At 59.0% G+C, this 230,169-nt stretch carries 192 protein-coding genes, 5 tRNA genes and 4 pseudogenes; 97 read left to right on the forward strand and 104 right to left on the reverse strand.

Features of this window, described 5'->3' with window-relative positions; translation table 11 throughout:
• The 4 genes and pseudogenes from V6F78_RS01450 to V6F78_RS01465 all read right to left on the reverse strand — a co-directional run bounded on the left by V6F78_RS01450 (position 1) and on the right by V6F78_RS01465 (position 3,106).
• Positions 1–1,179 carry a tyrosine-type recombinase/integrase gene (locus tag V6F78_RS01450; RefSeq protein ID WP_332726473.1) on the reverse strand — a complete coding sequence of 393 codons (1,179 nt, stop codon included), beginning with the start codon at positions 1,177–1,179 and terminating at the stop codon, positions 1–3.
• Positions 1,180–1,471: 292 nt separating this feature from the next.
• Positions 1,472–1,675, reverse strand: coding sequence for a helix-turn-helix transcriptional regulator (locus tag V6F78_RS01455; protein WP_169862635.1), 204 nt, complete (start codon positions 1,673–1,675; stop codon positions 1,472–1,474).
• Between the two features lie 287 nt (positions 1,676–1,962).
• Positions 1,963–2,799: pseudogene (locus tag V6F78_RS01460) on the reverse strand (DNA cytosine methyltransferase); the annotation flags it as partial.
• A 40-nt stretch (positions 2,800–2,839) separates the two neighbouring features.
• Positions 2,840–3,106 carry a hypothetical protein gene (locus V6F78_RS01465; protein ID WP_332726475.1) on the reverse strand — a complete coding sequence of 89 codons (267 nt, stop codon included), beginning with the start codon at positions 3,104–3,106 and terminating at the stop codon, positions 2,840–2,842.
• Between V6F78_RS01465 and V6F78_RS01470 the strand changes: the two genes are divergently transcribed.
• From V6F78_RS01470 to V6F78_RS01540, 15 genes are all read left to right on the forward strand, one after another.
• Complete coding sequence (locus V6F78_RS01470) at positions 3,105–3,539, forward strand: RusA family crossover junction endodeoxyribonuclease (RefSeq protein ID WP_332726476.1); 435 nt, start codon at positions 3,105–3,107, stop codon at positions 3,537–3,539. The two genes, V6F78_RS01465 and V6F78_RS01470, sit on opposite strands and share 2 nt — an antisense overlap.
• A 40-nt stretch (positions 3,540–3,579) precedes the next feature.
• Complete coding sequence (locus tag V6F78_RS01475; RefSeq protein WP_332726477.1) at positions 3,580–4,182, forward strand: hypothetical protein; 603 nt, start codon at positions 3,580–3,582, stop codon at positions 4,180–4,182.
• A 4-nt stretch (positions 4,183–4,186) separates the two neighbouring features.
• A complete protein-coding gene (locus V6F78_RS01480; RefSeq protein ID WP_332726478.1) occupies positions 4,187–4,804 on the forward strand; it encodes a hypothetical protein in 618 nt (205 codons plus the stop codon).
• 174 nt (positions 4,805–4,978) lie between these two features.
• Entirely contained in the window at positions 4,979–5,314 is a 336-nt protein-coding gene (locus V6F78_RS01485) for a phage holin, lambda family (protein ID WP_332726479.1), read from the forward strand.
• Positions 5,311–5,922 (forward strand): glycoside hydrolase family 19 protein, encoded by a 612-nt coding sequence (locus V6F78_RS01490; RefSeq protein ID WP_332726480.1) that lies wholly within the window; start codon positions 5,311–5,313, stop codon positions 5,920–5,922. Before V6F78_RS01485 ends, V6F78_RS01490 begins: the two co-directional genes overlap by 4 nt.
• Positions 5,919–6,158: a hypothetical protein gene (locus V6F78_RS01495; protein WP_332726481.1), complete on the forward strand. Its 240-nt coding sequence runs from the start codon at positions 5,919–5,921 to the stop codon at positions 6,156–6,158. The genes V6F78_RS01490 and V6F78_RS01495 overlap by 4 nt, the downstream gene beginning before the upstream one ends.
• A gap of 14 nt (positions 6,159–6,172) precedes the next feature.
• Entirely contained in the window at positions 6,173–6,514 is a 342-nt protein-coding gene (locus tag V6F78_RS01500; RefSeq protein WP_332726482.1) for a hypothetical protein, read from the forward strand.
• Entirely contained in the window at positions 6,511–8,853 is a 2,343-nt protein-coding gene (locus V6F78_RS01505) for a hypothetical protein (RefSeq protein ID WP_169862581.1), read from the forward strand. The genes V6F78_RS01500 and V6F78_RS01505 overlap by 4 nt, the downstream gene beginning before the upstream one ends.
• On the forward strand, positions 8,840–9,307 hold the full coding sequence (locus V6F78_RS01510) for a hypothetical protein (protein ID WP_097192775.1): 468 nt from the start codon (positions 8,840–8,842) through the stop codon (positions 9,305–9,307). Before V6F78_RS01505 ends, V6F78_RS01510 begins: the two co-directional genes overlap by 14 nt.
• 11 nt (positions 9,308–9,318) lie before the next feature.
• On the forward strand, positions 9,319–9,780 hold the full coding sequence (locus V6F78_RS01515) for a hypothetical protein (RefSeq protein WP_139056684.1): 462 nt from the start codon (positions 9,319–9,321) through the stop codon (positions 9,778–9,780).
• A complete protein-coding gene (locus V6F78_RS01520) occupies positions 9,780–11,636 on the forward strand; it encodes a hypothetical protein (RefSeq protein ID WP_332726483.1) in 1,857 nt (618 codons plus the stop codon). Before V6F78_RS01515 ends, V6F78_RS01520 begins: the two co-directional genes overlap by 1 nt.
• Positions 11,633–13,549, forward strand: coding sequence for a hypothetical protein (locus V6F78_RS01525; RefSeq protein ID WP_332726484.1), 1,917 nt, complete (start codon positions 11,633–11,635; stop codon positions 13,547–13,549). The genes V6F78_RS01520 and V6F78_RS01525 overlap by 4 nt, the downstream gene beginning before the upstream one ends.
• The gene (locus V6F78_RS01530; protein WP_332726485.1) at positions 13,549–16,101 is read left to right on the forward strand and encodes a hypothetical protein; all 2,553 of its coding nucleotides are present in this window, start codon (positions 13,549–13,551) and stop codon (positions 16,099–16,101) included. The genes V6F78_RS01525 and V6F78_RS01530 overlap by 1 nt, the downstream gene beginning before the upstream one ends.
• 69 nt (positions 16,102–16,170) lie before the next feature.
• Entirely contained in the window at positions 16,171–18,582 is a 2,412-nt protein-coding gene (locus tag V6F78_RS01535) for a hypothetical protein (RefSeq protein ID WP_332726486.1), read from the forward strand.
• Between the two features lie 67 nt (positions 18,583–18,649).
• Positions 18,650–19,945 carry a hypothetical protein gene (locus V6F78_RS01540; RefSeq protein ID WP_095008876.1) on the forward strand — a complete coding sequence of 432 codons (1,296 nt, stop codon included), beginning with the start codon at positions 18,650–18,652 and terminating at the stop codon, positions 19,943–19,945.
• Between the two features lie 1,074 nt (positions 19,946–21,019).
• On the opposite strand, the gene V6F78_RS01545 is transcribed toward V6F78_RS01540, so the two are convergent.
• Entirely contained in the window at positions 21,020–22,030 is a 1,011-nt protein-coding gene (locus tag V6F78_RS01545) for a helix-turn-helix transcriptional regulator (protein ID WP_332726488.1), read from the reverse strand.
• Between the two features lie 85 nt (positions 22,031–22,115).
• Here V6F78_RS01545 and V6F78_RS01550 point away from each other — a divergent pair, with 85 nt between their 5' ends.
• From V6F78_RS01550 to V6F78_RS01560, 3 genes are all read left to right on the forward strand, one after another.
• On the forward strand, positions 22,116–23,075 hold the full coding sequence (locus V6F78_RS01550; protein ID WP_332726489.1) for a hypothetical protein: 960 nt from the start codon (positions 22,116–22,118) through the stop codon (positions 23,073–23,075).
• 66 nt (positions 23,076–23,141) lie between these two features.
• Positions 23,142–23,513, forward strand: coding sequence for a hypothetical protein (locus tag V6F78_RS01555; RefSeq protein ID WP_332726490.1), 372 nt, complete (start codon positions 23,142–23,144; stop codon positions 23,511–23,513).
• Between the two features lie 81 nt (positions 23,514–23,594).
• Positions 23,595–24,572 (forward strand): hypothetical protein, encoded by a 978-nt coding sequence (locus V6F78_RS01560; protein WP_332726491.1) that lies wholly within the window; start codon positions 23,595–23,597, stop codon positions 24,570–24,572.
• A gap of 359 nt (positions 24,573–24,931) precedes the next feature.
• Here V6F78_RS01560 and V6F78_RS01565 read toward each other — a convergent pair whose 3' ends face one another.
• The 5 genes from V6F78_RS01565 to V6F78_RS01585 all read right to left on the reverse strand — a co-directional run bounded on the left by V6F78_RS01565 (position 24,932) and on the right by V6F78_RS01585 (position 33,013).
• A complete protein-coding gene (locus V6F78_RS01565) occupies positions 24,932–25,237 on the reverse strand; it encodes a hypothetical protein (RefSeq protein ID WP_332726492.1) in 306 nt (101 codons plus the stop codon).
• 85 nt (positions 25,238–25,322) lie between these two features.
• Complete coding sequence (locus tag V6F78_RS01570; RefSeq protein ID WP_332726493.1) at positions 25,323–28,508, reverse strand: UvrD-helicase domain-containing protein; 3,186 nt, start codon at positions 28,506–28,508, stop codon at positions 25,323–25,325.
• 2 nt (positions 28,509–28,510) lie between these two features.
• The gene (locus V6F78_RS01575) at positions 28,511–31,126 is read right to left on the reverse strand and encodes a PD-(D/E)XK nuclease family protein (RefSeq protein WP_332726841.1); all 2,616 of its coding nucleotides are present in this window, start codon (positions 31,124–31,126) and stop codon (positions 28,511–28,513) included.
• Between the two features lie 123 nt (positions 31,127–31,249).
• Positions 31,250–32,320 (reverse strand): helix-turn-helix transcriptional regulator, encoded by a 1,071-nt coding sequence (locus V6F78_RS01580; RefSeq protein ID WP_332726494.1) that lies wholly within the window; start codon positions 32,318–32,320, stop codon positions 31,250–31,252.
• Between the two features lie 42 nt (positions 32,321–32,362).
• The gene (locus tag V6F78_RS01585; protein ID WP_332726495.1) at positions 32,363–33,013 is read right to left on the reverse strand and encodes a hypothetical protein; all 651 of its coding nucleotides are present in this window, start codon (positions 33,011–33,013) and stop codon (positions 32,363–32,365) included.
• A gap of 309 nt (positions 33,014–33,322) precedes the next feature.
• On the opposite strand from V6F78_RS01585, the gene V6F78_RS01590 reads away from it, so the two are divergent.
• From V6F78_RS01590 to V6F78_RS01605, 4 genes and pseudogenes are all read left to right on the forward strand, one after another.
• Positions 33,323–33,883, forward strand: coding sequence for a hypothetical protein (locus tag V6F78_RS01590; protein WP_332726496.1), 561 nt, complete (start codon positions 33,323–33,325; stop codon positions 33,881–33,883).
• Positions 33,884–34,033: 150 nt separating this feature from the next.
• Complete coding sequence (locus V6F78_RS01595; protein ID WP_258869198.1) at positions 34,034–34,162, forward strand: hypothetical protein; 129 nt, start codon at positions 34,034–34,036, stop codon at positions 34,160–34,162.
• A 46-nt stretch (positions 34,163–34,208) separates the two neighbouring features.
• A complete protein-coding gene (locus tag V6F78_RS01600) occupies positions 34,209–35,534 on the forward strand; it encodes a hypothetical protein (RefSeq protein ID WP_332726497.1) in 1,326 nt (441 codons plus the stop codon).
• A 75-nt stretch (positions 35,535–35,609) separates the two neighbouring features.
• Positions 35,610–36,371: pseudogene (locus V6F78_RS01605) on the forward strand (SIR2 family NAD-dependent protein deacylase).
• Between the two features lie 18 nt (positions 36,372–36,389).
• Here V6F78_RS01605 and V6F78_RS01610 read toward each other — a convergent pair.
• Together V6F78_RS01610 and V6F78_RS01615 are read right to left on the reverse strand one after the other, a co-directional pair.
• Complete coding sequence (locus V6F78_RS01610) at positions 36,390–36,659, reverse strand: hypothetical protein (RefSeq protein ID WP_332726498.1); 270 nt, start codon at positions 36,657–36,659, stop codon at positions 36,390–36,392.
• Positions 36,660–36,699: 40 nt separating this feature from the next.
• Positions 36,700–38,793 carry an AAA family ATPase gene (locus V6F78_RS01615; RefSeq protein ID WP_332726499.1) on the reverse strand — a complete coding sequence of 698 codons (2,094 nt, stop codon included), beginning with the start codon at positions 38,791–38,793 and terminating at the stop codon, positions 36,700–36,702.
• Between the two features lie 495 nt (positions 38,794–39,288).
• Here V6F78_RS01615 and V6F78_RS01620 point away from each other — a divergent pair, with 495 nt between their 5' ends.
• The 4 genes from V6F78_RS01620 to V6F78_RS01635 all read left to right on the forward strand — a co-directional run bounded on the left by V6F78_RS01620 (position 39,289) and on the right by V6F78_RS01635 (position 45,508).
• Complete coding sequence (locus V6F78_RS01620; protein WP_332726500.1) at positions 39,289–40,752, forward strand: DUF726 domain-containing protein; 1,464 nt, start codon at positions 39,289–39,291, stop codon at positions 40,750–40,752.
• A gap of 67 nt (positions 40,753–40,819) precedes the next feature.
• A complete protein-coding gene (locus V6F78_RS01625) occupies positions 40,820–43,021 on the forward strand; it encodes a hypothetical protein (RefSeq protein ID WP_332726501.1) in 2,202 nt (733 codons plus the stop codon).
• The gene (locus V6F78_RS01630) at positions 43,021–44,724 is read left to right on the forward strand and encodes a LeoA/HP0731 family dynamin-like GTPase (RefSeq protein ID WP_332726502.1); all 1,704 of its coding nucleotides are present in this window, start codon (positions 43,021–43,023) and stop codon (positions 44,722–44,724) included. The genes V6F78_RS01625 and V6F78_RS01630 overlap by 1 nt, the downstream gene beginning before the upstream one ends.
• A gap of 112 nt (positions 44,725–44,836) precedes the next feature.
• A complete protein-coding gene (locus V6F78_RS01635; RefSeq protein ID WP_332726504.1) occupies positions 44,837–45,508 on the forward strand; it encodes an ankyrin repeat domain-containing protein in 672 nt (223 codons plus the stop codon).
• A gap of 74 nt (positions 45,509–45,582) precedes the next feature.
• On the opposite strand, the gene V6F78_RS01640 is transcribed toward V6F78_RS01635, so the two are convergent.
• Positions 45,583–46,455, reverse strand: coding sequence for a WYL domain-containing protein (locus V6F78_RS01640; RefSeq protein ID WP_332726505.1), 873 nt, complete (start codon positions 46,453–46,455; stop codon positions 45,583–45,585).
• 422 nt (positions 46,456–46,877) lie between these two features.
• Between V6F78_RS01640 and V6F78_RS01645 the strand changes: the two genes are divergently transcribed.
• Both V6F78_RS01645 and V6F78_RS01650 read left to right on the forward strand, forming a co-directional pair.
• Positions 46,878–47,132: a hypothetical protein gene (locus V6F78_RS01645; RefSeq protein ID WP_332726506.1), complete on the forward strand. Its 255-nt coding sequence runs from the start codon at positions 46,878–46,880 to the stop codon at positions 47,130–47,132.
• 11 nt (positions 47,133–47,143) lie between these two features.
• Positions 47,144–48,196 carry an ADP-ribosylglycohydrolase family protein gene (locus V6F78_RS01650; RefSeq protein WP_332726507.1) on the forward strand — a complete coding sequence of 351 codons (1,053 nt, stop codon included), beginning with the start codon at positions 47,144–47,146 and terminating at the stop codon, positions 48,194–48,196.
• A 230-nt stretch (positions 48,197–48,426) separates the two neighbouring features.
• Here V6F78_RS01650 and V6F78_RS01655 read toward each other — a convergent pair.
• From V6F78_RS01655 to V6F78_RS01685, 7 genes and pseudogenes are all read right to left on the reverse strand, one after another.
• A pseudogene (locus V6F78_RS01655) lies at positions 48,427–48,600 on the reverse strand (IS3 family transposase); the annotation flags it as partial.
• Positions 48,601–48,612: 12 nt separating this feature from the next.
• The gene (locus V6F78_RS01660) at positions 48,613–50,418 is read right to left on the reverse strand and encodes an AIPR family protein (RefSeq protein WP_047296695.1); all 1,806 of its coding nucleotides are present in this window, start codon (positions 50,416–50,418) and stop codon (positions 48,613–48,615) included.
• Between the two features lie 104 nt (positions 50,419–50,522).
• A protein-coding gene (locus V6F78_RS01665; protein ID WP_094991569.1) for an IS3 family transposase occupies positions 50,523–51,685 on the reverse strand; the annotation gives its coding sequence in 2 pieces (ribosomal slippage) (positions 50,523–51,430 and positions 51,430–51,685; 1,164 coding nt in all).
• A 237-nt stretch (positions 51,686–51,922) separates the two neighbouring features.
• Positions 51,923–52,441, reverse strand: coding sequence for a cysteine hydrolase family protein (locus tag V6F78_RS01670; protein WP_048377292.1), 519 nt, complete (start codon positions 52,439–52,441; stop codon positions 51,923–51,925).
• Between the two features lie 261 nt (positions 52,442–52,702).
• Positions 52,703–53,356 (reverse strand): response regulator, encoded by a 654-nt coding sequence (locus tag V6F78_RS01675; RefSeq protein WP_052959394.1) that lies wholly within the window; start codon positions 53,354–53,356, stop codon positions 52,703–52,705.
• A gap of 28 nt (positions 53,357–53,384) precedes the next feature.
• Entirely contained in the window at positions 53,385–53,663 is a 279-nt protein-coding gene (locus V6F78_RS01680) for a response regulator transcription factor (protein ID WP_047275128.1), read from the reverse strand.
• Positions 53,664–54,081: 418 nt separating this feature from the next.
• Positions 54,082–54,978: a DMT family transporter gene (locus tag V6F78_RS01685; RefSeq protein WP_095008641.1), complete on the reverse strand. Its 897-nt coding sequence runs from the start codon at positions 54,976–54,978 to the stop codon at positions 54,082–54,084.
• 142 nt (positions 54,979–55,120) lie between these two features.
• On the opposite strand from V6F78_RS01685, the gene V6F78_RS01690 reads away from it, so the two are divergent.
• A complete protein-coding gene (locus tag V6F78_RS01690; protein ID WP_332726508.1) occupies positions 55,121–56,452 on the forward strand; it encodes an aminotransferase-like domain-containing protein in 1,332 nt (443 codons plus the stop codon).
• A gap of 85 nt (positions 56,453–56,537) precedes the next feature.
• Here V6F78_RS01690 and V6F78_RS01695 read toward each other — a convergent pair whose 3' ends face one another.
• On the reverse strand, positions 56,538–57,029 hold the full coding sequence (locus V6F78_RS01695) for a hypothetical protein (RefSeq protein WP_047275122.1): 492 nt from the start codon (positions 57,027–57,029) through the stop codon (positions 56,538–56,540).
• 242 nt (positions 57,030–57,271) lie between these two features.
• On the opposite strand from V6F78_RS01695, the gene V6F78_RS01700 reads away from it, so the two are divergent.
• From V6F78_RS01700 to V6F78_RS01720, 5 genes are read left to right on the forward strand one after another with little or no spacing between them, the layout of a single operon-like run.
• Entirely contained in the window at positions 57,272–58,852 is a 1,581-nt protein-coding gene (locus tag V6F78_RS01700; protein WP_332726509.1) for an ABC transporter substrate-binding protein, read from the forward strand.
• Positions 58,837–59,820: an ABC transporter permease gene (locus V6F78_RS01705; protein WP_332726510.1), complete on the forward strand. Its 984-nt coding sequence runs from the start codon at positions 58,837–58,839 to the stop codon at positions 59,818–59,820. Before V6F78_RS01700 ends, V6F78_RS01705 begins: the two co-directional genes overlap by 16 nt.
• Entirely contained in the window at positions 59,817–60,623 is an 807-nt protein-coding gene (locus V6F78_RS01710) for an ABC transporter permease (RefSeq protein WP_047277515.1), read from the forward strand. Before V6F78_RS01705 ends, V6F78_RS01710 begins: the two co-directional genes overlap by 4 nt.
• Complete coding sequence (locus V6F78_RS01715; RefSeq protein ID WP_047293833.1) at positions 60,623–61,429, forward strand: ATP-binding cassette domain-containing protein; 807 nt, start codon at positions 60,623–60,625, stop codon at positions 61,427–61,429. The genes V6F78_RS01710 and V6F78_RS01715 overlap by 1 nt, the downstream gene beginning before the upstream one ends.
• Positions 61,422–62,060, forward strand: coding sequence for an ATP-binding cassette domain-containing protein (locus V6F78_RS01720; RefSeq protein ID WP_047293832.1), 639 nt, complete (start codon positions 61,422–61,424; stop codon positions 62,058–62,060). Before V6F78_RS01715 ends, V6F78_RS01720 begins: the two co-directional genes overlap by 8 nt.
• On the opposite strand, the gene V6F78_RS01725 is transcribed toward V6F78_RS01720, so the two are convergent.
• Together V6F78_RS01725 and V6F78_RS01730 are read right to left on the reverse strand one after the other, a co-directional pair.
• Positions 62,021–62,359 carry a DUF6388 family protein gene (locus tag V6F78_RS01725; RefSeq protein ID WP_047293830.1) on the reverse strand — a complete coding sequence of 113 codons (339 nt, stop codon included), beginning with the start codon at positions 62,357–62,359 and terminating at the stop codon, positions 62,021–62,023. The two genes, V6F78_RS01720 and V6F78_RS01725, sit on opposite strands and share 40 nt — an antisense overlap.
• A gap of 28 nt (positions 62,360–62,387) precedes the next feature.
• A complete protein-coding gene (locus V6F78_RS01730; RefSeq protein WP_332726511.1) occupies positions 62,388–63,299 on the reverse strand; it encodes an AraC family transcriptional regulator in 912 nt (303 codons plus the stop codon).
• Between the two features lie 101 nt (positions 63,300–63,400).
• Between V6F78_RS01730 and V6F78_RS01735 the strand changes: the two genes are divergently transcribed.
• The 5 genes from V6F78_RS01735 to V6F78_RS01755 are packed head-to-tail and all read left to right on the forward strand — an operon-like array spanning position 63,401 to position 67,832.
• Positions 63,401–63,958 (forward strand): carboxymuconolactone decarboxylase family protein, encoded by a 558-nt coding sequence (locus V6F78_RS01735; protein ID WP_047275105.1) that lies wholly within the window; start codon positions 63,401–63,403, stop codon positions 63,956–63,958.
• Positions 63,959–63,990: 32 nt separating this feature from the next.
• A complete protein-coding gene (locus tag V6F78_RS01740; protein WP_094991116.1) occupies positions 63,991–65,058 on the forward strand; it encodes an acyl-CoA dehydrogenase family protein in 1,068 nt (355 codons plus the stop codon).
• Positions 65,058–65,900: an ABC transporter ATP-binding protein gene (locus V6F78_RS01745; RefSeq protein WP_332726512.1), complete on the forward strand. Its 843-nt coding sequence runs from the start codon at positions 65,058–65,060 to the stop codon at positions 65,898–65,900. The genes V6F78_RS01740 and V6F78_RS01745 overlap by 1 nt, the downstream gene beginning before the upstream one ends.
• A complete protein-coding gene (locus V6F78_RS01750; RefSeq protein WP_332726513.1) occupies positions 65,866–67,065 on the forward strand; it encodes an ABC transporter substrate-binding protein in 1,200 nt (399 codons plus the stop codon). Before V6F78_RS01745 ends, V6F78_RS01750 begins: the two co-directional genes overlap by 35 nt.
• A complete protein-coding gene (locus tag V6F78_RS01755; protein WP_047275097.1) occupies positions 67,062–67,832 on the forward strand; it encodes an ABC transporter permease in 771 nt (256 codons plus the stop codon). The genes V6F78_RS01750 and V6F78_RS01755 overlap by 4 nt, the downstream gene beginning before the upstream one ends.
• Before the next feature lie 3 nt (positions 67,833–67,835).
• On the opposite strand, the gene V6F78_RS01760 is transcribed toward V6F78_RS01755, so the two are convergent.
• Entirely contained in the window at positions 67,836–68,096 is a 261-nt protein-coding gene (locus V6F78_RS01760; RefSeq protein ID WP_047293819.1) for a helix-turn-helix domain-containing protein, read from the reverse strand.
• Between the two features lie 145 nt (positions 68,097–68,241).
• Complete coding sequence (locus V6F78_RS01765) at positions 68,242–69,627, reverse strand: nucleobase:cation symporter-2 family protein (protein ID WP_047275093.1); 1,386 nt, start codon at positions 69,625–69,627, stop codon at positions 68,242–68,244.
• Between the two features lie 185 nt (positions 69,628–69,812).
• Here V6F78_RS01765 and V6F78_RS01770 point away from each other — a divergent pair, with 185 nt between their 5' ends.
• On the forward strand, positions 69,813–71,456 hold the full coding sequence (locus tag V6F78_RS01770) for an ABC1 kinase family protein (protein WP_047293817.1): 1,644 nt from the start codon (positions 69,813–69,815) through the stop codon (positions 71,454–71,456).
• Between the two features lie 55 nt (positions 71,457–71,511).
• Here the strand turns inward: V6F78_RS01770 and lpdA are convergent, their stop codons facing one another.
• The 4 genes from lpdA to V6F78_RS01790 are packed head-to-tail and all read right to left on the reverse strand — an operon-like array spanning position 71,512 to position 76,488.
• Positions 71,512–72,900: a dihydrolipoyl dehydrogenase gene (lpdA, locus tag V6F78_RS01775; protein ID WP_047280377.1), complete on the reverse strand. Its 1,389-nt coding sequence runs from the start codon at positions 72,898–72,900 to the stop codon at positions 71,512–71,514.
• 2 nt (positions 72,901–72,902) lie between these two features.
• The gene (locus V6F78_RS01780; RefSeq protein WP_332726514.1) at positions 72,903–74,192 is read right to left on the reverse strand and encodes a dihydrolipoamide acetyltransferase family protein; all 1,290 of its coding nucleotides are present in this window, start codon (positions 74,190–74,192) and stop codon (positions 72,903–72,905) included.
• Complete coding sequence (locus V6F78_RS01785; protein ID WP_047275086.1) at positions 74,193–75,248, reverse strand: alpha-ketoacid dehydrogenase subunit beta; 1,056 nt, start codon at positions 75,246–75,248, stop codon at positions 74,193–74,195. It abuts the gene before it with no gap.
• A 4-nt stretch (positions 75,249–75,252) separates the two neighbouring features.
• Positions 75,253–76,488, reverse strand: coding sequence for a 3-methyl-2-oxobutanoate dehydrogenase (2-methylpropanoyl-transferring) subunit alpha (locus tag V6F78_RS01790; RefSeq protein ID WP_047275084.1), 1,236 nt, complete (start codon positions 76,486–76,488; stop codon positions 75,253–75,255).
• Positions 76,489–76,695: 207 nt separating this feature from the next.
• Between V6F78_RS01790 and bkdR the strand changes: the two genes are divergently transcribed.
• Entirely contained in the window at positions 76,696–77,187 is a 492-nt protein-coding gene (gene bkdR / locus V6F78_RS01795) for a Bkd operon transcriptional regulator BkdR (RefSeq protein WP_047275082.1), read from the forward strand.
• A 35-nt stretch (positions 77,188–77,222) separates the two neighbouring features.
• Here the strand turns inward: bkdR and V6F78_RS01800 are convergent, their stop codons facing one another.
• The 16 genes from V6F78_RS01800 to V6F78_RS01875 form a co-directional block, all read right to left on the reverse strand.
• Complete coding sequence (locus tag V6F78_RS01800) at positions 77,223–77,768, reverse strand: histidine phosphatase family protein (RefSeq protein WP_047275081.1); 546 nt, start codon at positions 77,766–77,768, stop codon at positions 77,223–77,225.
• A 235-nt stretch (positions 77,769–78,003) separates the two neighbouring features.
• Positions 78,004–78,903, reverse strand: coding sequence for a lipid A hydroxylase LpxO (lpxO, locus tag V6F78_RS01805; RefSeq protein WP_047291238.1), 900 nt, complete (start codon positions 78,901–78,903; stop codon positions 78,004–78,006).
• Between the two features lie 227 nt (positions 78,904–79,130).
• The gene (locus V6F78_RS01810) at positions 79,131–80,072 is read right to left on the reverse strand and encodes a PfkB family carbohydrate kinase (protein WP_169858994.1); all 942 of its coding nucleotides are present in this window, start codon (positions 80,070–80,072) and stop codon (positions 79,131–79,133) included.
• Positions 80,065–81,528, reverse strand: a complete 1,464-nt coding sequence (locus V6F78_RS01815) for a purine-cytosine permease family protein (RefSeq protein ID WP_048377278.1) — start codon at positions 81,526–81,528, stop codon at positions 80,065–80,067. Before V6F78_RS01815 ends, V6F78_RS01810 begins: the two co-directional genes overlap by 8 nt.
• 95 nt (positions 81,529–81,623) lie before the next feature.
• Positions 81,624–82,628 (reverse strand): ADP-ribosylglycohydrolase family protein, encoded by a 1,005-nt coding sequence (locus V6F78_RS01820; RefSeq protein ID WP_332726515.1) that lies wholly within the window; start codon positions 82,626–82,628, stop codon positions 81,624–81,626.
• On the reverse strand, positions 82,625–83,338 hold the full coding sequence (locus tag V6F78_RS01825; protein WP_047291245.1) for a GntR family transcriptional regulator: 714 nt from the start codon (positions 83,336–83,338) through the stop codon (positions 82,625–82,627). The genes V6F78_RS01820 and V6F78_RS01825 overlap by 4 nt, the downstream gene beginning before the upstream one ends.
• A gap of 150 nt (positions 83,339–83,488) precedes the next feature.
• On the reverse strand, positions 83,489–84,178 hold the full coding sequence (locus V6F78_RS01830) for an endonuclease (protein ID WP_048377275.1): 690 nt from the start codon (positions 84,176–84,178) through the stop codon (positions 83,489–83,491).
• Between the two features lie 4 nt (positions 84,179–84,182).
• On the reverse strand, positions 84,183–84,434 hold the full coding sequence (locus V6F78_RS01835) for a DUF1654 domain-containing protein (RefSeq protein WP_047275066.1): 252 nt from the start codon (positions 84,432–84,434) through the stop codon (positions 84,183–84,185).
• 153 nt (positions 84,435–84,587) lie between these two features.
• A complete protein-coding gene (locus V6F78_RS01840) occupies positions 84,588–85,493 on the reverse strand; it encodes a metal ABC transporter solute-binding protein, Zn/Mn family (protein ID WP_047291250.1) in 906 nt (301 codons plus the stop codon).
• Positions 85,494–86,393 (reverse strand): metal ABC transporter permease, encoded by a 900-nt coding sequence (locus tag V6F78_RS01845; protein WP_047275062.1) that lies wholly within the window; start codon positions 86,391–86,393, stop codon positions 85,494–85,496.
• Positions 86,390–87,145, reverse strand: a complete 756-nt coding sequence (locus V6F78_RS01850; protein WP_048377273.1) for a metal ABC transporter ATP-binding protein — start codon at positions 87,143–87,145, stop codon at positions 86,390–86,392. Before V6F78_RS01850 ends, V6F78_RS01845 begins: the two co-directional genes overlap by 4 nt.
• Positions 87,142–88,080, reverse strand: a complete 939-nt coding sequence (locus tag V6F78_RS01855; protein WP_070413417.1) for a metal ABC transporter substrate-binding protein — start codon at positions 88,078–88,080, stop codon at positions 87,142–87,144. Before V6F78_RS01855 ends, V6F78_RS01850 begins: the two co-directional genes overlap by 4 nt.
• Positions 88,081–88,114: 34 nt before the next feature.
• A complete protein-coding gene (locus tag V6F78_RS01860) occupies positions 88,115–88,669 on the reverse strand; it encodes a DUF6162 family protein (protein ID WP_047291254.1) in 555 nt (184 codons plus the stop codon).
• Positions 88,666–88,971 carry a hypothetical protein gene (locus tag V6F78_RS01865; RefSeq protein WP_080963738.1) on the reverse strand — a complete coding sequence of 102 codons (306 nt, stop codon included), beginning with the start codon at positions 88,969–88,971 and terminating at the stop codon, positions 88,666–88,668. The genes V6F78_RS01860 and V6F78_RS01865 overlap by 4 nt, the downstream gene beginning before the upstream one ends.
• A 35-nt stretch (positions 88,972–89,006) precedes the next feature.
• The gene (locus V6F78_RS01870) at positions 89,007–89,549 is read right to left on the reverse strand and encodes a thiamine pyrophosphate-binding protein (RefSeq protein WP_332726517.1); all 543 of its coding nucleotides are present in this window, start codon (positions 89,547–89,549) and stop codon (positions 89,007–89,009) included.
• The gene (locus tag V6F78_RS01875; RefSeq protein WP_047280462.1) at positions 89,546–90,754 is read right to left on the reverse strand and encodes a PepSY-associated TM helix domain-containing protein; all 1,209 of its coding nucleotides are present in this window, start codon (positions 90,752–90,754) and stop codon (positions 89,546–89,548) included. The genes V6F78_RS01870 and V6F78_RS01875 overlap by 4 nt, the downstream gene beginning before the upstream one ends.
• Positions 90,755–91,026: 272 nt before the next feature.
• On the opposite strand from V6F78_RS01875, the gene V6F78_RS01880 reads away from it, so the two are divergent.
• Positions 91,027–91,866, forward strand: coding sequence for a hypothetical protein (locus V6F78_RS01880; protein ID WP_332726518.1), 840 nt, complete (start codon positions 91,027–91,029; stop codon positions 91,864–91,866).
• 126 nt (positions 91,867–91,992) lie between these two features.
• Here the strand turns inward: V6F78_RS01880 and V6F78_RS01885 are convergent, their stop codons facing one another.
• Positions 91,993–92,943, reverse strand: a complete 951-nt coding sequence (locus V6F78_RS01885; protein ID WP_047291259.1) for a siderophore-interacting protein — start codon at positions 92,941–92,943, stop codon at positions 91,993–91,995.
• Between the two features lie 190 nt (positions 92,944–93,133).
• On the opposite strand from V6F78_RS01885, the gene V6F78_RS01890 reads away from it, so the two are divergent.
• The 3 genes from V6F78_RS01890 to V6F78_RS01900 all read left to right on the forward strand — a co-directional run bounded on the left by V6F78_RS01890 (position 93,134) and on the right by V6F78_RS01900 (position 117,038).
• The gene (locus tag V6F78_RS01890) at positions 93,134–104,197 is read left to right on the forward strand and encodes a non-ribosomal peptide synthase/polyketide synthase (protein WP_332726519.1); all 11,064 of its coding nucleotides are present in this window, start codon (positions 93,134–93,136) and stop codon (positions 104,195–104,197) included.
• Positions 104,197–115,986: a non-ribosomal peptide synthase/polyketide synthase gene (locus V6F78_RS01895; RefSeq protein WP_332726521.1), complete on the forward strand. Its 11,790-nt coding sequence runs from the start codon at positions 104,197–104,199 to the stop codon at positions 115,984–115,986. Before V6F78_RS01890 ends, V6F78_RS01895 begins: the two co-directional genes overlap by 1 nt.
• An 89-nt stretch (positions 115,987–116,075) precedes the next feature.
• Positions 116,076–117,038 carry an alpha/beta hydrolase gene (locus V6F78_RS01900; protein WP_332726523.1) on the forward strand — a complete coding sequence of 321 codons (963 nt, stop codon included), beginning with the start codon at positions 116,076–116,078 and terminating at the stop codon, positions 117,036–117,038.
• Positions 117,039–117,048: 10 nt separating this feature from the next.
• Here the strand turns inward: V6F78_RS01900 and V6F78_RS01905 are convergent, their stop codons facing one another.
• On the reverse strand, positions 117,049–118,374 hold the full coding sequence (locus V6F78_RS01905) for an Nramp family divalent metal transporter (protein WP_047291267.1): 1,326 nt from the start codon (positions 118,372–118,374) through the stop codon (positions 117,049–117,051).
• Between the two features lie 228 nt (positions 118,375–118,602).
• Here V6F78_RS01905 and gltX point away from each other — a divergent pair, with 228 nt between their 5' ends.
• The 10 genes from gltX (at position 118,603) to V6F78_RS01955 (ending at position 124,465) form a co-directional block, all read left to right on the forward strand.
• A complete protein-coding gene (gene gltX / locus V6F78_RS01910) occupies positions 118,603–120,084 on the forward strand; it encodes a glutamate--tRNA ligase (RefSeq protein WP_095008620.1) in 1,482 nt (493 codons plus the stop codon).
• A 239-nt stretch (positions 120,085–120,323) separates the two neighbouring features.
• Positions 120,324–120,399: transfer RNA gene (locus V6F78_RS01915), tRNA-Ala, on the forward strand.
• A gap of 77 nt (positions 120,400–120,476) precedes the next feature.
• Positions 120,477–120,552, forward strand: a tRNA-Glu gene (locus V6F78_RS01920).
• A gap of 50 nt (positions 120,553–120,602) precedes the next feature.
• A tRNA-Ala gene (locus V6F78_RS01925) sits at positions 120,603–120,678 on the forward strand.
• 76 nt (positions 120,679–120,754) lie between these two features.
• Positions 120,755–120,830 (forward strand) — tRNA-Glu (locus V6F78_RS01930).
• Positions 120,831–121,004: 174 nt separating this feature from the next.
• Positions 121,005–121,439, forward strand: a complete 435-nt coding sequence (locus tag V6F78_RS01935; RefSeq protein WP_047275038.1) for an acyl-CoA thioesterase — start codon at positions 121,005–121,007, stop codon at positions 121,437–121,439.
• Between the two features lie 74 nt (positions 121,440–121,513).
• The gene (locus tag V6F78_RS01940; RefSeq protein WP_169839081.1) at positions 121,514–122,482 is read left to right on the forward strand and encodes a tRNA dihydrouridine synthase; all 969 of its coding nucleotides are present in this window, start codon (positions 121,514–121,516) and stop codon (positions 122,480–122,482) included.
• 113 nt (positions 122,483–122,595) lie between these two features.
• Complete coding sequence (locus V6F78_RS01945) at positions 122,596–123,045, forward strand: Hsp20 family protein (protein ID WP_047275033.1); 450 nt, start codon at positions 122,596–122,598, stop codon at positions 123,043–123,045.
• A 175-nt stretch (positions 123,046–123,220) separates the two neighbouring features.
• Complete coding sequence (locus V6F78_RS01950; protein ID WP_257011210.1) at positions 123,221–123,349, forward strand: hypothetical protein; 129 nt, start codon at positions 123,221–123,223, stop codon at positions 123,347–123,349.
• Positions 123,350–123,499: 150 nt separating this feature from the next.
• The gene (locus V6F78_RS01955; protein WP_314399533.1) at positions 123,500–124,465 is read left to right on the forward strand and encodes a GGDEF domain-containing protein; all 966 of its coding nucleotides are present in this window, start codon (positions 123,500–123,502) and stop codon (positions 124,463–124,465) included.
• Between the two features lie 35 nt (positions 124,466–124,500).
• Here the strand turns inward: V6F78_RS01955 and pbpG are convergent, their stop codons facing one another.
• Positions 124,501–125,439, reverse strand: coding sequence for a D-alanyl-D-alanine endopeptidase (pbpG, locus tag V6F78_RS01960; RefSeq protein WP_047291544.1), 939 nt, complete (start codon positions 125,437–125,439; stop codon positions 124,501–124,503).
• A 317-nt stretch (positions 125,440–125,756) separates the two neighbouring features.
• Between pbpG and V6F78_RS01965 the strand changes: the two genes are divergently transcribed.
• Complete coding sequence (locus V6F78_RS01965; protein WP_047291273.1) at positions 125,757–126,698, forward strand: class I SAM-dependent methyltransferase; 942 nt, start codon at positions 125,757–125,759, stop codon at positions 126,696–126,698.
• Between the two features lie 145 nt (positions 126,699–126,843).
• Here the strand turns inward: V6F78_RS01965 and V6F78_RS01970 are convergent, their stop codons facing one another.
• Positions 126,844–127,362 carry a Dps family protein gene (locus V6F78_RS01970; protein WP_047275027.1) on the reverse strand — a complete coding sequence of 173 codons (519 nt, stop codon included), beginning with the start codon at positions 127,360–127,362 and terminating at the stop codon, positions 126,844–126,846.
• A 205-nt stretch (positions 127,363–127,567) separates the two neighbouring features.
• Here V6F78_RS01970 and V6F78_RS01975 point away from each other — a divergent pair, with 205 nt between their 5' ends.
• A complete protein-coding gene (locus V6F78_RS01975) occupies positions 127,568–128,263 on the forward strand; it encodes an AzlC family ABC transporter permease (protein ID WP_047275025.1) in 696 nt (231 codons plus the stop codon).
• The gene (locus tag V6F78_RS01980) at positions 128,260–128,571 is read left to right on the forward strand and encodes an AzlD domain-containing protein (protein WP_047275023.1); all 312 of its coding nucleotides are present in this window, start codon (positions 128,260–128,262) and stop codon (positions 128,569–128,571) included. The genes V6F78_RS01975 and V6F78_RS01980 overlap by 4 nt, the downstream gene beginning before the upstream one ends.
• On the opposite strand, the gene V6F78_RS01985 is transcribed toward V6F78_RS01980, so the two are convergent.
• From V6F78_RS01985 to V6F78_RS01995, 3 genes and pseudogenes are all read right to left on the reverse strand, one after another.
• A complete protein-coding gene (locus V6F78_RS01985) occupies positions 128,519–128,713 on the reverse strand; it encodes a hypothetical protein (protein WP_080960211.1) in 195 nt (64 codons plus the stop codon). The two genes, V6F78_RS01980 and V6F78_RS01985, sit on opposite strands and share 53 nt — an antisense overlap.
• 110 nt (positions 128,714–128,823) lie before the next feature.
• The gene (locus tag V6F78_RS01990; protein WP_047275021.1) at positions 128,824–129,018 is read right to left on the reverse strand and encodes a hypothetical protein; all 195 of its coding nucleotides are present in this window, start codon (positions 129,016–129,018) and stop codon (positions 128,824–128,826) included.
• Between the two features lie 159 nt (positions 129,019–129,177).
• Positions 129,178–129,527, reverse strand: a pseudogene (locus tag V6F78_RS01995) (hypothetical protein).
• A 232-nt stretch (positions 129,528–129,759) separates the two neighbouring features.
• On the opposite strand from V6F78_RS01995, the gene V6F78_RS02000 reads away from it, so the two are divergent.
• Positions 129,760–130,578, forward strand: coding sequence for a shikimate 5-dehydrogenase (locus V6F78_RS02000; RefSeq protein ID WP_047291276.1), 819 nt, complete (start codon positions 129,760–129,762; stop codon positions 130,576–130,578).
• A gap of 38 nt (positions 130,579–130,616) precedes the next feature.
• On the opposite strand, the gene V6F78_RS02005 is transcribed toward V6F78_RS02000, so the two are convergent.
• The gene (locus V6F78_RS02005; protein ID WP_047291278.1) at positions 130,617–131,261 is read right to left on the reverse strand and encodes a YceH family protein; all 645 of its coding nucleotides are present in this window, start codon (positions 131,259–131,261) and stop codon (positions 130,617–130,619) included.
• 192 nt (positions 131,262–131,453) lie between these two features.
• Between V6F78_RS02005 and V6F78_RS02010 the strand changes: the two genes are divergently transcribed.
• On the forward strand, positions 131,454–131,963 hold the full coding sequence (locus tag V6F78_RS02010; protein ID WP_047291280.1) for a DUF1993 domain-containing protein: 510 nt from the start codon (positions 131,454–131,456) through the stop codon (positions 131,961–131,963).
• Positions 131,964–132,052: 89 nt separating this feature from the next.
• Here V6F78_RS02010 and sstT read toward each other — a convergent pair whose 3' ends face one another.
• The gene (gene sstT / locus V6F78_RS02015) at positions 132,053–133,276 is read right to left on the reverse strand and encodes a serine/threonine transporter SstT (RefSeq protein ID WP_169858984.1); all 1,224 of its coding nucleotides are present in this window, start codon (positions 133,274–133,276) and stop codon (positions 132,053–132,055) included.
• 344 nt (positions 133,277–133,620) lie between these two features.
• On the opposite strand from sstT, the gene V6F78_RS02020 reads away from it, so the two are divergent.
• Positions 133,621–134,775, forward strand: coding sequence for an MFS transporter (locus V6F78_RS02020; protein WP_047277447.1), 1,155 nt, complete (start codon positions 133,621–133,623; stop codon positions 134,773–134,775).
• A gap of 61 nt (positions 134,776–134,836) precedes the next feature.
• Here V6F78_RS02020 and nhaR read toward each other — a convergent pair whose 3' ends face one another.
• Positions 134,837–135,742: a transcriptional activator NhaR gene (gene nhaR, locus V6F78_RS02025; RefSeq protein ID WP_047275006.1), complete on the reverse strand. Its 906-nt coding sequence runs from the start codon at positions 135,740–135,742 to the stop codon at positions 134,837–134,839.
• Positions 135,743–135,877: 135 nt separating this feature from the next.
• Here nhaR and V6F78_RS02030 point away from each other — a divergent pair, with 135 nt between their 5' ends.
• Positions 135,878–136,120, forward strand: a complete 243-nt coding sequence (locus V6F78_RS02030; RefSeq protein WP_047275004.1) for a hypothetical protein — start codon at positions 135,878–135,880, stop codon at positions 136,118–136,120.
• A gap of 30 nt (positions 136,121–136,150) precedes the next feature.
• On the forward strand, positions 136,151–136,906 hold the full coding sequence (locus V6F78_RS02035) for a TerC family protein (protein ID WP_047277445.1): 756 nt from the start codon (positions 136,151–136,153) through the stop codon (positions 136,904–136,906).
• Between the two features lie 55 nt (positions 136,907–136,961).
• Here V6F78_RS02035 and V6F78_RS02040 read toward each other — a convergent pair whose 3' ends face one another.
• Positions 136,962–137,135 carry a hypothetical protein gene (locus V6F78_RS02040; protein WP_162841629.1) on the reverse strand — a complete coding sequence of 58 codons (174 nt, stop codon included), beginning with the start codon at positions 137,133–137,135 and terminating at the stop codon, positions 136,962–136,964.
• Between the two features lie 227 nt (positions 137,136–137,362).
• Between V6F78_RS02040 and V6F78_RS02045 the strand changes: the two genes are divergently transcribed.
• Positions 137,363–137,983, forward strand: coding sequence for a peptidase C39 family protein (locus tag V6F78_RS02045; protein ID WP_442965103.1), 621 nt, complete (start codon positions 137,363–137,365; stop codon positions 137,981–137,983).
• Positions 137,984–138,083: 100 nt separating this feature from the next.
• Here V6F78_RS02045 and V6F78_RS02050 read toward each other — a convergent pair whose 3' ends face one another.
• Positions 138,084–139,367 carry an NAD(P)/FAD-dependent oxidoreductase gene (locus V6F78_RS02050; RefSeq protein ID WP_047291286.1) on the reverse strand — a complete coding sequence of 428 codons (1,284 nt, stop codon included), beginning with the start codon at positions 139,365–139,367 and terminating at the stop codon, positions 138,084–138,086.
• 184 nt (positions 139,368–139,551) lie between these two features.
• On the opposite strand from V6F78_RS02050, the gene V6F78_RS02055 reads away from it, so the two are divergent.
• Positions 139,552–139,628: transfer RNA gene (locus V6F78_RS02055), tRNA-Val, on the forward strand.
• A gap of 1,241 nt (positions 139,629–140,869) precedes the next feature.
• Here V6F78_RS02055 and V6F78_RS02060 read toward each other — a convergent pair.
• The 12 genes from V6F78_RS02060 to tssD (V6F78_RS02115) all read right to left on the reverse strand — a co-directional run bounded on the left by V6F78_RS02060 (position 140,870) and on the right by tssD (V6F78_RS02115) (position 149,321).
• Entirely contained in the window at positions 140,870–141,211 is a 342-nt protein-coding gene (locus tag V6F78_RS02060; RefSeq protein ID WP_332726532.1) for a hypothetical protein, read from the reverse strand.
• Positions 141,212–141,578: 367 nt separating this feature from the next.
• Entirely contained in the window at positions 141,579–143,033 is a 1,455-nt protein-coding gene (locus tag V6F78_RS02065; RefSeq protein ID WP_332726533.1) for a DEAD/DEAH box helicase family protein, read from the reverse strand.
• Positions 143,023–143,268: a hypothetical protein gene (locus tag V6F78_RS02070; RefSeq protein WP_332726534.1), complete on the reverse strand. Its 246-nt coding sequence runs from the start codon at positions 143,266–143,268 to the stop codon at positions 143,023–143,025. Before V6F78_RS02070 ends, V6F78_RS02065 begins: the two co-directional genes overlap by 11 nt.
• Before the next feature lie 104 nt (positions 143,269–143,372).
• Positions 143,373–143,654: a hypothetical protein gene (locus tag V6F78_RS02075; RefSeq protein WP_332726535.1), complete on the reverse strand. Its 282-nt coding sequence runs from the start codon at positions 143,652–143,654 to the stop codon at positions 143,373–143,375.
• On the reverse strand, positions 143,651–144,082 hold the full coding sequence (locus V6F78_RS02080) for a hypothetical protein (RefSeq protein ID WP_332726536.1): 432 nt from the start codon (positions 144,080–144,082) through the stop codon (positions 143,651–143,653). Before V6F78_RS02080 ends, V6F78_RS02075 begins: the two co-directional genes overlap by 4 nt.
• 18 nt (positions 144,083–144,100) lie before the next feature.
• Positions 144,101–144,370 carry a hypothetical protein gene (locus V6F78_RS02085; protein WP_332726537.1) on the reverse strand — a complete coding sequence of 90 codons (270 nt, stop codon included), beginning with the start codon at positions 144,368–144,370 and terminating at the stop codon, positions 144,101–144,103.
• Positions 144,371–144,859: 489 nt separating this feature from the next.
• Positions 144,860–145,816 carry a tyrosine-type recombinase/integrase gene (locus V6F78_RS02090; protein WP_332726538.1) on the reverse strand — a complete coding sequence of 319 codons (957 nt, stop codon included), beginning with the start codon at positions 145,814–145,816 and terminating at the stop codon, positions 144,860–144,862.
• A 220-nt stretch (positions 145,817–146,036) separates the two neighbouring features.
• Entirely contained in the window at positions 146,037–146,945 is a 909-nt protein-coding gene (locus V6F78_RS02095; RefSeq protein ID WP_332726539.1) for a tyrosine-type recombinase/integrase, read from the reverse strand.
• A 210-nt stretch (positions 146,946–147,155) separates the two neighbouring features.
• Positions 147,156–147,557, reverse strand: coding sequence for a hypothetical protein (locus tag V6F78_RS02100; protein ID WP_047291287.1), 402 nt, complete (start codon positions 147,555–147,557; stop codon positions 147,156–147,158).
• Positions 147,535–148,824, reverse strand: coding sequence for a polymorphic toxin type 44 domain-containing protein (locus V6F78_RS02105; RefSeq protein ID WP_332726541.1), 1,290 nt, complete (start codon positions 148,822–148,824; stop codon positions 147,535–147,537). Before V6F78_RS02105 ends, V6F78_RS02100 begins: the two co-directional genes overlap by 23 nt.
• Positions 148,817–149,212 (reverse strand): type VI secretion system tube protein TssD, encoded by a 396-nt coding sequence (gene tssD / locus V6F78_RS02110; RefSeq protein WP_332726542.1) that lies wholly within the window; start codon positions 149,210–149,212, stop codon positions 148,817–148,819. The genes V6F78_RS02105 and tssD (V6F78_RS02110) overlap by 8 nt, the downstream gene beginning before the upstream one ends.
• A complete protein-coding gene (tssD, locus tag V6F78_RS02115; protein WP_262377813.1) occupies positions 149,109–149,321 on the reverse strand; it encodes a type VI secretion system tube protein TssD in 213 nt (70 codons plus the stop codon). The genes tssD (V6F78_RS02110) and tssD (V6F78_RS02115) overlap by 104 nt, the downstream gene beginning before the upstream one ends.
• 501 nt (positions 149,322–149,822) lie before the next feature.
• Here tssD (V6F78_RS02115) and V6F78_RS02120 point away from each other — a divergent pair.
• From V6F78_RS02120 to V6F78_RS02135, 4 genes are all read left to right on the forward strand, one after another.
• Positions 149,823–149,951 (forward strand): hypothetical protein, encoded by a 129-nt coding sequence (locus V6F78_RS02120; RefSeq protein ID WP_262374183.1) that lies wholly within the window; start codon positions 149,823–149,825, stop codon positions 149,949–149,951.
• Between the two features lie 50 nt (positions 149,952–150,001).
• Positions 150,002–150,574, forward strand: a complete 573-nt coding sequence (locus V6F78_RS02125; protein WP_420912157.1) for a cytochrome P450 — start codon at positions 150,002–150,004, stop codon at positions 150,572–150,574.
• The gene (locus V6F78_RS02130; RefSeq protein ID WP_332726543.1) at positions 150,574–150,918 is read left to right on the forward strand and encodes an antibiotic biosynthesis monooxygenase family protein; all 345 of its coding nucleotides are present in this window, start codon (positions 150,574–150,576) and stop codon (positions 150,916–150,918) included. Before V6F78_RS02125 ends, V6F78_RS02130 begins: the two co-directional genes overlap by 1 nt.
• Positions 150,919–151,064: 146 nt before the next feature.
• Positions 151,065–151,562: an anti-virulence regulator CigR family protein gene (locus V6F78_RS02135; protein WP_047277267.1), complete on the forward strand. Its 498-nt coding sequence runs from the start codon at positions 151,065–151,067 to the stop codon at positions 151,560–151,562.
• 54 nt (positions 151,563–151,616) lie between these two features.
• Here the strand turns inward: V6F78_RS02135 and pcp are convergent, their stop codons facing one another.
• Genes pcp through V6F78_RS02150 form a run of 3 tightly spaced genes read right to left on the reverse strand, consistent with a single transcriptional unit; the run spans position 151,617 to position 153,950 of the window.
• Entirely contained in the window at positions 151,617–152,264 is a 648-nt protein-coding gene (gene pcp, locus V6F78_RS02140; RefSeq protein ID WP_169859067.1) for a pyroglutamyl-peptidase I, read from the reverse strand.
• Positions 152,265–152,271: 7 nt separating this feature from the next.
• Positions 152,272–153,222 carry a DUF979 domain-containing protein gene (locus V6F78_RS02145; RefSeq protein WP_047291296.1) on the reverse strand — a complete coding sequence of 317 codons (951 nt, stop codon included), beginning with the start codon at positions 153,220–153,222 and terminating at the stop codon, positions 152,272–152,274.
• Complete coding sequence (locus V6F78_RS02150; RefSeq protein WP_047274939.1) at positions 153,219–153,950, reverse strand: DUF969 domain-containing protein; 732 nt, start codon at positions 153,948–153,950, stop codon at positions 153,219–153,221. The genes V6F78_RS02145 and V6F78_RS02150 overlap by 4 nt, the downstream gene beginning before the upstream one ends.
• 311 nt (positions 153,951–154,261) lie before the next feature.
• Between V6F78_RS02150 and V6F78_RS02155 the strand changes: the two genes are divergently transcribed.
• Positions 154,262–155,188, forward strand: coding sequence for a LysR family transcriptional regulator (locus V6F78_RS02155; RefSeq protein ID WP_070415107.1), 927 nt, complete (start codon positions 154,262–154,264; stop codon positions 155,186–155,188).
• Positions 155,189–155,515: 327 nt separating this feature from the next.
• Here V6F78_RS02155 and V6F78_RS02160 read toward each other — a convergent pair whose 3' ends face one another.
• Positions 155,516–156,715, reverse strand: a complete 1,200-nt coding sequence (locus V6F78_RS02160; RefSeq protein WP_047291300.1) for a methionine gamma-lyase — start codon at positions 156,713–156,715, stop codon at positions 155,516–155,518.
• 124 nt (positions 156,716–156,839) lie between these two features.
• On the opposite strand from V6F78_RS02160, the gene V6F78_RS02165 reads away from it, so the two are divergent.
• Positions 156,840–157,310 carry an Lrp/AsnC family transcriptional regulator gene (locus V6F78_RS02165; protein ID WP_047274935.1) on the forward strand — a complete coding sequence of 157 codons (471 nt, stop codon included), beginning with the start codon at positions 156,840–156,842 and terminating at the stop codon, positions 157,308–157,310.
• A 6-nt stretch (positions 157,311–157,316) separates the two neighbouring features.
• Here the strand turns inward: V6F78_RS02165 and V6F78_RS02170 are convergent, their stop codons facing one another.
• On the reverse strand, positions 157,317–157,769 hold the full coding sequence (locus V6F78_RS02170) for a hypothetical protein (RefSeq protein WP_052959342.1): 453 nt from the start codon (positions 157,767–157,769) through the stop codon (positions 157,317–157,319).
• Positions 157,770–158,109: 340 nt separating this feature from the next.
• Here V6F78_RS02170 and V6F78_RS02175 point away from each other — a divergent pair, with 340 nt between their 5' ends.
• Together V6F78_RS02175 and V6F78_RS02180 are read left to right on the forward strand one after the other, a co-directional pair.
• A complete protein-coding gene (locus V6F78_RS02175) occupies positions 158,110–158,751 on the forward strand; it encodes a glycoside hydrolase family 19 protein (RefSeq protein WP_262380819.1) in 642 nt (213 codons plus the stop codon).
• 98 nt (positions 158,752–158,849) lie between these two features.
• Positions 158,850–159,383 (forward strand): DUF3087 family protein, encoded by a 534-nt coding sequence (locus V6F78_RS02180; protein ID WP_047291304.1) that lies wholly within the window; start codon positions 158,850–158,852, stop codon positions 159,381–159,383.
• A gap of 73 nt (positions 159,384–159,456) precedes the next feature.
• Here the strand turns inward: V6F78_RS02180 and ppnN are convergent, their stop codons facing one another.
• A complete protein-coding gene (gene ppnN / locus V6F78_RS02185; protein ID WP_314398525.1) occupies positions 159,457–160,830 on the reverse strand; it encodes a nucleotide 5'-monophosphate nucleosidase PpnN in 1,374 nt (457 codons plus the stop codon).
• 284 nt (positions 160,831–161,114) lie between these two features.
• Here ppnN and V6F78_RS02190 point away from each other — a divergent pair, with 284 nt between their 5' ends.
• Positions 161,115–161,435 (forward strand): YbjQ family protein, encoded by a 321-nt coding sequence (locus V6F78_RS02190; RefSeq protein WP_047274926.1) that lies wholly within the window; start codon positions 161,115–161,117, stop codon positions 161,433–161,435.
• A 63-nt stretch (positions 161,436–161,498) separates the two neighbouring features.
• Positions 161,499–161,915, forward strand: a complete 417-nt coding sequence (locus V6F78_RS02195; RefSeq protein WP_047280344.1) for an Ivy family c-type lysozyme inhibitor — start codon at positions 161,499–161,501, stop codon at positions 161,913–161,915.
• A 60-nt stretch (positions 161,916–161,975) separates the two neighbouring features.
• Here the strand turns inward: V6F78_RS02195 and V6F78_RS02200 are convergent, their stop codons facing one another.
• Together V6F78_RS02200 and csrA are read right to left on the reverse strand one after the other, a co-directional pair.
• Entirely contained in the window at positions 161,976–162,506 is a 531-nt protein-coding gene (locus V6F78_RS02200) for a DUF1269 domain-containing protein (protein ID WP_332726544.1), read from the reverse strand.
• A 289-nt stretch (positions 162,507–162,795) separates the two neighbouring features.
• On the reverse strand, positions 162,796–162,990 hold the full coding sequence (gene csrA / locus V6F78_RS02205; RefSeq protein ID WP_070415077.1) for a carbon storage regulator CsrA: 195 nt from the start codon (positions 162,988–162,990) through the stop codon (positions 162,796–162,798).
• A 252-nt stretch (positions 162,991–163,242) separates the two neighbouring features.
• On the opposite strand from csrA, the gene V6F78_RS02210 reads away from it, so the two are divergent.
• The gene (locus V6F78_RS02210; protein ID WP_047291305.1) at positions 163,243–163,602 is read left to right on the forward strand and encodes an SPOR domain-containing protein; all 360 of its coding nucleotides are present in this window, start codon (positions 163,243–163,245) and stop codon (positions 163,600–163,602) included.
• A 105-nt stretch (positions 163,603–163,707) separates the two neighbouring features.
• On the opposite strand, the gene V6F78_RS02215 is transcribed toward V6F78_RS02210, so the two are convergent.
• Genes V6F78_RS02215 through V6F78_RS02225 form a run of 3 tightly spaced genes read right to left on the reverse strand, consistent with a single transcriptional unit; the run spans position 163,708 to position 169,481 of the window.
• Positions 163,708–165,123, reverse strand: a complete 1,416-nt coding sequence (locus V6F78_RS02215) for an efflux transporter outer membrane subunit (RefSeq protein WP_094990835.1) — start codon at positions 165,121–165,123, stop codon at positions 163,708–163,710.
• Positions 165,107–166,273: an efflux RND transporter periplasmic adaptor subunit gene (locus tag V6F78_RS02220; RefSeq protein WP_094990834.1), complete on the reverse strand. Its 1,167-nt coding sequence runs from the start codon at positions 166,271–166,273 to the stop codon at positions 165,107–165,109. The genes V6F78_RS02215 and V6F78_RS02220 overlap by 17 nt, the downstream gene beginning before the upstream one ends.
• Entirely contained in the window at positions 166,263–169,481 is a 3,219-nt protein-coding gene (locus tag V6F78_RS02225; protein WP_095008309.1) for an efflux RND transporter permease subunit, read from the reverse strand. The genes V6F78_RS02220 and V6F78_RS02225 overlap by 11 nt, the downstream gene beginning before the upstream one ends.
• A gap of 221 nt (positions 169,482–169,702) precedes the next feature.
• Here V6F78_RS02225 and V6F78_RS02230 point away from each other — a divergent pair, with 221 nt between their 5' ends.
• The gene (locus V6F78_RS02230) at positions 169,703–170,113 is read left to right on the forward strand and encodes a PA0061/PA0062 family lipoprotein (protein WP_047277244.1); all 411 of its coding nucleotides are present in this window, start codon (positions 169,703–169,705) and stop codon (positions 170,111–170,113) included.
• Between the two features lie 24 nt (positions 170,114–170,137).
• Here V6F78_RS02230 and mapR read toward each other — a convergent pair whose 3' ends face one another.
• Both mapR and ccoG read right to left on the reverse strand, forming a co-directional pair.
• On the reverse strand, positions 170,138–171,547 hold the full coding sequence (mapR, locus tag V6F78_RS02235) for a GntR family transcriptional regulator MpaR (RefSeq protein ID WP_047274910.1): 1,410 nt from the start codon (positions 171,545–171,547) through the stop codon (positions 170,138–170,140).
• Positions 171,548–171,659: 112 nt separating this feature from the next.
• Positions 171,660–173,081, reverse strand: coding sequence for a cytochrome c oxidase accessory protein CcoG (gene ccoG / locus V6F78_RS02240; protein ID WP_169839092.1), 1,422 nt, complete (start codon positions 173,079–173,081; stop codon positions 171,660–171,662).
• 365 nt (positions 173,082–173,446) lie between these two features.
• On the opposite strand from ccoG, the gene V6F78_RS02245 reads away from it, so the two are divergent.
• Entirely contained in the window at positions 173,447–173,989 is a 543-nt protein-coding gene (locus V6F78_RS02245) for a maltotransferase domain-containing protein (protein ID WP_047291315.1), read from the forward strand.
• A gap of 54 nt (positions 173,990–174,043) precedes the next feature.
• Here the strand turns inward: V6F78_RS02245 and V6F78_RS02250 are convergent, their stop codons facing one another.
• Together V6F78_RS02250 and V6F78_RS02255 are read right to left on the reverse strand one after the other, a co-directional pair.
• Entirely contained in the window at positions 174,044–174,283 is a 240-nt protein-coding gene (locus V6F78_RS02250; RefSeq protein WP_169859079.1) for a DUF3203 family protein, read from the reverse strand.
• 23 nt (positions 174,284–174,306) lie between these two features.
• The gene (locus tag V6F78_RS02255; RefSeq protein WP_169838267.1) at positions 174,307–174,477 is read right to left on the reverse strand and encodes a hypothetical protein; all 171 of its coding nucleotides are present in this window, start codon (positions 174,475–174,477) and stop codon (positions 174,307–174,309) included.
• Between the two features lie 347 nt (positions 174,478–174,824).
• Here V6F78_RS02255 and V6F78_RS02260 point away from each other — a divergent pair, with 347 nt between their 5' ends.
• Genes V6F78_RS02260 through glgB form a run of 3 tightly spaced genes read left to right on the forward strand, consistent with a single transcriptional unit; the run spans position 174,825 to position 182,447 of the window.
• Positions 174,825–176,819 (forward strand): alpha-1,4-glucan--maltose-1-phosphate maltosyltransferase, encoded by a 1,995-nt coding sequence (locus tag V6F78_RS02260; RefSeq protein ID WP_332726547.1) that lies wholly within the window; start codon positions 174,825–174,827, stop codon positions 176,817–176,819.
• Between the two features lie 58 nt (positions 176,820–176,877).
• Positions 176,878–180,225 (forward strand): maltose alpha-D-glucosyltransferase, encoded by a 3,348-nt coding sequence (treS, locus tag V6F78_RS02265; protein WP_332726548.1) that lies wholly within the window; start codon positions 176,878–176,880, stop codon positions 180,223–180,225.
• The gene (gene glgB / locus V6F78_RS02270) at positions 180,222–182,447 is read left to right on the forward strand and encodes a 1,4-alpha-glucan branching protein GlgB (RefSeq protein ID WP_332726549.1); all 2,226 of its coding nucleotides are present in this window, start codon (positions 180,222–180,224) and stop codon (positions 182,445–182,447) included. The genes treS and glgB overlap by 4 nt, the downstream gene beginning before the upstream one ends.
• Positions 182,448–182,460: 13 nt before the next feature.
• Here glgB and V6F78_RS02275 read toward each other — a convergent pair whose 3' ends face one another.
• The 13 genes from V6F78_RS02275 to V6F78_RS02335 all read right to left on the reverse strand — a co-directional run bounded on the left by V6F78_RS02275 (position 182,461) and on the right by V6F78_RS02335 (position 198,942).
• Positions 182,461–183,261 (reverse strand): endonuclease/exonuclease/phosphatase family protein, encoded by an 801-nt coding sequence (locus V6F78_RS02275; RefSeq protein WP_332726550.1) that lies wholly within the window; start codon positions 183,259–183,261, stop codon positions 182,461–182,463.
• A gap of 74 nt (positions 183,262–183,335) precedes the next feature.
• Positions 183,336–184,037 (reverse strand): glycosyltransferase, encoded by a 702-nt coding sequence (locus V6F78_RS02280; RefSeq protein WP_047291322.1) that lies wholly within the window; start codon positions 184,035–184,037, stop codon positions 183,336–183,338.
• Positions 184,034–184,633: a class I SAM-dependent methyltransferase gene (locus tag V6F78_RS02285; protein WP_047291323.1), complete on the reverse strand. Its 600-nt coding sequence runs from the start codon at positions 184,631–184,633 to the stop codon at positions 184,034–184,036. The genes V6F78_RS02280 and V6F78_RS02285 overlap by 4 nt, the downstream gene beginning before the upstream one ends.
• 3 nt (positions 184,634–184,636) lie before the next feature.
• On the reverse strand, positions 184,637–185,401 hold the full coding sequence (locus tag V6F78_RS02290; RefSeq protein WP_070415108.1) for a PIG-L deacetylase family protein: 765 nt from the start codon (positions 185,399–185,401) through the stop codon (positions 184,637–184,639).
• The gene (locus V6F78_RS02295) at positions 185,398–186,399 is read right to left on the reverse strand and encodes an acyl-CoA dehydrogenase family protein (RefSeq protein ID WP_332726551.1); all 1,002 of its coding nucleotides are present in this window, start codon (positions 186,397–186,399) and stop codon (positions 185,398–185,400) included. The genes V6F78_RS02290 and V6F78_RS02295 overlap by 4 nt, the downstream gene beginning before the upstream one ends.
• Before the next feature lie 2 nt (positions 186,400–186,401).
• Positions 186,402–188,567 carry a glycogen debranching protein GlgX gene (glgX, locus tag V6F78_RS02300; protein WP_094990828.1) on the reverse strand — a complete coding sequence of 722 codons (2,166 nt, stop codon included), beginning with the start codon at positions 188,565–188,567 and terminating at the stop codon, positions 186,402–186,404.
• A gap of 120 nt (positions 188,568–188,687) precedes the next feature.
• Complete coding sequence (locus V6F78_RS02305; RefSeq protein WP_047291329.1) at positions 188,688–188,936, reverse strand: DUF2934 domain-containing protein; 249 nt, start codon at positions 188,934–188,936, stop codon at positions 188,688–188,690.
• Between the two features lie 16 nt (positions 188,937–188,952).
• Positions 188,953–191,721 carry a malto-oligosyltrehalose synthase gene (locus V6F78_RS02310; protein WP_332726552.1) on the reverse strand — a complete coding sequence of 923 codons (2,769 nt, stop codon included), beginning with the start codon at positions 191,719–191,721 and terminating at the stop codon, positions 188,953–188,955.
• Complete coding sequence (gene malQ / locus V6F78_RS02315; RefSeq protein WP_332726553.1) at positions 191,709–193,799, reverse strand: 4-alpha-glucanotransferase; 2,091 nt, start codon at positions 193,797–193,799, stop codon at positions 191,709–191,711. The genes V6F78_RS02310 and malQ overlap by 13 nt, the downstream gene beginning before the upstream one ends.
• On the reverse strand, positions 193,792–195,603 hold the full coding sequence (gene treZ / locus V6F78_RS02320; protein WP_332726554.1) for a malto-oligosyltrehalose trehalohydrolase: 1,812 nt from the start codon (positions 195,601–195,603) through the stop codon (positions 193,792–193,794). The genes malQ and treZ overlap by 8 nt, the downstream gene beginning before the upstream one ends.
• A 16-nt stretch (positions 195,604–195,619) precedes the next feature.
• The gene (glgA, locus tag V6F78_RS02325; protein ID WP_332726555.1) at positions 195,620–197,197 is read right to left on the reverse strand and encodes a glycogen synthase GlgA; all 1,578 of its coding nucleotides are present in this window, start codon (positions 197,195–197,197) and stop codon (positions 195,620–195,622) included.
• Positions 197,198–197,818: 621 nt separating this feature from the next.
• Positions 197,819–198,265, reverse strand: a complete 447-nt coding sequence (locus tag V6F78_RS02330; RefSeq protein WP_332726556.1) for a DUF411 domain-containing protein — start codon at positions 198,263–198,265, stop codon at positions 197,819–197,821.
• A 146-nt stretch (positions 198,266–198,411) separates the two neighbouring features.
• Complete coding sequence (locus V6F78_RS02335; RefSeq protein WP_314398562.1) at positions 198,412–198,942, reverse strand: DUF4946 domain-containing protein; 531 nt, start codon at positions 198,940–198,942, stop codon at positions 198,412–198,414.
• 228 nt (positions 198,943–199,170) lie between these two features.
• Between V6F78_RS02335 and V6F78_RS02340 the strand changes: the two genes are divergently transcribed.
• Positions 199,171–200,460: a serine/threonine transporter gene (locus V6F78_RS02340; RefSeq protein ID WP_095008320.1), complete on the forward strand. Its 1,290-nt coding sequence runs from the start codon at positions 199,171–199,173 to the stop codon at positions 200,458–200,460.
• Positions 200,461–200,639: 179 nt separating this feature from the next.
• On the forward strand, positions 200,640–201,632 hold the full coding sequence (gene rfaD / locus V6F78_RS02345) for an ADP-glyceromanno-heptose 6-epimerase (protein WP_094990821.1): 993 nt from the start codon (positions 200,640–200,642) through the stop codon (positions 201,630–201,632).
• A gap of 76 nt (positions 201,633–201,708) precedes the next feature.
• On the opposite strand, the gene tal is transcribed toward rfaD, so the two are convergent.
• The 3 genes from tal to ccoN all read right to left on the reverse strand — a co-directional run bounded on the left by tal (position 201,709) and on the right by ccoN (position 204,506).
• A complete protein-coding gene (gene tal, locus V6F78_RS02350) occupies positions 201,709–202,632 on the reverse strand; it encodes a transaldolase (RefSeq protein WP_332726557.1) in 924 nt (307 codons plus the stop codon).
• 161 nt (positions 202,633–202,793) lie between these two features.
• The gene (locus tag V6F78_RS02355) at positions 202,794–203,024 is read right to left on the reverse strand and encodes a hypothetical protein (protein ID WP_169859087.1); all 231 of its coding nucleotides are present in this window, start codon (positions 203,022–203,024) and stop codon (positions 202,794–202,796) included.
• 54 nt (positions 203,025–203,078) lie between these two features.
• Complete coding sequence (ccoN, locus tag V6F78_RS02360) at positions 203,079–204,506, reverse strand: cytochrome-c oxidase, cbb3-type subunit I (protein WP_332726558.1); 1,428 nt, start codon at positions 204,504–204,506, stop codon at positions 203,079–203,081.
• A 346-nt stretch (positions 204,507–204,852) separates the two neighbouring features.
• Here ccoN and V6F78_RS02365 point away from each other — a divergent pair, with 346 nt between their 5' ends.
• From V6F78_RS02365 to V6F78_RS02390, 6 genes are all read left to right on the forward strand, one after another.
• Entirely contained in the window at positions 204,853–205,521 is a 669-nt protein-coding gene (locus V6F78_RS02365) for a DUF3313 domain-containing protein (RefSeq protein ID WP_047274862.1), read from the forward strand.
• A gap of 274 nt (positions 205,522–205,795) precedes the next feature.
• Positions 205,796–206,296: a thiol peroxidase gene (gene tpx, locus V6F78_RS02370; protein ID WP_047291344.1), complete on the forward strand. Its 501-nt coding sequence runs from the start codon at positions 205,796–205,798 to the stop codon at positions 206,294–206,296.
• A 210-nt stretch (positions 206,297–206,506) separates the two neighbouring features.
• On the forward strand, positions 206,507–207,817 hold the full coding sequence (locus V6F78_RS02375; protein ID WP_047291346.1) for an MdtA/MuxA family multidrug efflux RND transporter periplasmic adaptor subunit: 1,311 nt from the start codon (positions 206,507–206,509) through the stop codon (positions 207,815–207,817).
• The gene (locus tag V6F78_RS02380) at positions 207,814–210,915 is read left to right on the forward strand and encodes an MdtB/MuxB family multidrug efflux RND transporter permease subunit (RefSeq protein ID WP_047274856.1); all 3,102 of its coding nucleotides are present in this window, start codon (positions 207,814–207,816) and stop codon (positions 210,913–210,915) included. The genes V6F78_RS02375 and V6F78_RS02380 overlap by 4 nt, the downstream gene beginning before the upstream one ends.
• Positions 210,912–214,019, forward strand: a complete 3,108-nt coding sequence (locus tag V6F78_RS02385; RefSeq protein ID WP_169839103.1) for an efflux RND transporter permease subunit — start codon at positions 210,912–210,914, stop codon at positions 214,017–214,019. The genes V6F78_RS02380 and V6F78_RS02385 overlap by 4 nt, the downstream gene beginning before the upstream one ends.
• Positions 214,016–215,524: an efflux transporter outer membrane subunit gene (locus V6F78_RS02390; RefSeq protein WP_080963734.1), complete on the forward strand. Its 1,509-nt coding sequence runs from the start codon at positions 214,016–214,018 to the stop codon at positions 215,522–215,524. Before V6F78_RS02385 ends, V6F78_RS02390 begins: the two co-directional genes overlap by 4 nt.
• Before the next feature lie 12 nt (positions 215,525–215,536).
• Here V6F78_RS02390 and V6F78_RS02395 read toward each other — a convergent pair whose 3' ends face one another.
• The 4 genes from V6F78_RS02395 to V6F78_RS02410 form a co-directional block, all read right to left on the reverse strand.
• Positions 215,537–216,613: a GGDEF domain-containing protein gene (locus V6F78_RS02395; protein WP_332726559.1), complete on the reverse strand. Its 1,077-nt coding sequence runs from the start codon at positions 216,611–216,613 to the stop codon at positions 215,537–215,539.
• 165 nt (positions 216,614–216,778) lie between these two features.
• Positions 216,779–217,495: an HPP family protein gene (locus V6F78_RS02400; RefSeq protein ID WP_047291352.1), complete on the reverse strand. Its 717-nt coding sequence runs from the start codon at positions 217,493–217,495 to the stop codon at positions 216,779–216,781.
• 177 nt (positions 217,496–217,672) lie between these two features.
• A complete protein-coding gene (locus V6F78_RS02405) occupies positions 217,673–217,963 on the reverse strand; it encodes a hypothetical protein (RefSeq protein ID WP_052959343.1) in 291 nt (96 codons plus the stop codon).
• Positions 217,964–218,419: 456 nt separating this feature from the next.
• Positions 218,420–219,340, reverse strand: a complete 921-nt coding sequence (locus V6F78_RS02410) for a MurR/RpiR family transcriptional regulator (protein WP_332726560.1) — start codon at positions 219,338–219,340, stop codon at positions 218,420–218,422.
• Positions 219,341–219,631: 291 nt separating this feature from the next.
• Between V6F78_RS02410 and V6F78_RS02415 the strand changes: the two genes are divergently transcribed.
• The 8 genes from V6F78_RS02415 (at position 219,632) to V6F78_RS02450 (ending at position 230,097) form a co-directional block, all read left to right on the forward strand.
• Complete coding sequence (locus tag V6F78_RS02415; protein WP_095008324.1) at positions 219,632–221,569, forward strand: bifunctional 5-dehydro-2-deoxygluconokinase/5-dehydro-2-deoxyphosphogluconate aldolase; 1,938 nt, start codon at positions 219,632–219,634, stop codon at positions 221,567–221,569.
• Positions 221,570–221,618: 49 nt separating this feature from the next.
• Positions 221,619–222,512, forward strand: a complete 894-nt coding sequence (gene iolE / locus V6F78_RS02420) for a myo-inosose-2 dehydratase (RefSeq protein ID WP_047291358.1) — start codon at positions 221,619–221,621, stop codon at positions 222,510–222,512.
• A complete protein-coding gene (gene iolB / locus V6F78_RS02425) occupies positions 222,509–223,318 on the forward strand; it encodes a 5-deoxy-glucuronate isomerase (RefSeq protein WP_047277177.1) in 810 nt (269 codons plus the stop codon). The genes iolE and iolB overlap by 4 nt, the downstream gene beginning before the upstream one ends.
• A 20-nt stretch (positions 223,319–223,338) precedes the next feature.
• The gene (locus tag V6F78_RS02430; protein ID WP_332726561.1) at positions 223,339–224,841 is read left to right on the forward strand and encodes a CoA-acylating methylmalonate-semialdehyde dehydrogenase; all 1,503 of its coding nucleotides are present in this window, start codon (positions 223,339–223,341) and stop codon (positions 224,839–224,841) included.
• A 57-nt stretch (positions 224,842–224,898) separates the two neighbouring features.
• Positions 224,899–226,836, forward strand: coding sequence for a 3D-(3,5/4)-trihydroxycyclohexane-1,2-dione acylhydrolase (decyclizing) (iolD, locus tag V6F78_RS02435; RefSeq protein WP_094990817.1), 1,938 nt, complete (start codon positions 224,899–224,901; stop codon positions 226,834–226,836).
• 39 nt (positions 226,837–226,875) lie between these two features.
• Positions 226,876–227,901 carry a Gfo/Idh/MocA family protein gene (locus tag V6F78_RS02440; RefSeq protein WP_047291366.1) on the forward strand — a complete coding sequence of 342 codons (1,026 nt, stop codon included), beginning with the start codon at positions 226,876–226,878 and terminating at the stop codon, positions 227,899–227,901.
• Positions 227,902–228,007: 106 nt separating this feature from the next.
• Entirely contained in the window at positions 228,008–229,048 is a 1,041-nt protein-coding gene (locus V6F78_RS02445; RefSeq protein ID WP_332726563.1) for a Gfo/Idh/MocA family protein, read from the forward strand.
• A gap of 119 nt (positions 229,049–229,167) precedes the next feature.
• Positions 229,168–230,097, forward strand: coding sequence for a sugar ABC transporter substrate-binding protein (locus V6F78_RS02450; RefSeq protein ID WP_332726564.1), 930 nt, complete (start codon positions 229,168–229,170; stop codon positions 230,095–230,097).
• Positions 230,098–230,169: the final 72 nt, after the last annotated feature.

Here is a 230,169-nt window from a genome sequence, read left to right on the forward strand (position 1 = left end):
TCATCCCGTTTTCCTCCTCAAGATTGTCAGTGCTGGCCCTCGCGAGTCAGTCGATGAAGCTTTATTCGCCGCGTCGATCAGTTGCCCAAGCTCTGCGGTAGAATAGTGGCTCGTAATGCTTCCATTCTTATGCCCAAGCAATGCCTTTCGATCCTCCAGTGTCACGCCTGCTGCACGTAGCCTTCTGCCAAAGGTGTGCTTCAGGTCGTGAACCCGGATTGATACGAAACCCGGCAAAGCAGGGCGCAGGTATTTCTCCTGCCATATCTTCGCTGCGCGTACTCGCGCCTTCTTCCAGGCTGAATCATTCATCCTGTGCATCCCGGTGCCGTCATAAGGAAAAACCCATTCCTTGCTCAGGCCCCGTTGCCTCTCGATAACTGACTTGGCCACCCCGTTCAACACCACAAGACGATCCTCGCCGTTTTTAACGCCTGAGGTTTCTCGTCTCCCGCCAAAGCCTGCTGGAATCAGAAACACGCTGGTATCCAACTCGGGCACAGCAATCTCCCAATCCCAGCGCAACTTACAAACCTCTTGCTCGCGACAGCCGGTGTTCACCTTGAACATGGCCATGCGCTGCAAGTGAGCCGGAAGCTCAGCAAACAAGACTGACTGCTCTTCCCATGACAAAGGGTAGGGTTTCCGGCAGTTCGTTTTCTCGTCCAGCATGCTGATCATTGGCACCGACTCAAGCCAAGGCCGCTTCTCAGCATCCCGCCACTTCCTTGCACACAGATTCAAAATCCTGACGACTCGTTGCAGGGCGATGTTGATTGTCATGTTCGCAACGCCGGGTTTGATCTTGCCGGTCTTTGTCAGCCCCGGTGCCTGCCTGTCCTTGATGAACTGCGCCAGTGTCCCGTCATCGACGTGGGTTATGGGCAGATCGCCAAGGTAAGGGTCCAACTGCTCGATGTGGGATGCAGATAAAGCAATCGAGGGTTGGTCTTGGTACTCCACCAGAAAACGGGTGGCGGCCTCGCGCCAGGTTCGCACCTGACGCACACCGTAAATCTTTTCTTGCCTGAGCTTTTCCAGCCGGTGAATCAAGTACTGCTCGGCTTCTTCCCTTTCGCACGTTCCAGTGCTTTCTTGAAGTCGTGTACCTCGGACGACCTTGTCGATGTGCCAGATACCGTTCCTCTCGTAGAGGCCGGAGATCGTTTTTCGCGCCATTGTGTTTCTCCCGGGCGCCCACTGCGAGGCGGATTGTTGTCCCGTAGCGGTGCTTTTTCAACCGATTTGGTCTTGATGTAGTTGTCTGCCCACTGATCGAGCTCGTACCTGTCGAACCCAACGCCTTGTGCGCCGATACGAATTTCCTGCACGTAAGGCCGCACCATTTCAGTAAATGCACCCCTCGACATGCCGAGGTAGGCGGGCGCTTTACCGGCCCTGAGAATGCGTGGCGGACATTGATCTGCCCTTGCTGCTGCACTTGCCATAGGTAACCCCTGTGTTTGCGGCGTTACCCGCGTGCCGCCATTCGTTCGTTGACCCAGCCCAAGACTTCGGCTTTAACCCAGCGCACAGCGCGAGGCCCGACACGGACTTTCTTCGGGAAAGCGCCTTTATTGACCATGTCGTAAATCTTGGTGGTCTTGAAACCAGTGATTTTGATCACCTCGGGCAGCGCGATCAGTTCGGTTGGTTGAGTCTTTTCATTGTCCATAGGGGTACCTCGCCATGCCGGTTAAGGCTGGTGTGTTTGAGATTTTGGGGAGGTTGTCGAGCAGACTATCTGACGACCGGTAATTGATTCGTGAACTGTCGTGATAGGGAGTGATTTTGCGGTATGCGATGTGGAAAAAACCCAAGAGGTTTCATTTTAGTCGTGACAACAGAATCGGTATCACCTCCTTGAAGCGGTGATACCGACATGCAAACCCTGAATGATGTCCTCAAAGCAATCTCTTCGATGCTCGTCATCTTGTTTTACCTGAAGAAGCTGGGATGGCTCTATGCAGCTTCGACCTGGTTCTCCACCGCCCTCCAAGGGTCGTTGGCTCTTGCTAGTGCAGCCATTGGCGGCGGGCTGACGCTGTTGCCGCACATATGGACCTGCTGGGTTTTGGTGAAGGGCTTGCCGTCGGCGCCGTGGCTAATGATGTAGTCGGCGGGGAAGCCCTGGGCCTTGTACAGCTCGGCCGGTTGCAGCATCCGCAGGCAGATATCGACGATCACATACGGTGTGCCTTTAATGGTCACTGTGACCAGGGCCAAGCGATCCCGGGTTGTGATGGTCGGGGTCGGTTCGTTGGCTCCGCTCACGTTCTCGGTTCCGTAATAGCTGATCAGGAATGCCGCGACCCGAAGTGCGCCGGCTTCTACCTCTGGGGAAAGTTGCAGCTCGACCAGTGAGCTCTTGCCGCCACCTCCGGCCGTGATGGTAGGCGCGGGCTCGTCCAAGGCTTGGCCGACACTTGCGCCGAACTGGCGCTCAAGGAATGCAGTCATTAATCCGTGGTGTGTACCGCCTGCGCTGATGGTGTGCAGTGGGTCTTTTAAGTCCCGGGCATCGCAGTTGCCGCGCAAGTGCACCAAGTTGGCGGTGACCAGTTGCTGCTGGCTGCCGGTATTGGTCACTGTGGTCATAGGGGCGTCCATGCTTTTGGCGGCGGTGGTATTGAAGCCGCCATTCATCTGCGCCATGAACACCGTTGAAATCCCCATTGCATGCGCAGCACCGGCTGAGCGCTTGTAATTCCCGCCGCTGGTGATTGTTGGCAACGGCTCATCCAGCGCCTTGCCTTCATCGGCAAACCTGAACTTCACCAGGTGCGCTGCTGCGATTGCATGTTTAACACCGCCCGCCACCAGCACGTTTGACCTCAAATCAGCGACGCACAACGACAAGGCTCTCAAGCAACGCTTTGAGCGCAACTACGCCATCGTCATACGCCGTGCTCAAACCGGCCAGCCACTGGAGGGGCGCATTTCCCGCGGGATTGGCCACGACAGCACCCGGCCACGTGAACAGGTCCAGTTGGAGTACTCGCGCAAGGAAGCTGAAGCGCTGGTCGTCGCACAAGGCATCCCAACCAACTCGCAATCCGCCAGGGCAATGCTGCTGGCAAAGCTTGGTATTCGGAGAGACACGCATGTCTGATCTCAAACCTGTTTCGTTCGTGGTACCAGGCGAGCCACAAGGCAAGGGCAGGGCGCGCATTGGCAAGGTCGGAAACTTCGCTCGCATGTACACACCAGCCAAAACCGTGGCCTACGAGGGGGTTGTTGCTCTTGCTGCGCAGGACGTGATGCAAGGCCGCGATCTGATCGAAGGCCCGGTGATGATCGAGCTGCGCATTGTCCACGGTGTGCCTCAATCCAAGTCGAAAAAATGGAAGACCCTGGCTCTGGAGGGGAAAGAGCCCTGCACGAAAAAGCCGGACGCAGACAATGTGCTCAAAGCTGTCTGTGATGCTCTCAACGGCGTTGTGTTCAAGGATGACGTGCAGGTTACGGACGGATCGTTTAAACGGCGCTGGGGCGATACGCCGGGTGTCCACGTACGCATTGTGCCGCTGTGCCAGTGATTGAACAGAACTACGCAGAACTACGCAGCATGGGGGAAGTATGAAGTTGAACAGTGCTCGTAGGGCTTGGCATGACTGCGCTTACATCCAGTCTCGGGGCGGCCTGTCTTCGCTTGAGCAACGTTGCCTCCTGGGTACCGCTGTGCAGACCACTGAACGCGGAGTAACCGCAGATCACTCGGTTCATTCAACGCTGGCGGGCTGGATTCAATCAGCAATCGCAAAGCTTCATCCGCAGGTTCGTGTGTTTGGTGAGTTTATGTATTCGCCGCACATCACCCGTGAGCTGACTGAGGACATACGGGAGGCTGCCGAGGAAGTGGTTTTCGGCATGGCGCTGTCGAAGTCTGGACGGATGACCAGGGCAAAGCGGGAGAAGGCGGTGTATGTCTTGGCTGGAGTGCTGTATCGGTACCAGTACATGCACCAGGGCGGACAGTCCGCGAACCCTGACCCGCTGGCGAAGCCGGAGACGTTTCGGGCCTGGCTGTTTGATCGGCACCGGGTACGCATTGAGTCGTGCGCCTGGGCGCGAGATTGGGAACCTTTCATACGCGTCGCGTTTGACTGCTGCGAGGATCTGGATAGGATGGCACTTAGCCCGATCGCGGCCATTATTTATCAGATGAAAGAGGCGGCATAGGGATATGGCTGATCCTGTTACGGTTACGATTGGAACTTTAGATGTTCTGAAAATTGCTTTTGGAGGCGGTGCTACTGCGGCGCTTGTCGGAGGTGTTTTTCAATTGATTCGCGATTTCATCAAAAATAAGCGTGAGGACATAAAGAACGCTAGAACCGATGCGATTCATCTAATTACAAAGTTGGATGTTCTGGCAATGAATTGTGCCAAGAGCCATTGGCGTTTCGTTGAAGACATGGAGGACTATAAGAGAAACCGCTGGGGAGACAACAGTTATCCATCATGTCAACAGCCTCAACTCGAAATTGACCAGTCGGAGCTCAGCAGAATTGACTACAACATTGCCGCCCAGATTGCATGGCTGGAAAATGAGTTTCTTCTTGGGAAGCAAATGATCTCAATCAAGATGGAACTTAGCTCTGATCCTCCAGAGATCGAAGAGGCATTTTCAGATCTGGTCGGTCACTACGGGTTTCGGGGGCTGAAATTGGCTGAAGAGTTACAGAGGAAGTACGATATTGAGGGGGACGAACTCATCCTAAGGATGAAAAATCGAGTCATTGATGACACTTTGGAGCGGGCCTCCATGAACGTTAGACAGTTTTTATCCTCAATGAATTGACTTCCCGCACGGCTGGCGGCACCATTTCTCCACTTTCCGTACTTCGCTCAGAGCGAAGGCAGACCAAAAGCCCGGCCTATGAGTCGGGTTTTATGTGCCTAAAACAAAACTCCCCAGACCCCGCCATCGAGCGGGGTTTTCTATTTCCAGCCCCGCCAAAGGGGAGAATTCGAGATGCCGAACATGCCAGATAAACCAGACACATGGGCGAGCCTGTTTGCGTGGCTGAACGATCACTCTCCCTTGCTCTGTGCGGCGTTGCTGTCTGTCGTAATGGCTGGCCTGCGGATCGCTTACGGCGGCGGCACTTGGCGGCAAATGCTTGTCGAGGGCGCTATTTGCGGCTGCCTGACGGTGACCATCATCAGCGGCTTGGAGTTCTTCGGGCTTCCTCAAACCATGTCCACGTTCGTGGGCGGCTGGGTTGGCTTCTTGGGTGTGGAAACGATTCGTACTGTTGCTGACCGTTACTTGGGCATGAAGATACCCAGCCGAGGTGAAGGGCAATGATCATCACACAATCACAGCTGCGCGAAATCATGGGATGTTCCGGCACCGTGGCCATGACCTGGTGCGATCCAGTCAACGCAGTGATTCAACGGTTCAAACTGGACACAAAAGTGCGGGCCGCAGCGTTCCTTGCGCAGGTCGGGCACGAATCAGCACGGCTGACGCGCCTGGTGGAAAACCTGAACTACAGCGCTGAGGGGTTGGTTGCCACATGGCCCAAGCGCTTTGACACCAAGCTGGCCGCGCAGGTGGCCCGCAAGCCCGAGCAGATCGCCAGCATCGCCTACGCCGACCGGCTGGGCAATGGCTCTCAAGCCTCTGGCGATGGCTGGAAGTATCGCGGGCGCGGCCTGATCCAGATAACCGGCAAGTCGAATTACCGCGATTGCGGGGCTGTTTTGGGCTTGGATCTGCTCAGCAATCCGTCGCTGCTTGAAATCCCAACCAACGCGGCTATGTCTGCCGGCTGGTTTTGGAGCATGAACGGGCTGAATGCCCTGACCGACGCTGGCGAGATCGAAACCCTGACCCGTCGAATCAATGGCGGGCTCAACGGTTTGGCAGACCGTAAGGACTTATTGGCGCGAGCCATGCGGGTGCTGACATGAAATATCGCAAGCAACCCGAGTTTGTAGACGCCATCCGTTGGACGGGGTCGAACCTGGACGATGTGACCGCTTTCTGTCGCGCACTGGTGTTGTCTGGTGGCTTTGGCTTCACCGACCGCCAGAACGGCCAAGTGGTGATGAACACAGCAGCAGGCACACAACGCGCTGAGCCGGGCGAGTGGATCGTCAAGGGAGCTGACGGTTCGTTCAAGGCGGTTACCCGGCCGACTGCTTGAAGGTGCGCAACATTGTGCAACCCGGGTGGCGCCGTGTATTACGCAGTGACCAGCAAATCCCGTTCCTGATTGGTTATGACCCCGGCGGCCGCGTGATTCACACCGACCAACCCGAAGCTGTATGCCGCTTCACATTTAAGGTCGAAGACTCCACGTTCTTTGATCCGCAGTTTGCTGACGCGCTGGCTTGGCGGCTGGCGATGGAGCTGGCGTTGCCGCTCAGCTCCAAGCCGGACTTGCAGCAGTTTGCAGCCCAGCAGTACAGACAGGCTCTCACCATCGCTGAGGGTTCCGCTTTCCAAGAGTCTCAGGACGATCCAGAGCCTGAATCTGAATTCATTACGGTGCGCTCATGAGCAGTGTCCTCCAGCCTACGTTTGCGGCGGGTGAGCTGTCGCCATCCGCCAGTGCACGTACCGATATCGCCCGTTACTACACCGGCCTCAAGCTCTGCCGTAACTTTATGGTCATGCCTTACGGCGGTGTGCGTAACCGCCCAGGCACTGAGTTTGTGTGCGAGGTCAAGGATTCGACCAAGCGTTGCCGGCTGATCCCGTTTCAGTTCAACGATGTACAGACGTACGTGCTGGCATTTGGCGACCTGAACATGCGGGTGATCAAGGACGGCGGGCAAGTGCTGGCCAGCGCCGGGCCAAAGATGGGGCAGCCCTTTGAGCTGGCATTGCCCTACACCCAGGCTGATTTGGACCAACTGAACTACACGCAGTCGGCGGACGTGATGACGTTCGCCCATCCAGGCTACAAACCTCGTGAGTTAAGCCGATTGGCCCACGACAACTGGACAACCGCTGAAATCAGTCTGGCGCCACGCATTGTTGCGCCTGCAACCGCAACGGCGGTTAGTGCTGGTGGTGCTGGGGTTAAGCAGACGTGGCGCTATCAGGTTACGGCCGTGCTGGATGATGGCAACACCCTGGATGAATCGTTGCCTGTCACCTCCAACAGCATCGAGAGTTTCGCGGACACAGCCGCGGGCACGATCACCTGGGCGGCCGTAGCAGGAGCCACTTACTACATCATTTATAAAGACAATGCTGGCGCCGGGATCTACGGCTTTATCGGTCGCGCGGCAGGCACCACGTTCACCGACCAAAATATCACGGCGGTTAAGACTGACACTCCGCCTAACGGCAACGATCCGTTTGTGGGCGAGGGTAACTACCCAGGTGCCGTTGGCTATTACCAGCAGCGCCTGGTGTTTGCCGGTAGCAATCTGAACCCGCAAACGGTGTGGATGAGCAAAACCGGACTGTTCAAAAACTTCGGCTTCTCAATCCCGAACAAGGACGACGACGCAATCACCTTCACCATTGCCAGCCGCGAGGTGAACCGTATGCGTCACCTGCTGGGCCTGCGCAAGCTACTCGGTTTGACGTCGGGCGGCGAGTGGACCTTCTCCGGTGCCGACACGGGGCTTACCGCCAAAACCATTCAGGCGAGTCAGGAAGGGTATGACGGTTCTGCATTGGTGCCGCCCGTGGTGGTGGGCAACAGCGCCGTGTACGTGCAGGCGCGTGGTAATCGGGTGTCATCGTTTGGTTATTCGCTGGATGCTGATGGCTTCGCGGCTGACGATCTGACCATTTTCAGCGCGCATCTTTTCCGTGGGCGCGAGCTGACCAATGTGGCGTACCAGAAGATCCCTGACTCGATTGTCTGGTACGTCCGCGATGACGGCATTTTGCTGGGCCTGACCTACAACCCCAAGCAACAGCTTGTCGGTTGGCACTGGCATGACACGGACGGCTTTGTTGAATCCATTGCCTGCATTCCAGAGGGGCAAGAAGACGCGCTTTATATGGTGGTACGCCGCACCATAAAGGGTGTGGTAAAGCGCTACATCGAGCGCATGGCCAGCCGCCAGATCAAGTCGATTGAAGATGCGTTCTTTGTCGATTCCGGTCTGACCTATGACGGTCGCAACGCCGATACCACTAAAGCCATGACACTGGCCGGTGGTGATAACTGGCAGTTTCCCGAGGTCGTAGCCCTGAACGCCGTGGGGCATGAGCCTTTTACCGCCAAAAGCGTGGGGGTTGAATACTCACTCAGCGCCGCCGTCATCGACGAAAACGGAGACGACAGCACCGACATTGTGCGCGTTGAGGTGGTCGAGTTTCACAGCGCCAACCATGTCAGCGTCAAATTGTTGGTCATCTGCCCTGAATCGTTACGCAACATGCCCAGATCGACGTGGGCTCGGCAGGTTCAAACCCTCAAAGGTTTGGACCACCTTGAAGGCAAGACGGTTTCTATCCTGGCTGACGGCAGCGTCCATCCCCGGCGGGAAGTGGTGAACGGGGCAATTACCCTGCAAGAGCCTGCGGGGATTGTGCACGCAGGGTTGCAGTATTTTTCCGACATGGAAACCCTCGACCTTGAGCTGAAAAACGCCAACGAAACCGTGCTCGACAAGAAGATTGCCGTCACCTCGTTGACGGTGTTGGTTGAAGAGTCTCGGGGGATTTTTGCCGGTACCGACAAGGCTCATTTGTACGAAAACAAGTTCGAACGTGAGACCTACGAGCAGCCTATCGACCTGCTGACGGGGCGCGCTGAAATCCCAATTTCCAACAAGTGGGAAGGTAACGGTCGGATCTTTATCCGTCAGGCAGATCCGCTGCCGCTGTCGGTGCTGGCTGTGATTCCGGAGGTGACCATTGGCGGGCGCTGAGGTTTTACCGGTATCGGTCGAAGAAGTGCCGGCCATTGCCAGCATCGTGCGCCAGGCGGACATAGACGAAATCACCGAAGCGTTAGGCATCCCTATGGATCAAGCGCTTTACGAAGCCCTGCGCGGCAGTCTTAACGTCAAAAAAATCGTAGTCGGTGGGCAAGTTGTCGCGGTCTTTGGGGATGCGGTGCACAGCCTGCTTGGTTCGGTTGGCGTGCCCTGGCTTATCAGTACGGTGCACGTTGAGCGTCATGCTCGCGCATTTCTTAAGATCTGCAAGCCAGAGGTACAGGCCATGCTGACCCGCCATAAGCACCTGCTCAACTACGTCGATGTGCGCAACACCGTGGCCATTCGCTGGCTTAAGTGGCTCGGTTTCGAGTTTGGCCCAGCAGTTCCATACGGTCCCCGACGCTTCCTGTTTCACCCCTTTACCCTGAATCGAGAGAGCTGATTATGTGCTGGATGGCATTAATTCCGGCTGCGATCGCCATTGGCGGCAGCCTGCTGCAAGCGAAGGGCCAGACTGAGGATGCTTCGTATCAGGCCGGTCTTATGAAACAAAACGCCGACTTCAAAAACCGAACCGCCGACGAGACCATCAATGCCGGGGATACCGCTGCGGACTGGCAGCGTGTGAAGGCGGGCCAAGCCATCGGCACCCAGCGCAGTGTGCAGGCCGCCAATGGAATCGATGTGAACAGCGGCAGTTCGGCACAGCTCCAGGACGACACCGCCATGCTCGGCGAGCTGGACGCCCTGACCATCCAGAACAACGCCGCGCGTGAGGCCTACGGTTACCGCGTTCAGGCGCAGCAGGACATTAGCAACGCTGGCCAGACTGTCCGCAACGGCAAGACAGCGGCTACGGGCTCCATACTTGGCGGTCTGGGCAAGGCCTTTGGCTCATACGCAGGAGGCAAGTAATGGCACGCGTCCCGACGTACGACAGCCCGCAGGTGCAGCAACAGGTCACCCGCCCGGTTCAGTTGCAGGGCGTTGCACCTGATACCACCTCGATTGCTCGCGGCCTTGAGAGCTTTGAGCGCGGTACTCAGATTCTGGTGGATAAGCAGCGGGCTGAAACCAACGCCGCCGTGCTTCAGGGGGCGGCGACCAAGCTGGGCGATTACCAGAACAATGATCTGTTTAACCCTGAATCCGGGGTGTATGCCACCAAGGGCGGCGCAGCCATTGGCATTGCCCAGACTCGGCTTGAGGCGTTCGACAAGCAGGCTGTTGATATCCGAAACAGCTTGAGTTCTGACGAGCAGCGCCTTAAGTGGGACGCGTACTCAGCAGGCCAGCGCAACGGTGTGGCGCCTGAGCTACTGGAGGCGCAGAAGCTTAAGATCAAAAGCTCGATCTATGCCGACGTGCTCCAGCGTCAGGCAACGGACGATCCCTTTGTCGCTCAAAAGCGCCTCAAGGAATATCAGGGCTCAATGAGTGCTGATGACCTGGTGCGTGTGGGCGGGATGATCGAAAACAAGGTTGATCGCCTGCAACAGAAAGCTGAAATGGCGCAGCTGCGGGCCGAGGCCAAGGCTGAGCGCACGCTGGGCAAGATCGATGCCCAGATATCCAGTGGTGTTCCGGCCACTCCTGAAATGTGGAGCGCCTGGGCAAGCAGCGTTCGAGGTACTCCGGCGCAGGCCGAGTTCAATCAGCGGGTCGGTCAGGAGGTGGAAACGCAAAAGGTCTTGCGCCTGCCCATTGATCAGCAGGTTTCGTTTATCAATGAAAAAACGGCTGAGTTGCAACAGAAGGGCGGGACGGTCGCTGATGCTGCCAACCTCAACCGGCTGGCGCGAGCGGTGGACTCATCCGCCAAGATGATGAACAACGCACCGCTCGATTATTTCCAGCAGCGCTTGGGCGGTGATGTGCAGCCGCTTGATTTAGGCTCGGATGATGCCCCCGCCATTCTCGGCGACCGTTTGGCTGCCATTCAGGGGATGCAGCAAAAATTCGGGCCAACCGTGGCCATGAAGCCGCTTCTGCCGCAGGAAGTTAAGCAAATCAGTGCCCAGCTTGAGGGTATGTCGCCGGACGATCAGAGCAGTCTGTTTGCCCGGTTGCACGCAGGACTGGGCGACGACAAGGCCTACGCGGGCGCCATGCAGCAGATAGCCCCTGATTCGCCGATACGCGCCCTGACCGGGCTGATTGCGGGCAAGCAACGCAGCATGACCTTGGAAAAAAATAGGTTTTCGGCGGATGTTGAGGCGACCTCTGGCGACGTGGCCAAGACCATGATGGTGGGCGAAAGCATCCTCAACCGGTCGAAAACGCAGAAAACTGAAGACGGATCGCCGAGAAGCTTCCCTCTACCCAAGCAAGCTGATTTTCAACTGGCATTCAGTAAAGCCATGGGTGATGTGTTTGCCGGGCAGCCGCAATCCTACGAGCTGGCCATGCAAGCCACCAAGGCCTACTACACCGGGGCAGCGGCGCAGCGCGGTGATATTTCCGGCGAGGTAAATAGCCGTCAGATGAAGAACGCTATCAAGGCCTCTGTGGGCGAGGTGGTCGACTTCAATGGCTCCAGCACCCTGGCGCCGTGGGGCATGGCAGGCGACAAGTTTGAGCAGGTCGCCCGCGATCAGTTGGTCAACACCATGAAAGCGCAAGGCATGTCTGACCAAGATCAGGCCTTGGCCAGTGCCTTCAGCCTTCGTCAGTACAAGGATGGCGTGTACTACGTCATGCAGGGCCAACAGTTCAAATATGGCGCCGATGGCAAACCCCTGATGATCAATGTGAATGAGGCGAACCAATGAGCTTTGTCGGTGATTTGGCGTTCAGTGATCAGCGGGCATTGGAGCAGGAGGCAGCACAGAATCCCGCGACTACATCCCCGGAACCCGGCTTCTGGGATGGCGGGCTTGATGCGGTGGGCAGCGGGCTTGCTCGCGGTTCCTTTGAGGCGGCTGGTTCGATCCAGGCTGGATTTAACAATCTGTGGATAGCTGGCCTCGACACGGCAGCAAGCATTCTTTTGCCGGAACCGCGTAACGGCGGCGAAGCAAATGTGACTGAGTCGGAGCGAACGTTTCGAGAAGATCAGTCCGCCGCAAACGCCGCGCTCATCACCAGCTTGCGCCCATCGGCTGAAACGTCCGGTTTGGCAGCGCAGATCATTAGCGAGGTCTCGGCTGTTATTCCCCGTACGGTGGGCGGATTCGTAGCGGCTGGTCCCGTAGGTGGAGCCATAGCGGCCGGTGGCCCAGCCGGATACAGCGGTGAGATTGTCGCAGAATCAGAGGGCATCGACCCGGGCACCGCAAGAGTAAAAGGCTTGATTGACGCTGCAACCTACAGCATTGGTGCAGTGCTGCCTGCCGCCCGCATCATGAAGTCAGTGCTGCCTGACCTTGCCGCGACCACGGCCGCCAACGTTGGGCTGGGGATTGCCTCTCGCGGCGGAACGGCTGCATTGCTTGAGGCGAATGGCTATACCCAACAGGCCCAACAGTACAAGGCATTGGACGGCACGGGCCTTATGGTTGATGCGGTATTGGGTGCGGCGTTCTGGGGAGTCGGTCGTGGGTTTCGGCCAGCGGCTGCGGATGTTGACGCCGGTCTGGCTGCGAACAATGGTCTACACCATCAAAACGGTACTGCACCTGGAACTCCCACCGATCCCCGTTCGAGCGTTGCACACCAGAACGCCCTGGATCAGGCCATTGCCCAGCTCGGGCGTGGCGAACCGGTTAATGTCGGAGCGCTGATGGATGGCGCCACTTTTATACGCAGTGACCGGATAGGGCCTGAAAAGCAGTTCTTGCGAAAGCAGGCCGAACAAGAAGTGTTCTCCACTGCACGGGCTGAGCTTGAGCCTATTGCGGCAGCGGGTCTCCCCAACGTCAAAGATCTGCGCACTGAGCTGGATAGCTTGAAGCGCAGTCTTGACGGGCTCGACGCGACGTATCGGGATACTGCAAAGAGCTTTCAACGCCAAGGCATGACACGAAAGCAAGCGGAACGGGCGACACGCGACAGCGTCGCCGAACAGCGCCAAGCGGCCCAATCCCGATCGGATGAAATTGAGCTGTCTCTGGCTGGCAACCGTGCCGCTGAACGTGCTGGTGCTGAACTTGCCCAGATCAGCCGCGGCGAAATCCCAGCTCGCCTTGAACCGCACGTGCAGCAGCGCGCCAAAGAAATGGAAAGTGGTTTCCAGCAAAGTGCGCTTGCCCGTGGTGTCTCACCCGATCACGGCGCGGCGCTGATGAGGCTGGCGGGCAAAGAACTTGAAACCCTTCTTCGTCAGGCCGGGCATACGGTCGAAGAACCAACGGTACGGGTTAGCGATGAAGAGGTGACCGCTCCTGCTCCAGCCCGAAGTACAAGCTCGGAGCCACTTGTCGATGGTGCCGCATTGGCGCGACCTGATGCTTCACCTCAACTTGAGCAGGTCCCAGCCGCGCCAGGTGAGCATGCGCCGGTACCGGAATCCATCGCCGACCCGTTGGCAAACATAGATCAGGCGTTACCCGACCTGATGAATTCAATATTGTCAGGTGAACGCGACGTGCAAATCCCCACAGGCCTGATGAATGAAGACGGTTCCGTTGCGACCGCATCTGCGCGCGACCTGTTGAATCAGGCAGATGCTGATATCGCGCGGGCCAAAAATGACTCCAAAGGCTTTCTTGCTGCCGCCGTGTGCGCGCTGAGGTTCGGGAACTGATGAAAAAGGAATGCATAAAGGCCGTCCAGGCAGCCATTGGCCGCAGCCTGACGCAGCCCGAAATAAAAGATATTGAGGCGCGCATCGCTCGCAATATGCGTCAAAGCGCTCAGGCTAATCCTGCTGCATGGCAATCGCTCACAGCAGCGGATCGGTTGACGCAAGCCGCGCAAAACGCAGCGCGCGAGTTGCAAGCCGAGGCAGCAAAGAACAAGCAACGCACGGCTCTGACCATTCTGGCCCATGACCGCGTGTCCAATCTGATGAAGCAGTTTCCGGACGATCCGTTGAAGGCCTTGGATCGCATGCTGGCGTTTGCGTCTGACGGTTCGGGAGTTTTCTCAATTGAGTCCGCCGCCAACGGTATCCGCTCTGAGGCTATGTCCAGCATGCTGGACGCCATCGACCTGACACGCGGCCGAATGCTGGGTCTGTTTGCCAATCGTGAGGGCACCACCGCAATGGTGCGCGAACTGCACGGGCAAGACAGTGGCGTGCCAGAAGCAAAGGTTGCAGCCAAACAATTCCATGATGTGTCCGAACGCCTGCGTGATCGCTTCAACCGTGCCGGTGGGGATGTTGGGCGCCTTGACGACTGGTCGATACCGCGTAGCCATTCACAGGTGAAGGTGGCCAGAAACAAGGACGGTTGGGTTGCGGACCATGTGCAGTGGGCCAACCGGTCAAAGTATTTCAAAGAAGACGGTTCGCGCATGTCCGATGCCGAGCTTCATGACTTCTTTGAGCATGCATGGCAGACCGTGGCGACGGGCGGCGTAAACAAGATCGAACCGGGCCGGGTGACAGGCGGGGGGATGCGTGCAAACCGTGGCAGTGAGTCCCGCCAGATCCACTATAAGGATGCAGATGCTTATCTGGCGGCTCAGGACAAGTACGGTGATCGCAACCTAATGGATCTGATGTTTGGCCACATTGACCGTGCTGCGCGGGACATTGCGCTGGTCGAGACCCTGGGTCCTAATCCGAACAACGCCATGAAGTATTTCGCTGAAACCGGACTTAAGGACGCACTGACCGCGAACCCGGGGCGTAAAAGCAAGTTGGATCGGCAAGCAAGGCGACTGCAAAACCTCTACACCGAAGTGGCCGGCACGCGCGAACCTCCCGCCTCGGCAGCGATTGCAAACGCATTTGACACCTACAGGGCCACCAACGTGGCGGGCAAGCTGGGCTCGGCTGTTATCACAGGCCTTAGCGATCAGGGCACCATGGCTTTGACTGCCAAGATAAATGGCATGCCTGTGATGCAAATGTTCGCCAACGAGGCGCGCATGCTCAATCCGGCCGACCCAACTCATCGGCGCATTGCCATGCGGGCCGGGCTTGGTATCGATCAGTTGATTGGGAGCCTGGGTCGCTGGGGAACAGATGGGCTTGGGGTCGATGCAGAGGTGGCGGGGCGCGCGTCTAAATGGTCGCAGACCGCAGCCACCAAAGTGTTACAGGCGTCGGGGATGAACGCTTTAGACGGCGGCAACCGGCGCGCCTTCGGTGCGGTGATGATGGACACCCTCGGCCACCTGACCCGCAATGCTGACTCTCTGGCCAAGCTTGAAGCGGGTGACCGTAGCCGCATGGAGCGGGCCGGGATCAGCGAACAGGATTGGGTGGTTTGGCGTGCTGCTCAGCCGGAAGATTGGCGCGGCGCCGGGGATACGGTGCTGACGGCAGGCAGTGTTTACCGCCTGACAGATGCAGACCTTGCGGCGGTGTCGGCCAAGTTCGGTGTTTCCGGTGATCGTCTGCGCGATCAGGCGGCCACCCGTTTGCTTGGCACCGTGCTGGACGAAACGGCCATGGCCATTCCTGCACCAGGTGCGCGGGAACGCGCCTTCATGCATGGCAACAACAAGCGGGGGGAGTGGGGCGGCGAGATCATGCGCAGTTTCTGGCAGTTCAAATCCTTCTCGGTTTCCATGATCTCCAAGCACTTTCGGCGCGCCCTGGCACAGCAAACAGGGTGGGGCAAAGCCGGATACATGGCCTCGTTATTCGCCAGCACTACGGTGTTGGGTGCCGTTGCACTCCAGCTCAACGAGATAGCCAGAGGTCGAGACCCTAAAAACATGCTGGACGACGGGCTGGGCGGCGTGCCCGGTTTGCGCTTCGGCGTGGCTGCAATGCTCAAAGGCGGCGCGCTATCACTGTACGGCGACTTCCTGTTCTCCAATACCACCCAAGGCGGCACGTCTGCCTTGGCTGCATTCGGCGGGCCGCTGGCGGGTGATGTAGAGGCGCTGTTCAACCTGCGGGGGCAGACAGCGAACGCAGTTGAGAAGGAAGACGCTTCGACGGTAGGGGCAAGCCTGATTCGTCTGACCAAAGGCCACATCCCGGGCGCCAACCTTTGGTACACCAAAGCAGCCACTGACCACCTAATCTTTCACCAGATGCAGGAGTACTTCTCGCCCGGCTATCTCAGTCGGATGCAGCGCCGCGCCCAACACGAGTTCGGACAAAGCTACTGGTGGGAGCCTGGAGAGTTCACACCAGACCGCGCGCCAGACCTTGGCGCCGCCCTCGATAACTGAATAGCCCCCCAATGACCGGAGCCCGCCATGTGCGGGTTTTTTTTCGTCCACAGAAAAGGAATATCCACCGTGACTGTCAGCACGATTAACAGCGTTGCCGAGTTCGTAACCAACGGGGTGACAAAGAGCTTCCCGTTTTATTTCAAGTTTTTGGAAAGCAAGGATTTGGTGGTTACGTACATCAGTCCAGAAGGCACCAGTTCGGATTTGGTCATGGGGACCCATTACACGGTCGCGGGCGCTGGCAATGAAAATGGGGGGAGTGTGCTCACCGTATCTGCCTTGGCAGGCCCAGGGCAATTGATCGTCTCGCGAGACATGGAAGCCTATCAGCAGACATCATTGCGCAACCAAGGCAAGTTCTTGGCCGAGACGCATGAGGACGTATTTGACCGGCTGACAATGTTGATTCAGCAAGGGTTTTCGATATTCAGGCGGGCACTTACAAGGCCATTTGGCCGTGAATTCTTCTTTGCTGAGAGTCGCCGGATTGCAAGTGTGGCTGATCCTGTGGACCTTCAGGATGCAGCAACGAAAATATCTGTTGAGCGATATGTGGGCAAGGTTATAGCAAGCGGACAAGGCCCCATAAACAATGCTGCAAATATTGTATTTGTAGGCGCAGATGGGATTCCGGGCACGGTTCAAGATCTATCCTCGAGTGTCGGCGCGAATATGCTCGGCTATCTTAACGGCAGTATTGGCAGTGCATTGGGAAGGAGGGCCAGTATTGAAGAAGGCCCCTATTCAATTTTTGATGATGGGCGTGACGAAACTGCGGGATTGCAACAGAATATCGATGCCCACGTAGCTCGGGGTGTTAAATACATCTGGCTGGAACGGATGTACAACGTCAAGATGCTGATGCTCAAAACAGAGGGCGTTCAGCTAGTCGCGGGCAACAATAACGCTGGATTCCGGCAGCTTGAATCGCATAACACTGCGCACAGCCCCACTATTTGGCTACCGCGATCTGGCTGCGAGCTTCAAGGCGTTAAATTCAGATACGCAGTTTGGGACGAAACAAACATGGCGTCGTTACGCTCATCCCGACCAGGTGGTGGCTTCTCCTTGAATAGCTGCCATATTGCGGTTGGCTATTCTGAGATTTATACGGCGCGGAATACCGGAGTGCCTAACCAGCTTTTCGGGCAGACACTGGGCGTAGTGTACGGCTCAACTTTCGACGACATTGACATTCTTGGCGCCGCCGTTCACGGCATCAACTTGCAAAACTCAGTAGGCGCAACCGTTCGTAACTTGAAGTCGACCCAAGTTAAAGGCACGACAGTTTACGGATTCATTGCACCAAATACGACTGTCGAAGGCGGGAACATTACGTCGACCTGCGACGATGCCATCTATATCGGCGGATCTGATGGGCACCTCGGCGGCGTATGGACGCCTATTAAGCAGTCCGACATGCGAAACATCCGTATGTCCGGTCTGACTGCTGACAAAATTGGCGCCAAGGTTTACTCGGCTTCTGGCTACGATACTGTGGTGATCCGCGATTGCCTTGCCGGTTCTAGCCGCGCTGCGCTTGTCCACGTAGGTTCCGAGCAGAGTCAAGGCATTCGCGCTAGCAGTAACGTCCTGATTGATAACGTGCGCGGCTCTGAGGTTTTCGGCGGATTCGGCACCGGAGCTGACGGGTTTGGCTACAGCACAGATCTTGTAACCGCTGGAGCCGCTTTCGGGTTCGCCTTCGACTTGTCCGGTTGCGACGGTTTCAAAGTTGTCAATAACCGCGCAGTTAAATCCCCGAAGGTGGCCACGCTTACTCAATTGCGCGGAGGGTTTGGCTTCACCGAGGGTTATAAGAACGGCAAAATTTACGACAACGACCTGGTGAACTTCCCGAAAAATAACATCGGATTAGAAGTTGCAAACACAAGTCCAACCTCTGCAATTAAGCTGCGTGACAACGACTTCTCTGACACTACTCAAGGTTCGGACGTTGTTTTGTTGAATATCGGTAATGGAGCGTTAGCTATCCAAACCGAGCGAAACAACTTCAGCTCGATTGCAGGGGGCGGCGCGGGCAAGGCAGGGATGTATTTGAGTGCTGGCTCCCACGTAGTCAGCACTAATGATGAATTCAACATGCCTTACAATTTGAGCAAGTACGACACAAGTGCAGGTCCTGCACTATTTAGCACTGTTGAGCCGGCCGACATTATTTTGCGGGAAGGGCGCCCAGGCTCTATTGGGGGCAACGTACGCTGGGGGGATAGCGCGCCTGCTTACGGAATATGGTCGGAAGGAGATGTAGTTCACAACCGGGCGCCTACTGCCGCAAAGAACATTTCTCACTGGATATGCCGCGCTGGTGGTTCTAGCGCGCAGTGGTCTGCCGTTGGTGCTGGATTCGGTACTGATGCTCAGCGGCCCATCCTGACCGGCAACGATTTAGGGTATATTTACAAAAATACGTCATCTAACACATTGCAATTCTGGTCAGGAGGTGCGTGGGTCTAGTCAAGCAGAACTTGCGGCGTGGAGAGGCGTACTGCATAATCGCCGAAAATTCAGGAAGAATAATTTCATGTCTGTTTTGGTTACCCCCCGCACCTTAATAAAAAACTTGTTCATGGGTGGGACATTCTCCTTTCTGGTTTTTGTTCCATCTGCGTTAATGATCTTCCTTGGGGCCAGCTCATTTGGGTTGGGGGTCTTGTCATTTTCTGGCTTAATCATTGCCTTGTTTTTCATCTTTTTTAGCAATAAAAAACTTACTTTTAAATTGCCTGATCTTGTGGTTTTTGTTTTATTATTTTTTTGTTTTTGCCTTGTTGTAGTTCATTATGTTTTTGTAAATCAGTTGCTTCTTGTGCGGAATAACGCCGATGATGTCAGATTTTTTTATGGCCTCATAAGTATTGTTATTGTTTTGATTGCGGCTTATTGCGCATCTAAAATGTCTTATTGCATACCTGATAAAAGTATGGTGTCAATTGTAAATTTCGCGCTTTTTTTCATGCTCCTTAATGTCTTAATGTCATCTTTTCGGGTTGATTTCTTTGGTGTTGGAAATATTAAGCCTTCTTTTTTGTTTATGGAGCCTTCGCATATTGCCCTTGCAGCATCCTCGTTGATTATGTTTGCAGCAGTTACAAAAAAATCCTTGGTTTCTCTGGTGATAATTTCTTTGGTTATGGCTTGGGGGCTATATGTTGAAAATTTAACAACTATGATAGTTGGTCTGATGTCGTTGGTCGTCAGAGCAAGAATAAGGTTGATATATTTTTCTGTTGTAATCTGTATTGCTATAGCTTTATGTTCTCAGTATCTAGATGCTGATGATTTTAAATATTTTTCAGAGAGATTAAATTTCGCGTCGGGCTCTGAAAATTTGTCAGTATTGGTGCTTATGCAGGGCTGGGAAAATGCAGTTATGACCTTGCAATCTACATCTGGGTTTGGTGCTGGATTCCAGCAGCTTGGGGTTTCTACTGAAGTAGGGGATTATACTCAGCGAGTAATTGATATCGTGGGCTCCGACCCTAACAAATTTGATGGAGGGACGACGGCATCTAAATTGGTTGCTGAACTTGGATATGCGGGCGTTCTCTTGTTGTTCATCCAGGCGTATTTAATGCTTTATTCTTTCATTAGAATAAGAAGGTATTCTCTGGGTATGGTTATGAGGCCCTGCAAAGTTTTTGCTCACTGCATAATAATTTGTAGTTTTCTGGAGCTGTATGTTCGGGGTGTAGGGTATTTCTCTCCCACGATGTTTCTTTTTTTTACTGCGATATTTTTGCTCTTTTTGAATCGAGATCGGCCAGGGGTTAGCTCTAGGTCAACATTGGATGAAAGGCATACTGTTCAGTCATTGTGAACAATAGGTATGCTGCGTATGTGTCTATGATTATCTGGCTTAATCGTCAGAAAATCGGTAATTGTACGCTGCCCTGGAGCGTTAGACAGTGTCCATGTTGGGACTTTGCTTCTTCCTTCTCTTAATACAGGGCAATGCAGTGCCTCCGTTATCGGGTGGGGTGAAGGCTGGAAAAGGGGCTGGGGTACGTCGGGAGTTGGTTGCTGCAGTTGGGACGTGTCGCTGAGTCGGTGTGCTAATTTCCACCGCCTACATTGTCGGTCGGAAAAAATAGCATGCCCTCCTGATGCATCCAGAAGCACGCTTTGGAACGAATCCTGCTATCTGGAATTCGTAGCGGAAAATCCCCTTATGGCGCATTCTGGTTTCTGTCAACCTAACTTCATGGCGATTTGAATGATCTGTCAACCAGCACAAACTTGCGGGGTGACTTGCTCACTACAAAAACGGCGCGGAATATTCCAGGTGATGCTGAGGGATTGGTTTTGTGTTCGTTCGGCAGGACGCCGGAGAAGGCACTGAAACGCCTCAGGGACTTTTGCGGGGAATCGTGAAACCTGACTAAACACTGTAGGGCATCGATTGCAGTGGGTGCCCCAGTAAATGCTTGATCTGTAAGGGTTTCGACAGTCTTAGCACGCATGGGGTGCTAGGGGTCGAGTGTTCGAATCACTCCGTCCCGACCATATTTTTCAATGACTTAGCCCAATCTGAAAAGGTTGGGCTTTTTCATGGTTGCGATTTGACTGCTCTGGTAGTGAATTGGTAGTGAATTGAGATTGCCTTGTGTAGTGGGGCCTGCCAGACGGATGGCTATTTGGCTGTTCGTTTCTAAGTCGATTGCCGCGATTGATTGCAAGCCTATTGCCATGTGTGAGTGACTGAACTTGAAGGCGCGCGCGTCTAGGGATGCGGGCTTATCATAAATTCTGAACGAGTCCGCGATCTGGCCAATAACGAGCGCTGAAATGACGGAACCTTCATTTCAGTTCCCTGGCCGGTTCAGCAATCCATCCTCGTTAGTGATGGGGTTGCAGCCGCTGCCAACATTGCATCAGGTCTGCGGCGTGGCAATTAATCGCCAGCGTACACACTCACTGCGCGACGAAGAGTATCGCGCACGTGCGCCCGGATTAACGGGGGTTCAAGGACTTCAATATCTCCCGCATTGCTGAGCAGGAACAGGCGCAGGCCTTGAGTGTCGTAGAGGTTGCAACTCAAGTCCCATTTGTCGTCGCCATATCGCACGACGACTTGGTCTTCAGTCAGTGGGTTCTCGGTAAGCCGATTTTGCAGGTTGGGGCCAAGACGTAGTTTGAGTTGGATGGGACCATCGCCGTGTATCGTCATGAGATGCTTTTGAGCCTCAAGCGAATTCACGTCGTAGTTATCCGGGTCAGGTATTTCTAGCCAACTCGCTTTGACCTCCTCCATTCGATGGAGCATGAGTGCGCACAGCGTGTTGGGACCATTGCTGCTGTACTTGCCGCGGTGGGTGCCTGGTGCAGGTAAATGCCCTTGCGGCCAACGCTCCTCGAGTACGTATGCCGACAGGTAGACGTTTGAATCCTGATATGAAAGTGCCAAGGGTTTGAGTAAGTAAATACACTCGACGCCGTCGGCGTCTCTTGGCAAATAGGTCACTTCAAGTGAGGCATCAGCCAGAATTGCCTCTTGGATGCTGGTGAGGTGTGCAGGGTCATATTTACCCGGCCCAAGCAGCGTAAACCGGGTCCCGGTAGTGATCCGCTTCGTCCACGCCAGGGTACGCGCGGAGCGCTTGGTCATTTCCGTGGTTGCGTGCTCGCGTAGCTCGACAAGTTGTTCAGTATGGGGTTTGAAGCCGAAGCGCTCTGCATGATCGAAAATAGCCGCCAATGTCATGGCTTCGGTAGGGGAAAGCGTAAGGTCGAAGCTGCCTCGACCTGATTTCCAGTAGTTTGATTTCTTGTCCGGGCCATCCTCGCCTTTGGCTACCAACTCGGAAACGGTCAGCGCCTCGAGATCGCGCAGGGTGGTTTTTACAGTGAGACTTTGATCGTCGAACCACTGGCACAGCTCTTTGTGCAGCTGCGCCGTCGACATGGACTGTCCGTTTCGCTGGAGGATTTTGCGCAAGGCAGTTCGGCGCCGCTGATAATTTATCATCGTTGAAACTCATGGACAAAAAGTGGGTTTATCTTCTGAGAAGATCTCTTGGCTGGCAAGCAATTCTGCGATCAAAAGCGCCAGCCCAGAGGAGTATTTCATGTGCCGTCAAACCTATCTGACCCTCTCTCACGTTCCTGAATTCATCCACTGGCTGGCGACCGAACTTGATACAGAGTCGCGCTTTAAGCATCAATACGTCAATCGCAAAACCAATCAGAAATGGTCATGCAGCAGCCTGTATGACGCTTTCGAACAGTACTGTTGGAATCACCCGGGTAGTGCCCGCTTGGGTTTTAATCCAGGTAAGTGTTCCAGCAGTAACGGGATCGCTTTATCCACCCTGTGTCAGGACCTGATTAGCGCCGCAGGGAGCGATTCGCGCACTCTTGATGCAACCATCGACGTGATGCGTTGGGGTGGCGTAACGGCCCGCAACGCGGACTGGCTGAAGGCGAACGAGGCAGGTCTTGGCCGCATGTTGCAAGGCGTACAAGCGGCGATAGACGCCGGCGACGATCAAGCACCTGTCTTGCGTGCAAAAAAGCTTCGTTTCAACTCCGGGATGACCAAGGTGTATTCGCTGCTGTGCAAGGACTTCATCATCTACGACAGCCGCGTTGCTGCAGGTCTGGGCTGGATGGTCGTGAAGTACTGTCAGGCGCACGGGCTTTGCAAGGTACCTGAAGCGCTGCGCTTTCCTTGGGCGGCCGCCAAGGAAGGGAAAAATGCCCTCGCTCCCAAACGTCGCGACCCTGGTATTGGCGGCCTGAAATTCAAGGGCCTGCGCTCAGGACAACAACACGCAATCTGGAATATGCGCGCCAGCTGGGTGTTGAGTTCCGTTCTGGCTCATCCAGGTGCGGCTGGCAGCCGGTTCCAAAACGTGGCCACTCCAAACGACCCATTGCGCGCACTGGAAGCTGCACTTTTCATGATCGGCTATGACCTGGGCGAGCAGCGCTTAGTCTTGGCAGCCTGAACCCTGAGCGGTAATTCCCTCCCCCCCGCCCGGCGGGGAGGTATCTCTGAATGTTTGAGGTGCACGATGGACAAGATGAATCCGTTACAGGCTTGCATTACCCAACTAGCCGTGGACGGCATCTGCGCCGGTGATTTGAGCAGCGCTGTGATGCAGGCGTTCCCGGACCTTTGTAACGCCCAGTATCAGTCCACGCTCTTAGGCCTGCAGGAGGTCGATAGTCTTATGGGCCAGGAAGTAGGCGGCAAGTGGTGCTACACAGCAATCGATAAGAATGACCCGGACTACCCTCACCCAGAGTACAGCGCTGAATTTGCCGAGAAGATCATCGCCGCATCATGCGGGGAGTTTGTAGAGATCAGCGCAGATGATTTGATTGCTCAGCTGGACGACATGCTGGCGAAGATACGCGCCAAGAACCCGAATGCAGGATCGTAAGACGCCCGGCAGCCAAGTGCTCATTACGAATTCGATTTGTAGCGAATATCACCCATGTGTAGCAGCCTGTAAGGGAATCTGATGGATATCAAGTCTGATTTTGTATCCGTCGAACAGGATGAGTTCGATGGCCTCACCACGATTCAGCATCTGCGCCACTGCCGGCATCGTGCTGGCAAGAATGAAATCACCTTCTCGTGGCGCCGCAATATCCGTCCTGCTTCAGACCGCATGATTCTTGATGTCGAGATCAAGACCTCTCGCTCAGGCTGTTGGGTGCCCTCTCAATTGACCCTATTGATCGACGGTCAACGGCTGGAATTGAAGTACCAGGCAAGCAAAAGCAGCGATTATCGTGGAAGCAGTTTTTACGAAATCGGTATGTTCTTCATCGAGCCCTCTCAAGAGACTTTTCGCCGCCTGTGTGATGCCAAAGCACTGAAACTGAAGCTTCGATACGCCGAGAATAATGAGTACACGGTTCTTTCAGACGAGTTTTGCGCGCAGCTGCAGTTGCAGGCTCAGCAGTTCTATAACAATACATTCGATGACTGCGAATATTTGTCTGCCGTCATGGGTGTAGCCGTGCGGACTGTAGATACAACGTTCGCTGAGCAGATTGCCCGCCGCGAGTCGCGTTACCAGCAGTTGTGCAATTTTCGACTGCTCTGTGCTGTCCTCTGGGGCAGCTTTTTTGGTGGGCTGTGCGTGCTTGGCGCGTTCGAGGTGGTGACGTTCTCGGTGAAGTTGACGGACCAATTAATCATCGCTGGAATGCTCAGTGCCGCGAGCTGGCTCATTCCCCATCTGCAGATCCGATGGATCGAACACCAGAAAAACAAAGAATGCCCCAACTGTCACCACAGAGCGATAAAGCTGATCCGCTACCATGAAGCGGTCTATCAGGTCCGATCTGTAGAACGCATTGTCAACGACAGGCTGACCGGGCAGCGCAAGTCGCGGCAAGTGACCGTGACGGATCATGAAGTGACCCAGGACTTTGAGTGCAAGGACTGTCGATATCTGTGGACGCGAAGCCATATAGCGCGAGGTTTCTAGGTCATCCTGCGACGCTGGTTATGCAAAGGCGGGTGCATGACATTGCTTGGCGTTGGATGTGATTCGAGCGAACGACTCATCTTGTCGCACCATGCCGTACGCTGCAGGAAGTGCCCGCAGATTGAGGAGTTTCTATGGTCAGGCCTATGTGTCCTTTCACCATGCGATGCAAAGATTGTGGCTGGAGCCAAACGGTTATCCCGCTCAGTGACGTGTTGCGATACGAAGACTGTCCTGAGGTTTGCCCGCGTTGCAAAGGTCAGACTGTACAGATGGAGCAAGCCACGGCCTTGGAAGTAGCCGTGGCTAAAGTGAAACGATTGCTCGGCTCGTTCTGAACTTGAGGTTCAGCCTGGCGGCTACTCCGTACGCTCCAGTACTTTGACTTTGTACACGCCAGGCTTGACTCGCAGGTACTTTGCCTCGGCTCCCTGCTCGACATTGAAGCCACCGGCTCCCGTCTGCTTGTCTTGGGCATAGTTGGCGATGGCCGTTCTGATCGTTGTTGCCATAAAAAATTCGAATCCAATCCGGTATTTTTCAACCAGCTTCTGCTCAACAGAGCACATGACCCGACGACGCTCGCTGGTCAGTTCCTGTACTTCAAAGGGTTCGCTCAGCGCACCGTTGCGCACTTCGAGCAGGATTGATTCATATAACGTCATGCTTTTTTCCTTGTGATGTCAGCGACCAGGATCAACCCGACCACCGTAATGGGGCGTTTTCGCAAATGTGGAGTTACACCGTCGGCTAAAAAACCTGAATCGCTCCGGCCGCCACCGGCAGGAAGAGCCATGCCGCTAATACAGGCCGACCCGAAGCTTCTTCAATCGCTTGGGCATAAGCATCAAGCTGACCTGCATGTTCCTCGGCCAATCGTTCCCACTGCGTGTGGGGTGCCGGGTTGCATTTATGGTCAATCAGCACCCAGCCATCGCTTGTGTCGAGCAGAAGATCGATCCGTCCATTTAGCACCTGGCCCGAGCCCAACAACTGTTGCACCGGGTACTCAGCCATGGCTTTGGCCTCGGGCCAGCGGGATTCGATCCATGCGTGCAAGGCCAATTGCTGTGCGATGACCTGATTGGCATTCACGTGCTCGTGCACGGCGTGGCTCTGCAACAGATGCTGCACTTCGTCTAAGGTCAGGGGGCAGTTGGGGTCAGTGAATGAAAGGCACAAACTGGCATGAATGGCCGTTCCTAATGCACTCATTTCCGGGCTGCCGTGGAAGGCGATGCGAGTGCCTATCTGGCATGTATTGCGGGCTGCGGTGCTGGCGCGAGCGCCACCGCTGGACGGTTGGAAGCCCAGTGGCAAACGAGGCTGGATCGCTTGTATCGGGGCAAACCAGTGCACATTCTGTTCAATCAACGCCACGGGCTCAGGTGAATCACTGGCAGTGAGCGTTTGGCAATCGGCGCGCAGTTCTTTTCCATTCGGCAACTCCAAAGTCGACAGCCCGGGAGGCGTCATCAACCAGGGCGCCTGGACAGTGTCGAGCCACTCTCCTGTGATCTTTCTATTCGAACGGGCAATGACCAGTAGGTCGCGGGCGCGGGTCATGCTCACATAGAGCAGGCGTTTTGCCTCTTCAACAGCTTCATCCCGGCACGCTAGCCCCATGGCGGTTTGTTCGAACGTTTCGCTCAGCGGTACCGCTTTCTGTTTGCCTAGCGGCCAAGGCCAGTAGCGGATGAAGCGGTCGTGCAATGGTTTGTGCGGATCGAACGCGCTATTGGAGCGCGAAGAAACGGACCATAGACGGTCGCCAATATCGCGTGCCAAATCCATCAGGATGACCACTGGCCATTCCAGACCTTTGCTGGCGTGGTGGGTCATCACCTGAATGGCGTCCAACGCCGGTGTGGCCAATGCATCGTTGTTGGCGCTGGCCGTTTCGCCCAACCAGAGCACCAGCCCGGAGAGAGATGCAGCCCCCAGGCCATTTCGGCAGAGGTCCTCATATTGCTGCGCCAAGTCAATTAATGCGTCGAGGTTGGCCATGCGCTTTTGAGCCTGTGCTGGCGAGGTCGACCAACTCGTGACGCGCGAGGGTAAGTCACACTCAGCGATTAAGCGCTGCAACGCTTCCACAGGCGTCAGCAATGGAAGGTCAGCGCGCAGCCGCGCCACTGCCGCAACCAAGGGGTGTGCCCGATAATCGTCGACGTCTTGCTCGCGCCACAGCGCTTTTGGATGACCCGCATGCAAATAAAGCAGGCGCTCTGCAACCCAGATCTCTGGCTCTTCGGCTTCAGCCAGCGAGACAATTTGCGCGGTGGCCAGGGTATCGGAGGGATCATTCAAGCGACGCAAGCATGCCAGCGCCAGGGTTGCTTCTGCGGTAGCCAGCAATCCCGGCTGTGCGGTGGAGCAGGGCATGCCAGCCGCGTCGAGGGCGGCAGCCACTTTCGCGACGTTGCTGTGGGAGTAGCAAAGTACAGTGATATCGCCTAGCCGGACGTCACGGATTTCGTTGGTGGTTTTATCGAATACCTGATGCCGGTTTTTCACCAGTTGGCCAATGCTTTCGACCAACGCACTCACCTGCTGCTCGGCATTGCTGCCATCGAGTAACCAATTGGCGAAGGCGAGCCCGGGCAATTGATCCTCGCGGGTGGGTAACAGCCGGACTTCCTCCGGCGGCAAGCTGTTGGCGAACGCCTGACTGAATACTTCGTTGGCCAGTTCGACCAACTCAGGTCGTGAGCGCCATGAGTTGGGCAACACCTGTTTCACACCACCCAGTTCGGGCAAGGCGTTCAGGATGGCCTGCATCAATGCACAGTCGCTGCCACGGAAGCCATAAATGGCCTGCTTGATATCGCCTACCCAGTAAACCCGTTTGGCAAAGCGCGAAAGCTTCAGGAAGACCGCCAACTGCATTGGGCTGGTGTCCTGAAACTCGTCAACCATGACCAGATCAAGTTCTTGCTCCAGCACCTGAATCACGGCGGGGTTGTCTAGCAGCTTAAGCAATGCATGTTCCTGATCGGCAAAGTCCAGCACGCCGAGCTCAAGTTTGCTCTGGCTGTACACCTGTAATGCGCCGATGGCCAGGGTGAACACCTGGTTCAGATATGTCCGGATATCGCGATGCAGATCAGGGTGTTCGGCGTAGCGCTCGACCGTCTCGGTCAGGCTCACAGTCAGCGGTTTGAGCTTGGCCTCTGGAGCCGCTTTCGCCAGCTTTGCCCAGTCACTCCAGCGGGCGTTGCCTTGGTGCAGCTCGCGCTGAAAATCAGTGAGCAACGATACATACGTCCTGGTGTTGCTCTTGTCGCTGTTGGTAGCGACCAGTTGAGCAAGTACATCAGGAATGATGCGTAGGAGCTCACCACTCAAGTCGGTTTTGGTCGCTGAGGGGAAATGTTCTAGCATGTCCTCGGCATTGCGGGCCGCAAAGCCACGAGCCAGGTCGAGGTCGATGTCGTTGGTGCGTAGCTGATCTAACAGTCGGCGCAGTTCATCGAGCCAGTTATTGCTCGCATAGTCGCCCTGTTGATGGGTGACTTCCAGGCCAAGGCGGCGTGCGATGGCAAGGAAGGTGTTCATGCTTTCGCCATGCAGGATCCGGTCTACTGCCTGATTGAGCAGCACTTTCGCCTGATTCTCCTCCAGGACTCGCTGCTGTGGTGGCATGCCTGCTTCAAATGCGAAGCGCTCAAGCAATTGGCCGCATACGCTGTTGACGGTGCCTATCCGGGCTTGCCCCATAGAGGTCGCCAAACCAATCTCACCTTTTTTGAGCAGATGGCTGCGTACTCGCTCACGAAGTTCGGCCGCCGCTTTTCGTGTAAAGGTGGTGGCAATAACGCCCGCAGGTTGGACCTGCTGACTGAGCAATTCCTGGTGCAGAATCTCTGTGAGCCGGTGAGTTTTTCCGCTGCCGGCGCCTGCGCTGATAAAAGTGATGTGCGCGTTCTTAGGCATTGTCATTGCTCCCATCCGGCCAGGGCCAGGTAGTCGTTATAGGCTTCCTTGAGGTATTCCATTGGCATCGCTTTCTCGGGGGGTGCCGAAGCCTCGTCCTCTTCAATGCTTTCCAGTGCCACTTCAAAGAGACCTGCGGTGATCTGCGCCTGACGCCATTTCCAGGCCTCGGTAAAGCTCAGCCAGAGTTCGGGCGTGGTGCTTGGTGGAGAGGCGGGCACCCGTTCGGAATCGGCAAATACACGGTCATCCGGTGTCAGCAGGCGGGCGGACTCCAGAATGAAATACGCCACAGACGGCAATGAGCCGGTCTCCTGACGCAGCAATTCGGCATAAATCGCCAGTTGCAAATGACGGTTCGCCTTGAGTTGTTCGGGATATTTTTTGCCGCCGGCCCACTTCATGTCGACGATGGCTCGATGCCCGTCTTCTGTGGTCAGCACCAGGTCGGCAGAACCCGCCAGAGCGCCTCCAGCGAATTGCCCATCCAATGCCTGCTCTGCGGTTACGACGCGGACATTGGCATTGGCAAAGTGCGCTCGCAGCTGGGTCATTGCACGCAACATTCGGTGGCGCAGGGTCGACAGATCGGCACCGCGCCCCTCCATCAACAGCACTGCCCCTTCTTCACGCACCAGGCGCGGGAAATGAATCGAGAACCATGTGGCGAAGTCTGCCGCGTCCATGGTCAACGCGTCGGATCTGCTGAAAAAGTGTTCAGCTAATCGGTGGGTAAGCGAACCGTTCAGAAGAAAACTGTCGCTCAGGCTAAGACTTTTGGATGCCTGAATCTTGGCTCCGTATTGCAGCAGCCATTGGTAAGGGTTGAACAGCAGCAGGTTAAGGCTCGAGAAAGAGGCTTTTTCTGGCAGAGCCAGCGGCACGTCTGTCGGTAGCTTCCACCATCGTTTGCGCACTGGCAGGGGGGTCGATGGTTGTGGTTGAAATAACAGGCCGGGCGCAAATAAAAGGTCTTCCAGCGCATGTACTTTTGGGTGCTGAGCAACCGCTTCGATCATCTGCCAAAGTGGGTGACTTTCCTCGTGCGGCGGCGCCAGCACTAGCGTTAGATTGTAGTTCGCGACCAGCAAAGGCCGTAGCCAGTCTTGGGCCGCTTGAGCCAGCAGCGTCCCACCTTCGGGCAGCGCCACTCCTGCATTTGCGAGTTGCAGCAGTTCTGCCTTGGACCACGGCGAAATTGCAGGCAGTGCCGGCATGGCCAGATTCCACCACACCACCGTGTCCGAGCTCTCAATGGCGGCACCCGGGCGGGAAACGGTCAAATGAGCGCCGACCTGGGCGGCCAGTAACGGATTATCCGTGCCACTCGCAGTGGCCTGTTCGATCACCTGCTGCAATTGTCGCGGACGCAACCGCTCGACGCCTTGAAGTTGAAGTGTCTCTAGTGCTTCCAAAGCAGCCTCGCACTGCGCATAACCCGTCCGAGCAGCCAGGCTGTGTGCGGGTTCTTCGTGGCCCAGCCGCGGTTGAAAAAACGCCAGCAAGCGCTGAACACGCACTAAAACTTCGCTCAGCGGCGCGCCTTCATCAACACTGAACGTGGGAGCTTCGAGCCAGTCGCCAATGGATGTCCGTACACGAGGCGCTTCGGCGCCGTAGTGTTCGGCGATGCGCTCCAAAACTGCTTCCCATTCGACTCCGACAATGCCCGGCATGCTCGATACCTTGGTCGCCAACTGTCGACGGGCAAACAGCCGAATCGGGCATATCGGATGGGTCAGAAACTGCAATAGCGCCGGATAATTCAGTGGCGCCCAAAGCAACTCCATGGCCAAAGGCAATACCTGCAGGGCCGGCCGCAAATCGCTGCTGCCATTCAGGCCATGGCGAGCCTGATTTGCACCGACCAAATGACCATCAAGGCAGCCGCCTTCGACACCGGCCACCAGCAAGGTCTGCACGCTTTCATCCAGCGAGCGGCTCAACCAGCTCGCCGCCAACACTCGAGTCTGTGCCTGAACGACCTTTACCGTGCCGTCCTCTTGCCACGGCATCGGTGTCACGCGCTCACCGGCAATGCTCTTGCGCAGTTGCGTCTGCAACTGGCCCAGGAAGCCTTGCGCCGTGCCCACGGGCACCTCAAGGCGCTCGTGTGGGAGTTGATGCAGCACCGCTTGCCAACCAAGTGGGTATACCTCCCAATCGTCAGCCAGCAGCACATTCTTGATCGGTGGTCGCCGCACAGCCAGAGCCGCGGCAACATTGTGCAGGCGTTGCCCAATCGAAGGCGCGACTACCTCGCGGGCTTTCATCTCTACCTCGGTAAGGTCCTTCAGGCGCTGGCCGGCATCTGCCTCCACGCGCCCATCCCAACCGTACAGATACAAGTCATCCCGCCAGGCCAGCAACGCAGCGGCCACACCCAGCTCATCAGCGGAAAAACTGGCGTTGTAGAAACGCTGTGCGTTGTTGCAGTGTGCCAGGCAATCCCGATACGCCGCTGTACGCTGCGCCGCGCAAGGCTGGTGGGCTGTCAGGCCCAGTTGGGTTTCCAGAATATCCAGAAACCCCTGTGGCCCGACCGTCAAAGCGCCCAGCTGATTACTCGCCCGGGTTGCCCGTTGACCATCGAGTTGCATACCGAACGTGATGAGCATTTCAGACACGTTGACGCTCCTTGTGAAGTGTTCAACACACCGCTATCGGTGCGTTGTTGCAATGACGCAAATACAGACTTCTCGTGGCGGCTGGCGACTACCCTACGAGCGAGGCGCGACGGATTATGTCGCGGTCAGCACGTTCGTCAACGGAACCACTGTCCCCGCCACATCCGCCATCTCACCCATCGGCCAATAAGCCGCCGCCGCATGCTGCAACGTCTCGCCAATTTGAGTCCGAAGCTCGGCCGGCTGCTCCACCACCATCGCATCGCCCTGGGACAGAATCCACCAATGCAACTGCCAGGTATTGCTCAGCGTCGATCGCAATCGATAGCCATCCTCCAACTGCTCCAGCGTCATGTCCGTACTCAACGGAGTCTCGCGAATCAAGCGTGCCTGCCGCTCGCTCACCCACGCCTGAAACTGGATTTTTGCTGGTGTTCCGAACTGTAGAGCGTCGCTGGCCAGGTATTCGTGCAGGTCGAACCCCTGCAATCCTTCTGCGGGTTTATCGAGCTGCTCGACAATGCGAAAACGATGCACCGCAAACTGGCGCACATCGGTATATGGATGCGCTGTGGCGATCAAATAGGTCACCAACCCACGCTGCACCATCGCCATTGGATTTAGCGTCATCTCGCTCAACTTGTCGGAATGCGCTGAGTAGTACTGGCATGTCACCTGACACTCATCGATCAGCGCCTTCTGCAATGCCTCCAGCAACTCCGGGTCGATATCTGGTGCCTGCAGGTTCAGGTCCGGCCGCACACTGGCGACCTTTTCCAGCCAACGGGCGGCCGGGTTATCGTCCTCCAAACCCTTGAGTTTCTGCCGCGCATGTACGAAGCGTGGTTCCAGCACGCTGAGCATGCTGGCGGGCAACAATGGACGGATCGCGTCTGCAACCAATGTCAGGCTCAAGGCTTCGGTCAGCGTAATGCCTTGCAACTCCACATTGACACCAGGCGTCCAGTACCAGGCTTGCGGCGTGATGTCGTCGTTGCACTGCAACGGAAAGACCAATGACAGATCTATCAAATCACGCTCGACGGTGCGCCGGCTGATTTTGAATCCGGAAGAATCAAGACGCGCCAGCAACTCGGTCACTGTGATGCCGGTATCACGTTTGGGAAGATGCTTTAGCAGCTCCCACTGGCGGCTAACCGTGGAATGCGATTTGGCTGAAGGCACGGGAGTGTCCTTGTGCAGAGGCTTGGAGTGCGAATAGTCGTGCTACGCCTGGACCACCGGGTAGCAGGCGTCGCCCCAAAGTGTTCTCGGGTTGTCGAGCATGAGCAGAATCACGAGCGGCACAAGCTTGCCAAGCAGGTTGGTGCAGTCACGCAACTGGGTGCGATTGACGCTGCCTTCCCATGTGGCTCCGCCGTGGATCAGTTGGTTGCGCAAGGTATAGATGCGGTTGAACATCACCCCAAGCACCTTCGCTGTATCGCGATCAGCCAGTGCTGCATGCGCTGTGCATTTGCCGCTACGCAAGCGCTCTTCCCACACGACTTCGGTGATCTTGCCGTTCTGAAAATCCCAGAAGCTCTGAAACACATAAGGGTTGTCCAGCAGCGCACGAATGCTGCCAGGGAACTGCGACCACACCAGTTTTTCGATCAGATGTTCGGTGTCCAGCAGGCAGAGCTTTTGCAGGAATCCCTTGAATGCTTCCTGCTCGGACAACCGATGATACTCATCGATATCGGTGGCATAGGCGGCGTTGAAGGCGATCCAGAGGAAGATGAAACGACCGTCCACATCCTCTGCCTGTTCCGCACGATTGAGCCAGCTCAAGGCACGGTGAACCCGAAGCGCAAGATTGGGGTGGTGCGCGTCACGTTCGTTGCGGTGGCGGGTCTTGAGCGACTGGTAGTCCATTCCAGATCTTTCCTTGGGGCTGAGGAGGTCTGCTTAGCCTTGAGCATTGTTACCGTATCGGCTGGTTGGGGCCGGGCTTGAGCGTTCGGGCAAAGCCATGCGACACATTTTGCCGCGGCATGGCGATAGGCTATCACTTATTAAAGTTTTGGATCTACACGCGGATATTTGTTAAGGGGCGTTCAGGTCTGCAGCCATTTCAACTGAAAGCGCTCGCGAGGGCCTGCAAGGACACCGACACACATCGCCGCCTGACTGATGTCTGGCCTCAGGCAAAGAAAATCAGAGCGCAGGCCATAAGGAGCGCACATGAAGCGTATCGAACGAGACTTCATCACACTGTTCAACTGCCTCTGGTACCAGGACTTTCCCGTTTCGGAAGGCGACTACACCAACACGGCAGACTGGACCATTCATATCGGGCTAGTTGTTAAAACCTGCGCGAAGTTGTTGGGCGCGCGGGCGGGATTTGAACAGGGTGGACGTACCGATGCCGTTATCAAGTTTTCCGACGGCAAAATACTGTCGAATGTGGAGTGGGAGTGGAGCGAGGCGCACAGGGACGATGTCGGCGAGATCGAAAAATTGCTGTCCAACCATGAAGCTGCCGCTTTCTCAACGTTTATCTCCTACAGTGCCGAGAAGAACCTTGCCGCCACGATCGAAAAAGCTGCAAGCCTGTGGCGGCAGGCAAGTCGACCGCTGATTTTCTTTGTTGTGACTTTCGAAAGGTCGAGTGGCAACCGCGAGTTTCTTGAGCTGCAAACTTATGTTTTTGAGCACGGTAGCTATCGGCTGAATCGCTCGCAACCAGCACTGCCCTGCGACTTGTTCCAGAGTGAATACCTCGAATATGAGGATGGTGAGTAAGCAGAGTATGCCTGTGGCTCGCCGTTCATTGCGGGTATGAGTCCAATAGCCTTGGCAGGCCAAAAAATCATCCGTGATGCTTTTGGGGGCGACGCGATCTGTCGCACTCCATGAGCATGCTCAAAGTATCCAATCAGGGGAGTAAGGACTGTGCTGAAAAATATTCTGGCCACCGTTGGCGCTTTTGTCATCGCCAAAAAAGGGTATGAGGTGTATCGGCATTACAAGGCGATGGAGGCGGAGAATGAGTTCTTGCGCAAGGGGCAGGGGCCGACTTAGTGTTCGTCGGTATCAATTCGACCCTGGATTTGGCAAGGAAGTCAGCATGACGCAATTGGCAGCTCAAACAGTCTCATCGTTGTGGCCAACGTTGGGCGAACTGGGACCGCTTCGAACACCCTCGCAACGTTCTTCATTCGCTGTTGAAAGCGTGACGCCTGAGCGAGTCAAAGTGCAGGCCGGGAAGACAGGGGTCGTTATTCGCAAGGTCGCGTTCGAAGCGGCATTGGAGTATCTGCACGCCAACGATCATCATGCAGGTAATCCGTGTGTGATCGGGGCTGATAACGACCATGAAAAAGCCGGGCCCCTTTGCAAAGCTGCCCGACAGCTCCCATCGGGGAAATACGGCCAGCGAAACATTACCTATGTACTTCCGATTCTGCAGCGACTGGGGGTTGTAGGTATCAATCCGAACAGCCCCACTTGCGTCTGGCTGACGAAACGGCCAATGGCTGTCGTGACCGACCATCAACTGATAAAACCAGTCATAGACGACAAACCCCCAAGACTCCTGACCCCTGACCAGTTGGCTTTCGCCAATCATTTGGGGGCATTGTGGGGTGGGGCGCCAGGATCTTTCGAACATCGCTATCAAACCAGCAAGCATCATTCCTGGAAACCCTGGAAAGAGCGTGGCAACGGTGACGACTGGTGGTGTCTGACCCTGGCTCAGGCGGCTGACCATTATTCCTGGCCTGAAAAGCTGGCACCTGATGACTTTGCCAGTATTGCGACCCGACTTCATCAAGCACTCGCGGCGAACGATCATATTGCTGCACAAACAGCCTGCGAGAATATATTCAGTTGGGGTGGTGTCGCTCGCAAGGAGGACGACGTCTCCCTGGTGTGGGTCAAGGCGCAAGCTGCTGCCAAAACCCTATGCCGCTCAATCCTCACTGCCGTCGAACTGCTTCGCCCCGAATGCACTGCATCGCTGAAAGCCTTTGACGGCAAGAACCTGCTCATGAACTCCGCGATGACCAAGATTTACGCGGCTGCAGATCCGGACAACATCATCATTTACGATGGGCGGGTGGGCGCGGCATTGGGATTGTTAACACGCCATTGGCTGGTGAAAAATCGACAGTGCGCCATACCGGCCGACCTTGCATTTCGCTGGGGGCCGAACACCAAAACGACCAGTAACAAGACGGAAACGCGTGATCCGTCACGTGATAAGTTCGAATTTGTATCGCTTTATAAGCCCAGCACCGTGGCGACGAACCGAACCGAGTATTGGGCCGATCTTGTCCGTAATACCAACCGTATCCTGCAACAAGTGGTCCTGACGCTCGCCGCTCAAGGGCGGGTAGTGACTCTGCTGGAACTGGAGCGGGCATTGTTCATGATTGGCTATCACGTCCGTTAGCTTATGGTGAAGGTCAACCAATAGTTCACTGAGATCTGCTGCGGCTCGGGCAGCGGTAGAGCGTAGGAGGTCATTATGGAGTTCCAGGCTCAACAGTTGCACGATGCATCCCGTGTCGTTGTTTTCTCTGGGGCTGGAATTTCCGCAGAGAGTGGTATCCCCACGTTCCGCGATGCCTTGACCGGGCTATGGGAGCGCTTTGACCCCGCCTCCCTGGCGACTGCTCAGGCCTTTCGCAATGACCCCGCCCTGGTGTGGGGATGGTACGAATGGTGACGCGCCAAGGTGTTGGTGGCAAAGCCGAACGCCGCGCACCTGGCGATAGCCAGACTGGCTACATGCGTCCCCAAGCTTACCGTTGTCACCCAAAACGTCGATGACTTGCTCGAGCGTGCCGGATGCCCTGACGTGTTGCATTTGCACGGCAGCCTTGGCTCGCCGCGCTGCTTTGCCTGCGCGCGGCCCTATGAGTTAAAAGGTGAACAACTCGATGAGCCAGAGGAGGGGCGCGCCATCGAGCCACCTCGCTGCCTGCATTGCAATGGCAAGGTGCGGCCGGGCGTCGTCTGGTTTGGCGAATCGCTACCCGATGACGTTTGGCGCAAAGCGGTGGCGGCAGCCAGGGATTGTGATCTTTTGCTATCGGTGGGCACTTCGGGGCTGGTGCAGCCAGCGGCCGAGATACCGCAGATTGCCCTGCAAAATGGGGCGCGGGTGGTGCACATCAATGTGCAGCCGGAGACGATAGTGGGGGAGCGTGAGTTCAGCCTGGTTGGCAGGGCAGCAGAGGTTCTGCCGCGGTTGATTGAACAAGCATTTGGAGAATGCGCAAGGTAGGCTGCTACCGGCCTCCTGCTAGTCATCGCCCGAGATCCAGATTGCTGACCAGCGTTCAAACTCCTCTTCGGTCGCATTGAGCGCGTGTTCATGGGGCACATCACGAATGTTCCACGCGTAGTTGATGTGATGCTGGACGTGCTCCAAGTGGCTGCGAAAGTGCCCCTCGCGATATCGCGTCGGCTTACGTGTTCCGAACACATGACCTGTCTCCAGGCAGATCACGATGCGTTGCAGCGCCCGGATCGATTCATTCAGATGGGTGATGATCAACTCTTGGTTTTTCATGGTGCGCTCATCGATGGGGGGCTATGGGTTCTCGGTACGTTCAATGGATGAACCCGATCGGCTTTTGCAGCCCCGCAGATTTCAACCGACATTCCGCCAACAACGCCGTTGCCAACTCGTCGGCACTCGCGAACGGCTTGAAACGTGCGCGTCGCGCCACTGCCGCAAAATCTCCCGGAGTCAGACGCTCTTCACCGCGCAGCCGCTGCCCGGCGACGTGTTTCGAATCCTCGAGACCCAAGGCGTTCAAGTGCGCAGCAAACAACGCGAGCTTCTGGGGCTGCGTCAGATAGCCAAAATGCACTTTCAAATCGAAGCGCCGCAGCGAAGCTTCATCCAGGTCGCCGATCAAGTTGGTGGAGGCAATGAATAGCCCGTTGTGGCTCTCCATCTGCGTGAGCATTTCGTTCACGGTGGTCACCTCCCAACTCTGCCGCGCCTTGCGGCGGTCCTGCAGAAAACTGTCTACTTCATCGAACAGCAACACCGCGTCTTCCTGCCGGGCCTGCTCAAAGACGCTGGCCAGGTTCTGTTCGGTCATGCCTACATAAGGTGAGACCAGGTCCGATACTCGTTTGACCATCAGAGGCTTGTTCAGCTCTTGGGCAAGCCAGCGCCCGAACGCGGTTTTTCCGGTGCCGGGTGGGCCATAGAAACAAAGCCGAGCCTGGGGATGGGCGCGCAGACCCTCGACCAGACCGGCGAGTGACAGATCGGCGTTGATCCAGTCCGGTGAATAAAAACCTGGCAAACCGTTGGCGTCGTTGAGTGGCAGTTTGGCGAAGCCTTGGGCCTTGAGTGTGTTGTCGACGATGCAACGGATGGTGCTGTCCAAGGTCTTGCCCGCGCGCGCAGAGACATTACGGCCTACTCGCACAGCACGCTCGAGCACTGCAGGAGTGACTTGCCCGTGAGCGCAAAGATGCTCGACCAACTCATTGCCCAGCTTGCCCGCGCCACAATCGCGCAATAGTTTTTCGCGCTGCGCCAGCGGCGGATTGGGCATCTCGATCACCAGATCGAAGCGGCGTATATGTGCAGCGTCGATCGCCTCGATGCTGTTACTCAGCCAGAAGCAAGGCAGCGCGTTTTCCTCGAGCATGCGATTGATCCAGGCTTTCTGGGAGCGGCTGCCGACATCGAAGATGGAAGTTTGAAAGATATCTTCGATCTCGTCCATTACCAGCAAGGCTCGCTGTACATGCAACACGCTGTTAGCCGCACGCAGTGAACATAATCGCTGGTGGGCGTAAAGCGGGTCGCCATGGCGATCGGTGCATGCCACCTCGTACAGCGCACTGTTCAGACGCTTGGCGAGTAAGCGGCTTAACTGAGTCTTGCCGGTGCCCGGTGGCCCGTAGAGCAAAATGTTCACCCCGGCCCGGCCCTGTTCCAATGCCTTGGCCAGGTAGCGTTCGGCAATATCCAGCGGTTGCTTCACATGAACGAAATGCTCACGACTCAGCTTTCCCGGTGGGCTCAAGCGGAATGCATAGACAAACAACTCAAGCGGCGAGCCTTGGCTGAAGCGCAACAGGCCGGGCAGGTCCTGGTTGCTTACATACAGCAGTGAACTCAGGGTCATCGAGGATGCGCTGTGGCTGGTGCCTAGGTCCAGTAACCCCGTGCGTACCAGTTGGCTGTCACGACTCAGGCACGTTCGGACCTCCGTCAGCGGTAGCCCCAACAATACTGACAACGACTTGAGCGCCCGGTTGTAGCCCAGTACACCCAACTGGTCGGTGGCATCGCTGAGCACCGGATCGTTATGCATCAGCACACAAAAGCCCAGCACGCGCAGCTCTGCGTCGCTCAACTGCAGCAAGGCTCCCAGCGATTGAATGTTGCTTGCCAATCGGTCGGGGTAAGACGGGTGCGGATAATCAACCTTGAATGCACGCGCATTCTGGCGCAATGCCTTGAGTGCCTGCGCCGCGTTGTATTCCTGGTCATCGACCCACTCTGCCAGCCCTAACTCGCGGGCTAATTCGTCATCATTGAAACTGTGGCGACCCATGAAAGTGCGGTGGCCGCCAAGCTCCAGCATCAGTTGGAAACACCACTTCAGCGAGAGCGCACAGGTGTCGGCAGCACGCAGGCTATCGTGGGCGAATGGAGTGGGGCTGGTTGGCATGCGAGATGTCCTGACGCTTGGGAGAGGACAGCATGGGGCGATCGGTGGTCAGAATGCGTCGTGTAACGAAGCCCGGGCGTTGGCTTGGGTATTAGACCTTCGGTTCTGGATGGGTGATGGCAATTCGGCATCGTGCTGGGCATAATCGATGCGCCGTCGCAGTAGCAGATTTGACGTGATCCAGGCACAGGGAAGCGCTTGCGGCGCCCCCTCGCACGCCAGATTCAAGTTCGTATGATTTTGAATTGGCCACTTGATAACTGACGAACTCTTGCAATCGGCCTTACATGCGCGGTCTGCGCATTTCATGAGATGACTCGGATGAACTTTGCCTATGCAATGGCCTTTTTCCGAATTGCTGCCAGGTGAAGTATGGGGTTAATGGTCGGTGATGTTGCGTTTTTGATTGTCCTCGGTGGCGCCATCAGTCCCGCTGAAAAAGGGGCGAAAGGGGCAAGCACCCAGATGTTGCGCTCCAGTGTCGGACGTTGACCCATGAACCCACATTTCAAGTTCAGGACTTTGCCGAAGGCTTGCGGGACCGTGGCGAATATCTTTATTCATGGATATTCGGCGGGGCATGATCTTCAAGATCGCCGGTTATTGGTAAGCGGCATCCCGGCATCGCTGCAGAACTGCGTGAATATCTTTGCTTTCTGGCCCTCGGGTCACTTTGCCCGTGTCGGCAGCAGCTCACGCAGCCTGTTCGCTGCTGGCGCGCGCGTGCATGTCGCCGTGGGAGCGGCGGTGTTTGTGGGTGATCGCGCTGTTCATTTCGCGCGGATTCGCTCAAGAGCCGAAGAGATGGGCAAGGTGCTGATGGAACAGTTGCAGGAGTATCTGTTCAAAAAGCACCCCCATGTCACGACCGTCAATTTGATTGGTCACTCGTTAGGCGGCAGGTTGGTTGTCAGTGCGCTCAAGAGCCGCACTGATCCGCTTGGCCACGGACTGGCCATCGATGATGTTCTGCTAATGGCTGCCGCCGTCGAAGTAACTCCATCCGATGCCGCCCAGATGGAGTCGCGTATTAATGGACGCCTGATCAATGCCTATTCCAGGGACGATTGGACGCTTTTCATGAATTTTGGAGAGGCGAGTCTGGGCCGTAACGAGGTGGAAAACTTCGACAATATCTCGATGCCGGAATTTGGGCACGGCGATTACTGGAAGAAACTGCCTGCGGTCATGGCCCAGACAAAATTCAAGGGTTACCAGGGGCAGCAGCTCGCAGAAGTACTTGGAACGGTCACGGCTGTTGATGACTTCGTGCGCAATGATTCCATTGTCTACCGAGTCCTCGAACGATCCCCGGTCGATTTGACCGAAGAAGCCATCAAACATCTGAAGACCAGCAGTTGGACAGACATCAAAGATGCTGAAGAGGATCGAGCCTTCTCATTCACACGAGAGTTTCAGCTGGTCGGCGGACATTGTCTGGTCAACGCAGCCAGGCGCCGCGGCCTGACCTATGTGGACGCACTGCAAATGCTTGCCGAGCATTATGAGTTGGGTTCAAAAGCTCATCGCTGCGCCAGCGTTTTGGAGACCGAAGAGCTGTTGATCAAGACATTCTTCCAGCACGCTTTTCCTGACGGGCATCCGTTAGCCAACGCTCCACTGACCGCTGCGAAGGTCATGTCCCGTGAAGTCTATTTCAAGCACATTGACGCTCTGGCCGAGCGCCTCACCGTAGCCTCGTACTTCAAGCCCTCGACGGTTGACGTTGACATGACCGACCCATCCGCAGGCACGGCGATGGCCTCAACCACGACAATAGCTTTGGCTGGTTATGCCAATGCCGTCGCCGGCTTGCTGGGTACGCTTGCAAAGAAGCCCGTGAGTCGATTGTTGACCAACTTCAAGACTGCGCTCAAGCCGGGATACTCGGCCCTGATACCTGCGGTTGCGATTGTGTTTTATGCACGGGTGGAACTCGACGATGAAGGGCTGATGTAACACGCAGCCCTCTGTCTGGCAGACCCCCTCGGTCACTTATTTCAACCTGGATGAAAGAGTCCGCCCCATGATTATCGAGTCGCAATCCCCCAAGGAAATCTATCTGAAAGTTGGCCGAGAGGTCGCGGTCATCCTGCAGGCGTTGGAAACCAGGTCCCAGGACCAGAAACTGGCCAAGCAGCAGGACAGCGCCCGCGGCATTCTCCAGGGCGTGCAGCAAGAGTTGAACGACGCAATGGCCGATCTGCAAAGTCACGCAGAGTGGGACACGTTCACCCTGGCTTTTTATGGTGAGACCGGTGCCGGTAAATCGACACTGATCGAGACACTGCGGATCTTGCTGGATGAAACCTCCAAGGTCGAACAACGCCAGCGTTTCCGGCAGTTGCAAGCGAGTCTGGGGTTGAGCGAGGAGGCACTGCAGCAGCTCGAAGAGAGCATCGTAACTCTGGATGAACAATTGACCGCTGTGCAGAGCAACCTGGAGGCGGTGGCGCGGGATTTCGATCAGCAGGATGCGGCCATGGCGGCGGAGCTGGACGTATTGACTCGAACCATCGCCGACAAGAAAAACAACGCCAATCTGTTCCAGCGTCTGCTCAATGCGCTGCGCAAACTGCCGGAAGAAAAGCTGCTCGTTGAGCGTCAGGCTTGCATCGAGCCATTGACGGCACAACGGCGAGCGGCAATGGCAGTCGTAGAACAGCAGAAAGTACAACTTCAGGCGCAAAAAACGGAGCAACAAACCCGCCAGCACGCTGCATTGGAAGGGCTGGCCGAACTGAACCGTGATGCCGATGGCTCCATCATCGGTGATGGTCGCCCGGACTTCACTCGCCAGACTCACCGTTATGACTTTTGCGCCGAAGGTCAACGTTTCGCGTTGCTGGACGTGCCCGGAATCGAAGGCGATGAGAAGCAGGTCAAAGATGAGATCGACAGCGCGGTCAAAAAGGCTCACGCGGTGTTCTATGTGACCAGCAAGCCCACGGCTCCGCAAAAAGGCGACGAGGCGCGTCAAGGGACACTGGAAAAGATCAAGGCCCACCTGGGGGCCCAGACGGAAGTCTGGTCACTGTTCAACAAACGCGTCACCAACCCAATGCTCCTGGAAAAGCCGCAACTTGTCAGCGAGGACGAACAGGCCAGCCTTCAGGACCTGGACATCAAGATGCGCGAGCAGTTGGGGGAGCATTATCAGCACGCGATATCACTGAGTGCCTGGCCTGCGTTCCTGGCGGTGGCCGATTGCCTGGTACCAAGATCGTCAGCGGCCAACAATCAGGCCAAGTTCCTGAGCAAACTGCCGGCCGGGCAGATGCTTGATAAATCAGGTCTGACGTCGTTCTGCGAGCACTTGAGTGGCAATCTGGTCAAGGATCATCGGGCGAAGATCAAGCGCTCCAACCTGCATAAGGTCAGGCGTGAGGTCAGCAAGATCATCCACCAGCTATCAACGCTACGCCGCCTCGAGTTCCGACCGCTGGAAGAGGAACTGCGTCTGGAAAGCAACAGCTCCCAAGCGCAACTTGGCATTGCACTGCAGGCCTTGGAAACGCGTTTGAACGCCAAGGGCGAAGAGGCCATCCGCAAGTTCAAGACGGCGGTCAGGAAAGAAGTCTACGCACGCATCGAGAATGATATTGGCAATGACGACTTCCGCAGCGCTTTGGAGCGCGGTATCACTGGGCAGCAAGAGGTGCTTGAGCGCGAATTGCCCTCAATCATGCAGGCTGAAGTCAACAGCTTCGCCAAGCAGATTGCCGCTGTGGTGGCTCGGTTCGAAGCGCATGCAAAGGAGTTGCTCTCCACGTACAGCAAGCTGCGTATCGGCGGCCTGAGTGTGCCTTTCAAGGTCGATATCAAGATCGACAACGGCATCAATCTGACTAGCCTGCTTGGCACCTTGGCTGGTGGTGCACTGATGTTCTGGAACCCTGCAGGCTGGGCGATCATCGCGCTGGGTGGCATCACGCTGTTGGTGAGTCTTGGGAAGGCCCTCTACGGCGCTTTCAACACCAAGTACAAGCAAGGGCAACAGCGCAAGTCGGTCGATGAAAACCTCGAAAAAATCGCCGAGCAGTTGCAAGAGGCATTTCACAAGAGCTTGGCCAGTGCTTTGCCAGAACTGAAGAAAAAAGTTGCTGAAGTCCAGGCTGACTTGAACGAGCCGGTGGCGCAAATCGCGGCCATCAATCAGATCCTGGGAAGCTCCCTTTCTCAACTGACTCAGCTTTCCAATGAAATTCAGGCAGAAGGTAATCGTTGATGGAAACAACACTTGATGTATTTCAGGCTCAGCAGATCAGCGCGCTGGATGTTCTCGATCGGCTGGAGACTTTTCTTCGCCAGGGAGAACACCTGGGTGTAACGATTGATCCAACGCTGCTGGCCAAGCTCGCCACATCCCGTAATCAAGTCGCGGGGGATAAACTGAAAATCGCCTTGGTGGGCGGCTTTTCCGAAGGCAAAACTTCCATAGCGGCGGCCTGGATGGAGCGGCTGGATAAATCCAGCATGAACATCAGCCAGCAGGAGTCTTCCAACGAAGTAAAAGTGTATGAGGTGGGTGACGATTTTGTGTTGATCGACACCCCTGGGCTTTTTGGCTTCAAAGAGCAGTACAACGCCGATACCCAGACTATCGAAAAGTATAAGGACATCACTCGCAAGTACGTCAGCGAGGCACATCTGATCCTGTATGTGATGAACTCCACCAACCCGATCAAGGAAAGCCACGCGGATGAGCTGAACTGGTTGTTCCGTACGCTCGACTTGCTGCCGCGTACGGTATTCGTCCTCAGCCGTTTCGACGAAGTTGCCGACGTCGAGGATGAGCAGGATTACCAGGGAAACCTGAAGATCAAGCGTGACAATGTCAAAAGCCGACTGCGCGACTCCATCGACGCCACCGAAGCGCAATTGGCTGCGCTGTCGATCGTGGCGGTAGCCGCCAACCCCTTCGATATGGGCACCGAATACTGGCTGGCAAATCTGGACAAGTTCAAGACACTGTCCCACATCGCCAACCTGCAAGGCGCTACCGTAGAAAAAATCAGAACCAGCGGTGGTGCGGTGGCCATCGTCGACCAGGCGCGTAACAGCGTTATCCTCGACGTGCTGCACAAGGAAGTACCGGTGGCCGTGGAGAACGACGAAAAGATCGGTGATGAGGTCAGTCGCCTGGAGCGCATGGGCAAGACCCTGCAAGAGCAGTTACAAGCTGCCAATAGCCGCATCAGTGACGTACGCATCAGCCTGCGCAGCTTTGTCCTCGACTACTTCACGGATCTCATCCTTCAGGCCAAGGGCCTCACGCTCGAAACGTGCGGTGAATTCTTCGAGCGTGAAATCGGCAATGAAGGCTTCGTTATGGCGACAACGCTGCAGAACGAGTTCGACCGACAGCTCAACGGTGTGACCCAAGAGATCAGCAGTATGCGCTTGAGTTTTGCCTCGGAAATTGAGCACTTCAACAGCACAGTGACCAAACTTGGCAAACAGGGTGTCAACTACGTCGTCAAGAGCAACCTGATCAACAATACCTCGGTTCTTGCAACACGTGACGGCATCGTCGCTGTCGCCAAAACCTTGGGAATGGACTTGGGCAAGATGCTCAAATTCAAGCCTTGGGGCGCGGTCAATCTGGCCAAAAATATCAATGGCGCTTTAGCGGTCTTAGGTTTCGCCCTGGAGGCTTGGGACACCTATCAACAAGTTCAGCGCGAAGAAGCCTTCCGCAAGTCCCAGCAGCAAATGGTGGAGAACTTCGATAAACAACGTAAAGAGATGATTGAGCTTCTCGACAGTGAGCATTTCATCCTGCGCTTCTTCCCTGCGTATCAGGAATTGCTTGGCACAGTGCAAGAGATGCAGGACAACATCGCTCAACGCCAAGAGCAACGCCAGCGCTTTCATGCCTGGCGCAAGACCGGTGAAACCATCGAAGCAGAGTTCGTTCGTCTGGCGTAATGGCTTGCACTCTCCGGGCCGTTCTCGGCTCGTGACGCATTGCGTCACGAGTTCGAGTGGCTCTCTTAAGCTGTCCATTTTTTTGACATATATCCAATCAGGGAAGGATGCCATGTCTTACACACCCGCACTACTCACGCTGCTTGAGAAAACTCTGGCCCCGACAGGCTATTGCGTTGGTGACATGCTTGATCACGGTATGGGCGACTGGCACGCCTCAGTGCTTCTCGATAACACGGACCATCTGTCGTCGCTCGAGCCGCTAACGTTAAATGACAGGGATTTTGCAGGGCACACCCCACTGGACATCGCCTATCGGTTGAACCGAACTTTCTTGATCGAGCGACTGGAGGTGATCGGTGCGGTGGGGGACAAGTCAATCCTCGAATCGAGAGGCGTTGGCATTTTCATAGAAAATGAAAAGTACGTCCATCTGCCCGGTAAGCAGGGGAAGCTAAATACGCTGGAAAAGCGATACCGGGAAGGCGGAAGTCTCAACGACCGTGATGTGGGAGGGAACACACCTATCCACTGGTTGGCCGCAAACGGCCACTTCAAGGCAGCTAAGCACTTCTCTGAAAAACACTTCATGTTCAACGTTGATATTGATGCGAAGAACAACGAAGGGAACACTCCGCGCAACCTTGCCATCCTCGCGGATCACCAAGACATAGCGCAGCAGCTTTTGATCTGGGAGATCGACAATTACATAACCGCGGTGCGAATCAGGCACAAAATGAGCGCCGGATTGAAGGAAATGTTACCCACACGCAAAGATCGTTAAGTCGTTGTAGCGCTATTGGCAGGGAGGATAGGTTGATTACATGCGGTCAGGTAATCAACCGACTTGCCAACTAATCACTCATACAGCCACGGTCTCAATTCCCTGAGGTTAGTCACCACGATTTGCTGCGCTTCAGGATTAGGGTCCAGGTTTCTGTGGTCGATCTGATAACGCTGCAATACATACTTCACCAAGGCCTTGCGGCTGGGCACCACTAGTTGGCCGTCAACCATGCCGAAGTCGGTTTCAATGATCGCTTTCTGCGCAGGGTTCAATCGCCCATCGGGCGCGATGACGATCGGAATTTCGTTGCTCCAGTCTTCATCTAGCTCACGGGTATTTTCCGAAGCGTCGAGCAAGTCCGGCTCGCCGCGCAGGCGGCTGAGCACAAAGTCCCGGTATTGACCGTTCTTCTCGCAGTATGCCCGCACATGCCAGCGCATGCCGGTATAGACCAGTGTGTGAGGCGCTATGAGGCGAATTTCCAGGTTCGGCGTATTGAGTGACACGTACTCGGTTTCTAGGCGCAGGCCGTCGCGGCAGGCCTTGAGCAGTGGGCGCAAAATCTCTGGGTGAATCGGCCTGTCCGGTACTTCCAGTACCTTGGTGTGGGCATAGGCCAAGGCGAGCCCGTCGATGTGTGGGGCGCGTTCGTTGTTTTGGTAAAGCAGGTGCAGGTAAGCGCTGGCGCTGTCGTCGATGAACTTTGGCTTGAAATGCTTGCTGGGGACATAGCCTTTGAGCTGCTTGTCATAGGCTAGGTTTTTCGGCGCATGCTCGGTGATGTAGGTATTGATGTCCTTGGACGCCTGCTGGCGGCTGATGCCAAAGCTCTGAATCAAATGCCCCGTGGTCAGACGGCCTTCCCACCATGCAACAGTCTCGATCAACCTGTAGCGAAGTGCCAAGTCCCAGCGTACCTGCTCGATGGTTTGCTTGCGTTTCACTTCCCCTCCTTGTGTGCGGTTACTTGAACACATCACTCTACAATAAAGACCTGTCGTTGTAGGCGACATATCCTCAAATTTTCACTCGGCTTTCGAGTTGGCGCCTTCCATTGCAGCTTCCATGTGTAAAGTATAAGGACACATGTTGCTGGATGCGTTGTTCAAACCTTTGCCCGGTGCAGCCGGTGCCGGGGATGTGATTCCGCTTCGGAGGGGCTTCCCTGCCTAGCTCTGGCCCCCTCTAAAGAGACGGCAAAAAGCCATTTTTTTGCCTAAACCTTTTGGCTCCCGCTAGATGTTTCATGCACTTCAATGTGTGTGATTTATTTACCTGTATAAGTCTACATTCTAGACCTGTCGTTAAATACTACATATCGTGTGGATGTCTTCGAGGTGCCTCGATCTCACGGAAGGAAGTGGATATGACGACGTTGGACGCGGTTTCGACAGGTGCGTTGCTGTTGATGGGGATCATCCTGTTGGTGCTGTTGCTGCAGTACCTGCGGTTGCGTGACATCTGGCAATTGCTGTTAGGCGAACGGGATCTCACTCGCTGGGCACGCATCTGGGAAACGGAAAACCGCGAACTGCGCTCAGCCCTGCGGGCAGAAAAAGCCCAAGTCGAAGAGTTGAAGGTAAAACTGACGATGCTGCAGGCCTCGGTACCCACCGCGTGAAAGGAATAGACATGAACAGACTTGAACGGATCAAGGGTTGCCTGCTCGGTGGTGCCATAGGTGATGCGCTTGGCGCACCGGTGGAGTTCCTTGAATGGCCGGTGATCGAAGCCAAGTACGGCTGCCAAGGCATCGTCGACTTCGCCCCCGCATTCGGCCTTACCGGCGCCATCACCGATGACACCCAGATGATGCTCTTCACCGCCGAAGGCTTGCTGCGGGCCTTCGTGCGTGGAAGCGCGGGTGGGGATTGTCATGTGCCCAGCATCATTCACCATGCCCAGTTGCGCTGGCTGCTGACCCAGGATTACCCCGCACCGGTAGTGGTCAGCCAAGATGGCTGGCTGATCGAGCAACAGGCTTTATGGTCACGCCGAGCCCCGGGCACCACCTGCCTCACGGCGCTTAAGGCCAGCCAGCGGATGGGCGCTGTCGCCGAGAACAACAGCAAGGGCTGTGGCGCCTTGGTCCGCGCTGCGCCGTGTGCATTCTTCGCTAACGCCTTTGACTACGCCACCCAGTCCGGCCGCCTGACCCATGGGCACCCGACGGGCTACCTGGCCGGTGGCCTTTTCGCGGACATTCTCCAGCGCATGGTCGACTGGCAAGACAGCCTCGAACACGCCATCAGCGAAAGCTTGGCCAAACACGGGCAAAAGCCCAGCATGGAACAATCCCGCAGTTTCATCGAGCGCGTGCTGTTCTTCTTTTACGAAGGCTACCGGCCCACGCCACAACGCATTGCTGAATTGGGCGGTGGCTGGGTCGCCGAAGAAGCGCTGGCCATCGGGCTGTGGTGCGCGTTATTTGCGGACTCATTGGAAAGCGGCATCATCACAGCCGTAAACCACGGCGGCAACAGCGGCAGCACTGGCCTGATCACCGGCCACCTGCTTGGCGTGCAATACGGCGCCGCGACCATTCCGGCGCGCTGGTTCGCGCAGCTGGAACTGCGCGAGGTGATCGAGCAAATCGGCGAGGATATTGAACGTATTCCCCGTGATTACTGCGGGGTGGGCGGCGAGTTTGATGAGCAGATTGAGAAGGCATATCCCGGTAATTGAGACGAGAACAGGAGAAGAGCGATGCCGATTGTTGCCGCTGACCGAAAACTGACCCGGGTGTTCAACTGCCCCTGTTCAATTTTAAACCCATAGACCCTCGGCATTTAGTCGGTGCGGTGGGGACCTCGTTGCCATGCGGCTATCGCCGCTGCTTGGCTTTTGGTCGATCTCTGCGCGCGCGAAATCACCCCGTACGGGCTATTCGGACCGATAGTAGTGCCGTAAATGCTCTCCGAGGTCAGCGGCACATTTACTATCGGCTCCCAGTTTCGCGTCTGACCTGACCAGCAATCCAGTTTCATTTCCGGGGCTTGCACTTACAGTTCATGGCGTTGAGCAAAAATCTGATGATCCAGCCTTCGATGTCGCTCGGCGGGCGTCACGAAGCTGGTTCGGCTATGGCGCCAAAAACCTCGCTAAGGTAATTTGCTTTCTGGAATGCTTGAGCTCATTGGCGAGTATTTGTAGTTTTTAATGTAGATCCAGCACTCTTCCTTTTTTGCCCACTCAGAGATCATCCTGCCTTGTGCTCCGCTATGTAAGGCCTCATCGACTTCTTTTGCCCAAACAACAATTTGCTTTGCCAATTCAGGTGATATTTTCTGATTTTGCCAGATCATTTCCAGATCGAAATTGGAGCCAACTTTGGCAGAGAAAAGTGACAGGGTATAAATCGTCACATTTCCTTGAAATGCAGGAAACAGGGGGCGTAAAAGCTTCTGAGCAGCTTTGAAGAGAATTACTTGTGCGATCATCCGCTTGAATTCTGTTGGCTCAGGTACTTTTGACAGGCCCTTTTCCGCGCGGTTATCTACATCCACCATGAACGCGTCAAAATTCTTTTGTCCGCCAAGACTCGCCATATGGGGGTTCTGTCCCCACGCGTTCAGGAACTTTGCAAAGTCTGTCTTGGTGATCTTGCGAGCAGGTGGAATAGCTGCTTGCAGCTTTTTGATCCGAGCAGGTGTTTTACCTTCTCGTTCAAGCATGACCTTATAGCTACCGCCAGACCGCTCGTAATACCAGCGTCCGACTCCATCCGGGCAATAGGTTCGTGCGGCCAGTGTTTCAATTTCCGTATGGAAGGGATGGTTTGCCGAAAGATCAGATGCTTTTACGGCGTTCTGACTGTTTGCATATTTAGAGATGTTGGAAATCAACAACTCTTCGCTTTCCGAGGAGCGTAATACGATGAGCTTGGCTGGTACTCGCACCTTGGACAAATCCGTATTTGGAAATTTTTTCTTGGTGAAGTAGAGAGATGCAGTGGTTTGTCCTCCATTGACAATCTGCATTCCTTTCAGCCAAAGGATACCAGGTGAACCATCCGCTGCTCGGTTCATTCCTATTTCATCGGCAACCAAAACAACACCGTTGTTATAAGCCATGAATCGTTCCGGTTCTGTGCGCAGGCTGTCGCGAATGCCTTTATTGATTTTCCCGGTTGCGCTTAAAAAGGAGCGCACGTTGGCTTCAAGAACTCGCGCGCCATATTTGTCGTAAATAAACCTTAGAGCCTCACCTGGAATCGCCGTCAAGGCATAATCATACTCACCTGCAACACCGGGGACCCATACACAAGGCAGAGCGCTTCCCGATATCTCATTGAAGTCTACTAAGACTTCATCCCTAGGGCGGTTCTCCTGGAGGTGGTTGAACAACCGCTCTATATCCATCACTTCGAGCTGGATGGATTTTCCTTGGAATTCAGTGGGGGCAAATCCCCCCTTGTTCTTCAGCCACAAATCGGTGATGACGAAGACCCTTAGTTTGACCAAACCAGAGAAGAACTGTCTGACGCTGACAACTAGAGGATAAGCCTCATTTGTTTCATCCATGCTCTTCTCAAGCGTCCCATTGACGCAGTTCTTGAGAAAACGCATGCATTGGTTGGCGGATTTGACAATTTCCGTTTGTGGGAGCGGCTCAATTTCATCAACCCCCTTGTAGAGACTGACAAACAGGTCAAGCTGATCCGGAGCCTCGTCATCGTCTGAAGAACCGAACGAATAACCACTCAAACGCAGGGTAGAGGCGCCGGGTTGATCGTCGAAATAGCACAGTTGCGGCTCATTGGTCATGCCGATGTCGGACATGTGTTGCATGACCTTTTCGGCAAAAACTAATTCTGGATAGGGATATTTTTCCCCGGGTGAATCGAATGATAGCTCTGCCTCACGTATCTCGGCTTGTAGTTCTTTTAGATACTCAACAAGTTCCACTTTAAAAAACCCCTAATTCCTGCAATGCCTGATCTAGGCTAATTTTTTGAGATTGCACAAGTCCAAGGTCTATCTCATACCTTGCTCGCAGCACACTGTAGTGGTCAACTTATCCCGGACACGACTTTAAGTTTTTCCTCGGCCCGCGCTGGAGCCAACCCATCGTTGAATTGATGAGGCCTAATCCAATTGTAGCGATGCATCAAAAAATGGCTGATATCGCGCTGTGCTTCCTGCGCAGTTCGATAGCCCACGGTCGGTATCCATTCTGTTTTCAAGCTGCGAAATACGCGCTCCATCGGTGCGTTATCCCAGCAGTTTCCTCGTCGACTCATGCTCTGGCGCATGCGGTATCGCCACAACCGCTGGCGAAAGAGTCGGCTTGCATATTGCGATCCCTGGTCCGAGTGGAATAGCAGATCCGAAGGCCTGCCACGCTGCTCGTAAGCCATATCTAGCGCTTTGATCACCAGCTCAGCGTCTGGCTTTTCCGACAGCGCCCAGCCCACGATCCGACGCGTACAAAGATCCAGGACGACAGCCAGGTAATGCCACTTTCCTTGCGCCCAAATATAGGTGATATCGCCGCACCAGACTTGATTGGGCGCTGGCACGTCGAACTCGCGGTTCAATGTGTTCGGGATATCCAGTCTTTCTACTGTTGCTCGTTTGTAGGCATGGGAGCCGGGTTGTTTGCTGACTAAATCAAGCTCGCGCATCAAGCTGCGCACTTTGAATCGACCGATCTGCTCACCGTCTTCACGCATCAGCGACAAAATGCTGCGACTGCCCGCAGCACTGCGACTTTGTGAGAACAGCTCACTGACACGCCTACGCAATCGAAGCCGTTCAACAGCGGGTGAGCGGCGCCGCAGGCGCTGGGCGTAGTAACACGAGCGAGTGACGTCAAACACCTTGCACAGCCAATCAACCGGCTCATGTGCGCTCAACTGGTCAATCAGCGCGAACGCTCGTGATCTTCCGACATCAAGAGCGCGGTAGCCTTTTTTAATATTGATTTCTCTCGCTCAAGCCGAGCAATCCGAGCTTCCAGCTCCTGAATTTTTTGCTGTTCAGGAGTCAGTGCTTTGTTCTGCGGGGTGACGCCTTTATGTTCTTTCTGAATCTGGTCAACCCAGCGGCGCAATGCCGACTCACCAATGCCGAGTGAACGGCTGGCTTCGATGTAGCTGTAGTTTTGCTTGAGCACAAGGTCGGCAGCCTCGCGCTTGAATTCAGGAGTAAAGGAGCGGCGTTGTTTGGTCATCTGACACCTCGATCTGGCGAGCATTCTCGCCTAAATGGGTGTCCGGTTTCATTAGACCACTACAGACCATCACGGGTGCCAAGAGCAGCTAAGTGGGAAGCGGGTAAAAAGTAGCGGTCTGAATGACGTGGAGGTGAAGGCCCGTCTAACGTTTAGTGTGGAACGAAAATGGGTATGAACCGGGTACGTCACAAGTCCCCAGATCAGCCCTATTCAGGGCCGATCTGTCTACAGGTGTTAGAACACCCATTCCTGAGCGGTTACGACACGGCAGAATGGCCCCGCAAGGGTCGCATTGTGATGGGCGATAATCTGCTCTGCTTTAAGGGTGGGCGTGTCACTGCATGTATGACCATCGGCTATCAACACGGCGTCGAATCCAAGATCTCTTGCAGCGCGGCAGGTGCTGTCAACGCAATATTGGGTTTTCATACCCGTGATGACCACGCCTTCAACGCCAAACGCCTGTAGCTGATCGGCCAGCTCTGTTTTGGTAAAGGCGTCAGGGCGGGTTTTCTCGAAGATGACTTCCTCACCCTTTAACACCAACTCCGGCACCAGTTGCGTCAGCGGGCTTGTAGGTTCGATCGGTGAGCCGGGTGGACCAATGTGGCGCGCCAGGAAAATAGGTGCGCCCGCTATCCGGGCTTTGCTCATCAACGTGTTTACCGTTGTAACCAGTGCTTCGCCGGCCAGTGGTTTGTCCGGGCCATGCAGTAATCCAACCTGCATATCGAGAATTAACAGAGCATACATGGGGCTTTCCTTGCGTTGTGGCCAGAGACACAAGGGCAAAAGAAAAGGCCCTTACCATCACTGGCGGGCCTTTGAAGTTCGTGTGTTATGGGCTCACGACACCTCTCACGACCCGCCTTTGGCGGTCGTGGTTGTCGTAGTCAAGGCAATGCGTAGGTGATCCATGGGCCTGACAGTAGCGGTATGACCAAAACTTGGCAAGTGGATGCAAGGGCAGATGTTCGCGATCAGCGACGCATTAATAAGCGCTTGCTGGGGTTTTCAAGATTTGAGCCCCATCCCTGCTGCCCACTCCACCAGTGCGCTGTCACGCGCGAGTCCAAGTTTATTCATTGCCATGCGCTTTTGGCGGCTGATGGTCTTTTCGCTACGGCTGAGTCGCGTAGCAATTTGGCGGCCGGAATGCCCCAAGATGAATAATCTTACAACTTCAATTTCTTTGGGCGAGAGCGCCACTAACGAGCCCTTAGGCAAGTGCTTTGAGGAAGAAGACTGCTCTTCAAGCGCTTTCACAAAGGTAGGGCTAATGTAAAGTTTGCCTTTGCTCACAACGCGTACGGCATGGACCAACTCGGATAAATCATTGTGTTTGTCAAACAGACCGGCGACGCCCAATCCCAACAACGCTTTCAACGCCGCAGGATTGTTCAGCATGGTCATAACGATAATTTTTACCGGTTCGAAATGCCGACGAATGTAGCTGATGAGTGCCAGACCGTCCGGCTGGCTACCTCGTGGCATGGAGTAGTCAGTAATCAGCACCTGGCACGGGTAGCGTTGAAGTTTCTCGATCAGGTCGTCTGTGCCGAACGCATGGCCAGCGATGCTGTATGAGGCGTCCAACTGCCCCGATAACGTCATCATCGCCCCTTGCACAACCACGGGATGATCATCCGCCACAATGAGGCTCAGCACTGATGCGCTCCGTATTGCCATGAGGCATTTAAGAAAACGTGATCAGCCCGAGTTGAACCGCTTTGAGGGCGGCAGTGTGACGTGACGACACACCGAATTTTCGTCTCAGGTTGTAAAAATGAAAATTCACACCGGCCTCTGTACAACCGACGATGCGAGCGATGTCCCATGAGGACTTTCCAAGCAAACTCCACTGTAAAACTTCCTTTTCCCTTGGGGTCAATTTGACGTTCTCCGTAGCCTCTTCATCGTATGAATGAAAAGCCTGACTGCGCTGCTCTGGTTGGAGCGGACGTTGACGGATCATGTTGTTTTCTCCCTCATGCCTGGATGCGGAATCGACACCACCACACTGCCGGACGCTTTTTGGCAGTAAAAAACGGGTGTTCAAGTGAGGGATTTATAACGCGCTGATTTGAGCGTTGTAACCTGTCAGAAATTACAGTTCGCCAAGGTTACTTGGCTTTGCAGGATGCTTCCTTCCGACTTCTGGGCAGGAGTTGTAGGAGATATCAATGGGATAGGGAGTTAATTTAAAAATGGTAGTAAGAATAAGTTGCATGGTTCGTGAGCAGCTTTCTTCCAAAAAAACTTGCCAGGCCTAAAGCGCGCATTCAAAGGTTACGCCGGGGTGCCAGCCTTAGCGGGGGCCGCAAAGACCGGAAGCGTCACGGATTGAGTGACGCTGTTGATCTTGCACGGTTACGTGCAAGATAAGTGGCGCGCTATTTCGCACACCGTTTTGCCCCGATCACACAGGCGATCACCGCGACCGTTACCCCAAACATGCCCGGGCTAACGGTCTCATGCAGCAAGGAGGCGGCGAGCGCCAAACCGAAAAAGGGTTGCAATAACTGGAGTTGACCTACCGCCGCAATGCCTCCCTGAGCAAGCCCGCGGTACCAAAATACGAAACCGATCAGCATGCTGAACACCGAGACGTAGGCCAGGCTTAACCATGCCTGCGGGCTGATCCCAGCGAACGAAGGTGGAGCATAGAAACCACTGAGCGTGGCCATCAGCGGTAATGACAACACCAGCGCCCATGAGATGACTTGCCACCCCCCCAAGGTCCGCGAGAGTTTCGCGCCTTCTGCGTAACCCAGGCCGCACACCAACACAGCACACAGCATCAGCGCATCTCCTTGCAGCGACGCCCTCAGGCCTTGCGCTATGGCGTAGGCCACCACCAATGAACAGCCCAGCACCGAAAACAGCCAGAAGGCCGGCCGGGGCCTTTCTCCACCGCGCAGGACCCCGAATACAGCAGTGGCCAAAGGCAGCATGCCGAGGAAGACAATCGAGTGTGCCGAGGTCACATGCTGGAGCGCCAATGCCGTTAACAAGGGGAATCCGACGACCACGCCTATAGCCACTATCAGCAGGGACAAAAGTTGATTTCTTACAGGACGTCGCTCCCTGAAAAACCAGAGTGCGCACGCAGCCAACAGGCCTGCCAGGGTTGCGCGGGCAACCGTCAGGAATACGGGGTCAAACTCCATTACCGCGATCCGGGTTGCGGGCAAAGAGCCACTAAAGATCACAACGCCGATGAATCCATTGATCCATCCGCGTTTGATACGGTCGTCGTTCGGTTTGGTAGACCCGCAGATGCTGTCCATGCTGTGAAATCCTGAGCTGATGAGTGACAGGTTGAGTGCATCGCCAGGACGAAGATGCGTCCAGGAAGTTTCAATTGCGTGCGTTGCATCCTAGGGTTAATGATTCGGAACAATCAAAAAATTGTCATGGATACAAAGTGAAATGACGCGCTCCCGTTACAAATACCTGGTCGACCGCCTGGCCGCAGCTATACGTTCAGGCAGTCTTGGCCCTGGCACCCGGTTACCTACGCACCGTCAACTGGCGGCGGCCCATGGCCTGGCGTTGGCAACGGCCAGTCGCGTGTACGCAGAACTGGCGGCCATGGGGCTGGTCAGCGGAGAGACCGGGCGCGGGACTTTCGTCAGGGAAACTGCTTTGCCGCCTGGGCAGGGCATAGACCAGCCACCCCTTGAGTCGGGGATGCTGGACTTGAATTTCAATTACCCCTCATTGCCAGGCCAGACGGACCTTTTGCGACAGGCACTGCGCCAATTGGCGCTCAGCGGAGATCTGCAAACCCTTCTGCGTTATCAGCCCCATGGCGGGCGTCTGCATGAACGGGCAAGTGTGGCCAGGCACTTGGCGACCCGCGGCATCGGCGCATCGGCCGAGCAGGTATTGATGGTCAATGGGGCTCAGCACGGCTTGGCCGTAGCGCTGATGGCGCTGTTGAAACCGGGGGACGTCATCGCGGCGGATGCCTTGACGTATTCCGGTTTCAAAGTGCTGGCTCAAAGTCTTCATTTAGAAGTTTTGCCCATTCCTGTCACCGCTCACGGGCCTGATCTGGACGCGTTTGAACGACTGTGCCGCGGCCGTCCTGTGCGTGCTGTTTACTGCATGCCGACCTTGCACAACCCACTGGGCTGGGTCATGGGAACCGAACAACGGGCCCACCTGGTATCCATTGCGCGGCAATACGACCTGACCATCATTGAAGATGCGGTCTACGCGTTTTTGATCGAAAAAGCGCCGTTGCCGATGGTGAGCTTGGCGCCTGAACGCACGGTCTACGTGTCAGGCTTATCCAAAAGCGTGGCGACCGGGCTGCGTGTGGGGTTTGTTGTCGCTCCGATACAGCACATTAGCGCGCTGGAGCGCGCGATCCGGGCGACGGTCTGGAACGTGCCGGGCGTAATGACCGCTATTGCAACCGCCTGGCTGGATGATGGAACCGTCAGTCTGCTGGAGTCGCAAAAAAGGGAGGATGCGCAAGCACGCCAACATCTGGCTGACGAAGTGTTGTCAGGGTTGCCGTATCTTCGCCACCCCTCGTCTTACTTCATCTGGTTACCGTTGTCCGAGGACGTGCGTGCCGACCAGGTAGCCATGATGTTGATGAGCGAGCATGTCTCTGTTTCTACCGCAGAGCCATTTGCGATCACGGCCCATATTCCACATGCAATCAGGCTGGCGTTGGGGTCAGTTGACATGATTGCGTTACGCGAAGCGTTGCTGAAAGTGAGGCGGGTGGTGGAGGCGCTTGGTTGACCATTGGCAGTGATCTCAGCGCCTCACTCCCTGCGTAGGTCAGGCAGGGAGTTTCTCCGACGGCACGCCGATCAATGCATGTGGTTCAAATCCCCGAACGGATCATGGGGCTGATCAAGCGGCTACCCAGGCTTAGCGCCTCTGTTACCAGCCCGCGCAGGCTGTCGGTGTTTTCCTCATTGATGCTCTGGGTCATTTTTTCACCGAGGGTAGACCCTTCTTCGGCCGCTTGTGGCAAGGCCCGCAGGATCAGCAAACCGTTGTTGGTCAAAATCACCTCAAAAAACGATACCCCTGACATGCCATCGAAGTGGATGTAACCGACGTCAGCCAGCCACTTGATGGTGGCGAGGAAAAGGCTTTCTTCTTTTTCAAGTGCTTCACGGGTGCCGGCGCGCAAGGTTTTGTAGTCGATAAAGTCTTCTGCGCTGATGCTGACAGGCAGTGGGAAGCTGCGGTACAGCTTGCCGAAGACCATGCCGGTGTAGCAATCGAACAGTTCGATATTGTTCGAGGGCAAGGCGTTGATTGAATGTACGTTTTTATCTTTCAAGTGACTGGCGAGTACGTTGAACATGCGAACCTCTGTCAGTGAAGTCGTTGATCGCTGCAAATGCATACCCATGGGTATAGCACACACCCGTGTGCGCTGTTTTTTCAACGCCTGAATCAGGGGGCAGGGTCAGTTTCTGCCGGGACGCGCAAGTGTGACTGGATGTTAGGAGGCGCCCAAACAATCTATCGCCTGGCTGGCTATTTGAAGCAGCACTGCTTAACTATTGCGCGTTAGCCATGTTGATATTTCTTTTTGGAGGATGAATGTCCAAGCCCGCATGGATGCGCTCACTAGGGATCACAGTGGCCTTGCTCGGAATACTGGCTGCGCCAGTTTATTCAGCGCAGGCGCGCACATTGAAGCTGGCCATTGGCGATGAGCCCACCGAAGGTTTTGATCCCATGCTGGGGTGGAGTCATGGCAGTTATTTGCTGCTGCACAGCCCCTTGCTCAAACAGAATGAAGACCTGTCCTGGAGCAGCTTTCTGCTCAGTGATTATCAAACGGGTGAGGACGGGAAAACCTGGACCCTGACGCTCAAGCCGGGCCTGAAATTTTCCGATGGCTCGGCGCTTGAGGCCAAAGACGTTGCCTACACGTACAACAATGCAGCGGCCAGCGGCGGCAAAGTGGACATGGGCAATTTTCTGAAGGCTGAAGCGGTGGATCCCTTGACTGTGCGGATTGCGCTCAAGGCAGCGCAAAGCACCTTCGTCAATGTGCTCGGTTCATTGGGCATCGTGTCCGCTGACCAGTACGACGCTAAAACCTATGCGCAAAAACCGATTGGTGCCGGGCCTTATCGGCTGGTCAGCTATCAGCCGGGTCAGCAATTGATCGTTGAAGCCAACCCCTATTACGCCGGGCACAAGAATGATTTCCCCCGACTGGTGTTTGTGTTTCTAGATGAAGACAGCGCCTTTGCAGCGGCACAAAGCAAACAGTTGGGGATTGTGCGGATTGCACCGGCATTGGCGGTCACGCCTGCCCATGGCATGAAGCTCTGGGTTCGTCCCAGTGTCGAGAACCGCGGCATTGTGTTGCCCACCACGGCTTCTGGCAAAAAAGACGCGCAGGGCTACCCGATCGGCAATGACGTGACCGCCGACGTGGCCATTCGCAAAGCCATCAACTACGCGATCGATCGTCAGTTGCTGGCCGATCAGGTGCTGGAAGGGCACGCAATCCCCGCTTTTACAGGCGTTGAAGGCCTGCCGTGGAATAACCCCGACGCCGCCTTCAAAGATGGCGACAGCGCGAAAGCCAAGCAGACCCTCGAAGACGCCGGATGGGTCGAAACCCCCACGGGTGTGCGCGAAAAAAACGGTCTGCCAGCCAAAGTGACCCTCTGGTATGCCAGCGGTGATGCCACGCGGCGTGATCTTGCCCAGGCCGTGCGCGCCATGCTCAAGCCGGTCGGCATTGCTGTGGATTTGCAATCCGGTAGTTGGGAAACCGTTGAACGCAACATGCACGCCAACCCGACGCTTTTTGGCTGGGGCAGCCTCGACCCGATGGAGCTTTACCACCACTACAGCAGCAAGGCCGCTGGCGTGGAGTACTACAACCCCGGCTATTACCGCAATCCGGTGGTCGATCAACACTTGCAGCAAGCACTGGACGCGCCCAACTGGCAGCAGGCGGTGCCGTTCTGGCAACAGGTGGAGTGGGACGGCAAAACCGGCGTCGGGGTCAAAGGGGATGCTGCCTGGGCGTGGTTGCTTAATGTGCAACACACGTATCTGGCCGATGAATGCATCGATTTAGGCAAAGGCGCCCCTGAAATCCACGGCTCCTGGTCATTGCTCAATAGCCTTGATGGCTGGAAATGGACCTGCCAGTGATCCGTGAGGCCGCGTGGTTTGTGGTGCGCTTACTGGGCTTGTTGCTGGTGACGGCCGCAGGCACGTTCACGTTGCTCAGTTTTTCTCCGGTCGACCCGATCCGCGCTTACATCGGTAACGATTTGTTGCACGTGCCGCCCGAACAATACCCCTTGATCGCGGCGAGATGGGGGCTAGACCTGCCGTTGTGGGAACGCTTCTGGCATTGGTTTACGCAAATGCTACACGGCGATTTCGGCTATTCGATGTTGTACAACGCACCGGTCTCACAGGTGATTGGCGAACGTTTTGCCACCTCGTTTGCGTTGCTGTTTTCGGCGTGGCTGTTCTCAGGAATCGTCGGGTTGGCAATGGGGCTCACCGCCGGTCGTTATTTACATCGCTGGCCTGATCGGCTGCTGTCCACGTTGTCTTACGTCCTGTCGTCTTTGCCCACGTTCTGGATCGGTTTGTTGCTGCTGTCACTGTTTGCCGTGACCCTCAATTGGGCACCGATTTGTTGTGCATGGACGCCCGGCAGCGACGCTGCGACCGCGACCTGGCGTGACAAATTGCATCACCTGATTTTGCCCATGCTGGCGCTGGGATTATTGGGGGTGGGTAACATTGCGTTGCACACCCGTTCGCGGGTCGCTGAAGTCATGGGCAGCGAGTTCATTCGTTATGCCCGCGCTCAAGGGGACAACGGCTGGCCGCTGATCAGGTTTCATGTGCTGCGTCACGCGCTGACGCCTGCCGTGTGCCTGCAATTTGCGTCGGTGGGCGAATTGATTGGTGGATCTTTGCTGGCCGAAAAAGTTTTCGCGTATCCGGGATTGGGGCAGGCCACGATCGACGCAGGTTTACGGGGCGACATCCCGCTGCTGATGGGCATTGTGATGTTTTGCGCCGTGCTGGTGTTCACGGGAAACAGCATTGCCAACGCGCTATTACTGCGCCTCAACCGCGGGGCGGCGCGCCAGTCATGACGTTTAACCCTCAGCGCGCCCTGTTACGCCTCAGTGCCTCACTGTTACTGCTGATCCTGCTGGTCGCCTACGGTATTTCGGTGTCGGGTGTCGAGGTCTCCATGGACTTGCTGGCGCGGCGTCAGGCGCCCTCGACGCAGTTCTGGTTCGGCACCGACAGCCTCGGCCGCGACCTGTGGTTGCGCTGCTTTCAGGGCATGACCACCAGTTTGCACATCGGCCTCGTTGCTGCCTTCAGCAGTGGCGCGTTGGCCATGCTTGCCGCCAGCCTGTGTGCCGTAAACAAAACCCTGGATTTTCTGATTCGCGGGTTGATCGACAGCCTGTTGTCCTTGCCACATCTGTTGTTGCTGGTGTTGATCTGCTTCACCCTCGGCGGCGGCAAACACGGGGTGATTCTGGCGGTTGCGCTGACCCATTGGCCGCGTCTGGCCTTGATTCTTCGCGGGGAGCTGTTGCGAATCCGCGAAAGTGATTTCGTCATGCTGTCGCACCGGCTGGGCAACAGCAGTTTTTATCGCTGGCGTCACCATTTGCTACCGTTACTGCTGCCGCAATGGATCGTCGGCACCTTGCTGATGTTCCCCCATGCGGTGCTGCACTCGGCGGCCCTGAGTTTTCTGGGTTTTGGGCTGGCGCCCCATGACCCGTCGCTGGGTTTATTGCTGGCCGACGCCCTGCGTTACCTGAGCAGTGGCGCGTGGTGGCTGGCGTTTTTCCCCGGTTTGATTCTGGTGAGTCTGGTGCTGGTGTTCGACCAGTTCGCGCGGGCTTTGCAGCAGTTATGGATAAGGGTCACCTGATGCTGACATTCAACCGCCTGGCCATCGACATTGCCCACTACCGCTGGTTGGGCCACACCACCTGGCAGCCGTTGCTGAGCAACATTACCCTTGACGTGCGACCCGGTGAGCTGGTCGCGCTGGTGGGTTCAAGTGGTGAAGGTAAAAGCCTGTTGCTGCAAAGTGCACTGGGTTTGCTGCCTGACAACATGCGCTGTCGCGGGGAGATCCGGCTGGACGGGCAATGCCTGAGTGACACCGACAAAATCCATCAGCGGGGCAAAACCCTGTGTTACGTCCCGCAAGGGGTGAGTGCCCTCAATCCCTTGCTTAAAGTGGGCCCGCAGTTACAAAGGGCTGCGCGGTTGAGTGGTGTCGCCCTGGGCCTGGATGACGTAGCCCGACAGTTACAGCAGTACAACCTGCAACCTGAGCTAGTGGACACGTATCCGCGCAGGTTGTCCGGCGGGATGGCCAAACGGGTGCTGGCCAGTGGTGCGGCGTTGACCCACGCCCGCTACCTGCTTGCTGATGAAATCACCGCCTGGCTCGATGACGAACACGCCTGCCAACTGCTGCATCACTTCAAGCGCCTTTGCCAGCAAGGACGTGGGGTTTTATGGGTGACCCATGATCTGGCACTGGCCGCCCGGTTTGCCGACACCATCGCGGTGTTGCACCACGGCCAATTGCACGAAACCGTGAGTGCGCAGGCGCTGCGCGATAACGGCGCCAGCCCCTGGTTGCAGTCGCTGTGGGCGGCGTTGCCCGAGCAGCAATTCATTCACCGGCGTGTGCCGCAACCGGAGTGCCCGCCCCATGCTTGAAGTCCAACAACTGACCATTGAGCAAAACGGCCAGCGGCTGTGGGACTCGGTATCGTTTCACGTCAGCGCCGGGGAGCGTCAGGGCATTTCGGCCCCCAGTGGCTATGGCAAAACCACCCTGGGCCGGGTGCTGGCGCAATGGCAGGGGGCGACGTCGGGTCGGATCACCGTGGACGCAAAACCGCTGGCGAAGCAGGGCTACTGCCCGATCCAGCTGGTGCCCCAACACCCGGAGCTGACGTTCAACCCCTATCGCAGCACGGGCGATAGCCTGCGCGATGCCTGGTCTCCGACGGCCGCGTGGCTAGACCGGCTGGCGATCAGCCCGGCGTGGCTGAAACGACGTCCTGACGAGTTGTCCGGTGGCGAACTGGCGCGTATTGCGTTGCTCAGGGCGCTGGACCCGCGCACGCGTTTTCTCATTGCCGATGAAGTCACCGCGCAACTGGATGCGCACATTCAGGCGCAGGTGTGGCACGTGCTGCTTGACGAGGTCCGGCGCCGTGATCTGGGGTTGATTGTGTTCAGCCACAATAAGGCGTTGCTGGAAAAAGTCTGTTCAAGCATCTGGTACCCGCAGGCGCAGGGCCCTCAGTGCGGACTGGCAACGATCCCGTACAGCTCACAATAATCGGCCCACGCCATGCCTGCCATTTGCGCCACTTCGCGGTGTACTTCCAGCCGTTGAGCTTCAAAAGCGGCCTCGCTGTCACTGGTCAATTTCAGGGTCAATTCCCACGCGAACAAGCCCAGTCGCTCCGCTTCGGCTTCGAACGCTTCGTTCAGCCGCTCCTGACGATACACCTCTGGCAGCTGCCCGACGGCGCGGGCTTCAAGGGGGTTCAGGCGATCGAGTTGCTCGCGCAGGTCGGGGCGTTCGGCAAGAAAACGGTCAAGGGCTTGCTGGTGGGTAGGGCCGGGTTCAGTCACGGGTGTCTCCTGTTAACGAAGGGGGAGGTCAGCGGCGTTCATGCTGCTTGCGATATGCGCCCGGTTGCACACCGATGGACTTGGTGAACGCCCGGGTAAACGCTGCAATGGAGTGATAGCCCACCGCTGCGCAGGCTTGTTCGACGGTGTGGTCTGTCTGTAGCAACTGGCAGGCGTGGCGCATGCGCAAGGCCAGTAAGACATGACCGGGGGATTGCCCGGCATGTTCACTGAAGCGCTTGAAAAACGCCGAACGCGACAGGCCAGTACACGCTGCCATGCTTTCCAGGGTCCACGGCTGCTCGGGATGTTCGATCAATTGTTGCAACAGGGTAGAAAATGCCGGTTGCCGCGCCAGGGCTACTAGGCCGCCGAGGTCGGGGTTGTGGCTGACTTGCTGGCGCAGCACGTACAGAAACAACAAATGACTCAGCCGCTCCAGCAAGGCCGCTGAAGGGGCTGGCACACGCTCGCACTCATCCAGAATCAACTGGAAAACAGTGCGCGCCGCGCTGGAGGACGGGTCGTTGGCACGCAGGATCAACCAGGCGGGCAGGGCTTCAAGGATCAGGTCAGACAGCCCCGGCTGAAAGTGAAAAAAGCCGCACACCAATCCGATGCCCTCGTCGGCGTGCGGATCGAGTGCCTGCATGGCCTGACGCGGCAACTGCGCGGCCAGCCCGGCGTCATTTGCGCTGGAAAGCCGGTAGTCCAGGTCTTGCAGCAAAAACAGCGCATCCCCGGCGTTCAATTGCACGCCGTGAGCCTGCCCCTCCACGTGTAGCCAGCAATGGCCCTGTACCACGACGTGAAAACTGGCGCGGGCCAGCCCGTGAGTGCTGCTGTGCCATCCGCCGCAATAGCGCCCGATATGGAACAGGCTGGCGTCTAGCTCAAGGCTTTCTAATAACCAATCAATCAGGGGACTGGACGAATTCATCTAATGGAAACACTCAGAAGCAAGTAATCGCTACTTTAGAATATGGAATCAAATTTTTATAACCAACAGACTGTTCCGACACCTTTTGCAGGAGTCACTTCATGTCTCGTGTCACGCTTCATACCCTCGATTCGGCTCCCGAAGCCGCGAAGCCATATCTGGAAACCGCACAGAAAAATGCCGGGTTCATTCCCAACCTGTTGGGGATTCTAGCCAATGCGCCGGCGGCACTGGAGACTTATGTCACGGTTTCGGGCATCAACGGCAAGGCTGAGCTAACCCTGCCGGAAAGGGAAGTGGTGCAATTGATCGCAGCAACGCGCCATGGGTGCGACTTCTGTGTCGCAGGTCATACCGCCGTGGCGCAGAACAAGGCCAAACTGCCCGACGAAGTCGTCACCGCCCTGCGCGGGCAAACTGAGCTGCCTGAAGAGCGCCTCGAAGCGCTGGCCGCGTTTACCCGCGAAGTCATTGCCAAGCGCGGGGACGTCAGCGACGCCACCTACAGCGAATTCAAGGCCGCCGGTTTCACCGAAGGGCAGGCGCTGGAAGTGATTCTGGGCGTAAGCCTGGCAACCTTGTGCAATTTTGCTAACGTGTTCGCCCGCACGCCGTTGAACCCTGAACTGGCGCGCTATAGCTGGACCCGTCCTGAGTAATCCGGCGGTCCCGATTTAAAGGAGAAATCGACATGCTAGACCCTGTACTGAGTCATTGGCTGGATGCCGAAGCCGAGGCGCTGGACCTCGGCCACAGTGACCCGCAACACGTCCTGTCGCAACTGGCATCGGCCAATGTGCTACGGGTCGGCATCAGCCCACAGCTGGGTGGCACCGGCGGCAATCTGGCCGATGCACTGGAAGTAATGGCCAGCGTTGCCAGCCATTCCCTGGCTTCGGCTTTTGTGTTTTGGGGCCAGCGCGCTTTTATCGAATACCTGTTGCACAGTCCCAACACCGGGCTGCGCGAACGCTTGCTGCCTGACTTGCTGAGTGGCCAATTGGCGGGCGCCACCGGGCTGTCCAACGCCATGAAATTTTTGTCCGGGATTGAATCGTTGCAAGTGCGCGCCCGTGCCCACGCCAATGGTTGGGCGCTGGACGGTCGGTTGCACTGGGTCACTAATTTGCGCAAAAGCGGGTTCGTGGTCGCGGCGGCCATTGAGCGTGAAGAGGGTGGCGCGCCTTTTGTGCTGGCAATCCCTGACGGCTTGCCGGGCCTGCAGCGTTCCGATGACCTTGAATTGATGGGGTTGCAGTCAAGCAACACGGCCGCACTCGACTTCCAGGCGGTGCAGGTCGCCCAAGAATGGTTGTTGCACGACAACGCCAAAGTCTTTCTGCCTGCCGTGCGCCCGGCGTTTTTAGGCCTGCAATGCGGGCTGTCGATCGGCCTGGCACGACGCTCGTTGCAGGAGGCCGAAGCGCACTTGCAAGGTCCGCGCTCCGGTTTGCTCGAACTGTTGAATGAACAAAAGGCGGACCTGGAAGCTCAGGTGGACGCCTTGAAAACCGGCCTGCTGGAGGGTCGGTTCCTGACGAACCCGGCGGCCCTGTTTAACATCCGCATTGCCTTGGCAGAAGCCACGGCCAGCGCGGTGCAGTTCGAACTGCAAGCCAGTGGCGGCAAAGCCTACCTGTGTGCCCATGGCAGCGCGTTCGCCCGACGCTGGCGCGAGTCGGCCTTTGTGCCGATCGTGACCCCGAGCCTGGTGCAACTGCGGGCCGAGTTGCTGCGTCAGGCCAAGGTCAGCGCGTGATGAGCTCGGTCTTGCTGGACGCGCGTGACATCACCCTGGGCTATGCCCGGGGCCAGGGATGGCAATCGGTACTGGAGGGGTTCGACCTGCAACTGGCACCCGGAGAAATCGTGTCAGTGCTGGGCCCAAGCGGGGTGGGCAAATCCAGCCTGCTGCGGGTTCTGGCAGGGTTGCAAGCCCCGCACTCAGGCACGGTGAGCTTGTTGGGCGAAGCGGTCACCGCGCCGCACCCCCGGGTCGCGGTGGCGTTTCAGGACCCGAGCCTGTTGCCCTGGTTGAACCTTGAACATAACGTCGGCTTCGGGCTGGATTTCGCCCGCCAGCCCAAAGTGGCCGCCGCAGCGCGCAAGGCGCGGGTCGATCAGGCCATTACGGAAGTGGGCTTGCAACACGCAAGGGGGCAGTACCCGGCGCAGTTGTCCGGCGGCATGGCGCAGCGGGTGGCGCTGGCCCGCTGCCTGGCGCGTCAGCCCCAAGTGCTGTTGCTCGACGAACCGTTTGGTGCGCTGGACGAAGTCACCCGCGCCGACATGCAGCAGTTGTTGCTCAGCGTGATTGCGCGGCACAACACGGCGGCGCTGTTGATTACTCACGATATTGACGAAGCCCTGCTGCTCAGCGACCGGATTCTGCTACTGGGCCACAGCCCGGCGCGGACTGTCGGTGAGTGGCGCATCGACCTTGCGCAACCGCGTGAAGACCGGGTCGAGGAGCTGGGCGCTTTGCGCATCGACATTCTCAAAACCCTTCGGCGGGCGAGCCGCACCCCTGACCTTGAACCTTTACGCGACTCGCTGGAGCTAGCACATGTGCCTGGACGACTTCATACACACTCGGCGTGACATTTTAAAACTCAGCGCCATGCTCACCGCGGCGGGCGCCTTGCCGATGCTCAGCAGCCTGCAGGCCCGTGCGGCGGCCGAGCCGGAGGCGCCGGTGCGCATCGGTTACCTTCCGATCACCGACGCCACGCCGTTGCTGGTGGCGCACAACAATGGCCTGTTCGAGGCCGAGGGCATCAAGGCTGAGCGCCCTGTGTTGCTGCGCAGCTGGGCGCAGGTGATCGAAGCCTTTATCTCCGGGCAGGTCAACGTGATTCACTTGCTCTCGCCGATGACGGTGTGGGCGCGTTACGGCAGCAAAGTGCCTGCCAAAGTCGTGGCCTGGAATCACGTGGGCGGCTCCGGGCTGACCGTAGCCCCCGACATCCAAGAGGTCCGGCAACTGGGCGGCCAATCCATCGCGATTCCGTTCTGGTACTCGATCCACAACGTGGTGGTGCAACAGCTGTTTCGCGACAACGGCTTGCAACCGGTCACACGCCCGGTAGGCAGCACGCTGGCCGCCAATGAAGTGAACCTGGTGGTCATGCCGCCTTCCGACATGCCGCCCGCTTTGGCGACCAAGCGCATCGCCGGGTACATCGTGGCCGAGCCGTTCAATGCCTTGGCCGAAGACTTGAACGTCGGCCGCATTCAGCGTTTCACCGGCGATCTGTGGCGCAATCACGCGTGCTGCGTGGTGTTCATGCACGAGCATGACCTGAACAACCGGCCTGAATGGTCGCAAAAAGTGGTCAACGCCATCGTCAAGGCGCAGCTCTGGACCCGCGATAACCGACAGGCCGCCGCCCAGTTGCTGGCCAAGGATGGAGAAAACCGATACACGCCGCACAGCAGTGCCGTGCTGCAAAAAGTCCTGGCGCCTGCCTCCAGCGATCGCGCGCGCTATGAAGCGGCGGGGGCGATTCAGCATGGCGACTGGGATGAACAGCGCATTGATTTTCAGCCTTATCCCTTTGCCAGCTATACCGAAGAGCTCGTCACGCGGCTCAAGCACACGCTGATTCAGGGCGACAATCAGTTTTTGGCGGGCCTGGACCCCGCGCATGTGGCGACCGATCTGGTCGATGACCGCTTCGTCAAAAACAGCATCGCCGCCGTGGGCGGGCTCAAGGCATTCGGTTTGCCAGACAGCTTTGAACGCACCGAGGAGTTTGGCTTTTGACTGGGCCAGCACCTTCCACCGCGCGGCAATGGCTACTGGGTGGCGCAGGGCTGTTGAGCCTGTTGCTGGCCTGGTGGCTGGGTGTCGAGTGGCTGGGCAGTGAACAGGGGCTGGCGGCCCGCTTTTCGCCGCAAGCCACGTTTGTCAGCTTGTACGAATTACTGGGCAGCGCTCAGTTGTACGAGAACGTTGGGGTGAGCCTTAAGCGCATCGTGGTCAGCCTGGTGATGGCGTTATTGATCGGCGTGCCATTAGGGCTGCTGATAGGCGGCTCGCGTAATCTGGAGGCCGCCACCACGCCCGCCTTTCAATTCCTGCGCATGATTTCGCCGCTGTCCTGGATGCCGGTGGTGGTGATGCTGATGGGCGTGGGCGATCAGCCCATCTACTTCTTGCTGACCTTTGCCGCCGTGTGGCCGATTTTGCTCAATACCATTGCGGGGGTACGCCAACTGGACCCGCGCTGGCTGCAACTGAGCCGCAGCTTGAGTGCTACGCGTTGGGAAACCTTGCGCCGGGTGATCCTGCCCGGTGTGTTGGGGCATGTGCTGACCGGGGTCCGGCTTTCCATCGGAATTTTGTGGATCGTGCTGGTGCCTTGCGAAATGCTCGGCGTGAGTGCGGGGCTGGGCTATTTCATTCTCGACACCCGCGACCGGCTGGCCTATTCAGAACTGATGGCCATGGTGCTGTTGATCGGTGTGCTGGGGTTTGCGCTGGATGCACTGGCCCGTGGCCTGCATCGACGCTGGGTACACGCGGCCTGACACTCAGCGCTCGCTGAGCTGGCCATTACCGGATGTTTCAGTGTGCGGGTGAGGCGGGTGCGGGGTATGGCGGCCGGTCAGGACGAACAACACGTCGATTCCGACCAGCGTGATGGCCGCAAGGTAGTTGGCGCGGGGCAGGGTCATGTCACGCTCATACAGGCTTTGCGCGTGCCGACCGACTCCACCGGCCTGCGCCAATTGCTGTTGCGTCAGGCCCAGGCGCATGCGTTCCTGTTGCAGTCGTTTTCCGTAGGTATTCATATCGACGCCTGTTCCAGGCTGGGGGATGGAAAAAGAGTACTGGAAGCGGCGGAAGAGGAAAAGCCTGGAATGTGGCATGTCGCCAGCGTGTGGGGCGAGTCTCATAACCGGGCAGGATCAGCGGGGAGCCTGCCCGGTTATCGACTTAAATGCCTGGTTTTTGCTCGGCTTCCGGCAAGAACCAGTTCAGCAGCAGCGCACAGATACCGCCGGTCGCCACGCCCGATTCCAGTACGTTGCGTAACGCCGCCGGCATGTGGGCGAGGAACTCAGGCACTTGCGACACGCCCAGGCCCAGCGCCAGCGACACGGCAATGATCAGCAGCGCACGACGGTCCAGGGTGATGCTGGCCAGAATGTTAATGCCCGATGCGGCCACCGCGCCAAACATCACCATGGCTGCACCGCCCAGTACCGGCTCGGGCACCGCCTGAATCGCCCCGGCCACGCTCGGGAACAGGCCGAGCAGGATCAGCATGGCGGCAATCCAGACGCCGATGTGGCGGCTGGCAATGCCGGTCAGCTGAATCACGCCATTGTTCTGGGCAAAGATCGAGCTGGGGAAGGTGTTGAAAATACCGGCCAGCAGCGAGTTGGCCCCGTTGACCAGTACGCCGCCCTTGATACGTTGCATCCACACCGGGCCTTCGACGGGCTGGCGTGACACCTTACTGGTGGCCGTCACATCGCCAATCGCTTCCAGCGAAGTGACGAGGTAAATCACTAGCATCGGAATGAACAGTGCCCACGAGAACCCAAGGCCAAAGTGCAGTGGCACCGGCACTTGAAACAGCTCGGCCTGGTGCATGCCGGTAAAATCCAGACGCCCCAGATAGCCTGCCAGCGCATAGCCCACCGCCAGTGCGATGACGATGGCGCAGCTGCGCATCCACACCAGCGGGATGCGGTTGAGGATCACGATGATCGCCAGCACCACGCCTGACAGCATCAGGTTTTCGCCATTGGCGAACGTGCCATTGCCCATGGCGGTGAAGCCGCCGCCCATGCTGATCAGGCCGACCTTGATCAGCGTCAGGCCGATCATTAACACCACGATGCCGGTCACCAGCGGGGTAATCATGCGCTTGACGAAAGGCAGCACCCGCGAGATGCCCATTTCAACGAACGAACCGGCAATCACCACGCCAAAGATCGCCGCCATCACGCTTTCGACGGGCGTGCCTTGCTTGACCATCAACGCGCCGCCCGCGATCAACGGGCCGACGAAGTTAAAACTGGTCCCTTGCACAATCAGCAAGCCAGCACCGAATGGGCCGAAGCGTTTGCACTGCACAAATGTGGCGATCCCCGAAATCACCAACGACATCGAGACAATCAGGTTGGTGTCGCGACTGGACACGCCCAACGCCTGACAGATCAGCAGGCCGGGGGTGACGATCGGAACAATGATGGCGAGCAAGTGTTGCAGGGCCGCCAGAAAGCCGATCCACGGCTTGGGGCGGTCCTCAAGACCAAAGACCAGATCGCTGTTCTGGGACTCGGCTTCAAGCGGCGTTTTGGGAGAGGTCATGGCGAGCGCCCTTGGAAAAAAGAGCGCGATTCTACTGGTGTTAGGCCAGCACGCCCAGCGTTTGCGTACCCAAGCGTGCCATTGAACCGGTCGCAGGCTTTAATCAGTCGAATGTTTAGGCCCGCCGACGGTCCCAGATAGAGCCGCCCCGGCTGTCAGCCCCCCAGAAACAAGGACCCGTGCCCATGCTCGAACCCACCTGGACCGCCGTCAAACATCACCGCCGCCTTCATCAGATCATCGCCACCCTGGTGCGTTTTGGCGCGCAGGACGTGGTGGTGCGCCTGGGGCTGGGGCGTTTGCTCGCCCAGGTCAGCGCAGAACCGGGTGAGGCTCTGCCAGCCAGCAGCGCGCAGCGCGTGCGCATGGCGTTAGAAGCCCTGGGCCCGACCTTTATCAAGTGCGGGCAGATTCTGGCCAGCCGCAGCGACATCCTGCCGCCGCACTGGGTCGAAGAACTGCAGGCGCTGCACAGTCAGGCCTCGACCGTGCCGTGGGAGGCGCTGCACGTGCAGGTGCTTGAAGACCTGGGCTGCCCGCTGGAAGAGGTTTTCGCGGTGTTTGACACCCAGCCGCTGGCCGCGGCTTCCATGGCGCAGGTGTACCGCGCACGTTTGCACACGGGCGAGGAGGTGGTGGTCAAGGTTCAGCGTCCCGGGCTGAGGGGCAAAATGACGGCGGACTTGCAACTGCTGGAAAGCGTCGCCCAGTTGATTGAGCAAAACGAGGCGCTGGCGGTGTATCAGCCCCGCCAGATGGTGCGCCAACTGGCGCGGGCGATGCTGCAAGAGCTGGATTTCACCCAGGAGGGCCAGCATTGCGACAGCGTGGCGCAGCATTTTGAACACGACCCCGCCATCGTGATCCCGCGTATACATTGGGCCTACAGCAGCCAGCGGCTGCTGGTGCAGGAATTTCTCCCCAGCTTCACGCCCTTGGAGCGCGAGGCGTTGATTGCCCAAGGCCTGGACCCAAGCCTGTTGGCGCAACGCGGAGCCAAAGCCTTCATCAAGATGTTGCTGGAGGACGGCCTGTTCCATGGCGACCCGCACCCCGGCAATCTGCGGGCCATGAGTGAAAACCGCGTCGGATTTATCGACTTCGGCATGGTCGGGCGCCTGGATGAGCGGCGGCGTCTGGAGGTCATGACATTTATGCGTGCGTTGACCGAAGGCAGTACTGAAACCCTGATCTCGGTCTTGATCGACTGGCAGGGCGAACGGGTGCAGGACGTGACCCAGATCGAACGTGCGGCGCGTCAATACATGGCACAGCACACCCGCCAGCCGTTGAATATGAGTGCGCTGATTCGTGATTTTCTGACGGTGATGCGTGAATACCGCTTGCTGTTGCCCCCGGACCTGCTGGTGCTGTTCAAGGCGCTGATAACAGCCGATGGCGTGTTGACCCGGCTGGACCCGGAGCTGGATTTGGTCGCAACCGCCCAACCTGCGGTGCAGAAGATGCTCCGCGAGCAGTTGAGCTGGAACGTTGCCCAACGCCTCGCAATGGACGGGCTGCAGTTGGGGCGCGGTGTGTTGGAAGATTTGCCGAAATTGACCCGGTTGATGGTGCATCGCCTCAAGCACGGCGTGCTGGATCTGAAAGTCGACCTGCCGGGGATCGAAAAGCTGGAGCGCTCACTGCGCCTGGCTTCAACGCGCTTGTCGCTGGCGCTGTTGATCAGTGCGTTGTTGATCGCCTTTGGCCCCCAGATCGCGGCGGCGGGACCCGTATGGCAAGGGCTCTCGGCCATCGGCTGGCTGGCGGGGATTGCCACGCTGGGCGGGTTGCTGGCGTTCTTGTGGAGCCTGTTCAAAGGTTCCTGACGAAAAACGAAACGGCGCCGGTCAGGCCGGACGCCGCCTCGTGCACGGCACGGTGTTACATATGCAGCGCATGCCCCAGTGCGCGCAGCGCGGCTTCCTGCACTGCCTCGCCCAGGGTCGGGTGGGCGTGGATGGTGCCAGCAATGTCCTCCAGGCACGCACCCATTTCCAGTGATTGGCCAAAGGCCGTGGACAATTCCGACACACCCGCACCGACGGCCTGCCAACCCACAATCAGGTGATTGTCACGCCGCGCCACCACCCGCACGAAGCCGCTTTTGGACTCCAGGGTCATGGCTCGCCCATTGGCCGCAAACGGGAAGCTGGCGCTCAGGCAATCCAGCCCTGCGGCCTCAGCCTCGGCCGGGGTCTTGCCGACCACGACGATTTCAGGGTCGGTGAAACACACGGCGGCGATCGCCGCCGGGCTGAACTCACGTTGTTGGCCAGCAATGATCTCGGCCACCATTTCCCCCTGCGCCATGGCGCGATGGGCCAGCATCGGCTCGCCGGTCAGGTCGCCAATCGCCCAGACGTTGCGCATGCTGGTCTGGCAGCGGTTGTCGACACGGATCGCCGGGCCGTTCATGGTCAAGGCGAGGGTTTCCAGATTGAAACCCTGCGTGCGCGGGCGACGGCCGACCGCCACCAGCACCTGATCGGTTTCCAGCGTCTGGCTTTCCCCCATGCGATTGCGCATCGACAAGGTGCCGGTGCTGGCCTGGAACCCTTCGACGCTGTGTTCCAGGTACAGCGTGATGCCCAGCGCTTTGAGGGATTCGGCAACCGGCTGCGTCAGCTCCATGTCATAGGTGGGCAGGATGCGCTCGCGGGCTTCGACCACCGTGACTTCCGCGCCCAGCTTGCGGTAGGCGATCCCCAGCTCAAGCCCGATGTAACCGGCGCCCACCACGGTCAGGCGTTTGGGAATGTGTGTGGGGTTCAGTGCTTCGGTGGACGAAATAATGGCGCCGCCCAGTGGCAGTATCGGCAGATTGACCGTTTCTGAGCCGGTGGCCAGCAGCAGGTGTTCGCACTCGATGCGCTGGCCGTCGACCTCAACGGCCTTGCCATCCAGAATCTTCGCCCAGCCATGGATGACCTTGACGCCATTCTTTTTCAGCAACGCGCCGACGCCCGTGGTCAGGCGATCGACGATGCCGTTCTTCCAGCTCACGCTTTGCCCGATGTCCAGGGTCGGGGCCGTGGTCTTGATCCCCAAGGGCGAACCGCCCGCGCTGTAGCGTTGCGTGGTGTGGAACTGCTCGGCTACGTGAATCAGGGCTTTGGACGGAATGCAGCCGACATTCAGGCAGGTTCCGCCCAGCGACTGGCCTTCGATCAGGACCGTGGGTATGCCCAGCTGGCCAGCGCGGATGGCCGCCACGTAACCGCCGGGGCCGCCGCCGATAATCAGCAGCGTGGTGTGTTGAGTTGGCTGCATGTTCACTCCACAAACAGGGTGGCAGGTTGTTCGAGCAAGCCACGCATGGCCTGGATAAAGAGTGCCGCGTCCATGCCGTCCACCACCCGGTGGTCGAACGAGCTGGAGAGGTTCATCATTTTGCGCACCACGATCTGGCCTTTGACCACCACCGGGCGCTCGACGATGCGGTTGACGCCAATGATCGCCACTTCCGGCAGGTTGACCACCGGCGTGCTGACGATCCCGCCCAGCGCACCGAGGCTGGTCAGGGTAATGGTCGAGCCCGACAACTCTTCACGGGCGGCCTTGCCGGTGCGCACGGCATTGGCCAGCCGGGCGATCTCATCGGAGGCGCCCCACAGCGTCAGGCTTTCGGCATGCTTGACCACCGGCACCATCAGACCGTTGTCGCTTTGCGCTGCGACGCCCACGTGCACGGCGCCAAAACGGGTGATGACCTGTGCCTGATCGTCGTAGCGCACGTTGATCTGCGGGAAGTCACGCAGCGCCACAACCATGGCCCGAACCAGGAATGGCAGCAGGGTCAGCTTGCCGCGGCTGTCGCCCCATTTCTGGTTGAGCTGGGCGCGCAGTTCTTCGAGGGCGGTCACGTCGACTTCTTCGACATAGCTGAAATGCGCGGCCCGGCGCTTGGCATCTTGCATGCGCTCAGCGATCTTGCGGCGCAGGCCGATCACCGGAATCTGTTGTTCGTCGTTTCGTTTGGCGTAACCGCCGACCGGCGCAGGGCTGGTTTGCGTGTCCTGGGCCAAATAGGCATCAAGGTCGTCATGCAGCACGCGGCCAGCCGGGCCGGTGCCGATCACAAAACGCAGCTCGATACCGGCGTCCCACGCGCGTTTACGCACGGCCGGCGAGGCCAGCGGGCGCTCATTGGCTTCACGGGCCACCGGCACCGGGTGTGAGGCCGGAGCCAGCGCCGGTTTGGCGGGCGGCGCGGTCACGGCGGCCACTTCGACCCGGGCCTGGGGTGCCGCTTTTGGCGCCGCCGTAGGAGCAGGAGCAGGTTCGGCGGGGGCGGCTGCGTTTTCGCGCAGGTTGCCGGCCCCCTCGACTTCGATGCGAATCAGTTCGCTGCCCACGGCCATCACTTCACCGGGCTGGCCGCCCAGAGCCAACACCTTGCCCGCCACTGGCGAAGGAATGTCCACCGTGGCCTTGTCGGTCATCACATCTGCGACCACCTGGTCTTCGCTGACCATGTCACCGACTTTGACGAACCATTCCACCAGTTCCACTTGCGCAATGCCTTCGCCAATGTCCGGCATCTTGATAACGTGCGTACCCATTCAGACCTCCATAACCCGTTGCAAAGCCGCTCCCACTCGCGCCGGGCCGGGGAAATAGGCCCACTCCTGAGCATGCGGGTAAGGGGTGTCCCAGCCCGTGACACGCTCGATCGGCGCTTCCAGATAGTGGAAGCAGTGCTCTTGAACCAGTGCGATCAGCTCGGCGCCAAAACCGCACGTGCGGGTGGCTTCGTGCACGACGACGCAGCGGCGGGTCTTTTTCACGGAGTTGACGATGGCGTCCAGATCCAGCGGCCACAGGCTGCGAAGGTCGATGACTTCGGCGTCGATGCCGGTTTCTTCGGCCGCCACTTGTGACACGTACACCGTGGTGCCGTAGGTCAGGATGGTGACTTCTGTGCCGGGGCGCACGATGGCGGCGCAGTCCAGCGGTACGGTGTAGTAGCCGTCCGGCACCAAGCTGGCGGCGTGTTTGGACCACGGGGTCACGGGGCGTTCGTGGTGACCGTCGAACGGGCCGTTATACAGGCGCTTGGGTTCGAGAAAAATCACCGGGTCATCGTTTTCGATGGAGGCGATCAGCAAGCCCTTGGCGTCGTAAGGGTTGGACGGCATCACGGTGCGCAGGCCGCAGACCTGGGTGAACATTGCTTCGGGGCTCTGGCTGTGGGTCTGGCCGCCGTAGATCCCGCCGCCGCAGGGCATGCGCAGGGTCATCGGGGCTATGAATTCCCCGGCTGAGCGGTAACGCAAACGTGCGGCTTCGGACACGATCTGGTCGGAGGCGGGGTAGAAGTAGTCGGCAAACTGAATCTCGGCCACCGGGCGCAGGCCATACGCGCCCATGCCGACCGCGGCGCCCACGATGCCGCTTTCGGAGATGGGCGCGTCAAACACCCGCGACTTGCCGTATTTGGCCTGCAAGCCTTCGGTGCAGCGGAACACGCCGCCGAAGTAACCCACGTCCTGGCCGAATACCACCACGTTGTCGTCGCGCTCAAGCATCACGTCCATGGCCGAGCGCAAGGCCTGGATCATCGTCATGGTGCTGGTGCTCACGGCGTTCTCCATCTGAATTTTATTGTTGTCGTTCATCTGGTTATAACCCCAATTGCTGACGTTGCCGACGCAAGTGCTCGGGCATGTCTTTGTAGACGTCCTCGAAAATCGTTGCGGCGCTCGGCATTTGCCCGCCCGCCAGGGTGCCGAAGCGTTCGGCTTCCTTTTGTGCCCCGATGATTTCGGCTTCGAGTTCTGCGCTGACGGCAGCGTGTTCGTCTTCGGACCAGTTGCCGGTGGCAATCAGGTGCTGTTTGAGACGAATGATCGGATCACCCAGCGGGAAGTGGCTCCAGTCATCTGCAGGACGGTACTTGGAAGGGTCGTCAGATGTTGAGTGCGGGCCGGCGCGATAAGTGACCCATTCGATCAGCGTCGGGCCCAGATTGCGGCGCGCACGTTCTGCGGCCCATACCGAGGCGGCGTAAACGGCGATGAAGTCGTTGCCGTCGACCCGCAGGGAGGCGATGCCGCACCCCACGCCACGCCCGGCGAATGTCGTGGATTCACCCCCGGCAATGGCCTGGAACGTGGAGATCGCCCACTGGTTATTCACCACGTTGAGGATGACCGGGGCGCGGTACACGTGAGCGAAGGTGAGGGCGGTGTGGAAGTCGGATTCGGCGGTGGCGCCGTCACCGATCCAGGCGGACGCAATTTTGGTATCGCCCTTGATGGCCGACGCCATGCCCCAGCCCACGGCCTGGACGAATTGGGTGGCGAGGTTGCCGGAAATACTGAAGAAGCCGTAATCGCGTACCGAATACATGATCGGCAACTGGCGGCCTTTGAGCGGGTCGCGCTCGTTGGACAGCAGCTGGCAGATCAGGTCCACCAGCGGTACGTCGCGGGCCATGAGAATGCTTTGCTGGCGATAGGTCGGGAAGCACATGTCGTCAAGGTTCAGTGCCAGCGCCTGGGCACTGCCGATGGCTTCTTCGCCCAGGCTTTGCATGTAGAACGACATCTTTTTCTGGCGTTGGGCAACCACCATGCGGGTGTCAAAGATGCGGGTTTTGAGCATCGCCCGCATCCCGGCGCGCAGCACGTCGGTCGGGACGCCTTCGGCCCACGGCCCCAAGGCCCGGCCCTGATCGTCGAGTACGCGGATCAGGCCCTTGGCCAGGTCTGCGGTGTCTGCCGGTTCTACATCAATGGGCGGCTTGCGTACCAAACCGGCGTCGGTAAGACGCAGGTAGCTGAAATCGGTCTTGCAGCCGGGACGGCCGGAAGGTTCGGGAACGTGCAGGCGCAGTGGTGCATAGTCTTGATTCATGGCTTTCTCTACGCTCGATCTTGTCGTGTTTTATTAGGGCGCGGGAGCTAGGTACTGCATGCAAGAAATGTCAGTTCAACCGGCAGATCTTGTCCTACAACAATCATATTCCGGACAGTGAAGAATATTTATCTGTAGTTCGTTGTGCTTTACGGCGAATAAGGATAAGAATTCTGCATAAACATAAAAAACAGGTGGTTTTGTCTCATGCGCAAGCTGGATCGAACGGATATCGGGATTCTCAACAGCCTTCAGGAGAACGCGCGCATCACCAATGCGGACCTTGCGCGCTCGGTCAACCTGTCGCCCACCCCGTGTTTCAACCGGGTCAAAGCGATGGAAGAGCGCGGGTTGATTCGCGAGCAAGTGACCTTGCTCGACGCCGACATGCTCGGCCTGCACGTCAATGTGTTTATTCACGTGAGCCTGGAAAAGCAGGTGGAAGAGGCGCTGCAACATTTCGAGGCGGCCATCTCGGACCGGCCCGAGGTGATGGAGTGCTACCTGATGGCGGGTGACCCCGACTACCTGATTCGCGTACTGGTGCCGAGCATTCAGGCGCTGGAGCGCTTCATGATGGACTTCCTGACCAAAGTCCCCGGCGTTGCCAACATCCGCTCCAGTTTCGCCCTTAAGCAAGTGCGCTATAAAACTGCGCTGCCGTTGCCGCCGGGCGGGTTGGTGCTCGAAGAACGCTAAACCGGATGCGGGGACCCGCCTCGAGTTGCCTCAGCTCAGAATCGCAGCCGCCAGCGTTCGTTAAAACGCAAATCCACGACCGCTAACGGCTCGATGTCAATCAGGTTGAACGAAGCGGTGCTGGCCGCCAGGGCATGCAAAATGGCGGCGCGGATCACGAACGGATGCGTGACCACGGCAAAATGGCCTTCCTCGCGGAATTCATCGAGCCAGGCGCCCACCCGCAGGCACAGGTCCTGCACCGACTCGCCATGGTGGGGCGCGGCATAGGGGTTGCTGAGCCAGTCCGCCAGGGCCTGCGGGGTGCTCTCTTGCAGGTCAGACAGGCTTTGGCCTCTCCAGTCGCCAAAATCGTATTCTTCCAGCGCGGGCACGATTTCGATTTCGCTGCCCAGGGCATGGGCGGTTTGCAAGGTTCGGGTCTCAGGGGCGCAGAGAATCCGCACCGGTTTTTTCAGCACTGTGGCCAGTTGCCCGGCTTTTTCCAGGCTTTTGCTTTCTGCCGGCTCATCTTGCGGGAACCGGCCCAGACGCTGGGCTTCGGTACGGGCATGGCAAATAAAACTGAGACGAATGGGCATGGTGCAGACCTCCAGAGTCCTGTCACACAGTCGCCTGCCAGGGCGGTTCAACAAGCACACGCCAGCCAGTATATGGGCGCGCTTTCGCAACTCAAGGCGCATTGCCATGACGGCTGATTAACACAAGGTGCGGGAACGACGTGAAACGTGAGACGTGGGGCAGGAGGGTGGGAAGCGCCGCGCAGCCGCTACACAGGTGAGCGACTGCGGGTGTCGGGGTCAACGGGCGAGCGGTTCAGATCAGCAGGAACAGCGCCAGCAAGCCGCCGAAAATGGCCCACTTTTCAAGGTAGTAGCGTGTGCGGTTGCGCTTTTTCAGTTCCTTGCCGCGCAGGCGGATTTTGTACAGTTTGGTGAACGCACGGTTCAGGCCGCCGACCTTGTCATTGGCGTCGTTCGGCGAGCTGGCAGAGGCCATGACGGTACGGCTGAACCATTGGTTGAACGCGGCCGCCCAGCGGTACTGCATCGGCCGCTCGACATCGCAGAACAAAATAATGCGGTTTTTGTCTGTCTTGTTTTCGGCGTAGTGGATGAAGGTTTCGTCGAACATCACGGCTTCACCGTCACGCCACGCGTAATTCTGACCGTCCACGTTGATGTAGCACCCTGGATCGTCCGGCGTGTCCAGGCCCAAGTGGTAACGCAACGAACCTGCGTACGGATCGCGGTGGCGCACCAGCTTTGAGCCGGGCGGCAGCTCGGCGAACATGGCGGCTTTGATCGTGCCAATGCCATTGAGCAGTTCGATGGTGCGTGGGCACAGCTCCACGGCCGAAGGGTGATTGTCGCCGTACCATTTGAGGTAGAAGCGCTTCCAACCGGTTTTGAAAAACGAGTTGAAACCCACGTCATTCGGTTGCTCTGAGCGCTTGATCTCGCCCGCGTGCATCAGCTTGCGGGCTTCTTCGCGGATCTCTTCCCAGTGCGCTTGCAACGGTTGCAGTTCCGGGAAGTCCTCAGGCTTGAAGTAAGGCTGGCTGGGGACTTTGGAGAACAGGTACAAAAAGCAGTTGATCGGTGCCAGAAAGGTTGAATGGTCGCTTAATTGACGGCTCAGCTTATGCCGAACCTTGCCCCGCAAGTGGACATATGCGATGGACAAAACGTAGACAGCAATAATGATGAGTTTCAAGAGTATCGTCACAAGTCGAGAGAAAACGCCGCCCTGTTAGCACGCAAATGGCTCGGGAAACGTAAGAATTACCGCGCACAGGTGCAACTGGAGGGATGTTAAAGGGCAAGGTTAAATCAGCCCTTTAGGCATTTTCCAGCTTTTGTGGAGGTTTTATACACTTTTGCTTACATTCTTTGGTCGTGTTGATTGTGGGAATTAACCCTGAAGAGATTCAGAAATTGCGTTCACACCTCGGAAGTACGGGCGTTTTGCTGTGCCATGAACCCATCGATCTCCTCTGCACGGGGCGCCGTGGCGGGGCCCCGCCGGGTCACGGCAATGGCCGCCCCGGCGTTGGCCCGTCGCGCGGCTTCAACCGGCGTAGCGCCATGGGCCAATGCCGCCAGCAACACGCCTGTGTGAGCATCACCCGCACCGTTGCTGTCCAGCGCGTGCACCTTGAACCCGGCAATGCGGTGGTGGCCATGGGTATCGCTGACCCGGCAGCCGTGCGCGCCATCACGTACCACGTTCAGGCAGGTGCGAGGCAAGCGTTCATCCAGCGCCGTCAGGGCATCCTCCAGCGTGCACGTACCTGTGAGGGCCTGCGCTTCATGGCGATTGCTGGTCCACAGGTTCAGGCGTGGCAACAGTGCGTCCAGCAAGTGGGGGGCGATGTCGTGGAGCAACGGGCCGGGATCGAGGCTGATGTGAACATCCCCCGGCAAGGCCAGCAGCCAGTCCAGCAAGGGTTGCGCTTTGCCAGCGTGCAGCAGGCTGTAACCGCTGACATACACGTAGTCGTCATGGGCCACCTGCACCTGTTGCAGATCATCGGCGCTCAGCACGCCCTCGGCGCCGATGTACGAGATGAACGTGCGTTCTGCGCTGGCTTCCGTCAGGGCCACACACAGGCCGGTGTCTGTGTGCGGATCGGGTGGCAGGGTCGGGGTGATGCCTTCGTCGCGCATGGCCTGACGCGCCAGTTCACCGAACCGGCCTTGGCCGTGTCGCCCCAGGTACAGGGCGGGCAGGCCGTTACGCCGGGCGGCGGCCATCACGTTAAAACCGCCCCCGGCGTGGAAGCTGGCGCTGCTGGCCAGCGCATCACCGCCCGAGGGTGGCAGGGTATCGAGTGCCATCACCAGGTCGATGATGATTTGGCCCGTGTGCAGCATCCTAGGCATGGACAGGCTCCGTGCCACTGAGACGCCGGTCGCGCGCGCCGCCCAGCAGGGCATACAGGCCGCCTGCCACCACGAAGGTCACCACCCAGCCCATTCCGTTATGCCCCAGCCAGGCATCTGCCAGCGGGCCGACAAACCAGTCGGCCTCGCTGCTGCCCACCCGGGTAAAACAGAACCCCAGGATCAGCGCCACGGCCCAGGCACCCAAGGCCCGCCATTCGATGCCGCCGGTGTACCAATAGGCACTGGAAGGGCTGACGTCCATCAAGTCCTGGGCGCTGTAGTAATGACGGTGGATCAGGTCGACCACAAAGATGGCGACCCACGCGGTAATCGGAATGGCCGTCAGGGAGATAAAGGTAATGAACGGGCCATAAAAGCTGTCTGCGTACAACATGAAGTAAATCGAGCCACAAAAAATCGCGACGATATCCACGACCACCGCCTGGACGCGCTTGATCCTTACCCCGAGGGTCAAGGTGGTCAGGCCCGCGGAGTACACCGACAGGTGATTGGACAGCAACAAGCCGCCAAAGGCGCTGAGCAAATAGGGCACGGCCATCCAGGCGGGCAGCAGGTTGCGGATGGCGGCAATCGGGTCGGTGGCCGAAGCCAGTTCATGATTGCCCACGGTCAGCAAACCGCCGAGGGTAATCAGCAGCACCAACGGTATGCCAGCGCCCCAGGCCGCAGATGCCACCAGTTGCGGGCCACTGACGCTGCGTTTTTGATAGCGCGACATGTCGGCCCCGGCGTTCGCCCAGCCGATACCCGTGCCTGCCGCCATGATGCCGATACCGATAATCACAGCGCTCATGGGGGCCGAAGGCGCTGCAAACACACCTTGCCAGTCGATGGTGGCGCAGAGAAAACCGCCGACCAGTACGTTGAGGGCGCCGAACACGTAGGTGGCCCATCGCTGGATGACTAGTAACGTGGCATGGCCAAGCCCGGACACTGACAAGGTGAGCAGGGCAAAAATGGCAATGCACAGCAGGGTCAGGAGCGGGGCGCTTTTAGCGTCGGTCGGGGTGCCAAACACGATGGCACTCAGGGCCAGCAAAACAAACGCTGCCGTGGTGGTATTCACGGTTTCCCAGCCGACCCGCGAAATCAGCGACACCAGTGTCGGCCCGATATTGCCGCGCACGCCGAAAATGGCTCTGGAGAGTGTCAGGCTTGGCGCGCGGCCGCGTCGCCCCGCAATGGAAATGACCCCGACCACGGCGAACGAGCCTGCGGCGCCGATCAGCGCGACAAGAATGACTTGCCAGATCGCCAAGTGGTGAAAGGCCACCAGCGTGGCGCCCAAAGGCAACCCTAAAATGCTGATGTTGGCGGCAAACCAGACCCAAAACAGTTGCAGCGGATTGCCATTGCACTCCGTTTCCGGGACGGGTTCGATGCCACGGGTTTCCAGTTGACCGGCGCTGTGGCCGACGGGGCGATTGTTCATGGGTGTCGCTCCTGATGCTTATTTAGCGTTTTTAAGCAAAGTGTCGCGCCGGTTTTGGGCCGCAAACCGGTGTGCAGTCCATTGCGAGGGGGCATCTAAGCGTTGCGCAGGGTTAACAACGCCTCGACCAGAGGTTCGAGTTGCAAGTGATTGACGTCCCGCACCTGCTCAATCAGTGCCGTGGGCCAGGCGTCGAGCCCCTCACAGGCGCCCAGCATGGCCCCGAGCACCGCAGCGATGGTGTCGGTGTCGCCGCCAATACTGGCCGCCCTGCACAGCGCATCAAAACTGTTCATTTCACCACTGGCCACCCGCTGTGCCAGCGCAAAGGCTGCGACCACGGATTCTTGTGAGGCGACTGAGGTGCCTATCACGTCGTACAGCAGATCCCCGACGTTATCGTTGTTGCAATGCGCGCTGGCATCGCGTGCCCAGCGCAGGCGAGGCCCGATGCGCGCGCCTGCCACCCAATGGCCGTGATGCTCGGCTATGTAGGCCATTTCAGTGCCGGCATTCAAGGCGTGTTCGAGTTTTTTACCGTTGATCCCGCTGGACACCACGGCCGCGACTGCGGCAGCGCTGGCGATTCCCAAACGGGTGTTGTGGGTCACCTGACACGACTGGACGACCGCCTGTATGAAGCGTTCGGGGTGCGCGATGTCGCTGACGATGCCGACGGGCGTAATGCGCATGGCCGCACCGTTGGTGGTGCCATAACGGCCTGCTTCTTCGGGGCTGTGGCCCGCCAAAATCAGGCTGATGGCCCGTTTGGTGGAGGGCCCCAGCAAGTCTTGTGAGCCCTTGGCCTGCATCCCGGCCTCCCAGTCAATCAGCCGCTGTGCCAACAGAGCGGCGGGGATGCAGCCCTGATTTTCGATCAGCAGTTGAGCGACGAGAATGGCTTGCTCGGTGTCGTCGGTGACTGAGCCCTTGGCCATGTACGGGGCTACGGGCTGATCGGCGGGCGCCGATTCAAGGGTGGTGATGCGGCCGAAACGGGCAGCGATTTCGGCACGGCTGAACGACTGGGTGGGCATGCCCAGCGCATCCCCCAGTGCCAGTCCGTAAAACGCGCCCAGCGCCCGGTCACGTTGTGTCACAGGGGCGCCCCGAATGACTGGTGCATGCGGAAGTGCTGCGGATCCAGCCAGCTTTCGACCTGCTCCATGAAACGACCTTGTCGGTCATAGGTGGTGCGCAGTGCCTTTAGAAATACCGCGCCGGGCGTTCGCCCCAGCAGTTGCGCGTCGGCGACGGTCAACGGTTCGGCACCGATCCATTGATCGCCACGCTCACCCACAAAGCCATAAGCGGCGAGGGTGATGGTGAGTGAATCGTCGATCAGCCCTACCCGTGGCAAGCTTTCAAGGCCGTTGGTGGCCGGCATCAATGAGCGCTCCAGCGACACCGCGGTGCCATCGGCGCGACGGCGTCGGCGGTCCAGGGTAATGAACTGGCTGACACCAAACTGATGAAGCAACTCGGGCCGCTCAATGGCTTCAAAACGCAACAGTTCGGTATGGATGCGCGCGCCAGTATCAGCCAGCGCCTGGGTCCAGCCATTGTTTTGATCCAGCGTGATGCCGTCGTAGGTCACGACAGAGCCGCCCCCGGCACGGGTGGCGATATAACGGCGACGTTCGAGTTCGGTCAAGGCCTGACGCAACGTATGGCGGGTGACCCCCAGTTCTTGTGCCAACTTGTCTTCTTCGGGCAGGGGTAAGCCATCGACTAAACGTCCGCTTTCTATTCGGTGAACCAGTTCATCTACCACGTGTTGTTTCTTATTGAATCGAGCTTGTCTAATCATGTGCAGAGTAATAGCTCAATAATGGCACTTCGGCAATAAAAGGGCCTCTGAATCGAGGGCATGCAGGAAGGGTTACAGCGGTGCTGATGTGAAAAGCCCCTTGAGCCTCAGGGCAGCAAGACTCAAGGGGTAACGTGCTTGCGGGTGGCTCTAACCGCAGGCCTTGAGATTAACCGGGCCGACGAACTCATTACCGCGACCCATGACACAGGCCACGGCCTGGTTACGCTGGCGTTCCCAAGCTTGCACCGGGTAGGTTTTATCCCACGCTTCGTATAACTGTCGGTCTTGTTTGGACAAGCGCAAATTGTAGCGCTTGCTCATATAGAAATAGGTGCGAGCGATCATCCCCCGGATAGAAGGTCGGGGCATGACCTTCTTTGCTTTGAAGTCCACCTGGGTCAAACACGAACCGTATTGCCCCGGCTGCTGCGGGAGCCAGCCGAAACTGAAGTTGTTGCGGTCACCGTTGACCTCGCCGATGCTCGGCACCAGGTTGTGCAGGTCGGCCTCGGCCACTTTGTAGACCGGGTCGTTGCGGGTGCAGTTTTTGCGTCCTCCTTTTTGCCAGCATTGGCGTTGATGGCCAATCTGCCAGGCTGGCACGATGTGTTCCCATTCAATGCGTGCTGCGCGGTTGGCATTTTTGCGCGGCACATAGCCACAGGCCTTGAGATTGACGCGGTTGCCTGTGTATTTGCAGCCACAGTAAAACTCGGTGGATTGAGGTGCGTAGAGTTTCCAGGCAACCTTTTTCGCTTCACTAAAGGTTTGCGGCGCAGCCGCGTGAACGCTTAAAGCAGTGAAGAGGCTGGCAAATGCCAGTAAACAAACCCTCATTGACTCAGTCTTCCTCAGGCACAGTCCAGAAAACGTTCACGCCGCCATCATCGCGATGGGCAACGGTGACGTTGTCGTTTTCGGAGATTTCTTCCAGCAGGCGCTCCCAGAATTCCGGGTTATCGCCTTCCTGACGCAAAAGGACCGCCATTTTGGCCTTTTGTGCCTTGGGAGAACTGATTTCTTTTTGTATGCGAAGCCCGAACAATTCGTAGGGTGTTGGAGGCGTCGGTGCTTTCGCTGCTTTTTTAGCCATGATGCGGTCCTTGGTTAGCTGTATGTGCATACAGTATTTAACTGCGCGACATTTCGCAACCGTTTGGTGCATTCCGGTGGCTGGGAGGGTGGAGTCCTCCGGCTTCGAGGGGGACGCAAACACGGCCGCGCCAACATCCTGCTCGATACCGTGTTACGCCTTGTTCAACGCTTTGATGATTGCTTCGATCGTGGCCTGCAGTTGCGCCACCGGATCTGCACCGTCGGCGTTGACCACCAGCAGTTGGCTGCCGCTTTGTGCCACGGCCGCTGTTAACGCGTCGCTGGGGGCACGATGGTCCAGCACCAGCGCCACGTCGTTGTCTTTCAGGGTGCGGGTCAGGGCTTCAAGGGCTTCGGGTGTCCAGGGCTGGTCAGATGGGTGGTCGACCGTCACCGGTTCCAGGTTTAACCCTGCCACCAGGTAATCCAGTCGGTCGGACAAACTCACCACGCTCAGGTTGTCGACGTTGGCCAGTTGCTGTTCAGTGTCGGCGCTGAGCTTGAGCAGGCGTTGCTTGAGGGCGGCCAGATTGGCTTCGATCTGCGGTTTGGCGTGGGGGGCCAGGCGTACCAGGTCGGCGGCCATAACGTCGGCCATGCGCCCCATGTTGTTGCTGACCAGCCACGGCTGAGTGTTCAGGCCATCGCGCGGGGCGCCCGGTTGCAAGGCGATACCCGGCAGGCTGCCATCGACCGGGCGTGCGGCATCGATTTCGACGATGCGCAGGTTGCTGCGGCGTGCCATGGGGTAGAGCGGGTCGTCGCTCCATACCGAACGCAGGCCGATGACGGCATCGGCGTGTTCGGCCAGTTTGTGCAGGGCGGGTGCGCCGCGCCCACTGAAGTAAGCGCTTTGGCGGCTGCCTGGGAGATTGGCGGCCGCAGCGCGTTCCAGGGTCACGTCAGTGTCCTTGAGCAACAACTGGCCCAGGCCATAGGTGATCGGTAAGCTGGCCAGAATGCGCACCGGTTGTGCCGCCGGGTGGGCGGCCATGAGCGGGGTGCTGAGCAGGCCGGTCAGGGCCAGCGCGAGGGTGAGTGTGCGCAGAGTAGGCATTTATCCAATATTCCCTTTCAGGCTGGGGACCACACCGCGCGCGATGGCGGCGAGGGCAAAGGCGATACCGGCCACCAGAATGATTGCGGCGCCGGAGGGGATGGGCAGGTCGAACACGATGGGCAACAGAATCCCGCACAACGTGCTGAACGTGGCAATGACTACCGAGATCCAGAAGAAACCCTTCAGCGACTGGCTCAGCAGCCGTGCCGCGGCTGCCGGAATCACCAGCAGGGCGCCTACCAGAATGGCACCGATGACCTTGACCGCCGCGACCGTGATCAGCGTCACCAGAATCACGAACAGGTAATCCAGCGACTTCACGGCCACACCGCGCACGGCGGCCAGTTGCGGATTGAAACTGGCCAGCATGATGCGGTTGTACAGCGGCAGGCTTAGCCCGAGCACCAGCGCACCGACAATCGCCAGCACCAGCAAGTCGTTGCCGTTGACGGTGAGGACGGAGCCAAAGAGCACGTTTTCGAGAATGTGAACGTTGATCTTGCCCGCCAGAATCAGCAGCAGGCTGGCGCCCAACGCCAGTGACACCGAGAGGAAAACGCCAATCAGTGTGTCGGGTGCCAGACCGGTGCGATTGCGCAGGTAATTGAGTGACACGCCAAACAGCAGGCAGTAGCCGAACAGGCTGCCATAGGGCCCGGTATAGGGTTCGCCGAGCAAAATGCCGATGGCGACCCCCGTCAGTGCCGCGTGGCCCACCGCTTCGGAGAAAAACGCAAAGCGCTTGACCACCACCAGCGTTCCCAGGCCGCCAAGGACCGGGCCGATCAACAGACCGGCCAGCAACGCGTTGACCACAAAACCGTAGGCCAGTACCCCGGGCAGATAACCCGCCGAGGCCCAGCCTTGAACCATCAGCCGAAAGGCTTCGTAACTCATGAATCAGTGCTCCCGTGGCCGGTGGGGTGAGTCGCAAACAGGTTCAGCAGGCGTTCGGGGCTCAAAGTCTGTTCGGGTGGGCCGTCGAACAGCACCCGACGGTTGAGCCCCGTCACTCGTTCAGCCAAACGCTTGACGGCCGCCAGGTCGTGTTCGATCCACACCACGGTCACGCCCGCCTGACGCCAGTCCTTGAGCAAGCGTTCAAACACGCGGGCGCCAGCTTCGTCCAGTGCTGACATGGGTTCGTCCAGTACCAGCAACTGCGGGGCCGGGATCAGGCCCTGAGCCAGCAGCACACGCTGGCGTTCACCGCCGGACAATGCGCCCATGCGGCGCTTGCGTTTGTCCTGCATGCCGACCCGCTCCAGTGCTTCACCAATGGCGGGCGCTACCTTGCGCGACAGGCCCAGAAAGGCCGGTCGCCGTTGGCACATGGCGGCCATGAAGTCGTCCACCGTCATGGGCAAGCCCCGGTCGAATTCCAGCGCCTGCGGCACGTAGCCGATCGGACCGGTTGCGCCCGGCCAGTTCAGGCACAGGCGGCCCTGATGCGGCATCTGCCCCAGCAGGGTCTTGATCAGCGAGCTTTTACCACCGCCGTTCGGGCCGACCAGCGCATGCACACTGCCGGGGCGGATGTTGAAACTGACGTGATCGAGAATCGGCGTCTGGCCCAGGGTCAGCGAGACCTGGTCGAACTCAACCCCGGGGCCGGTGGCGAGGGTGGCCAGCGGTTCGGCAGCGCTCATGCTCCGGCCTCCTGTATGGCCTTGACCACGGTGTTGAGGTTGCCGGTCATTTCTTTTTCGTATTTGTCAGCGCTGTAGTCGCCATAGGAAATGTGTGACAACGGATAGAGCTTGACCCCCGACTCGCGCTGGATGGTGTCGACGTAGGTGGAAGGGAAGTCCATCTCCGAGAAAATCACCTTTACGTCCAGTGCGCGCAATTGGTCGATGGTCTTTTTCAACTGGCTCGGGCTGGGCTCGATGCCGTGGGCAGGTTCGACCACGGCCGTGACTTCAAGGCCAAACTCGCGCAATAGGTAGTCATACGCGGCATGCACAGTGGCCACCCGTAAATCGGCATTGGGGGCTTCGGTCAATTTGGCCAGTGCATCGGCCCGCATCTGGCGCAGGCGTTTGCCATAGGCGCGGGCATTGGCGGTGTAGGTTTTGGCATTGGCCGGGTCCAGCTTGCCCAGTTCGCGGGCAATGTTGTTGACCTGGGCAATCGAGGCGCTGATGGACAGGAAGGTATGAGGGTTGACCACTTTGCCTGCACCGCGGGCGGCATTGCCGGTGGCGGCCAGCAACGGCACGTTCTGATTGGCCTCGATCACCGGGATGTCGGGCGTTTCGCTGGCTTCGATCATGCGGTCGGCGAAGTCGTCGTGGCCCACGCCGTTGAGCACGATCACATCCAGCGTGCCGATGCGTTTGATGTCTTCGGCCCGGGGTTCGTAGGCGTGGGGGTTAAAACCGGCGGGAATCAGCGGCACCACCTCGGCCTTGTCGCCGACGATGTTGCTCACGTAGCTGTAATAGGGGTGCAAGGTGATGCCGATGCGTAACGGCTTGGCGAGCGCTGTCGGGGTGTCGGCCGAGGCGAGCGGGGCAAGGCAGCAGGCAATCAGCCCGGCCAGCAACAGGGTGCGGCGACGCAGAACAGATGAAATGGACATGGCGAGCAGGCTTCTCTCAGGTCAGGCGGTGGGTTCAGTGCCGATGCTGGCGAGTCACCCCGGCATCGAATTGCGCGATCACTTGCTGCCAGCCGTTGCTGCGCAAGGCCGCATCGCTGACGTCGGCGGGTACGCTGACCGTGCTGTTGCGGTTGAGCCAGACATCCGGCTCAGCACCGATACGCAACAAAAACGAGCCCGCAACCTCAGGGTGGGGGCTCACGCCCAGGTACGCCTGGTCGCCCAGCAACTGCCACACGTGGCCGCCGCGGCTGATTGAGCTGGCGTCGGCCGCAAAAGGGGCAAACCCTTCAGCGGCCAGTTCTGAGGGCTCGGCCAGCGCATTCGAGTCTTCGCGCAGCCACTGGATTTCGTCGAGTGTGACCCGCAGGTCGGCGTAGATCCCTTGCTCGGCGGCGTTCAAGTCCCGTCGCGCATCCAGTTGGTGGGCCGCCACTGTGGTTTCGCTCAGCGATTCATGGCGCCACGCCACCACCGAACCGGCAACGCTCAGGATCAACAGGCATAACAGCAGGACGTACAGGGTTTCATGCCCGGCCCCGGCGGGGCGTACCACGTGCGTATTCATGGGGCCTCGATGTCGGCTTGGTCGATTTCAACGATGTGCCCGGGGCCCGCGTCAAACAGCACGTAAAATTCGCCATCGGGTTTTTTGAACGTCAGGCTGGAGTCCTGACCCAACTTGCCGGGCACCAGAATGGTTTCGTCGTAACCGATGACGTCCAGGGTGACGCCCGGCGCGCCACTGCCGTCCGAGAATCCGCCGGTGCAGCGGATCTGTTCGCCATCTAGTTCTTTGCATTCGCACATCGGGTTGTGCGCAAGCACCGGGGTGCTCATGACCATGCAGGCGGCAAAGCCTGCGGTCATCAGGCGCCGCGCAGGGAGTCTGGACAGTCGCATGTTCATGGTTTGCCTCCTTGTTGTTTCAGCCAGGCCACCGTGGCAGGTGATGCCGTTTTCAGGGGGATGGATGCCTGATGCACCGAGCCGTCCCAACCTTCAAGGGTGACCCACAGCTCGGCATTCTCTTGGGTGAGCAGCGGCACGGGAACGGTGGCGCCCAGGCGATAGGGCGTGCCGAAGAAAATCACCCCGGCGGTACGCAGGCTGCGGGGTTTGCCGATGCGCAGGTAGACCGCCTTGACCGGTTCGATGCAGGCGTCGCACAAGGCCGCGTTAAAGTTTTTCATGTAGCCCGCAGGCCCGTCCGGGCGTGGCGCTTCGTCGCGCAGCTCGGCCAGTTGCAGGCTCCAGGGGCCGACCTGCAGGGTGCCGATGTCGCGTTCGCCCAGACCGCTGTCGCCGCGAAACAGCGACGCATCGGCGAAGTACTTGGGCATGAACCCCAGCGGCACCAGCAACAGCAAAATGTTCAGGTGAAAGCGCCATTGGTGCCACCAGCGGCTCAAGGGCGAGGCGGGCTGCGCCGTGGTTGCCTTGCTCATGCGTTGACCTGCGTGTGGTTATCGGTGGTTGTTGTGGCGGCCTGAGCGGCAGGCGCGCGCGCAGGCGTGTTGCTGCGCTTGAGGGCGTGGGCGGTGGCCAGTGCGGTGCGCTTGGTCCAGATCAGCAAACCGCTGAGCACCATCATGCTCAGGATCAGGCCGAAGAAGAACCAGATCAGCTTGACCCAAATGCCGCCAAAGTCGCCGGTGTGCAGCGGCCGCATCGACTCGGTGACCAGCTCCAGGCCGGAGCGGTCGGCAATCATGCGCGAGCCTTCAATCAGGCCGTTGTACGGGTTGATCTCGGCGGTCTGAAACAACAGCGGGTACCAGCCCGGACCGCCGACTTCGATATGGCCGTAGGCATTACTCGGCAGGCTGATGAAGCTGGCTTCAAGGCCGGGAATTTTCTCGGCAGCAATCGACACGGCCTTGTCCAGACTGATCTGCGGCGCCGGTTTGCCGTCGGGCATGATCGGCACGTCCTGACGTGCCACCACCGGCGGGTTGCCGGCCGTTGAAATGGAAATCTGGTTATCGAACATGAACGCCTGAATCAGGAACCACAGGCCGGTGATGGAAATCACCGCGATAAACCAGATCGACCAGATCCCGCACAGGCGATGGAAGTCGCCCCAGAAAATTCGCGCGCCGTGCTTGAAGCGCAAGTTGGGTTTGAAAAAGCCTTTCCAGAATTTCTTGTAGACCACCAGCCCGGTAATCAGCGAGCCCAGCAACGGCAGGCCGAGGAACGACACCAAATACCAGCCCCAGCTGTAACCATTGGTGAACGGCACCAGCCACCAGCCGTGCAGGGCGCGGGTGAACGCTTTGAAATTGAAACTCGGGCTCTCGCCCTGAATGGCGCCGGTGTAGGGGTTGATGTACAGCGAAGGTGAGCGCCCGTCGGGGTACACCACATCGGCCACCAGCGCGAAGTGGGCCTCGTCGGGTCGGCTGATCGACTGCACGGCCAGGGCGGGTTCGGCCTGATGAATGGCAGTGAGCACCTGTTCATAGCTGAGTAGCGGCGCATCGTCCGAGGGCTGGCTGGCACGGGCTTCAGGGGTCGCCAGCCACACAATTTCCTGGCTCACCACGGCCAGGGTGCCAGTCACGCACACGATCAGCACGAAGAACCAGATCGGCAAAGTGAGCCAGCTGTGAACCAGAAACCAGAGCTTGGAACGGGATTTTTTGGACATGGGTAACGGCAAACTCGCGGTTGAGCGGGTGTTAATCGCCATTGAGAAGCGATTGCTTATCCATGTAGGACGGATGAGCAGGCCGAAACCCGAACCTTGAGATGTAAAGAATTATTACAGCGCGTTTTCGTAGGGCATTTCAGAGAGGGTATTCAGTTTTGTTGATAGTCACAGACATGGGCAAAAATCTAGGCATTGCGACCTGTTAATTTATAGATGTATTCATGTGGATCCGTTAAAAACCAGATAAAAAGAAGAAGCAAGGAGTTGCAATGAAAGTCAGTCGCCATAAAGAAATACAGGGGTATGTTTTGGTGGTGTGTATGTCGCTGATGTCCGGATGTGGGACGTTGATGAGTGAGCGGTCAGGAGGGTTTAGCGGGGTTCGAGAAGATATGAAAATTGCCAAAGAGCCCTTTTTCTGGATAGGTTCACTCGGGTTGCTCCCGATGATGGGAATCGCCTCCATGCCGGTGGATTTGGCAGTGGATATTGTTTTGTATCCGTTCGATGTTTGGCTAAAAAATAGTTTGCGGGTCAAAGATACACCTCGTCCCGTGGGTTATTCGGCCCCGCTGTACAGCATTAATTTAACCGGCGGTGGTGACTTCGATTATGCGATATGGACGTATTATGATGCGCCTCGAAACAACACTGACTTTACAAAAGTGACCGCGCTCCAACAGCCCGACAGCTACACGGCACGCGCGGTGTCAGCCCCCAGCCCCGGCGGGCCTGTAAAACCCGTGGCCGGGGTGATCAATCCGGCACGACTGTTTTCACGTTATCCCTACAATTCAGAGACCACCTACAGCTTTCACAAATTGGGTCCGGAGTATCAGGGGGCGGAGGGTGAGCGCTATCGAAACACAACCAAGATTAAGGAAGCCAAGCTGGCGCCTGTTGATGATGTAACGGACAAGTCCATTATTATTTTTTTTATGCCGTGTAATGAACTGGTGTTAGTTCGTTCTGATGTGCCTGACTACAACCCTGAGGCGTTACAACTGCCTGGCGTGCAATCCCTGTATAAAAAATTGAAGAAACAGTCCTCTCTCGCCAAATGCCCTGTGCCTGCATCGACTGATAAGGTTGTGGTTGTTCAGGGTTAAATATTTCGCCAATCCGATGTTGATGTATGACTCATAACCTGTACTTGTGGAATGTTCTTACAGGGGAAGCGAATCAAGTGCGCGCGATTGAACTTTATTAGTTTCAATCGCCTGCACGCTGAGTCATTATTCCAGTGACCGCCCCAGTTTCCAGTAACCCATCAATGTCAGTTGCTGGCGTGCCAGCCCTTGTTCGTTGATTAAAAACCGTCGAATCGCCATCACCGCAGCGGACTCACCGGCAACCCAGGCATAAAAGTCGCCCTGTTTGGCGCTGGCGCGCTCCCAGGGGCGCTGGGTGTTGAGGTCCAGCTCTTCAGCGGCCGCCGTGTTGGCCATGCGCGTGTTCACCGGCGGCAAGCTCGCCAGCTCCCGGGCCGCCAGGGTCATGCCTTCGCCGTGGCGCTTGCCCAGACTGGCGCGGGGCAACCAGTGGACCTTGGCATTCAAGCCGCAGAGCAGGGGCAGGCAGTCGGCTTCTTCGGGCACTTCGATAAAGGCTTGTACCCGTGGCGCATCGGGGTGGTCGGTCAGTTGCTCCAGAATCCCGGCCAGCGCCGGTAACGCGGTTTCGTCGCCAATCAACAACACCTGCCGCACCCCTTGGGGCGGCTGCCATTCATAGCCTCCGGGGTCGCCTCGATACGCCGCCTGCGGCGCGACGATTTGCAGGCGGTCGCCCGGCTGGCTGTGCACGGCCCAGCGCGAGGCCGGGCCGGTTTCCCCATGCAGGACGAAGTCGATGTCCAGCTCGTGGGCGTCGGGCCGCAGGTCGCGAACGGTGTAGGTGCGCATGGGCGGGATTTTGTCAGCGCTCAAGGCGCGCCGCGCTGCCTGCCAGTCACCGCTCTTCGGCAGGCAGGGCAAGGTCCCGTCGTTACTGGGGAAGAACAGCTTGACCCGCTGATCCGGGGCCAGGGTTTGCATCAGTCCCACATCTGCGCCGGTGAACACGAAACGCATCAGCGAAGGGCTCAGGGCAATGCGCTGCTGGAGGTGGATGTCGAACAGTTCATAACCGCCAGGTTTGCTCAGGCGTTTGCGCAGGGTGTGCACCAGCGTGGCAGCGACAGACATAAACAGCACCTCGGTCAGTGGGAGTCATGCTGGATAACGAGTGAGTGCCGCCGGTATTTACCCCGGTACGGCCACCCCGAAACCTGCGAGCCCCGGCCTGCGGGCGCCGGTTAATTTTGTGCCGCGTTCATCCGTTCCGTAGGGATAGCCGAGCCAATGCTCGATAGCCAATACGTACGGAAGAAGCCAGATGAATGCTGAGAAGTCCCTCAAACTTGCCCGCCGGTTCATCGAATTGCCGCTGGAAAAACGCCGGTTATTCCTCGACGGATTGCGCGGGGAAGGGATCGACTTTTCTCAGTTCCCGATTCCGAAAGAGGTGGCGCAAGACGACCGCCACGCACTGTCCTACGCACAGCGGCGCATGTGGTTTTTGTGGCAACTGGACCCGCACAGCGGCGCGTACAACTTGCCGGGCGCGGTGCGCCTCAAGGGTGAGTTGAACGTCGCGGCGCTGGAGCAGGCGTTCGCCCATGTGGTGCAGCGCCACGAAACCCTGCGCACGGTGTTTCGGCAGAACGCCGATGACAGCCTCGAACAAGTGGCCTTGAGCCAGCCATTGGCGGTCGAGTCGATGGATTTCACCCTGCTGCCTGCCGTGGCGCGCGATCAGGCGGTGGCTGCCCAAGCGCAGCGCCAGTCGCTGTTGCCCTTCGATCTGGCCAATGGCCCCCTGTTGCGCATCATGTTGCTGAAACTGGCTGACGATGAACACGTCCTGCTGCTGACCTTTCACCACATCGTGTCTGACGGCTGGTCGATGAATGTGCTGATCGACGAATTCATGCGCGGTTATGACGCCTTTGAGCGCGGTCAGTCACCACAACTGCCCGAACTGCCGATTCAATATCGCGACTATGCGCTGTGGCAGCGCCGCTGGCTGGAGGCTGGCGAGCAGGCGCGGCAGCTGACGTATTGGCGCGACAGGCTGGGCGACGAACACCCGGTCATTGCGTTGCCCACCGATTACCCGCGCCCGGCGATGCCAAGCTATCGCGGCACCCGCCATGAATTCGCGCTCGATCCTGCACTGGTGGAGCAGTTGCGCACATTGGCGCAACGCCACTCGGTCACGCTGTTCATGCTGTTGCTGGCGGCGTTCAACATTCTGTTGCACCGCTACAGCGGCCAGACCGATGTGCGTGTCGGCGTGCCGATCGCCAACCGCAACCGGCGTGAGGTCGAAGGGCTGATCGGCTTTTTCGTGAACACCCAGGTGTTGCGCTGCGAACTGAATGCCCAGACCCCGGTGGCGGACCTGCTGCGTATGGTCAAGGAAACCGCCCTCGGCGCCCAGGCCCATCAGGAGCTGCCGTTCGAGCAATTGGTCGAGGCGTTCAAGCTGGAACGCAATCTGAGCCATAACCCGCTGTTCCAGGTGATGTACAACCACCAGTCGCAGGTGGCGGACCTTGAAACGGTCAAGACGGCCTCGGGCCTGGAACTGGGCCTGATCGAATGGGAAGCGCGCACCACTCAGTTCGACCTGAGCCTGGACACCTGGGAAAAAGGCGGGCGCCTCAACGCAGCGCTGACCTATGCCAACGATCTGTTCGACGCTGCGACCATCACCCGCATGGCGCGCCACTGGAGCAACCTGCTGCGGGCGCTGGTGGCCAATACCGAGTGCCGGATCGGCGAGTTGCCGATGCTCGATGCCAGCGAATTGCACACGCAGGTTTACGAATGGAACCACACGGCCGCCGCGTACCCGTCCGATCGCAGCGTGCATCATTTGCTCCAAGCGCAGGTGGCGCGCACCCCGCAAGCCTGCGCACTGGTGTTCGGGGAGCAGGCGCTCAGTTATGCGCAGCTCAATGCCCGCGCCAATCAGTTGGCACGGCACCTGCGCGAACAGGGCGTGGGCCCGGATGTGCTGGTGGGCATCGCGCTCGAACGTTCGCTGGAGATGGTGATCGGCCTGCTGGCCATCCTCAAGGCGGGCGGCGCCTACGTGCCGCTGGACCCTGAATACCCGCAAGAGCGCCTGGCCTACATGATCGAGGACAGCGGCATCGACCTGTTGCTCACCCAGCAGGCGCTTGTGGCCGGTCTGCCCGCGGCCGACATCCGGATCATCGCCCTCGATGACCCCGCCCGAGCACTGCACGGCTATGACGACAGCAACCTGAACCTCAGCCATGACGCACAGCAACTGGCCTATGTGATTTACACCTCGGGTTCGACCGGCCGCCCGAAAGGCGCGGGCAACACCCATGCGGCGCTGGTCAACCGGTTGTGCTGGATGCAGCAGGCGTATGGCCTGGATGCGCACGACACGGTGCTGCAAAAAACCCCGTTCAGCTTTGACGTGTCAGTGTGGGAGTTTTTCTGGCCACTGCTCGCCGGGGCACGGCTGGTGGTGGCGCAGCCCGGTGAACACCGCGAGCCGCTGCGCCTGATCGACACCATCCGCCAGCATCAGGTCAGCACCCTGCATTTCGTGCCGTCGATGCTGCAGGCCTTTATCCACGAAACCGGTGTGCAGCACTGCACCAGCCTGCGGCGCATCGTGTGCAGCGGTGAAGCCTTGCCGGTGGACGCTCAGCAGCAGGTGTTTGCCAAGCTGCCGGGTGCCCAGCTGTACAACTTGTACGGCCCGACTGAAGCCGCCATCGACGTCACGCACTGGACCTGTGTCGATGAAGGCGCAGCCAGCGTGCCCATTGGCCTGCCCATTGCCAACCTGCGCACCGTGGTGCTCGACGCTGACCTGTCGCCGGTGGCAGTGGGTGTGGCAGGCGAGCTGTATCTGGGAGGCGCCGGTCTGGCCCGTCACTACCATCGACGTCGGGGGCTGACCGCCGAACGCTTTGTGCCGTGCCCGTTCCATGACGGCCAGCGCCTGTACCGCACCGGCGACCGGGTACGCCAGCGCGTGGACGGGGTGATCGAATACCTGGGCCGTCTCGACCATCAGGTCAAACTGCGCGGGCTGCGCATTGAACTGGGGGAAATCGAAGCGCGCCTGGCCGAACACGCTGACGTGCGTGAAGCCGTGGTGCTGGTGCTCGACGGCAAGCAACTGGTGGCCTACGTGGTCCTGCAAGACCCGGCCAGCGCTGGCGACTGGCAGGCTGCGCTGACGGCCCACCTGCTGCGCGGCTTGCCGGAGTACATGGTGCCTGGCCACTGGATCAGCCTTGAGCACCTGCCGCTGTCGCCCAACGGCAAGCTGGAGCGCAAGGCCTTGCCGCGCCCCGACCCGGCGTCAGCACAGCAGGTTTACAGCGCACCCGCCACGGAACGGGAACAGCGTCTGGCTGAGATCTGGCAGGCGGTGCTGGGCGTGGCGCACATCGGCGTGGACGATAATTTCTTCGCGCTGGGCGGCGACTCGATCATCTCCATTCAAGTGGTCAGCCGGGCGCGTCAGGCAGGCATCGCCTTCAGTCCCCGTGACCTGTTCCAGCATCAGACCATCCGCAGCCTGGCGCGGGTGGCCGAACTGAGCACACACACCGCCCTCGATCAGGGCATTGCCCACGGCCCGGTGGCCTTGGCGCCAGTGCAGCACGGGTTCTTCGAGCAGCCGATGCCGTCACGCCATCACTGGAATCAGTCATTGCTGTTGCACCCGCGTCAGCCGGTCGAGGCCGCGCCGCTGGAGCAGGCGTTGCGGCAACTGCTGACCCATCACGATGCCCTGCGCCTGCGTTTTGAACAGCGCGATGGCCAGTGGCAGCAGGCCTATGGCGAACTGTCGGCCGAGCCGGTGTTGTGGCAGCAACAGGCGGCGTCGGAAGATGAACTCAACCGCCTGTGCGAACTCGCCCAGCGCAGCCTTGACCTGCAAGCAGGGCCGCTGTTGCGTGCGGTGCTGATCGACATGGCCGACCACAGCCAGCGCGTGCTGCTGGTGGTGCACCATCTGGCCGTGGATGGCGTGTCGTGGCGGGTGCTGCTGGAGGATTTGCAACAGTTCTACGCGCAGCCGACGCAGGCGCCGCAGGCCAAAACCAGTGCCTATCAGGCCTGGACCGCGCACTTGCAGGCCGCCGCGCAGGCGCGTTTGCCGGAATTGGCGTACTGGCACGCTCACCTGAGCGGGGCCAGCAGTGAATTGCCTTGCGACCGTGCCGGGGGCGGGTTGCAGAACCGTCACGGGCAAACACGCGCGTTCAGCCTGGACGCCGAGCGTACTCGGCAATTGCTGCAAGTGGCGCCCGCGACCTACCGCACGCAGGTCAATGACCTGTTGCTCACGGCGCTGGCGCGGGTGATCTGCCGCTGGAGCGGCCACACCAGCAGCCTGATTCAGCTTGAAGGCCACGGTCGCGAAGAGCTGTTCGACGGTCTCGACCTGTCGCGCACCGTGGGCTGGTTCACCAGCCTGTTCCCGGTGCAACTGACACCAGCCGTGGGCATGGGCGAGTCGATCAAGGCCATCAAGGAACAATTGCGCAGCGTCCCGGACAAAGGCGTCGGTTATGGACTGCTGCGCTATCTGGCCGGCAGCGAGGCGGGTGCGCAACTGGCCGCGCTGGCCACCCCGCGTATCACCTTCAACTACCTGGGCCAGTTCGATCGCCAGTTCGACGATCAGGCGCTGTTCGTCCCAGCGGCCGAAAGCGCCGGTCAGGCGCAGGATGAACAGGCGCCGCTGGCCAACTGGCTGAGCATCGAAGGGCAGGTGTATGGCGGCGAGCTGAACCTGCAATGGACCTTCAGCACCGAGATGTTCGAACCGGCAACCATTCACGCCTTGATGGACGACTACCAGCGCGAACTGTCGGCGCTGATCGAGCACTGCGTGACCCATGAAACCGGCGGCATGACGCCGTCGGACTTCCCGTTGGCGCGCCTTACTCAGCAGCAACTGGACACCCTCAAGGTAGCGCCCGGCGCCATTGAAGACATCTACCCGCTGTCGCCGATGCAGCAGGGGTTGCTGGTGCACACCTTGCTGGAACCGGGGTCGGGCATTTATTTCATGCAAGACCGTTACATCATCGACAGTGACATCGACCTGCCACGCTTTACGGCGGCCTGGCACGCCGTGGTGCAGCGTCACGATGCATTGCGGGCGTCGTTCAGCCTCGACGATGACGGCAACATGCTGCAAATCATCCACCGCGACGCAGCGCCCAAGGTGCAGGTGCATGACTGGAGCGATCGCCCCGAGGCTGAACACGAAGCGGCGTTGCAAGCGTTGCTGGCGCAAGACCGCGCCGAAGGGTTTGACTTGCTCAACACACCGCCTTTCAGCCTGCGCCTGATTCGCCGCAGCACCGGGCATTACTGGTTCATCCTCAGTAACCACCACATCCTGATCGATGCCTGGTGCCGTTCGCTGTTGCTGCAAGATTTCTTCGCCCTTTACAGCGGTCAACGCAGCCTGCCGCCCGCGGCCCGTTACCGCGACTTTATCCAGTGGCTGCAAGAACAGGGCGAGCGCGAGGCGCTAGCCGCCTGGACCCGGGAGCTGGCGGGCTTTGAGCAACCCACCCCGTTGCCGTTTGACCGGGCCTTGCGGCGTCAGGGCGGCTTCTCGGTGATCGGCGATGTGTATGCTGATCTGCAGGTCAGTCAGGGCCGCGCCTTGCGCGAGTTGGCGCAGCGTTTCCAGCTCACCGTCAACACCCTGACCCAAGCGGCCTGGGCGTTGGTCTTGCAGCGTTACAGTGGCCTCGATGAGGTGCTGTTTGGCGTGACCGTGGCCGGTCGCCCGGTCAATCGCCCCGAGATGCAGGACACCGTGGGCCTGTTCATCAACAGCATTCCGTTGCGCCTGCAACTGCCGCGTGCCGGGCAGGACGTCAGCGTCAAGGCGTGGCTGCAACGCCTGTTCGAGCACAACCTGGCGCTGCGTGAGCACGAGCACCTGCCGCTGTTGAAGATTCAGGCGTGCAGTGCGCTGGACAAAGGCCAGTCGATTTTCGACAGCTTGTTTGTCTACGAAAACGCGCCGGTGGAAAGCGCCGTGGTCACGGGGGCCGAGCACATCAGCGCCCGATCCGACAGCGCGCGCACCCACACCAACTACCCGATGACGGTGGTGGTGTACCCCGGCGACGCGCTCGGCCTGCACCTGTCTTACGACACGCGCTTCTTCGACGACGCCACCGCCGAGCGTTTGCTGGCCGATTTCAAACGCCTGCTGCTGGCCATTGGCGAGCATGCAGACGGGCCGTTCGCGGAGTTGCCGGTGGTTGACGCCGCCGAGCGCGAGCACCTGTTGCAGGCGGGCAATCACACCGACCGCGACTACCCCCTGGCCGACGGTTATGTGCGCCTGTTTGAAGCGCAGCACGACGCGCACCCGGAGCAGGTGGTGGCGACATGCCTCGATCAGCGCTGGACGTATCGCGAGCTGGAAACCCGCGCCAACCGCCTCGGCCATGCCTTGAGGGCGGCGGGTGTGGGGGTCGATCAGCCAGTGGCGCTGCTGGCCGAGCGCAGCCTGGCGCTGCTGGGCATGATGCTCGGCAGCTTCAAGGCCGGTGCAGCCTATTTGCCGCTGGACCCGCAATTACCCGCCCGGCGTTTGCTCGATTTGCTGCAACTGGGGCAAGTGTCCGTGCTGGTGGCCAGCGCGGCGTGTGGCGATCAGGCCCGTGCCTTGCTGGCGCAATTAGCCCCGGCGCAACGGCCGCGCCTGGTGGTGTGGGAGGACGTGCAGGCCCAGGACTTCTCCAGCGCGCGGCCGGGGGTCTACACCGGGCCTGACCATTTGGCCTACGTGATCTTCACCTCGGGCTCCACCGGGACGCCAAAAGGGGTCATGGTCGCGCAGGCCGGGATGCTCAACAACCAGTTGAGCAAACGGCCTTACCTCGACCTGGGCCGTGACGCTGTGATTGCCCAGACCGCGTCCCAGAGTTTCGATATTTCAGTGTGGCAATTCCTCGCGGCGCCGTTGTTTGGCGCACAGGTGGACATCGTGCCGAGCGCCATCGCCCATGATCCGGCCGCGTTGCTGGGCCACGTCGCTGCACGCGGCATCAGCGTGCTAGAGAGCGTGCCGTCGCTGATCCAGAGCCTGCTGGATGAACCCCTTGGTCAACTGCCCGGCCTGCGCTGGATGCTGCCGACCGGTGAAGCCATGCCGCCCGAGCTGGCGCGGCGCTGGTTGCAGCGATACCCCGACATCGGTCTGGTCAATGCCTACGGCCCGGCAGAGTGCTCGGACGACGTGGCGCTGTTCCGGGTCGACGCAGCGTCGGCCGACAGCGCGTACCTGCCGATTGGTCTGGCCACCGACAACAATCGCCTGTACGTCCTCGACGGCGGCTTGCAGCCTGTGCCCACCGGAGTGGTGGGCGAACTGTACGTGGCCGGCACCGGCGTGGGGCGCGGGTATTTTGGTGATCCGTTGCGCACCGCCAGTGTGTTCCTGCCCAATCCTTACGCCCGGCAAGCGGGGGAGCGCTTGTACCGCACCGGCGATCTGGCGCGCCGCCGCGCTGACGGTCAGCTGGAATACGTGGGCCGGATCGACCAGCAGGTGAAAGTGCGCGGGTTCCGCATTGAGCTGGGGGAAATTGAATCACGCTTGCGCGACGTGAGCGATGTGCGTGAAGTGGCCGTGGTGGTGCAGGACGGCCCGACCGGCAAGGCGCTGGGGGCATTTATCGTGGCGCAACCGTCGGCGCCGCAGTGGTCAACGCTGCGTGAACAACTGAAAACCGCGCTCAAGGCGCAGTTGCCCGACTACATGGTGCCGTTGCAATGGCTGCCTCTGGACCACTTGCCGCTCAATGCCAACGGCAAGGTGGACCGCAAGGCCTTGCCGCAGGCGCAAGCGGCCGACTGGCAGCGCGAGCTGGTGGCGCCCCATGCAGGCATTGAGTCGCGTATTGCGGCGATCTGGCAGGAAGTCCTCAAACTGGACGCCGTCAGCCGCGACGACAACTTCTTCGAATTGGGCGGCCATTCGCTGCTGGTGGCGCAAGTGGTGTCCCGCGTGCGTCAGCAGTTGATGATTGAGCTGCCCCTCAGCAGCCTGTTTGAAACCAGCGTGCTCAGCGAGTTTGCTGCCCGTTGCCAGGCGCAGCCGCCAACGCTCAGCGCACCGACCTTGAAGCCGATGGCGCAAGGGCAGGCGGGAGTGCTGTCGTACGCACAGCAGCGGCAGTGGATTCTCTGGCAACTGGACCCGGACAGCGCCGCTTACACCATCCCGGCTGCGCTGCGGCTCACGGGCACGCTCAATCGCGATGCCTTGGTGCGCAGTTTCAATGACCTGCAAGCGCGGCACGCCACCTTGCGCACCACCTTTGTTCAGGACGGCGAACAGGCGCGTGGCGTCGTGCACGCCAGCCTGCCGTTGGACCTGCGCGAGCTGACGCTGGCGGCACCGACGCAGGCCGAAATTCAAGCACGGGTCGCCGAGGCGATGCGTCAACCCTTCGACCTGCGTCACGGCCCGCTACTGCGTGTATTGCTGCTCACCGTCGGGGCCGATGAGCACGTGTTGGTGCTGACGGTGCACCACATCGCGGCCGACGGCTGGTCGATGCAAATCATGGTCGATGAGTTCAGCGCCCTGTATCAGGCCCATGTGCTGGAGCAGGCGCCCGAGCTGCCGGCCCTGGCTGTCAGTTACGCCGATTTTGCGGTCTGGCAACGGGACAGGTTGCAGGCCGGTGAGGGCGAGCGTCAGTTGAGTGCCTGGAAGGCCCATTTGGGCCAACAGCATCCGCCGCTTGAACTGCCCAGCGAACTGACTCGCCCGGCGATACGCAGCGAACGCGGGGCGCGCCTGGAACTGTCAGTCGAGCCCGAACTGGCGGCCGGTTTGCGGCAGTTGGCGCAGCAACACCACGTGACCCTGTTCATGGTGCTGCTGGCCAGTTTCCAAACCGTGCTGCACCGCTACAGCGGTCAGTCGGCGATCAACGTCGGTGTGCCCAGTGCCGGGCGTAGCCACCTCGAAACGGAAGGCCTGATCGGTTTCTTCATCAACACCCACGTGCTGCGCGCGGAGATTGACGGCCAGCAGACATTTGCCAGCCTGCTGCAACAGGTCAAGAGCACCGCGTTGTGGGCGCAGGCTCATCAAGAATTGCCGTTCGAGCAACTGGTGGAAGCGCTGCAACCTGAGCGCAGTCTGAGCCACAGCCCGTTGTTCCAAGTGCTGTTCAACCACCAGCGGCCGATCGGCGAGAGCGTCGAGCGCAGCCTGCCGGGGCTGGTCATCCGGCGCATGGCGTGGCAACAGCACACGGCGCAGTTCGATCTGGCGCTGGACACCGAAGAGCAGGGCGAGCACTTGCACGCCAGCCTGACCTACGCCAGCGACGTGTACGACGCCGCCACCGTCGAACGCCTCGCGCAGCACTGGCTGAACCTGCTGCGCGCCGTGGTGCGTGAACCACAACAACGGATTGCGGCGCTTGAGCTGATGGCCCCTGCCGAGCAACAGGCGCTGATCCGGCAGTGGAACCCGCAGGTCGAGGTTCAGCCCGTAGCACCTGGCTTGCATCAGCTGTTTGAAGCACAGGCCGCGGCGCAGCCGCAGGCGGTGGCAGTGCGCTGTGGCGAGCAATCGCTGGATTACGGCGAGCTCAATGCATGCGCCAATCGACTGGCGCGCAAGCTGCGCGAACTGGGCGTCGGCCCGGAAGTACGGGTAGGGATTGCCACGGAACGTGCGATACCGCTGGTGGTGGGCGTGCTGGCCATCCTCAAGGCGGGGGGCGCTTATGTGCCACTGGACCCGCAATACCCGGCCGAACGCTTGAGCTACATGATCGGGGACAGCGGCATCCGCCTTCTGCTGACCCAAGAGCACTTGCTGGAAAGTCTGCCGCCCCACGTCGGGGTTCAAAGCCTGTGTCTGGAGCACCTGACGCTGGACACGTTCAGTGCCGAGAACCTGGCGAGCCTGACCCGACCGGACAACCTGGCCTATGTGATTTACACCTCGGGCTCCACCGGGCGGCCAAAGGGCGCCTTGCTCAGCCATGCCAACGTCACCCGCTTGTTGAGTGCCACGCAACAGTCGTTCGGTTTCGATCAGCACGACGTGTGGACGCTGTTCCATTCCTACGCGTTCGACTTCTCGGTGTGGGAGCTGTTTGGCGCCCTGTGCAGCGGGGGGCGCCTGGTGATCGTGCCGTATTTCATCAGCCGCGAGCCGCACGCGTTCCATCAACTGCTGTGTGATGAAGGCGTCACGGTGCTCAACCAGACCCCGACCGCTTTCCGGCAATTGATGCCGGTGGCGTGCCAAAGCCCGCAAGCGCTGGCATTGCGCTGGGTGATCTTCGGCGGCGAAGCGCTGGAGGTGGCGAGTCTGCGGCCGTGGTACGAGCGCTTTGGCGACCGCGCCACGACGTTGGTCAATATGTACGGCATCACCGAGACCACGGTGCATGTGACCTTCCGCGCGCTCAGCCCGGCCGATCTGCAGGCCAACGTGCAGAGCCCGATTGGCCGCCCGCTCAGTGACTTGAGCTGGTACTTGCTCGACAGCCAGTTGCAGCCCGTGGCGCCGGGGTGCGCGGGCGAGCTGTACATCGCCGGTCAAGGGCTGGCGCGGGGCTATCACGGCCGCGCCGGGCTCAGCGCCGAACGCTTTGTGCCCAGCCCGTTTGCGCCGGGGGAACGCCTTTACCGCAGCGGCGACCTGGCGCGTCAGCGGGCAGACGGCAACATCGACTACCTGGGCCGCATCGACCAGCAAGTGAAGATTCGCGGTTTCCGCATCGAGCTGGGGGAAATCGAGGCCTGCCTCAAGCAGCAACCGGGGGTCGCGGAGGCCGTGCTGACGGTGCATGCGAGCGCCCAAGGCTCACAACTGTGCGCGTACGTGGTGGCAATCGACACCCCGACCGATCCGCTGGCCTGGCGCGAACATTTGCGCGCGGCGCTCAAGGTCGACCTGCCGGACTACATGGTGCCCAGCCACTGGCGGCTGCTGGATGCGCTGCCCCTGACCGGCAACGGCAAGCTGGACCGCAAGGCCTTGCCGCAGCCGGATGCCGATGCCGAAGGCTGGCAGCGCCCTTACAGCGCCCCGGTCGGGACGCTGGAAACGCAGCTTGCGGCGATCTGGGCCAGCGTGCTGGAGGTGGAGCGTGTGGGTCGACATGACAACTTCTTTGAATTGGGCGGGCACTCATTGCTGGCGGCCCAGGCCAGTGCCCGGGTCGAGCTGGAGCTGGGCATCGAGCTGGCGCTGCGTGCGCTGTTCGAGGCGCCCGACCTGCAAGCCTATGCCGCCGTGGCACAAGCACACACGCCTGCGGATAACGATGGTCGTCTGAGCGCACTTGAGTCGCTGCTCGACGAGATGGAGATCAACTGATGGAAAATTCTACCGCGTGGCGTATTGCCAACCGTTTTGCCAGCCTGGCGCCGCACCAGCGCCGTGAATTCCTGCAAAAAATGCAGGAGCAGGGCGTCAGCTTCGGCCAGTTGCCGATTCCGCCCACCGCCAATGCCAACGCCGACGCGTCGTGCGAACTGTCGTACGCGCAACAACGGCAATGGTTTTTATGGCAACTGGACCCGCAAAGCGCGGCCTACCATATTCCGGCGGCCTTGCGCCTGCGCGGCGCGCTGAATATCGAGGCTCTGCAACGCAGCTTCGACGCCTTGCTGGAGCGCCATCACAGTTTGCGCAGTGTCTTTGTCGAGCCAGACCCGCAGGCCGCTGGCGACGACAGCCAACCCCCGTCACGGACCTTCAAGGTGGCCGCGTCGGTGCAACCGCTCGCGGCCAGCGGCCCTTGGCTGAGGCTTGCGCGCCACGACTTGCGCGATCTGCCCCACCACCAGCGCCTCGACCAGGCGCTGACGCTGCTGGAGGACGACATCGCCCGGCCGTTCGACCTGCAACATGGCCCCTTGCTGAGGGTCAGCCTGTTGCAGCTCGACACCGACGATCACGTGCTGGTGCTGACCCTGCACCACATCGTGGCCGATGGTTGGTCGATGGGCGTGTTGGTCGATGAGTTTTCGCAGCTGTACGCCGCCCATGCCCAGGGCCAGTCCGTGACCCTGCCACCCTTGCCGATTCAGTACGCCGACTACGCGCGGTGGCAGCGGCGCTGGATGGAGGCGGGCGAACTGGAACGCCAACTGGACTGGTGGCGCGCGCAATTGGGTGACGAGCAGCCGGTGCTGGAGCTGCCCGCTGATCGCCCGCGTCCCGCTCACCCGACGCAGCAGGGCGCGCGGCTGGACTTCACCCTGGACCCGCTGCTGGCCAAAAACCTCATGGCATTGGCCCGTCAGCGGGGCGTGACCCCTTTCATGCTGTTGCTGGCCAGCTTTCAGGCGTTGCTGCATCGCTACAGCGGCCAGCCGGACCTGCGCATCGGCGTGCCGGTGGCCAATCGCACGCGCGCCGAGACCCGTGGGTTGATCGGTTTTTTCGTCAACACCCAGGTGCTGCGCGCCGAACTGGACGGGCGCATGCCCTTTGCCCGCTTGCTGGAGCAGACCCGCGATCGTTCGCTTGATGCACAGGCCTATCAGGAGGTGCCGTTCGAGCGTCTGGTGCAGGCGCTACAGGGCGAGCGCAGCCTGAGCCACAGCCCGTTGTTTCAAGTGATGTTCAACCACCAGCAAAGCCGACCCGGTGCGCTGAGCGGGATGCTGGCCGGGTTGCAGGTCGAAAGCGTGGAGTGGCAAGGCCGTACCACTCAATTCGATCTGCAACTGGACACCCATGAGGAAGGCGAGCGCCTGATGGCCAGCCTGACCTACGCCACCGACCTGTTTGACGCACCGCGTATCGAGCAGATGGCGGCCCATTGGCGCAACCTGCTGGCGGCCATTGTAGCCAATCCTGAGTGCGCGATTGGCCAATTGCCGATGCTGACGGCGGCCGAGGTTGAATCCACCCTTTATCAACTCAATGCCACCGAACACCGCTATCCCGGCCCCGCGTGCGTGCAGGAGCACATCGAAGCGCAAGCGGCCGCCACCCCCGATGCCTGTGCGCTGATATTTGCTGATGAGCACCTGAGCTACCGCGCGTTGAATGAGCGCGCCAACCGTTTGGCCCGGCGTCTGCGCGACGCAGGGGTGGGGCCTGAAGTGCGTGTCGGGGTGGCCTGCGAACGCTCGCTGGAACTGGTCATCGGGCTGCTGGCGATTCTCAAGGCCGGGGGCGCCTATGTGCCGCTGGACCCGGAATACCCGGCTGAGCGTCTGGCCTATCTGTTTGAAGACAGTGCTATCAGCCTGTTGCTGACCCAGCCCCATGTGCAGGCCGACTTGCCGTTGCCTGACGCGTTACCGGTCATCTGCCTGGAAGCGGGCGACACCTGGCTGGCCGGGTACGACAGCGACAATCTGCCCAACCTCGCTTGTGCCCAGCACCTGGCGTACGTGATTTACACCTCCGGCTCCACCGGGCGCCCCAAAGGCGCGGGCAACAGCCATGGCGCGCTCTATAACCGTCTGGCATGGATGCAACAGGCCTATGGCCTGAGCGCGGCCGACCGGGTGTTGCAGAAGACACCGTTCAGCTTCGACGTGTCGGTGTGGGAGTTTTTCTGGCCGCTGATGCACGGCGCCACGCTGGTGGTGGCAGCGCCAGGCGTCCACCGCGACCCGCAACAGCTGGCGGCGCTGATCGTGAAACAGGCGATCACCACGCTGCACTTTGTGCCGTCGATGCTGCAAGCGTTTATCAGTGTCGATCAAGCCCGCCAGTGCAGCTCGTTGCGGCGCATTGTGTGCAGCGGTGAAGCGCTGCCAATCGAATTGCAGCGCCAGACCCTGCGCAGCTTGCCGAAGGCGGCGTTGTACAACCTGTACGGCCCGACCGAAGCCGCGATCGACGTCACCCACTGGACCTGTGTCGAAGAAGGCCGCGACAGCGTGCCCATAGGTCGCCCGATTGCCAACCTGCGCACGTATATCCTGAGCCCCGAATTGCAGGTGTTGCCCTGTGGTGCAATCGGCGAGTTGTACCTGGCTGGCAGCGGTCTGGCCCGGGGCTACCATGCCCGGCCGGGGCTGACAGCGGAGCGCTTTGTGGTCGATCCGTTCGGCACGGGCGAGCGCTTGTACCGCACCGGCGACCTGGCCCGCTATCGCGCCGATGGGGCCATTGAGTACTGCGGCCGCATCGACCATCAGGTGAAAATTCGCGGCTTGCGCATTGAGCTGGGGGAAATTGAAGCGCGCCTGCACGAACACCCGCAGGTGCAGGAAGCCGTGGTGCTGGCGCTGGACAATCAATTGGTGGCGTACCTGGTGCCGACCGACGCGCAATTGGCCCACGACGTTCAAGCGCAAGGCCCGTGGCGCGACGCCTTGAAAGCGCGCTTGTTGCAGAGTCTGCCCGATTACATGGTGCCGACGCACCTGATGGTGATTGAGCGGATGCCGTTAAGCCCTAACGGCAAACTGGAGCGCAAATTGCTGCCTGCGCCTGGGGTGAGCGTCAGTCAGCGCGTGTTTGAAGCGCCACGCAGTGACCACGAACGGCAGCTGGCAGTGATCTGGCAGCAGGTGCTGGGGGTCGAACAGGTCGGCCGGCAGGACAACTTCTTTGAGCTGGGCGGCGACTCGATCATCTCGATTCAGGTCGTGAGCCGGGCCCGGCGTGCCGGGCTGCGTTTACAGCCGCGCGACCTGTTTCAACAGCCGACCTTGCAGGCGTTGGCGGCCGTGGCCAGTCAGCAGGCAGTGCCGCAGATCGCCCAAGGGCCGGTGCTCGGCACACAAGCCCTGACCCCGGTGCAACGTTGGTTCTTCGACAACCAGACCGTGCAGCCACAGCACTGGAACCAGGCCGTGTTGCTGGAGGTGCGCGAGCCGCTGGACCTGCTGCGGTTGCAGACTGCCCTGCAACGGGTGTTGGCCCGCCACGATGCGCTGCGCCTGCAATTTCGTCAGGTCGAGGGGCAATGGACGGCGCGGTATGTACCGCTCGACAGCGCGGCGGCCACCGACGTGCTGTGGACCGCGCAAGTGCAGAGCGATGAGGCATTGCAGGGATTGTGCGACGAAGCCCAGCGCAGCCTGTCGCTGCAAGAGGGCCCGCTGTTGCGTGCGGTGTTGATCGACCACGCAGACGGCGGGCAACGCTTGCTGTTGGTGATTCATCACCTGGTGGTGGACGGTGTGTCGTGGCGGATTGTGCTTGAAGACTTGCAAGCAGCGTATGCCGACCAGCCGTTGCCGGAAAAAACCAGCGCCTTGCAAGACTGGGCGAACCAGCTCGGTGCCTACGCCAACAGCGACGCCGTGGTAGCTGAATGCAACTGGTGGCAACAGCACCTGCAAGACGTTAGCGCTGCGCTGCCCAACGCTCGCCCGAACGCCAGCCAGGCCGTGCGTCACCGCCAGGTGGTCAGCCTGGGGCTGGACCGCGAGCGTACGCGCCAACTGCTGCAACAGGCCCCGGCGGCGTACCGCACCCAGGTCAATGACCTGTTGCTCACTGCGCTGGCGCGCGCCCTGTGCGATTGGACCGGCGACGCCCATGCATTGATTCAACTGGAAGGTCACGGCCGTGAAGACCTGTTTGACACCATTGACCTGACCCGCACCGTGGGCTGGTTCACCAGCCTGTTCCCGGTCAAGTTGACCCCGGCCACCGATCTGGCGACGTCGATCAAAGCCATCAAGCAACAACTGCGCGACATTCCCGGCAAAGGGCTGGGGTTTGGCCTGCTGCGCTACCAAGGGCCCGTCGAGGTGCAAGCTCGCCTGGCGGCATTGCCGAGCGCGCGGGTCACGTTCAACTACCTGGGGCAGTTCGACCAGAGCTTCAGCGACGCCGCCCTGTTCGTGCCCGCGCGTCAAGCCAGCGGCGCAGCGCAAAGCCCGGATTCACCCTTGGCCAACTGGTTGTCGGTGGACGGCCAGGTGTTTGGCGGGGAGCTGAAACTGGACCTGAGCTTCAGTCAGGCATGCTTCGACAAGGCCGATATTCAGGCGTTGGCAGCGGCCATCGAATCGAACCTGCAGGCCGTGGTGGCGCATTGCATCGACCCGCGCCACGGCGGTGTGACCCCGGCCGATTTCCCGCTGGCCGACCTGACCCAGGCGCAACTTGATGACGTGCCGGTGACGTCGCGGCAGATTGAGGATCTGTATCCGCTGTCGCCGATGCAGCGCGGGCTGTTGTTCCACAGTGTGTACGAGCCGCTGGCGGGCGCGTATGTCAACCAGCTCAGCGTGGAAGCCACCGGGCTGGACGCGACGCGTCTGGCGCAGGCGTGGCAGGCGACTCTGGACGCACACCCGATTCTGCGCAGCGGCTTCCATTGGCCGCCGGGCGCCGTGCAACCGGTGCAAGTGGTGCAGCGCACACTGGAGTTGCCGTTGACTGTGCTGGACTGGCGCGGGCGCGCCGATCAGGCTGGCCAATTGCAACTACTGGCGCGCAGCGAGCGGTTGCAGTTTGACCCGGCGCACCCGCCCTTGCTGCGTCTGGCGCTGGTGCGGCTGGATGAACAGCGTCAGCAACTGATTTACACCCATCATCACCTGCTGCTGGATGGCTGGAGCAACGCGCTGTTGTTGGGCGAAGTGTTGCAGCGCTATGCCGGGGACACTGTGGCGAGCCATTCAGGGCGTTTTGCCGACTACATCGGTTGGCTGCACAGGCAGGATGCAGCAGCCGATGAGGCGTTCTGGCGCACCCAGCTGGCCGGTCTGGAAAACCCGACCCTGTTGGCCCAGAGCGTGGCGTACACGGCTTCGCCACAGGCGGATGAGTACGCCGACCATCGTCAGGTCTTCGACGCGGCCAGCAGTGCGGCGTTTACCGCATTTGCCCGCCAGCACGCCATCACCCTCAACACGCTGCTTCAAGGCGCGTGGGCGCTGCTGTTACAGCGGTACAGCGGCCAGCAGACGGTCGCGTTCGGCGCCACGGTCTCGGGGCGCCCGGTGGACTTGCCGGGTGCCGAGCATCAGCTCGGGCTGTTCATCAATACCTTGCCGGTGATCAGCCAGCCGCAGGCCGCTGAAAGCGTGGCGCAGTGGCTGGGCCGCTTGCAGGCACATAACCTTGAGCTGCGGGAGCACGAATTCACCGCGTTGAGTGACGTGCAGCGTTGGGCCGGGCGTGCGGGTGAGCCGCTGTTCGACAGCTTGCTGGTGTTCGAAAACTTCCCGGTTGCCGAGGCCTTGCAACAGGGTGCCCCGGACGGCTTGCGCTTTTCGCTGCCGGATAACCACGAGCGCACCAACTACCCGCTGACGCTGGCGGCGGTGAGTGAAGGGCATTTGAGCCTGACCTGGAGTTACCAGCTCAGCCACTTCTCGCCCCCGGTGATTGCCCGCATGAGCCAGCATTTGGCGTGCCTGCTGAACGCCATGGTGGCCGCACCGCAGGCCCGCCTGGGCGAGTTGTCCTGGTTGAGCGAAGGTGAACGCCAGCAGTTGCTGCATGACTGGAACCCGGCACCGGGGCCCGCGACCACGCAATGCGTGCATCAGTTGATCGAAGCGCAGGCGGCGATTCGCCCCGAGGCGGTGGCGCTGATCTTTGCCGACACCACCTTCAGCTATCACGACCTCAATCAACGTGCCAACCGCTTGGCTCATCGCTTGCGTGAGTTGGGTATCGGCCCCGAGGTGCGCGTGGGGCTGGCCGTCGAGCGCTCGCCGCAGATGATTATCGGCCTGCTGGCGATCCTCAAGGCTGGGGGCGCTTACGTACCGCTGGACCCGGCGTACCCGGCCGAACGTTTGGGGTATTTGATGCAGGACAGCGGCATTGCGCTGCTGTTGACCCAATCGTGGCTGCGCCCGTCATTGCCACCGGTGGCAGGGGTGCCGGTGCTGGAACTGGACCGTGAGGCCGTGGCGCATTTGCCGGGCACCGACCTGCGCAACCTGAACGACGCGCAGAACCTCGCTTACCTGATTTACACCTCGGGTTCCACCGGGCGTCCGAAAGGCGTCAGTGTCGCCCATGGCCCGCTGGCCATGCATTGCCTGTCCATCGGCGCGCTGTACGGCATGACCCCGCACGACCGCGAGTTGCAATTTGCCTCCATCAGTTTCGACGGCGCCCACGAGCGCTGGCTGACCCCGCTGGTCTTCGGTTCGGCGCTGATGCCCCGTGACGACGAGCTTTGGAGCGTGCAACGCACCTGCGAAGAGATCGAGCGGCATGGCATCACCATCGCCTGTTTCACCCCCAGCTATTTGCTACAAATGGCCGACTACCTGGGTGAAGCCGGGCGTGCCTTACCGATCCGTTCTTACACCGTGGGCGGTGAAGGCATGCCCAAACACGCCTTCGATGAAGTGCAGCGGGTGTTGCAGCCACCGCGCATTATCAACGGCTACGGCCCGACTGAAACCGTGATTACACCGTTGATCTGGTGCGCGTATCCGGGCACGCAGTTTGACTCGCCGTTTTTGCCCATTGGCCGTCCGGTGGGGCAGCGCAGCGCTTACGTGCTCGACAGTCAGCTGCAACCCTTGCCGGTGGGCGTGGCGGGCGAGCTGTACATGGGCGGCGAGGGCATTGCGCGTGGCTACCATCAGCGGCCCGACCTGACGGCGGAACGGTTTGTACCGGACCCGTTCGTGGCAGGCGCGCGCCTGTACCGCAGTGGCGATCTGGCGCGGCTGCGCGAGGACGGGGTGGTCGAGTACCTGGGCCGTATCGACCAGCAGGTGAAAATCCGTGGGTTCCGCATTGAGCTGGGGGAAATCGAAGCCTGTCTGCTGGAGCACGACGGCGTGCGCGAAGCCTTTGTGGTCGACCGCGAAGGTCCGGTCAGCCGTCAGTTGGTGGGTTACATCGTGCCCCGCGACCCACTGGCCGATGACAGCGCGCTGCGCGAGGCATTGATAGCGCACCTGCGCAGCCGTCTGCCGTCACACATGCTGCCGGCGCATTTAATGTGCCTGGCCGCGTTGCCGTTGACTCCCAACGGCAAGCTGGACCGTCAGGCGCTGCCGGCGCCCGAGGCCAGCCGCCAGGTGGCGGAACGGGTCTTGCCGGGCACCCCGGCAGAAGCCCTGCTGGCGGCGGTCTGGCAAGACGTGCTGGGGCTGGAAGCCGTGGGGGTGACTGAAAACTTCTTCGAGCTGGGCGGCGATTCGATCATCTCGTTGCAGGCCGTGAGCCGTGCAGGGGCGCTGGGCTTGGCGTTCACCCCGAAACAACTGTTCGAGGCGCAAACCATTCGTGCGCTGGCACAACGGGCCGTGGCGGCAGCACCCCGTGTCGCGCATGCTCCCGACGCCGTGCCTTTTGCCCAAGTGCCGACCACCGTGCAGGTGGAGCGCGAGGGGCTGGACGACCTGTACCCGCTGTCGCCGATGCAACAGGGCATGCTGTTCCACTGCATTGAGTCGCCCGAGCTGAACCTGTACGTCAACCAGCTCAGCGTGGCGGTTGAAGGGTTGCAGGTCGACCGTTTCCGCGCCGCCTGGGACACCTTGCTGCAGCGCCATGAAGTGCTGCGTGCGGCCTTCCTCTGGCGCGACGGTCTGGCGGACCCGCTGCAAGCGGTGTATCAGCAGGCGCACGTGCCGATTGTGGAACTGGACTGGCGTGAACACGCCGACCCGCAGGCGGCGTTGTTGGCCTTGGCGGCGGACGATCAGGCGCGTGGCTTCGACCTCAGTTGCCCGCCCTTGATGCGTTTCACCTTGGTGCGTCTGGGCGATAACCGGCACCAGATGATCTGGACCTACCATCACTTGCTGCTGGACGGCTGGAGCGCGTCACGTCTGCTCGGCGAGATGCTGCGCCTGTACGCGCACCAGACCTTGCCAGCGCTGACCGGGCGCTATGCCGATTACATCCACTGGCTGGCGCAGCAGGACGTGACGCTGGCCGAAGGGTTCTGGCGCGCACGCCTGGAGACGCTGCAAGCGCCGACGATGCTGGCCAATGCGGCCAACACCGGCGGCAGCGGCCACGGCGTGCTTTACAGCTATCTGGACAGCGAGGCGACCCGCCGTTTGTACACGTTTGCCACTCAACAACGGGTGACGTTGAACACGCTGGTGCAAGCGGCCTGGCTGCTGCTGTTGCAGCGTCATACCGGGCAGCGCAGCGTGGCTTTCGGCGCCACCGTGGCGGGGCGCCCGACCCAACTGCCAGGCGCGCAGGACATGCTGGGCCTGTTCATCAACACCTTGCCGGTGATCCAGACCCTCGATCCGCAACAGACGCTGGGCGACTGGCTGCGCGAGTTACAGGACGACAATCTGTCGATCCGTGAGGTCGAGCACACGCCGCTGGCCGATATTCAGCGCTGGGCCGGGCAGGGCGGCCAAGGGCTGTTCGACAGCATCATCGTGTTTGAAAACCACCCGGTGGACCGCGCCCTGCGCGGCGAGCAGGACGGCGAATTGAGGTTTGCCGAAGTCGGCAGCGGCGGGGTCACCAACTTCCCGATGGATTTGATGGTCAGTGCCACCGACCAAGGGCTGGAGGTGGAATACCTGTACTTGCGCGAACGTTTCACGGCGCCGCAGGTCGAGGCCATTCGCGCCCAGTTGGAAGGGTTGCTGGCGCAGTTGCCGCAGGATGCCCAGTGCCGGATTGGCGACATTGGCTTGCCACAGTCGCGCATTGAGCAGGCACTGGTGCAGGCCCCTGCGACGGACTTGGTGCATGGCTTCATGGCGCAGGTGCGGCGCCAGCCCGATGCCGTGGCCTTGATCTGCGACGGCCGTGAACTGACGTATGCCGCGCTGGACCGGCAGACCGACGTGCTGGCGGCTCACTTGCAAGGGCGCGGCATTGGCCCCGAGAGCCGGGTGGCGGTGGCGTTGCCGCGTTCGGAGCAGACGATTGTGGCGTTCCTGGCCGTGCTCAAGGCAGGCGCCGCGTACGTGCCGCTGGACCTCGACTACCCGGCTGAGCGACTGACCTTCATGCTGGCCGATTCAGCGGCCAGCCTGTTGCTGTGCAACAGCGATGTGGACCAGCGGGTGACCTTCGATGCCGCCACCCCGCGTCTGTTGCTCGACCAATTGAGCGATCAGGTGGCGTTGCCACGGGCGGTTGAGTCGCTGGGCGGGCATCTGGCATACCTGATTTACACCTCGGGTTCGACCGGCCAGCCCAAAGGCGTGGCCGTGGCCCGCCAGCCGATTGCGCGGCACTGTCAGGGCATCATCGACCTGTACGCGCTCAACCCGGACAGCCGCGAGCTGCACTTTATGTCCTTCGCGTTTGACGGTGCGCAGGAGCGCTGGCTCAGCGTCTTGCTGGCCGGTGGCAGCCTGGTGATCCGCGACGATCAGCTGTGGACCCCGGAGCAGACTTTACACGTGCTGCACCAACAACACGTGACGGTGGCGTGCTTCCCGCCCGCTTACCTGCAACAGCTGGCAGAAGTCGCGCTGGCCCAAGGCAATCCACCGCCCGTGCACACCTATTGTTTTGGTGGCGACGCGGTGCCGGATGCCAGCTTTGAGCTGGTCAAGCGAGCCCTGCGCCCGCAACGACTGGTCAACGGCTACGGGCCGACCGAAACCGTGGTCACGCCGCTGTTGTGGCGGGCCGAGGTGACGGACTGCTGTGAAGCGGCCTATGCGCCGATTGGACGGGGTGTCGCCGGGCGCGGTTTGTATGTGCTGGACGCGGACATGAACCCGTTGCCCGCCGGTGTGAGTGGCGAGTTGTACCTGGGCGGGGAATGCCTGGCCCGTGGCTATCACGGGCAACCGGGGTTGAGTGCCGAGCGCTTTGTGCCGGACCCGTTCGATGCCAAGGGCGCTCGCATGTACCGCACCGGGGACCGGGTTCGTCAGCGCGAATGCGGCCTGATCGACTACCTGGGGCGCCTGGACCAACAAGTAAAAATCCGCGGCTTCCGCATTGAACTGGGGGAAATCGAAGCGCGTCTGCGTCAGTGCGAAGGGGTGCAGGATGCGGCGGTCAAGGTGATCGAAGGGCCAACCGGCAAGCAGTTGGCAGGGTATGTGGTCGCGTCTGGCACCCTGCTGGAACGCACACTCAAAGAGCAATTGCAGGCGCACCTGCCGGATTACATGGTACCGAGCCACATCGTGCCGATGGCGCGTTTCCCGCTGTCCGCCAACGGCAAGCTGGACCGTCGCGCACTGCCCGAGCCGCAGGTTGCCCAAGGCACGTACCGGGCGCCGCGCACTGAGCTGGAACAGGCATTGGCGCTGATCTGGCAAGAGGTGTTGGGGCTCGAGCAGGTGGGGATCGACGACAATTTCTTTGAGCTGGGCGGCGACTCGTTGCAGGTGCTGAAAGTGATTTCACGGGTGCGTAATCAGCCGCAGTTGGGTTTCAGCCTCAAGCTGCGCGACCTGATGCAGAAACCGTGCATTGCCGAGCTCAGCGGCTTTGAACCTGTGGCGCTCGCGCAGGCCCCCGACCCGCTGCTGGCGCTCAATAGCCGCGTTGGTGACGTGCCGCCGTTGTTCTGTTTGCACGCGGGGTTCGGGACGGTGTTCGACTACGAGCCGCTGGCCCGTAAATTGGACGGGCGCCGCAGCGTTTATGGTGTGCAGTGCCGCATGTTGCTCGACCCTGAATGGCAAGACACCTCGTTGCATAGCATGGCGCAGGCGTATGCCGGACGTATCCGCCAGCAACAGGCTGACGGCCCGTATCACCTGCTGGGCTGGTCATTGGGCGGGGCGTTGACCTTGCTGGTGGCCCAGGCGCTGGAGGCGCAAGGCCAGCAGGTGGCGTTTGCCGGGCTGGTGGACACCTACGTGGCGGGGACGGCCGAGGCCAGTGACGGGCGTGAAGATTTGCAGGATTTCTTGCGCTTTGTGCTGGGGCTGTCCGAGCACGACGCGTGCAGGTTGATGGAGGATCAGGGGCGCAGCGCCGAGCAGGTGATTGCCGCCGCCATGGCCGAGCCGCGTGCCGGGTTGGGCGAGCACGGGCTGCTTGGGTCGGCGGAGCTGAGTCACATCTTTGCCGTGGGCGCGCGCCTCAAACAGTTGGCTTTGCAGCAGCCGATGCTGCCTGCAACCCGGGTTCAGGCGCACCACTGGTGGGTGGCCGGGCGCGACGACGAGCGCCGCGTGCATGGGGCGCAAGTGGGGCCGGGCGCCAGTCACAGCGTGCTCAAGGGCGGCCATTACGACGTGTTGCGTCAGGCGCCATTGCTGATCCGACTGGAGCAATTACTGGCAGGGCAGGCCGAGCGGGTGTGACGGCACCTTATGCACGTGCGTTGAGGTTCAGCGCTAACCATCACCGCCTTCGGCAACCCGTGCCGAAGGCTATTTGCAAGGACACACGTATGTCAGTAGTACCGGAGCTGGAAGCCTTTTTGGAACTGGCCGAGTTCAGTCGCATGACCGGCAAAAGCCAGGCCCTGCATGACCTGAGCCCGGCGCAGGCCCGGCTGGAGTTTGAAATGAGTGCCGGGGTGCTGGACGAGCCGTTGTCGGGCATCGACAGTTACGACCTGCGCCTGCCGGCCCGGGATGGTTTCAGCTTGCCAGCGCGCCTGTATCGCGCCCCGCAGCTAACGCCACAACCGCTGCCGGTGGTGGTCTACTTCCACGGCGGCGGTTATGTGATTGGCAGTCTGGACAGCCACGACGGGCTGTGTCGCCGGTTGGCCCATGCCGGGCAATTCGCCGTGCTGGCCGTGGATTACCGGCTGGCCCCGGAGTGGGTGTTCCCCACGGCGGTGCAAGATGCCTGCGACGCAGTGAACTGGTTGCTGCGCGAGGGCGCCCGTCATGGGCTGGACGCCACCCGCGTGGCGTTTGCCGGTGACAGTGCGGGCGGCACATTGAGCACAGTGCTCGCGATTCTGGCGGTGCGTGACCCGCAGGAGGTGGCCATCGTGCCGCTCGCGCAGGTGTTGCTGTACCCGGTCACCGACGGCAGTTGCAAACGTGAATCCCACCAGCGTTTCGCCCACGGGTATCTGCTCGAAACCGCCACCATGGACTGGTTCTACGGGCACTACACCCGAACCACGGCGGATGTGCAGGATTGGCGTGTTTCACCGTTACTGGCCCCGGATGTCAGCGGCGTGGCCCCTGCGTTGGTGTACCTGGCCGGGTTTGATCCGTTGCATGACGAGGGACTGGCCTATGCCGCCAAACTGCAACAGGCGGGCAATGAGGTGGTGAGGTGGGAAGAACCGGGGATGACCCATGACTTCATGCGCATGAGCGGCTTGCTCGAAGAAGTGGCCGGGATTCATGAGCGGGTGGCGGGCTGGCTGGATGAGCGGCTGGCCGGGTGAGGGCGCGCCCTCACTCACCCACGCTGAGTTGCGCAATCAACCAGATGTTGGCCCCGCTGATCACCGCGAACAGAAACCACGCCAGCAAGCGCGTCGGCAGGCGGTTGACGAAGGGGCCCATCAGTTTGACGTCGCTGGTCATGCGGATCAGGGGGTAGAGCGCAAACGGCAATTGCAGGCTGAGCACCACCTGACTGAGGATCAGCAGCTTGCCGACGGCGTTGTCGCCCATCAACCAAACGCCCGCAAATGCCGGGATCAAGGCCAGCCCGCGGGTAATCAGGCGCCGCTGCCAGCACGGGATGCGCAGGTCGAGGTAGCCTTCCATGATGACTTGACCGGCGATGGTGCCGGTGAACGTCGAGCTTTGCCCGGACGCCAGCAGCGCCACGCCAAACAGCACGCTGGCCATCGCGCCGCCCACCAGTGGGTCGAGCAGGCGGTAGGCGTCCTGGATTTGCACCACGTCGGTGTGGCCGGTTGTGTGAAACGCGGCCGCCGCCAGAATCAGGATCGCGCCGTTGACCATCAGCGCCAGCGCCAGTGAGCCGATGGTGTCGATCCGCGCCAGCCGCACGGCGTCGAGCTTGCTGGCGTAGTCGTTGCCCACCCGCCTTGTTTGCACCACGGAGCTGTGCAAGTACAGGTTGTGCGGCATCACGGTGGCGCCGAGGATGCCGATGGCCAGGTACAGCGGCGCCGCTTCGCTGATCGCCGAAAGGGACGGTTTGAATCCGTCGAAGACGTCAGGCCAATAGGGTTTGATCAGCACCAGCTCGACGAAAAAGCACACGCCAATCGTCATCACCAGCACCAGCATGATGGCTTCCAGCCGACGGAAGCCTTTGCCTTGAAGGGCCAGGATCAGCAGGGTGTCGAAGGCCGTCAGCGCGATGCCGAAGGTCAGCGAGCAGCCCAGCAACAAGTGGAACGCCAAGGCGCAGCCAAGGACTTCGGCGAGGTCGGTGGCAATGATCGAGACTTCGGCCAGCAGCCACTGCACCCTGGCTGAGCGCGTGCTGTAGCGCTGGCGGCACAGTTGCGCCAGATCGCGGCCGGTGGCGATGCCGAGTCGCGAGCACAGGCATTGCACCGCCATGCCCGCGAGGCTGGCCAGCAACACGACGAATAACAGGTTATAGCCGTAGCGCGACCCGGCTTCGATGGCGGTCGCCCAGTTGCCGGGGTCCATGTAACCAATACTGATCAGCAGGCCCGGCCCGGCAAAACGCAAGGCGCGCTTCCAGAAAGGTGCGCGGGGGTCCACCGCTACGCTGCCGCTGACTTCAGGCGGGCAGAAGGGCGCCGTGGGGATTTTCGGCAGGCTGAATGTCAAGTGCAGGCTCCGGTTGTTTTTGTGCGGGAGGCGGGCAGGGGCAATGGGTGTGAGGTTACATCGGTCGTGGGGTTTTTTCCGCCGATAGGGTCGATACAGCGGGGCTATTGCTGTTTTTACAGTCACGGGGGCGGCGATCTGTCTCGACGGTCAGTCCTGAGCTGGAGCCAAGCGGGGTCGGCCTGTTACCATTCGGCACTTTGTTTTATCTCCACTTCGAGACCGCCCATGACCACCGTTCGCACGCGCATTGCGCCATCGCCTACCGGCGACCCCCACGTCGGCACCGCTTACATCGCTTTGTTCAACTACTGCTTCGCCAAGCAGCATGGCGGCGAGTTCATCCTGCGGATCGAAGACACCGACCAATTGCGTTCGACCCGTGAGTCAGAACAGCAGATTTACGATGCGCTGCGCTGGCTCGGTATCACCTGGAGCGAAGGCCCCGACGTTGGCGGCCCGCATGGCCCGTATCGTCAGAGCGAGCGCAGCGATATTTATAAGCAGTACACCCAGCAACTGGTCGACATGGGGCATGCGTTCCCTTGTTTCTGCACCGCACAAGAGCTGGACCAGATGCGCGCCGAGCAAATGGCCAAGGGCGAGACCCCGCGCTACGACGGTCGCGCGCTGTTGCTGTCCAAGGAAGAAGTGGCCCGGCGCCTGGCCGCTGGCGAGCCACACGTGATCCGCATGAAAGTGCCGACCGAAGGCGTGTGCGTGGTGCCAGACCTGCTGCGCGGCGACGTCGAGATCCCGTGGGACCGCATGGACATGCAAGTGCTGATGAAGACCGACGGCCTGCCGACGTACTTCCTGGCCAACGTGGTCGACGATCATTTGATGGGCATCACCCACGTATTGCGCGGTGAAGAATGGCTGCCGTCGGCGCCGAAACTGATCCTGCTCTACGAGTACTTTGGCTGGGAACAACCGCAGTTGTGCTACATGCCACTGCTGCGTAACCCGGACAAGAGCAAGCTGTCCAAGCGCAAGAACCCGACCTCGGTTACGTTCTACGAGCGCATGGGCTTCATGCCCGAAGCGATGCTCAACTACTTGGGTCGCATGGGTTGGTCGATGCCTGACGAGCGCGAGAAGTTCTCGCTGCAAGAGATGGTCGACAACTTTGACCTGTCCCGTGTTTCGCTGGGCGGTCCGATTTTCGATATTGAAAAACTCTCCTGGCTCAATGGCCAATGGTTGCGTGACTTGCCGCTGGACGAATTTGCCAGCCGTGTCCAGCAATGGGCGCTGAACCCCGAGTACATGATGAAGATCGCGCCGCTGGTACAGGGGCGGGTCGAGACGTTCAGTCAGATCGCGCCGCTGGCCGGGTTCTTCTTCTCGGGTGGCTTGCAACTGGATGCCAAGCTGTTTGAGCACAAAAAGTTGTCCGGCGATCAAGTGCGTCAACTGATGCAACTGATCCTGTGGAAGCTCGAAAGCCTGCGTCAGTGGGAAAAAGACGCCATCACCGGTTGCATACAAACGGTGGTGGATGCCCTTGAGCTGAAGCTGCGCGATGCGATGCCGCTGATGTTTGCGTCGATCACGGGGCAGGCCAGCTCGGTGTCGGTGCTGGACGCCATGGAGATTCTGGGCCCGGACCTCACGCGTTTCCGCTTGCGTCAGGCGCTGGAACTGCTGGGCGGTGTTTCGAAGAAAGAAAACAAAGAGTGGGAAAAGCTGTTCAACGCAATCGGTTGATCGGTTTTGAGGTGCCGTCGCTGCCGCAGGCTGGGGTCAGGACCGCTGCGCGGCCCTTTTAGGTCTTTGGCAGTGACGGCACGTTTTGTATGCGGGGCCCGTATTTACGGGGTGGGAAGGGTAAGTGGTTGTTCTCTCGACCATTTTTTTTAAAAAACTTTGAAAATAAGTTTGACAGCCTACCGATCCAGTCTTAATATGCGCCCCGTCCACACAGCAACACGCAACACTGACTGTTTGGGGCTATAGCTCAGCTGGGAGAGCGCTTGCATGGCATGCAAGAGGTCAACGGTTCGATCCCGTTTAGCTCCACCAAATTTACAGTTCAATGCTTGGCCACACCGGCATTGAATCGATCAGCACTCAGCGCTGATCATTGTTAGAAGGTTTGTGTCCCCTTCGTCTAGTGGCCTAGGACACCGCCCTTTCACGGCGGTAACAGGGGTTCGAGTCCCCTAGGGGACGCCAGTTTTACAGAAGCAGCACTTCGGTGTTGCTCCGCCGCCAGGCGATAAATCGGGGCTATAGCTCAGCTGGGAGAGCGCTTGCATGGCATGCAAGAGGTCAACGGTTCGATCCCGTTTAGCTCCACCAATTTACAGTTCAACGTCGGGCCACACTGGCGTTGAATCGATCAGGCAAATGCCTGATCACTGTTAGAAGGGTTTGTGTCCCCTTCGTCTAGTGGCCTAGGACACCGCCCTTTCACGGCGGTAACAGGGGTTCGAGTCCCCTAGGGGACGCCACGATTACCCGCTCTGCGGGATTTTTAAGGGTCATTCAATTATTGAATGGCCCTTTTGTTTGCCTGAAGCTTTTGTCATCCTCGCCATCACCCTCGTTTGGCCCTGTGCCGCTCCCCACCTTAAACAGACCTGCTGCGTTACACTGCGCCCTTTATTTAAGCGTGGAGGCTGGGCATGAGCTGGGATTTGGCAACGCCGTTCATCATTGATCTGCAGGTGCAGGCTGAAGACATCGACGGTTTTGGCCATGCCAATAACGCTGCCTATGTTGTCTGGCTGGAACGATGCGCCTGGCGTCACTCTCAGCGCCTCGGGCTGGACCTCACGGAATACCGTCGTCTTGACCGCGCCATGGCTGTGGCCAGGCATGAAATCGATTACCTGGCCAGCGCCTATGAAGGTGACGAGTTGCAACTGGCGACGTGGATCATCGATTGCGACAAACGCTTGCGCATGACGCGTCAGTTCCAGTTGATCAGGCCGCGCGACGGGCTGACGTTGCTGCGGGCTAACACCACGTTTGTGTGTATCGAACTGTCCAGCGGCAAAGCCAAACGCCTGCCGCCCGAATTCCTCGATGGCTATGGTCCGGCGGTCGTGCCAGCCTGATAGGGCGTGCAACGCGATACCGATTGCCCGCGTTAGCGCGTAAACTGCCGCACGTTTTTTTATGAGAGTCACCCATGCAAATTGCCTTGGCGCCGATGGAAGGGCTGGTCGACAACATCCTGCGTGATGTCCTGACCCGCACCGGCGGTATTGATTGGTGTGTCACCGAATTCATTCGGGTCACCGAGCGTCTGCTGCCCGACGCTTACTTCCACAAGTTTGCCCCTGAGCTTCAGCACGGCGCGAAGACCCGTGCAGGCGTGCCGCTGCGCGTGCAATTGCTGGGGTCCGATCCGGCGTGCCTGGCAGACAACGCAGCGCTGGCCTGCCAGTTGGGCGCTGAAGTGATCGATCTGAATTTTGGCTGTCCGGCCAAGACGGTGAACAAGTCCCGTGGCGGTGCCGTGCTGCTCAAAGAGCCTGAACTGCTGCATGCGATCCTGTTGCAAGTGCGTCGCACTGTGCCGGCTCATATCCCGGTCACGGCCAAGATGCGTTTGGGCTTCGATACCCCTGACAGCGCCAACGAATGCGCCATTGCGCTGGCTGAAGGCGGCGCAAGCCAGATCGTGGTGCATGCCCGGACCAAAATGGATGGCTACAAGCCACCTGCGCATTGGGAATACATTGCTCAGGTGCAAGAGGTCGTCAAGGTGCCGGTGTTTGCCAATGGGGACATCTGGTCCGTTGAAGATTGGCGCCGTTGCCGCGAAATCAGTGGTGCTGAAGACATCATGCTCGGCCGGGGTCTGGTTTCCAGGCCAGACCTTGCCCGGCAGATCGCCGCAGCGCGGGCCGGGGAAGAGGTCGTCGAAATGACCTGGGCTGACCTGCAGCCGATGATTCGTGACTTCTGGGCCCAGGCTCAAGCGCAACTGACCCCGCGCTCAGCCCCAGGGCGTCTGAAGCAGTGGCTGGCGATGCTGACGCGCAATTATCCCGAGGCCACGGTGTTGTTCAATGCGATGCGCCGCGAAACCGACTGTGAAAAAGTCCGTCATCTGGTCAACAACCCGCCCATGGATGCGGCTTCAAACACCTGAATTTTTTTTAAAAAAACCTCTTGAAATGATTGGGTCGGTCCCTATTTAGGGAGTACGCGATGCCGAAACCGGGTCGCGGAGACAAAATCTCGCTGAAATCAGGAGGCTAAATTATGAGCACTGCATTTTCTCTGGCGCCACTGTTCCGTAATTCTGTCGGCTTTGACCGTTTTAGTGATTTGTTCGAAACCGCGCTTCGCAATGACACCAGCGGTGGCTACCCACCCTACAACGTTGAAAAACGCGGTGAAGACAGCTATCGCATTGTCGTAGCTGCAGCGGGTTTCCAGCAGGAAGACCTGGACCTGCAAGTAGAGAAAGGTGTGTTGAGCGTGAGCGGCAGCAAACGTGAAACCAGCACCGACGACAGCGTGACCTTTTTGCATCAGGGTATTGCACAACGGGCGTTCAAACTGTCCTTCCGCCTCGATGACCACATCGAGATCAAAGGTGCAAACCTGAGCAATGGCTTGCTGAGCATTGATCTGCAACGGGTAGTGCCTGAAGAGGCAAAAGCCAAACGCATCCCGATCAATGGGGAACAGCCAGCCCTGCAAAACTGATCCCGCAGTGGCGCGTCAGGAACCCCGTCTTTTCAGGCGGGGTTCTTTGTATTCGGGGTAGGCGCAGAACTGCAAGCGCTTGTTTCCGGATGGTTTTCAGAGGTTTTTCGTCGACTAGCCTGAAGATAGCCGACCGGGCGCACGACGTGTCCGGCGCCATTCACAGGTGATTGACATGAAAAACAAACGTGCCCGCGACTCAGCAACCGGTCTCTTTATTCCACTGGAAGAAGCCAAGCGTCGACCTCGGGAAACCACCGTAGAAACCATTAAAAAACCGAAAAAAGAGCAACCCAGGCATTGACGAGCAGTACGCAGGCATTTGTTTTCGACCTCTCCCCGAGACAAGTGCCTGCACTTTCTTTATCCCTCCCTTCGGCGTTTGGTCGGCCATCTCTCGTTCAAAGACGCTGTGAACTATGCTTGTGCCTGTTCGTGCACAAAGGAGTGACGCATGCGGGTTCCAGACAAACCTGTCGACGAGGCGGCTCGTTTAGAAGCCTTGCACAGGTTGAATGTCCTCGACACCGAGCCGGAGGAGCGATTTGAGCGCCTGACCCGTCTGGCGCGACGCGTGTTCAATGTGCCGATTGCCTTGGTCAGCCTGGTGGATACCGAGCGTCAGTGGTTCAAATCGGCGGCTGGCCTTGATGTCATTGAAACGCCCCGCGACGTGTCCTTTTGTGGGCACGCGATTTTGGGCGACCAGATATTGATGATCTGCGACGCCGTGCTGGACGAGCGCTTTTATGACAATCCGTTGGTATTGGGCGATCCGGGCATCCGTTTTTACGCGGGCTGTCCGCTCAAAGTCGCTAACGGCGATAAAGTCGGCACGCTGTGCCTGATCGATACCTTGCCCCGTGTGCTTAGCGACGATGAGCGTGAGTTGTTGCGGGATTTGGCAGCGATGGCCGAGCAAGAGCTGGTGGCTGTGCAATTGGCGACCATGGATGAGCTAACTCTGCTTTCCAACCGGCGCGGCTTCGAAGCCTTGGCGCGTCATGGCCTGGCGTATTGCAGGCAATGGGGCAGGCCGGCGACGTTATTGTTTTTCGATCTTAATGAGTTCAAGCAGGTCAATGACACCTACGGCCATGCTGAAGGCGATCAGGCCCTCAAGGCCTTTGCCGACGTGTTGCGCATCGCGTTTCGTGAAAGCGATGTGATCGGGCGGTTGGGCGGGGATGAATTTGTCGTGCTGCTGACTGGCTCGGACTGCGTGCACATCGCCGCCGTCATGGCTCGCCTGCAAGCGTTGCTCGATGAGCGCAATGCAAGCGCGTCACGGGGTTATGCGATTCGTTTCAGTGTCGGGCAGATTGAATATGACCCTCAACACCATGACTCGGTCGCAAGCCTGTTGCTCGACGCCGACCGTGCGATGTACGTCCATAAGCAGACATTGAAGCGAGGTTGAGCCCGGCCCGGTATTCCGGGCCCGGGTCACACTGATTACTTTGAGGGGTGAGGCTGGGCCGCCGGGCGGGCCTTCAGGTTCTTGTCGGCTTTATAGCGCAATGCCACATCTGGCACGCTGCCGCTTTTGCCGGTCTCAATCCAGCTGCGGATCCGGCTGGCATCGGCAAAGTGGGTGTATTTGCCGAATGCATCCAGAATCACCAGCGAAACCGGGCGGTTGCCCATTTCTGTCACCAGCACCAGACAGTGCCCTGCCTGATTGGTGAAGCCGGTCTTGGTGATCTTGATATTCCACTTGTCCTTGTTGACCAGGTGGTCGGTGTTGCGAAAGCCCAAGGTGTAGTTGGGCTTGCGAAAGGCGACGGTTTTTTCTTTGGTGGTGCTCAATTGGCTCAGCATCGGGTATTGACGGGCTGCTGCCAGCAACTTGCTCAAGTCACGGGCCGTCGAGACGTTATGCATCGACAAGCCGGTCGGTTCCACATAGCGGGTGTGCATCATGCCCAGGCTTTTGGCTTTGGCATTCATGGCGGCAATAAACGCCACGTAACCGCCGGGGTAATGGTGTGCAAGGGTGGCTGCGGCGCGGTTTTCTGAGGACATGAGGGTAATCAGCATCATGTCGTGGCGCGTCAGTTCGCTGCCGAGTTTGACACGGGAAAATACGCCTTTCATCTCGGGGGTGTCGCTGATGTTGACCGCGATGTATTCATTCATCGGCAACTTGGCATCCAGCACCACCATGGCGGTCATCAATTTGGACACCGAGGCGATCGGCACCACGACGTCAGGGTTACTGGCGTAAATGACTTTGTTGGTTTGCAGATCAACCAGCATCGCGCTGCCTGACGCGATATGCAGTTGTGAGGTGTCGCGCGGTGCAGAGGTGCTTTCAGTCGCTGCGGCGATTGAGGGAGCGGCGGCGCCTGTGAGGACTAAAAACAGGCCAAGAATCGAAAGATGACTTTTCACGCAGATTGACTCGAAAAGAAGTGGGAGGTGACTGGCTGCATCGCGATGCATTACACATCGAGTTACATTTGTTGAGTATGTATCAATAACCGCAGAAATGCCTGAGGTCGCAGGCAGTTACAGCGTCTTTTTCACGTAATTCGTCTGATTAAGCCTCGTCAGCGACAAAGGCGATCCGTTAGGCCGGGGCGATGTTCCAAGGGGCACAGACTCACGTCTGACCCCAGGCCGAAGGAACTGTCTTAGTGTGCGAGGCTGGCGTGGAGGCCGAGGTAATTGTGTAAAATGCCCGCCCTTTGAAATAACCGGCCCCACCGATGACCCCTGAAGCGTTTTCCATCCTCGACTCGCATCTGTTGACCGCCCTGCAAAGCCCCCCCGAAGAGACCCGCCGTCTGTTTCACGGGCGAGGTCGCTGCTGGCCGGGGCTGGAGCAATTGACTGTGGATTGGCTGCAAGGCGTGGTACTGGTCTCGCTGTTCAAGGAGCCTGATGCCGCTGCGCTGCAAGCCCTAAAAGCCCTGTTGATCAACTTGGCGCAGACGCCGGTATGGCAAGCCAGCGGGGCGCACACCCTGGTGTTGCAGCATCGCTATACCCTGCAAAGCGACACCGAATGGCTGGTGGGCGAAGCCATTGACGAGTGGACGCTGACCGAAGGTGGGCTGCGCTACCGCGTGGATTTGGGACGTAAGCAGAACAATGGCCTGTTTCTCGACATGCGCTACGGCCGCGAGTGGGTCAAAGCCCACGCCCAAGGCAAGCGGGTGCTGAATTTGTTTGCCTACACCTGCGGGTTTTCAGTGGCTGCCATCGAGGGCGGCGCCGAGCATGTGGTCAACCTCGACATGTCGCGCGCGGCGTTGAGCCGGGGTCGAGATAACCATCGCCTCAATAGCCACGACATGAGCAAGGTCACGTTTCTGGGGCATGAGTTGTTCAAGTCCTGGGGCAAGGTCAAAAGTACCGGCCCTTATGACTTGGTCATCATTGACCCGCCATCCTTCCAGAAAGGCAGTTTTCTGCTGACCAAGGATTACCAGCGGGTGGTGCGCCGTTTGCCAGAGTTGTTGAGTGAAAACGGTTTAGTGCTGGCGTGCATGAATGACCCGTCGCTGGGGTCGGACTTTTTGATAGGCGGCGTGACCGAGCATGCGCCGGGGTTGCGCTTTGAGCAGCGACTGGCCAACCCGCCCGAATTTCCGGATGCCGACCCCGAATGCGGATTGAAAGCGCTGGTGTTCAGGCAGGGCGTTTGAAAGGCAAAAAAAAAGCCCGCAGGGGTAGGCGGGCAAGGGTTCATTGAATGAGCAAGGGCCACTATACAAGCTGCGGTACGCGGGCTGAGTGAAACATAATTCATCTGCAGCGCCGGTTTGATCGGGATCAAACCGGCGTTTTGTTTTATTTGGTACGCGACGATTCAAACAGGAACCACACGCGGCGTTCCGCTTCATCGATCCAGTTTTCCAGCAGGCTGGTCGTCGCGACGTCGCCCAGCTCCGAACACATGCTGTGGGTTTCACGCATGTAAGCCGCCAGTTGGATATTGTCTTCACGCAACTCGGCCAGCATGTCTTCCGGGGTCACGAAATCGGCGTCGTTATCGAGCAGGCGTTGCAGCTTCTTGATGTGGCCGATCGAACGAAGGGTGGTGCGACCCAGCTTGCGCACACGTTCGGCGATCGCATCGGTGGTGGCAAAAATCTGATCGGATTGCTCATCCAGCAGCAGGTGGAAATCGCGGAAGTGCGGACCCGACATGTGCCAATGGAAATTCTTGGTTTTCATGTAAATGGCGAAGGTATCGGCCAGCAGCGCGTTCACTTCGGCTGCAATGTTGATGCAGGCTTCATCGCTCAGCGCCGAAGGTGTCCGCAGATCGGCCTTTCTGGTTTCCTTGGCGGATTTCAGGTCTTTCATGATGGTTCCTCGTGGAAGCTGTGGGCGGGAGATAACGGATAACGATTCCGACTGACTAAAGACCAGGATTGACCTTTCGTCAAACTGTCGTGGCCGTACCGCTACGTCGTTTGAGCGGTCCGGGCGCGCATTGAGCAAGATTGTTCAAGACTTTGCGTGGCGTTGTTGCGACCCTTTGCCGCTGCTGACCATCAGGATGTTTTCAATGCCCCATTCGCTTCCAAGAGCCGCCTTCATACGTGGTGTGATTGCTTGTCTGCCATTGACGCTTGCCTGTGCGCCGTGGGGGCTGCTGGCGGGGTCAACCGCCATCGATGCGCAACTGACCCCCGCCCAAAGCCAAGGGCTGTCGGTGCTGGTGTTCGCCGGCGCCGCGCAACTGGTGGCCATTGGCATGATCAAGGGTGGCGCCAGCGTGTTGTCGATCCTGCTGACGACTTTATTGCTGACGTCTCAACACCTGCTGTACGCCATGCATTTGCGCCCCGTGGTTTCACCGCTGCCCGCCAGGTGGCGGTTCGGTCTGGGCTTTTTACTCACCGATGAGTTTTTTGCATTGGTCAGCAGTCAGGATCGCCAAACGTTTAACCGCTGGTATGCGTTGGGTGTCGGGCTGTGCATGTACATCGGCTGGAACCTGTTCACCCTGATGGGCGTGGTCCTCGGCAAAAGCATTCCGGGCCTGGACCAGTTGGGGCTGGAGTTCTCGATTGCCGCGACGTTCATTGCCCTGATTACGCCCGTGGTGCGCAATGTCCCGACGATCATTTGCGTGGCCGTTTCACTGGTGAGCGTGGTGCTGTTCAGTTATTGGCAGTGGGAGTCGGCGATCGTGCTGGCGGGGCTGGCCGGGATGGCGGCCGGTTACTTGAGCAAGCGAGCAGGGGTGTTTTTCGAATGATGTGGGTGATTATTGTCGGGATGGCGCTGATTTTGTTTTTCAACCGCTATCTGTTTCTGGAGCCGCGGCTGCCTATCCGTCTGAATAGAGGTGTGAAGGAGTTTTTAGGCTTCGCTGTGCCGGGGATGCTGACGGCCATTTGCGGGCCGATTATTTTCGTCAAGGACCGAGCGCTCAATCTCAGCCTCGACAACCCGTACCTGCTGGCCGGGTTGTGTGCAATCGGGCTGATGGTCTGGAGTCGCAACGTGTTGCTCAGTGTCGTGTCCAGTGTGGCGTTGTTTTATCTGTTTCGCTGGTGGCTTTGACTTGAGCGGCGGCCCGCGAAGTAAACGGGCCGCTGACCGGCACCCCGTCGATCACCACATACCAGCAGGCCAACAAGCCGTCAGCGCGCAGTGGAGCAGGCACTGCGCTGCCCACCATCGACATGACATGAACCTTGGACATACACACCTCCTCCAATCAATGAAGCCACCTTACGGCGTGCGCCGCAGCACAAAAAATCATTGCGCGTGATAGTCGCCATCGACAGGGATTAGGTTAGTGCGTGCGCCAGGTTAATCCACTACCAGGTCCAGCATATGCATGACCTCTTGCTCATTGAGCATGCCTTTGTCGACCAGGTGCTGGGCCAGCAGTGAAACCAGCTTGGCAGAGCGGTGCCCTTCAAGCTGCTTGAGTTCTGTGAGGGCTTCGTAAACCTTGCTTGAGGTGCAGAGGTCAGCCCGGCGATGAGGGTGTTGAGTCGGCATGAGGGTCGTCCTTGTTTTTATAGGTGTGCGGCGATTGAAACGCGCTGCGCCCGGCGAGTCCTGACAGGCTGCCGGGCGCATTGGCGTCCAATCATGCCGCAAACACGTTACATTTTGTGTTTCACCTGCGACATTCACATCATCTATTCAGACCAGCCTTTACCAGCGTGGCGGCCCGTAATCCCCCGGGGCGGTCCGTATTGCACAGGGTGTGGTCGACCGTAATAGCCCTGGTAGTAAACCGGCTGGGGCGCCGGGACGTAGACCGGTTGTGGCGGGTAGTACACGGGCGGGGCCTGCACATAGACCGGTTGCGGCTGAGCATAGACCGGTTGTTGCACATAGACCGGGCGCTGATCGTGATGGGCGATCACCGAACCGATGATCGCGCCACCCACCACCGCACCGAACACGGCCGGTCCCGAGCCCCAGCCACCGTGGGCAGATGCCTGGCCCGCGACGGCCAGTGCGCCGATCAGCAACGCGACTTGAGGGATGTTGCGCATCATGACGTACCTCGAATAGCAGCCCCGGCAGTTCAGCCTGACACAGGCCACAAAAAGGGTGCGGGGATAACACTCAGACCGCGTTTTTCAAAAAAACTGCGGCGCCTCTTGGTAAATGTTGTGTAAGGTCGTCGGCGGCTGACTCGTTTCAGCGTGGCCGGCCCGGACACGACTAATCAGCCCGCCTTGAAGCGGCCGCAGCCGTCTATCTGAACGCTTTTCTCAGGAGATGAACATGCAGATGAACCCGAACAAAGACACCCGGTTATGCATTTCACTGTCGGGCCGCCCCGGCAATTTTGGACTGCGGTTTCATAATCATCTCTATGAGCAATTGGGGCTTAATTTCTACTACAAAGCCTTCACCACACAGGATCTGCCGGGCGCGGTGACCGGTATACGGGCATTGGGCATACGCGGATGTGGCGTTTCAATGCCATTCAAAGAGGCGTGTATTGCGTTGGTGGATGAGATGGACGCATCGGCCAAGGCCATTGACTCGATCAACACCCTGGTCAACACCGACGGCCATTTGAAGGCCTATAACACGGACTACATTGCCATCGCGCAGTTGCTGGAGCGCCATAACATCAGCCAAGACACAACATTCGCCTTGCATGGCAGTGGCGGCATGGCCAAAGCCGTGGCATCCGCCCTGCGCGACGGCGGCTACAAACACGGTGTGATCGTGGCCCGCAATCAAGCGTCCGGCTCGGCTTTGGCCCGGCATTGTGGCTATGAATGGCAAGCGCAGTTGGGGCCCGCCCGGCCTCAAATGCTGATCAATGTCACCCCCATCGGTATGAGCGGCGGGGCAGAAGCCGATGATCTGGCGTTTGAAGCGGATGCGATCAATCAGGCGGCGGTCATTTTCGATGTGGTGGCAATCCCGTCAGAGACGCCGCTGATTGTTCGCGGTCGCGCCTTGGGCAAGCAGGTCATTACCGGGCTTGAGGTCATCGCCATTCAGGCGCTTGAACAATTCGTGCTCTACACCGGCGTACGCCCGACCCCAGAGCAGTTCCGGGCCGCCGTGGCGTTTGCCCGCGGCTGAACGCAAAGCCGGGCGATTGATGGTGCCCGGCGATCAGGTTATTCGAGTGCGGCCAGCCGCGCTTCCAGTGCTGCCACCCGAGCTTCCAGTGCTTCAAAGCGTTCCACGGACAGGCCTGAAGCGCTGCCTCGCTCAGATGGCTGCTGGCGCGCAGCCAGGATGGCGTCCATGTCGTCCGGGTCACCCAGCGCATGCATGTAGCGGTCTTCACGCTGACCGCTCTGACGGGGCAGCAACAATGCCAGATCACGGGCGATCAGGCGTTCCAGCAGATGCTGCACTTGATCGGTGTCTTCAAAGTCGTGCATGCGCGCGCTGCGGGTCAGCAGCTCATTGAGGGTTTGCGGGCCACGCAGGAACAACAACCCCATCACCACCACCTGCGCCGGCACCAGCTCCAGCACTTTATCGACCCGGTGCTCCCAGCGATCTGCGCGACTGCCCATGACCAAGCGCGTAAAGCCTCGCCCCTCAAGTGCCCGCAGGCTTTGCCCGACCTGGCCGGGGCTGAGGTTCATTACCGGCTCGCGGCTGGTCTTTTGATTGCAAGCCAACACCAGCGCATTCAGCGTCAGCGGGTACGTGTCGGGGTGGGTGGCCTGTTTTTCGATCAAGGCGCCGAGGATGCGAATTTCCGTGCTGTTGAGACGGGCTTCGACGTCGGTCTCGTGTTCGCTGTTCATCACGTTTTCCCTGTGCGTTGGAAGGCGGCTAGCCTAGGGGCTGTCCCCGTTCCATTGCAAGCCGCGTCGCAGCGGCGATGCAACGGGAACAGCCCCTAAAACCAATGGCTGTGCAAAGACAAGCCGCTTTAGCGCAGCGACGTGTCTATAATCGGCGCTCATTCATTGTGCCCACCGACTGTCGAGACCCTCATGACTCTCTCTCTCTACGCAGCGTCCATTCCCGTGTTCAAACAAATGCTCAACGCCATGAGCGGTGTGCTGACCAAAGCAGAAGCGCACGCCACGGCCAAGAACATTGACCCCAGTGTGTTCCTGCAAGCGCGTCTGGCGCCGGACATGTTCCCGTTGGTGCGTCAGGTGCAAATTGCAGTGGATTTTGCTAAAGGCGTTTCGGGGCGCCTGGCCGAAGTTGAACTGCCCAAATATGACGACAACGAAGCCACCTTTGCCGAACTGCAAGCGCTGATCAGCAAGGTGCTGGCATTTGTGGACACCCTCAAGCCGGAGCAGGTGGATGGCAAGGAAGGGATTGAAATCGTGACCCGCCCGGGAACGCCCAAAGAGAAGCGCTTCACCGGCCAGGCCTATTTGCTCACTTACGGTTTGCCGCAGTTTTTCTTCCACGTCACCACCACCTACGCGATTTTGCGCCATAACGGCGTTGAAATCGGCAAGCGCGATTACATGGGTGCGTTCTGATTCAGCGATGAATGCGCACTGAAACGTGCAGCGACAGTGTTCAAGCGCCGCCTGCGGGCAGCGCTTGACGAGTGTGCAAAGGCGTGGCGTCAGACGGCTTTGTCTTCTTTCGCCATGCAGGCGGCGGCGGTAAACAGCACATCGGTGGACGAGTTGAGGGCGGTTTCGGCCGAATCCTGCAGGATGCCGATGATGAAGCCCACGGCGACGACCTGCATGGCAATTTCACTGGGAATGCCAAACAGGCTGCACGCCAGCGGGATCAGCAGCAACGAACCGCCTGCTACGCCCGATGCGCCACAGGCGCAAACAGCCGCTACCACACTCAGCAAAATGGCTGTAGGCAGGTCGACTTGGATGCCCAGTGTGTGCACGGCTGCCAGGCTCAACACGGTAATGGTGATGGCCGCACCGGCCATGTTGATGGTGGCGCCCAGCGGGATCGACACGGAATAGGTGTCTTGGTGCAGGCCCAGTTTCTCGCTCAAGGCCATGTTGACCGGGATATTGGCGGCCGAACTGCGGGTGAAAAAGGCAGTGATACCGCTTTCACGCAGGCACAGAAACACCAGTGGGAACGGGTTGCGGCGCAGCTTCCAGAACACGATCAGCGGATTGACCACCAACGCCACAAACAGCATGCAGCCGATCAGCACGACGAGCAGGTGCAAATAGCCCAGCAGGGCATTAAACCCCGAAGAAGCCAGGGTTGAGGCCACCAGCCCGAAGATGCCCAGCGGTGCGAAACGGATCACCACGCGCACGATCAGGGTGACACCGTTGGACAGGTCATTGAGCACGGTGCGGGTGGTTTCGCCGGCATGACGAATGGCAATCCCCATGCCGATGGCCCACGCCAGGATACCGATGAAGTTGGCGTTCATCAGGGCACTGACCGGGTTGTCTACGACACTCAACAACAAGCTTTGCAAGACTTCGTTGATGCCGCCGGGTGCAGAAATCGCCACGTCGTGGGTAGACAGCACCAGATTGGACGGGAACAGCATGCTGGCGACCACAGCGACGACCGCGGCTGCAAACGTGCCAAACAGATACAGCACCAGGATGGGACGGATGTGGGTTTCCTGACCATGCTTGTGGTTGGCGATCGAAGCCATGACCAGCACAAACACCAGAATGGGGGCTACTGCTTTCAAGGCGCTGACAAAAATCTTGCCGATAAAGCCTACGGTCAGCGCCGCCGACGGGGCGAGCCAGGCCAGCAGAATCCCGGCAATCAGGCCGATCACGATCTGGGTCACCAGGCTGGTGCGTTTGAGCCGGTGCAGCAGGGAAGGTGAAGCGTCAGTCATAGGGGACTCTCTAGTTGTTGTGGGTGCCGCAATCAATGATCGTGTGCGAACAAAAATGTCAGATGTTTCCCACAGATCTCAGGGGGCGAAAAGTGCGCAGCAGATAATAGCCGTGTCTATTGGATACGTCTGTGTGACTAAAACCATGGCGGGGCGCGGACTTTATCATAGGGCTGCGGGAACTTTCCTGCTCAAGGGCAATCTGTCACAGCTGAACCCCTGTCAGGGCCGTGGATTCGGCCGACGCGTGCTGCGAATCATTCTGTTACCATTGCGTCATCCACTCTTATTCAAATCAGCGGGCCACTTGGCTTTCGCTGGCCTTGCCGTCTCTGGAGTTATCCATGCTGTTGCCCATCCTGCTGCTGTCTGCGGCCGGTTTTACCGTGCTCACGACCGAGTTCATCATCGTCGGCTTGCTGCCCTCTATTGCGCGGGACCTTGATGTCAGCGTGCCCCAGGCCGGGCTGCTGGTGACGTTGTTCGCCTTTACGGTGGCGGCGCTCGGCCCTTTTTTGACCGCCTATTTCGCCAGGTTCGAGCGTAAACGTCTGTTTATAGGCATTTTGTTGATGTTCGCCTTTGCCAACACGGTGGCCGCATTGGCGCCGACTATTTGGGTGATGGCATTTGCGCGTCTGTTGCCTGCCTTGGGCTTACCGGTGTTTTGGGCGCTGGCCAGTGAAACGGCGGTCGACATCGTGGGCCCTGACTATGCGGGGCGTGCGATCGCTAAAATCGGTTTCGGTATTGTGTGTGCGACGGTGTTCGGTATCCCGGTAGGTACGTTGATTTCGGATGCGTGGGGTTGGCGCAGTGCGTTCGGCATCCTTGCGGTGGTGGCGCTGGCCAAGGCTTTGCTGTTGTGGATCTACCTGCCTTCAACCCGGGTGGTTAAAGCCGCCGTCACGTTGCGCTCTCAATTCGCCATGCTGCGTAGCCCGTTGATGATCGGTCACGTTGTCTTGTCGGTCCTGGTGTTCAGCGGCATGTTCACGGCCTACACCTATCTGGCGGATATTCTCGAGCGCCTGGCAGGCTTTGATGGCACGTTGGTGGGCTGGTGTCTCATGGGGTTCGGTGCGGTCGGGCTGATCGGCAATTCGTTGGGCGGTCGCATGGTGGATCGTCATCCGCTGATCGCCTCGATGGTGTTCTGCGCCTTCATGATTGGCGGCATGGTGGCGCTGGTGCCGAGCATTCATTCCACGCTGGGGCTGGCGGCGGCCTTGGGCGTCTGGGGCGTGACGCAAGCTGCGCTGTTTCTGGTCAGCCATGTGCGCCTGATGAAAGTGGCGCCGCACGCCCCGGCCTTTGCAGCCTCGCTGAACATCGCTGGGGCGAACCTGGGCATCGGGCTGGGCGCCATGGTTGGCGGCCGGGTTATCGACCACTACGGCCTGGGCAGCCTTGGTTTCGCGGCCGCGGGCTTTATTGTGGTGTCGATCCTGCTCGCATTGATGCTCATGACCTCTAAAAAGCGCGAGATTTGCGCCTAGGCGCTGTACGAAATGGATGTGTGCATCGCTGATGCAGCGTTGAAAACAGTGCGTACAGACCCTAATCGCCAAGATCGGTGAACAGCTCGCGTCGCGCACCTTCGGTAATCGCAACGATACCGGGGTGCTTGATCTTGCGTTCCACGGTGATGGCGTAAAACGATTCGGTCACGGCGTGGGTCTGGCCGATCAGTTCCACGTCAAACTGGCGGATCACTTCATCCGCGATCACGCTGGGGGCGATAAACACGCCCGTACCCGACTGTCCGAAGGCTTGCATCAGGGCGCTGTCGTCAAATTCGCCGACGATGCGCGGCTGAATGTGTTGTTCAGCCAGCCAGCGCAACAGCCGGCTGCGCAACACGGTTTCGGGGCCCGGAATCAGCAGCGGGGCGCCCTGCAGGCAGTGGGGGAAGTTGTGCGAATAGTCTTTGGCCAGCAGGGCTGTGGCAAAAAAACTGATGCCACATTCACCCAGCTTCTGACTCAAGCCTTTAATGTCGAGGTGTGAAGGCATGGGGCTGTCGGAAATCACCAGATCCAGCCGCTGAATCGCCAGGTCTGCGAGCAAACGATCCAGTTTGTCTTCGCGACACGTGATGCGGATGGGCGCCTCCAGCGCCATGGTTGGCGCAATCAGCCGGTACACAATCGATTTTGGCACGACATCCGCCACCCCCACGCGGAACAAAATCTGTTGCTCCTTGGGTGACATGCGCAGCATGCATTCCAACTCACTGCCCAGCTGAAACATCTGTTCAGCATAGGGCAGTACCTGTCGGCCGGTTTCGGTCAATTCCAGTTGTCGGCCGACCCGTCTAAACAAAGGCAGGCCATAAGTTTGCTCAAGCAGGCTGATTTGGCCGCTGATGGTCTGGGGGGTGAGGTTGAGTTGCTCACAGGCGCGCACAATGCTGCCGGTTTTAGCAACCACCCAAAAGTAGTGCAGCTGTCGATAATTCAGCATTAGCCCGATAACACTTCGTAAAAAGCGAAGTATACGCCTTAAAAAAACGAATTTTACTGAACTGTTGGCCTGTCTAGACTCTCGCGTTATTCGCGTGCGCTGGCCGTGACCAATGATTGAGAGAGGAAAGGCAAGATGACGATGAGAAAACGGGGCGTTGCTACACTGCTTGCGACAGCGGTTTTGTTGATGAGCGGTTGCGATCAGGCCGAGAAAGCCGCGCAGCAGATGCTCAGTAAAACGGCCGAGAGCGCCAAGCAGGCCATCGACGATACGCATAAAGCCGCAGAACAGGCGCTCAATGAGGCGACCGGGTATAAGCCCGCTGAGCCGGACGCAGCACCCAAAGACAATAAAGATTCCTCGCAAGCCATTTAATTCGCCCTACATCTGAGTCCGAACGCACCTATGGATTACCTTTTACAACTGGCTGCCAGCCCAACTGCCTGGATCGCACTGGCCACGCTGATCGTGATGGAGATCGTGCTGGGGATCGATAATTTGATCTTCATTTCGATCCTCACCAACAAATTGCCTGAGCAATATCGCACCAAGGCCCGCCGAATCGGTATCGGCATGGCGTTGATCCTGCGCCTGGGCTTGCTGGGCACCATTGCTTACATCGTGCAACTGACCACGCCGGTGTTCGAGGTTTTAGGCAAGGCCTTCTCCTGGAAGGACATGATCCTGATTGCGGGCGGCCTGTTCCTGGTGTGGAAAGCCACCAGTGAAATCCATCACAGCATGAGCCCGCACGCCGAAGGTGAGACCCAGAGCACGCCATCGGGCGTGTCATTGGGGTTCGCTGCCGCGATCGGGCAGATTTTAATGCTGGACCTGGTGTTCTCGATTGACAGCATCATTACCGCCGTGGGGATGACCGAGCATTTGCCGATCATGGTCATTGCCGTCGTGGTGGCGGTGTTGGTGATGTTGCTGGCATCGGAGCCTTTGGCCAAGTTCATCAACGAAAATCCGACCGTGGTCATGCTGGCGTTGGCCTTCTTGATCATGATTGGTATGACGCTGATTGCAGAAGGCTTTGGCGCCCATGTGCCTAAAGGCTACGTGTATGCGGCGATGGCGTTCTCGGCCACGGTCGAAACACTCAACATACTGGCTCGAAGAGTCCGGGAAAAACGCCAGGCGGCGTTGCAGAAGTAATCACTGACGAAGCTCAAAAAAAACCGTTCACTTTCACAGGGTGAGCGGTTTTTTGTTAATGGACGCTTGCTGCTTTGATGGCGGGCTTGGCGCCCAGTACTTTTTTGGGCTCAACGCGGGGTTGCGGATGATGGTGACGACGGCTGATACGCATCACACCCCACAGCATGGCGGCGGCGACCGCCAACCAGCCACTGAACAGTAGAAAGAGAGTTAATGCCGGGCTCATCAGTGCCTCCTTTGCCTCAATGGGGCATACACACATGACAAGTGACAGTCTAGCCGCTGGTGTGTTTCAAGCTATTGACCAAAGGTCGTGGATGTTCAACTGATTGGCTCTAAATCACGCGGTTTACTGGGTACTAAGGCTATACCTGATCTCGCGCGAGCCTTAAGATCGGCACCCATGCCGGGCTGACAGTCTGGAACCATTCAAGGCGAGGGTGCATGCAGGGAATGAAGGGTATGAGAGTGGCGCGAATTGTCTGGGCGGCGGTTATGGTCTTGTCTGTGGCGAGTTGTGCCAGCGTTCAGCGACCTGAGGTTCGCCAGCTGCCAGAGCGGGTTGAACTCAACGGCGTGCCATTTTTCCGCGGCAATGCGCATCAAAGCGGGCCGCACGTCTTGGCCAGCATGTTCAATGAACAGCGGATCGGCACCACGCCTGGTCTGTTGACCAAGCCTCTGAAGTTGCCGCAAGCAGAGCAGGCCTTGCAAGGCAATATGCAAGCATTGGCCGAGCAATACGGGTTGATGGTATATCCGCTGGACCCCTCGCTATCAGCGGTGCTGACGCAGGTGGCGGCGGGCTATCCGGTCATGGTCCGCATCGCCGATGGGGTTGTCTGGTCCACGCCTCGCTACGCCATGGTGGTGGGGTATGACCGTCACAAACAGACTGTACTGTTGCGTGCCGGCATGGAAAGGCGGCGCCCGATGAGCTTCAATGCCTTTGAGTCGGCCTGGAAGGAGGAGGGGAGTTGGGCGGTGCTGATACTTTCACCTGCTCAGTTACCTGCCCGGGTCGACAAAGCGCGTTGGCTAAAGGCTGCCGAGGCGCTGGCACGTGCCGGGTAAGAGCAGGCAAGCGCCAAAGCGATTCAAACGCTGGAAGCGCAACAGTAGTCTGGAATAAAAAAAACGGCGCCGAGAGCGCCGTTTTCGATGAAGCGTCCGATCAGAAGCCCAATTTGTCGCGCAGGCTGTAGTACCAGGCACCTAGCGCTGTCAGCGGAGTGCGTAGCAATTGACCGCCCGGGAACGGGTAGTGGGGCAGACCGGCGAACGCATCGAAGCGCTCGGCCTGACCGCGCAAGGCTTCGGCCAGCACTTTTCCCGCAAGGTGGGTGTAGGTCACGCCATGACCGCTGCAGCCCTGCGAGTAATAAATGTTGTCACCGATGCGTCCTACCTGCGGGAGGCGGGACAGCGTCAGCAGGAAGTTACCGGTCCAGGCGTAGTCAATCTTGACGTCTTTTAATTGCGGGAATGCCTTGAGCATTTTTGGCCGGATGATCGCTTCAATATTCGCCGGGTCCCGAGCCCCATACACCACGCCGCCGCCGAAGATCAGGCGCTTGTCACCGGACAAGCGATAGTAGTCCAGCAAATAATTGCAATCTTCGACGCAGTAATCCTGAGGCAACAGCGTCTTGGCCACATCGTCGCCAAGGGGTTCTGTGGTAATGACTTGAGTGCCGCAGGGCATCGACTTGGCAGCCAGTTCTGGCACCAGATTGCCCAAGTAGGCATTACCGGCCACGATGATGAACTTGGCCCTGACTTTGCCTTGCGGGGTATGCACCACCGGGTTGGCGCCACGCTCAATGCGCACGGCAGGCGATTGCTCATAGACAATGCCGCCCAGTGATTCAACCGCTGCTGCTTCACCCAGTGCCAGATTGAGCGGGTGGATATGACCACCGCTCATGTCCAGTAAGCCGCCCTGATATTGGTCGCACGCGACGACCTCGCGTATCCGGCGCTGATCCAGGAGTTCCAGCTGATTATTGCCATAGCGCTCCCAGAGTTTCTTCTGGGCTTCCAGATGACCCATTTGCTTACGGGTGATCGCAGCGAAGACCCCGCCGTCTTTGAGGTCGCATTGAATCTGATACGTGGCGACGCGATCACGAATAATTTTGCCGCCTTCAAATGCCATCTGACCTAACAACTGGGCTTGCTTGGCGCCGACTGAGCGCTCAATCACATCAATATCGCGGCTATAACTGTTAACGATTTGCCCGCCATTACGACCGGAAGCGCCAAACCCCACTTTGGCTGCCTCCAGCACCGTGACCTTGAAACCGTTCTCCAGCAAAAACAGCGCACTCGATAACCCGGTATACCCGGCACCAATCACACAAACATCCGTCTCGACCTCGCCTTGCAGGGCGGGGCGTTCAGGTGCCGGGTTCGCCGAAGCCGCGTAATACGACTGGGGATAAGGAGTGTTCGCCATTCTGCAACCTCTGTTTTATATTTTTTACGAGTGCGGTCGATGCTACCTGAGATGAAATCCCCCCGCCAGCTACCCGGAGGCGCGTATTTTTGCGCTTCAAATAAAAAATTCGACAATTCATAGAGTTACCTGCAAAAAAGGTGTTGACACACCTCCGTAAATCTATAGAATGCGACCCCACAGCAGGCACGTAGCTCAGTTGGTTAGAGCACCACCTTGACATGGTGGGGGTCGTTGGTTCGAGTCCAATCGCGCCTACCAAACAAAATCCGCTCTGCTGGGCGGTCTAGAAGGGCTCACCGAAAGGTGGGCCCTTTTTTGTTGTCTAAGAAAACGTTCACAAATTATAGGCTTCGTTCACACAAGGCAATGTGAACGTGAATACATGCCTGCCTCTGTTCACACTCTGAATTGTGAATGGCTATACCTAACCTATTGATACATAAGGCTTGAGCACTTTCTTGTCTAGGTGGTGGTGCGTTCGTAAACTCACTCCCTTGCCCGTTGTTCGTGCCTCACAAGGGCAGGCTGCTAACCAACTGAGCTACGTGCCTGCTGTGTCCTGAGCGCCTATCGGCTGACGCTCTATAGACCACCCCCTTGTGTTTGTTTCTACGCACAAATTGAGGGTTGCTGTTTGAGAATCTGTGCGAGCCAGCCGAGGGGGAGAGCAGGGGGGTATGGGGTGGGCTCCTTCTTATGCAATGGAGCTCCTGAATTTCTGCTACAAATTAATCATCCATTGGTTAGTTTAAGGTGGTTGCTATGCTCGGTGGGATATATGCAGCTTGGCGGGGAAAGGCGTTTGGGAATCAGGTTGCTGATTTTATTGGTATGCACCGCAGTCTCTATCATGGGGCGATGGAGGAGGGTGGTTGCAATATGCACATGCTAATGCTCTCTCACCTGAAATCTGAAGGGCATGCAGTAGAGGCTGTAGCTCAGGACTCGTGTAAGTTTCTAATTGCTGGGTTAAGGATTATCGAGAACAAATTCGGACAACAGGCGCATATTGACCATGCTAGGGCTTGTGTGATGAGTTTGATGGATAGCAGTCAGTCTTGATTTTTGATGAGTTGCGCTGTATAAAGAGCTTCATAGCAAACGGGCTAGGTGTAAGCTGAACTGTATGTCTCATTAGGAGGCGCTGCGAAGTGAATAGGGTTATGGCGGAACCTTAAGTGGTGTAGTTGTAACATGAAAGCTAAGCAGACAATGGGAGGATGGTTGGTAGAACTCCCCAGCAAAGCGTGGCTTTATACGCTGGCTTACCCCTTCTGGCTTTGTTAGGAGGGCAGGTTACTGGTAGCTGAACTATCAGGCACAGAAGGCGCTAGCCTCTGTGAAGAACGGCCAGTGTGGTAACGCATTGAGCACCCGAGAAGGGCATCTAGGAATCCCCTAGAAAATAACCTGCTATAGCTACGTGTGAAATTCCCATATCAATGTGGTGGGTAGTGCTTAGAGTCAATACGCTCCTTCTCATTAACTAAATAATTATCCTAAACAACACTCATCCTTCGTACATCTGTAGCCCATTCCTCAGCTACCTTGGCTTCTATAGCTATGTGACGCTCTACATCTAGCTTGCGAGGTCTGCCAACAGGTCTGATAGCCCCAGTTAGCTTTAGCATTTCCTTAACGGCTGATACATTCCCGTTAACTAATTCTTGTTTTAGAATCTCCACTGACTTATCAAACCAATACAAGCGGTGCTCATCCTTCCAGCCTAACGACTCTGCTTGAGAGTCAAGTGATGTAAGGCTAATGCCTAGCTTGTCTGCTAGATTTGAATGTGAGAATGATTCGATGTAGCTTTTCTTATGACTGTCTATAGTTTTCATATGTGCTCTTGATTTGTTAGATTGGTAGTAATGGACTTTCAGTAGGAGTCACTGCGTGACAGCAGAAGCAAGAGCGCGCCACGTAGTGGCCTACGCATTAAAGAAAGATCAAGAGCGATTAGCTGGTAAGCAGTTCCGCCTTTGATTCTCTCTTTGAATGCGTGCTCTTTGTCAGCTATGCTGACGTTGCTTTTGCTTTTAAATACTTGTTGCTTAGGTCTGGTAGAAATAAACTAAAAGTATTTAATAGGACTATCTATCCTTAGAGGTATCTAAGAAGTAATGGTCTTAGTATTGTATAAATTGTGCACTTTCTCTTAAGGAGTCATTAAGGAAAAGTGCACAAAATATCTGATGACGCTGCACATTATGCTACTTTTTTAAGTCTTGCAGTCCAGCGTCTCACCTGATGGTAAGGAACATTAAGTCTCTCGGCGATTGCTTGTCGATCCACTCCTTCAATCTGAAACATCATAATCACCTCTGCTTGAAGAAGGGCTTTGTCTTTCTTCTTCTCTGATTGCTCCTTCTCCCAAGGAGTCATGCTTAATTCAGTGTTGATAGTAGCTAAGCGGCCTAGCTTGCTTTGAAGGTACACAGCCATGTCCATACTCTGAACAAATAATGTGACTGGCTCTGTGCTGCTTCTGTCTCTTAGTGAAGTCCTGGCTACAGCTTGTAGGGTGCTTTCATAGAAGCGCTCAAACTCAATTGCCTTTCGTACTTCAGCAACAGGAACACCTAACATCTCACCTAGAGTGTGAAAGCTTAATCCATCATCAGGGCTTACGTTTCCATGCTGAAGGCATATAGCAATGTGTCTATCTTGATAGCCATTTATGCCCCTGCTATCAATAGGTAGCTTGGTGATGTTGTCATTGAAATTATGGTTCATCCACTGGTGTGCAAAGGCTAGACCTTTCTCGTCACCAACCATAGCGGTGATACAGCGCAACCAATCAGCTAACTGTACACCATCATCCCAAGTGTCAGCAGGCTTACCATTACGTTGCATCATGCTTTGTGTTTTAGAGTACTTGCCAGTAAGGAAAGGGTGTAGCTCAACCCGCTTACCATAACCATCGAACTCAGGGGTGAAAAGAGAAGGCTCAAATCCCCATCCTTGATACTTGGCATGGATACCCAGAAGGGTATCACGCACATTGTTAGCTAGGATGTGGACGCTGTTAGCGTACGAGAAGGCAGGTAGGAAATCTTTATAGCGCACAATGCGTACAAGACGCTTGCCTTTAGTGTTCTGAGCTTCCACCTCAACACTACATTTAGGTGTTAGCATAGCTTTCAGTACGTCTAGGGCTGACTCACTGAGAGCACTACTGTCCTTGGCTTTAATCATATTCTCAACAAGGGCAATACTCTCAGGCTTAATCTCTGCTTTCTTTTCAGGGGTAACGGTAAGGTAGTTACCAATACTCCCAAGATAGCTGATGCAGTCGAACTGATGGCTCTTGCAGTCAGAAACACTAGGCACCTCATCTACAACAAGCTCCCAGCCCGCTAGGAGGCGAGCATCTATACGTCTTAGGGCTTCATGGGTGAGCATAATCAAAGGCTGTGAGCGAGCTGCTAGGGCCCTCTCTACGCTTACTGTGACATGATCTGTAGTGTCTGAAGTAATAACTGTGGGAGAGAAGCCTACTTTTAGCTTGATGTCTAAAGCTAGCTCTTTAATAAGCGCGTTAGTAGGCATTGCATACACAATGTGACTGTCAAGGATTAGCTCGGGGAGGGATTGAATAAACTTTGTAGACTTGCCACTACCGGGGAGCGCCTCGGCAATAAATAGTGTCTTAGAATTCATATTGTCCTTTGTGGTATTTTTTATAAGTGTCAATATCTTCGCTATTGTAGTGGGAGATGTAATAAGCCTGTTGAATGGTTAGGCGGTTTTCTATAGCTAGCTTGAGGAGGCTTTGATTATTGTCTTTGGCTGCTATCAGTAGTTTAGCTACTCTGCGCCTAACGGCAGTCGGTTGTAGGAATGGAGTGGTAGGGTTGATATCCGGTATCAACACAAAGTCTTCTTGCGATACCATGTGGGTTCCTTGTTAGGTAAGTATGATTAGTGTTGCGATTTTTAATAGTATGGAGTAGGTTGTGTATAATATTGCGGCTGTAATAAGCCAGCTTAAAGCTGTGTTCATTTAGATTCTTTTGGTTTGTTGGTGGTCTTAAGGTCATCTATAATTTTATGTAGGGCAAATGCTGATGTGAATGAGCCACTTAAACTACTTGATGCTGATTGGTTGAGGCACACATAGGTGCCGCGAGGCTCCATCTGGTACTCAACACCCTTGTAGGTTTTGACTTCTCCTACAAGCTTAGAGTTCTTGCTATCAATCCACTCGGCAGTTGCCGCCAATGCAGCCTTACGTTTCTCAATGTACTGGCGCTCACCTTCAGACATAAAGTGCATGTTCATTCTGTTACTCCAAAACGTTTGTAGATGTCAGCTCTAATAGCTTTCATGGTTTCTGTTTGATGCTTGCCAGTAGCATGGGTGCCACTAACAACACTATGTTTAATCCCTTGCAGATTGCCGTTAGTGTCGTAGTTGAGATTGCTAGGCTTAACTGTGATGAGTCCATTACGGGCTTGCTCAACAGCAGCTTGTGCATTGATGCTCTCGCGCACTAGAGGATCGTTCTGATACAGGTGGGAGATTGCTTGTTCTTTAGCTAGCTTCATCATTGCGTAAGCATCAGAAGCGCTGTCAAGGCCACGTAAGGGCTTTGTGGGTGAGTCAGAGTATTGCCATCCAGACTGTTGGGCAATGTGCATTACTTCCTCAAGGCTACGGCCTGTTGCATTAGCCAAGTCTTGCAGGTCATTACGATTTAGTACTTTCATTTTTATTATCCTTAGTGGTTATGGTTTGATGATGCGATATTGATAAGGGGAAGAGTGTTTTTCTCCAGACTTACGGCGCTCAATTAGCGCAATGCTAACTAGGTATTTCAGAATAGTGTCAACTGAGCGGCTAGGCAGTGTGGTGGCTTTAGAGAAGTCATTGCGAGAGATAGTAGCCCAACCCTCGACCTTGGCGTTACCTTGGATCATAAGGTAGATTAGCTTTCGAGAGAGCGTGTTGAGTTTGTTGTGTTGCAGGGTGATAATATCATCTAGTGTAATTGTCATTTTGTTTCCTTGGGTTGTTGGTTTGTGTGACAGTTAGGTTCCTGCCGTATTAGTCCCCTGTTGTCAGTGCTTAATATTTTCACAATAAAATCCTGTTCTCTTATACATCCCATTAGGCTTTATAAGAGAAAGGTGTCTTGTGTTTATTTAAGTAATGAAGTAGGGGGGGGGCTATGCGTTTAGGTTGAAGGTTTAAGTGAGTAGAGAAATATCTCTTATACTAGTAATATCTATTTTTTAAGGAAAAGGCTTTTATTTAAATGAAAATAAAGTAGGGATAGAGAAATGTCTCTAGTGGTATATATTTGTTTTAAAAACTTTCGGAGACAAAGCAAATTAAACTAATTTAATAAGGTTAGTTGTGTTGTAGCAACCCCTCTCATATAATGGCTGTAAGGCTCTACAGGCTCGCACAAGGGATCATGCCCTATTGTGGTGTAGGTTGGGGAGGCTTTGATATTGGTTCCTCCCCAGCAAGCTCACAAAGGGTTAGTCAATTAGATGTAGTACATCCTTGACGCTAAGGTGGGAGTACCTAGCCACTGACCTAGTGTCTCTGTGTCCTGAGACAATCATTATCTGAGCGTTATTGAATCCCTTCTTTGCTACATTGGTAATACGGGTGTGCCTTAATTGGTGGAGCTTAACGGTGCTATCAAGGCCTGCTTTGTTTCTTGCCAGCCTGACGGCCTGTGAGACGCTATGAGGTGTCACAACGAACAGTCTGCCTCTGTGTGCTCTCTCTGCCACTGACAACCTCTGAGCCTCTCTCAATAGCTCTATGGCCCTTATGGTAAGGGGCACAGATCTAGTCCCGTTCTTACCGTCTATTACATCTGCAATACGATCATCTAGGTGGAGACATTGAGTAGTGAGCTTAAGTATTTCTGAGCGTCTCATAGCTGTCTCATAGGCAAGCTCCACTATCAGAGCCATAGTGGGTGAGAGTTCATTGAGTAGTAGTCTCAGCTCGCAAGCACTGACGACCTTGTCACTCGACTTGTCTGGTTTGGGCAGAGCTATATCACTTACGGGATTATGTATATCAATAAGCAGGCCACGTTTAGCGAACCTGAAGAAACGAGACATGAACGCTAGCTGTATACGACAGGTAGCAGACTTGACCGTTTGTAGACGCTTCAGCTTGAAGTCATTGACTAGCTGAGGGGTGATGTCATGAATTGATTGAGGGAAGGCAGTAAAGAGCTGCTCAACGATCTTTAGCGCATGGTCATAGCTACCCTTACCCTTGAGCATGGTTTCGCAATAAGTCATGCCCAAGGTGTACAGCGTATGGGATTGGTGCGTCTTGGTGACAGCCTCTAGCTGGTCAGCCCACGCTTGAGCGAGTACTTGAGTGGGGAATGTTTTAGATTGTGGAGCTTGTCCCTTCAGTCTCACCTGAGCGTTCCAGTTCCCTGAAGGTAGTGAACGAATGTTAGCCATGCTTGACGCCTCATAATGTGAATGGGCGTTCTCTTAAGACCTTATGCCGTGTGGCCTAGCGCTTAGCATGGTGGCTCTTGACATGGTGGGGGTCGTTGGTTCGAGTCCAATCGCGCCTACCAAACAAAATCCGCTCTGCTGGGCGGTCTAGAAGGGCTCACCGAAAGGTGGGCCTTTTTTGTTGTCTGCGATTTGCAAAACTTTTGCAAAACCCCCCACCTCAGAACGCCAAATCAGCTCCCACCTCTATGTACTCGATACCTTTCTCAATATGCCCATCCTGATAGTGTTTGGTCATCTTCGCGTCCGCGTGACCCATCAGCGCCTGGATGTATTCCTGCGGGAAGTTCTGCTGCTCATATAGCCAAGCACCCAAAGCGCGGATTTCGTGAAAGGTGGGTCGTTCGGTGGCCGGAATATGGTCATACGCATGCGCCGCGTCCCGGGCCTTGCTGAACTCGTTGCTCAGATAATTCGGGGTGACTGAGGTCCAGTGATCCTTGGCGGCTATCTGCTCGCGCTTTCGCGCCTTGGGCCGGTAATGGATCAGATAGGGCGAAGCCACAGGAGAGCGCAAGCATTCGCTCACTACCTCTCGCAGGGTTTTGCCCATTTTGATCTGCAAGTGGATCGGGTTGTCATAACCCTGGGTCTTGCCGGGCGAAACCTTGATTGTGTTGTTTTCAAGGTCCACCGAAGACTTGAGCCACGAAACGATATCGTCACGCCGCTGCAGGCTCGCCAGCGCCAAGCGGATGGCCCGTTTCAACCAGATCGGCGTGGTATCGGCGTCCACAATTGTCATCAGGCCCGCCAGTGTGTGACGTTGGCGCTTCTTCTCGGCTTCCTTTTTGATCAGCGTCAGCTCGGCCACGTTGCGCTCAGCCAAACCCTTGGCCACGGCGAAGGCAAAAATCTGAATCAACAACCCGCGATGCTTGGTGTAAGCGTTGTTGCTAAATCCGTCCAGGTACTCCGCGACGGTAAGCACGTCGAGTTGGCCGATCAGTTGATCCCCCAAGTCCTGCCGGTAGCGCTCAAGCTTGAACTGGATCTCTACAAGAGTGCGGGCGGCATACCCACGATCTTTCAACCATTCGGCCTCAAAGCGCTCGACCAGATTGCGCATTGTGGGCAGGCGATCTCGCCTAAATGAGTGTCCGGTTTCATTAGACCACTACACATCAACTTAACCGGTGACTACCTGTGGCGCAGCCGTACCAAGGTCGGTGAGGGGAAGTTCAGGCCATTACGAGCGCTGCCACCCGCTTAACGTGCTTTAAATTCCGTTTTCTGAAGCGACCCCAGAAAGAGGGATGGACTGAGGGGGGCGATACGCTTAGCCCCGGAAAGGCTCATCACATTGCTTCAACCGATCTAAATCGTCAAAAGAGGTTTTTGCGGTGTCGATTCTGCCTGTTTCATCAAGGTAAATTTCTATCTTTTTCCCCCATTTTGGCGTGATGTTTATGCATCTATGAGGCCCCTTCTTAGTCCACCAATCGAACATCATGAAAAAAACCTTATCGGGGAAAATATGACCCGTATCGGCTGTCCCTTGGCCGGGGAGCATGGCTCCTTTGTCGATACGGTGCTCGGTGTTCCAGATATAGCGAAACTCATCCTTTCCATTCTTGGAATAATAGACAGCTACTCTTGGCAACGTCATATACCAAAATACAAATAATGCGAGTGGAATTAGGATCGCAACTTTTCCTTTACTTATATGTTTTACAGTCATGGGCATCAGTGCCAGTCCCCCAATCCTCTGGTTTAATGGCTAGAACTTTTTCCATAATCATCTGGGCGGTGATTCCCCCGTTAGGATGCTCGGCGAATAGTTCGAGCCCGATATTGATTGATATTCGGTCTGGGTCGTCGTCGTAAGCCCTCATCCCATCGACACCTTCGGTCGCATCCGGCCACTGGCGTTCCTCCCAATCTTTTATCTTACGGATGGATTCGGATGCAATCTGTTCAACGCCCGCGCCATCGGATAGGACGCTTTCTGAAAGGCCTCCTGCGCGCCCTACATAGCCATAGTGGATGTTCGACCAAATATCATAGAAATAATTGTAGTCTCCTTGTTTGTGCCAAACACCTCCAATGACCTTTGGGATTTTCTTCTTGTGATCCCAGTCCATCCCCTGGCCCACTTTTGCAGCCCAAAGTGTCATTGCCACCGCAGCATTCGCGGCACCAATAACTTGAGGGCTGGACGCACCCGATTGGGCATACCAAGGCAGCGCCATAAACTTGCGGGTCTCTTCCGCTACGTCGTAGCTAAGCAATTCTTTCATTTTCGAGACTGACGAGTGATGGATGTTGCGATTCATCTCATCAGCGATGTAGCTGGCCAGCTCTTCCATCATGTCTGGATGAGTGCAGACGACAGGCTCCGTTTTTTCTGGTGGAGTGGTCTGGCTCATCAGGCCAGTTAATCCTTGGGGCGTGATATCACAGATGGATTCCCTGACGTACGAACCTTGAAGGGCGGGAGGTATAAGGGGGGAGGCTAGCTTAGCTAAATGGCTAATCATCACTCGTGCTGCGTCCCCTTTGGAGGTGTTGGTATACGTGCCAGTAGACGCCATGGTGGCAGCTGGTTTCACGTCAGGAGGCGCGGAATTTCCGTCCGGTGAGCGATCACTCCCAGTCGCTACCAGCGACTCAAAGAACAAAGCCAGTTTTCCGCCTGTTGCCCTGCGCATTGGCGTATAGGGGCGTTCGTAATCTCTACCTTGCATGCGCCCGTTTTTTGCGTAAAAAAAAGTTTTTGCTCGTAATCCTTCGTACTCAGCCTGTAATTGCTGCATTCCTTCCCAGGCACTGAGGTTGCCTTCATGCATATTTTTGATGATGCCATTGGCTAATGTCGCGATGTGAAAACCAAACCGGCTTTTTTTCAAATGGTCGAAGCCGTGTTTTCGGCCTAGCGAAGAGTCGTAGGAAGCTAGATTAGACGCCGTTTTAATGGCGTCATGAATAGTGCAAGACGCTTCATTCATTAGAGGATTCCCAAGAGCTGTAGGCTGATGTTCCGGCCGCTATGTGCTCCCAAATAATGTCTCTGTAACGTATAGTCACGTGTTCTTGTGGGTCTGCATCATTCATATAAACAGCGTGAGGACTTTGTGCGTTGATATGCGCGATACGCGCCCCTTTGAGTCGAATGGAGTAATACTTCTCCTGCCCACCGGACGAACTGGTGCGGTAAAGGTGTAGTGTACAGTCCAGCTCTTCCCCGCTATCCCAAGCGCTGGCTAACAATGGGGAAGATTTATCAATATTCTTAGTAATCGATAGCGGCATGTGTTGGCCACGTCCGCCCGCCCGCGCTGCTGCCGTTACTGTTGGTGGCCAAATCGTGCTCATAAGCCAACACCATAATTGCATCTTTATGAGCTGTCTGACTCTTATTACCAATTGACTCTTGACCAGAACAACCGGCGGAAATAAGTCCTTGCTTATTTCCGGTAATGCTTATGTAACTGACGCTAGCCATTATGTTCTTCCTTTGATAATCAGGGGGACATGTTATTTCATGTTTTTTCCGCTGACCTATCTAGTAAAAGTGAGTATTTGTAACAAGGTAATCTGCTGTTCAGGGGGGGGACGCCGGACCCCCCGATTTTTCCGGAGAGTCCCCAACCCAGCAACGGCGAGGTCTGTCGGAAAACCAGTGATTTCCGGCTCTGCTGAACCAAACGCGAAAACGGCCCCTTTTCATGAGTAAAACGTGTACGTAAAACTATATCGGGTAGACAGAGCAGCCGGAAATCTATCTCCAGGCGTTTCCGACGGAATTTTCTGGGTGGGGCGGCATACACCCCCTCCTAGGCGTCCGCCTAAGGCGGTCTAACTTAGGTTTGGATGCCAGCGCCTGGACTCTCAGCTCCACAGGTGGCACGCGAGCGCGCAGGCCGTCGCAGACGGCAAACAGAAAGTACGGCTTACATTGGTTTTTGGTTCCACTGCTCCCCAAACCCCAAGTAGGAAACCGACGATGGCCACGCACTTTGATCCCTACCCTGACGACGATGAAGCCGAACAGGCGCCATGCGGCATTTGGCTCGGGGAAGCCAGCAACGGCACCAGTAACTGGGTGCAGCCCATCGCGGGGCGATCCGGCTAAGCGAGATATTCACCACGCTGCTTGGCAGTGGCGAGCTAAAAAGCCGCTTCTTGAGCGATATCTTGAACCGGTGCGAAGCCGCTGCCTGGGGAGATCACGATGCGTTGATCGCCAACCTTATTGGCCTGTTGTCACAGGCCTGCGAGGCCACCGCTGGCTTGATCGGCAATACCCTCATAGCGCTTCAGCGGGAACCTCACCTGATTGAAGGCGTGCAGCCTACGCCGATGATTGTTGCGGACTTGGTGGCCGAGGTAGCGCGCTACGACTCGCCCGTGCAAAACACTCGGCGATTCGTGGCGATGCGTTGCACTGTCGGCGGCAGGGTGCTGGAAGAGGGGGATACTGTGCTGGTGCTGCTCGCTTCAGCCAACAGGGATCCTGACGTCAATCCGGACCCCGACAGCTTCTTGCTCAGACGGACGCAGCGACGCACCTTCAGCTTTGGGGCCGCAAGGCATGAATGCCCGGGTCGGGCACTTGCATTGACGATCGCCTGCGAGGCGATTTTGGTCTGGCTGCATAGTCATCCTGTCCCGTTTGCCCGTCTGCTGCGGTGGGACTATTTGCCCTCCCACAATGGCCGCATCCCCACGTTTTATCCTGATGAGGAAACCCGCTAATGATCGCTGTTATTTTTGAAGCATGGCCTCATGAGGTGCAATACCAGCGGTATCTTGACCTTGCCGCTGAACTCAAACCCGTGCTGGCAGAGCTGGATGGCTTTATCTCGGTAGAGCGTTTTCAAAGCCTGAGTGAGCCCGGCAAGGTGCTCTCACTGTCCTTTTGGCGTGACGAGGACGCTATCACACGGTGGCGCGGTCTTGAGCTGCACCGGGCGGCACAATTGGCGGGGCGCAGGCAGGTTTTCGATGACTATCACCTGCGCATTGCCCACGTGGTTCGCGACTATAGTCTTGAGGATCGCCTTCAGGTACCGAGCGATAGCAAACACGCTCATGAGTGAACGGTCGGCGGCAACTGAACGTCAGGCGCGTTCGACCGAAGAGAGTCGACGCGGCGTGGGTGAACGAGAAACGCTTCGGCGTATGAGCCAGGAATCAGCTACTTTCAACAATACCCAGAGGTGCTCCCTTAATTGAGAGGACGGTCATGTTCACATTACGTGTGTTGGCGGCTACGGCCATGTGTTGCTCCCTGGCCTTGACTTCGTTGCCTGTATCCAGCGATCCCGGTAACGGCAAAGGGCCTGATAAAGGTCATGCACAAGGAGGCAAAGGGCAGGGTAATAAGGCGGATCAGGGCCACAAAAATCAGGACTCTAAAGGGAATCAGGGTAATAAAGGCAAGGGCCAACAGGAGGGGGAGTGGGGCCGTTCGCCTCATATCGACAGGGACAGTGTTTTAGGGATTCTGGCAGGCCATCGCAATGACTGGCAGCCTGGCCCGTCACTTCCGCCCGGGATCCAAAAAAACCTCGCGCGGGGAAAACCGCTGCCTCCGGGGATTGCGAAAAAGCTGGACGGCAGGTTGTTAACTCAATTGCCCCACTACGAGGGGTATGAATGGCAACAAGCCGGAGCTGACTTGATCTTGGTTTCGATCGCCAGTGGTCTGATTTATGAAGTGCTTAATGGGGCATTCGATTGAGGTTTCAAGCGGTTTCGAAATGGGCCACCGCGCGAGGGCTTGCCTGCGCAGCCGTCAGCTCACCTGACCCCCTGAATCGGGGACGTCTACCCAGGTCTCAAGCGCTGTAATGATTGCCACACGCAACCCCTGGACCTGTGTTTCAAGGCTCATGGAAGCCACTGGCTGAGGCGCCAGCGCTACCTGCTGCGGGAGATACGGCACGTGGATGAATCCGCTGCGTATGCCAGTACCTGCCAGGGCGTGTTGCAAGCAATAGAACACCTGATTGCAGACGAAGGTTCCGGCCGTCTGGGACACTGACGCCGGAATGCCCTCAGCCCTTAACGCCCTCACCATGGCCTTGATCGGCAATGTACTGAAGTAGGCTGCCGGGCCTTCCATGACCACTGGGGTGTCGATGGGCTGGTCGCCCAGGTTGTCGGGAATGCGCGCATCGTTGAGATTGATTGCCACGCGCTCGATGGCAATATCGGTGCGTCCTGGCCCTAGTCCTACGGCAATGACCAGGTCTGGCCGCACGGTCTCCAACAGCTCGCGCAAACGGGCCGGGGCTTGGGAAAACACGCACGGCAACTGCCGCGAAACAATCCGGGTGTCTTCCTTTATCAGGCGTTGATCGAGCGCTTTCACGGCTTCCCATGAGGGGTTGAGCGTGTCTTGATCGAACGGTTCGAAACCTGTCAGCAACACAGTACGCATGGGTACCTCACATCAGCAGATAGAGCAGGACAATATTGACCAGCAGCATCATCAGTGCCGTCGGCATTTGCGCTTTGATCACCGCGTATTTGTCCGGAATCTCCAACAGGGCCACCGGCACGATATTGAAGTTGGCCGCCATCGGCGTCATCAGTGTTCCGCAGTACCCCGAGAACATGCCAATGGCGGCCATGACGGCCGGGTTGGCATCGTAAATACCCACCAGCACTGGAACACCCACGCCACCGGTCATCACCGGGAACGCCGCAAACCCGTTGCCCATGATCACGGTAAACAACGCCATGCCCAGCACATACACCATCACCGCGATCAGGCGGTAGTCCATGTTGATGTAGGACGTTGCGACGTGCGCCACGGCTGTACCCACTCCCGCATCGTTAAACAGCAGGCCGAGCATGGCCAGCATTTGCGGCAGCACCATGGTCCAGCCCAGTGCCTCGGTCAGACGGCGTGATTCGCGCAGGCTTTGCAGGGGCGTATCGCGAGTCAGCAGGCAGGCCAGAATCAAGGCCACAATACAGCCCAGTCCCAAGGACACGAACGTGGTGTTTTTGGGGTCCAGCAGCGGCACGCCAGCAATTTGCGTGTGTTTGAGCAGCATGGAGCCGATAACCGTGACCAGAGGAATCGACAGGGCAGGGATGAACAGCTTGTGTCCCAGTCGCCCGGCGCTGGCGCGTGCTGCCTTGACGTGTAATTCGGCATGCGTTCCGCGGCCTACGCCGCCCACACCTGCGATCACTGCCATGACCAGTACGCCTACGCCTACAGCGAACGGCGGCAAGCGGTCGCCTACCAGGAAAACGATGGCAAACAGTGCCCAGAACAGGCTGCTGCTCCAGCGTTTTGGATGGGTCTTGTCGCAGGCGATCATAGCGGCGGTGACCATTAACAACACGCCAGCCAGCCAGTAGAAGTACTCAATGGAGATGATCATTGTGCAGCCTCCCGCGAGCCAGGCGTGATGGACGATTGCGGCGAGGTCAGTTGGCGCGTCAGCTGCAAGTCGAAGCGATACAGGCGCAGGGCATGCACGATAAAGGCGCAGATAGCCGTGGGAATTCCCCAGAATGCGATGTGTAAAGGTTCTACATCGAGACCCGAGCCCAGTAAAAAGGTATGCATCAAGGCGATTGCGCCAAAGGCTACGAATACATCTTCGCCAAAGAACAAACCGACATTGTCGGTGGCCGCGCACATGGCCAGCACCTTATGACGCAGTGCTTCGGGCAACTTACCGAACTTATTTTCAGCCGCGCCCTCGGCCATGGGGGCCAACAAAGGGCGCACCATCTGCGGGTGGCCACCCAGGCTGGTCAAGCCCACCGCCGCGGTGGTCTCCCGCACGAACAGATACATGATCAGCAGGCGACCGACCGTGGCCCGTTGAAACTTGGCGATCCAGTTCTGCGCATGCAAACGCAAGCCATGGCGCTCCAGCAAACCGATCACTGCGAGGGGCAGCAGCAGGATCAGTTGCAAGGCGCGGGTTTGCAGAAACCCTTCGCCCATCAACGTGATGATGTGCTCCAGGGAGAAGCTGGCTGCAAGGCCGGTCACGATCGCGGCCAAACTCACGACCAGTAGAGGATTGAAGCGCAGCACGAAGCCCACGACGATGACGAATACGCCCAATAAGGGCCATAGGTTGACGACGGTTTGCATGGGGAGTGAATCCCTTGGCTGGATGCCGCAACGCCAGGGCAGGCTGGGGTGCGCGCAAGGCGAAAGCGGTCGGGCTCACTTTCGCAAAATTGATTCGCTGCCGGACTCAGCGTGTTTTTTTATTGTTGGCGCCCGATGATAGAGCGTCATTGAGCGATATCTTTGGGCGCTTTATTCACTGCGTCCAGTCAAAAAAAGTTGTCACCGCCGAACAAAAAAGTTTGGTTAACGGCTTGCCTGGTCGGGCTGGCTTGGGATTGTTGCAAGGGTTTACAGTGGCAGCCTTGTTTGGTGTGGACGGGCAACCCTGCATGAATATGCGATTCCTTTTGACCTTTGTGTGGGTGGCACGGCTCGGCAGCTTTCGACTGACTGCCGAAAAGCTATCCAGTACACAAGCGGCGATCTCCAGCCGTATCTCGGTGCTGGAAGCTGAACTCGGCGTGCAGTTGTTTCAACGTGACTCACGGGGGGTCAGCCTGACCCGTGAGGGGCACAACGTGCTGAGCTATGCGCAGGAGATGCTGGCGACCCAGCAGCGCTTGCTCCAGTCACTGGGCCAGGCCGACACGTTTTCAGGCCGCTTGCGCATTGGGGTCATGGACACCGTGATTCACAGCTGGTTAAGCGAGCTGATTAACGCCCTGAGCCGGGAATACCCGCAGGTTGAAGTCGAGCTGACTGCCGATACGGCCCTCAACCTGAATGAGCAGTTACTCAAGGGGCAGTTGGACCTGATTTTCCAGACAGACTTATTACGGGCCGACGGTGTGCGTAACAGACACTTGGCGTGCTATCCGTTGCGGTGGGTGGTGGCCAGTGGAACCCCGCTTGATCGCCCGTATGAAGGGCTTGCAGCGCTTTGCCAAGAGCGGATCCTGACCTTTTCGCGGCTGTCCCGGCCGCATCAGGACGTGCTCAATTACCTGCATCAGCAAGGCGTGAGCGCGCCACGCATCAGTTGCATCAATTCGGTGGCGGCCATTATCAAGCTGGTGGCTGACGGGTTTGGCATTGGCGTCCTGCCGCCAGTGCTGGTCAGCCGCGAATTGAGTAATGGCAGTCTGGTTGAATTGCCGATGGGTGCTGGGCCCGGCTTTTCGGTCTATGCCAGTTGGCGCGTCGGGGCTGGCCTTGAACTCAATGAAGCGGTTGTCAGCCTTGCCCAAGAGGTGGTGGCCGACTACCAACGTGCCGTTGCTCCGGGCCATCTGGTATTGCCCAAGGCCCTCGATTAGTACAGCTCATCATCTGATCCGTATTTTTATGAATCAACTGCGCCTGTATTGCAGCTCACAATCGGCAGAAAATTGCAGCCAGTCAGATCGCTCAAGCAGGCATCGAACCTTAAACGGTGCAGGGATGCCGTCCGTTGATGCTCACGTTCTGGTTTTCGACACACTTACGGTAGGAACTGATATGGCTAAGATGGGTTGGTTTTTGGGCGGATTTCTGCTGTTGACCATTGGGATCGGCATCCTTGCCACCATTCCGCCGGGTTGATCCCCCTTTACATTAAAAGGCCGCTGCGAAACCAGCGGCCTTTTCTGTTTGCGCAAGGGTATTCAGGCGCTGTGCGTGAGGGCTTGTTCAACATCAGCCAGCAGATCCTCCACGTCTTCCAGGCCAATCGCCAAACGCACCAGCCCCTCACTAATGTCGTGTCGAGCACGCTCCTCCCTCGTGTAAGCCGAATGGGTCATGCTTGCAGGGTGTTGCGCCAAAGATTCTGCACCGCCCAGGCTGACAGCCCGGCTGATCAGTTGCAGAGCGTTCATGAAATGCCGGCCGGCTTCCAGGCCTCCCTTTAGCTCGAAAGCAATCATCCCGCCAGGTTGGCGCATTTGGGATTTGGCCAACTCATAGTGTGCGAAAGAGGGTAGTCCTGGATAAGACACTGACTTCACGGCCGGGTGATTCTCCAAATACTGGGCAATTACCTGAGCACTGCTGCAATGGCGATCCATGCGTAAAGCCAAGGTCTTGAGCCCGCGCATGAGCAGGTATGCATCGTGGGGCGACAACACGGCCCCCGTGAGGTCCTTCAAGCCCTGCAAGCGAATGCGCGAGGCCAGCGCTTGTGAGGTGACTACAATGCCGGCCGTGATATCGCTGTGCCCACTCAGGTATTTCGTGGCCGAGTGTATGACCACATCGGCGCCTGACTCCAACGGTCGCTGCAAGTAAGGGGTGCAGTAGGTGTTGTCGATCACCACCGTGATGTCAGGATGGGCGTGGGCAACGCGCGCAACAGCTGCAATATCGACGAGTTGCATGTTGGGGTTGGCCGGGGTTTCAAAGTAGATCATGCGCGTGGCGGGGGAGATCGCGGCTTCAAGTGCTTGCATGTCGGTCATGTCGACATGTTTGACCTTGATGCCGAACTCCCCGATGCCGTGATGCAGCAGGGCAAAGGTGCAGCCATACAAGGTGCGGCTTACGATCAGTTCATCCCCCGGGCGCAGTAGCGTCCAGAAGGTCGTGGCAATAGCGCCCATGCCAGAACTGAAGGCAATACCGGCTTCGCCGTTTTCCAGTGTCGCCATGCGTGATTCGAGCAGCGCGAGGGTGGGATTGGAAATGCGTGTATAAAAATGCCCGCCTTCTTCTCCGGCGAAACACGCTGCGCCGTATTCAGCAGTCGGAAAAGCAAACGTGGACGTCAGGTAAATGGGAGGAATCAGGGCACCCTGATTCTCTAGGGCGTTGTAGCCGTGATGGATCGCGCGGGTAGAAAAGCCGAACTCATTTTTTTTGTCGTTCATGCTGGACGCTCCGATATTTCCTACAATGCTATGCTCAAATCCGAAGCGATAAATACCAATTCCAAGGGTTAAATCGAGTGCTATTGGAATAAATACCCTCCACATCGAGATCAAGAGGCACAGTATGCTCAACGCTCTGGATAGAACCGATAAAGCCTTGCTGGCTGCATTGCAAAACAATGCGCGATTAACGGTGGCCGAACTCGCGGAGCAGGTGTCGTTGACCACCTCGCCTTGTTGGCGGCGGGTCAAAATCCTTGAACAACAGGGCCTGATTACGGGTTATCAGGCGATCATCTCGCCCAAGCAACTGGGGTACGGCGTCACGGCCTTTGTCAGTGTCATGATGGCTTCGCATTCTCAGGAAACAGCCAGAAAGTTCGAGCAGTGCTTACTGGATATTCCTGAGATCGTGGCCTGTCATAACATTTCGGGTCGTTATGATTTCTTGCTTGAAGTGGTGGCTAAAGACCTTGAATCTTTTGGTGAGTTTGCGCGTGAAGTTCTGCAAGCTTTACCGGCGGTCAAAGAGATCTATTCAAGTTTTTCATTCAAGTCGGTCAAGCCGCTTCGCAAGATGCCCCTGGGACTTTAACGACCGCTACCCAATAAAAAAGTCGACCGTGTAGCTGTAGGGCCTGGAGGGGTTGTGGTGGGTGATTTGTGAGCGGCAGGGGAAGTCTGGATGCTCGGCACATGCACTGTGATGTGTCCAATAGAATGTAACCTTGGGCGCGCGATGATTGAGTCTTTTCTCATAGGCATATAAGAAGCTACTTTCAAACGTAATGATCTTGTTGTCAAACGTGTAGGACGCGCGAGATTCAAAGATTGATTTTTTAACGTCGTAGTCAATTAAAATGTCACCTCGCAGCTTGGGTGTGGTCACGAACTGGAGTTTGTCGACACGCACTTCGAGGTTATTGTCCGATAGCTCTGGAGGGAAAGCGCCCTGTAACGCCGTATGGTGTGCCGCGAGCAAGTCCAGTCGGTAGCCCGTCTTATTGATAAAACGCATATTTATATACATGTTGTCGCCAGGATGGCTGGTCATGCAATGATCTCCTGTAAGGACGGTCGGCAGTTAATCTGCGTGTTTAAGCCTGAGTATGGTGTGTGTTTTATACGTGCTGGGCAGGATTTACAGGAGGAAATACTTACATTGCTGTAAGGCCACTGCGGATGAGGATCTGCAGGCAGGTTAGGTTAAAAGGGTTGGGGTGGGTGAACAGTGTCGGTCAACTTTCAATTGTAAGTAGGAAGCGTCTTTTTGCTTCATGAGCGGGTGCGCACCTACAAAGAGAGTGCTTAGCTTTTAATTTTATTAATGGTAAGAGCGCACTATGTTGACACGAGAGTTAATGACGGGATTATTTCCAAAAAGTTCACGATTTATGAACGACTACCTTCCTTCCTTACAACAAGTGGCGGAGCAGCGGCAGATCACGACCCCGCGTCGAATAGCGGCGTTTTTGTCCCAGGTGGGGCATGAGTGCGCAGGTTTTACAGTGTTGGTCGAGAACCTTAATTACAGTGCGGGTGGTTTGGCCGCGACGTGGGGTTCACGATTTGCCGAAAAAAATGCGGCTGGCGCCTACATAACAGTCACGGAGGGGGGGCGTTCACGACGAGTTCCCAACAGTGATGCGCAGAAGTTGCACCGCAAACCCGAGGCCATTGCCAATCGGGTGTACAGCAATCGTCTGGGTAACGGGGATGAAGCCTCAGGAGACGGTTGGCGTTACCGCGGCCGGGGGCTGATTCAGATGACGGGCAAGAGTAACTATCAACAATGCAGCCTGGGCCTGTTCGGGGACGAACGTTTATTGATCACGCCTCAATTGCTTGAACAGTGGCGCTGGGCAGTTGAGTCGGCAGGCTGGTATTGGAGTTCCCGTAACCTCAATGTGTTGGCAGATGGCGATGATTTTGAGCGTGTGACACGGGCGATCAATGGAGGACTTAACGGCCATGCCCAGCGCGTAGCGCTATATGAACAAGCCCTCAGCCTGATGAGCCAGGCATCCGATGGTTGACCGGCGTTATTAATGGGAGTTAACCCTCGGCTCAGTCGGTTTAGATGGCATAATGCGCGCCTGTTTTTTTCCAGCCACGCAGGGGTATTTAAACCGTGATGTTTGAACTGAAGCCGATGAGTCCTGAGGCTTATCGTCAACAAACCCGGCGCAGCACGCTTTACATCGCTTTACTGTTTGCTTCGCTGGCGCTGGTGATTTCTGGCCTGGCAGTGATGCTGGCAGGCGTGCAGGGCGGGGATAACTTCCGGTTGAATCTAGGCGGGGTGATCGCGGCATTGATCGTCACAGTTGGGCTGGTGCGCTACGTGTTCTGGTCCCAGCCCTGGATGGCGGCTGCGGTGTATGGGTGGCAACTCAAACGCAACCTGATGCGTGTCACAAATGTCATGCATTACGTGACGGCGGGTGTCATGGCCGGGGATGTCAGCGCGCTCAAGCTGTTGCGTTTTTATCACCTGGGCATCACCCAGATGTATCAGCTGGATGCTAACTCCAGTGCGTTGAGCCAGATGGTGCGCGAGATCGACCTGCACAAGGCGCGGCTTGAAGCGTTGGGCATCGACACTGAGCAAACGCGATTGGACCCTGCGTGGATCGAGAAGGTTAAAACGTTCACACCGTCGAAATAAACCGTTAAGGCCGGCCAAGCCATGGGGGCGCGCAGTGCGTACCTGTAGCCCGGCCAGCTATGACGCTGCGCGGTTAGCTCACCACGCGATAGCAGGGCACATACGCTGCGCCACCGGGGAGTTTCATGCGGTGTTGCTCGACAAAGGCCTGCAGCAATTTGTCCAGGGGCTTCATCACGGCCGCATCGCCATGGATCTCATAAGGGCCATGTTGCTCAATCAGATGAATGCCTTTTTCTTTCACGTTACCGGCCACAATGCCTGAAAAAGCCTGTCGCAAATTGATAGCCAATTCATGGGGTGGCACGTCCTTGCGCAATTGCAGGCTGGCCATGTTGGCATGGGTCGGATCGAACGGCCGCTGAAAACCCTCATCAATCTTTAAGAGCCAGTTGAAGTGGAACGCGTCATTGCGTTCGCGCCGGAACTGTTTGACCTCTTTAAGCCCGGCTGTCATCTGGCGCGCCACTTCGGGCGGGTTATCGATGATGATCTGGTAGTGCTTTTGCGCCGCGTCGCCCAGGGTCGCGCCCACGAACTCGTGGAGCTGTTGCAGGTAGGGCTCAGCTTCTTTGGGGCCGGTCAGAATGACCGGAAACGGCACATCGCTGTTGTCGGGATGCATCAAAATCCCGAGCAAATACAGGAACTCTTCTGCCGTGCCTGCACCGCCCGGGAAGATGATGATGCCGTGGCCTACGCGTACAAAAGCTTCAAGGCGCTTTTCGATGTCAGGCAAAATCACCAGTTCATTGACGATCGGGTTGGGCGCTTCGGCCGCAATGATCCCGGGTTCGGTCAGCCCCAGATAGCGTCCGCCCGACAAGCGTTGCTTGGCGTGGGAAATCGTGGCCCCTTTCATTGGGCCTTTCATGACGCCGGGACCACAGCCAGTGCAGATGTCCAGCAGCCGCAGGCCCAATTCATGGCCGACTTTCTTGGTGTATTTGTATTCTTCGGTGTTGATCGAGTGACCGCCCCAGCACACCACGATTTTGGGTTCAACACCTGGGCGTAAAGTGCGCGCGTTGCGCAGCAGGTGGAACACGTAGTCGGTGATACCGGCCGAGGTGCTCAGGTCCATGCGCGGGCTGTCGAGTCCGCTTTGGGTGTACACGATGTCGCGCAGGGCGCTGAACAGCATTTCACGCGTGCTGGCGATCATTTCGCCATCCACAAAGGCATCAGCCGGAGCGTTCAGCAGCTCAAGGCGAACCCCACGGTCTTGCTGATGAATACGCACTTCGAAGTCTTTGTACGCTTCAAGGATGGTTTTGGCATTGTCGACATGAGCACCGGTGTTGAGGATGGCCAGCACACATTGGCGGAACAGGGTGTAACTGGTGCCTGAGCCGACTTCACTCAGTTGCTGCACTTCACGTTGCGATAACGTCTCCAGGCTGCCTTTGGGGCTGACTGAAGCATTGATGACGTGTCTTTGGACCATTGAGAACTTCCTTGAGCGGGTCAAAAAATTGCCTGACGCAGTTTTACATGCATACCTGCCGAGTGTATCTACGCCACAAAAAGTCCCGATTGTCGTGGCGCTGGATGTCTGTTCATTGTTGATGCCGGTTGTTTCGCGGCTGGCCTCTACAGTAACACCGCTTGCTCATAAGACCAGCGCACCGCAGACGTTGATGATCAAGTCGGTCGGGCCTGCTTTGTCTGAGGTAACCTGTGCCTCAATGAGGGAAGGTGCAAGACCTCACCTCGCATAAGGAAGGGTTAATGATCATCACCACAACCAATAGCATCGAAGGGCGCCAGATCACGGAGTACCTGGGGGTCGTCAGTGCAGAGTCGGTACACGGTATCAACGTCGTGCGGGATTTCTTCACCGGCATGCGGGATTTTTTCGGTGGGCGTTCTCAGACGCTGGAGCGCGCGTTGAAAGAAGCGCGGGCAGAAGTTACGGATGAAATCCGCGAGCGTGCGGGTGTGCTGCGCGCCGATGCAATTGTGGGGCTGAATTTTGAAATCAGCATGCCGTCAGGTCGCGGTGGCATGCTGGTGGTATTCGCCACCGGCACGGCCGTGCGCTTGAGCTGAAACTGCGCTAAACCTGTGGCAGTTGTCAGACCGTCAGTTTTGGGAAATAGAAGGAGCGTTTCGATGACAGGATTTTTAAAGCGTGCGTTGATGGGGTGGGTCGTGGCGGGTGTCGCAACGGGAGTGGCTGCCGAAAGTCGGCTACCTGAGCTGACGACTCAAGCACCGTATAAACAAGCGTATGCGGCCATGCTGGCTTACCCGGATTGGGTGAAAACCGGTCAGGGCACTGCGGCTCCTGTTGAAAAAGTGGTCATGGACGGTAAAACCTGGACCGTCGGCCAGATGTGCAAACCCCACGATTGTGCAGCCAATCAGTTGAATGTGGTGTTTAGTCCCGATGGCAAACAGGCGTGGGGGCTACTGTCCGTTCGCGCCGAGAATGCCGAAACATTTGATCAGCAATTTTTGGGCATGCCGGATGACGCCATTAAACAGCTGCTCAACAAATCCTTTGCGGACAATAACCCTACCGATTGAGATCGGCTCAAACCGTTCGACCGCCCTTGAGGCGGTCGAACGAGCGGCAACGGGTGGCTTTTACGCTTTCGTCAGGCTGGTTTGAGAGAGTGCTGCCTGAAGTTTTTCTTCTTGCTCGGGGGAAAGCGAGGTGCGCAACACTTTGCCCTTGAAGTTTGAATCTTCAAGTTCCTTCAACACTTTCTCGGGCTGGAACTTACGCAACAGCACGAACAGGGCCGAAGAGTTGTTGGGAATGGTTTCGCTCAGCGACTTGATGAAATCGTCATCGATGCCGTAATCGCTCAACGACCCCGAGAGCGCGCCAGTGCCCGCACCGAGCGCGCCGCCGATGGCAAAACCGGCCAGCGGGTTGAGAAACAGCAGCCCGACCAGAGCGCCCCACAGGCCGCCTGTGACCAAGCCGGAGGTCGCGCCGAGGGCGGTGAGGTTCACATTCTGTTTGATGTGCACCTTGCCTTCATTGTTACGAACAACAATGACCGCATCTTCCAGCTCCACCAGATGCTCTTTGCTCAATGACACCATTTTGGTCAAGGCGCGGTCAGCTTTTTCAGTATCGTCAAATCCCACTACGATCAAATCAGACATGTCTTTCATTCCTTGACTGTGCAGTTCCAGCCCGCAACGGGCTGAATGAAGAAGTAGGTTTCAAAGTGTGATGACACCTTTGACGCCGAGTTGCGCAGCACGGTAGCGGTTGAGAAGCGGCTGCGAGCAATGAGCGTGGTCGCAGACCTTGAAACCGTCAAGTCGATACCCGGTTCGGGTTGTCGCACCAGGGAGCAGAAGGGAAAACAGCGCAGATGGGAATAGAAAGGAAGAGGAGGGCTGGCTGAGCAGCCCTGACACTTACTCCAAGGGCTGATACCTCGGAGATTTAGTGCTGATCGTTTTTGTCCGAAGCAGTCAGGCCAGCCTGGATGCGCTGGTAAATTTCTTCACGGTGTACGGCTACATCTTTGGGTGCGTTGATGCCAATTCTGACCTGTTGGCCGCTGACACCTAAAATAGTGATCGTAATATCGTCACCGATGTTTATGCTTTCACCAACTTTGCGGGTGAGTATCAGCATTTTTTTCTCCTTGATGGCTTTGTATGGCACGTCTCTGAGACGGTGCGGCTTCGGTCATGGCTACAGAATACTGCTAACTGCATATAAATGCGCCGCTCATTACAGACGTCATAGCCAGAGTGGCAATTCCCTGTACGAGGAAAGCTCTCGCCTATGTGTCTTAGATAAGGGCGTATCGGATTTGTTCAAGGAGAGCAAAGGCCGCTGCCCCAGTGATAAAATCGACCCACTCAAAAAGATAGGGGAAACGCAGTGCGTAAAGTCATCATGATGACAGCAATATTGGCCCTGACGGCTTGCGGTCAGGAGTCTAACGATAAAATTCAACGGGCTAAAGCAGCTTCTGACACATCGACTGTTCAAGCGCCGGTGGCTCGCTGGGCGGTAGAGGTCAAACTGGGCGAGACTCAAGCGCTCAGTGATTTGACGGCAAGGCTGCTGGAACATGGTTATAGCTCTTATATTTCGGAAATTGACGGTGTTCAACGCGTGCTGCTCGGCCCCTTCACTAGCCGCGACGAAGCGCAGGCGATGTTGAACCGCTTGATAACCCAACTCGACAACCTGCAAGCCCGGATCATTGAGTTGCCTGTCGACAAGCCCGCCCACTAAGCGGTCACGGTGCCGTTTTGCTTCCTAAGCGTAGCGGCAACCGGCGCAGGCGCAGGCTTTGAGCCATTATTTTTTTGCACCCTGAGCGTGCGCCGGTGGTGTTTATCACTGAGCACGCCAGCCGCCCCCTAACGACGTCAACAACGCCACGCTGGCCTGCAACTGGCGAGTGCGCAGAGCCTGCACCTGACGTTGCGCCTGCAAGGCGGCGGTTTGCGCAGTGACCACTTCCAGATAACTTACCGCTCCCGCTTCATAGCTGCGGGTGGCCAGCGTCTGGGTGTTGTGCGCCGCATTGGCGGCGGCCTGCTCGTCCAGCCGCTGCTGGCGCAGGTCGCGCAACTGCGCAAGGTTGTCTTCAACTTCCCGCACAGCATGCAGGACCGTGCTGCGGTACGACGCGCTGGCCTTTTCAAATTCGGCCTTGGCCTGACGCGCCTGCGCATTCAGTCGGCCGCCGTCAAAAATGGGCAAGTTGACCAGCGGCCCCAGTGCCCAGAATCGGTTGCCCGCCGCCAACAGGTTGCCTGCCCCCCCGGTTTGCCCACCGATTAATCCGCTCAGGCTAAAGTCGGGATACCAAGCCGCTTTCGCCACCCCGATCTGTGCATTGGCAGCAAACACCCTGCGCTCCGCCGCTGCGATGTCGGGGCGGCGTTGCAACAGGGCGCCGGGCAGCGTGTCGGGTTGCTCCGGCGGGGACAGCGTTTGTTCGCGGGCGGCCAGTTCAAACGTGCTGGCGGGTTCGCCCACCAGTTCGCCAATGGCATGCTCAGTCAAGTTGCGCTGCCCGCGCACCTCATCCAGTTGCGCCTGGGCTTGGGCCAGTTGGGTCTGGGCGCGGGTCAGGTCGACTTCAGAGGCAATCTGGCCCAGATAACGGGCGCGGGTCAGTTGCAGGGCCTGGCTGTAATCCTGCAGCGAGCGGGACACAATGCGCTGCTGCGCATCCAGACCGTCGAGCTGCACATACAAACAGGTCAATTGCCGTTGCAAACTCAAGCGAGCGACCGCCAGATCATCGGCTGACGCCTGCGCCTGTGCATCACCGGCTGCCACCTGATTGCGAATTTTGCCCCACAGGTCGAGGTCGAGATTCAGCGCGAAGCCTGCTGTATTGCTGTTGTACACCGACGGTTGTGTCGTACCGCGTAACGGGCGGCTATCTGATTGACGTTCGCGCAGCGGCTGGGCGCTGGCTGTCAATTGCGGGAACAGACCGGCATGCAACTGGCTGGCATACGCTTGGGCCGCATCAACATGCGCCAGCGCCGCCGCCAGATCGGGGTTGGCGTCCAGTAAGTGTTGTTGCAGAGCGTTGAGGCGTGCGTCCTGATACACCCACCACCAATGCGCCGAGTGTTGATCCGCGGGGTGCGCAGGATGCCAGGCACCAGCATCGGCCTGTTCACGATAATGCGTGGGCAATGCGAGCTGTGGCACGGTGTAGGCGGGGGCCAATGAACAGCCCTGCAACGCCAGGACCCACAGCCATAGTGCAGACTTAAGCCTTGGCAGCATGGGACGCTCCCTGGTTCGCGAGCCGTACGGCATCACCGTCGCGCAAGGCGTCGGGCGGGTTGTCGATGACGGTATCAGCAGTCTTTAGCCCTTGATCGACCACCAGCCGATCACCCAGGTCCAACCCGATATGGATGGTCTGCAAGTGCACATGCTGCGATGCATCCAGCAGCGCCACTTGGGTACCTTGGGCGCGAAAAATCAGCGCGCTGGCGGGAATGCTGACCCCATGGGTGTCAGGCGCCACCGCCAACACGGCTTCGGCATAGTCGCCAGGCATCAGCGCATCGTTGAGATTGGAGACCACAAATTGGGCCATCAGCGTGCCCGAGCGCGGGTCAACCGAGGTTGAGTTACCCATCAGGCGAGCGCTGAAGGTTTGCCCCGGATGCTCCGGCACCGAGAGTTGAGCGTGCATACCGGGGCGCACCACGCTGGCGTAGTTTTGGGGCACTGGCACATACAGGCGCAGCTGGTGGGTATCCGCGATGTCAAACAGCTCGGTGTCGCTGTCCGTATCGGCCTTGATCAACTGGCCAATGTCCGTATGGCGCGCAGTGATGGTCCCGGCGAAAGGCGCGCGAATGGTTTTGTAGGCTTCCAGTGAGCAAAGCCGTGCGAAATCAGCCTCGGCCGCTTGCGCATTGGCATGCGCGGCGGCCGCATTCGATTGCTTCTCGTCGGCTTCCTGACGTGACACCGAATGCGACGCCAGCAGGTGTTGCCAGCGCGAGGCCGTGGTCGCCGCCAGCTTTGCATTGGCCTGCGCTTGCAGCATCCGGGCGCGGGTTTGTGCCAGTTGCTGGTCCAGATCGGGGCTGTCGATCAACGCCAGCACCTGACCCGCTTGCACCTTGCTGCCGATATCGCTTTGCCAGCTCTTGAGGTAGCCGTTCACCCGCGCCTGTATGGGCGCTTTGCTCCAGGCCTCAAGGTGGGCTGGCAAGCGCAAGGTGTCGCCCCCGGCGTTTTGCCGGGGCTGGAACACGCTCACCACCGGCAAGGCAGCCGCTTGCGTCCACTGGCTGACCGCCTGCTCATGCCGGCTGCGGCTCGCCAGTCCGTTGGCCACCAGCAGGGCGGCCAGCGTCAGGCCGCCGATGCCCAGGTACATCAAGCGCGTGTGCGAAGGTGTTTGATCAGACGACATGGGGCGTTTCTCCAGCAGCGCGAGTGTCTTTTTGCCCGTGCACCAAGCTAAACACCACGGGCACGAATAACAGGGTGGCAACGGTGGCCAGCATCAGGCCGCCAATCACGGCGCGGCCCAGCGGGGCGTTTTGTTCTTGCGAGAGCGCCAGCGGCAGCATCCCGAACATCATCGCCAGCGCCGTCATGCAGACCGGTCGGAATCGGCTGTAGCCCGCTTCCAGCGCGGCCTTCAGCGCGTCACCATGCTCAGCCAGGCGTTCGCGGCAAAAACTCACCACCAGAATCGAGTTGGCGGTCGCCACGCCCATGCACAAGATGGCGCCGGTCAGGGCTGGCACCGACAACGAGGTGCCGCTGAGGAACAGCATCCACACGATCCCGGCCAAGGCTGCGGGCAGGGCGGTGATGATGACGAACGGGTCCAGCCAGGACTGGAAGTTGACGACGATCAGCAGATAAATCAGGACCACGGCCCCCAGCAAGCCCACGCCGAGGCCGCTAAAGGCTTCGTGCAAGGCGTCGATTTGCCCGTGCAGGCTGACGATCGCGCCTTTGGGCCGCAGGTCGGCGGCGCTATCAATCACCTGTTGCACGTCGGCGGCCACGGCGCCCAAATCGCGCCCCTGAATGTTGGCGTATAGGTCGAGGGTCGGCTGGATGTTGTAGTGCGTGACCACGGCCGGGCTGTGTACGCGGCGCAGGGTGGCGAGCCCGCCGAGGATGTGCGACTGGCCGTTACTGCCCGTCACCGGCAAGGCTTCCAGGGCGGGCAGGCTGTCCAGCCGGTATTGCGGTGTGGCCGCGACCACCCCGTACGACACGCCATTTTGCGGGTTGAGCCAGAAGGTCGGCGCCACCTGCGAACTGCCCGCCAGGGACGCCACCATGCTGTTGGTCACATCACGCTCGGTAATGCCCAGCCCGCTGGCACGCTGACGGTCGACATCCACCTGCAATGACGGGTAACCCACCGACTGCTGAATGCGCAGGTCGGCAATGCCCGGCACCTGCTGTAAACGGCGCTGCAATTGCAGGGCATAGGCGCGATTGGCAGCGTCATCACGTCCGGAAATCTTCACGTCCAGCGGCGCGGGCGCACCGAAGTTGAGAATCTGGCTACTGATGTCGGCGGGCATGAACGCAAATTGGCTGCCGGGGAAGCTGTCGGGCAGTACTTCGCGCAACTTTTTCACGTACGCGGCCGTCGGCCCATGATCGGCCGTGAGCGTGACCTGAATATCGCCGTCCTGCGGCCCGATAGTGCCGCTGCTGCTGTAGGCCATGTCGATCCCGCTTAATGGAATACCAATGTTGTCGACGATGCTGTCCACTTGATCGGCCGGGATCACCTCGCGGATGCGCGACTCAATGCGGTCGAATGCTGCGGCACTTTCCTCAATGCGCGTGCCCAACGGCAAGCGCACGTGCAACGCCAGGGCGCCAGCATCGGTAGTCGGGAAGAAGTCTTGCCCAAGGCTGGGCAACAACGCGAACGAGGCCAGTACACACCCCATAAACACCAGCAGGAACCGCTTGCGCCACGCCAGCGCCAGTGTCAGCAACCCGTAGTAACCGTCGCGCACGGTAGAAAAACGACGCTCGAACCCTTGCTGAAAGCGCAGCAGCGCCCGGACCGGCGGCGAGTGTGGCTGTTTGGGCTGTACGCCTTCGTGGTGATTGAGGTAGCTGTTTTCCGGGTGATGGCCGACGCCTTGCTCAGGCACATGGGGCTTGAGCAAAAACATCGCCAGCGTCGGCACCAGTGTGCGCGACAGCAGAAAGGAACTGCCCATGGCGAACATCACGGCCAGCGCCATCGGGCGGAACAGGTAGCCGGCAATGCCTTGCAACATAAACATCGGCACGAACACGATGCAAATGCACAACAGCGAGACAAACGCCGGGCCGACGATCTGTCTGGCGCCATCCAGGATGGCCTCACGCACCGACTTGCCCTGTTCAAGGTGCCAGTTGATGTTCTCGATGGTTACCGTGGCGTCGTCCACCAGAATGCCCACCGCCAGGGCCAGTCCGCCGAGTGTCATCACGTTCAGGGTTTGCCCGCTCAGCGCCAGCAACGCAATGGCCGCCAGTACCGCCAGCGGGATCGACACCGCAATGATCAGCGTCGAACGCCAACTGCCGAGAAACAGCAGAATCATGGCGCTGGTCAGCAAGGCGGCAATCACCCCCTCCTGCGCCACGCTGCCCACCGACTGTTTAACGAACACCGAGGCGTCGCCCAGCAACGAGGTTTTCAGTGACGGCGGCAGGGTCTCATTGATGCGCGGCAGCATCGCGCGAATGCCGTCGACGATGGACAGGGTCGAAATGTTGCCGTTTTTCAACGCCGGCATCAGCACTGCGCGGTGGCCGTCCACCCGCACGATGTTGGTTTGCGGCGGCGATCCGTCACGCACGTGGGCCACTTGGCCAATGGTAATCAACGCGCCGTTCACGGTTTTGATCGGCAAGTCGTTGAGTTCGTCGATGGCCTTGGGGCTGTTGTTGAGCATCACCGTGTATTCATAGGTGCCGAGCTTGGCCGTGCCCACGGGGATGATCTGGTTTTGGGCCGCCAGTGCAGTGCCCACGTCCTGCGCCGACAAGCCCTTGGCGGCCAGCGCTTGGGGGTTGAGGTCGAGGGTAATCTGGCGCTGTTTGCCGCCCATGGGGGTGGGCATGGCCAGCCCGGGCAGGGCGCTGAGGGGCAAGCGAATGTTGTTCTGCACCAGGTCGCGGATGTGCGCTTCTGACAGCGTAGGGCTGGAGAACGCCAGTTGCAGAATCGGCACGGTGGAGGCGCTGTAGTTGAGGATCAGGGGCGGGGTAATGCCGGGCGGCATTTGTTTGAGCACGGTTTGCGACACCGCGGTGACTTGGGCGTTGGCCGTACGAATGTCGACGCCGGGCTGGAAGAAAATTTTCACGATGCCCATGCCCGGCAACGATTGTGACTCGATGTGTTCGATGTCATTCACGGTGGTGCTGAGCGAGCGCTCATAGGTGTAAATGACCCGCCCCGCCATGTCGGCGGGCGCCAGCCCGGTGTATTGCCATACCACGGCAACCACCGGAATGCCGATGTCCGGGAACACGTCCGTGGGCGTACGCACGGCGGCCAGGGGGCCAATGATGCAGATGAAAATCGCCAACACCATAAATGTGTAGGGCTTGTGCAGTGCGGTCTTTACCAGCCCGAGCATGCCTGAACCTCCGGGGAGTGGAATTGCAAACCCCGGCAGTCTTGCCGCTGGAACCTAACGCGGCGCTTTCAGGCACGTGAAGGATCCTATAAGAAAGGGCTGAAAATCCCTTCATTCACCTTCATTTGGCGCTGTGCCCGAAGGCGGCCAAGCTGATGGCCTGTGTGACGGAGGCAGGTCAGCCCCGTCGTGTCCATGGTCTGTTTTCGAGGCGCGTTGCGATGATTGTCAAACCCTTGCTGTTGATTCCGGGCCTGAGCCTTGCACTGTTACTGTCGGCCTGCGCCGGTCCCATGCCCGCGCAGGACCCGAGCGAGGCCTGGATTGGCCTCAAGGAAGAGGGCACTGGCGACCTGATGGCCGAACGTGTGGATGGCAAAAACACCCGTGACGGGCGTTTTTTTGAGGTGACACCGGGCGCCCACCGACTGGACGTGACGTTGTTCGAAGGGGCCAGCGGTGATCAAAATCAGGTCGATTGCCAGGGTAACGTCAGCTACCAGGGCTTCAAGCCCGGCGGCCATTACCAACTCATCGAATCGAGCCTGGGCGCGCAGATCAGTGCCCGGCTGGTCGACGGGCAGGGCAAGGAAGTGGCCCACACGGCGGACTTCACCTGTCTGCCCGGTTAGCGTGAGGCCCCGGTGCCGGGCGCGCTAAAACGAGCGCACGATTTTGCCGAGGGTTTCCATGGCTTTTTCACAGGCTTCATCCCACGGGCTGCCGTAGTTGAGGCGGATGCAATTGCGAAACCGCTGGGTTGCCGAGAAGATCGGCCCCGGCGCGATGCTGATGCCTTGGGCCAGCGCCATCTGAAACAGCTTGAGCGAGTCCATCTGTTCGGGCAGCTCCAGCCACAGGAAGTACCCCCCTGTGGGCTGGCTGACCCGGGTTTGCGCCGGGAAGTAACGGCCAATCGCGGCCAGCATGGCGCTTTGCTGTTCTTCCAGCGCGTACCGCAATTTGCGCAGGTGACGGTCGTAACCGCCGTGTTGCAGGTAATCAGCGATGGCTGCCTGCGCGGGCATTGACGCGCACAGCGAGGTCATCAGTTTCAGGCGTTCGACTTTTTGCGCGTAGCGACCCGCCGCCACCCAGCCGATCCGGTAGCCCGGCGCCAGGCTTTTGGCAAACGAACCGCAATGCATCACCAGGCCCTCGGTATCGAAGGCTTTGGCCGGTTTAGGGGCGTGTTGGCCGTAATACAGTTCGGCGTACACGTCATCTTCGATCAACGGCACCTGATGGGTACGCAACAGGTCGACCAGTGCCTGCTTCTTGGCATCGGGCATGCTCGCGCCAATCGGGTTCTGGAAGGTGGTCATGCACCACACCGCCTTGATCGGGTGACGCTCCAGGGTGTGTGCCAGCACCCCAAGGTCAATGCCGTCGCGCGGGTGCACGGGGATTTCCACGGCCTTGAGCTTGAGTCGCTCCAGCACTTGCAGGCAGGCGTAAAACGCTGGCGCTTCAATGGCCACCAGATCACCGGGTTCGGTCACCGCTTGCAGGCACAGGTTCAAGGCTTCCAGCGCCCCGTTGGTGATCAGCAACTCCTCCATCGGCAGCATCAACCCGCCCACCATGTAACGCAGGGCAATCTGGCGCCTGAGTTGCGGGTTGCCGGGGGACATGTCGGTGACCACCATACGCGGGTCCATTTCGCGGCTGGCGGTGGCCATGGAGCGGGCCAGGCGCTGCAACGGAAATAACGTCGGACTCGGGAAGGCCGAGCCAAAGGGCACGGTGTGTGGGTCTTTGATCGAATCCAGCACTGAAAACACCAACCCGCTGACGTCCACTTCCGTGGATTCGGTGACGTGGCTGCTGAACGCCGGTTCACAAAACGGGCTGGGTGTATGGGCGTTGACGAAATACCCGGAGCGCGGCTTGGCCCGGATCAAACCGCGGCGCTCCAGCAGGTAATAGGCCTGAAACACGGTGGAGGGGCTGACGCCGTAAGTCTGGCTGGCATAGCGCACGGAAGGCACCCGTTGGCCGGGGCCGAGCACCCCGGAGCGGATCAGTTCGGCAATGTCGTCGGCAAATTTTTCGTAACGTTTCATGTGGGCAAGGCTCGGTCCGGCGTTATTCAAAAAGTTTCAGCACCGACACTCTACCTGTCGCCGCCGCGCATCGCAGCGGCAACCGGGCCGGTGTGTGATCGGCGGGTATGCCTCAGCGGTTGAGCGGCGCCACGAAACGGCTGTCAGCCACACCGCGCACGCTGGGCTGATCGGTGTCCGTGACCACGAACGTGATGATCTGCGAGCTGCTGGTCGGGCGATCGGCCAGCAGGGCAACCGAGACCGGCAGGTCGGTGATTTCGCCGGGTGCCAGGGTCAACTCGGTTTTACCTTGCAACTGGTAACCGTCGCCGTCCTTGAGCGATACGCGATAGTGCTGGGTGTCCTGGGTTTTGTTGATGATTTTCAGGCTGTAGATGTTTTCGATCTGGCCCTGGCTGTTCTCACGGAACAAACCGCGGTCTTTGATCACATCCAGTGACACCATGCTGCGCTGGTTCAACGCCACCACCAGAGCACCGATCATGACCACCAGCACCACCGCATAGCCAATCAGGCGCGGGCGCAGCAGGTGGGTCTTGCCACCCTGCAATTCGTGTTCGGAGGTGTAGCGCACCAGCCCGCGGGCATAGCCCATTTTGTCCATTACTGAATCACAGGCATCGATACAGGCCGCACAGCCGATGCATTCCATCTGCAAGCCGTCGCGAATGTCGATACCGGTCGGACACACCTGCACACACATGTGGCAATCGATGCAATCGCCCAGCCCGGCCTGTTTGGGGTCGGTCCCGCGTTTGCGCGGTCCACGGGATTCGCCACGGGCCACGTCATAAGAAATGGCCAGCGTGTCCTTGTCGAACATCACGCTCTGGAACCGCGCATACGGGCACATGTGCATGCACACGGCTTCACGCAGCCAGCCGGCGTTGATGTAGGTGGCGCCGGTGAAGAACAGCACCCAGAACAGACTGACGCCGGCCATTTCCAGGGTCAGCAGTTCTGTGGCCAGCGGCCGAATGGGTGTGAAATAGCCGACAAACGTCAATGCCGTCATCACGCTGATCGCCAGCCACAGCGAATGTTTGGCGGTACGGCGCACGACTTTTTTGATGCCCCAGGGCGCCGCCTTGAGCTTGATGCGCTGGTTACGGTCGCCTTCGGTGACCTTTTCGCACCACATGAATAACCAGGTCCAGGTGCTTTGCGGGCAGGTGTAGCCACACCACACGCGTCCTGCAAACACAGTAATAGTGAACAAACCGAACGCGGCGATGATCAATAGCCCTGACAACAGGATGAAGTCCTGAGGCCAGAAGGTGGCGCCAAAGATGTGGAACTTGCTTTCGGACAGGTCCCACAAGACGGCCTGGCGGCCGTCCCAACTGAGCCAGACAGTGCCGAAGAACAGCAGAAACAGAAACCCGGCGCCGATTAATCGCAGCGTACGGAACAGGCCAGAAAAACTGCGGGTATGGATCGCGTTATCGCTGGACGGGCTTTTGGGTTTTGCGGCTCGAGGTCGAGAAGCCTCAAATGATTCAAGAATCTGGACGGGAATGTGTTCGCTCATGGTCTTCGCTCATCAGCCTCCATCAGGCCGGAGCACTATGCCGGGGGAACTGATTGCATAACAGGCTCAGCTATCTGTTTTAAAACCGTATCAGTTGGTGTATCTGGTGTGCCTGCGACAACCTGCTGCACCCCGTGACAACAAGTGATTTATGGGCTCGCGGCTTGTAACTCAATGTGAGTTCAATGAAGCTGACCGGGATCAAAGAAATTGCGACTCACTTGGCAATCCAGCTCCAGGTGTCAAGCGGGTGAGTCGGCACTAACGCGTGTGATTTGGGAGTCAACTTAATGGCAGCTGGGGCGATATTTGAACCAGGTTCAGAGTCAGATGGAGTCAGAAGCGGCCTGGAGCTGCCGCAGATCGTGATCGAAAACACCATGCCGGTCATCAATTTCGGCCAGAAACCGGCCAAGGCGGTGGCCGGCCAATTATTCAAAGTCACGAGTCATGTGTATTGCCTCACGTCCGGGCCACTGGCAGTGATCGTGCGCTGGCGGCAGGTCGACAGCAGTGATGGCGACAGCCTGCACTTGCATACCCTGGGCGATCGCGTGTGGAACGGCCAAATCCTGATCGATCAACCGGGGCCCCATGTGTTTTGCATCGACGCGTGGATCGACAGCTATGGCGGTTATTGCCTGGCGCTGGAAAAAGCGCTCCAGACAGGCGCGCCGCTGCAATCACTGATCGATACCGGGCTAGCGCATATCGTGCAGGCGCTCGGACGGTGTGATGAGGAGCGACAACACCCGTTAAAGGCGCTGCACTACCACGTGAGGCGTTTGTCGCCGCCTGAGCAAGTGGCCTGTTTGATGAATGAACGCACCAAAGGCTTGATGCGTGATGCCCAGCCGCGTACCTGCTTGACCCTCAGCCCTGAATACCCGCTGTACGTGGTGCGTTGACAGCTGCGGTGAGCACCGGGGTCACGGTGCTCACCGTGCAGGCCAAGGTAGGGTTCAGATCGGTGAACCTTTGCTGGTGGCGTGTCGCATGGTCCGTTGATCCACCGCGCCTGCGCCGACCAAGGTTTCTGCCTCTTCCTCGGTAATGGCGATGCGTGCGTGGCCCACCCGTGCTTCGGATATGCCTGAGGGGTTGTTGTTCATGACGATGATCTTGGGTAACTGCACCTGTAACTCGCCTTCACTGCGTGAAAAGACGCAGATGCCGCGATTTCGATCGATGACAAAGCTCATGGTGGCTCTCCTTAATCTGTCTCTTAAGCGGCGGGGTTGCCCTTGATGGGCGGCATCTCGCTGGGTGGGTCGCCCACCGGCTTTGGATCGGCCAGCGGTGGGTCCTGTTCAGGAACCGGTGGCGGGTCAGAGGGCGGGATCACCGGATCGTCAATGTTCGGGTCCGGCGTGTGCGCAGGAATCGGAATACTCATCAGTAGGCCTCGTGGCTTTTTCAACGGCGGATAAACGTCAGGTCGTCAAGGGGTTGACCGGTGACCTGCGCAAAACACTCCCGCCACACGACCAACGGAGCCTTTTAAAACAGTCTGAACTTTTAAAGCGGATGCTCTCTCCCAAGCTAGGGTCTGTTCCTGTTTCAGGGCAAGCCGCGTCGTTGGCTACCCGTGACATGCGACCCGAAGGGACGAACGCCTACGTAACGCCGGGCGGCGTTGCTCCAGGCGGATTGTGAACAGACCCCTAGATGCCCGGTGTCAATGCCGGAAAATGCTTTGAAACGACACACGTTAGCGTCCATGGGCGTGAGGAGTGATGCTCGATGACTGCTGATTTCCAGGATTCAGATTCAACCGCTGTATTGCCTCTGTCCCATGCGCTGCTGCTGCCGCGTATTGCCATCGAAAGCACCTCCCCGGTGCTGGAAAACGGCCAGTTTGCCGTCAAGGCAACCCAAGGGCGGACGGTGGACGTCACCAGCAAGGTCTTCACCGATGGCCACGATCAACTGGCCGTAATGCTGCATTGGCGCCGTGCCGAGCAGCAAGAATGGTCCACCGCGGCCATGACGTTCGTGGGCAATGATGGCTGGGCGGGGCAGTTCGAGGTGCCGTTGCAGGGACGCTATGAGTTCTGCATCGAAGCCTGGATCGATCGCTTTGCCAGCTTTTGCCACGAGCTGGAGAAAAAACACCAGGCCGGGGTGCCGGTGAGCCTTGAGCTGCAAGAAGGCCGCGTGCTGGTGCAACACGCCATTGAGCGCACCCAGGGTGAGCTTCAGGCGCAGTTGCAGACGCTGTTGATTCAACTGACCGGTTTGCTCGAAACCGAACAGGTGGCGCTGTTTCTCCATGAAAGCAGCGCTCACCTCATGGCGCAGGCGCAATATCACGCCTACGTCAGCCTCAGTCCTCGCTACCCGGTCGAGGTGGAACGCCCGCTCGCCGAGTTCGCCAGCTGGTACGAACTGTTCCCGCGTTCGATGACCCACGATCCCGCCCGGCACGGCACCTTTAATGACGTGATCGAGCGGCTGCCGATGATTCACGACATGGGCTTTGACGTGCTCTATTTTCCGCCGATTCACCCCATCGGCCGCCGTCATCGCAAGGGGCCCAATAACACCCTGCAAGCCGGGCCGGACGATCCCGGCAGTCCGTATGCCATCGGCAGCGAAGAAGGCGGGCACGAGGCGATTCACCCGCAGTTGGGCACCCGCGACGATTTTCGCCGTCTGGTGCAGGCCGCCGCTTCCCACGGGCTGGAGATCGCGCTGGATTTCGCTATCCAGTGCTCCCAAGACCACCCCTGGCTGACCCAGCATCCCGGCTGGTTCAACTGGCGCCCGGACGGCACGATCCGCTATGCGGAAAACCCGCCGAAAAAATACCAGGACATCGTCAACGTCGATTTCTATGCGCCGGATGCGATTCCTTCGCTGTGGCTGGCCCTGCGCGACATTGTGCTGGGCTGGGTGCAAGAAGGGGTCAAGCTGTTCCGCGTGGACAACCCTCACACCAAACCGCTGCCGTTCTGGCAATGGCTGATTGCCGACGTGCGGAGCGCGCACCCCGAGGTGATTTTTCTGGCCGAAGCCTTCACCACCCCGGCGATGATGGCGCGACTGGGCAAAGTGGGTTACTCCCAGAGCTACACCTATTTCACCTGGCGCAACACCAAGGCCGAGCTGACCCAGTACTTCACCGAGCTCAACCAAAGCCCGTTGCGCGAGTGCTTTCGGCCCAACTTCTTCGTCAACACCCCGGACATCAACCCGCGCTTTCTACAGGAGTCGGGGCGTGCGGGGTTCTTGATCCGCGCCGCGCTGGCCGCCATGGGCTCGGGGTTATGGGGCATGTATTCGGGGTTTGAGCTGTGCGAGTCCGCCGCCTTGCCGGGACGGGAGGAATACCTGGATTCCGAGAAGTACCAGATCCGCCCCCGTGACTTCACCGCGCCCGACAACATCGTGGACGAGATTGCCCAGCTCAACCGCATCCGCCGACACAACCCGGCCTTGCACACGCATCTGGGCGTGACGTTCTACAACGCCTGGAACGACAACATTCTGTATTTCGGCAAGCGCAGCGCCGATGGCAGCAACTGGGTGCTGGTGGCCATCAATCTGGACCCGCATCACGTGCAAGAGGCTCATTTTGAATTGCCTTTGTGGGAAATGGGCTTGCCCGACGATGCCGCCACCTGTGGCGAAGACTTGATGAGCGGCCATCGCTGGACCTGGTACGGCAAAACCCAATGGACGCGGCTTGATCCAGCGGTCCAGCCCTTCGGCATCTGGCGCATCAAACCTCTTTAACCGAGCCTTGAGCCGCTGCCCGGGCGGCCTCGCGCGTGCGAATCAGCAGGTATTACCCATGGCAAAGAACGTCGCAACCGCAAGTTTTATCAACGACCCGCTCTGGTACAAGGACGCGGTGATTTATCAAGTGCACGTGAAATCGTTTTTCGACTCCAACAATGATGGAATCGGCGATTTTCCGGGCCTGATCAGCAAACTCGATTACATCGCGGAGCTGGGGGTCAACACCCTGTGGCTGCTGCCGTTCTACCCATCGCCACGGCGTGACGATGGCTACGACATCGCCGATTATCGCGGCGTCCACCCGGATTACGGCACCCTGGCCGATGTGAAGCGTTTCATCGCTGAAGCTCACAAGCGCGGCCTGCGGGTCATTACCGAACTGGTGATCAACCACACCTCTGACCAACACCCCTGGTTTCAAAAGGCGCGGCACGCCAAACCCGGCTCCAAGGCCCGGGATTATTACGTGTGGTCCGACACCGACGAAAAGTACGACGGCACGCGCATCATCTTTCTCGACACCGAAAGCTCAAACTGGACGTGGGACCCCGTCGCGGGCCAATACTATTGGCACCGTTTCTACTCCCACCAACCCGACCTTAACTTCGACAACCCGCAGGTCATGAAAGAAGTGCTGGCGGTGATGCGTTACTGGCTGGACATGGGCATCGATGGCCTGCGCCTGGATGCCATTCCGTACTTGATCGAGCGCGACGGCACCAACAATGAAAACCTGCCCGAAACCCATCAGATTCTGAAACAGATCCGCGCCGAAATTGATGCGCACTACCCGGACCGCATGCTGCTGGCCGAGGCCAACCAATGGCCCGAGGACACCCAGCAGTACTTCGGTGACACCGACGGCATCAATGGCGACGAATGCCACATGGCGTTCCATTTCCCCTTGATGCCGCGCATGTACATGGCGCTGGCGCAGGAAGACCGCTTTCCGATCACCGACATCCTGCGCCAGACCCCGGAAATCCCCGCCAATTGCCAGTGGGCGATCTTTTTGCGCAACCACGATGAGCTGACGCTCGAAATGGTCACCGACAAAGAACGCGATTACCTGTGGAATTACTACGCTGCGGACCGTCGTGCGCGGATCAACCTGGGCATCAGGCGGCGCCTGGCACCCTTGATGGAACGCGACCGTCGGCGCATTGAGCTGCTCAACAGCCTGTTGCTGTCCATGCCCGGCACGCCCACCTTGTATTACGGCGATGAAATCGGCATGGGCGACAACATCTATCTGGGCGACCGTGACGGCGTGCGCACCCCCATGCAGTGGTCGATTGACCGCAATGGCGGGTTTTCCCGTGCCAACCCGGCCAGCCTGGTGCTGCCGCCGATCATGGACCCGTTGTACGGCTATCAATCCGTCAACGTCGAGGCCCAGTCCGGCGACCCGCACTCGTTGCTCAACTGGACTCGCCGGTTGCTGGCCGTGCGCAAGCAACAGCAAGCCTTCGGCCGCGGCAGCCTGAAAATGCTGTCACCGAGCAACCGCAGGGTGCTGGCCTACATTCGCGAATACACCGACAGCCAGGGTAAGAACGAAACCATCCTGTGCGTGGCCAACGTGTCGCGCAGCGCCCAGGCGGTTGAACTGGACCTCAGCGAGTACGGCGGCCGGGTGCCGGTGGAAATGCTCGGCGGCAATGCATTCCCGCCGATTGGCCAGTTGCACTTCATGCTGACGCTGGCGCCATATGGCTTCTACTGGTTCCTGCTGGCGCCGGAAAGCCAGATGCCGGGCTGGCACGCCGAGCCGGTACAAAGCCTGCCGGAGCTGGTCACGCTGGTGATCAAAAAACGCATTGAAGAAGTGCTCGAAGCGCCGACCCGCACCACCTTGGAGCGCGTCACCCTGCCTGCCTGGCTGCCCAAGCAGCGCTGGTACGGGCAAAAAGGCGCGCCTATCGAGCACGTGGAGTGGGTGTACGGCACACGCCTGGGGCAGGCCGACACGCCGATGTTGCTGACCGAAGTGCGGGTGACCGCGGGCGGTCAGCCGCGTCGCTACCAACTGCCGCTCGGGGTCGTGGGTGAAGATCAGCCCGTCAGCGCCCTGGCTCAACAATTGGTCCTGTGCCGCGCTCGACGGGTGCGTCAGGTCGGATTTATTACCGATGCGTTCAGCCTTGAACCGTTTGTGCGCACGGTGTTGAGCCACCTACACGCCGGTACGGTGCTGGACAGCGACGCAGGTCAGATCCGGTTCACCCCGACCGCGCAGTGGGCTGAACAGGGTCTGGATGAAAACAGCGAGATTCGTTACCTGTCGGCCGAGCAGTCCAACAGCTCGGTGGTGGTCGGCGGCACCCTGGTGCTCAAACTCATTCGTCAGCTCAGCACCGGCGTGCACCCGGAGCTGGAAATGGGCGCTTACCTCACGGCGGCGGGCTACCCGAATATTTCTCCGTTGCTCGGTGCCGTGGAGCGCCATGACGCCGACGGCGAAAGCACCTTGCTAATGATCGCCCAAGGCTATCTGAGCAATCAGGGCGATGCGTGGACTTGGACCCAAAACAATCTGGAGCGCGCCATACGTGACGAACTGGCGGATGCCATGTCCGAACACGATCAGCACTACAATGCCCTCGGCGAGCTGGCCGACTTTGCGGCCGTGCTGGGCCGCCGGCTGGGCGAAATGCATCAGGTGCTGGCCAGCGCGACCGACAACCCGGATTTCACGCCGCAGACCACCGGCGCGAAAGAGGTACGCCATTGGGCCACGGCCATCAGTCGGCAGGTCCACGCGGCGTTGCAGCAACTCGACGCTCACCTGTCGCAGTTGTCCGCCGAGGATCAGGCGCAGGTCAAGCACTGGCTCAAACATGAGCGCGAGATCGGCGCTTACGTCACCTCTCTGGCCGATCACACCCTTGGCGGTCCCCTGATTCGCGTGCATGGCGACTTGCACTTGGGGCAGGTGCTGGTGGTGCAGGGCGATGCGTATTTCATCGACTTTGAAGGTGAACCGGCGCGGCCCTTGCAAGAAAGACGCAGCCGTCACAGCCCGTACAAAGACCTCAGCGGGCTGCTGCGTTCGTTCGACTACGCCGCCGCCATGGCGGTGGCGCAGGTGCAACAGGCGGACCATTCGCCCGAGGCCGACCTGGCTCGCCAGCGCGTGGTCGAGCGTTACCTTGAGCAAGCGCGCGGTGCCTTGACGCAGGCGTATTCCCACGCAACAGCTAATCTGGCTTCAGGCTGGAAGGTGGAGGGTGGCCCGCAGGCTGCACTGACCCTCTTCAGCCTGGAAAAGGCGGCCTATGAAGTGATCTATGAAGCGGCCAACCGGCCTGCCTGGCTACAGGTTCCACTGCGCGGGCTGAGCGCCTTGCTCAGTCAGGTGCCAGGCATGTCCAAGCCTTTGAACGGAGAGAAACAATGAGTGCTGGCAAGGATCTGGGTAAGGCGCGTGGTGGTTTATTGCCCACTCGGCAAGACATTGAGGCGTTGATTAACGCCGAGCACCGCGATCCTTTTTCGGTGTTGGGCCCCCATGCGGACGGGCAAGGGGGGTATTACATTCGGGCGTTTTTACCCCAGGCGTTGAGCGTCAATGTGGTCGACCGCGAAACAGGCGACGTGCTTGGGCCGTTGTCGTGCCCTGACGTGCCGGGGTTGTTCGTCGGCCAGTTCGCCGAGCCGCGTGCGTACGCATTGCGTATCCAGTGGGCCGGGGGCGAGCAAACCAGCGAAGATCCCTACAGCTTCGGTCCGCTGCTGGGCGAGATGGACCTGTACCTGTTTGCTGAAGGCAATCACCGCGACCTCAGCCATTGCCTGGGCGCTCAGGTGATGAGCGTCGATGGCGTACCCGGCGTGCGCTTTGCCGTGTGGGCGCCCAATGCCCGGCGCGTGTCGGTGGTGGGCGATTTCAATATCTGGGATGGCCGCCGCCACCCGATGCGCCTGCGCCATCCGAGCGGGGTGTGGGAAATTTTTATCCCGCGTTTGCAGGCGGGTGAAGCCTACAAATACGAAATTCTGGGTGAACACGGGATTTTGCCGCTTAAGGCTGACCCCATGGCACTTGCCACACAACTGCCGCCGCAGACCGCGTCCAAAGTCGCCTCGCCGCTGGCGGTGGACTGGCAGGACCAGGACTGGATGCAGGCCCGTGGCCAGTTGCAACGCCCCGACGCGCCGTTGTCGATCTACGAACTGCACGTCGGGTCGTGGCAGTGCGAAGTGGACGAGGTGGGCGAAGTGGCCCGCCAATACACCTGGCACGAACTGGCGCAGCGGCTTATCCCTTACGTGCGCGAGATGGGCTTCACCCACATCGAGCTGATGCCGATCATGGAACACCCGTTCGGCGGCTCGTGGGGCTATCAGCCGCTGTCGCAATTCGCTCCGAGTGCGCGGTATGGCTCGCCGGATGACTTCGGCGCGTTTGTGAATGCCTGTCACGTGGCGGGTATCGGCGTGATTCTGGACTGGGTGCCGGCGCATTTCCCCAATGACGAGCACGGTCTGGCCCAGTTTGATGGCACGGCGCTGTACGAATACGCCAACCCGCTCGAAGGCTTCCACAAAGACTGGAACACCCTGATCTACAACCTGGGCCGCACCGAAGTTCACGGTTTTATGCTGGCGTCCGCGCTGCACTGGCTCAAAGATTTCCACATCGACGGGCTGCGGGTGGATGCAGTGGCCTCCATGCTGTACCGCGATTATTCGCGTCAACCCGGTGAGTGGATCCCGAACCGGCATGGCGGGCGGGAGAACCTGGAAGCCATCGACTTTTTGCGCCACCTCAACGATGTGGTGGCACTCGAAGCCCCCGGCGCGCTGATGATCGCTGAAGAGTCCACGGCCTGGCCGGGCGTCAGTCAGCGCACCGATGAAGGCGGGTTAGGGTTTTCCTACAAATGGAACATGGGCTGGATGCATGATTCGCTGCACTACATTCAGCAAGACCCGGTCTACCGCGCGCACCACCACAACGAGCTGAGCTTCGGGCTGGTGTATGCCTGGACCGAGCGCTTTATCCTGCCGATCTCCCACGACGAAGTGGTGCACGGTAAACACTCGTTGATCGACAAAATGCCCGGTGATCGCTGGCAGAAGTTTGCCAACTTGCGGGCGTACCTGAGTTTCATGTGGACCCATCCGGGCAAAAAGCTGTTGTTCATGGGCTGCGAGTTTGGCCAGTGGCGCGAGTGGAACCACGATCAGCAACTGGACTGGTACTTGCTGCAATACCCCGAACACCAAGGCGTGCAGAAACTGGTGGGTGACTTGAACCGCCTGTACCGCGATTGCCCGGCCCTGCACGACCAGGACGACGTGGCGCAGGGCTTTCAATGGCTGATCGGCGATGACGCCACTAACAGCGTGTACGCATGGTTGCGCTGGAGCAAAGACGGCCAGCCGCTGGTGGTGGTGGCCAACTTCACCCCCGTGCCGCGTCAGGGATACCGGATTGGCGTGCCATTTGCGGGCACCTGGCAAGAAGTGCTCAACAGCGACGCCGATACTTACGCGGGCTCCAACTATGGCAACGGCGCAGGCGTGGGCACTGAGCCGCTGCCCAGCCACGGGCAAACCCATTCACTGGCCCTGAACCTGCCACCGCTGGGGGTGTTGATCCTTAAACCGCAGTGACTAGCGGCAGTGACTACAAATGCACATCGACCGACAACGGCAAATGGTCCGATAGGTGAGTCCAGGGTTTGCCGTCGAGGATTTGCGGGTTGCGGCTGCGGGCGTTGCGCAGGTAAATGCGGTCCAGCCTCAGCAGGGGCCAGCGCGCCGGGTAGGTTTTCGCCAGTTTGCCGTGGTGGCGCTCGAAGGCCTCATGCAGGTCGTCTCGCTGCCTGAGCGCGGCGTTGCCTTGCTGTTTCCAGTCGTTGAAGTCCCCGGCGATGATGACCGGGTCTTCGGGCGGCAAGGATTTGAGCAGTTGGTTGAGCAACACAATCTGTAACTGGCGATGACTCTCCAGCAAGCTCAAGTGCACGCAAATCGCGTGCACCTGGTCATGGCCGGGTACATCCAGTACGCAGTGCAGCAGGCCGCGGCGTTCCGGGCCGGTGATGGAGACGTCCAGATTGCGCCACGATTTGATCGGGTATTTGGACAGCACGGCATTGCCGTGGTGGCCGTCCGGGTAAACCGCATTGCGACCGTAGGCAAAATCGTTCCACATGCTGTCGGCCAAAAACTCGTACTGCGACATGGCAGGCCATTGGTCGTAGCGCGACGCATGTTTCTCATTCTCGCCGAGCACTTCCTGCAAAAACACCAGATCGGCCCCGGTGCTGCGCACGGCGTCGCGCAGTTCCGGCAGGATGAAACGTCGATTGAAGGCGGTAAACCCCTTGTGGGTGTTGACGGTCAGCACCTTCATGCGGTGCACGGCAGGCGCTGTCAGCGGAGCAGGGGGTTCAAGGTTGTTACCGGCTATATCGAGGGTCATGGTCTCTCCTGTGCGTGGGGTCACCTGGGTTCGACGCATGCCGAGACAGACCGTTCAGGTGCGGCACTGCCTTTTTATAGCGCGTCGGGTCGCGACCCCGCTTGATGTTGGTCATGTTCGGCCACGCTAAGCAGCGACCTTAAGTAATCACCAAAGCCGCCTGCGGCGCGGCAGTCGAGCCGGGCGCTGGTGATGACTTGCGGGCGGTGGCTCCAGGCGATGGACGCGCCGCACGCCTCCAGCTGCTTGACCAGGTGCACGTCTTCGTGACACGCCAGCGGCTGGAATCCCCCGGCGCGCCGGTAGGCGTTGGCACTGAAGCCCAGGTTGGCGCCATGGATATGCCGATGGCCGTCCCGTGCTTGATAGGCCGCCTGGTAGCGGGCGCGGGCCGCCTCATCGATGGCGCTGCCCCAGTCTTCGACGGTCACCGTGCCGCACACCGCGTCTTTGCCCAACGCCAACTGCGCCACCAGCCAATCTTCGGCCACGCGGCTGTCGGCATCGGTACACGAGATCCAGCGTGCGCCGCGTTCCAACAGCCATTGCGCACCGGCGCCACGGGCGGCGCCCACGTTACGGGCATTAATCGCCAGCACGTCGACGTCGTATTGCGCCGCAATGTCGGCCGACAGGTCGTCGCAACTGTCGAGCACCACCAGCACGCGCACCGGTTCTGCCTTGAGCTGCGGATGACGGCTGGCGCAGAGCACGGCATGCAGGCAATGGGCAATCAGTGCCTGTTCGTTATGCGCGGGAATCAGCACGCCGATCATCGCAATCCCTCCAGGCTGGCTACAGACATAGGGTCGCGGCCCCACACTTCAAGGATGAAATCGTCTTCAACGTGCTGCGCCAGTCGCGGCCAGCCCAACGCGTTGTGGAGCAGGGCGTGCACCTCGTCACCGGTCAGCGTGCAGCCTTCGATGGGCGGTCGCCAGTGACAGGCCAGCAGTTGGCCGTCAGGGGCCAGGCTGAGCAGGGCCAGTTCGATCAACTCTTCCAGCGCTTTAGGGTCCAGGTAATACGCCACTTCGCTGATGACGATCAGGTCGAAGCGGCGCTCGGGCCACTGTTCAGGCACGCGGCTTTTGCGCACTTCAACGTTGGGGCAGTCGCTCAGACGCTGGCGCGCCAGTTCCACGGCCTTGGCCGAGGTGTCGCACGCCAGCAGCCAGTCGGTACGCTGCGCCAGCCCGGCGCTTAACTCGCCATTGGCGCAGCCCACCTCGAAAATCGCCGGGTAATGCTGGCGCGGCAGGCTGGCCAGGGTGATGGCGCGCTTGCGTTGTTCATACCAACGCTCGCGAAAGGCCCACGGGTCATTGTTGTGGGCGTAGAGCTGATCAAAAAAAGCAGTCGAGACACTCATGGTTCATCCCTGTACAAAAACAACTTCATAGGGTTGCAGCAACCGTTCCAGCGCCAGTGCGCCGAGTACCGGCCCGGCACCGGTGCTCGGGTCTTCGTGGATCTGGCTGGTGAAGGCCTGCGCGGCATAGCGTTTGCGCGCCACCGCGTGGGCGCTGAGGTCGATGCGTCGTGCGCGTTCCCACGGCACGCGCGGGTCGTCGTCATGCGCCCAGTGCCAGGTCCAGATCGGCAGTTCATGCACGCAGGCGCCCACGTTGGCCGCCGCTTGGCGGCTGGCGCGGCCGACGGCGTCGTGATCGCAGTGGCCATCGCGGCACCACGTGCTGAACACCACATCGTCCGGTTCTAGGTGCTGTTCGATAAAGGCGGTGAGCAACGCTTCATCGGCCGCCACCTGGCTGTCAGCAAAACCGCCCCGGACCCAGTGCAGTTCAGTCACCGGCAGGCCCAGGCGGGTCAAGGCTTCTTCCGATTCGAGGGCGCGTTGGTACGCCAAATCGCACGCGGGCCATAAGCTGGAGCCGGGATGGCTGGCGGTGCCATCCGTGACCGAGATCAGCAACAGCGGGCGGTTGAGGGTGTTGATCAGTTGCAGCAGGCCGCCGGTGCCCAACACTTCGTCGTCCGGGTGCGGGGCGACGATGACCGCCCGCGAGCCTTGCGGCACCAGTTCGGTCACCTCCACCGACGGCAAATTGGCCAGCCGTTGAGAGTCGCGCCAGTGTTGCAGCGGTGTGCCGCTGCCCACAATCAGGTTTTCTTTCATAGGGGCCAGTGCCTGCGAGGCGTTTGCGCGGCCCATTCGCCCAAGGCTTCCAGGTCGCGTTCAGCATGACTTTGGCGCAGGTAAACCGGCAGGTCGGCGCTCAGGCGGGCAAAGTGCGGGTCTTTGCAAAACGGCCCGGCCCCTAGTGCGCGGCCGACGTGGCGAAGCACCTGTTCGGCAACGTCTTCGACCTGCGCCCGGGTTTGCCGGGCCAGTGCCTGACAGTCGGCGGTGGGCGCTTCGTCCAGCTGCCCTGCGCACACGATAAGGGTGTTGCGTGCCCCGAACAGCGCAGCCTGCACCGCGCCCAAATGTGCCAGTGCATGGGGTTCGGCGCGTTGGGCAGCGTGTTGTTGCAGGGACTCGCCCAGCCGGTACGCCGCGCCATACCAGCACGCGGCAATGCCGACGGCGCCCTGCCAAAAGCCGGGGCGATGCAAATAGTCGCCGGGTTGCCCCACGCGGGTGCAGGGCACCTGCTCAAACAGAATGTCGACACTGGCCGTCGCCGCCATGCCCACGGCTTCCCAGCCTTCACTGGAAACGCTGACCCCCGGCTGTTGCATGTCGACCGCCACCAGTTGCTGGCCGCCTTGTTCATCCCAGACCGTGAGCAACCCGTGACTGACCACGCCCGCCCCCGAGCACCAGGCTTTACGCCCGCTGATTTGCCAGTGGCCGTTCACCTCGCGCAGGTGCACGCGGGCATTGGGCGGCTCGGCGGCCCACAGGCCCCACGTGCTGCCGGGAGGCACCGGCCGGGCGCCCAGTTCACGCAGCGTGGCCAGTGCATCGGTGTGGCCTTCGTACACTTTGCACAGCCCCAGGTCATGCCCGGCCACCAGCGCCAGTTGCTGCCAGCGTTGCAGGGTCAATCCGCTGCCGGGCAGGGGCAATTGATCCAGCCCGGCCTCGACCATGTGCCGCAAGCACTGCCCCAGTGCCTGCGGGGTGTTCAGGGGCGAGGCACAATCTTCGAGAAAATCATGCAGATTCATGGTCAGCCCGCGTCCTTGAGATGCTCCAGTTCGAACAGCACCACCGAACGGCCGTTAACGCCGTAAGTGCTGCCGAACGCCAGGGTGTGCGGGCGTTTGAAGTCCGGGTCGATGGTGTCGAACTTGCAGATCCAGCCTGTGCCTTCAGGCACGTGGGGCAAAATGAAGTCCACGCCGTCATGCTGGGCGTTGAACGCGATCAGCAAGGTGGCATCGGCGCCTGAGCGCTGGACCCCGGACACCTGCGCCCGGCCGTCGAGCAGCATGCCGAAACTGCGGCTTTGCGGGTCTTCCCACTGTTCGATGGACATTTCATTGCCATCCGGGGCCAGCCACGTGACGTCCTTGACCCCTAGCTCCTCGTTGTAATGCCCCACCAGAAAGCGGCTACGGCGCAGGATCGGGTAGCTGTTGCGCAGTTTGATCAGGCGCTTGACGAACTTGAGCAACGACTTGCCGTCTTCGTCCAGGTCCCAGTTGATCCAGCCGATTTCGCTGTCCTGACAGTAGGCGTTGTTATTGCCGTGCTGGGTCCGGGCAAATTCATCCCCGGCGACGATCATCGGTGTGCCTTGGGCCAGCAGCAGGGTGGCAAAGAAGTTGCGCATCTGGCGCAGGCGCAGGGCATTGATTTCGGGGTCGTCGGTCGGCCCTTCGACGCCGTGGTTCCATGACAGGTTGTTGTTGCTGCCGTCCTGGTTGTTTTCGTCGTTGGCTTCGTTGTGCTTGTCGTTGTAGGACACCAGGTCGTGCAACGTGAAGCCATCGTGGGCGGTGATGAAGTTGACCGAGGAATAAGGCCGCCGTCCGCGCTGGTTGTACAGCTCGCCGGAGGCGGTCATGCGTGCCGCGAAGTCGGCCAGTTGCCCGTCATCGCCTTTCCAGAAGGCCCGCACGGTGTCGCGAAAGCGGTCGTTCCACTCGGCCCAGCCCGGCGGGAAGCCCCCGACTTGGTAGCCACCGGGGCCGCAGTCCCAGGGTTCTGCGATCATTTTCACTTGCCGCAGCAACGGGTCCTGACGGCAGGCCACGAGGAAACTGTGCCGCTCGTTAAAACCGTCGTGGTAGCGGCCCAGAATCGTGGCCAGGTCAAAGCGGAACCCGTCGACATGCATCTCATGGGCCCAATAGCGCAGCGAGTCGGTGACCATTTGCAGCACGCACGGGTGGCTCAGGTCTAACGTGTTGCCGGTGCCGGAATCGTTGATGTAGTAGCGCTTGTCGTCTGGCATCAGGCGGTAGTACGACGCGTTGTCGATGCCGCGCATGGACAGGGTCGGGCCTTGCTCGTTGCCCTCGGCAGTGTGGTTGTAGACCACGTCCAGAATCACTTCGAGCCCGGCCTCGTGCAGGTGCGCGACCATTTCCTTGAATTCGGCGATCTTACCGCTGGCCAGGTAGCGTGGGTCCGGGGCGAAGAACGCAATGCTGTTGTAGCCCCAGTAGTTGGTCATGCCCTTTTGCAGCAGGTGCTGGTCGTTGACGAACGCATGCACCGGCAGCAGCTCGACGCTGGTGACCCCGAGTTTGCGAATGTGCTCGATCACCTCGTCCACCATCAACCCGGCAAAGGTGCCGCGCACGGCGTCCGGCACATCGGGGTGGCGCATGCTGATGCCGCGCACGTGGGTTTCATAAAAGATGGTTTTGTCCCACGGCACGATCAGGCGGTGGTCGTGGCCCCAGGTATGGGCCGGGTCGATGACTTTGCATTTGGGCACGAACGGCGCGCTGTCGCGTTCATCGAAGCTCAAATCGCCGTCCGGGTGGCCGATGGTGTAGCCGAACAGGGCTTCTGACCACTTGAGTTCGCCCACCAATTGTTTGGCGTAGGGGTCGATCAGCAATTTGTTGTGGTTGAAGCGATGACCGTTTTGTGGGTCATACGGGCCGTAGACCCGGTAGCCGTAGATCTGGCCGGGGTGCGCATCGGGCAAATAGCCGTGGTAGGTCTCGTCGGTGTACTCGGGCAGTTCGATGCGTTCGAGTTCCACTTCACCGGTTTCATCAAACAGGCACAGCTCGACCTTGGTGGCGTTGGCCGAAAAAATCGCGAAGTTAACACCTAGCCCGTCCCATGTGGCGCCGAGCGGGAAGGGCAGGCCCTCCCTGAGGCGTGAGGGTTCAACGTCCGGTGTAACGGGTGGGGCTGACTTGCGCTTGGTCATGGTGACTCCTGGCTGTATCGAGGGCTTCACAAACGGCAGGCAAAGCGTGGCCGTCAGGCATTACGGTCCTGTTAAAAACGGGGTGCGGTGCGGTGCGTCAGGGCGTGGCGCACCGGGCAGTCAAGAAGCGGGTTTGCGCGGTGCGCGCGGTTTTTTCGCCGCGGGCGCTTTGGCCGCCGGTTTCACACTGGCGGCCGGTGCGGCCTTGGACTTGGCTTTGCTGGCGGCGGCCTTTTTGGGGGCCAGCGCTTCGGCCTGGGCCAGCGTAACGGCCATTTCCCAGTGACGTGCTTCCTGACCTTCGGGTTTGCCTTCGGATTCCCAGATCTGGTAGGCAAATTCACGAATGCGTTTATCGTCGTTATTCATCGCAAAGCTCCTGGAATCAAGTGGTGATCATGAGGTTGACGGGGAACGAACCGAGAGCGTCGCTGACCCTTATTGCCTTATTGTTAGTGACTACGGGGTGCGCAAATAATCCATTTAATTTGTGCTCAGTTCCGTCGAACGGTAATTCGAGGCGGGTATCTGCCCATTCACGTGGATTAATCAACGGCAAAGCGCTGTTTTGCAGCAGTGGGGCACTCAAACGAGGGGCCACCACCACGACCCATTGCCCCTGCCACTCACGCGCAAACGCCAGCACCCGATCGGCATGGGGGCCGGTCACGTGCAACGGCTGATAACGCCCACGTGCAAACAACACCGGGTGCTCAGCGCGCATGGCCAGGGTGCGGGCGATCACGGCCTGTTTGATCGCACCGCTGCGCCAGTCATCGAGCAGCGCAGGCGCAGGCGCGTGGATGTCCAGCTGTTGCTGGCGCAAGGCGAAGTCCACGGGGCGGCGGTTGTCGGGGTCGACCAGGCTGAAGTCCCAGAACTCGGTGCCTTGATAGAGGTCCGGCACGCCCGGCGTGGTCAGTTTGAGCACGCATTGCACCAAGCTGTTCAGGGCGCCAGCCGGAGCCAACTGTTCACTGAAGGCATGAATCTCGGCGCGCAGGGCGGCGCCTTGGGGATGTAATAGCAGCTGTTCAATGAAGGCCTGAACCGCTTGCTCGTAAGCCTCGTTGGGCGCGGCCCATTGGGTGTCGAGTTTGGCCTCGCGCAGGGCCTTGAGCTGCCATTGCCACACCCGTTCGTTGTAGTGCGCCAAGCCGTGCGGGTCATCGGGTGATAGTGTCAGTGGCCAGGTCGACAGCAGAATCTGGTAGAGCAGCAACTCATCGCCCGCCGATGGCCCTTCGCGGTGGCCGCGCAGGGTGCTGGCCATCGGGCGCCAGCGCGCGATGCACCGGGCGTAGTCGGCGCTCTTTTCGCTGATCACCGCCAGCCGTGCGCGGCAGTCTTCGCCGCGCTTGTGGTCGTGGGTGGCCGTGGCCAACAGAGTGTCGGGAAAGTGCAGCAGGCGCTCGGCACAGGTCTGGTGAAAGACCTGCGCCGGTGCGCTGAAGCGTTCGGCATCAAAGCCCACATCGTTACGCGAGAGCAGCGCCCCATAGCGGTAGAACGCGGTGTCTTCCACCGCCTTGGCAGCGGTGGGTGAGGTGAGTTGTTGAAAACGCACGCAGGCGCGTTTGAGCAATTTGCGCGAGCGCCCGTAAGGCCGGGTGCGCCAGTTATCGCCCCCCAACCAACGTTGCAAGGACTCCAGCACCGGCCAGTCGGCTTCGCTCAGGTCATTGCGGGCGCCCTCCATGGCGCGGCCAAACACCTCGTCATCGGCCGCACTACGCCCGGCGGCGTTGATGTAGGTGCGGTACACGCTGAAATGCACCACCAGCGCTTGCAACGCACGGGTAATGGCGCCCAGCGTCAGGTCGCGGGTCATCAGGTCGTCACGGGCCACGTCACGCAGGGCCAGGGCGACGCGGTCGCAATCGCCCGCCAGCGAACCGTTGAGGATCTGTTGCCGGGCCAGCAGCGCCTGCTCGCGAAAGTCGCCGGGGCGTTCGCTGTGCTCGGCCCAAAGGCTGGCCAGCGGCGCGGCGCCTGCGGGGTCGTGTTGCAACAGCGAGACCTGGTCCATGAACTCGTAGCCGGTGGTGCCGTCAACGTGCCAGTCATCGGGCAGGGATTCTTCGGCTCCCAAGATTTTTTCGACATAGATTGGCAAATGGCGGTCGGGTGCGAGGGCATCCACGCGGCGTCTTAACTTGCGGCAGTAGCCACGGGGATCGGCCAGACCGTCCACGTGGTCGATGCGCAAACCGTCCACCAGCCCGTCGCGGATCAGGTCGAAGATCTTCTGATGGGTGGCCTCAAAAACGCGGGGCCGCTCGACCCGCAGCCCGGCCAGTTCGTTGACATCGAAAAACCGCCGCCAGTTGATGTCGTCGGCAGCCGTGCGCCAACTGGCCAGCCGATAAGACTGACGTTCGAGCAGGGCATGCAGGCGTTCCAGGCCGCTGGGGTGGCGCGCATCGAAACACGTCAGTTGCTGTTCAATGGCGGCCAGCACCTCAGGTCGGGCACTGAGCGCGGCCAGCTCCGCATGCAGCGGCGCCGTGCGCTCCCGTGGGTGGGGCAGCGGGTGCAGCGCGGTAAATCGTTCGCCAAGAAATTGCAGGTCGGGCTGGCCGCTGATGTGCAGCAAGAAGCCATAATCCAGCGGGCAAATCGGGAAGTGGTGATGGCCGTGCTCGGTGTAGAAGCGGCCCTGCTGCGCGTCGTAACGCAAGGGCAGTTCCCCGGCTTTTAACGTGGCGCCGTAGTCGTTACCCAAAAAGGGCAGCAGCAATTGCCCTTCGAGCAAGGGGTCGGGGGAATGCCACTGGATGTCGAAAAACTCCGCGTAGGGGCTGGCGCGCCCCCAGGCCAGCAGGTCCAGCCACCACGGGTTGTCAGCACCGCCCACCGCCATGTGATTGGACACCACATCGAGGATCAGCCCCATGTCATGGGCGCGCAGCTCGGCCACCAGCCGCCGCAGCGCGGCTTCACCACCGAGCGCCGGGCTGACGCGGGTCGGATCGACCACGTCGTAGCCGTGCATCGACCCGTCCCGCGCCGTCAGCAACGGTGAAGCGTAGAGGTGGCTGATGCCCATGCGCGCAAAATACGGCACTTGCCGGCGCGCATCGTCCAGGGTGAAACCTGCGTGAAATTGCAGGCGCTGGGTGGCGCGCAGAATCGGTGTGCTCAATGTGTGCATTCATCACGCTCCTGCGCCTGCAGGCGCGCACAGGCCAGCAGCTCAAGGCGGCGGGCGACCTGGGGAAGGTCGAGCAAGGCAGCACACTCGACCGGCAGGCGTCGTCGCCAGTTGGGGTGAGTGCCCACAGTACCCGGCAGGTTGGCTTGCTCCAGCACGCCCAGCGCATCCTCGACAGGCAGCAACACCAGAGGCGCATGGGTGTGGCCCAAAAAGCGCGCGCTGGCGTTGAGCACCTGATCGGCGCCGGTGGCTTCTTCCTGAAAATTCTGCGGATCGAGGCTCAGCGCGTGATGCAGACCGTTGCGCTCGTGGGCACGGTTGTCGCGCCAATGGTCTTCGGTGTCGGCGTCCACCAGCCCCAGTTGTGCGTTCCAGTCGATGTCCCGTTCATGCCACCAGCCATTGAGGGTCGGCAGATCATGGGTGCTGGTGGTAGCCAGTGCCGTGTCCGGCCATTCCAGCACTGGCCTGAAGTGGGCGCCGTAATCTTGTTCAAACAACAGGATGCGCATGCCGAGGATGGCGCGTTCGCTGAGCTTGTCGCGCAAGCCTTCAGGCACCGTGCCCAAGTCTTCACCGAGGACAATCGCGCGATGGCGCAATGACTCCAAGGCCAGCAGGCGCAGCAGGTCTTCAACCGGGTAATACAAATAGGCACCGTCTGCCGGGGTTGCCCCCAGAGGAATCACCCACAGCCGTTGCAAGCCCATGACGTGGTCGATGCGCAGGCCACCCGCGTGGGCGAAGTTGGCCCGCAGCATTTCGATGAACGCACGAAAGCCGTTGCGCTTGAGGCCGTCCGGTGAGAATGCCGAAATGCCCCAGCCCTGACCCTGGCGGTTAAGCAGGTCGGGCGGGGCGCCCACGGTGAGTTGCGACAGCAGTTCGTCCTGTCGGCACCAGGCCTGACTGCCGGCGCCATCTGCCCCGACGGCCAGGTCAGCGATCAGGCCAACGGCCATGCCGCTGTCGCGCGCCGCTTTGTGGGTCTTGGCCAGGCAGCGTGCGACCAGCCATTGGCAAAACGCGTAAAAGCCGATGTCGTGGCGGTGTTCTTCAGCAAACAGCAACAGGGCAGGGCTGTTGGGGTCGCGCCACTGTTCGGGCCACTCGCGCCAGTCCTGGCTCAGTTGCTCGCTGCGCCGCTGAACCTGCAAGGCTTCGAAGCGGCAGTGGTTTTCCAGTGATTCGCCGCCGCTGTCGCAAAAGGCGTTGAAATCCTCTCGCAGCGGCTGCTCGCCCACCACGAAGTCTTCGTAGAGTGCGCGCAGCAAGGTTTGCCGGGCACGTGTGGCGGCGGGCCAGTCGATCAGCGGCAGGTGTTCCAGGCGCTGCCATTCTTCGCGTAGGCCGCTGTCATCAATGGCCTGCTGCACCACGCTGTCGCCCAGCACGCTGGCCGGGGCGGCATAGAGATAGTTGAGGAACAAACGGCTGGAGGGTGAATACGGGCTGTAGCGGTCGGGGTCGCAACTGAACATGGCGTGCATCGGGCTGATGGCCAGTGCGTCAGCCCCCCGTTCCCCGGCGGCCTTGGCGAAGGTTTCCAGCGCCTGGGTGTCGCCCAGTCCACCGTCGCCCGGTCGTGCCAGGCTGTACAGCTGCGTGCTCAAGCCCCAAGTGCGTGGCGTGTCGCTGTCCGTCGCATCTGCGATGCTGTAACAGCGTGCGGGGGCGACGGCCAGCGTGAAGTGTTGTTCCCCGATTTGCGCCCGGTGATAGCCCACCGGGATCATGCCCGGCAGGTAGGCGTCGGCGTCCAGCTCAATATCCAGCGAGCCGCCGGTTTCGAGGTGAACCACGCATTGGCTGTGCGGGTGGAAGTAGCGTGTCAGGTCCAGGCTGCGGCCCACGTCGGCGGTCAGCAGGGGCGGCAGGCGCTTGTTTTGCTGTTCCAGTTGCAGGTTGAGCAGGCTGGTTTCGATGGCTTCGTCGCTGTCGGCGGGCAAGCCCAACCCGGCCAGCACTGCCCGCAGCACAGGGGGTGAAACCCGCTGCGGGGTGCCGTTGGCATCTACCCAGTCCACGGCCAGTCCGGCACGGCTCGCCAGTATTTCCAGTTGCGCGTCACTCATGGGCGCTCTCCATCAAGGGCGAAAGGGTCGGTGGCGGCACCAGACTGACCAGTGCGCTGTAAGGCACCAGCCGCTGATGCTGTTGCACGTCGAGGGTCATATCGGGTGGGGTCTGGAACAGGACCGGTTGGTCAAGTGGCGCCACAAAAGGCACGCTCTGCCCGCTCAGGTTCACGGTGATGTGCAGCACACTGGCATCGCCCAGACGCCAACTGGCGGTGACGGCGCCTTCGGCCAGCACTTTGCTGCCCAAGGCCTGCGAACCTTCAAGGCGCGGCACGATCTGTTGCTGGCGCAGTGCTAACAGGTGCTGGTACAGCGTGAGCATCTCGCGGCGCGGACCACGCTCCGGTACCCGAAAATCCGGGCGCGAGCGGGCAAAGGTTTCAGGGGCGTTCGGGTCGGCCACCGTCGAATGCGCGTCAGGCGAGGCGAAGGTGCTGAACTCGGCAAATTCCTTGCGTCGGCCTTCACGCACGGCGTCGGCCAGTTCGCCGCTGTAATCGGTGAAAAACAGAAACGGCTCGGGCGCCGCGCTTTCATCCCCCATAAAGAACAAGGGGATCATCGGCGACAACAGCAGCAAGACGGTGGCGGCCCGCAAGGCCTGGGGGGCACACAAATGGTGCAAACGCTCGCCCGCTGCACGATTACCGATCTGATCGTGGTTCTGCAGGAACAGCACAAACGCGCTGGGCGGCAGATGACCGCTGGGTTCACCGCGCGCTACCCCGTGTCGGTTGTCTTCGCCCTGGAACACAAAACCCTGGCTCAGGCAGCGCGCCAGTTTTTGCGTCGGGTTGTCGGCGAACTCCGCGTAATAGGCGTCTGTTTCGCCGGTCAGCAACACATGCAAGGTGTTATGGCCGTCATCATTCCATTGCGCGTCAAAGGATTTTTCCAGCAGGCCCGCCTGATTCAACTCGTTTTCCAGGGTCAGCCACACATGGCGGTCCGGCGCGGTGTGGCGCCGTACCTGATGGGCTAACTGATGCAAGAACGCCGGGTCGTCAATGGCGTGTACGGCATCCAGGCGCAAACCGTCGAAGCGGTACTCCAACAACCACATCAAGGCATTGTCGATGAAGAAGTCGCGCACCGGCGGGCGTTGATAATCGATCGCGGCGCCCCACGGGGTGTGGCTGTCTTTACGAAAAAAGGGGCTGGCATAGCGCGACAGGTAATTACCTTCCGGCCCGAAGTGGTTGTAGACCACGTCCAGCATCACCATCAACCCCAGGCCATGGGCGTCGTCGATCAATTGCTTGAGGTCTTGCGGCGAGCCGTAGCTGTCGTGGGGCGCATACAGCAGGGCACCGTCATAGCCCCAGTTGCGTTGGCCCTGACATTGGGCCAACGGCATCAACTCGATGGCGGTCACCCCCATCTCAGCCAGCCGGGGCAGGTGCCGGGCCACATTGGCATAGCCGCCCATGGCGCCGACGTGAACCTCATAAATCACCGCTTCCTGCCACGGGCGGCCTTTCCAGTGAGGATGGCGCCAGTGATAGTCCCGGGGGTCGACCACCACGCTCCAGCCTGCGAGCCCGCCGTCCTGCGCCCGTGACGCCGGATCGGGCACCTCGAGTTCGCCGTCAATGTTGAAGCGATAACGGGTGCCGGCCGGGCACGGGATTTCCAGTGCAAACCAGCCATCGGCTTGCGGAATGAGGGGCAGGGAGCGGCCGTCGGGCAGCTCCAGGCTCACGTAAAAGGCATCGGGCGCCCACAAAGTGAAGCGCGTGTGATGCGCGTCCAGTCGCTGAGCACCATGGGAGCCGTGTTCCACGGTTTTTAAAGGCATCGGTACACGCCTCAGGTCAGGGTTTGCCGGCTCTGCTCAGGGATTTGACCACCAGTTGTTCATAAAGATGGGCGTAGGGTTCCACGGCCTGACACCAGTTGAAGGGGGCCGACATGGCGCGGCAGCGCATGGCGTTCAGCAGGTCGGGGAAGGCGAAAACCTTGAAAGCGCGGCTTAATGCCTGCTCGTAGCTGTCCACGGTGGATTCGTTAAACAGAAAGCCGGTGATGCCATCTTCAATGGTGTCGGCCAGCCCGCCGGTGTTGCGCGCCACAGGCAATGAACCATAGCGTTGCGCGTACATTTGGCTCAGGCCGCAGGGTTCATAGCGCGAAGGCATCAACAGGAAGTCACTGCCAGCGAACATGCGTCGGGCGTCGGTTTCATTGAAGCCGATGCGCACGCCGATCTGGCCGGGGAAGCGCAAGGCCAGCTCGCGCATGGCTTGCTCTTCTTCAGGCTCGCCACGGCCAATGAGTGCGATTTGCCCACCGTTGGCCACGATGTAGGCGGCCACGCCTTGCGTGAGGTCCAGGCCTTTTTGGTACACCAGTCGCGAGACCACGGCAAACAGCGGGCCTTTGGACGGGGCCAGGCCAAACAGGCTGCGCACGTGATCGGCGTTGGTGGCCTTGCCTTGCCATTCACCGAGAGAGAACGGTGCTATCAGGTGCGGGTCGCTGGAGGCTTCCCAACTTTCATCGATGCCATTCGGGATGCCGCTGAGCAGGCCTTGCTGGGTCTTGCTGTGCAAAAAGCCGTCCAACCCGCAGCCAAAGGCCGGTGTGGTGATCTCTTGCGCGTAGGTGGCGCTTACGGTGGTGATGTGGCTTGAATAGGCCATACCCGCCTTGAGAAATGACAACTTGCCGTAGAACTCCATGCCTTCCTGTTGCAGGGCGTGGTACGGGATGCCCAGTTCCGGGCAGCAAGCAAGGCTGACCACGCCCTGATAGGCGAGGTTGTGAATGGTGAACAGCGTCGGCGTGCGCTGGCCGCGCCAGTGCATGTACGCCGGGGCCAGACCTGCAGGCCAGTCGTGGGCATGCACCAGGTCGGGCTGCCAGTGAATTTGCGCCAGATTGGCGGCGATATCGGCCGCCGCCAGCCCTAACCGGGCAAAGCGGATGTGGTTGTCGGGCCAGTCGCGGCCATTGTTGGCGCCGTAGGGCGTGCCTTCGCGCTCATACAGCTCGGGGCAGATCAATACGTAGATCACCAGCCCGTCCTTAAGGTCCATGCGCCCGATCTTGCACGGTGGCAGCGCGGCATGGCCGCCCAGTTCGCCGATCACGTGGATCGGGTTGTCGCTGTTCATCACCTGCGGATAACCCGGAATCAACACACGGACATCGTGCAAGTGGCGCATGGCGCGTGGCAACGCCGCTGAAACATCCCCCAAACCGCCGGTTTTAACAAGATCGGCCAGCTCGGAGGTCACAAACAGGACTTTCTTTTTATTCGGATTGATCGGGAGCGCTTCTGCGATCGGTACGGCTACTTTGCCAGCCGGTGTCCGGGTGGCACCGGCTATCACCTCATTGACCAGCGTATTCAGGCAATTCTGTGGGTTTGTCGCAGCAGCACTGATCATGGTGTTCTCCCGTTGTATTTATTGATCTGCCCCGACCCCTGGTCGGGTTCTTACTCACTTCCTGTGGGCAGGCACAACACTGCTTGGGTTATCGCGTGGTAATGCGCAAAGGGTGAGGAGGGCGTTGCAAGGATTGAACCAAGAATCGACGACCCTGCTGTTAAGCTGACCCGGTGCAATTGCAGAAGGTTCGTTTTTTTTAGTGTTAAACATCCGAGGGATTTACGAAGCCATGAGTGTAGGAGAGAAGCCGGATTACGGACTTCTAAGTCATGGATAATGCGTAAGAAATTTATCTCCAATTGCGTCAGATCAATCTTCTTTGGTGGCGCGCGTGTCTTCGGGCAAACCTGTAGGCGCGAGGCAGCCGGATTAGAAGCCGTGTGCTCGTGGTTTTTTCACGTAGATGGCAGTAGATCGATGCAGAACTCAATCGTATCGCGCGATATGAGCTTATCGACTGCCGATAGGTGTAGTTCTACCAAGGAACGCGGGGGAGGGCCAACCGGGGGTTAGAACGATTTGGAATGAATCAGAACCCGGTGTTTTAAAGCCGACGGTTCGCCAGCCCGCCGTGACTGGCTTAATGCCTTGAAGCGCACGCGGGCTGGCTTTTCGGGGTCAGTTACCGGGGTACTCGGCAACGACCACATCTCGACCTTCTTGGGTCAGGCCGATCACCTGATAGGCGTCTTTGCGATCGCCCATCTCCATGCCGGGAGAGCCGATCGGCATGCCGGGAACGGCAATCCCTTTCAAGTCGTCGCGCCGGGTCAAGGCAACCACCTGGTCGGCGGGCACGTGGCCTTCGACGAATTTGCCGTTAATCACACCGGTGTGGCACGAGGCCAGTCGGGGCTGAACGCCGAGGCGCTGCTTGACGCTGCTCATGTCGGCTTCGACATGGTAATTGACCTTGAAGCCGTTCGCCTGCAGATGAGAAATCCAGGTTTTGCAGCAGCCGCAATTGGCATCGCGGTGAACATCAATGGTCAGGGGTTCGGCGGCGTGGGCCATGCCGCTCAGTAACAGGGCCGAGAGTGCGGCAACGCGCAGTGGGGTTTTCATTGAGGTCCTCTTCAGCTTAAAAGGCGCAGATGCAGCCTTGAGAAAATGTCAGCCTGACCGACACCTGCTGTCAGTCAACTGATGGCTGGATGACAGTTTTGTCAGGTTGGGGAGGGTTGCCAGGGATTCAAGGTGCCAGGCGTCGTTTATTGATTGAACCGCAGGCTGCCGCGAATCCCTTGCACTTGTGGTTCGGTGGCTTTGTAGCCCTCGGCGGGGCCTGCGTAAGACAGCGCGTAGGCGTGCGCCTCGCGGGTCGCGGCCACCAGCGTCTGGGTGATGACGTGGTTGCCGTTCTGGGTGATTTTGCAGGTGGTTTCGAGTGCCTTGAGGCCGCCCAGCGTGCTCGGGTGGATCTTGTTGCAGGCGCTTTGGTAACCGCCCTTGGCGAAGTTTTGCTGCAGGGTTTTACGCATTTGCAGCAAAACGGCCTCCATGTTGACCTGGTGCTCGGGCGCCAAGGTGGTCTGGGTCAGTTCCATCACCATCAGCGGGTCGCCGTTGGCGTCGTTCTTCACGGCGCGCTGGCGCTGGCCGTTGTCGTCCGGTGCGGGCGGCACGTCTTGAACCTCCCAGCCGGCGGGCCAGGTGATGTGCGTTGCGTCGGCCAGGGCGGCAGGCACAGTGAGGGCGCAGATGAGTCCGATCAGCGCTGTGCAGCGGTGCGAGACAGTCATGGGAGGACAGGCCTTATGGGCGTAGGTTGAGTCAGCGGAGTGTATCAATAGGTGTCTGTAGATGGCTTTGGCCTAGCAAATGTTTTTTACCTTTGCTCAGCTAAACCTTTGCTTCTTATGTCTAATCCCGGACAATCGCGCCCTTCTTATGGCTGGGGCGTTGTCTGTAAGGTGTGTTTTGTCCGCCCCGGCCGCGTGGTAACGACCGGCTAGCGGAGATTCGACCGGATGAATGACCAGGCTAATAGCGTCGACGATTGTTTCGACGAGACACCCGCGACGCTCACTCGCTGGAACCGCCAAGACACCACCTGGATGCTGGGCCTGTTCGGCACAGCGATTGGCGCAGGCACACTGTTTTTACCGATCAACGCCGGGCTGGGCGGTTTCTGGCCGTTGTTGATTCTGGCGTTGCTCGCGTTCCCGATGACCTTTTACGCCCACCGGGGCCTGACCCGTTTTGTCCTCTCCGGGCGCGAAGGTTCTGACATCACGGACGTGGTCGAGGAACACTTCGGTCTCAAGGCCGGTGCAGTGATTACGCTGCTGTACTTCCTGGCCATCTTCCCGATTTTGCTCATCTACAGCGTGGCGCTGACCAACACGGTCGGCAGTTTCATGCTCAACCAACTGTCGATCACGCCGCCTCCCCGGGCGATTCTGTCGCTGGTGCTGATCCTCGGGCTGCTGGTGGTGGTACGTTGCGGCGAGCAAGTGATCGTCAAGGCCATGAGCATGATGGTTTACCCGTTCATCGTGGCGCTGCTGTTTTTGGCGGTGTTCCTGATCCCGCACTGGAACGGCGGCATTCTCACCACGGCCAGCACACTGCCGCAGCCTTCGGCGTTTCTGCATACGCTGTGGCTGGCGATTCCGGTGATGGTGTTTTCGTTTAACCATTCCCCGATCATCTCGGCCTTTGCCGTCGACCAGAAACGCCGCTATGGCGAGAACGCCGATGAGCGCAGCTCGCAGATCCTGTCCCGTGCGCACCTGCTGATGGTGGTCATGGTGCTGTTCTTTGTCTTTAGCTGCGTGCTGACCCTGACCCCGGCGCAACTGGCCGAAGCCAAGGCGCAAAACCTGTCGATCCTGTCGTACCTGGCCAACCATTTCAGCAACCCGACCATCGCGTTCGCTGCGCCGCTGATTGCCTTCGTGGCCATTGCCAAGTCGTTCCTCGGGCATTACATCGGGGCCAGCGAAGGCTTGAAAGGCCTGGTGCTGAAAACCGGCAAGCGTCCGGCAGCCAAAAGCCTGGACCGCATGACCGCCGCCTTCATGCTGATCGTGTGCTGGGCCGTGGCGACCCTTAACCCGAGCATCCTGGGCATGATCGAAAACATGGGCGGGCCGGTGATCGCGGCCATCCTGTTCCTGATGCCGATGTATGCCATCCGTCGTGTGCCAGCGATGCGCCGGTATGCGGGCACGATCTCCAACGTGTTCGTCACCGTGATCGGGCTGGTGGCCATCTCCTCGGTGGTCTATTCCCTGGCGCAAACCTTTCTCGCCTGAGTGGCGCTGTTGTCACTGCGCACGCGCGCAGTGACACCCCTTGAGCACCGCGACGGCGCCTTCAGCGCGCCGTCGATCCCTTTGGGTCTGCGCGCTTGAAAAAGCCTTGACCCGCATCAATGTCGGACCTGCAAACACGCCTAGGCTGAAACCATTCATGCATCGGCAGGAGGTCCTGAATGAGCATCATCGTGACCGGGGCTGCGGGTTTTATCGGCAGCAACCTGGTGAAGGCGCTCAATGATCGCGGCGAGCGCGACATCATTGCGGTGGACGACCTGACTGACGGCGATAAATGCCGCAATCTGGCCGACTGTGATATTGCGGATTACTTCGACAAACGTGACTTCGTGCAGCGGTTTGCGGATCGCCAGTTGGGCGATATCCGTGCGGTTTTGCATCAGGGCGCTTGTTCCAGCACCGTGGAACGTGACGGTCGCTTCATGATGGAGAACAACTACCGCTACAGCTGCGCGTTATTGCAGGCCTGTCAGGACCAGTCGATCCCGCTGATTTACGCCTCGTCGGCGGCGGTCTATGGCGCCCATCGGGATTTTCGCGAGGTGCGCGAGTGCGAGCGGCCGCTCAACGTGTATGCCTGGTCCAAAAGCCTGTTTGATCAGAAAGTGCGCCAGTTACTGCCCAGGGCGCGCAGTCAGGTGGTGGGCTTGCGGTACTTCAATGTGTACGGCCTGCGCGAACAGCACAAAGGGCGCATGGCGTCGATGGTCTGGCATTGCTTCAACCAGTACCGCGAGCGGGGCTACGTCGAGTTGTTTGGCGAATATGGCGACTACCCGGCGGGCGGGCATCTGCGCGACTTTGTGTCGGTCGAGGATGTGGTCAATGTCAATCTTCACTGGCTGGACAACCCCCACGTCAGCGGTATTTTCAACGTCGGCAGCGGGCGGCCGAGGGCGTTTAATGCGTTGGCGCTGGCCACCATCAATGAAGTGCGGGCGGCAGAAGGCCGTCCACCGCTGACCTTGGAGACCGCGTTACTGGAAGGGGTGATTCATTACGTTGAGTTTCCGGACAGCTTGAAGGGCAAATATCAGGTGTATACCTGTGCCGATCTGACTCAACTGCGTGAGGCAGGCTATCGGGCGCCGATGCTGGGGCTGGAGGAGGGCGTGAGCCGGTACGTCAGGGGGTTGCTGGAGCGCTGTTGAGTCGTTGAGCGCGCAGCTTGGCAGCGACTGCCTGATCGGATCGTCGCTGCCGCCGGATGGGATAGATGTCGGCGGGTTACTTGACCGACAACAAGGCTTCCAGTTTTTCCTGATCGCGGGCGAACTGACGAATGCCCTCGGCCAGTTTCTCGGTGGCCATGGCGTCTTCGTTGGAGGCCCAGCGGAACTGCGCTTCGTTGAGGATCAGGCGCGGCTCGCCGGCATTTCCCGGGCTCAGTTTGCGTTCCAGCGGGCCGTCTTCCTGCACGAGTTTTTCGATCAGGTCGGGGCTGATGGTCAGGCGGTCGCAGCCCGCCAATTGCTCGATCTGGTTGAGGTTGCGGAAGCTCGCGCCCATGACCACGGTCTTGTAGTCATTGGCTTTGTAGTAGTTGTAGATGCGGGTTACCGATTGCACGCCCGGATCTTCGGCGCCGGTGTAGTCGATGCCGGTGGATTTTTTGTACCAGTCGTAAATGCGGCCCACGAACGGGGAGATCAGAAACACCCCCGCGTCGGCACAGGCGGCGGCCTGGGCAAACGAGAACAGCAGGGTCAGGTTGGTTTGAATGCCTGCCTTCTCCAGTTTCTCGGCGGCGCGGATCCCTTCCCAGGTCGATGCCAGCTTGATCAGCACGCGGTCACGGTCCACGCCTGCTTTGTCATACAGCTCGATCAACTGGTTGGCTTTTTGCAGCAAGGCCGGTTCGTCAAACGACAGGCGGGCATCGACTTCTGTCGAGATGCGCCCCGGAATCACTTTCAAGATACCGCTACCCACAGACACCGCGAAGTGATCGCAGGCCAGGCCGACATCGCCCTTGGCGTGGTTGATGGCGTTTTGCAAAAGTTCGGCATAGCCCGGCATAGCGGCCGCTTTGAGCAGGAGCGACGGGTTGGTGGTGGCGTCGACGGGTTTGAGGCGGGTAATCGCGTCGAGGTCGCCGGTGTCTGCGACCACGGTGGTGAACTGCTTGAGTTGTTCCAGCTTGGAAGTCATGGGCGTGCTCTGTCCGAAAAAGTGTAATGGCTGTACAGATTGAGTGCGTCGTCGATCAAAAGTTCGCAAAACATCAGGTCTGGCAGAATGCCGCCGATGACCCGGGTTATGCAACCAATGTCTGCGCTCAAGCGCCTTTACAGGTGTTCGCAACCCGCGTTTTAGAGCTTCAGGGTGCCCCAGCCGGGTGGGCGCACGGCTTCGTCGCTGACCTGTACCGCCTCAATCGTCTTGCCCGTGGCTTGTTCGACCCGGCGCGCCACCTCGGGGTCGTCCGCGAACGGGATCAGACTGGCGTCATCGATATCGCGCTCGGTCTGATGCTTGAGGCACCAGCTGATTGAGAAGTAGAAGCTGGTCACAGCCAGCATGTTCAGGGCTATTTCTATCATGGTCACGGCTCCGTGCCCGTGGCGGCGCACACCCGCAGGTGTGCGCCGCGCAGGTCAGGCGATTTGCGCCGAGAGTTCGGCTTTTTTGAAGTCAGGGACGCGAACGGTGCGCCACACGTTGTAAGCCATCAGCAACATGCCCGTCAGGAAGAATATTCCGCCCACCAAGCGCACCACGAAGCCCGGGTGGCTGGCTTGCAGCGACTCCACAAAGGAGTAGGTCAAGGTGCCGTCATCGTTGATCGCCCGCCACATCAGGCCCTGGGTAATGCCGTTGACCCACATCGAGGCGATGTACAGCACGGTGCCGATCGTGGCCAGCCAGAAGTGCAGGTTGATCAGCGCCACGCTGTGCATCCGCTCACGGCCATAGAGTTTAGGGATCATGTGATAGACCGCGCCAAAGGTGATCATCGCCACCCAGCCCAGCGCCCCGGCGTGTACGTGGCCGATGGTCCAGTCAGTGTAGTGAGACAGGGCGTTGACAGTCTTGATCGCCATCATCGGACCTTCAAAGGTCGACATGCCGTAGAACGCCAGTGACAGCACCAGAAAGCGCAGGATCGGGTCGGTGCGCAACTTATGCCAGGCGCCCGACAGGGTCATCATGCCGTTGATCATGCCGCCCCAGCTCGGCGCCAGCAGAATGATCGACATGGCCATGCCCAGCGACTGGGCCCAGTCGGGCAGGGCGGTGTAGTGCAAGTGGTGCGGGCCGGCCCAGATGTACAGCGTAATCAGTGCCCAGAAATGCACGATAGACAGGCGATACGAGTAGATCGGACGTCCGACTTGTTTCGGAACGAAGTAGTACATCATTCCGAGGAACCCGGTGGTCAGGAAGAAGCCCACGGCGTTATGCCCGTACCACCACTGCACCATGGCGTCTGTGGCGCCGGCGTACACGGGGTAGGACTTGAACCAGTCCACGGGAATGGCCAGGTGGTTGACCACGTGCAGCATGGCAATCACCAGAATGAAGGCGCCAAAGAACCAGTTGCCGACATAAATGTGCTTGGTCTTGCGCTGCACCACCGTGGTGAAGAACACGATGGCGTAGGCCACCCACACCACCGTCATCCACACCGCACCGGTGAACTCGATCTCGGCGTATTCCTTGGTCGTGGTGTAACCCAGCGGCAGGGTGACCAGCATGATCACGATCACCGACTGCCAGCCCCAGAACGTGAAGGCCGCGAGTTTGTCGCTGAACAGCCGCACCTGACAGGTGCGCTGCACGGCGTAGTAACTGGCGGCAAACTGCGCGCTGCCGGCAAAGCCGAAAATCACCAGGCTGGTGTGCAGCGGTCGCAAGCGGCCGAAGGTGGTCCAGGGCAGGTCGAGGTTCATGGCGGGCCAGGCCAGTTGAGAGGCGATCCATACGCCCATGGCCATGCCGATGACGCCCCACACCACGGTCATGATGGTGAACTGGCGGACGACCTTATAGTTATAGGCCTGCCCGTTTAGTGCTGTGCTCATGCTCAAGTCTTCCACGGTTCAAAGTCCTGCCAGACCACGTGGTCTGGCGCAAGGTGAACTGTAGGAACCCACTGCAGAACAAAACAGATCCAGAAAAAGTTAAATACTACGGATCAGATTAAAAGGCGTTTTATTGGGCTTGGGTGTGTATCTGATCTGCTTTTTAGGCGTCATAAGCTGTTCATGCTGCCTCTGCGCCGTATTGACGCAGGCCTCTCATGACGATTTTTCGAAGGCAGATTCCCCCCCGGCATTAAAAGCGTGCAAATGAACGACGCTTTTCCATGGCTTGGCTATACCTAAAACACCGTACGCATGCGGTGGCGCTTTCTACAGGAGTTTGACAATGAAGTTTGGCTTAATGATCGGTACGCTGTGCCTGGCCTCGATCGGGCTGGTCGGTTGTTCAAGCAATGTCACGCAGCCGGATGAGTATTCCGGTTTTTTGAAAGACTACAGCCGGCTCAAGGAAGCCAAATCGCCTTCGGGTGCGGACGTGATGCGTTGGGTTGATCCCCAGTTGAAGGCTGGCCAGTACACCGCCGTGTACATCGAGCCGAGCCAGTTCTACCCGGCCCCCAAGCCCACCGCCAAAATCCCGCAAAGCACACTCACGGCCATCACCCATTACTACGATCAGGCCCTCAAGCGTGAATTGGGCAAATCGTTGCCTCTGGCCAGCGCCCCCGGTCCGGGTGTGATCGTGGTACGCCCGGCGATCACGGCGGTCAGCAGCCAGACGCAAAGCCTCAAGCCGTATGAATACATTCCGGTGGCGTTGGTGGCTGCGGCAGTGAGCACGGCCTCGGGTATTCGCGATCAGGAAACCGACCTGGCCACCGAGGCTGTCTTCATCGACGGCGGCTCGCAAAAGGTCGTGGCGCAGGTGGTGCGCAAAGGCACCGGCAAACCGCTGGAAAACGACAGTCAGGTGATGAAGGCCGACGACGTGAAAAACGTCATTGATGGCTGGGCTTCGGACTTGCACCAGTCGTATTTGAAACTCAAAAAGTAACGAAGCCTCGATGCTTGGGGCATTGAAGCAATGCCCCAACACGCTCGCAGCCGATAGGCACTTGGCCTGTGGCCTCCCGCATTGGCAGTACGTGTGCGCGACGCGCGCTCAGGGCGTGCGATATGCACCTGACCTGTAGGGATTGTTCAACGATTTATCTAGAATCGTCTTTTTGTGATGGGCCGCATGAGATTTTGCAAGTGGGGCATAGGTCGATGGAATGTTTCGTGTTTAACTTCGGCCTCTTCAAAAACCGTCAAGAAGGACATCGTTCATGGCTCAAGTGACGCTTAAAGGCAATCCTGTTCAAGTTAACGGCGAGCTGCCAGCTGTAGGCTCCAAGGCACCTGCGTTCTCGCTGGTAGCGGGTGATTTGTCCGATGTAACGCTGGCAAGTTTTGCCGGCAAGCGCAAAGTGCTGAACATCTTCCCAAGCGTTGACACCCCGACCTGCGCCACGTCGGTGCGCACGTTCAACACCAAGGCCAATGAGATCGCCAATACGGTCGTGCTGTGCATCTCCGCTGACCTGCCATTTGCGCAGGCGCGTTTCTGCGGTGCAGAAGGCCTGGAAAACGTTAAAAACCTGTCGACCCTGCGTGGCGCAGAGTTCATTCAGAACTACGGTGTGGCCATTGCTGACGGCCCGCTCAAAGGCCTGACGGCCCGTGCCGTTGTGGTGCTGGACGAAAACGACAATGTGTTGCACAGCGAGCTGGTCAAAGAAATCGCTGATGAGCCGGACTACGAAGCAGCGCTGGCTGTTCTGAAGTAAGGTCACTCCTGCAACGCAAAACGGCCTGGCAGTCACTGTCAGGCCGTTTTTATTCAGTCCCTTCGCGTCGCTTTGGCCTGCAGAGCGCTAAATCGCTGCCCTGAACCCGCCCCAGACACCCCGCTTACGTAAATACCCGGTAAAGAACCTTTTCTTAACGGTCCACACTGCTTATCGTTCAGCCTTCCTGAATATAAGCCCACGCGCCCAATGGTTGATCACTCCATGCAATCCACTGTTTCACACAAATCCCGTCGCTGGCTGGTTGGCCTTTTGCTCGTGTTGGTCGTCGTCGGCCTGTGCTGGTGGCTGTGGCCGTCTTCGTCGAAAAAACAGCAGGGCGCCCAGCCTGAAGGGCACACCGGCAAGTCGGGCATGATGCGTCCCGGTTTTGGCGGCTCGACCCTGGCGGTGCCGGTAAGGGTGTCTGAAGTGAAGCGCGGGGATTTCCCGGTGTTCTACAAGGCGCTGGGCACCGTGACGGCGCTCAACACCATCAATGTGCGCAGCCGCGTGGCAGGGGAGTTGGTCAAGGTTTACTTCAAGGAAGGGCAGAGGGTCAAAGCGGGCGACCTGCTGGCTGAAATCGATCCGCGCAGCTACCAAAATGCCTTGCTCCAGGCCGAAGGCACGCTGTTGCAGAACCAGGCCCAACTCAAGAATGCTCAAGTCGATGTGCAGCGCTATCGCGGCCTGTATGCCGAAGACAGTATCGCCAAGCAGACACTGGACACGGCCGAAGCGTTGGTCAGCCAGTACCAGGGCACCGTGAAAACCAATCAGGCAGCGGTCAACGACGCCAAGCTCAACCTCGAATTCACTAAGATCCGCGCGCCCATCAGCGGCCGCGTAGGCCTGCGCCAACTGGACGTCGGCAATCTGGTCGCGGCCAACGACACCACTGCGCTGGTGGTCATTACCCAGACCGAGCCGATTGTGGTCAGCTTCACCTTGCCCGAGAACGATCTGGCGCTGGTGATCGCGCGTTATCGTTCGGGCGCCAAATTGCCGGTTCAGGCGTGGGACCGCGGGGACCGCAAAGAGTTGGCAGTGGGTGTGTTGAGCAGCATCGACAACCAGATTGATATCACCACCGGCACCCTGAAATTCAAGGCGCTGTTCGAAAACCGTGACCAGGTGCTGTTCCCCAATCAGTTTGTGAACGTGCGCTTGTTGGCCGACACCCTCAAAGATGTGATTCTCGCGCCTTCGGCTGCCATTCAGTTCGGCACCAACGGTTCGTTCGTGTACGCCCTGGACGGCGACAACAAGGTCAAGATTCGCAGCATCAAAGTGGGCGCCACTGACGGCGACGTCACCGTGATTGAAGAAGGGCTGGCGCCGGGTGACCGCGTAGTGCTTGAAGGCACGGACCGCCTGCGTGATGGCGGCGCGGTCGAAGTGGTCAACGACAGCGCCGAGGTGCCTGCGACCCCGGCATCGCACCTGCAAGGCGGGCCAGCGGCGGGTGACGCTACGACCCCGGCCACCGACGCTGCCAAGACCAAGGCCCACGAATGAATCTGTCGCGGCTGTTTATCCTGCGCCCAGTCGCAACCACGCTGTGCATGCTAGCCATTGTGTTGTCCGGGATCATCGCCTACCGCCTGTTGCCGGTATCGGCCTTGCCCCAGGTGGATTACCCGACCATCCGCGTCATGACGCTGTACCCCGGCGCCAGCCCGGATGTGATGACCAGTGCCGTGACGGCGCCCCTGGAGCGCCAGTTCGGGCAGATGCCGGGGCTGACGCAAATGGCGTCCACCAGCTCTGGCGGCGCTTCGGTGCTGACCTTGCGCTTCAACCTCGACATCAACATGGACGTGGCCGAGCAGCAGGTGCAGGCCGCGATCAATGCCGCGAGCAACCTGTTGCCGAGCGATTTGCCAGCACCGCCGGTGTACAACAAGGTCAACCCGGCCGATACGCCGGTACTGACCTTGGCCATTACTTCCAAAACCATGCTGCTGCCCAAGCTCAATGACCTGGTCGATACGCGCATGGCGCAAAAGATCGCCCAGATCAGCGGCGTGGGCATGGTCAGCATCGCGGGTGGTCAGCGTCAGGCGGTGCGGATCAAGGTCAACCCTGAAGCCTTGGCTGCCAATGGTCTGAACCTGGCCGATGTGCGCGCGTTGATCGGTGCGTCCAACGTCAACCAGCCCAAGGGCAACTTTGACGGCCCGACCCGGGTGTCGATGCTCGACGCCAACGACCAGCTCAAAACCCCGCAGGAATACGCCGAGCTGATCCTCGCCTACAACAACGGCGCGCCTTTGCGCCTCAAGGACGTGGCCGAGATTGTCGACGGCGCCGAAAACGAGCGCCTCGCGGCCTGGGCCAACGAGAACCAGGCGGTCCTGCTCAATATCCAGCGCCAGCCGGGCGCCAACGTGATCGAAGTTGTCGATCGCATCAAGGCGCTGCTGCCCAGCATCACCGACAACTTGCCCGCGGGGATCGACGTCACGGTGCTGACCGACCGCACGCAAACCATTCGCGCTTCGGTGCGTGATGTGCAGCATGAACTGCTGATCGCCATCGCCCTGGTGGTGATGGTCACGTTCCTGTTTCTGCGCCGTGCCAGCGCCACCCTCATTCCCTCGATTGCCGTGCCGCTGTCATTGATCGGCACCTTCGGCGTGATGTACCTGGCAGGTTTTTCCATCAATAACCTGACCTTGATGGCGCTCACCATCGCCACCGGCTTTGTGGTGGACGATGCCATCGTGATGTTGGAAAACATCTCGCGCTACATCGAGGAAGGCGACAGCCCGATGCAGGCGGCGCTCAAAGGCGCCAAACAGATTGGCTTTACCCTGATTTCCCTGACGCTGTCGCTGATCGCCGTGTTGATTCCGTTGCTGTTCATGGCGGACGTGGTGGGGCGGTTGTTCCGCGAGTTTGCCATCACCCTGGCGGTGGCGATCCTGATCTCGCTGGTGGTGTCGCTGACCCTCACGCCGATGATGTGCGCGCGTTTGCTCAAGCCTGAACCCAAAGAAGAAGAGCAGGGCCGCTTTTACCGGGCCAGCGGTGCGTTCATCGACTGGATGATCGGGCAGTATGGCCGCCTGTTGCAGTGGGTACTCAAGCACCAGCCACTGACGTTGCTGGTGGCCATCGGCACGTTGGCGCTGACGGTGTTTCTGTACCTGATCGTGCCCAAGGGCTTCTTCCCGGTGCAGGACACCGGGGTGATACAAGGCATTTCCGAAGCGCCGCAGTCGATTTCGTTTGGCGCCATGAGCCAACGTCAGCAGGAGCTGGGTGCAATCATCCTGCAAGACCCGGACGTTGAAAGCCTGTCGTCGTACATCGGTGTCGACGGCGATAACGCCACGCTCAACAGCGGCCGCATGCTGATCAACCTCAAGCCCCACAGCGAACGCAGCGACAGCGCCGCGCAGGTGATTGCGCGCCTGCAGCCGCAGCTCGACACATTGGTGGGCATCCGTCTGTTCATGCAGCCGGTGCAAGACTTGACCATTGAGGACAGGGTGAGCCGTACGCAGTATCAATTCAGCCTGTCATCCCCGGATGCCGACTTGCTGAGCACCTGGAGCCAAAAACTGGTCACCGCGTTGTCCAACCAGCCTGAGCTGACGGATGTCGCCAGCGACCTGCAGGACAAAGGCTTGCAGGTGTACCTGGTGATTGACCGCGATGCCGCTTCGCGCCTCGGGGTGTCGGTGGCCAATATCACCGATGCGCTGTACGACGCCTTCGGTCAGCGGCAGATTTCCACCATCTACACCCAGGCCAGCCAATACCGCGTGGTCTTGCAGGCGCAAGACGGCGAGAAAATCGGCCCGCAAGCGCTGGACCAGATCCATGTCAAAACCACCGACGGCGGGCAGGTGCGCTTGTCCAGCCTGGCCAAGGTCGAAGAGCGTCAGGCGCAACTGGCGGTGTCGCATATCGGCCAGTTCCCGTCCGTCATGGTGTCGTTCAATCTGGCCCCCGGCGTGGCGCTGGGGCAAGCCGTTGAGCTGATCGATCAGGTGCAAAAAGACATCGGCATGCCGGTGGGCGTGCAGACCCAATTCCAGGGCGCGGCGCAAGCCTTTCAGGCCTCGTTGTCGAGCACCTTGCTGCTGATTCTGGCGGCGGTGGTGACCATGTACATCGTGCTCGGTGTGCTTTACGAAAGTTACATTCACCCGATCACCATCCTGTCGACCTTGCCGTCGGCAGCGGTCGGGGCGTTGCTGGCGCTGATCCTCAGCGGCAATGATTTGGGGATGATCGCCATCATCGGCATCATCTTGTTGATCGGCATCGTGAAAAAGAACGCGATCATGATGATCGACTTTGCCCTCGACGCAGAGCGCAATCAGGGCATGGCCCCGGAACAGGCGATTTATCAGGCCGCCTTGCTGCGTTTCAGGCCGATCCTGATGACCACACTGGCCGCCCTGTTCGGGGCCGTGCCGTTGATGTTGGCTACCGGCTCTGGTGCGGAACTGCGTCAGCCATTGGGTCTGGTCATGGTCGGTGGTTTGCTGGTGAGTCAGGTATTGACGCTGTTCACCACGCCGGTGATTTACCTGTACTTCGACCGCTTGGGCCGCCGCTGGCGCGGTGACGCGGGCGAACCTGAGCAGGCGCCGCTATGAACCTGTCCGGCCCTTTCATCCGGCGGCCCGTTGCCACCCTGCTGCTGAGCCTCGCCATCATGTTGCTGGGCGGGGTCAGTTTCGGCTTGTTGCCGGTTTCGCCCTTGCCACAGATGGACTTCCCGGTGATCGTGGTCTCGGCCAGCTTGCCGGGCGCCAGCCCCGAGGTCATGGCCTCCACGGTGGCCACTCCGCTGGAGCGCTCATTCGGAGCGATTGCCGGGGTCAACACCATGAGCAGCCGTTCGAGTCAGGGCTCGACGCGGGTGATTCTGCAATTCGATCAGGACCGCGACATCAATGGCGCCGCCCGCGAAGTGCAAGCGGCGATCAACGCGTCACGCAACCTGTTGCCCAGCGGCATGCGCAGCATGCCGACCTACAAAAAGGTCAACCCGTCGCAAGCGCCCATCATGGTGCTTTCGCTGACCTCGGATGTGCTGTCCAAGGGCGAGCTGTACGACCTGGCCTCCACCATCCTGTCGCAAAGCCTGTCGCAAGTACCGGGGGTGGGCGAAGTGCAGATCGGCGGCAGTTCGCTGCCCGCCGTGCGCATCGAACTGGAGCCGCAATTGCTCAACCAGTACGGCGTGTCGCTGGACGAGGTGCGCAACACCATTGCCAACGCCAACGTGCGCCGACCCAAGGGTGCGGTGTCCGATGGCGAGCGTAATTGGCAGATTCAGGCCAACGATCAACTGGAGAAGGCCAAGGATTACGAGCCGCTGATCATCCGCTATCAGGATGGCGCGGCGCTGCGCCTGAGCCATGTGGCCAAGGTTCAGGACAGTGTGGAAGACCGCTACAACAGTGGTTTTTTCAACAATGACGCGGCCGTATTGCTGGTGGTCAACCGGCAGGCGGGTGCCAACATTATCGAGACCGTGAACGCGATCAAGGCCCAGTTGCCTGCGCTGCAAGCGGTGTTGCCGGCCAGCGTGAAACTCAACCTGGCCATGGACCGCTCGCCGGTGATCAAGGCCACCTTGCATGAAGCGGAGATGACCTTGCTGATCGCCGTGGCGCTGGTGATTCTGGTGGTGTTCCTGTTTCTCGGCAATTTTCGCGCTTCGCTGATTCCGACGCTGGCCGTACCCGTTTCGCTGGTGGGCACCTTTGCCATCATGTACCTCTACGGTTTTTCGCTGAACAACCTGTCGCTGATGGCGCTGATTCTGGCCACGGGGCTGGTGGTGGACGATGCGATTGTGGTGCTGGAGAACATCTCGCGTCACATCGATGCCGGGATCGCGCCGATGAAGGCGGCGTACCTGGGGGCGAAGGAAGTCGGGTTTACCCTGTTGTCGATGAACGTGTCGCTGGTGGCGGTGTTCCTGTCGATCCTGTTCATGGGCGGCATCATTGAAAGCCTGTTCCGCGAGTTCTCCATCACCCTGGCCGCGTCCATCGTGGTGTCGCTGGTGGTGTCGCTGACCTTGACCCCGATGCTCTGCGCCCGCTGGCTCAAGCCCCATGTGCCGGGCACTGAAAACGCCATGCAGCGCTGGAGCAACAGGCTCAACGAGCGCATGGTCAACGGTTATGCCCGCAGCCTGGACTGGGTGCTGCGGCACAAGCGGCTGACCCTGTTCAGTTTGCTGGTCACCATTGGGATCAACGTGGCGCTGTACGTGGTGGTGCCCAAAACCTTCATGCCGCAGCAGGACACCGGGCAATTGATCGGGTTCGTGCGCGGGGATGACGGCCTGTCGTTCAGCGTGATGCAGCCCAAGATGGAAATATTCCGCAAAGCCGTGCTGGCTGACCCGGCGGTTGAGAGCGTGGCGGGCTTCATTGGCGGCAACGGTGGCACCAACAACGCCCTCATGATCGTGCGCCTCAAGCCGATTTCCGAGCGCAAGATTTCGGCGCAAAAGGTCATTGAGCGCCTGCGCGAAACCCTGCCTAAGGTCCCGGGCGGGCGCCTGATGTTGATGGCCGATCAGGATTTGCAGTTTGGCGGCGGTCGCGAGCAAACCAGTTCGCAATATTCGTACATCTTGCAAAGCGGCGACCTCAGCGAGCTGCGCACCTGGTACCCGAAAGTGGTTGAAGCCCTCAAGGCGCTGCCAGAGCTGACCGCCATTGACGCCCGTGAGGGGCGCGGCGCGCAGCAAGTCACGCTGGTGGTCGACCGCGATCAAGCCAAGCGCCTCGGGGTGGACATGAACATGGTCACCGCCGTGCTCAACAACGCCTACAGCCAGCGTCAGATTTCGACCATTTACGACAGCCTGAACCAGTACCGGGTGGTCATGGAGGTCAACCCCCAATACGCCCGAGACCCGGAAACCCTGAATCAGGTGCAAGTCATCACGGCGGACGGGCAGCGCATCCCGCTGTCCACCATCGCCCATTATGAAAACAGCCTGCAAGACGACCGGGTCGAACACGAAGGGCAGTTTGCCTCGGAAACCATTGCCTTCGACCTGGCCAACGGCGTGTCGCTGGAGCAGGGCACGGCGGCCATCGAGCGGGCCATTGCCAAACTCGGTTTGCCTGAAGACGTGATCGCCAAAATGGCCGGCACCGGCGATGCCTTTGCTGCCACGCAAAAAAGCCAGCCGTTTATGATCCTGGGCGCGCTGGTGGCGGTGTACCTGGTGCTGGGGATTCTGTACGAAAGCTACATTCACCCGCTGACCATTCTCTCGACCTTGCCTTCGGCCGGGGTGGGCGCGCTGTTGAGCATTTACCTCACTGGCGGGGAGTTCAGCCTGATCTCGCTGCTGGGGCTGTTCCTGTTGATCGGCGTGGTCAAGAAAAACGCCATTCTGATGATCGACCTGGCCTTGCAGCTGGAGCGCCACGCGGGCATGAGCCCGCAGGAGTCGATTCGCAGTGCCTGCCTGCAACGTTTACGGCCGATCCTGATGACCACGCTCGCCGCCTTGCTGGGCGCCTTGCCGCTGATGCTCAGCCATGCCGAAGGCGCAGAAATGCGTCAGCCACTGGGTCTGACCATTATCGGCGGCCTGATTTTCAGCCAGATTTTGACCCTGTACACCACCCCGGTGGTTTACCTCTATCTCGACCGTGTGCGCCATCGCTTCAACCAATGGCGCGGCGTGCGCACTGATGCAGCCCTGGAAACTCCGCTATGACGTCTCGTTTGCTTGACCTTGCCCCGGCCTTGTCGCCTCAACGTTGGGCGTTGGCCCGTGGCTCGCGCCTGCTGGGGCTGGTGTTGTCCGGGCTGTTGCTCAGTGCCTGCGCCGTTGGCCCGGATTATCAGCGCCCCGAAGCGGCCACGCCCGTGGCCTTCAAGGAAGCCGCGGGCTGGCGCCAGGCCACCCCCGGCGATGCGCTGGAAAGAGGCGCGTGGTGGGAGTTGTACGGTGATCCCCAGCTCAACGGGCTGGTGGAATCCCTCAACCGCTCCAACCAGACCGTGGCGCAGTCCGAAGCCCAGTTCCGTCAGGCCCAAGCCCTGGTGCGCAGCGCGCGCGGTGCGTTCTTTCCCAGTGCCGACCTGAGCGTGGGCAAGACCCGTTCGAGTCAGGGCACGGGCAGTTCCAATTCCAGCCTGACCAGTTCCAGCAGCGGCATTCGCGACACCCTCAACGCCCAGGTCGGCGTGAGCTGGGAGGCTGACGTGTGGGGCAAATTGCGACGCGGGCTGGAGGCCGACACCGCCAGCGCCGAAGCCAGCCTGGCCGATCTGGCCGCCATGCGCCTGAGCCAGCAGTCCGAGCTGGTGCAGAACTACCTGCAATTGCGGGTGATCGACCAGCAAAAGCGCTTGCTGGAGGCCACCGTACAGGCCTATGAGCGTTCGCTGAAAATGAGCGAAAACCAGTACCGGGCCGGGATCTCCGGCAAAGATGCCGTGGCCCAGGCGCAAACCCAGTTGCGCAACACTCAAGCCAACCTGATCGACCTGATCTGGCAACGCGCGCAGTTTGAAAACGCAATCGCAGTGCTGACCGGTCAGCCGCCCGCCGGTTTCAAGCTGGCTGAAAGCCAGAGCGTGCCCGCGTTGCCGTCCATTCCCCTGAGCGTGCCCTCGCAATGGCTGGAACGGCGTCCGGACATCGCGTCGGCAGAGCGCGCGATCATCGCCGCCAACGCCAATATCGGCGTGGCCAAGGCGGCCTACTACCCGGATTTCAGCCTGAGCTTGCAGGGCGGGTACAGCAGCAGTACCTACGAAGACTGGATCAGCGTGCCGAACCGCTTCTGGTCGGTGGGGCCTAAACTGTCGCTGCCGTTGTTCGACGGGGGCCAGCGCTCGGCTGAAGTGGATCGCAATGAAGCGGTCTACGACCAGACGGTCGCCAAATACCGCCAGACCGTGCTGGATGGTTTTCGCGAGGTGGAAAATTACCTGGCGCAGTTGAAAGTGCTGGAGGACGAGGCCGTGGTGCAACGTCAGGCGCTGGAGTCGGCCCGCGAGTCACTGCGTTTGACCCGCAATCAGTACAAGGCCGGTTTGATTGCCTATCTGGATGTGGTGGTGGTGCAAGCCACGGCCCTGAATGCGGAGCGCACCATGCTCACGCTGGAGCAAAATCGTTTGCTTGCCAGCGTGAAACTGATTGCCGCGCTGGGCGGTGGCTGGGACGGCAACACCGATCTGAGCGCCCGTGAAAAGGCTGACAAGCCGTAACGCCGTGGGGGGTTAACGATGAAACGTAAACCGGTCTTTGCCAGCGTTTTTTGACGCGTACAGCGCTTTGTCGGCCTTGGCCAGCGCCTGGTTCAGGGTGTCCTGATCCTCAACCCTGACCAGGCCGATGCTGACGGTCACCGGATGGGCCGCCGGGTCATTGCGCACCCGGCTGCACAGCGCCGTCATCAGTGCCTCGACATCTTCGCGCCGCACACCGGATAGGTACACTGCGAATTCTTCGCCCCCCAATCGTGCATATTCATACCCGCGCATGATGGCTTTGATGCTGGCGGCTGTGCGCTTGAGCACTTCATCGCCGATGTCATGGCCGTACAGGTCATTCACTTTTTTAAAATTGTCGATGTCGATCATCGCCAGATAGTGGTCGTGTTCGCGCGGAAGCTGGGTCAGCAAATCGGTGGCGCGGGCCATGAAAGAACGTCGGTTGGGGATCTCGGTCAGGATGTCGATGTACGCCTGAGTCAGCAACAGCTTGGACATGGTGTAGTTGTAGAGTTTGATTTGCCGCAGCTTGAAAAAACTGTAAATGGTCAGGCCGCTGAGAAACACGAAGTAATACAGGATCAACGTGCCGCGCAGGTCGAAGAATTCGACATCGGTCATCAAAAACGGGTTGAGCACGACCCAGGTCGCCCCGACCACCGACAGAAAGCCCCAGCGGCTCAGGGGCAGCACCGAGGCGTTGTACAGCAGGCTGGACGTGGCAAGGATCAACCAGATGGGCTGTGCGTTATCGGGCAAGCCAAACACGATCAGGCGAATGCCCGACGTAATCACCAGCACATAAATCAGGTTGAGTACGTCGAAGTGACGGGCCTTGCGGATAAACCCGAGCACGATGGTCAGCACCACCATGGTTCCGAAATAGAGCATTGAGAGGGCGGTAAAGCCTTGCAGGCCCTTGAAGCTGACAATCAGGTCGAACAGTAGCCAGATCACGATGCTGGCGATGTAGGTCAGCCTGCAGAAGGTGCGCAGCTTTTCAAAATCGTGTTGGGCAAATTCAGCTTGCAAAGCAGGAGGCGCGGCGTGCTTTGAGATTTCATTTTCGATGGTCTTGAGCATTGCAAGCCTTGATCACGGTCGTTGAAGAGGGCGTCCAGCGGTCGCGGATCCACCTCATCAGGGGCATCAAGATAAAGCCCCGGACCACGCACCGATAACCCTAGCAGGACTTTGAGGGGTAACCGTACGGATCGTTCAGGGGCCTTGGCAATGCGCAGCACGCGCTCAGTCGGCGTGGGAAAGCACCTCGCCCACGCTGCGGCGGCGGGCGTAGTGTTCACTGGTGCGGATCAGCTCTTCGAGATCCTGGGGGGTGACATCAATGAACGCGTCCATCTTGGCCAGCGCCTGTTGCAAGTCCTCGGCGGTAATGCCGGGATCCCCTTCGTCGGGGGGCGTTATCACGCTGGGGGCGGGTTCGCTGGCCTTTTTCGGATAGCGCACACGGGTCAGGTTGTTGTAGGCCAGTGCCGCGAGGAGCATGCACACGGCACTGAGCATGACCGGGGCCAGCAGCTCCCAGCCCAGGCGGGCGCTGTCCGGGTCCGCCAGGACCACCAGCAGGGCCAGCGCCCCGGCCGGCGGGTGCAGGCAGCGCAGCAGGCACATCACCAACAGCGCAATGCCGACGGCCAGGCAGGCGCTGGCTAAGTCCCGGCCGAAAAAATGCACGACGATCAGCGACACGACAGTGGCGCACAGGTAGCCGCCGAGGATCGACCACGGCTGCGCCAGTGCCCCGGAGGAGACGGCAAATAAGAGAATCGCGGAAGCGCCCAGCGGGCCGATCAGGTGCATGGCGATGGGCAGGCCAAAAAACAGGCTGCACAGCCACACGCTAAACAAGGTGCCCAGGGACACGCCAAGGGCGGCGCGGCTCCATTCAAGGGGGCGGGTATGTGTAGCCGCAGGCAAAAGGCGGCTGATCCAGCGGGTTTGCATGGTGGGGAGCGTCCGGGAGGGTCAGTCAGCAGGTCAAAAAAGGGCCTGGCGGGAGACCCGGCAAGCCCTTGAACAGTTCCTTCATGGGGGAAGGGACCGGCGTAGTCTGACCACTGCCGATACAATCCGCAAATTCATAATAATGAGGGTTGAGTGCATTAATTTTGATGGCGAATGCTAGCTGACTAAACCTGCCCCTGAATCGGCCAATTTGCCCAGCACCCGGTCATGCACGTCACTGCTCAACAGTTGGCGTTCAAGGAGCTGATGCAGGTCGGCACTGGGGCTCATCGAACCTTTGAGCACAAGCAAGGCATCGCGAAGTTTTACCAGCCTGCTCAGTTCAGGCTTGTGCATCATGTCTCGCCTGTCGGCCATTGGCCGGATGACGTCACGCGGGTTTGAAGGGGCATGGGTGGATTGCTCGGGCAGGTAACGGTCGTTGGCCAAAAAAACTTCACTCGTCATGTTGTACTCCATTTATCCAGGGACTTTGGGCGCGCTTCCTTGATGACAATTCAAAGGGACGCACACAGGTGTGCAATCCCTTGAAACAACAGTTCTGGGGGGGTGAGCTCAGCAAATCGGTTTAAGGGTGGGAACACATCGCGTGCAGCAACTGGCGGCAGATCCGGTTGCGATACAACGGGTGACACAAACGGCGTTTACACGGCCCGAGATCTTAGATCCAAAGGGGCGATTGTAAGGCCGTGTGCAAGGGACATGTTGTCAGGCAGTGAGTAGCTGGCGATAAGATTTACGGAGAAAGTCGTAGGAGCTTTCAAGTTTCGGGGAAAGAGTTTTTGTTTTCCCATTCCTGACGCTCTTTAGGCACAGGGTGTACACACTCTGATGCAAAAACCTTACAGCGATTGTCGACCACCCTCGCTGGATCGGGTCTCAAGCGTTTGCATCGGCGTCGCGTTAATCGTCGAACCCGACCTGTTCGTGAATCTCGTCGACTTTCAGTTCGAGGCGGTAGGCCACGGCAATGAACAATGCCTGACACAGGCACAGCGTCGCGCTCAGTGAGCGGAACGCAAACGAGCTGCCTTCATTGACCAGCAATACGCTGTTGGCGCGCTTGGCCAGCGGCGACAGGTTGCTGTCCGTGATGATCAAGGTCTTGGCCTGATGCAGCTGGGCAATGCGCAGGCAATGCTGGGTTTCCTTGCCATACGGCGTGAAGCTGATGGCAATCACCAGGTCGTTGGCGCGCACGCTGCGCATTTGCTCGCGGTAGCTGCCGCCCAGCCCGGACACCAGATGAATGCGTTTGTTGGTGTGTTGCAGGTTGTAGACCAGGTAATCGGCCACGGCGAAGGAGCGTCGCACGCCGACCACGTAAATATTGTCAGCGTTGACCACCAGGTCCACGGCCTTGTCGAAGGCCTGGTCGTCGAGTTCCAGCCCAAGGCGTTCTATGCCCGACAGCGTGGCGTTGATGCACTCGCGCGCCAGATCGCCGCCGCTGGCCTTTTGCGACTTGTTGGCAATCATGTTGCGGATGCGTTGCTGGTAGTTCTGCACCGGGGTCGTCTTATGGGTGTACGCCTCGCGGAACAGGGCCTGCATTTCGCTGAAACCGCTGAACCCGAACCGCTGGGAAAACCGCACGATGGCCGACGGATGCACGTCGCACTCGCGCGCAATGTCACTGATGCGGTCCACCATGATCCGGTCGCTTTGCTGGCTCATGTAGCTGGCAATGCGCTTGAGCTGGCGCGGCAAGCTCTCGTATTCCTCGGTAATGAGTTGCAAGAGACGCTCGGCACTCACCGGCGTGCTGGTCAATGCGCGCTCTGGCGTTTGCTCGACGGATGCCGGCTGATCGGTGGATGACATAGTGGAGTCCTTATCAATGGCGCGGGTTGTCACGGAGCAGGTTTTTTAGCTGCGCAGTCTACAGGGTAGGTGCAAATAAAATCCTGACCAGCCGTTCAATCCGCTGCGGGCTGAAACGATGCACCCTGGAAAAACCTCCCGGCGCGTCGAATATGGAACAAAAATTCTACATAAAAAAATAATGGAATAAATATTGTTTGTTGCGCCGGGACGTTTTAGTCTTCATCCCACATTGAGTGCTCGGGCCCTGAGGGTGATGAGCACAGGCTGATAAAAATAACAGGAGCCACCATGGGACAGACTCGTTTTGCCACAGGCCGCGATTTGGATGTCATTTGCCTGGGCCGCATGGGTGTCGACCTTTACGCGCAGCAAGTCGGGGCGCGGCTGGAAGACGTCAGTAGCTTTGCCAAATACCTGGGTGGCTCCTCAGCCAATATTGCGTTCGGCACAGCGCGCCTCGGTGTGCGTTCGGCCATGCTCAGCCGGGTGGGTGACGATCACATGGGGCGCTTCCTGCTGGAGTCGCTGGCGCGTGAAGGCTGTGACGTCAGCGCCGTGAAGGTCGACCCGCAGCGTTTGACGGCGCTGGTGCTGCTGGGCCTCAAAGACCGCGAAACCTTTCCTCTGGTGTTCTACCGCGAAAACTGCGCCGACATGGCGCTGCGTGCCGAAGACATCGACCCGGCCTTTATTGCGTCGAGCAAGGCGCTGCTGATTACCGGGACGCACTTTTCCACCGAAGGCGTGTACCAGGCCAGTCTTCAGGCCCTGGATTACGCCGAGCAGCACAACGTCAAACGGGTGCTGGACATCGACTATCGTCCGGTGCTGTGGGGCCTGGCAGGCAAAGCGGACGGGGAGACGCGCTTTGTCGCTGACGAGGCAGTCAGCGCCCATGTGCAATCGATCCTGCCGCGTTTTGACTTGATCGTCGGCACCGAAGAAGAATTTTTGATCGCGGGTGGCGGCACGGATTTACTGGCAGCACTGCGCACAGTGCGCTCGCTGACCGACGCCACCCTGGTGGTCAAACTGGGCCCGCTGGGCTGCACCGTGATCCATGGCGACATTCCGGCCCGTCTGCAAGACGGCGCCATTTACCCCGGCGTGCGTGTGCAAGTGCTTAACGTGCTGGGGGCGGGGGATGCCTTTATGTCGGGCTTTCTCAGTGGCTGGCTCGAAGACGCCAGCGATGAGCGTTGCTGCCAGTTGGCCAACGCGTGCGGTGCGCTGGTGGTCTCACGGCATGCCTGCGCCCCGGCCATGCCCACCCGGGCAGAACTCGACTACCTGTTCAACAGCCCGGTGCCTGTTACCCGACCGGATCAGGACGTCGCGCTGCAACGCCTGCACCACGTCAGCGTGCCGCGCAAACAGTGGAAACAGCTGTTTGTGTTTGCTTTCGATCATCGCTGGCAACTGCTGGAAATCGCGCAGCAGCATGGCCGCGACCCGAGCCGTATTTGCACCTTGAAACAGCTGTTCATCCGGGCGGTCGAGCGCGTTGAAACCGATTTGCAGCGTCAGGGCATCGACGCCGATGTGGGCCTGCTGGCCGATCAGCGTTTCGGCCAGGACGCGCTGAATGCCGCCACCGGTCGCGGCTGGTGGGTCGCCCGCCCGGTGGAAGTGCAGGGGTCGCGGCCGCTGGCGTTTGAACACGGTCGTTCGGTGGGCAGCAACCTGATCGCTTGGCCGCACGAACACATCATCAAATGCCTGGTGCAATTTCATCCCGACGATGAGCCGTTGCTGCGTCTGGAACAGGAAGCGCAAATCAAGGGGTTGTACCAGGCGTCGCTGGCCAGCGGCCATGAACTGCTACTGGAAATCATCCCGCCCAAGGATCACCCCTCGACCTACCCGGATGTGCTCTATCGCGCCATCAAACGTTTGTACAACCTGGGCATTTACCCGGCGTGGTGGAAGATCGAAGCGCAACCGGCCGAGGTCTGGCAGCAACTGGATGCCTTGATCGAAGAACGTGACCCGTACTGCCGCGGTGTTGTCCTGCTGGGCTTGAACGCGCCTGCCAGTGCGCTGGCCGACGGCTTTCGCCAGGCGGCGCGCAGCACCACGTGCCGCGGTTTTGCGGTGGGGCGCACGATTTTCCAGGAACCGGCCCGTGCCTGGCTGGCCGGTGAAATCGACGACGCGACGCTGATCGAGCGGGTGCAAGGCACCTTTGTGCAATTGATCGACGCCTGGCTAACGGCCCGTCCCTGATTCGCCGGTCACGCCGCGCAACCCATTCAAAACAATAATAGGTGCAGCCATGCCCGCTATCCGTATTGGCATCAATCCGATTTCATGGAGCAACGACGATTTGCCCTCGCTGGGTGGCGAAACGCCGCTCAGCACCGCGCTGAGTGAAGGCAAGCAGATCGGTTATGAAGGGTTTGAACTCAACGGCAAATTCCCCAAGGACGCCAAGGGCGTGGGCGATGTCCTGCGCCCTTACACGCTGGCGCTGGTCTCGGGCTGGTACTCCGGCCGCCTGGCGCACCGCTCGGCGGCCGAGGAGATCGACGCCATTGCCAGCCACGTGCAGCTGCTGGCGCAAAATGGCGCCAAGGTGCTGGTGTATGGCGAGGTCGCTGACTCGATTCAGGGCCAGCGTATCCCTTTGATTGAGCGCCCGCGTTTTCACAGTGAACGCGCCTGGCAGCAATACGCCGAGAAGCTCGATGAACTGGCGCGTTTCACCCTGTCGCAGGGTATTCGCCTGGCGTACCACCACCACATGGGCGCGTACGTTGAGTCGCCTTCGGACATCGACACCCTGATGCGCCTGACCGGGCCTGAAGTCGGCCTGCTGTTCGATGCCGGGCATTGCTACATGGGCGGCGGTGAACCGGTCCAGGTGCTGCGCAAACACATTGATCGCGTCTGCCACGTGCATTTCAAGGACGTGCGCAAGCCCGTGGTGCAACTGGCCCGCAACCACCTCTGGAGCTTTCCCGATTGCATCATCAACGGCACTTTCACCGTGCCGGGGGACGGCGACATTGATTTTGGCGAGTTGCTGGACGTCCTGCTGGCCGCCGACTACCACGGCTGGTTGGTGGTAGAAGCCGAACAGGACCCGGCCGTGGCGCCGAGTTTTGCTTACGCGCAAAAAGGCTATCAAACCTTGCGCGCGCTGCTCGATGAGAGGGCGCGGGCATGAATTTACTGATTAAACGCCAGCACACGGGCCAGCCCCTTGTGCAACTGCCCACGGGCGCGCTGGAGTACGTGGGGTTCAGCGCCTATCGGCTGCAAGCGGGCGAGACCTTGCCGGTGCAGGCCGGGCAGCAAGAGCTATGCCTGGTGTTGCTCAGCGGGCTGGCCAATGTTTCAGGCGAAGCGCCAGGGCACGGCGTTTTCAATTGGGAGGCTATCGGCGATCGTCAGTCGGTGTTCGAGGACAAATCGCCCTTTGCGGTGTATTTGCCGCCCGCCAGTCAGGCGCAGGTGCAGGCGCTGAACGACGTGCATATCGCCGTCTGCGCCGCCCCCGGTGCCAGCGATGCCGGGCTCGGTCCGCGACTGATTGCCCCGCAGGGCATGAAACGCAGCGTACGCGGCAAGGGCGCCAACACCCGCTACGTGTGCGACATCCTGCCGGACACCGAACCTGCCCATTCGCTGCTGGTGGTGGAGGTGCGCACGCCGTCCGGGCATTCCTCCAGCTACCCGCCGCACAAGCACGACACCGATGACTTGCCGCACCAGAGCTTTCTTGAAGAAACCTATTACCACCAGGTCAACCCGCCGCAGGGCTTCGTGTTCCAGCGGGTCTACACCGACGATCGCAGCCTCGATCAGGCCATGGCGGTGGAAAACGGCGATCTGGTGGTGGTGCCCAAGGGCTATCACCCGGTCAGCGTGCCCTATGGCTACGAGTCGTATTACCTGAACGTGATGGCAGGGCCCAAGCGGGTCTGGCACTTCCACAACGACCCGCAGCACAGCTGGCTGATGGACCTTTAACTTTTCGGAGAACAAACCGCATGAGCACGACCCCGGTGATTGGCCACTACCTTGACGGCCACGTTCAGGACTCAGGTGGCGAACATTTCAGTGATGTCTTTAACCCGGCGACAGGCAGCGTGCAGGCCCGCGTCGCCCTGGCAAGCCAGCGCACCGTCGATGACGCTGTCGCCTCAGCCCTCAAGGCGTTCCCGGCGTGGTCGGAGCAGTCGTCTCTGCGCCGCGCCCGGGTCATGTTCAAGTTCAAGCAATTGCTGGATGAGCACCACGACGAACTGACGCACATCATTTGCCGCGAACACGGCAAAGTGTTCGCCGATGCCAAGGGTGAAGTCACGCGCGGGATCGAAATCGTCGAGTACGCCTGCGGGGCGCCAACGCTGCTGAAAACCGATTTCAGCGACAACATTGGCGGCGGTATCGACAACTGGAACCTGCGCCAGCCGCTGGGGGTGTGTGCGGGCGTCACGCCGTTCAACTTCCCGGTGATGGTGCCGCTGTGGATGATTCCACTGGCGTTGGTGACCGGTAACTGCTTCATCCTCAAGCCCTCGGAGCGTGATCCGTCCGCCAGCCTGTTGATGGCGCGGCTGCTGACCGAAGCGGGCCTGCCCGACGGTGTTTTCAACGTGGTGCAAGGCGACAAGCGCGCAGTGGATGCGCTGTTACAACACCCGGACGTTGAAGCCATCTCCTTTGTCGGCTCCACCCCCATTGCCGAGTACATCTACCAGCATGGCACTGCGCGGGGCAAACGGGTGCAGGCGCTGGGCGGGGCTAAAAATCACATGATCGTGATGCCGGACGCCGACCTCGATCAGGCGGCGGACGCCCTGATGGGCGCGGCATACGGCTCGGCCGGAGAGCGCTGCATGGCGATTTCAATTGCCGTGGCGGTGGGGGAGGTGGCCGATCAGTTGATTGAAAAACTGCTGCCGCGCATCGACCGCCTCAAAGTCGGCAATGGCGCGCAGCCCGACAGCGAAATGGGCCCGCTGGTGACGGCGGAGCACCGGGCCAAGGTGATCGGGTTTATCGATCAGGGCGTGGCCCAGGGCGCACAGCTGATCGTCGATGGTCGTGCGCTCAAGGTGCCGGGGGCCGAGCAGGGCTTCTTTGTCGGCGCCACGCTGTTCGACCGGGTCACGCCCGAGATGAGCATTTACCGGCAGGAAATCTTTGGCCCGGTACTGGGGATTGTCCGCGTGCCGGATTTCGCCAGTGCGGTGGCGTTGATCAATGCGCATGAGTTTGGCAACGGCGTGTCCTGCTTTACCAGCGATGGCGGCGTGGCGCGGGCGTTTGCGCGCACGATCAAGGTCGGCATGGTGGGGATCAATGTGCCGATTCCAGTGCCCATGGCCTGGCACTCCTTCGGTGGCTGGAAGCGCTCGCTGTTTGGCGATCACCATGCCTACGGCGAAGAAGGCATCCGCTTCTACAGTCGCTACAAAAGCGTGATGCAGCGCTGGCCGGACAGCATCGCCAAAGGCCCCGAATTCAGCATGCCAACCGCCAAATAATCATCGGTCACAGCCCTGCGGTTGCCGCAGCGGCTGTGCAAGTTCAAGGGTGCAGACATGACGACGACACGACTGACCATGGCCCAGGCGCTGGTGAAGTTTCTCGATAACCAATACGTCGAGGTGGACGGGGTCCAGAGCAAATTTGTGGCCGGGGTGTTCACGATTTTTGGCCACGGCAATGTGCTGGGGCTCGGGCAGGCGCTGGAACAGGACAGCGGCAGCTTGCTGGTGCATCAAGGGCGCAACGAACAGGGCATGGCCCACGCCGCCATCGGTTTTGCCAAGCAACACCGGCGGCGCAAGATCTACGCCTGCACTGCCTCGGTGGGCCCCGGCGCGGCCAACATGCTGACCGCTGCCGCGACGGCCACCGCCAACCGTATCCCGCTGTTGCTGCTGCCGGGGGATGTGTACGCCAGTCGTCAGCCCGACCCGGTCTTGCAACAGATCGAGCAGTTCCATGACTTGAGCATCAGCACCAACGATGCCTTTAAAGCCGTGAGCAAATACTGGGACCGCATCAACCGCCCGGAACAATTGATGAGCGCCGCCATTCACGCGATGCGTGTGCTCACCGATCCTGCCGAAACCGGGGCCGTAACCCTGGCCCTGCCGCAGGACGTTCAGGCCGAGGCCTACGATTACCCGGATTACTTTCTGCAAAAACGCGTGCACCGCATCGACCGACGCCTGCCGACCGCAGCGATGCTGGCCGATGCGCAGGCGATCCTGCGGCGCAAGCGCACGCCGCTGATCATCTGCGGCGGTGGCGTCAAGTACGCGGGGGCGAGTGCCGCGTTGCAAGCGTTTGCCGAGCGCTTCGGGATACCGTTCGCAGAAACCCAGGCCGGCAAAAGCGCCATCGTATCGGCGCACCCGCTGAACATGGGCGGCATCGGCGAAACCGGGTGCCTGGCCGCCAACCTGCTGGCGCCGCAGGCTGACCTGATTATCGGCATCGGCACACGCTATACCGATTTCACCACGTCCTCCAAATCGTTGTTTCAGCACCCGGAGGTTGAATTTCTCAACCTCAACGTTAGCCCCTGCGATGCGCTCAAGCTCGATGGCGTGCAATTGATTGCCGATGCCCTCGCGGGGCTGGAAGGGCTGAGTGAGTGCCTGGCGGCCAGCGGCTACCATGCGCAATGGGGCGAGGCGCCGCATCAGGCCAGGGCGCAGTTGGAGGCCGAGGTGGACCGTGTGTTTGAGGCCAATTATCAACAACCGGATTTCACCCCCGAAATCAGCGACCACATGGACCCGGCGGTGCTGCGCGAGTTTATCGAGCTGACAGGGTCGTGCCTGACCCAAAGCCAGGTGCTGGGCGTACTCAATCACAGCCTTGATGACACGGCCGTGATCGTCGCGGCCGCTGGCAGCCTGCCCGGCGATCTGCAACGGGCCTGGCGCAGCAAGGGCGTGAACACCTATCACGTGGAGTACGGCTATTCGTGCATGGGCTATGAAGTGAACGCAGCGTTGGGGGTCAAGCTGGCCGAACCGGCGCGCGAGGTCTACGCGTTGGTGGGCGATGGTTCCTACATGATGCTGCACTCCGAGTTGGCCACCTCGATTCAGGAGCGCCAGAAAATCAACGTGGTGCTTCTCGACAACATGGCGTTCGGCTGCATTAACAACTTGCAGATGGGCAACGGCATGGACAGCTTCGGCACCGAGTTCCGCTTCCGCAACCCTGAAACGGGCAAGCTGGACGGTGGCCTGGTGCCGGTGGACTTCGCCATGAGTGCAGCGGCTTATGGCTGCAAGACCTACCGGGTGACCACCGTTGAGCAACTCCACGCCGCGCTGGCCGATGCGCGTCGGCAAACCGTGTCCACCCTCATTGATATCAAAGTGCTTCCTAAGACCATGATCCACGGCTACCTGTCGTGGTGGCGCGTGGGCGTGGCACAAGTGTCTACCAGCGCCCGCACGGCCGACGCCGCGAAACACCTCAACCGTCAGCTCGCCCGCGTGCGGCAGTACTGATTGCAACGCTCTCTTATTACATTGACCAGGAGTCTGCACATGTCGTTGAACACTCAAGCCTTGAAGTTGGGCGTGATCGGGACGGGCGCGATTGGCCGTGATCATATTCGTCGTTGCAGCCAGACCCTGCTTGGCAGTCAGGTGGTGGCGGTCACGGACATCAATCAGCAACAGGCGGCGCAGGTGGTTGCCGAACTGGGCTTAAGTGCCGAGGTGTACCCGGACGCGCACGCGCTGATTCAGGCGGCTGATGTCGAGGCCGTGCTGGTGACGTCCTGGGGGCCGAGCCACGAAGAGTACGTGCTGGCGGCCATCCGCGCCGGCAAACCGGTGTTTTGCGAAAAGCCACTGGCGGTCACGGCTGCCGGTTGCCGCAACATCGTCGACGCGGAAATTGCCCATGGCCACCGGTTGGTGCAGGTCGGCTTCATGCGCCCGTACGACGCCGGTTATCAGGCGCTCAAGGCCGTCATCGACAGCGGGCAGATCGGCGAACCGCTGATGCTTCACTGCGCTCACCGTAACCCGCGGGTGGGTGAGCACTACACAACCGACATGGCCATCACCGACACCTTGATCCACGAACTGGACGTGCTGCGCTGGTTGCTCGACGACGATTATGTGTCGGTGCAAGTGGTCTTCCCGCGCAAAACCAGCAAAGCGCTGGCGCACCTGCGGGACCCGCAAGTGGTGCTGCTCGAAACCGCCAAGGGCACGCGCATCGATGTGGAAGTGTTTGTGAACTGCCAGTACGGCTACGACATTCAGTGCGAAGTGGTGGGCGAAACCGGTATTGCCAAACTGCCCGAGCCGTCGCACGTGCAACTGCGCAGCGAGGCCAAACTGTCGAACGCGATTCTGATGGATTGGAAAGACCGCTTCATCGCCGCTTACGACGTGGAGCTGCAAGCCTTCATTGACGGCGTGCGCGCCGGGCAGGTGAGCGGTCCTTCGGCATGGGACGGCTTTGCCGCAGCGGTGGCAGCCGATGCCTGCATCCAGGCGCAACAGAGCGGTGCGATTGTCAACGTTGAACTGCCGCCACGTCCGGCCTTTTACGGCTGATCTCAACGCCGTGGTCGCCCCTGGGCAGCGTGAGGCTGCGAGCGGTTCAACAGACGCCACCTCACGCGCCTGGACCTCGGCCACAGGCCTGTCAAGGAGTGTTCCCATGCGCATCGGACTGGTTGGATTTGGCCATGCAGGTCGTTTTTTTCATGCGCCGTTGATCACCAGCCTGCCGGGGGTGACGTTGGTCGGCGTGGTCACGCGTTCGGCTGAGCGTCGCCAGCACCTGGCCAGCGCGTACCCCCGCGTGCCGGTCTATGACAGCCTGGGGCAGTTGGCTGAGGCCGGGGTTGACCTGTTGGTGATCGCCACGCCGCTGGACGGTCGGCCTGAGCAGGTGATGCAAGCCATCGAGCTGGGGCTTGCCGTGGTGAGTGAAAAACCCTTCGCCGCTGACGTGCAGCAAGCGCAACACCTGGTGGCAGCGGCGCAGCGTCACAACGTGTTGCTGAGTGTGTATCAGAATCGGCGCTGGGATTCGGATTTCCTGACCGTGCGCAAGCTGATCGAGGCCGGTGCGTTAGGAGCGGTCACGCGGTTTGAATCGTTCATTGAACGGTTTACCCCTGCGTCAGTGGGCAATGCCAGCGGCGGCGGTCTGCTGCGCGATCTGGGCAGTCATCAAGTGGATCAGGCGCTGCAACTGTTCGGCCCGGTGGTGTCGGTGTACGCCGAGAGGGCGTGCAGCCCCCAAGCCCCGCACCTGGACCACACCTTCTTCATGGCGTTGACTCACCGCAACGGCGTGCTGTCCCACCTGGGCGCCAGCGTGCTGCAAAACAGCCCGCGCCCGCGCTTTCGGGTCAGCGGCACCTCTGGTTGCTACAGCGTTGAGGGGCTGGACGGGCAGGAAGCGGCGCTGCTCGCAGGCCGCTCCCCCACAACCTGTGGCGAGGATTGGGGGGCCGAAGAGCATCGGCGCTGGGGCTGGTTTGAACAGGGCGAAGACCGCGAGCGAGTGCCGAGCGAGCATGGCGGCTGGGACCAGTTTTACCGGCAAATGATCGCCGCCGTTGAGGGGCGAGGGCCTGTGCCGGTGTTGCCGCAAGCGGCTGTGCAGGCGCTTGAGGTGCTGGATGCGGCGCGGCTGAGTGCGCAGCGGGGTGAGGTCGTGACGTTGGCCCATGATGAAAATAGAAAATAGAATGCAATAAATTCTAAAATCGATTGATATGGAAATTATTTTCCAATAGAGTCGATTTCAGCACAGTGTCACCAAGTACCGCATCTATAAAACCAACAAGAATGTGGAGACTGCCCCAAATGAAACCCAGCTTACGAATCGCTTCCCTTGCGCTCTCGATCCTGTTCGCCAGCGGCGCGGCCATGGCCGATGTCAACATTGGCGTGAGCATGTCCCAGTTCGATGACACCTACCTGACGTACCTGCGCGAGTCGATGAACGACAAAGCCAAGACCTACCCCGAAGGCGTCAAATTGCAGTTTGAAGACGCCCGCGCCGACGTAGTCAAGCAACTGAGCCAAGTCGAAAACTTTATCAGCCAAAAGGTCGACGCGATCATCGTCAACCCGGTGGATACCGCATCCACCGACCGTATTACCAAAGCGGCGGTCGCCGCGGGCATCCCGTTGATCTACGTCAACCGCCGCCCGGACCAAACCGATCTGCCGCAGGGCGTGGCCACAGTGGCCTCCGATGACCTGGAGGCCGGGCGCATGCAGATGCAGTACCTGGCCGACAAAATGGGTGGCAAGGGGAACATCGTGATCCTGCTCGGTGATCTGGCCAATAACTCCACCACCAACCGCACCAAGGGCGTGAAAGCAGTACTGGCCCAGTACCCCGGCATCAAGGTCGATCAGGAGCAAACCGGCATCTGGCTGCGGGACAAGGCCATGACCCTGACCAATGACTGGATCACCCAGGGCCGTGAGTTCGATGCCGTGGTGTCCAACAACGACGAAATGGCCATTGGCGCCGCGATGGCGCTCAAGCAGGCTGGCATCGCAAAAGGCAAGGTGTTGATTACGGGTGTCGACGGTACTGAAGACGGTGTGCGGGCGGTCGAGAAGGGCGATTTAACCCTTTCGGTGTTCCAGGACGCCGCCGGGCAGGCCAACGGCTCGGTCGAGACGGCGCTGAAGATGATCAACAAAGCGCCTTACGAGCAGGCGGTCTGGGTGCCGTTCCAGCTGATTACCCAAGACAACGTCAGCACGTATAAAAAGTAGTCGTCCATTCACCCCCACAACAACAATAAGCGGCGAGGCTCAACCTTGTCCGCAGTCCCGGCCCACACCGGG

It is taken from the genome of Pseudomonas sp. ESBL9 (genome assembly GCF_036668715.1).
Classification (GTDB): Bacteria; Pseudomonadota; Gammaproteobacteria; order Pseudomonadales; family Pseudomonadaceae; genus Aquipseudomonas; species Aquipseudomonas lundensis.

Excerpts from the sequence above, each read along its gene's own strand:
- ccoG (WP_169839092.1), bottom strand. The coding sequence starts at position 173,081 with ATGAGCGAACACATTCCCGTCCAGATTCTTGAATCATTTGAGGCTTCT.
- V6F78_RS01560 (WP_332726491.1), top strand. The coding sequence starts at position 23,595 with ATGGATATCAAGTCTGATTTTGTATCCGTCGAACAGGATGAGTTCGAT.
- V6F78_RS02355 (WP_169859087.1), bottom strand. The coding sequence starts at position 203,024 with ATGATAGAAATAGCCCTGAACATGCTGGCTGTGACCAGCTTCTACTTC.
- V6F78_RS01530 (WP_332726485.1), top strand. The coding sequence starts at position 13,549 with ATGAAAAAGGAATGCATAAAGGCCGTCCAGGCAGCCATTGGCCGCAGC.
- V6F78_RS01975 (WP_047275025.1), top strand. The coding sequence starts at position 127,568 with ATGCCCCATTCGCTTCCAAGAGCCGCCTTCATACGTGGTGTGATTGCT.
- V6F78_RS02450 (WP_332726564.1), top strand. The coding sequence starts at position 229,168 with ATGAAACCCAGCTTACGAATCGCTTCCCTTGCGCTCTCGATCCTGTTC.
- V6F78_RS02080 (WP_332726536.1), bottom strand. The coding sequence starts at position 144,082 with ATGAAAGTACTAAATCGTAATGACCTGCAAGACTTGGCTAATGCAACA.
- V6F78_RS01545 (WP_332726488.1), bottom strand. The coding sequence starts at position 22,030 with ATGTCGACGGCGCAGCTGCACAAAGAGCTGTGCCAGTGGTTCGACGAT.
- V6F78_RS01790 (WP_047275084.1), bottom strand. The coding sequence starts at position 76,488 with ATGAATCAAGACTATGCACCACTGCGCCTGCACGTTCCCGAACCTTCC.
- V6F78_RS02375 (WP_047291346.1), top strand. The coding sequence starts at position 206,507 with ATGGTTGATCACTCCATGCAATCCACTGTTTCACACAAATCCCGTCGC.
- V6F78_RS01695 (WP_047275122.1), bottom strand. The coding sequence starts at position 57,029 with ATGTTCAACGTACTCGCCAGTCACTTGAAAGATAAAAACGTACATTCA.
- V6F78_RS01730 (WP_332726511.1), bottom strand. The coding sequence starts at position 63,299 with ATGAATTCGTCCAGTCCCCTGATTGATTGGTTATTAGAAAGCCTTGAG.
- V6F78_RS02385 (WP_169839103.1), top strand. The coding sequence starts at position 210,912 with ATGAACCTGTCCGGCCCTTTCATCCGGCGGCCCGTTGCCACCCTGCTG.
- tpx (WP_047291344.1), top strand. The coding sequence starts at position 205,796 with ATGGCTCAAGTGACGCTTAAAGGCAATCCTGTTCAAGTTAACGGCGAG.
- V6F78_RS01770 (WP_047293817.1), top strand. The coding sequence starts at position 69,813 with ATGCTCGAACCCACCTGGACCGCCGTCAAACATCACCGCCGCCTTCAT.
- V6F78_RS02020 (WP_047277447.1), top strand. The coding sequence starts at position 133,621 with ATGCTGTTGCCCATCCTGCTGCTGTCTGCGGCCGGTTTTACCGTGCTC.
- V6F78_RS02430 (WP_332726561.1), top strand. The coding sequence starts at position 223,339 with ATGAGCACGACCCCGGTGATTGGCCACTACCTTGACGGCCACGTTCAG.
- V6F78_RS02285 (WP_047291323.1), bottom strand. The coding sequence starts at position 184,633 with ATGAGTGTCTCGACTGCTTTTTTTGATCAGCTCTACGCCCACAACAAT.
- V6F78_RS01575 (WP_332726841.1), bottom strand. The coding sequence starts at position 31,126 with ATGCTCATCACGTTCGGTATGCAACTCGATGGTCAACGGGCAACCCGG.
- V6F78_RS01835 (WP_047275066.1), bottom strand. The coding sequence starts at position 84,434 with ATGGCTAAAAAAGCAGCGAAAGCACCGACGCCTCCAACACCCTACGAA.
- V6F78_RS01985 (WP_080960211.1), bottom strand. The coding sequence starts at position 128,713 with ATGTCCAAGGTTCATGTCATGTCGATGGTGGGCAGCGCAGTGCCTGCT.
- V6F78_RS01540 (WP_095008876.1), top strand. The coding sequence starts at position 18,650 with ATGTCTGTTTTGGTTACCCCCCGCACCTTAATAAAAAACTTGTTCATG.
- bkdR (WP_047275082.1), top strand. The coding sequence starts at position 76,696 with ATGCGCAAGCTGGATCGAACGGATATCGGGATTCTCAACAGCCTTCAG.
- V6F78_RS01750 (WP_332726513.1), top strand. The coding sequence starts at position 65,866 with ATGTGCCTGGACGACTTCATACACACTCGGCGTGACATTTTAAAACTC.
- V6F78_RS01590 (WP_332726496.1), top strand. The coding sequence starts at position 33,323 with ATGAAGCGTATCGAACGAGACTTCATCACACTGTTCAACTGCCTCTGG.
- V6F78_RS01690 (WP_332726508.1), top strand. The coding sequence starts at position 55,121 with ATGACGCGCTCCCGTTACAAATACCTGGTCGACCGCCTGGCCGCAGCT.
- tssD (WP_332726542.1), bottom strand. The coding sequence starts at position 149,212 with ATGCAATTATGGTGTTGGCTTATGAGCACGATTTGGCCACCAACAGTA.
- V6F78_RS02175 (WP_262380819.1), top strand. The coding sequence starts at position 158,110 with ATGAACGACTACCTTCCTTCCTTACAACAAGTGGCGGAGCAGCGGCAG.
- V6F78_RS02310 (WP_332726552.1), bottom strand. The coding sequence starts at position 191,721 with ATGCACACATTGAGCACACCGATTCTGCGCGCCACCCAGCGCCTGCAA.
- V6F78_RS02295 (WP_332726551.1), bottom strand. The coding sequence starts at position 186,399 with ATGAATCTGCATGATTTTCTCGAAGATTGTGCCTCGCCCCTGAACACC.
- V6F78_RS02335 (WP_314398562.1), bottom strand. The coding sequence starts at position 198,942 with ATGACTGTCTCGCACCGCTGCACAGCGCTGATCGGACTCATCTGCGCC.
- V6F78_RS01875 (WP_047280462.1), bottom strand. The coding sequence starts at position 90,754 with ATGTCCAAAAAATCCCGTTCCAAGCTCTGGTTTCTGGTTCACAGCTGG.
- ppnN (WP_314398525.1), bottom strand. The coding sequence starts at position 160,830 with ATGGTCCAAAGACACGTCATCAATGCTTCAGTCAGCCCCAAAGGCAGC.
- V6F78_RS01565 (WP_332726492.1), bottom strand. The coding sequence starts at position 25,237 with ATGACGTTATATGAATCAATCCTGCTCGAAGTGCGCAACGGTGCGCTG.
- V6F78_RS01890 (WP_332726519.1), top strand. The coding sequence starts at position 93,134 with ATGAATGCTGAGAAGTCCCTCAAACTTGCCCGCCGGTTCATCGAATTG.
- V6F78_RS02390 (WP_080963734.1), top strand. The coding sequence starts at position 214,016 with ATGACGTCTCGTTTGCTTGACCTTGCCCCGGCCTTGTCGCCTCAACGT.
- gltX (WP_095008620.1), top strand. The coding sequence starts at position 118,603 with ATGACCACCGTTCGCACGCGCATTGCGCCATCGCCTACCGGCGACCCC.
- V6F78_RS02050 (WP_047291286.1), bottom strand. The coding sequence starts at position 139,367 with ATGGCGAACACTCCTTATCCCCAGTCGTATTACGCGGCTTCGGCGAAC.
- V6F78_RS01570 (WP_332726493.1), bottom strand. The coding sequence starts at position 28,508 with ATGCCTAAGAACGCGCACATCACTTTTATCAGCGCAGGCGCCGGCAGC.
- V6F78_RS02075 (WP_332726535.1), bottom strand. The coding sequence starts at position 143,654 with ATGAACATGCACTTTATGTCTGAAGGTGAGCGCCAGTACATTGAGAAA.
- V6F78_RS01765 (WP_047275093.1), bottom strand. The coding sequence starts at position 69,627 with ATGACCTCTCCCAAAACGCCGCTTGAAGCCGAGTCCCAGAACAGCGAT.
- V6F78_RS02280 (WP_047291322.1), bottom strand. The coding sequence starts at position 184,037 with ATGATCGGCGTGCTGATTCCCGCGCATAACGAACAGGCACTGATTGCC.
- V6F78_RS02290 (WP_070415108.1), bottom strand. The coding sequence starts at position 185,401 with ATGAAAGAAAACCTGATTGTGGGCAGCGGCACACCGCTGCAACACTGG.
- V6F78_RS02380 (WP_047274856.1), top strand. The coding sequence starts at position 207,814 with ATGAATCTGTCGCGGCTGTTTATCCTGCGCCCAGTCGCAACCACGCTG.
- V6F78_RS01495 (WP_332726481.1), top strand. The coding sequence starts at position 5,919 with ATGAAATATCGCAAGCAACCCGAGTTTGTAGACGCCATCCGTTGGACG.
- V6F78_RS02405 (WP_052959343.1), bottom strand. The coding sequence starts at position 217,963 with ATGACGAGTGAAGTTTTTTTGGCCAACGACCGTTACCTGCCCGAGCAA.
- V6F78_RS01740 (WP_094991116.1), top strand. The coding sequence starts at position 63,991 with ATGCTAGACCCTGTACTGAGTCATTGGCTGGATGCCGAAGCCGAGGCG.
- V6F78_RS01845 (WP_047275062.1), bottom strand. The coding sequence starts at position 86,393 with ATGAGTTACGAAGCCTTTCGGCTGATGGTTCAAGGCTGGGCCTCGGCG.
- V6F78_RS01520 (WP_332726483.1), top strand. The coding sequence starts at position 9,780 with ATGGCACGCGTCCCGACGTACGACAGCCCGCAGGTGCAGCAACAGGTC.
- V6F78_RS01710 (WP_047277515.1), top strand. The coding sequence starts at position 59,817 with ATGACGTTTAACCCTCAGCGCGCCCTGTTACGCCTCAGTGCCTCACTG.
- V6F78_RS02005 (WP_047291278.1), bottom strand. The coding sequence starts at position 131,261 with ATGAACAGCGAACACGAGACCGACGTCGAAGCCCGTCTCAACAGCACG.
- V6F78_RS02225 (WP_095008309.1), bottom strand. The coding sequence starts at position 169,481 with ATGCTCGGGCTGGTAAAGACCGCACTGCACAAGCCCTACACATTTATG.
- nhaR (WP_047275006.1), bottom strand. The coding sequence starts at position 135,742 with ATGCTGAATTATCGACAGCTGCACTACTTTTGGGTGGTTGCTAAAACC.
- tal (WP_332726557.1), bottom strand. The coding sequence starts at position 202,632 with ATGACTTCCAAGCTGGAACAACTCAAGCAGTTCACCACCGTGGTCGCA.
- tssD (WP_262377813.1), bottom strand. The coding sequence starts at position 149,321 with ATGGCTAGCGTCAGTTACATAAGCATTACCGGAAATAAGCAAGGACTT.
- V6F78_RS01830 (WP_048377275.1), bottom strand. The coding sequence starts at position 84,178 with ATGAGGGTTTGTTTACTGGCATTTGCCAGCCTCTTCACTGCTTTAAGC.
- csrA (WP_070415077.1), bottom strand. The coding sequence starts at position 162,990 with ATGCTGATACTCACCCGCAAAGTTGGTGAAAGCATAAACATCGGTGAC.
- V6F78_RS01635 (WP_332726504.1), top strand. The coding sequence starts at position 44,837 with ATGTCTTACACACCCGCACTACTCACGCTGCTTGAGAAAACTCTGGCC.
- V6F78_RS02340 (WP_095008320.1), top strand. The coding sequence starts at position 199,171 with ATGAATGACCAGGCTAATAGCGTCGACGATTGTTTCGACGAGACACCC.
- V6F78_RS02085 (WP_332726537.1), bottom strand. The coding sequence starts at position 144,370 with ATGACAATTACACTAGATGATATTATCACCCTGCAACACAACAAACTC.
- V6F78_RS02195 (WP_047280344.1), top strand. The coding sequence starts at position 161,499 with ATGACAGGATTTTTAAAGCGTGCGTTGATGGGGTGGGTCGTGGCGGGT.
- V6F78_RS02445 (WP_332726563.1), top strand. The coding sequence starts at position 228,008 with ATGCGCATCGGACTGGTTGGATTTGGCCATGCAGGTCGTTTTTTTCAT.
- V6F78_RS01615 (WP_332726499.1), bottom strand. The coding sequence starts at position 38,793 with ATGCCAACCAGCCCCACTCCATTCGCCCACGATAGCCTGCGTGCTGCC.
- V6F78_RS02395 (WP_332726559.1), bottom strand. The coding sequence starts at position 216,613 with ATGCTCAAGACCATCGAAAATGAAATCTCAAAGCACGCCGCGCCTCCT.
- glgA (WP_332726555.1), bottom strand. The coding sequence starts at position 197,197 with ATGATCAGTGCTGCTGCGACAAACCCACAGAATTGCCTGAATACGCTG.
- V6F78_RS01850 (WP_048377273.1), bottom strand. The coding sequence starts at position 87,145 with ATGAGCGCTGCCGAACCGCTGGCCACCCTCGCCACCGGCCCCGGGGTT.
- V6F78_RS02160 (WP_047291300.1), bottom strand. The coding sequence starts at position 156,715 with ATGAACGACAAAAAAAATGAGTTCGGCTTTTCTACCCGCGCGATCCAT.
- V6F78_RS01815 (WP_048377278.1), bottom strand. The coding sequence starts at position 81,528 with ATGAACAATCGCCCCGTCGGCCACAGCGCCGGTCAACTGGAAACCCGT.
- V6F78_RS02040 (WP_162841629.1), bottom strand. The coding sequence starts at position 137,135 with ATGAGCCCGGCATTAACTCTCTTTCTACTGTTCAGTGGCTGGTTGGCG.
- V6F78_RS01680 (WP_047275128.1), bottom strand. The coding sequence starts at position 53,663 with ATGATCCGTCAACGTCCGCTCCAACCAGAGCAGCGCAGTCAGGCTTTT.
- V6F78_RS01475 (WP_332726477.1), top strand. The coding sequence starts at position 3,580 with ATGAAGTTGAACAGTGCTCGTAGGGCTTGGCATGACTGCGCTTACATC.
- V6F78_RS01735 (WP_047275105.1), top strand. The coding sequence starts at position 63,401 with ATGTCTCGTGTCACGCTTCATACCCTCGATTCGGCTCCCGAAGCCGCG.
- V6F78_RS01600 (WP_332726497.1), top strand. The coding sequence starts at position 34,209 with ATGACGCAATTGGCAGCTCAAACAGTCTCATCGTTGTGGCCAACGTTG.
- V6F78_RS01455 (WP_169862635.1), bottom strand. The coding sequence starts at position 1,675 with ATGGACAATGAAAAGACTCAACCAACCGAACTGATCGCGCTGCCCGAG.
- V6F78_RS01700 (WP_332726509.1), top strand. The coding sequence starts at position 57,272 with ATGTCCAAGCCCGCATGGATGCGCTCACTAGGGATCACAGTGGCCTTG.
- V6F78_RS02065 (WP_332726533.1), bottom strand. The coding sequence starts at position 143,033 with ATGAATTCTAAGACACTATTTATTGCCGAGGCGCTCCCCGGTAGTGGC.
- V6F78_RS02260 (WP_332726547.1), top strand. The coding sequence starts at position 174,825 with ATGACTGCTGATTTCCAGGATTCAGATTCAACCGCTGTATTGCCTCTG.
- V6F78_RS02305 (WP_047291329.1), bottom strand. The coding sequence starts at position 188,936 with ATGAATAACGACGATAAACGCATTCGTGAATTTGCCTACCAGATCTGG.
- V6F78_RS01450 (WP_332726473.1), bottom strand. The coding sequence starts at position 1,179 with ATGGCGCGAAAAACGATCTCCGGCCTCTACGAGAGGAACGGTATCTGG.
- V6F78_RS02440 (WP_047291366.1), top strand. The coding sequence starts at position 226,876 with ATGTCGTTGAACACTCAAGCCTTGAAGTTGGGCGTGATCGGGACGGGC.
- V6F78_RS01585 (WP_332726495.1), bottom strand. The coding sequence starts at position 33,013 with ATGGACTACCAGTCGCTCAAGACCCGCCACCGCAACGAACGTGACGCG.
- glgX (WP_094990828.1), bottom strand. The coding sequence starts at position 188,567 with ATGACCAAGCGCAAGTCAGCCCCACCCGTTACACCGGACGTTGAACCC.
- treS (WP_332726548.1), top strand. The coding sequence starts at position 176,878 with ATGGCAAAGAACGTCGCAACCGCAAGTTTTATCAACGACCCGCTCTGG.
- iolD (WP_094990817.1), top strand. The coding sequence starts at position 224,899 with ATGACGACGACACGACTGACCATGGCCCAGGCGCTGGTGAAGTTTCTC.
- V6F78_RS01470 (WP_332726476.1), top strand. The coding sequence starts at position 3,105 with ATGTCTGATCTCAAACCTGTTTCGTTCGTGGTACCAGGCGAGCCACAA.
- V6F78_RS01620 (WP_332726500.1), top strand. The coding sequence starts at position 39,289 with ATGAACCCACATTTCAAGTTCAGGACTTTGCCGAAGGCTTGCGGGACC.
- V6F78_RS01490 (WP_332726480.1), top strand. The coding sequence starts at position 5,311 with ATGATCATCACACAATCACAGCTGCGCGAAATCATGGGATGTTCCGGC.
- V6F78_RS01670 (WP_048377292.1), bottom strand. The coding sequence starts at position 52,441 with ATGTATGCTCTGTTAATTCTCGATATGCAGGTTGGATTACTGCATGGC.
- V6F78_RS02010 (WP_047291280.1), top strand. The coding sequence starts at position 131,454 with ATGACTCTCTCTCTCTACGCAGCGTCCATTCCCGTGTTCAAACAAATG.
- V6F78_RS02090 (WP_332726538.1), bottom strand. The coding sequence starts at position 145,816 with ATGGCTAACATTCGTTCACTACCTTCAGGGAACTGGAACGCTCAGGTG.
- V6F78_RS01715 (WP_047293833.1), top strand. The coding sequence starts at position 60,623 with ATGCTGACATTCAACCGCCTGGCCATCGACATTGCCCACTACCGCTGG.
- V6F78_RS01980 (WP_047275023.1), top strand. The coding sequence starts at position 128,260 with ATGATGTGGGTGATTATTGTCGGGATGGCGCTGATTTTGTTTTTCAAC.
- V6F78_RS01950 (WP_257011210.1), top strand. The coding sequence starts at position 123,221 with ATGAAAAACAAACGTGCCCGCGACTCAGCAACCGGTCTCTTTATTCCA.
- V6F78_RS02100 (WP_047291287.1), bottom strand. The coding sequence starts at position 147,557 with ATGACTGTAAAACATATAAGTAAAGGAAAAGTTGCGATCCTAATTCCA.
- V6F78_RS01625 (WP_332726501.1), top strand. The coding sequence starts at position 40,820 with ATGATTATCGAGTCGCAATCCCCCAAGGAAATCTATCTGAAAGTTGGC.
- V6F78_RS01800 (WP_047275081.1), bottom strand. The coding sequence starts at position 77,768 with ATGCCCATTCGTCTCAGTTTTATTTGCCATGCCCGTACCGAAGCCCAG.
- iolE (WP_047291358.1), top strand. The coding sequence starts at position 221,619 with ATGCCCGCTATCCGTATTGGCATCAATCCGATTTCATGGAGCAACGAC.
- V6F78_RS01965 (WP_047291273.1), top strand. The coding sequence starts at position 125,757 with ATGACCCCTGAAGCGTTTTCCATCCTCGACTCGCATCTGTTGACCGCC.
- mapR (WP_047274910.1), bottom strand. The coding sequence starts at position 171,547 with ATGAAACGTTACGAAAAATTTGCCGACGACATTGCCGAACTGATCCGC.
- V6F78_RS02365 (WP_047274862.1), top strand. The coding sequence starts at position 204,853 with ATGAAGTTTGGCTTAATGATCGGTACGCTGTGCCTGGCCTCGATCGGG.
- V6F78_RS01955 (WP_314399533.1), top strand. The coding sequence starts at position 123,500 with ATGCGGGTTCCAGACAAACCTGTCGACGAGGCGGCTCGTTTAGAAGCC.
- V6F78_RS02250 (WP_169859079.1), bottom strand. The coding sequence starts at position 174,283 with ATGAGCTTTGTCATCGATCGAAATCGCGGCATCTGCGTCTTTTCACGC.
- V6F78_RS01900 (WP_332726523.1), top strand. The coding sequence starts at position 116,076 with ATGTCAGTAGTACCGGAGCTGGAAGCCTTTTTGGAACTGGCCGAGTTC.
- V6F78_RS02215 (WP_094990835.1), bottom strand. The coding sequence starts at position 165,123 with ATGCTGCCAAGGCTTAAGTCTGCACTATGGCTGTGGGTCCTGGCGTTG.
- V6F78_RS02045 (WP_442965103.1), top strand. The coding sequence starts at position 137,363 with ATGAAGGGTATGAGAGTGGCGCGAATTGTCTGGGCGGCGGTTATGGTC.
- V6F78_RS01485 (WP_332726479.1), top strand. The coding sequence starts at position 4,979 with ATGCCGAACATGCCAGATAAACCAGACACATGGGCGAGCCTGTTTGCG.
- V6F78_RS02170 (WP_052959342.1), bottom strand. The coding sequence starts at position 157,769 with ATGACCAGCCATCCTGGCGACAACATGTATATAAATATGCGTTTTATC.
- V6F78_RS01945 (WP_047275033.1), top strand. The coding sequence starts at position 122,596 with ATGAGCACTGCATTTTCTCTGGCGCCACTGTTCCGTAATTCTGTCGGC.
- V6F78_RS01630 (WP_332726502.1), top strand. The coding sequence starts at position 43,021 with ATGGAAACAACACTTGATGTATTTCAGGCTCAGCAGATCAGCGCGCTG.
- V6F78_RS01505 (WP_169862581.1), top strand. The coding sequence starts at position 6,511 with ATGAGCAGTGTCCTCCAGCCTACGTTTGCGGCGGGTGAGCTGTCGCCA.
- V6F78_RS02155 (WP_070415107.1), top strand. The coding sequence starts at position 154,262 with ATGAATATGCGATTCCTTTTGACCTTTGTGTGGGTGGCACGGCTCGGC.
- V6F78_RS02230 (WP_047277244.1), top strand. The coding sequence starts at position 169,703 with ATGATTGTCAAACCCTTGCTGTTGATTCCGGGCCTGAGCCTTGCACTG.
- V6F78_RS01515 (WP_139056684.1), top strand. The coding sequence starts at position 9,319 with ATGGCATTAATTCCGGCTGCGATCGCCATTGGCGGCAGCCTGCTGCAA.
- V6F78_RS01645 (WP_332726506.1), top strand. The coding sequence starts at position 46,878 with ATGACGACGTTGGACGCGGTTTCGACAGGTGCGTTGCTGTTGATGGGG.
- V6F78_RS01465 (WP_332726475.1), bottom strand. The coding sequence starts at position 3,106 with ATGCGTGTCTCTCCGAATACCAAGCTTTGCCAGCAGCATTGCCCTGGC.
- V6F78_RS01745 (WP_332726512.1), top strand. The coding sequence starts at position 65,058 with ATGAGCTCGGTCTTGCTGGACGCGCGTGACATCACCCTGGGCTATGCC.
- V6F78_RS02150 (WP_047274939.1), bottom strand. The coding sequence starts at position 153,950 with ATGCAAACCGTCGTCAACCTATGGCCCTTATTGGGCGTATTCGTCATC.
- V6F78_RS01825 (WP_047291245.1), bottom strand. The coding sequence starts at position 83,338 with ATGATTAGACAAGCTCGATTCAATAAGAAACAACACGTGGTAGATGAA.
- ccoN (WP_332726558.1), bottom strand. The coding sequence starts at position 204,506 with ATGAGCACAGCACTAAACGGGCAGGCCTATAACTATAAGGTCGTCCGC.
- V6F78_RS02060 (WP_332726532.1), bottom strand. The coding sequence starts at position 141,211 with ATGAAAACTATAGACAGTCATAAGAAAAGCTACATCGAATCATTCTCA.
- V6F78_RS02070 (WP_332726534.1), bottom strand. The coding sequence starts at position 143,268 with ATGGTATCGCAAGAAGACTTTGTGTTGATACCGGATATCAACCCTACC.
- treZ (WP_332726554.1), bottom strand. The coding sequence starts at position 195,603 with ATGCCTTTAAAAACCGTGGAACACGGCTCCCATGGTGCTCAGCGACTG.
- V6F78_RS01895 (WP_332726521.1), top strand. The coding sequence starts at position 104,197 with ATGGAAAATTCTACCGCGTGGCGTATTGCCAACCGTTTTGCCAGCCTG.
- V6F78_RS01555 (WP_332726490.1), top strand. The coding sequence starts at position 23,142 with ATGGACAAGATGAATCCGTTACAGGCTTGCATTACCCAACTAGCCGTG.
- V6F78_RS02415 (WP_095008324.1), top strand. The coding sequence starts at position 219,632 with ATGGGACAGACTCGTTTTGCCACAGGCCGCGATTTGGATGTCATTTGC.
- V6F78_RS01650 (WP_332726507.1), top strand. The coding sequence starts at position 47,144 with ATGAACAGACTTGAACGGATCAAGGGTTGCCTGCTCGGTGGTGCCATA.
- V6F78_RS01870 (WP_332726517.1), bottom strand. The coding sequence starts at position 89,549 with ATGAGCAAGGCAACCACGGCGCAGCCCGCCTCGCCCTTGAGCCGCTGG.
- V6F78_RS01860 (WP_047291254.1), bottom strand. The coding sequence starts at position 88,669 with ATGAATACGCACGTGGTACGCCCCGCCGGGGCCGGGCATGAAACCCTG.
- V6F78_RS01885 (WP_047291259.1), bottom strand. The coding sequence starts at position 92,943 with ATGTCTGTCGCTGCCACGCTGGTGCACACCCTGCGCAAACGCCTGAGC.
- V6F78_RS02130 (WP_332726543.1), top strand. The coding sequence starts at position 150,574 with ATGATCGCTGTTATTTTTGAAGCATGGCCTCATGAGGTGCAATACCAG.
- V6F78_RS01785 (WP_047275086.1), bottom strand. The coding sequence starts at position 75,248 with ATGAACGACAACAATAAAATTCAGATGGAGAACGCCGTGAGCACCAGC.
- pcp (WP_169859067.1), bottom strand. The coding sequence starts at position 152,264 with ATGCGTACTGTGTTGCTGACAGGTTTCGAACCGTTCGATCAAGACACG.
- sstT (WP_169858984.1), bottom strand. The coding sequence starts at position 133,276 with ATGACTGACGCTTCACCTTCCCTGCTGCACCGGCTCAAACGCACCAGC.
- V6F78_RS02220 (WP_094990834.1), bottom strand. The coding sequence starts at position 166,273 with ATGTCGTCTGATCAAACACCTTCGCACACGCGCTTGATGTACCTGGGC.
- V6F78_RS01855 (WP_070413417.1), bottom strand. The coding sequence starts at position 88,080 with ATGTCCATTTCATCTGTTCTGCGTCGCCGCACCCTGTTGCTGGCCGGG.
- V6F78_RS02200 (WP_332726544.1), bottom strand. The coding sequence starts at position 162,506 with ATGTCTGATTTGATCGTAGTGGGATTTGACGATACTGAAAAAGCTGAC.
- V6F78_RS01990 (WP_047275021.1), bottom strand. The coding sequence starts at position 129,018 with ATGCCGACTCAACACCCTCATCGCCGGGCTGACCTCTGCACCTCAAGC.
- V6F78_RS02400 (WP_047291352.1), bottom strand. The coding sequence starts at position 217,495 with ATGCAAACCCGCTGGATCAGCCGCCTTTTGCCTGCGGCTACACATACC.
- V6F78_RS02275 (WP_332726550.1), bottom strand. The coding sequence starts at position 183,261 with ATGACCCTCGATATAGCCGGTAACAACCTTGAACCCCCTGCTCCGCTG.
- V6F78_RS01970 (WP_047275027.1), bottom strand. The coding sequence starts at position 127,362 with ATGAAAGACCTGAAATCCGCCAAGGAAACCAGAAAGGCCGATCTGCGG.
- V6F78_RS02145 (WP_047291296.1), bottom strand. The coding sequence starts at position 153,222 with ATGATCATCTCCATTGAGTACTTCTACTGGCTGGCTGGCGTGTTGTTA.
- V6F78_RS02000 (WP_047291276.1), top strand. The coding sequence starts at position 129,760 with ATGCAGATGAACCCGAACAAAGACACCCGGTTATGCATTTCACTGTCG.
- V6F78_RS01780 (WP_332726514.1), bottom strand. The coding sequence starts at position 74,192 with ATGGGTACGCACGTTATCAAGATGCCGGACATTGGCGAAGGCATTGCG.
- V6F78_RS02105 (WP_332726541.1), bottom strand. The coding sequence starts at position 148,824 with ATGAATGAAGCGTCTTGCACTATTCATGACGCCATTAAAACGGCGTCT.
- V6F78_RS01685 (WP_095008641.1), bottom strand. The coding sequence starts at position 54,978 with ATGGACAGCATCTGCGGGTCTACCAAACCGAACGACGACCGTATCAAA.
- V6F78_RS02165 (WP_047274935.1), top strand. The coding sequence starts at position 156,840 with ATGCTCAACGCTCTGGATAGAACCGATAAAGCCTTGCTGGCTGCATTG.
- V6F78_RS02135 (WP_047277267.1), top strand. The coding sequence starts at position 151,065 with ATGTTCACATTACGTGTGTTGGCGGCTACGGCCATGTGTTGCTCCCTG.
- V6F78_RS02120 (WP_262374183.1), top strand. The coding sequence starts at position 149,823 with ATGGCCACGCACTTTGATCCCTACCCTGACGACGATGAAGCCGAACAG.
- V6F78_RS01480 (WP_332726478.1), top strand. The coding sequence starts at position 4,187 with ATGGCTGATCCTGTTACGGTTACGATTGGAACTTTAGATGTTCTGAAA.
- glgB (WP_332726549.1), top strand. The coding sequence starts at position 180,222 with ATGAGTGCTGGCAAGGATCTGGGTAAGGCGCGTGGTGGTTTATTGCCC.
- V6F78_RS02180 (WP_047291304.1), top strand. The coding sequence starts at position 158,850 with ATGTTTGAACTGAAGCCGATGAGTCCTGAGGCTTATCGTCAACAAACC.
- malQ (WP_332726553.1), bottom strand. The coding sequence starts at position 193,799 with ATGAGTGACGCGCAACTGGAAATACTGGCGAGCCGTGCCGGACTGGCC.
- V6F78_RS01935 (WP_047275038.1), top strand. The coding sequence starts at position 121,005 with ATGAGCTGGGATTTGGCAACGCCGTTCATCATTGATCTGCAGGTGCAG.
- lpdA (WP_047280377.1), bottom strand. The coding sequence starts at position 72,900 with ATGCAGCCAACTCAACACACCACGCTGCTGATTATCGGCGGCGGCCCC.
- V6F78_RS02095 (WP_332726539.1), bottom strand. The coding sequence starts at position 146,945 with ATGCGCAATCTGGTCGAGCGCTTTGAGGCCGAATGGTTGAAAGATCGT.
- V6F78_RS01760 (WP_047293819.1), bottom strand. The coding sequence starts at position 68,096 with ATGAATACCTACGGAAAACGACTGCAACAGGAACGCATGCGCCTGGGC.
- iolB (WP_047277177.1), top strand. The coding sequence starts at position 222,509 with ATGAATTTACTGATTAAACGCCAGCACACGGGCCAGCCCCTTGTGCAA.
- V6F78_RS01525 (WP_332726484.1), top strand. The coding sequence starts at position 11,633 with ATGAGCTTTGTCGGTGATTTGGCGTTCAGTGATCAGCGGGCATTGGAG.
- V6F78_RS02255 (WP_169838267.1), bottom strand. The coding sequence starts at position 174,477 with ATGAGTATTCCGATTCCTGCGCACACGCCGGACCCGAACATTGACGAT.
- V6F78_RS02330 (WP_332726556.1), bottom strand. The coding sequence starts at position 198,265 with ATGAAAACCCCACTGCGCGTTGCCGCACTCTCGGCCCTGTTACTGAGC.
- V6F78_RS01865 (WP_080963738.1), bottom strand. The coding sequence starts at position 88,971 with ATGACCGCAGGCTTTGCCGCCTGCATGGTCATGAGCACCCCGGTGCTT.
- rfaD (WP_094990821.1), top strand. The coding sequence starts at position 200,640 with ATGAGCATCATCGTGACCGGGGCTGCGGGTTTTATCGGCAGCAACCTG.
- V6F78_RS01840 (WP_047291250.1), bottom strand. The coding sequence starts at position 85,493 with ATGCCTACTCTGCGCACACTCACCCTCGCGCTGGCCCTGACCGGCCTG.
- V6F78_RS02190 (WP_047274926.1), top strand. The coding sequence starts at position 161,115 with ATGATCATCACCACAACCAATAGCATCGAAGGGCGCCAGATCACGGAG.
- V6F78_RS02035 (WP_047277445.1), top strand. The coding sequence starts at position 136,151 with ATGGATTACCTTTTACAACTGGCTGCCAGCCCAACTGCCTGGATCGCA.
- V6F78_RS01705 (WP_332726510.1), top strand. The coding sequence starts at position 58,837 with ATGGACCTGCCAGTGATCCGTGAGGCCGCGTGGTTTGTGGTGCGCTTA.
- V6F78_RS01880 (WP_332726518.1), top strand. The coding sequence starts at position 91,027 with ATGAAAGTCAGTCGCCATAAAGAAATACAGGGGTATGTTTTGGTGGTG.
- V6F78_RS02030 (WP_047275004.1), top strand. The coding sequence starts at position 135,878 with ATGACGATGAGAAAACGGGGCGTTGCTACACTGCTTGCGACAGCGGTT.
- V6F78_RS02410 (WP_332726560.1), bottom strand. The coding sequence starts at position 219,340 with ATGTCATCCACCGATCAGCCGGCATCCGTCGAGCAAACGCCAGAGCGC.
- V6F78_RS01810 (WP_169858994.1), bottom strand. The coding sequence starts at position 80,072 with ATGCCTAGGATGCTGCACACGGGCCAAATCATCATCGACCTGGTGATG.
- V6F78_RS01940 (WP_169839081.1), top strand. The coding sequence starts at position 121,514 with ATGCAAATTGCCTTGGCGCCGATGGAAGGGCTGGTCGACAACATCCTG.
- V6F78_RS01720 (WP_047293832.1), top strand. The coding sequence starts at position 61,422 with ATGCTTGAAGTCCAACAACTGACCATTGAGCAAAACGGCCAGCGGCTG.
- V6F78_RS01610 (WP_332726498.1), bottom strand. The coding sequence starts at position 36,659 with ATGAAAAACCAAGAGTTGATCATCACCCATCTGAATGAATCGATCCGG.